Annotated in this window: 210 protein-coding genes and 6 pseudogenes; 122 read left to right on the top strand and 94 right to left on the bottom strand. The window is 68.6% G+C overall.

From position 1 onward, the window contains the following. Positions 1-55: 55 nt before the first annotated feature. The gene (locus tag ACQPWU_RS46950; RefSeq protein ID WP_433432571.1) at positions 56-439 is read right to left on the bottom strand and encodes a winged helix-turn-helix transcriptional regulator; all 384 of its coding nucleotides are present in this window, start codon (positions 437-439) and stop codon (positions 56-58) included. 123 nt (positions 440-562) lie between these two features. Between ACQPWU_RS46950 and ACQPWU_RS46945 the strand changes: the two genes are divergently transcribed. Continuing rightward, a complete protein-coding gene (locus tag ACQPWU_RS46945; protein ID WP_433432569.1) occupies positions 563-1,393 on the top strand; it encodes an enoyl-CoA hydratase/isomerase family protein in 831 nt (276 codons plus the stop codon). A gap of 503 nt (positions 1,394-1,896) precedes the next feature. Then, positions 1,897-2,103 (top strand): annotated as a pseudogene (locus ACQPWU_RS46940) (aldehyde dehydrogenase family protein); the annotation flags it as partial. A 27-nt stretch (positions 2,104-2,130) separates the two neighbouring features. Here ACQPWU_RS46940 and ACQPWU_RS46935 read toward each other — a convergent pair. Beyond that, positions 2,131-2,292, bottom strand: a pseudogene (locus tag ACQPWU_RS46935) (transposase); the annotation flags it as partial. Between the two features lie 74 nt (positions 2,293-2,366). Beyond that, positions 2,367-2,891: an NUDIX domain-containing protein gene (locus ACQPWU_RS46930; RefSeq protein WP_433432567.1), complete on the bottom strand. Its 525-nt coding sequence runs from the start codon at positions 2,889-2,891 to the stop codon at positions 2,367-2,369. 370 nt (positions 2,892-3,261) lie between these two features. Between ACQPWU_RS46930 and ACQPWU_RS46925 the strand changes: the two genes are divergently transcribed. After that, positions 3,262-3,879, top strand: coding sequence for a GNAT family N-acetyltransferase (locus ACQPWU_RS46925; protein WP_433432565.1), 618 nt, complete (start codon positions 3,262-3,264; stop codon positions 3,877-3,879). A 559-nt stretch (positions 3,880-4,438) separates the two neighbouring features. Beyond that, a complete protein-coding gene (locus tag ACQPWU_RS46920; RefSeq protein ID WP_433432563.1) occupies positions 4,439-5,011 on the top strand; it encodes a GNAT family N-acetyltransferase in 573 nt (190 codons plus the stop codon). A gap of 70 nt (positions 5,012-5,081) precedes the next feature. Here the strand turns inward: ACQPWU_RS46920 and ACQPWU_RS46915 are convergent, their stop codons facing one another. From ACQPWU_RS46915 to ACQPWU_RS46900, 4 genes are all read right to left on the bottom strand, one after another. After that, a complete protein-coding gene (locus tag ACQPWU_RS46915) occupies positions 5,082-5,429 on the bottom strand; it encodes a hypothetical protein (protein ID WP_433432562.1) in 348 nt (115 codons plus the stop codon). Positions 5,430-5,531: 102 nt separating this feature from the next. After that, on the bottom strand, positions 5,532-6,860 hold the full coding sequence (locus ACQPWU_RS46910) for an SWIM zinc finger family protein (RefSeq protein WP_433432560.1): 1,329 nt from the start codon (positions 6,858-6,860) through the stop codon (positions 5,532-5,534). A gap of 371 nt (positions 6,861-7,231) precedes the next feature. Then, entirely contained in the window at positions 7,232-8,590 is a 1,359-nt protein-coding gene (locus ACQPWU_RS46905) for an FAD-dependent oxidoreductase (protein ID WP_433432559.1), read from the bottom strand. A gap of 16 nt (positions 8,591-8,606) precedes the next feature. After that, entirely contained in the window at positions 8,607-9,947 is a 1,341-nt protein-coding gene (locus tag ACQPWU_RS46900; protein WP_433432557.1) for an MFS transporter, read from the bottom strand. A 235-nt stretch (positions 9,948-10,182) separates the two neighbouring features. On the opposite strand from ACQPWU_RS46900, the gene ACQPWU_RS46895 reads away from it, so the two are divergent. Beyond that, positions 10,183-11,079, top strand: a complete 897-nt coding sequence (locus tag ACQPWU_RS46895; protein WP_433432555.1) for a dihydrodipicolinate synthase family protein — start codon at positions 10,183-10,185, stop codon at positions 11,077-11,079. A 26-nt stretch (positions 11,080-11,105) separates the two neighbouring features. On the opposite strand, the gene ACQPWU_RS46890 is transcribed toward ACQPWU_RS46895, so the two are convergent. From ACQPWU_RS46890 to ACQPWU_RS46880, 3 genes are all read right to left on the bottom strand, one after another. Continuing rightward, positions 11,106-12,125, bottom strand: coding sequence for a LacI family DNA-binding transcriptional regulator (locus ACQPWU_RS46890; RefSeq protein WP_433432553.1), 1,020 nt, complete (start codon positions 12,123-12,125; stop codon positions 11,106-11,108). 91 nt (positions 12,126-12,216) lie between these two features. Then, complete coding sequence (locus ACQPWU_RS46885; RefSeq protein WP_433432551.1) at positions 12,217-12,909, bottom strand: GntR family transcriptional regulator; 693 nt, start codon at positions 12,907-12,909, stop codon at positions 12,217-12,219. 29 nt (positions 12,910-12,938) lie between these two features. Further along, positions 12,939-13,826 carry a dihydrodipicolinate synthase family protein gene (locus ACQPWU_RS46880; protein ID WP_433432549.1) on the bottom strand — a complete coding sequence of 296 codons (888 nt, stop codon included), beginning with the start codon at positions 13,824-13,826 and terminating at the stop codon, positions 12,939-12,941. A 99-nt stretch (positions 13,827-13,925) separates the two neighbouring features. On the opposite strand from ACQPWU_RS46880, the gene ACQPWU_RS46875 reads away from it, so the two are divergent. The 4 genes from ACQPWU_RS46875 to ACQPWU_RS46860 all read left to right on the top strand — a co-directional run bounded on the left by ACQPWU_RS46875 (position 13,926) and on the right by ACQPWU_RS46860 (position 17,450). Continuing rightward, the gene (locus tag ACQPWU_RS46875; RefSeq protein WP_433432547.1) at positions 13,926-15,254 is read left to right on the top strand and encodes an MFS transporter; all 1,329 of its coding nucleotides are present in this window, start codon (positions 13,926-13,928) and stop codon (positions 15,252-15,254) included. 47 nt (positions 15,255-15,301) lie between these two features. Next, positions 15,302-16,330 carry a dihydroxyacetone kinase subunit DhaK gene (locus ACQPWU_RS46870; RefSeq protein ID WP_433432545.1) on the top strand — a complete coding sequence of 343 codons (1,029 nt, stop codon included), beginning with the start codon at positions 15,302-15,304 and terminating at the stop codon, positions 16,328-16,330. Further along, entirely contained in the window at positions 16,330-16,956 is a 627-nt protein-coding gene (gene dhaL / locus ACQPWU_RS46865) for a dihydroxyacetone kinase subunit DhaL (protein ID WP_433432543.1), read from the top strand. Before ACQPWU_RS46870 ends, dhaL begins: the two co-directional genes overlap by 1 nt. 125 nt (positions 16,957-17,081) lie before the next feature. After that, positions 17,082-17,450 (top strand): hypothetical protein, encoded by a 369-nt coding sequence (locus ACQPWU_RS46860; protein WP_433432541.1) that lies wholly within the window; start codon positions 17,082-17,084, stop codon positions 17,448-17,450. 405 nt (positions 17,451-17,855) lie between these two features. On the opposite strand, the gene ACQPWU_RS46855 is transcribed toward ACQPWU_RS46860, so the two are convergent. Continuing rightward, positions 17,856-18,419, bottom strand: a complete 564-nt coding sequence (locus ACQPWU_RS46855; protein WP_433432539.1) for a dihydrofolate reductase family protein — start codon at positions 18,417-18,419, stop codon at positions 17,856-17,858. Between the two features lie 423 nt (positions 18,420-18,842). Between ACQPWU_RS46855 and ACQPWU_RS46850 the strand changes: the two genes are divergently transcribed. From ACQPWU_RS46850 to ACQPWU_RS46840, 3 genes are all read left to right on the top strand, one after another. Continuing rightward, positions 18,843-20,039, top strand: coding sequence for a cytochrome P450 (locus ACQPWU_RS46850; RefSeq protein WP_433432537.1), 1,197 nt, complete (start codon positions 18,843-18,845; stop codon positions 20,037-20,039). Positions 20,040-20,156: 117 nt separating this feature from the next. After that, entirely contained in the window at positions 20,157-21,347 is a 1,191-nt protein-coding gene (locus ACQPWU_RS46845; RefSeq protein ID WP_433432536.1) for an alpha/beta fold hydrolase, read from the top strand. Beyond that, positions 21,328-21,510, top strand: coding sequence for a hypothetical protein (locus ACQPWU_RS46840; protein ID WP_433432534.1), 183 nt, complete (start codon positions 21,328-21,330; stop codon positions 21,508-21,510). The genes ACQPWU_RS46845 and ACQPWU_RS46840 overlap by 20 nt, the downstream gene beginning before the upstream one ends. A gap of 36 nt (positions 21,511-21,546) precedes the next feature. On the opposite strand, the gene ACQPWU_RS46835 is transcribed toward ACQPWU_RS46840, so the two are convergent. The 10 genes from ACQPWU_RS46835 to ACQPWU_RS46790 all read right to left on the bottom strand — a co-directional run bounded on the left by ACQPWU_RS46835 (position 21,547) and on the right by ACQPWU_RS46790 (position 32,079). Further along, a complete protein-coding gene (locus tag ACQPWU_RS46835) occupies positions 21,547-21,981 on the bottom strand; it encodes a hypothetical protein (protein ID WP_433432532.1) in 435 nt (144 codons plus the stop codon). 80 nt (positions 21,982-22,061) lie between these two features. Continuing rightward, a complete protein-coding gene (locus ACQPWU_RS46830) occupies positions 22,062-22,307 on the bottom strand; it encodes a non-oxidative hydroxyarylic acid decarboxylases subunit D (protein WP_433432530.1) in 246 nt (81 codons plus the stop codon). Between the two features lie 30 nt (positions 22,308-22,337). After that, positions 22,338-23,759 (bottom strand): non-oxidative hydroxyarylic acid decarboxylases subunit C, encoded by a 1,422-nt coding sequence (locus ACQPWU_RS46825; protein WP_433432528.1) that lies wholly within the window; start codon positions 23,757-23,759, stop codon positions 22,338-22,340. A 76-nt stretch (positions 23,760-23,835) separates the two neighbouring features. Further along, complete coding sequence (locus tag ACQPWU_RS46820; protein WP_433432526.1) at positions 23,836-24,447, bottom strand: non-oxidative hydroxyarylic acid decarboxylases subunit B; 612 nt, start codon at positions 24,445-24,447, stop codon at positions 23,836-23,838. Between the two features lie 553 nt (positions 24,448-25,000). Then, complete coding sequence (locus ACQPWU_RS46815; RefSeq protein WP_433432524.1) at positions 25,001-25,642, bottom strand: UbiX family flavin prenyltransferase; 642 nt, start codon at positions 25,640-25,642, stop codon at positions 25,001-25,003. Positions 25,643-25,969: 327 nt separating this feature from the next. Beyond that, complete coding sequence (locus ACQPWU_RS46810; protein WP_433432522.1) at positions 25,970-27,718, bottom strand: glycoside hydrolase family 35 protein; 1,749 nt, start codon at positions 27,716-27,718, stop codon at positions 25,970-25,972. Between the two features lie 111 nt (positions 27,719-27,829). After that, complete coding sequence (locus ACQPWU_RS46805; RefSeq protein WP_433432520.1) at positions 27,830-28,696, bottom strand: carbohydrate ABC transporter permease; 867 nt, start codon at positions 28,694-28,696, stop codon at positions 27,830-27,832. Further along, positions 28,693-29,574 (bottom strand): carbohydrate ABC transporter permease, encoded by an 882-nt coding sequence (locus ACQPWU_RS46800; protein ID WP_433432519.1) that lies wholly within the window; start codon positions 29,572-29,574, stop codon positions 28,693-28,695. The genes ACQPWU_RS46805 and ACQPWU_RS46800 overlap by 4 nt, the downstream gene beginning before the upstream one ends. Next, positions 29,571-30,815, bottom strand: a complete 1,245-nt coding sequence (locus ACQPWU_RS46795; RefSeq protein ID WP_433432517.1) for an ABC transporter substrate-binding protein — start codon at positions 30,813-30,815, stop codon at positions 29,571-29,573. Before ACQPWU_RS46795 ends, ACQPWU_RS46800 begins: the two co-directional genes overlap by 4 nt. A gap of 1 nt (position 30,816) precedes the next feature. Further along, positions 30,817-32,079 (bottom strand): Gfo/Idh/MocA family protein, encoded by a 1,263-nt coding sequence (locus ACQPWU_RS46790; RefSeq protein WP_433432515.1) that lies wholly within the window; start codon positions 32,077-32,079, stop codon positions 30,817-30,819. Between the two features lie 80 nt (positions 32,080-32,159). Here ACQPWU_RS46790 and ACQPWU_RS46785 point away from each other — a divergent pair, with 80 nt between their 5' ends. Further along, positions 32,160-33,311, top strand: coding sequence for an ROK family transcriptional regulator (locus ACQPWU_RS46785; RefSeq protein WP_433432513.1), 1,152 nt, complete (start codon positions 32,160-32,162; stop codon positions 33,309-33,311). Positions 33,312-33,490: 179 nt separating this feature from the next. On the opposite strand, the gene ACQPWU_RS46780 is transcribed toward ACQPWU_RS46785, so the two are convergent. Further along, a complete protein-coding gene (locus tag ACQPWU_RS46780; protein WP_433432511.1) occupies positions 33,491-36,385 on the bottom strand; it encodes a glycoside hydrolase domain-containing protein in 2,895 nt (964 codons plus the stop codon). A gap of 555 nt (positions 36,386-36,940) precedes the next feature. Between ACQPWU_RS46780 and ACQPWU_RS46775 the strand changes: the two genes are divergently transcribed. Further along, complete coding sequence (locus ACQPWU_RS46775; protein ID WP_433432509.1) at positions 36,941-38,200, top strand: cytochrome P450; 1,260 nt, start codon at positions 36,941-36,943, stop codon at positions 38,198-38,200. Here the strand turns inward: ACQPWU_RS46775 and ACQPWU_RS46770 are convergent. Continuing rightward, on the bottom strand, positions 38,184-38,309 hold the full coding sequence (locus ACQPWU_RS46770) for a hypothetical protein (protein ID WP_433432507.1): 126 nt from the start codon (positions 38,307-38,309) through the stop codon (positions 38,184-38,186). The genes ACQPWU_RS46775 and ACQPWU_RS46770 overlap by 17 nt on opposite strands. 224 nt (positions 38,310-38,533) lie before the next feature. On the opposite strand from ACQPWU_RS46770, the gene ACQPWU_RS46765 reads away from it, so the two are divergent. The 10 genes from ACQPWU_RS46765 to add all read left to right on the top strand — a co-directional run bounded on the left by ACQPWU_RS46765 (position 38,534) and on the right by add (position 48,542). After that, entirely contained in the window at positions 38,534-39,127 is a 594-nt protein-coding gene (locus ACQPWU_RS46765) for an ankyrin repeat domain-containing protein (protein ID WP_433432506.1), read from the top strand. A 179-nt stretch (positions 39,128-39,306) separates the two neighbouring features. Beyond that, a complete protein-coding gene (locus ACQPWU_RS46760) occupies positions 39,307-39,897 on the top strand; it encodes a cupin domain-containing protein (RefSeq protein ID WP_433432504.1) in 591 nt (196 codons plus the stop codon). A gap of 36 nt (positions 39,898-39,933) precedes the next feature. Further along, positions 39,934-41,223 carry an MFS transporter gene (locus ACQPWU_RS46755; protein ID WP_433432502.1) on the top strand — a complete coding sequence of 430 codons (1,290 nt, stop codon included), beginning with the start codon at positions 39,934-39,936 and terminating at the stop codon, positions 41,221-41,223. A gap of 11 nt (positions 41,224-41,234) precedes the next feature. Beyond that, the gene (locus ACQPWU_RS46750) at positions 41,235-42,581 is read left to right on the top strand and encodes an FAD-dependent oxidoreductase (protein WP_433432500.1); all 1,347 of its coding nucleotides are present in this window, start codon (positions 41,235-41,237) and stop codon (positions 42,579-42,581) included. Next, positions 42,578-43,756, top strand: coding sequence for a CaiB/BaiF CoA transferase family protein (locus ACQPWU_RS46745; RefSeq protein ID WP_433432498.1), 1,179 nt, complete (start codon positions 42,578-42,580; stop codon positions 43,754-43,756). Before ACQPWU_RS46750 ends, ACQPWU_RS46745 begins: the two co-directional genes overlap by 4 nt. Further along, positions 43,753-44,532, top strand: a complete 780-nt coding sequence (locus ACQPWU_RS46740) for an enoyl-CoA hydratase-related protein (RefSeq protein WP_433432496.1) — start codon at positions 43,753-43,755, stop codon at positions 44,530-44,532. Before ACQPWU_RS46745 ends, ACQPWU_RS46740 begins: the two co-directional genes overlap by 4 nt. Beyond that, positions 44,532-45,404 (top strand): dihydrodipicolinate synthase family protein, encoded by an 873-nt coding sequence (locus tag ACQPWU_RS46735; protein WP_433432494.1) that lies wholly within the window; start codon positions 44,532-44,534, stop codon positions 45,402-45,404. Before ACQPWU_RS46740 ends, ACQPWU_RS46735 begins: the two co-directional genes overlap by 1 nt. Beyond that, the gene (locus ACQPWU_RS46730) at positions 45,404-46,165 is read left to right on the top strand and encodes an SDR family oxidoreductase (RefSeq protein ID WP_433432492.1); all 762 of its coding nucleotides are present in this window, start codon (positions 45,404-45,406) and stop codon (positions 46,163-46,165) included. The genes ACQPWU_RS46735 and ACQPWU_RS46730 overlap by 1 nt, the downstream gene beginning before the upstream one ends. A gap of 11 nt (positions 46,166-46,176) precedes the next feature. Continuing rightward, complete coding sequence (locus ACQPWU_RS46725; protein WP_433432490.1) at positions 46,177-47,574, top strand: aldehyde dehydrogenase family protein; 1,398 nt, start codon at positions 46,177-46,179, stop codon at positions 47,572-47,574. Further along, a complete protein-coding gene (add, locus tag ACQPWU_RS46720; protein WP_433432488.1) occupies positions 47,571-48,542 on the top strand; it encodes an adenosine deaminase in 972 nt (323 codons plus the stop codon). The genes ACQPWU_RS46725 and add overlap by 4 nt, the downstream gene beginning before the upstream one ends. A 99-nt stretch (positions 48,543-48,641) precedes the next feature. Here the strand turns inward: add and ACQPWU_RS46715 are convergent. The 3 genes and pseudogenes from ACQPWU_RS46715 to ACQPWU_RS46705 all read right to left on the bottom strand — a co-directional run. After that, a pseudogene (locus ACQPWU_RS46715) lies at positions 48,642-49,745 on the bottom strand (MFS transporter); the annotation flags it as partial. Further along, the gene (locus ACQPWU_RS46710; RefSeq protein ID WP_433432486.1) at positions 49,742-50,299 is read right to left on the bottom strand and encodes a GNAT family N-acetyltransferase; all 558 of its coding nucleotides are present in this window, start codon (positions 50,297-50,299) and stop codon (positions 49,742-49,744) included. The gene ACQPWU_RS46710 and the pseudogene ACQPWU_RS46715, both read right to left, overlap by 4 nt. A 16-nt stretch (positions 50,300-50,315) precedes the next feature. Next, positions 50,316-51,260 carry a class I SAM-dependent methyltransferase gene (locus ACQPWU_RS46705; RefSeq protein ID WP_433432484.1) on the bottom strand — a complete coding sequence of 315 codons (945 nt, stop codon included), beginning with the start codon at positions 51,258-51,260 and terminating at the stop codon, positions 50,316-50,318. 196 nt (positions 51,261-51,456) lie between these two features. Between ACQPWU_RS46705 and ACQPWU_RS46700 the strand changes: the two genes are divergently transcribed. The 4 genes from ACQPWU_RS46700 (at position 51,457) to ACQPWU_RS46685 (ending at position 54,025) form a co-directional block, all read left to right on the top strand. Next, complete coding sequence (locus ACQPWU_RS46700; RefSeq protein ID WP_433432482.1) at positions 51,457-52,008, top strand: TIGR00730 family Rossman fold protein; 552 nt, start codon at positions 51,457-51,459, stop codon at positions 52,006-52,008. Positions 52,009-52,198: 190 nt separating this feature from the next. Then, the gene (locus tag ACQPWU_RS46695) at positions 52,199-52,831 is read left to right on the top strand and encodes a LysE family transporter (RefSeq protein ID WP_433432481.1); all 633 of its coding nucleotides are present in this window, start codon (positions 52,199-52,201) and stop codon (positions 52,829-52,831) included. 322 nt (positions 52,832-53,153) lie between these two features. Then, positions 53,154-53,444: a DUF1330 domain-containing protein gene (locus tag ACQPWU_RS46690; protein ID WP_433432479.1), complete on the top strand. Its 291-nt coding sequence runs from the start codon at positions 53,154-53,156 to the stop codon at positions 53,442-53,444. Positions 53,445-53,482: 38 nt separating this feature from the next. Then, a complete protein-coding gene (locus ACQPWU_RS46685) occupies positions 53,483-54,025 on the top strand; it encodes a PhzF family phenazine biosynthesis protein (RefSeq protein WP_433432477.1) in 543 nt (180 codons plus the stop codon). A 68-nt stretch (positions 54,026-54,093) separates the two neighbouring features. Here the strand turns inward: ACQPWU_RS46685 and ACQPWU_RS46680 are convergent, their stop codons facing one another. After that, a complete protein-coding gene (locus tag ACQPWU_RS46680; protein ID WP_433432475.1) occupies positions 54,094-55,617 on the bottom strand; it encodes an AbgT family transporter in 1,524 nt (507 codons plus the stop codon). 178 nt (positions 55,618-55,795) lie between these two features. Next, a complete protein-coding gene (locus ACQPWU_RS46675; protein WP_433432473.1) occupies positions 55,796-56,821 on the bottom strand; it encodes an Lrp/AsnC family transcriptional regulator in 1,026 nt (341 codons plus the stop codon). A 73-nt stretch (positions 56,822-56,894) separates the two neighbouring features. On the opposite strand from ACQPWU_RS46675, the gene ACQPWU_RS46670 reads away from it, so the two are divergent. From ACQPWU_RS46670 to ACQPWU_RS46660, 3 genes are read left to right on the top strand one after another with little or no spacing between them, the layout of a single operon-like run. Continuing rightward, positions 56,895-58,367, top strand: a complete 1,473-nt coding sequence (locus tag ACQPWU_RS46670) for an amidohydrolase family protein (RefSeq protein WP_433432471.1) — start codon at positions 56,895-56,897, stop codon at positions 58,365-58,367. Then, positions 58,364-59,344 carry a threonine ammonia-lyase gene (locus tag ACQPWU_RS46665; RefSeq protein ID WP_433432469.1) on the top strand — a complete coding sequence of 327 codons (981 nt, stop codon included), beginning with the start codon at positions 58,364-58,366 and terminating at the stop codon, positions 59,342-59,344. Before ACQPWU_RS46670 ends, ACQPWU_RS46665 begins: the two co-directional genes overlap by 4 nt. Beyond that, positions 59,334-59,684 carry a RidA family protein gene (locus ACQPWU_RS46660; protein ID WP_433432467.1) on the top strand — a complete coding sequence of 117 codons (351 nt, stop codon included), beginning with the start codon at positions 59,334-59,336 and terminating at the stop codon, positions 59,682-59,684. The genes ACQPWU_RS46665 and ACQPWU_RS46660 overlap by 11 nt, the downstream gene beginning before the upstream one ends. A 120-nt stretch (positions 59,685-59,804) precedes the next feature. Here ACQPWU_RS46660 and ACQPWU_RS46655 read toward each other — a convergent pair whose 3' ends face one another. Then, positions 59,805-60,197, bottom strand: a complete 393-nt coding sequence (locus ACQPWU_RS46655) for a PPOX class F420-dependent oxidoreductase (RefSeq protein WP_433432465.1) — start codon at positions 60,195-60,197, stop codon at positions 59,805-59,807. Positions 60,198-60,495: 298 nt separating this feature from the next. On the opposite strand from ACQPWU_RS46655, the gene ACQPWU_RS46650 reads away from it, so the two are divergent. After that, on the top strand, positions 60,496-61,557 hold the full coding sequence (locus ACQPWU_RS46650) for a Glu/Leu/Phe/Val dehydrogenase dimerization domain-containing protein (RefSeq protein WP_433432463.1): 1,062 nt from the start codon (positions 60,496-60,498) through the stop codon (positions 61,555-61,557). A gap of 76 nt (positions 61,558-61,633) precedes the next feature. After that, positions 61,634-61,990: a hypothetical protein gene (locus ACQPWU_RS46645; protein ID WP_433432462.1), complete on the top strand. Its 357-nt coding sequence runs from the start codon at positions 61,634-61,636 to the stop codon at positions 61,988-61,990. 341 nt (positions 61,991-62,331) lie between these two features. Here ACQPWU_RS46645 and ACQPWU_RS46640 read toward each other — a convergent pair whose 3' ends face one another. Continuing rightward, positions 62,332-62,943 carry a TetR/AcrR family transcriptional regulator gene (locus ACQPWU_RS46640; protein WP_433432460.1) on the bottom strand — a complete coding sequence of 204 codons (612 nt, stop codon included), beginning with the start codon at positions 62,941-62,943 and terminating at the stop codon, positions 62,332-62,334. Between the two features lie 154 nt (positions 62,944-63,097). Here ACQPWU_RS46640 and ACQPWU_RS46635 point away from each other — a divergent pair, with 154 nt between their 5' ends. Continuing rightward, on the top strand, positions 63,098-64,147 hold the full coding sequence (locus ACQPWU_RS46635; protein WP_433432459.1) for an aldo/keto reductase: 1,050 nt from the start codon (positions 63,098-63,100) through the stop codon (positions 64,145-64,147). Positions 64,148-64,244: 97 nt separating this feature from the next. Then, entirely contained in the window at positions 64,245-64,706 is a 462-nt protein-coding gene (locus ACQPWU_RS46630) for a TIGR00730 family Rossman fold protein (RefSeq protein WP_433445456.1), read from the top strand. 69 nt (positions 64,707-64,775) lie between these two features. Here ACQPWU_RS46630 and ACQPWU_RS46625 read toward each other — a convergent pair whose 3' ends face one another. After that, the gene (locus ACQPWU_RS46625; RefSeq protein ID WP_433432457.1) at positions 64,776-65,120 is read right to left on the bottom strand and encodes a cupin domain-containing protein; all 345 of its coding nucleotides are present in this window, start codon (positions 65,118-65,120) and stop codon (positions 64,776-64,778) included. Positions 65,121-65,495: 375 nt separating this feature from the next. Between ACQPWU_RS46625 and ACQPWU_RS46620 the strand changes: the two genes are divergently transcribed. Both ACQPWU_RS46620 and ACQPWU_RS46615 read left to right on the top strand, forming a co-directional pair. Next, positions 65,496-65,705 (top strand): hypothetical protein, encoded by a 210-nt coding sequence (locus tag ACQPWU_RS46620; RefSeq protein WP_433432455.1) that lies wholly within the window; start codon positions 65,496-65,498, stop codon positions 65,703-65,705. A 302-nt stretch (positions 65,706-66,007) separates the two neighbouring features. After that, a complete protein-coding gene (locus tag ACQPWU_RS46615) occupies positions 66,008-66,895 on the top strand; it encodes a hypothetical protein (RefSeq protein WP_433432453.1) in 888 nt (295 codons plus the stop codon). 15 nt (positions 66,896-66,910) lie between these two features. On the opposite strand, the gene ACQPWU_RS46610 is transcribed toward ACQPWU_RS46615, so the two are convergent. Together ACQPWU_RS46610 and ACQPWU_RS46605 are read right to left on the bottom strand one after the other, a co-directional pair. Then, positions 66,911-68,335, bottom strand: coding sequence for a dihydrolipoyl dehydrogenase family protein (locus ACQPWU_RS46610; protein WP_433432451.1), 1,425 nt, complete (start codon positions 68,333-68,335; stop codon positions 66,911-66,913). A 106-nt stretch (positions 68,336-68,441) separates the two neighbouring features. Beyond that, the gene (locus tag ACQPWU_RS46605; protein ID WP_433432449.1) at positions 68,442-69,341 is read right to left on the bottom strand and encodes a LysR family transcriptional regulator; all 900 of its coding nucleotides are present in this window, start codon (positions 69,339-69,341) and stop codon (positions 68,442-68,444) included. A gap of 274 nt (positions 69,342-69,615) precedes the next feature. Here ACQPWU_RS46605 and ACQPWU_RS46600 point away from each other — a divergent pair, with 274 nt between their 5' ends. The 5 genes from ACQPWU_RS46600 (at position 69,616) to ACQPWU_RS46580 (ending at position 75,865) form a co-directional block, all read left to right on the top strand. Further along, a complete protein-coding gene (locus ACQPWU_RS46600) occupies positions 69,616-71,010 on the top strand; it encodes a dihydrolipoyl dehydrogenase family protein (RefSeq protein ID WP_433432446.1) in 1,395 nt (464 codons plus the stop codon). A gap of 161 nt (positions 71,011-71,171) precedes the next feature. Further along, positions 71,172-71,579 (top strand): PepSY domain-containing protein, encoded by a 408-nt coding sequence (locus ACQPWU_RS46595; protein ID WP_433432444.1) that lies wholly within the window; start codon positions 71,172-71,174, stop codon positions 71,577-71,579. A gap of 81 nt (positions 71,580-71,660) precedes the next feature. Next, positions 71,661-74,075: an ATP-binding protein gene (locus ACQPWU_RS46590; protein ID WP_433432441.1), complete on the top strand. Its 2,415-nt coding sequence runs from the start codon at positions 71,661-71,663 to the stop codon at positions 74,073-74,075. A 119-nt stretch (positions 74,076-74,194) separates the two neighbouring features. Next, positions 74,195-74,875, top strand: a complete 681-nt coding sequence (locus ACQPWU_RS46585) for an alpha/beta fold hydrolase (RefSeq protein ID WP_433432438.1) — start codon at positions 74,195-74,197, stop codon at positions 74,873-74,875. 153 nt (positions 74,876-75,028) lie between these two features. Beyond that, entirely contained in the window at positions 75,029-75,865 is an 837-nt protein-coding gene (locus ACQPWU_RS46580) for an alpha/beta hydrolase (RefSeq protein WP_433432435.1), read from the top strand. Between the two features lie 128 nt (positions 75,866-75,993). Here ACQPWU_RS46580 and ACQPWU_RS46575 read toward each other — a convergent pair whose 3' ends face one another. The 6 genes from ACQPWU_RS46575 to ACQPWU_RS46550 all read right to left on the bottom strand — a co-directional run bounded on the left by ACQPWU_RS46575 (position 75,994) and on the right by ACQPWU_RS46550 (position 80,719). Next, the gene (locus ACQPWU_RS46575; protein ID WP_433432432.1) at positions 75,994-76,320 is read right to left on the bottom strand and encodes a LuxR family transcriptional regulator; all 327 of its coding nucleotides are present in this window, start codon (positions 76,318-76,320) and stop codon (positions 75,994-75,996) included. Further along, positions 76,317-76,757 (bottom strand): cupin domain-containing protein, encoded by a 441-nt coding sequence (locus ACQPWU_RS46570; RefSeq protein ID WP_433432430.1) that lies wholly within the window; start codon positions 76,755-76,757, stop codon positions 76,317-76,319. The genes ACQPWU_RS46575 and ACQPWU_RS46570 overlap by 4 nt, the downstream gene beginning before the upstream one ends. Before the next feature lie 175 nt (positions 76,758-76,932). Next, positions 76,933-77,886 carry a DUF3500 domain-containing protein gene (locus ACQPWU_RS46565; protein ID WP_433432428.1) on the bottom strand — a complete coding sequence of 318 codons (954 nt, stop codon included), beginning with the start codon at positions 77,884-77,886 and terminating at the stop codon, positions 76,933-76,935. A gap of 193 nt (positions 77,887-78,079) precedes the next feature. Continuing rightward, positions 78,080-79,654, bottom strand: coding sequence for a PH domain-containing protein (locus ACQPWU_RS46560; protein WP_433432427.1), 1,575 nt, complete (start codon positions 79,652-79,654; stop codon positions 78,080-78,082). Continuing rightward, positions 79,651-80,130: a PH domain-containing protein gene (locus ACQPWU_RS46555; protein ID WP_433432424.1), complete on the bottom strand. Its 480-nt coding sequence runs from the start codon at positions 80,128-80,130 to the stop codon at positions 79,651-79,653. Before ACQPWU_RS46555 ends, ACQPWU_RS46560 begins: the two co-directional genes overlap by 4 nt. A 28-nt stretch (positions 80,131-80,158) precedes the next feature. Beyond that, the gene (locus ACQPWU_RS46550; RefSeq protein WP_433432422.1) at positions 80,159-80,719 is read right to left on the bottom strand and encodes a hypothetical protein; all 561 of its coding nucleotides are present in this window, start codon (positions 80,717-80,719) and stop codon (positions 80,159-80,161) included. A gap of 175 nt (positions 80,720-80,894) precedes the next feature. Here ACQPWU_RS46550 and ACQPWU_RS46545 point away from each other — a divergent pair, with 175 nt between their 5' ends. The 3 genes from ACQPWU_RS46545 to ACQPWU_RS46535 all read left to right on the top strand — a co-directional run bounded on the left by ACQPWU_RS46545 (position 80,895) and on the right by ACQPWU_RS46535 (position 83,993). Next, the gene (locus ACQPWU_RS46545) at positions 80,895-82,139 is read left to right on the top strand and encodes a sensor histidine kinase (RefSeq protein WP_433432419.1); all 1,245 of its coding nucleotides are present in this window, start codon (positions 80,895-80,897) and stop codon (positions 82,137-82,139) included. Next, positions 82,132-82,764, top strand: a complete 633-nt coding sequence (locus ACQPWU_RS46540) for a response regulator (protein ID WP_433432416.1) — start codon at positions 82,132-82,134, stop codon at positions 82,762-82,764. The genes ACQPWU_RS46545 and ACQPWU_RS46540 overlap by 8 nt, the downstream gene beginning before the upstream one ends. Positions 82,765-83,000: 236 nt before the next feature. Continuing rightward, positions 83,001-83,993, top strand: a complete 993-nt coding sequence (locus ACQPWU_RS46535; protein ID WP_433432413.1) for a DUF418 domain-containing protein — start codon at positions 83,001-83,003, stop codon at positions 83,991-83,993. 45 nt (positions 83,994-84,038) lie between these two features. On the opposite strand, the gene ACQPWU_RS46530 is transcribed toward ACQPWU_RS46535, so the two are convergent. Beyond that, the gene (locus ACQPWU_RS46530) at positions 84,039-84,323 is read right to left on the bottom strand and encodes an alpha/beta hydrolase (RefSeq protein WP_433432410.1); all 285 of its coding nucleotides are present in this window, start codon (positions 84,321-84,323) and stop codon (positions 84,039-84,041) included. Between the two features lie 112 nt (positions 84,324-84,435). Between ACQPWU_RS46530 and ACQPWU_RS46525 the strand changes: the two genes are divergently transcribed. After that, positions 84,436-85,080 carry a response regulator gene (locus tag ACQPWU_RS46525; RefSeq protein WP_433432408.1) on the top strand — a complete coding sequence of 215 codons (645 nt, stop codon included), beginning with the start codon at positions 84,436-84,438 and terminating at the stop codon, positions 85,078-85,080. A 231-nt stretch (positions 85,081-85,311) separates the two neighbouring features. Beyond that, the gene (locus ACQPWU_RS46520; RefSeq protein ID WP_433432405.1) at positions 85,312-86,856 is read left to right on the top strand and encodes a serine/threonine-protein kinase; all 1,545 of its coding nucleotides are present in this window, start codon (positions 85,312-85,314) and stop codon (positions 86,854-86,856) included. A gap of 4 nt (positions 86,857-86,860) precedes the next feature. Here the strand turns inward: ACQPWU_RS46520 and ACQPWU_RS46515 are convergent, their stop codons facing one another. The 4 genes from ACQPWU_RS46515 to ACQPWU_RS46500 form a co-directional block, all read right to left on the bottom strand. Continuing rightward, a complete protein-coding gene (locus ACQPWU_RS46515) occupies positions 86,861-87,616 on the bottom strand; it encodes a hypothetical protein (RefSeq protein WP_433432402.1) in 756 nt (251 codons plus the stop codon). Between the two features lie 305 nt (positions 87,617-87,921). Then, positions 87,922-88,749 carry an SDR family NAD(P)-dependent oxidoreductase gene (locus ACQPWU_RS46510; protein ID WP_433432400.1) on the bottom strand — a complete coding sequence of 276 codons (828 nt, stop codon included), beginning with the start codon at positions 88,747-88,749 and terminating at the stop codon, positions 87,922-87,924. A gap of 343 nt (positions 88,750-89,092) precedes the next feature. Continuing rightward, positions 89,093-90,433 (bottom strand): FAD-binding oxidoreductase, encoded by a 1,341-nt coding sequence (locus ACQPWU_RS46505; RefSeq protein WP_433432398.1) that lies wholly within the window; start codon positions 90,431-90,433, stop codon positions 89,093-89,095. 29 nt (positions 90,434-90,462) lie between these two features. Then, positions 90,463-90,939 carry a carboxymuconolactone decarboxylase family protein gene (locus ACQPWU_RS46500; RefSeq protein ID WP_433432395.1) on the bottom strand — a complete coding sequence of 159 codons (477 nt, stop codon included), beginning with the start codon at positions 90,937-90,939 and terminating at the stop codon, positions 90,463-90,465. Between the two features lie 212 nt (positions 90,940-91,151). Between ACQPWU_RS46500 and ACQPWU_RS46495 the strand changes: the two genes are divergently transcribed. From ACQPWU_RS46495 to ACQPWU_RS46480, 4 genes are all read left to right on the top strand, one after another. Then, complete coding sequence (locus tag ACQPWU_RS46495; RefSeq protein WP_433432393.1) at positions 91,152-92,081, top strand: RNA polymerase sigma-70 factor; 930 nt, start codon at positions 91,152-91,154, stop codon at positions 92,079-92,081. 130 nt (positions 92,082-92,211) lie between these two features. Next, positions 92,212-93,144 (top strand): NAD-dependent epimerase/dehydratase family protein, encoded by a 933-nt coding sequence (locus ACQPWU_RS46490; protein ID WP_433432391.1) that lies wholly within the window; start codon positions 92,212-92,214, stop codon positions 93,142-93,144. Further along, positions 93,141-94,064, top strand: a complete 924-nt coding sequence (locus ACQPWU_RS46485) for an RNA polymerase sigma-70 factor (protein WP_433432388.1) — start codon at positions 93,141-93,143, stop codon at positions 94,062-94,064. Before ACQPWU_RS46490 ends, ACQPWU_RS46485 begins: the two co-directional genes overlap by 4 nt. Positions 94,065-94,168: 104 nt before the next feature. Beyond that, on the top strand, positions 94,169-95,008 hold the full coding sequence (locus ACQPWU_RS46480; protein WP_433432386.1) for an NAD(P)H-binding protein: 840 nt from the start codon (positions 94,169-94,171) through the stop codon (positions 95,006-95,008). 100 nt (positions 95,009-95,108) lie between these two features. Here the strand turns inward: ACQPWU_RS46480 and ACQPWU_RS46475 are convergent, their stop codons facing one another. Continuing rightward, on the bottom strand, positions 95,109-95,552 hold the full coding sequence (locus ACQPWU_RS46475; RefSeq protein ID WP_433432384.1) for an ester cyclase: 444 nt from the start codon (positions 95,550-95,552) through the stop codon (positions 95,109-95,111). 222 nt (positions 95,553-95,774) lie between these two features. Between ACQPWU_RS46475 and ACQPWU_RS46470 the strand changes: the two genes are divergently transcribed. From ACQPWU_RS46470 to ACQPWU_RS46450, 5 genes are all read left to right on the top strand, one after another. Next, positions 95,775-96,740, top strand: coding sequence for an ATP-binding cassette domain-containing protein (locus ACQPWU_RS46470; RefSeq protein ID WP_433432381.1), 966 nt, complete (start codon positions 95,775-95,777; stop codon positions 96,738-96,740). Further along, positions 96,737-98,092, top strand: coding sequence for an ABC transporter permease (locus tag ACQPWU_RS46465; RefSeq protein WP_433432379.1), 1,356 nt, complete (start codon positions 96,737-96,739; stop codon positions 98,090-98,092). The genes ACQPWU_RS46470 and ACQPWU_RS46465 overlap by 4 nt, the downstream gene beginning before the upstream one ends. 3 nt (positions 98,093-98,095) lie before the next feature. After that, complete coding sequence (locus ACQPWU_RS46460; RefSeq protein ID WP_433432377.1) at positions 98,096-100,879, top strand: alkaline phosphatase family protein; 2,784 nt, start codon at positions 98,096-98,098, stop codon at positions 100,877-100,879. A 195-nt stretch (positions 100,880-101,074) separates the two neighbouring features. Further along, a complete protein-coding gene (locus ACQPWU_RS46455) occupies positions 101,075-101,488 on the top strand; it encodes a hypothetical protein (RefSeq protein ID WP_433432374.1) in 414 nt (137 codons plus the stop codon). A 63-nt stretch (positions 101,489-101,551) separates the two neighbouring features. Further along, positions 101,552-102,166, top strand: coding sequence for an SMI1/KNR4 family protein (locus ACQPWU_RS46450; protein ID WP_433432373.1), 615 nt, complete (start codon positions 101,552-101,554; stop codon positions 102,164-102,166). A gap of 142 nt (positions 102,167-102,308) precedes the next feature. Here the strand turns inward: ACQPWU_RS46450 and ACQPWU_RS46445 are convergent, their stop codons facing one another. From ACQPWU_RS46445 to ACQPWU_RS46425, 5 genes are all read right to left on the bottom strand, one after another. Beyond that, complete coding sequence (locus ACQPWU_RS46445) at positions 102,309-102,692, bottom strand: hypothetical protein (protein ID WP_433432371.1); 384 nt, start codon at positions 102,690-102,692, stop codon at positions 102,309-102,311. Further along, positions 102,689-103,945: a hypothetical protein gene (locus tag ACQPWU_RS46440; protein ID WP_433432368.1), complete on the bottom strand. Its 1,257-nt coding sequence runs from the start codon at positions 103,943-103,945 to the stop codon at positions 102,689-102,691. Before ACQPWU_RS46440 ends, ACQPWU_RS46445 begins: the two co-directional genes overlap by 4 nt. Continuing rightward, positions 103,942-105,033: a hypothetical protein gene (locus ACQPWU_RS46435; RefSeq protein ID WP_433432365.1), complete on the bottom strand. Its 1,092-nt coding sequence runs from the start codon at positions 105,031-105,033 to the stop codon at positions 103,942-103,944. The genes ACQPWU_RS46440 and ACQPWU_RS46435 overlap by 4 nt, the downstream gene beginning before the upstream one ends. Before the next feature lie 95 nt (positions 105,034-105,128). After that, on the bottom strand, positions 105,129-105,776 hold the full coding sequence (locus tag ACQPWU_RS46430) for a LuxR C-terminal-related transcriptional regulator (RefSeq protein WP_433432363.1): 648 nt from the start codon (positions 105,774-105,776) through the stop codon (positions 105,129-105,131). After that, positions 105,767-107,464: a sensor histidine kinase gene (locus ACQPWU_RS46425; protein WP_433432361.1), complete on the bottom strand. Its 1,698-nt coding sequence runs from the start codon at positions 107,462-107,464 to the stop codon at positions 105,767-105,769. Before ACQPWU_RS46425 ends, ACQPWU_RS46430 begins: the two co-directional genes overlap by 10 nt. Positions 107,465-107,568: 104 nt before the next feature. Between ACQPWU_RS46425 and ACQPWU_RS46420 the strand changes: the two genes are divergently transcribed. The 7 genes from ACQPWU_RS46420 to ACQPWU_RS46390 all read left to right on the top strand — a co-directional run bounded on the left by ACQPWU_RS46420 (position 107,569) and on the right by ACQPWU_RS46390 (position 115,975). Further along, positions 107,569-108,366, top strand: a complete 798-nt coding sequence (locus ACQPWU_RS46420; protein ID WP_433432359.1) for an IclR family transcriptional regulator — start codon at positions 107,569-107,571, stop codon at positions 108,364-108,366. Further along, the gene (locus ACQPWU_RS46415) at positions 108,363-109,247 is read left to right on the top strand and encodes an SMP-30/gluconolactonase/LRE family protein (protein WP_433432357.1); all 885 of its coding nucleotides are present in this window, start codon (positions 108,363-108,365) and stop codon (positions 109,245-109,247) included. The genes ACQPWU_RS46420 and ACQPWU_RS46415 overlap by 4 nt, the downstream gene beginning before the upstream one ends. An 18-nt stretch (positions 109,248-109,265) precedes the next feature. Continuing rightward, on the top strand, positions 109,266-110,126 hold the full coding sequence (locus ACQPWU_RS46410) for a fumarylacetoacetate hydrolase family protein (RefSeq protein ID WP_433432356.1): 861 nt from the start codon (positions 109,266-109,268) through the stop codon (positions 110,124-110,126). Positions 110,127-110,221: 95 nt separating this feature from the next. Continuing rightward, positions 110,222-113,014, top strand: a complete 2,793-nt coding sequence (locus ACQPWU_RS46405; protein WP_433432353.1) for an FAD-binding and (Fe-S)-binding domain-containing protein — start codon at positions 110,222-110,224, stop codon at positions 113,012-113,014. A gap of 96 nt (positions 113,015-113,110) precedes the next feature. After that, entirely contained in the window at positions 113,111-113,869 is a 759-nt protein-coding gene (locus ACQPWU_RS46400; protein ID WP_433432351.1) for an IclR family transcriptional regulator, read from the top strand. Between the two features lie 243 nt (positions 113,870-114,112). Beyond that, positions 114,113-115,195, top strand: a complete 1,083-nt coding sequence (locus ACQPWU_RS46395; protein ID WP_433432349.1) for an alanine racemase — start codon at positions 114,113-114,115, stop codon at positions 115,193-115,195. Positions 115,196-115,210: 15 nt separating this feature from the next. Further along, positions 115,211-115,975, top strand: a complete 765-nt coding sequence (locus ACQPWU_RS46390) for an SDR family NAD(P)-dependent oxidoreductase (protein WP_433432347.1) — start codon at positions 115,211-115,213, stop codon at positions 115,973-115,975. A gap of 55 nt (positions 115,976-116,030) precedes the next feature. Here ACQPWU_RS46390 and ACQPWU_RS46385 read toward each other — a convergent pair whose 3' ends face one another. From ACQPWU_RS46385 to ACQPWU_RS46355, 7 genes are read right to left on the bottom strand one after another with little or no spacing between them, the layout of a single operon-like run. Next, positions 116,031-117,869, bottom strand: coding sequence for a spherulation-specific family 4 protein (locus ACQPWU_RS46385; protein WP_433432344.1), 1,839 nt, complete (start codon positions 117,867-117,869; stop codon positions 116,031-116,033). 13 nt (positions 117,870-117,882) lie between these two features. Then, positions 117,883-119,232 (bottom strand): ABC transporter substrate-binding protein, encoded by a 1,350-nt coding sequence (locus ACQPWU_RS46380; protein ID WP_433432342.1) that lies wholly within the window; start codon positions 119,230-119,232, stop codon positions 117,883-117,885. Between the two features lie 11 nt (positions 119,233-119,243). Then, the gene (locus tag ACQPWU_RS46375) at positions 119,244-120,113 is read right to left on the bottom strand and encodes a carbohydrate ABC transporter permease (protein ID WP_433432340.1); all 870 of its coding nucleotides are present in this window, start codon (positions 120,111-120,113) and stop codon (positions 119,244-119,246) included. A gap of 11 nt (positions 120,114-120,124) precedes the next feature. Then, positions 120,125-121,057 carry a carbohydrate ABC transporter permease gene (locus ACQPWU_RS46370; RefSeq protein WP_433432338.1) on the bottom strand — a complete coding sequence of 311 codons (933 nt, stop codon included), beginning with the start codon at positions 121,055-121,057 and terminating at the stop codon, positions 120,125-120,127. Beyond that, on the bottom strand, positions 121,054-122,106 hold the full coding sequence (locus ACQPWU_RS46365) for an amidohydrolase family protein (RefSeq protein ID WP_433432336.1): 1,053 nt from the start codon (positions 122,104-122,106) through the stop codon (positions 121,054-121,056). The genes ACQPWU_RS46370 and ACQPWU_RS46365 overlap by 4 nt, the downstream gene beginning before the upstream one ends. After that, positions 122,099-123,394: an alpha-galactosidase gene (gene melA / locus ACQPWU_RS46360; RefSeq protein ID WP_433432334.1), complete on the bottom strand. Its 1,296-nt coding sequence runs from the start codon at positions 123,392-123,394 to the stop codon at positions 122,099-122,101. The genes ACQPWU_RS46365 and melA overlap by 8 nt, the downstream gene beginning before the upstream one ends. Before the next feature lie 2 nt (positions 123,395-123,396). Further along, complete coding sequence (locus ACQPWU_RS46355) at positions 123,397-124,341, bottom strand: zinc-binding dehydrogenase (protein WP_433432333.1); 945 nt, start codon at positions 124,339-124,341, stop codon at positions 123,397-123,399. A gap of 578 nt (positions 124,342-124,919) precedes the next feature. On the opposite strand from ACQPWU_RS46355, the gene ACQPWU_RS46350 reads away from it, so the two are divergent. After that, entirely contained in the window at positions 124,920-126,668 is a 1,749-nt protein-coding gene (locus ACQPWU_RS46350) for a cellulase family glycosylhydrolase (protein WP_433432330.1), read from the top strand. 57 nt (positions 126,669-126,725) lie between these two features. Here ACQPWU_RS46350 and ACQPWU_RS46345 read toward each other — a convergent pair whose 3' ends face one another. The 3 genes from ACQPWU_RS46345 to ACQPWU_RS46335 are packed head-to-tail and all read right to left on the bottom strand — an operon-like array spanning position 126,726 to position 130,406. Beyond that, positions 126,726-128,504, bottom strand: a complete 1,779-nt coding sequence (locus ACQPWU_RS46345) for a DUF2264 domain-containing protein (RefSeq protein WP_433432328.1) — start codon at positions 128,502-128,504, stop codon at positions 126,726-126,728. A 60-nt stretch (positions 128,505-128,564) separates the two neighbouring features. Next, complete coding sequence (locus ACQPWU_RS46340) at positions 128,565-129,599, bottom strand: LacI family DNA-binding transcriptional regulator (RefSeq protein WP_433432326.1); 1,035 nt, start codon at positions 129,597-129,599, stop codon at positions 128,565-128,567. 30 nt (positions 129,600-129,629) lie between these two features. Next, a complete protein-coding gene (locus tag ACQPWU_RS46335; protein ID WP_433432324.1) occupies positions 129,630-130,406 on the bottom strand; it encodes a sugar phosphate isomerase/epimerase family protein in 777 nt (258 codons plus the stop codon). Between the two features lie 293 nt (positions 130,407-130,699). Here ACQPWU_RS46335 and ACQPWU_RS46330 point away from each other — a divergent pair, with 293 nt between their 5' ends. Genes ACQPWU_RS46330 through ACQPWU_RS46300 form a run of 7 tightly spaced genes read left to right on the top strand, consistent with a single transcriptional unit; the run spans position 130,700 to position 138,300 of the window. Continuing rightward, positions 130,700-132,154: an ABC transporter substrate-binding protein gene (locus tag ACQPWU_RS46330; RefSeq protein ID WP_433432322.1), complete on the top strand. Its 1,455-nt coding sequence runs from the start codon at positions 130,700-130,702 to the stop codon at positions 132,152-132,154. Between the two features lie 31 nt (positions 132,155-132,185). After that, positions 132,186-133,196, top strand: a complete 1,011-nt coding sequence (locus ACQPWU_RS46325) for a carbohydrate ABC transporter permease (RefSeq protein ID WP_433432320.1) — start codon at positions 132,186-132,188, stop codon at positions 133,194-133,196. Further along, complete coding sequence (locus ACQPWU_RS46320) at positions 133,196-134,050, top strand: carbohydrate ABC transporter permease (protein WP_433432318.1); 855 nt, start codon at positions 133,196-133,198, stop codon at positions 134,048-134,050. The genes ACQPWU_RS46325 and ACQPWU_RS46320 overlap by 1 nt, the downstream gene beginning before the upstream one ends. Positions 134,051-134,058: 8 nt before the next feature. Further along, positions 134,059-135,213 carry a hypothetical protein gene (locus ACQPWU_RS46315; RefSeq protein ID WP_433432316.1) on the top strand — a complete coding sequence of 385 codons (1,155 nt, stop codon included), beginning with the start codon at positions 134,059-134,061 and terminating at the stop codon, positions 135,211-135,213. Next, positions 135,213-136,199: a hydroxyacid dehydrogenase gene (locus ACQPWU_RS46310; RefSeq protein WP_433432314.1), complete on the top strand. Its 987-nt coding sequence runs from the start codon at positions 135,213-135,215 to the stop codon at positions 136,197-136,199. Before ACQPWU_RS46315 ends, ACQPWU_RS46310 begins: the two co-directional genes overlap by 1 nt. Then, positions 136,196-137,167: a D-2-hydroxyacid dehydrogenase gene (locus ACQPWU_RS46305; RefSeq protein ID WP_433432312.1), complete on the top strand. Its 972-nt coding sequence runs from the start codon at positions 136,196-136,198 to the stop codon at positions 137,165-137,167. Before ACQPWU_RS46310 ends, ACQPWU_RS46305 begins: the two co-directional genes overlap by 4 nt. A gap of 5 nt (positions 137,168-137,172) precedes the next feature. Next, complete coding sequence (locus ACQPWU_RS46300) at positions 137,173-138,300, top strand: mandelate racemase/muconate lactonizing enzyme family protein (RefSeq protein WP_433432310.1); 1,128 nt, start codon at positions 137,173-137,175, stop codon at positions 138,298-138,300. Between the two features lie 148 nt (positions 138,301-138,448). On the opposite strand, the gene ACQPWU_RS46295 is transcribed toward ACQPWU_RS46300, so the two are convergent. Beyond that, positions 138,449-139,105 carry a winged helix-turn-helix transcriptional regulator gene (locus ACQPWU_RS46295; RefSeq protein ID WP_433432308.1) on the bottom strand — a complete coding sequence of 219 codons (657 nt, stop codon included), beginning with the start codon at positions 139,103-139,105 and terminating at the stop codon, positions 138,449-138,451. Between the two features lie 225 nt (positions 139,106-139,330). Here ACQPWU_RS46295 and ACQPWU_RS46290 point away from each other — a divergent pair, with 225 nt between their 5' ends. Both ACQPWU_RS46290 and ACQPWU_RS46285 read left to right on the top strand, forming a co-directional pair. Next, complete coding sequence (locus tag ACQPWU_RS46290; RefSeq protein WP_433432307.1) at positions 139,331-140,128, top strand: maleylpyruvate isomerase N-terminal domain-containing protein; 798 nt, start codon at positions 139,331-139,333, stop codon at positions 140,126-140,128. 328 nt (positions 140,129-140,456) lie between these two features. After that, a complete protein-coding gene (locus ACQPWU_RS46285) occupies positions 140,457-140,597 on the top strand; it encodes a hypothetical protein (protein WP_433432305.1) in 141 nt (46 codons plus the stop codon). Positions 140,598-140,791: 194 nt separating this feature from the next. On the opposite strand, the gene ACQPWU_RS46280 is transcribed toward ACQPWU_RS46285, so the two are convergent. Further along, positions 140,792-141,607: an endonuclease/exonuclease/phosphatase family protein gene (locus tag ACQPWU_RS46280; RefSeq protein ID WP_433432302.1), complete on the bottom strand. Its 816-nt coding sequence runs from the start codon at positions 141,605-141,607 to the stop codon at positions 140,792-140,794. 228 nt (positions 141,608-141,835) lie between these two features. Beyond that, entirely contained in the window at positions 141,836-143,317 is a 1,482-nt protein-coding gene (locus ACQPWU_RS46275) for an alpha/beta hydrolase (protein WP_433432300.1), read from the bottom strand. A gap of 889 nt (positions 143,318-144,206) precedes the next feature. Between ACQPWU_RS46275 and ACQPWU_RS46270 the strand changes: the two genes are divergently transcribed. After that, positions 144,207-149,384: a LamG-like jellyroll fold domain-containing protein gene (locus tag ACQPWU_RS46270; protein ID WP_433432298.1), complete on the top strand. Its 5,178-nt coding sequence runs from the start codon at positions 144,207-144,209 to the stop codon at positions 149,382-149,384. Positions 149,385-149,479: 95 nt separating this feature from the next. Beyond that, the gene (locus ACQPWU_RS46265; protein ID WP_433432296.1) at positions 149,480-150,517 is read left to right on the top strand and encodes a hypothetical protein; all 1,038 of its coding nucleotides are present in this window, start codon (positions 149,480-149,482) and stop codon (positions 150,515-150,517) included. Between the two features lie 595 nt (positions 150,518-151,112). Here the strand turns inward: ACQPWU_RS46265 and ACQPWU_RS46260 are convergent. Continuing rightward, positions 151,113-151,370 carry an integrase core domain-containing protein gene (locus ACQPWU_RS46260; protein WP_433432294.1) on the bottom strand — a complete coding sequence of 86 codons (258 nt, stop codon included), beginning with the start codon at positions 151,368-151,370 and terminating at the stop codon, positions 151,113-151,115. 10 nt (positions 151,371-151,380) lie between these two features. Between ACQPWU_RS46260 and ACQPWU_RS46255 the strand changes: the two genes are divergently transcribed. From ACQPWU_RS46255 to ACQPWU_RS46240, 4 genes and pseudogenes are all read left to right on the top strand, one after another. Next, positions 151,381-152,034: an integrase core domain-containing protein gene (locus tag ACQPWU_RS46255; protein ID WP_433432293.1), complete on the top strand. Its 654-nt coding sequence runs from the start codon at positions 151,381-151,383 to the stop codon at positions 152,032-152,034. Between the two features lie 210 nt (positions 152,035-152,244). After that, complete coding sequence (locus ACQPWU_RS46250) at positions 152,245-152,862, top strand: DUF2637 domain-containing protein (RefSeq protein ID WP_433432291.1); 618 nt, start codon at positions 152,245-152,247, stop codon at positions 152,860-152,862. A 553-nt stretch (positions 152,863-153,415) separates the two neighbouring features. Continuing rightward, on the top strand, positions 153,416-154,159 hold the full coding sequence (locus ACQPWU_RS46245; protein ID WP_433432289.1) for a hypothetical protein: 744 nt from the start codon (positions 153,416-153,418) through the stop codon (positions 154,157-154,159). Between the two features lie 670 nt (positions 154,160-154,829). Further along, positions 154,830-154,961 (top strand): annotated as a pseudogene (locus tag ACQPWU_RS46240) (pyridine nucleotide-disulfide oxidoreductase); the annotation flags it as partial. Positions 154,962-155,042: 81 nt separating this feature from the next. Here ACQPWU_RS46240 and ACQPWU_RS46235 read toward each other — a convergent pair. From ACQPWU_RS46235 to ACQPWU_RS46225, 3 genes are read right to left on the bottom strand one after another with little or no spacing between them, the layout of a single operon-like run. Continuing rightward, a complete protein-coding gene (locus ACQPWU_RS46235; RefSeq protein ID WP_433432287.1) occupies positions 155,043-155,501 on the bottom strand; it encodes a DUF6527 family protein in 459 nt (152 codons plus the stop codon). Further along, positions 155,498-156,673 (bottom strand): ThiF family adenylyltransferase, encoded by a 1,176-nt coding sequence (locus ACQPWU_RS46230; RefSeq protein ID WP_433432286.1) that lies wholly within the window; start codon positions 156,671-156,673, stop codon positions 155,498-155,500. Before ACQPWU_RS46230 ends, ACQPWU_RS46235 begins: the two co-directional genes overlap by 4 nt. Continuing rightward, on the bottom strand, positions 156,648-156,929 hold the full coding sequence (locus ACQPWU_RS46225; protein ID WP_433432284.1) for a multiubiquitin domain-containing protein: 282 nt from the start codon (positions 156,927-156,929) through the stop codon (positions 156,648-156,650). The genes ACQPWU_RS46230 and ACQPWU_RS46225 overlap by 26 nt, the downstream gene beginning before the upstream one ends. Before the next feature lie 495 nt (positions 156,930-157,424). Here ACQPWU_RS46225 and ACQPWU_RS46220 point away from each other — a divergent pair, with 495 nt between their 5' ends. After that, the gene (locus ACQPWU_RS46220) at positions 157,425-158,531 is read left to right on the top strand and encodes a HigA family addiction module antitoxin (protein WP_433432282.1); all 1,107 of its coding nucleotides are present in this window, start codon (positions 157,425-157,427) and stop codon (positions 158,529-158,531) included. A 1,310-nt stretch (positions 158,532-159,841) separates the two neighbouring features. On the opposite strand, the gene ACQPWU_RS46215 is transcribed toward ACQPWU_RS46220, so the two are convergent. From ACQPWU_RS46215 to ACQPWU_RS46180, 8 genes are all read right to left on the bottom strand, one after another. Beyond that, positions 159,842-160,159, bottom strand: coding sequence for a MazG-like family protein (locus ACQPWU_RS46215; RefSeq protein WP_433432280.1), 318 nt, complete (start codon positions 160,157-160,159; stop codon positions 159,842-159,844). A 112-nt stretch (positions 160,160-160,271) separates the two neighbouring features. After that, positions 160,272-160,763 (bottom strand): hypothetical protein, encoded by a 492-nt coding sequence (locus ACQPWU_RS46210; RefSeq protein WP_433432278.1) that lies wholly within the window; start codon positions 160,761-160,763, stop codon positions 160,272-160,274. Further along, positions 160,763-161,719, bottom strand: a complete 957-nt coding sequence (locus ACQPWU_RS46205) for a nucleoside 2-deoxyribosyltransferase (RefSeq protein ID WP_433432276.1) — start codon at positions 161,717-161,719, stop codon at positions 160,763-160,765. Before ACQPWU_RS46205 ends, ACQPWU_RS46210 begins: the two co-directional genes overlap by 1 nt. 18 nt (positions 161,720-161,737) lie before the next feature. Next, the gene (locus ACQPWU_RS46200; RefSeq protein ID WP_433432273.1) at positions 161,738-162,532 is read right to left on the bottom strand and encodes a PfkB family carbohydrate kinase; all 795 of its coding nucleotides are present in this window, start codon (positions 162,530-162,532) and stop codon (positions 161,738-161,740) included. A gap of 19 nt (positions 162,533-162,551) precedes the next feature. Beyond that, a complete protein-coding gene (locus ACQPWU_RS46195; RefSeq protein ID WP_433432270.1) occupies positions 162,552-163,361 on the bottom strand; it encodes a hypothetical protein in 810 nt (269 codons plus the stop codon). After that, the gene (locus tag ACQPWU_RS46190; RefSeq protein WP_433432268.1) at positions 163,267-164,064 is read right to left on the bottom strand and encodes a maleate cis-trans isomerase family protein; all 798 of its coding nucleotides are present in this window, start codon (positions 164,062-164,064) and stop codon (positions 163,267-163,269) included. The genes ACQPWU_RS46195 and ACQPWU_RS46190 overlap by 95 nt, the downstream gene beginning before the upstream one ends. Next, positions 164,042-165,586: a radical SAM protein gene (locus ACQPWU_RS46185; RefSeq protein ID WP_433432266.1), complete on the bottom strand. Its 1,545-nt coding sequence runs from the start codon at positions 165,584-165,586 to the stop codon at positions 164,042-164,044. Before ACQPWU_RS46185 ends, ACQPWU_RS46190 begins: the two co-directional genes overlap by 23 nt. Positions 165,587-165,899: 313 nt before the next feature. Next, positions 165,900-166,763 (bottom strand): SAM-dependent methyltransferase, encoded by an 864-nt coding sequence (locus ACQPWU_RS46180; RefSeq protein WP_433432264.1) that lies wholly within the window; start codon positions 166,761-166,763, stop codon positions 165,900-165,902. Positions 166,764-166,909: 146 nt separating this feature from the next. Between ACQPWU_RS46180 and ACQPWU_RS46175 the strand changes: the two genes are divergently transcribed. Continuing rightward, a complete protein-coding gene (locus tag ACQPWU_RS46175) occupies positions 166,910-168,118 on the top strand; it encodes a hypothetical protein (RefSeq protein WP_433432262.1) in 1,209 nt (402 codons plus the stop codon). After that, positions 168,118-169,074: a bifunctional diaminohydroxyphosphoribosylaminopyrimidine deaminase/5-amino-6-(5-phosphoribosylamino)uracil reductase RibD gene (gene ribD / locus ACQPWU_RS46170; RefSeq protein WP_433432261.1), complete on the top strand. Its 957-nt coding sequence runs from the start codon at positions 168,118-168,120 to the stop codon at positions 169,072-169,074. Before ACQPWU_RS46175 ends, ribD begins: the two co-directional genes overlap by 1 nt. Before the next feature lie 74 nt (positions 169,075-169,148). Here ribD and ACQPWU_RS46165 read toward each other — a convergent pair whose 3' ends face one another. Both ACQPWU_RS46165 and ACQPWU_RS46160 read right to left on the bottom strand, forming a co-directional pair. Further along, positions 169,149-169,355, bottom strand: a complete 207-nt coding sequence (locus ACQPWU_RS46165; protein WP_433432259.1) for a hypothetical protein — start codon at positions 169,353-169,355, stop codon at positions 169,149-169,151. A 99-nt stretch (positions 169,356-169,454) separates the two neighbouring features. Next, on the bottom strand, positions 169,455-169,895 hold the full coding sequence (locus ACQPWU_RS46160; RefSeq protein WP_433432258.1) for a hypothetical protein: 441 nt from the start codon (positions 169,893-169,895) through the stop codon (positions 169,455-169,457). Between the two features lie 1,254 nt (positions 169,896-171,149). Between ACQPWU_RS46160 and ACQPWU_RS46155 the strand changes: the two genes are divergently transcribed. After that, positions 171,150-172,058, top strand: a complete 909-nt coding sequence (locus ACQPWU_RS46155) for a hypothetical protein (RefSeq protein ID WP_433432256.1) — start codon at positions 171,150-171,152, stop codon at positions 172,056-172,058. Between the two features lie 572 nt (positions 172,059-172,630). Here the strand turns inward: ACQPWU_RS46155 and ACQPWU_RS46150 are convergent. Next, positions 172,631-173,011, bottom strand: a complete 381-nt coding sequence (locus tag ACQPWU_RS46150) for a hypothetical protein (protein ID WP_433432254.1) — start codon at positions 173,009-173,011, stop codon at positions 172,631-172,633. 336 nt (positions 173,012-173,347) lie between these two features. Between ACQPWU_RS46150 and ACQPWU_RS46145 the strand changes: the two genes are divergently transcribed. From ACQPWU_RS46145 to ACQPWU_RS46090, 12 genes are all read left to right on the top strand, one after another. Then, positions 173,348-173,920: a hypothetical protein gene (locus ACQPWU_RS46145; RefSeq protein ID WP_433432252.1), complete on the top strand. Its 573-nt coding sequence runs from the start codon at positions 173,348-173,350 to the stop codon at positions 173,918-173,920. Then, on the top strand, positions 173,902-174,714 hold the full coding sequence (locus ACQPWU_RS46140; RefSeq protein WP_433432250.1) for a hypothetical protein: 813 nt from the start codon (positions 173,902-173,904) through the stop codon (positions 174,712-174,714). Before ACQPWU_RS46145 ends, ACQPWU_RS46140 begins: the two co-directional genes overlap by 19 nt. Positions 174,715-174,801: 87 nt before the next feature. Beyond that, positions 174,802-175,362, top strand: a complete 561-nt coding sequence (locus ACQPWU_RS46135) for an SAF domain-containing protein (protein ID WP_433432249.1) — start codon at positions 174,802-174,804, stop codon at positions 175,360-175,362. A 4-nt stretch (positions 175,363-175,366) separates the two neighbouring features. Further along, the gene (locus ACQPWU_RS46130; protein WP_433432247.1) at positions 175,367-176,110 is read left to right on the top strand and encodes a hypothetical protein; all 744 of its coding nucleotides are present in this window, start codon (positions 175,367-175,369) and stop codon (positions 176,108-176,110) included. Continuing rightward, positions 176,107-177,420 (top strand): CpaF family protein, encoded by a 1,314-nt coding sequence (locus ACQPWU_RS46125; RefSeq protein WP_433432245.1) that lies wholly within the window; start codon positions 176,107-176,109, stop codon positions 177,418-177,420. The genes ACQPWU_RS46130 and ACQPWU_RS46125 overlap by 4 nt, the downstream gene beginning before the upstream one ends. Beyond that, complete coding sequence (locus ACQPWU_RS46120; RefSeq protein ID WP_433432243.1) at positions 177,417-178,253, top strand: type II secretion system F family protein; 837 nt, start codon at positions 177,417-177,419, stop codon at positions 178,251-178,253. The genes ACQPWU_RS46125 and ACQPWU_RS46120 overlap by 4 nt, the downstream gene beginning before the upstream one ends. Then, positions 178,250-179,119, top strand: coding sequence for a type II secretion system F family protein (locus ACQPWU_RS46115; RefSeq protein WP_433432241.1), 870 nt, complete (start codon positions 178,250-178,252; stop codon positions 179,117-179,119). Before ACQPWU_RS46120 ends, ACQPWU_RS46115 begins: the two co-directional genes overlap by 4 nt. An 18-nt stretch (positions 179,120-179,137) precedes the next feature. Continuing rightward, complete coding sequence (locus tag ACQPWU_RS46110) at positions 179,138-179,338, top strand: hypothetical protein (RefSeq protein ID WP_433432239.1); 201 nt, start codon at positions 179,138-179,140, stop codon at positions 179,336-179,338. After that, the gene (locus ACQPWU_RS46105; protein ID WP_433432237.1) at positions 179,335-179,715 is read left to right on the top strand and encodes a TadE/TadG family type IV pilus assembly protein; all 381 of its coding nucleotides are present in this window, start codon (positions 179,335-179,337) and stop codon (positions 179,713-179,715) included. Before ACQPWU_RS46110 ends, ACQPWU_RS46105 begins: the two co-directional genes overlap by 4 nt. Positions 179,716-179,725: 10 nt before the next feature. After that, the gene (locus tag ACQPWU_RS46100) at positions 179,726-180,130 is read left to right on the top strand and encodes a TadE/TadG family type IV pilus assembly protein (RefSeq protein ID WP_433432235.1); all 405 of its coding nucleotides are present in this window, start codon (positions 179,726-179,728) and stop codon (positions 180,128-180,130) included. After that, entirely contained in the window at positions 180,127-180,549 is a 423-nt protein-coding gene (locus ACQPWU_RS46095) for a pilus assembly protein TadG-related protein (protein ID WP_433432233.1), read from the top strand. Before ACQPWU_RS46100 ends, ACQPWU_RS46095 begins: the two co-directional genes overlap by 4 nt. Beyond that, positions 180,546-183,170, top strand: coding sequence for a LysM peptidoglycan-binding domain-containing protein (locus tag ACQPWU_RS46090; protein ID WP_433432231.1), 2,625 nt, complete (start codon positions 180,546-180,548; stop codon positions 183,168-183,170). Before ACQPWU_RS46095 ends, ACQPWU_RS46090 begins: the two co-directional genes overlap by 4 nt. Positions 183,171-183,475: 305 nt before the next feature. Here the strand turns inward: ACQPWU_RS46090 and ACQPWU_RS46085 are convergent, their stop codons facing one another. Further along, the gene (locus ACQPWU_RS46085; RefSeq protein ID WP_433432229.1) at positions 183,476-184,249 is read right to left on the bottom strand and encodes a flavin-containing monooxygenase; all 774 of its coding nucleotides are present in this window, start codon (positions 184,247-184,249) and stop codon (positions 183,476-183,478) included. Between the two features lie 139 nt (positions 184,250-184,388). Between ACQPWU_RS46085 and ACQPWU_RS46080 the strand changes: the two genes are divergently transcribed. After that, positions 184,389-184,904, top strand: a complete 516-nt coding sequence (locus ACQPWU_RS46080; protein ID WP_433432228.1) for a hypothetical protein — start codon at positions 184,389-184,391, stop codon at positions 184,902-184,904. Positions 184,905-185,563: 659 nt separating this feature from the next. Here the strand turns inward: ACQPWU_RS46080 and ACQPWU_RS46075 are convergent. After that, positions 185,564-186,721, bottom strand: coding sequence for a SigE family RNA polymerase sigma factor (locus tag ACQPWU_RS46075; RefSeq protein WP_433432226.1), 1,158 nt, complete (start codon positions 186,719-186,721; stop codon positions 185,564-185,566). A 749-nt stretch (positions 186,722-187,470) separates the two neighbouring features. Here ACQPWU_RS46075 and ACQPWU_RS46070 point away from each other — a divergent pair. Further along, entirely contained in the window at positions 187,471-189,564 is a 2,094-nt protein-coding gene (locus ACQPWU_RS46070; protein ID WP_433432224.1) for an NACHT domain-containing protein, read from the top strand. Positions 189,565-189,905: 341 nt separating this feature from the next. Here the strand turns inward: ACQPWU_RS46070 and ACQPWU_RS46065 are convergent, their stop codons facing one another. After that, positions 189,906-190,565 carry a hypothetical protein gene (locus ACQPWU_RS46065; protein ID WP_433432223.1) on the bottom strand — a complete coding sequence of 220 codons (660 nt, stop codon included), beginning with the start codon at positions 190,563-190,565 and terminating at the stop codon, positions 189,906-189,908. Positions 190,566-190,801: 236 nt separating this feature from the next. On the opposite strand from ACQPWU_RS46065, the gene ACQPWU_RS46060 reads away from it, so the two are divergent. From ACQPWU_RS46060 to ACQPWU_RS46045, 4 genes are all read left to right on the top strand, one after another. After that, positions 190,802-191,374, top strand: coding sequence for a hypothetical protein (locus ACQPWU_RS46060; protein WP_433432221.1), 573 nt, complete (start codon positions 190,802-190,804; stop codon positions 191,372-191,374). A gap of 71 nt (positions 191,375-191,445) precedes the next feature. After that, a complete protein-coding gene (locus ACQPWU_RS46055) occupies positions 191,446-192,990 on the top strand; it encodes an ISKra4 family transposase (protein WP_433432219.1) in 1,545 nt (514 codons plus the stop codon). Between the two features lie 1,420 nt (positions 192,991-194,410). Beyond that, on the top strand, positions 194,411-194,716 hold the full coding sequence (locus ACQPWU_RS46050; protein ID WP_433432217.1) for a hypothetical protein: 306 nt from the start codon (positions 194,411-194,413) through the stop codon (positions 194,714-194,716). A 14-nt stretch (positions 194,717-194,730) separates the two neighbouring features. Continuing rightward, a complete protein-coding gene (locus tag ACQPWU_RS46045) occupies positions 194,731-195,048 on the top strand; it encodes a hypothetical protein (RefSeq protein WP_433432215.1) in 318 nt (105 codons plus the stop codon). Positions 195,049-195,411: 363 nt separating this feature from the next. On the opposite strand, the gene ACQPWU_RS46040 is transcribed toward ACQPWU_RS46045, so the two are convergent. Beyond that, positions 195,412-195,621 (bottom strand): hypothetical protein, encoded by a 210-nt coding sequence (locus ACQPWU_RS46040; RefSeq protein ID WP_433432213.1) that lies wholly within the window; start codon positions 195,619-195,621, stop codon positions 195,412-195,414. Positions 195,622-196,116: 495 nt separating this feature from the next. On the opposite strand from ACQPWU_RS46040, the pseudogene ACQPWU_RS46035 reads away from it, so the two are divergent. Both ACQPWU_RS46035 and ACQPWU_RS46030 read left to right on the top strand, forming a co-directional pair. Then, positions 196,117-196,389 (top strand): annotated as a pseudogene (locus tag ACQPWU_RS46035) (integrase core domain-containing protein); the annotation flags it as partial. 695 nt (positions 196,390-197,084) lie between these two features. Beyond that, complete coding sequence (locus ACQPWU_RS46030; RefSeq protein WP_433432211.1) at positions 197,085-197,390, top strand: hypothetical protein; 306 nt, start codon at positions 197,085-197,087, stop codon at positions 197,388-197,390. Between the two features lie 46 nt (positions 197,391-197,436). Here the strand turns inward: ACQPWU_RS46030 and ACQPWU_RS46025 are convergent, their stop codons facing one another. The 4 genes from ACQPWU_RS46025 to ACQPWU_RS46010 form a co-directional block, all read right to left on the bottom strand. Continuing rightward, entirely contained in the window at positions 197,437-197,622 is a 186-nt protein-coding gene (locus tag ACQPWU_RS46025) for a hypothetical protein (protein WP_433432210.1), read from the bottom strand. Further along, on the bottom strand, positions 197,619-197,777 hold the full coding sequence (locus ACQPWU_RS46020) for a hypothetical protein (protein ID WP_433432208.1): 159 nt from the start codon (positions 197,775-197,777) through the stop codon (positions 197,619-197,621). Before ACQPWU_RS46020 ends, ACQPWU_RS46025 begins: the two co-directional genes overlap by 4 nt. Before the next feature lie 129 nt (positions 197,778-197,906). Next, positions 197,907-199,303, bottom strand: a protein-coding gene (locus ACQPWU_RS46015; protein ID WP_433432206.1) for an IS3 family transposase whose coding sequence is annotated in 2 segments (ribosomal slippage) — positions 197,907-199,021 and positions 199,021-199,303 — 1,398 coding nt in all. Because the reading frame shifts where the segments join, the coding sequence is not laid out codon by codon here. A gap of 219 nt (positions 199,304-199,522) precedes the next feature. Beyond that, positions 199,523-200,008 carry a tyrosine-type recombinase/integrase gene (locus tag ACQPWU_RS46010; RefSeq protein ID WP_433445455.1) on the bottom strand — a complete coding sequence of 162 codons (486 nt, stop codon included), beginning with the start codon at positions 200,006-200,008 and terminating at the stop codon, positions 199,523-199,525. Between the two features lie 14 nt (positions 200,009-200,022). Here ACQPWU_RS46010 and ACQPWU_RS46005 point away from each other — a divergent pair, with 14 nt between their 5' ends. Further along, on the top strand, positions 200,023-200,463 hold the full coding sequence (locus tag ACQPWU_RS46005) for an Lrp/AsnC family transcriptional regulator (RefSeq protein ID WP_433445454.1): 441 nt from the start codon (positions 200,023-200,025) through the stop codon (positions 200,461-200,463). A 127-nt stretch (positions 200,464-200,590) separates the two neighbouring features. On the opposite strand, the gene ACQPWU_RS46000 is transcribed toward ACQPWU_RS46005, so the two are convergent. Then, a complete protein-coding gene (locus tag ACQPWU_RS46000) occupies positions 200,591-201,205 on the bottom strand; it encodes a helix-turn-helix domain-containing protein (protein ID WP_433432204.1) in 615 nt (204 codons plus the stop codon). Between ACQPWU_RS46000 and ACQPWU_RS45995 the strand changes: the two genes are divergently transcribed. Next, positions 201,192-201,689, top strand: a complete 498-nt coding sequence (locus ACQPWU_RS45995; protein WP_433432203.1) for a hypothetical protein — start codon at positions 201,192-201,194, stop codon at positions 201,687-201,689. The two genes, ACQPWU_RS46000 and ACQPWU_RS45995, sit on opposite strands and share 14 nt — an antisense overlap. 64 nt (positions 201,690-201,753) lie before the next feature. Further along, complete coding sequence (locus ACQPWU_RS45990; RefSeq protein ID WP_433432201.1) at positions 201,754-202,563, top strand: thioesterase family protein; 810 nt, start codon at positions 201,754-201,756, stop codon at positions 202,561-202,563. Here the strand turns inward: ACQPWU_RS45990 and ACQPWU_RS45985 are convergent. Both ACQPWU_RS45985 and ACQPWU_RS45980 read right to left on the bottom strand, forming a co-directional pair. Then, entirely contained in the window at positions 202,527-203,186 is a 660-nt protein-coding gene (locus tag ACQPWU_RS45985) for a response regulator (protein ID WP_433432199.1), read from the bottom strand. The genes ACQPWU_RS45990 and ACQPWU_RS45985 overlap by 37 nt on opposite strands. Then, entirely contained in the window at positions 203,183-204,463 is a 1,281-nt protein-coding gene (locus ACQPWU_RS45980; protein ID WP_433432196.1) for a sensor histidine kinase, read from the bottom strand. The genes ACQPWU_RS45985 and ACQPWU_RS45980 overlap by 4 nt, the downstream gene beginning before the upstream one ends. A 146-nt stretch (positions 204,464-204,609) precedes the next feature. On the opposite strand from ACQPWU_RS45980, the gene ACQPWU_RS45975 reads away from it, so the two are divergent. After that, complete coding sequence (locus ACQPWU_RS45975) at positions 204,610-206,172, top strand: alpha/beta fold hydrolase (RefSeq protein WP_433432194.1); 1,563 nt, start codon at positions 204,610-204,612, stop codon at positions 206,170-206,172. 373 nt (positions 206,173-206,545) lie between these two features. On the opposite strand, the gene ACQPWU_RS45970 is transcribed toward ACQPWU_RS45975, so the two are convergent. Further along, on the bottom strand, positions 206,546-208,444 hold the full coding sequence (locus tag ACQPWU_RS45970) for a multicopper oxidase family protein (protein ID WP_433432192.1): 1,899 nt from the start codon (positions 208,442-208,444) through the stop codon (positions 206,546-206,548). A gap of 133 nt (positions 208,445-208,577) precedes the next feature. Here ACQPWU_RS45970 and ACQPWU_RS45965 point away from each other — a divergent pair, with 133 nt between their 5' ends. Together ACQPWU_RS45965 and ACQPWU_RS45960 are read left to right on the top strand one after the other, a co-directional pair. Continuing rightward, positions 208,578-209,684 (top strand): sensor histidine kinase, encoded by a 1,107-nt coding sequence (locus ACQPWU_RS45965; protein ID WP_433432189.1) that lies wholly within the window; start codon positions 208,578-208,580, stop codon positions 209,682-209,684. Further along, a complete protein-coding gene (locus ACQPWU_RS45960) occupies positions 209,681-210,352 on the top strand; it encodes a response regulator (protein ID WP_433432187.1) in 672 nt (223 codons plus the stop codon). Before ACQPWU_RS45965 ends, ACQPWU_RS45960 begins: the two co-directional genes overlap by 4 nt. An 88-nt stretch (positions 210,353-210,440) precedes the next feature. Here the strand turns inward: ACQPWU_RS45960 and ACQPWU_RS45955 are convergent, their stop codons facing one another. Beyond that, a complete protein-coding gene (locus ACQPWU_RS45955) occupies positions 210,441-211,334 on the bottom strand; it encodes an alpha/beta fold hydrolase (protein ID WP_433432184.1) in 894 nt (297 codons plus the stop codon). Positions 211,335-211,395: 61 nt separating this feature from the next. Between ACQPWU_RS45955 and ACQPWU_RS45950 the strand changes: the two genes are divergently transcribed. Both ACQPWU_RS45950 and ACQPWU_RS45945 read left to right on the top strand, forming a co-directional pair. Next, the gene (locus tag ACQPWU_RS45950) at positions 211,396-212,001 is read left to right on the top strand and encodes a Chromate resistance protein ChrB (RefSeq protein ID WP_433432182.1); all 606 of its coding nucleotides are present in this window, start codon (positions 211,396-211,398) and stop codon (positions 211,999-212,001) included. Continuing rightward, complete coding sequence (locus ACQPWU_RS45945; protein WP_433432180.1) at positions 211,998-212,423, top strand: YkvA family protein; 426 nt, start codon at positions 211,998-212,000, stop codon at positions 212,421-212,423. Before ACQPWU_RS45950 ends, ACQPWU_RS45945 begins: the two co-directional genes overlap by 4 nt. A gap of 22 nt (positions 212,424-212,445) precedes the next feature. On the opposite strand, the gene ACQPWU_RS45940 is transcribed toward ACQPWU_RS45945, so the two are convergent. Then, the gene (locus ACQPWU_RS45940) at positions 212,446-212,790 is read right to left on the bottom strand and encodes a hypothetical protein (protein WP_433432178.1); all 345 of its coding nucleotides are present in this window, start codon (positions 212,788-212,790) and stop codon (positions 212,446-212,448) included. A 50-nt stretch (positions 212,791-212,840) separates the two neighbouring features. On the opposite strand from ACQPWU_RS45940, the gene ACQPWU_RS45935 reads away from it, so the two are divergent. From ACQPWU_RS45935 to ACQPWU_RS45920, 4 genes are all read left to right on the top strand, one after another. Beyond that, positions 212,841-214,004, top strand: coding sequence for a sensor histidine kinase (locus ACQPWU_RS45935; protein WP_433432176.1), 1,164 nt, complete (start codon positions 212,841-212,843; stop codon positions 214,002-214,004). Continuing rightward, complete coding sequence (locus tag ACQPWU_RS45930; protein WP_433432175.1) at positions 214,001-214,669, top strand: response regulator; 669 nt, start codon at positions 214,001-214,003, stop codon at positions 214,667-214,669. Before ACQPWU_RS45935 ends, ACQPWU_RS45930 begins: the two co-directional genes overlap by 4 nt. A gap of 95 nt (positions 214,670-214,764) precedes the next feature. After that, on the top strand, positions 214,765-216,198 hold the full coding sequence (locus tag ACQPWU_RS45925; protein WP_433432173.1) for an alpha/beta hydrolase fold domain-containing protein: 1,434 nt from the start codon (positions 214,765-214,767) through the stop codon (positions 216,196-216,198). A 54-nt stretch (positions 216,199-216,252) separates the two neighbouring features. Then, positions 216,253-216,975, top strand: coding sequence for a DUF4386 family protein (locus ACQPWU_RS45920; protein WP_433432171.1), 723 nt, complete (start codon positions 216,253-216,255; stop codon positions 216,973-216,975). A 646-nt stretch (positions 216,976-217,621) separates the two neighbouring features. Here ACQPWU_RS45920 and ACQPWU_RS45915 read toward each other — a convergent pair. Next, positions 217,622-218,849, bottom strand: a pseudogene (locus ACQPWU_RS45915) (IS1634 family transposase); the annotation flags it as partial. Positions 218,850-219,148: 299 nt separating this feature from the next. On the opposite strand from ACQPWU_RS45915, the gene ACQPWU_RS45910 reads away from it, so the two are divergent. From ACQPWU_RS45910 to ACQPWU_RS45895, 4 genes are all read left to right on the top strand, one after another. Continuing rightward, entirely contained in the window at positions 219,149-219,322 is a 174-nt protein-coding gene (locus tag ACQPWU_RS45910; RefSeq protein ID WP_433432169.1) for a hypothetical protein, read from the top strand. A gap of 30 nt (positions 219,323-219,352) precedes the next feature. Beyond that, a complete protein-coding gene (locus tag ACQPWU_RS45905; RefSeq protein ID WP_433432167.1) occupies positions 219,353-219,862 on the top strand; it encodes a hypothetical protein in 510 nt (169 codons plus the stop codon). Next, positions 219,748-220,302, top strand: a complete 555-nt coding sequence (locus tag ACQPWU_RS45900) for a hypothetical protein (RefSeq protein WP_433432165.1) — start codon at positions 219,748-219,750, stop codon at positions 220,300-220,302. Before ACQPWU_RS45905 ends, ACQPWU_RS45900 begins: the two co-directional genes overlap by 115 nt. Before the next feature lie 212 nt (positions 220,303-220,514). Next, on the top strand, positions 220,515-221,147 hold the full coding sequence (locus ACQPWU_RS45895) for a DUF4142 domain-containing protein (protein WP_433432163.1): 633 nt from the start codon (positions 220,515-220,517) through the stop codon (positions 221,145-221,147). Between the two features lie 116 nt (positions 221,148-221,263). On the opposite strand, the gene ACQPWU_RS45890 is transcribed toward ACQPWU_RS45895, so the two are convergent. Continuing rightward, complete coding sequence (locus tag ACQPWU_RS45890) at positions 221,264-221,764, bottom strand: MarR family winged helix-turn-helix transcriptional regulator (RefSeq protein ID WP_433432161.1); 501 nt, start codon at positions 221,762-221,764, stop codon at positions 221,264-221,266. 220 nt (positions 221,765-221,984) lie between these two features. Between ACQPWU_RS45890 and ACQPWU_RS45885 the strand changes: the two genes are divergently transcribed. From ACQPWU_RS45885 to ACQPWU_RS45875, 3 genes are all read left to right on the top strand, one after another. Next, positions 221,985-222,425: an STAS domain-containing protein gene (locus ACQPWU_RS45885; protein WP_433432159.1), complete on the top strand. Its 441-nt coding sequence runs from the start codon at positions 221,985-221,987 to the stop codon at positions 222,423-222,425. A gap of 78 nt (positions 222,426-222,503) precedes the next feature. After that, entirely contained in the window at positions 222,504-222,902 is a 399-nt protein-coding gene (locus ACQPWU_RS45880) for an STAS domain-containing protein (RefSeq protein WP_433432157.1), read from the top strand. 183 nt (positions 222,903-223,085) lie between these two features. Beyond that, positions 223,086-224,126 (top strand): PP2C family protein-serine/threonine phosphatase, encoded by a 1,041-nt coding sequence (locus ACQPWU_RS45875; protein ID WP_433432156.1) that lies wholly within the window; start codon positions 223,086-223,088, stop codon positions 224,124-224,126. Positions 224,127-224,825 lie beyond the last annotated feature (699 nt).

The following is a 224,825-nucleotide window of genomic DNA, read 5'->3' as shown; positions in this document are numbered from 1 at the left end:
CTCGCCACCCGTGACGCTCCAGAACTCGCGCGTGCGGGGCGTGCACATCAAGTGCTCAGCTCTGAATGCGTCGGTCGTACTCCAATTGATGCCTTTGGATTTCGTCCGCGTTGTCGACCGTCCAGTCGTACAACCGGCCGAACGGCTCGCGCAGCGATTCGCCGAGCGGTGTGAGTGAGTACTGGACCCCGACCGGCGAGGTGGGTAGCACGTGGCGCGTGATCATCCCGTTGCGCTCCAGGCGGCGCAGGGTCTGGGTCAGGACGCGCTGGGTGACGCCCTCAAGGCGGCGCTTGATCTCGTTGAACCGCCTGGGCTCGTTGAGGACCGCCATCACCATCATCGACCACTTGTCGGCGATCTGGTCGAGGATGGGGCGGCTGGGGCAGTCGGCCCGGTAGACGATGTCCGCTGAGGTGCCGGCTTCGGGAATGGCCATATCGGTATCCTTCGCGATCCTTGAGATGCCGAAAGTGCGTTATTGACGGCTGGTCGCCCGCCGCCGCATCGTAAGTATGCATCGGGAACCTAGGTGCATACCAGATACAGATCGGGAATCTCCATGAACGACGCCTACACGACCCTGCGGGTGAGCCGCGAAGCCGGCATCGCCCGCGTCACTTTCGACAATCCACCTGTCAACGTCTTGGATGTCGCCCTGATGGGCGACCTTCGGCGCCTGCTGACCGCGCTGCGGGATGACGACTCGGTTCGGGTCATCGTGTTCGACAGCGCCAATCCTGAGTTCTTCATCGCCCACGTCGACATGTCGCTTGGTGACACGCCGGACGCGTTGGACAAGTTCGTGCAAGACCTTCCGGATGGTGTCAACGTTTTCCAGGCCTTGGGGGAACTGCTGCGGCACCAGCCTCAGGTGACCATCGTCAAGCTCGCCGGGATGGCGCGCGGCGGCGGGGCGGAGTTCGTCGCCTCCGCGGACATGACGTTCGCGGCGATCGGCCGGGCTGGGATCGGCCAGATCGAAGCCCTCATGGGCATCGTGCCCGGCGGAGGGGGCACGCAGTATCTCGCCACCAGGGTCGGCCGCAACCGCGCGCTGGAGGCGGTGCTGAGTGCCGACCTGTACGACGCCAGGACCGCGGAGCGCTACGGCTGGGTCAACCGGGCCGTCCCCGCCGATGAACTCGACGACGTCGTCGACCGGCTCGCCCGCAACATCGCCGCCTTGCCCGAGGGCGTGATCGCAGCGGCCAAGCGCGCCATCCTGCCGGAGGACCTGGCCGAGGGGCTCCTGCGGGAGAACGACGCCTGGACGGGACAGATCATTCGCCCTGCGGCCACAGAGCTGATCCGCGACGGACTGGCCCACGGCGCCCAGACGCCCGACGGCGAACGCGATCTGGAGGGCCTCCTCCGGCGACTGGCCGGTTAGGACCTGGAGGAGGGGCCCCACGCAAACACTTCCACAGGATCACCACTCGGTGTCTTCGACACCCTGCGGGGCTCAATTACAGGATTCGGCCTCTGACCTGCTGGTTCTGGGGTGCGTTAGCTGGCGATCCGGCACTCGTGGATGAGGCCGCCGAGGGGGGCTCGGTGGTTGGCCAGGTCGAGTGGGGTTGGCGGTTCGGTTTCGGCTTGTGATGGGCTTAACGGTCCGATGCCGCGCCGGGGCTTCAGCGTGTCCTGCGAACTCACAGGTCAGACGTAGTGACTGAACATTCGAACCCCACAGGCCCCTTGACGCGCCCGCCCTGGTGTTGGAACCCCGGTGCCTCCCACGACCGGCATCGGTGGGTGCCGGACGGTACGGGACCTACACGCGGTGGAGGACGTCACCCACCGCGGCCAGCGACAGCGTCTTGTAGCCGACCGAGTCGAACAGCACGGTGATCCGGTCATGTTCGCGGCGCCTCCAGTGAAGAGGCGTACAGCGTGCCGGGCGGCCAGCTCAACTACGTCACCCGCAAGCCGATCGGCGTGGCCGGCCTGATCACGCCATGGAACACGCCGTTCATGCTGGAGACCTGGAAGCTGGCGCCCGCGCTGGCGTCGGGATGCACGCTGGTGCTCAAGCCCGCGGAGTGGTCGCCGCTCAGCGCCTCGGCGCTCCCCGAGATCATGGAGGAGGCGGGCGTACCCGCCGGAGTTTTCAACATCGTGCACGGCATCGGCGGGGAGGCTCTCCCGCCACTGGCCACCGCTGCGGAACCGCCAGATCACACCCTCGAACTGCTCACGAAGCCGACGCGGGTAGGGGCCGTAGCGGCCGACCGGCAAGAACGGCTCGACCAACTCCCACTCGCTGTCGCTCAGTTCGCGTCGCAGCAGCGTTCTACCAGCGTCAACACCGGGCGCGGCCCGAAAACCGCAAGACGACAGCACAGAACCAGGCGCGGCCACACTCACCAGGCAGGGGGACCCGATCTCAGAAGCTTCACGTACTGTCGGATGCGCAGCACGTCATCGGGGAAGCAGCTGTTCCAGCCCTGGTCCAGCCGCATCCAGGCCGCGGGCTGCCCGTCCTCCGCGATCAGTGGCTGTTCCGGGTCGCCGATCGCGGCATAGGAGAGGGACAGCGTCACCGGCAAACCCGGGCCGAATGACCGCACCGCCACCGCGGCGGGCCGCTCCAACAACCGTGGCCGCAGCCCAGTCTCCTCGGCCAGTTCCCGGGCCGCGCCATCACGCGGACACTCTCCGGGCTCAACCTTGCCACCTGGCGGGACCAGCCCGCGCCACGGATGCCTGACCAGCACGATCTGCTCCAGGGCTGTATCCAGGACCCACACCTCGGCGCCCAACGGCTCCACGGCGCCAACCAGCGCAGAGCGCAACCAGGCCCTGGCCCGGTCGAACTCCAGCGTCGCGCTCCCGGCGTCAGCGACGGCAGCATCAAGCGGACGCTGCTCAAACACGCTACGGATCATTGCGACAGGCTATAGACCGCCACCGACACCACCGGGCTGCAGCGGTCGGCCGCAGCAATGGCCGTCGCCGCGGCGGCCGCGCACACCGCCACGCCACATCGAACAATCTCCGACATCGATCACAACTCCAGATAGGCCCTAGTGCGGTGACCACATAGGTTCACCGGCTCGGGGAACCCTGGTCGACGGCGCGGGGCTTCGATGGCAAGGTCAACAAGGAGCAGGCGGAGAAGGCCAAGGCTGCCCTTGAGGGCGGCGGCGCCACCGTCAGCATGAAGTAGTGCTACTTCGCTTCCGAGAAGGAGCGGCCACACCCAGGTGCCGGGTGGGTCGCTCCTTTCCGTTTCTGCCACTCGTTACGCTGCTGGGCGTGATCAACGTTGTATCCGAGTGGACCAAGGGCTTGGCGATCTCACGGGGGGCTGGAAAGCCGGTGGCTGAGCCGTGGGGCTGGCGCATCGAGGTCGAGGGGATCGGGCGATACGTCGTCACCGACCTCCAGTGGCTGGAGAAGCTGCTCCCCACAGTCACTGAACAGGGCGCCTGGCTCAAGCTCTTCGTCTCCCCCGAGGAGGCTGCGCCGTACCTCACTCAAGGGTGGGAACGCACAGACCCCAGCTTCATGATGACCGTGGACCTGGAGCGCGCCGAACCCCGCTGCCCGGCCGGATACGAGATCGAGGTGACCACCTCCGGAGCGGCCACCTTCGTCCGGGTCCTGACCGCCGGTGGCGAGCAGGCCGCGCGCGGCCAGATGGGTTGCACGGATGAGATCGTGGTCGTCGACAAGGTGCTGACCGAGGAGGCGCACCAGCGGCGGGGCCTGGGCACGGTGGTGATGCGCACCCTGCAGAATCTGGCCATCGACCAGGGGGTCAGCGTCGGCGTCCTGGGCGGGACCGTCGAGGGGCGGGCGCTCTATGAGCGGCTCGGCTGGCGCGTGGTCTCACCCCTGACTTCCTTCCAGTACGGCGGAGCCCAACCCTGACCGATCGCGCCACTTCAACGGAAGTCGCAACCGCCGCGATCCCGGAGAGTAATGTCCTCGCGCGCTCCTCACGCTCGAAGGGGTAATCAACGAAATTGTTATCCGCAAGCCTCTCTTCCTGGCGCGTCCGCGGAGTGGATGCGGAGCGGGTGTGACGACAAGCCGGTCACCGTAAGAAGCGCGAGGGGAAAAGAACGCCGGCGTATGCGACAAGACATACACGCCGTTCCAGGCGTCGATGGGAATCGCGCGGGTAAATGCCCAAAAGGGCCTTCCGGTCCGGCTAGCCACGTTGAGAGTTCCTGTGTCTCAAGGCTGGCAGCCGGCCATGAACGAGGACGGGACAGTAATCACCGTAGGAACAAGAACTGGCGGGGGCTTATTCATTGCGGCTGCCCAAGCTGCGTTCCGGCCTCATAAAGGACATCTGCTCTCGGCTCCAGGCCGTGTTTCGGAATGGCGCCGTGGCCGGCCCATGGAGATGCCTGGTCGTGAGGACCGGACCGGTATCGGGTGTTCGGTGCTCTGGCCGCCCTCATGGCGAGGCAAGATGGTACGCATGACTTTGGCCACCCCCATATTGCACACCGCTCGGCTGCGACTGCGGCCATTCACCGACGCCGACGCGGCCCCCCTTTTCGCGCTGCACAGCAGCACCTACGTGCTGCGCTACTGGGACGCCCCGCCATGGAACGAACGGGCCCGCGCCGAGCGCTTCATCGAGGCTTGCCGGAAGATGGCGGACGAAGGCACCGGGGCGCGGGTGGCCATCGACCGTGTTTCTGACGGTGCCTTCATCGGCTGGTGCAGCCTGACCCGATGGAACCCGGACTACCGCAGCGCGTCGTTGGGCTACTGCCTCGACGATGCGGTGTGGGGCCACGGCTACGCGACGGAGGCCGCGCGCGCCTTGCTGCAGTGGGCATTCGACTCACTGGACCTGAATCGAGTTCAGGCCGAGACCGATACGCGAAACGTGGCATCTGCCCGGGTCCTGGAGAAGGTCGGATTCGTGCGTGAAGGGACATTGCGAGAAGACTGCGTCGTGAACGGCGAGGTATCTGACTCGTGGGTGTTCGGGTTGATCAGGCGAGAGTGGCGGCCGTCGGCCGTGTCGATCCCCGGCCGCTGACTTCCTCGCCAGCGAGACGGCGTCTGGGCGCCGGTGCTTCGTTCCGCTGCGGCGATGGGCTGGCACGGACTCACGCAGCAGCGCCACGGCCAGCGGCGCGATGCGGTCGGCGGGACGGCGCACCCGCTGGGCCGGCCGGACCGCGACATCGCGACGCCACTCCAAAGGGCGGGTGGCCGCCACCCGGCACACCTGGGCGACGTCGGGGGTCCTCGGCCCAGCGGCGGTTGACGCCGCGGCCGGTCATCCATGTCACGGCGGCCGCCGGACCGGTGATGACGCCGACACCGGTCAGCAGCAGCGCGCCGGCCAGTGTGTCGAGCAGGTCGCCGACCTCCCAGGAGGCCATCTCCTCGAAGTCGTCGGGATGCACCTGCTCGGTGCGGGCGCGACGCAGCTCCTTGACGAGGCCGGGCAACCGCCCAGCTCGGCGCGCTCCTCCTCAGCGTGCGTGACCAGCCGGTCGGCCAGGCGGGTGACTGGTTGCGAGTGACCAGGTCGCAGATCTCCGTCCAGAGGGTCATCGGGAGACCTCCACGGCGGCGCGGGCGACGATCCGGGCGGCCAGCACGTGTTTGCACGGCCCACGGGAGCCGCGATGGTCCCACCACCACTCGCAGGTGCAGGAGCTGTCTGCCAGAGAGACCCGGCGCGCGCCGCCCGAGGTGTGGACGGTGGCAAACTCGCCTTCGAGGTGCACGGCGCCCGCGTCGACGAGCTTGCGCGCCTTGGCCAGCCGGGGGTTGAGCAGGATCACGTTGTCCTTGTCATAGGGCAGCTCGCGGTGGAAGTGGGCGGCCTCCGACAGGTCGTAGCCGACCCGGCCGGCGACGCCGAGCTGCGTCAGCGCGGCCCGCACCCGGTCGGCGGGGATGCCCGCGCGGTCGGCCAGCAGGCCGATCTCGATCTCGGGCTCGAAGTTGAGCAGCATGCCCACTACGTCGGCGTCGTTCTCGGCCTCGTCGGTGGCCAGGCCGTCGAGCACCGTGCCCTCGCCGGAGAAGCCGCGCCAGCGCTCGGGTGAGAGCGTGAGCGTGTAGCGCATGCCCGGCAGCTCCAGCTCCCAGGCGCTGGAGGCGGCGTCGGCCGGGCCGTAAACCCGGAGGGACTTCGCGAAGCGAAGCAGCGGCAGGAGGGTGCCGAGCCGGTTGGGGCCGGCGAGCTGGACCGAGCCCGGAACCTGACGGCCGGAGACCTTCAGCTCACGCCCCGCCTGCGCCACCCACACGGTGCCCTTCTTGGGCAGCCCGCGCAGGAACCGCACCGCCGCCATGCCTGTCAGCTCACCGCGCTGGTCCATGCCCGAGGCGATGAGCTGCACCTCGGCGAATCCGCGTAACCAGCGCTCGGGCAGCGGCACCTTCTTCTCCACCACCGCGCCGTCCATCGTGGTCACGACCAACTCGTCGAGGCCCACCCCCAGGTGCAGCGGGTCACGCGCGCCGAGGCGCGCCAGCGCCTCCCGGAGCGGCGCGTTCACGTCGACGTTGGTGGTGCCCCGGTCGAACACCTCGCCGTCGAGCGTGCCGTTCAGCAGATCAAGCCGGGCGTACACGCCGCCACAGGCCGAGAACGACTCGAACCGCAACCGGTCTCCGTTGCACGTCACCACCGGGTCCCGCACCCAGCCGGGCCGCGCCTGCGGCTGGTGATAGCGGGCCAGCGCCACATCGGCGACGCCGAGCAGGGCCGCCGCGGCGGGGGCCGCCTGGGTCACCACGCCGCTGAAGAACCGGGGAGCCACGGCCGGGCCGGACAGGACCCGTCCGCCGGAGGTCGCCAATCCGAGACGACCGTCGACAAGGGAGGAGGGCGCGGCGTACGTGTACGCCTGCGTCGCTGAAGTCATGGCCGGGACGATAGATCGCCCCACCGACAAACCGGCGCGGCAGATGTCGAGGAGATGAAAGATCCTCGGTGCCGGAGTTCAGCAGGAAGTTACGGGCGGCCTGGGCGGTCCACAGGCCTGTGGGGTTGGCGGTAACGCCGAGCAGGTGGGCACGACGACTGCCGTGTTCGAGCGGCGTGTGAGGTTGACCGTGTCCACGTGCAGGAAATCGACGGCGACGATGGGTCGGCCTGGGCGGTCAGGAACTTCTTCCACGTCGGCCCGGCCGCGCCTCGGGGCGGTGCGCCGTAGCGGGAAGTGGTCGGCGGACGTGGTGGCTCCGGTGTCGGTGAGCACAGCCGGCGCTGCCGGTAAGCCGCCGGCTGATCTTCCTAGGAGGGGGCGAGCCGTGCTCCGCGCGAGCGGAGAGAATCCTGCAGCGCCGTCACGTCGATGTCTTCGACGCGCTTGCCGGACGCCGCCGCGTGGGCGGCCGCCACGCCCGCCGCCTCGCCGGTGGTGAAACAGGTGGCGGTGATCCGCAGCGAGCCGTTCGCCTCGTGGGTGGAGGAGACGCAGCGTCCCGCGACGAGCAGGTTGCCGAGGCCGGCGGGTACGAGAATCCGATACGGGATCTCGAAGCCGCTGCCTACCGGATCGGTGTGCGAGAGGCCGGGAGAGTCGTCGGAGTGAATGTCGATCGGGAACGCGCCGCGCCCGATCGTGTCATCGAAGGGCGATCCGGTACGTACATCCGCCGCATTCATGGTGTACAGGCCGAGGACACGCCGCGATTCCCGCACACCCACCCGATCTCCGACGGCGCTGAGATGGCAGGAGCCGAAACCGGGCACGCGGTTCCTGAACCAGCGCACGAACTCGAAAACCTGCCTGCCGAGCTCGGCGTGCGCCAGGCCCAGCCCTTCCTCCGCGTCCTCCGCCCGCGTCCTGGTGACGTTCACCACCACTTCTCCCCGGCGCGGCCACCCGGCCAGATGCATCTCGGTACGGCGCAGGCGGAGCTCGCCGCGCTCGTGGCCCTCCGCGAGCAGCCCGCCGAGACCCCAGACGTTGACGTGGTCCGCGTCGTCCTCGCCGATCACGCTGCCCGGCCGTACCTGGTCGGGGTGCTCGCGCAGGTGGCGCAGGAGCAGGGCCAGATCGACGCCGCCGAGCTTGAACAGCAGTGAAGCGGGTTGCCGGGCGGAGGTGTCGGTCTGGAAGGACGCACCGGCGAGTGCGGCGGCCGCCGCGTCGCCGCTCGCGTCGATGACGACGGCGGCTCTGACGATGCGGGAACCGGCCAGGGTGTGCACGCGGACGGCCGTGAGCCGTGCGTCGTCGCCGGCCGTCGCATCGACGATCGGCGACTGCAGCCAGACCCGCACTCCCGCTTCGTCGAGCATGACGGACTGGGTGAGCGCGAGTGCCGCATGGTCGACGGGAGTCCTGCTGGCGGTGTAGCCGACGTCGTCGCGGATGTGGCCGGGCGAGGCGCCGATCTCCATGAGCCGCTCCACCAGCCGCTGACCGAAGCCGCCGGTGACCTGTTCGCCGCGCACGTCGTGGAATCCCGCTGAGTGTTCGAGCAGCTGCCAGGCGAGCGTCCCGCCGACCGAGCCGCTCGCCTCGGCGAGCACCGTCCGGGCTCCTTCTTCCGCGGCCGCCACCGCGGCGGCGACTCCGGCTGATCCGCCGCCGACGACGAGGACGTCGGTGTCGCGAACGGGTAGTGCCGAGTTCGTGGTCACGATGGTTCTCCCTGGCTCAGAGCGGCAGTCGGTGACGGACGAGGCTGCCGTACATCGCCACGGTGACCAGCAACAGCGCGGCCGAGACGATGAGCGCGACGACGAAGCCGCCGGTGACGTCGACGATGACGCCGGTGGCGATCGGCGCGAAGGCGCCGCCGAGGAAACCGCCGAAGTTCTGGATGCTGCCGACCGAGCCCACCATCTTGGAGGTGGTGACCACGTCGGCGGCGAGGGCCCAGTACGAGGCGGTGGTCAGGCTGTAGGCGAACATGCCGAGGGTGAGCATGATGATCGCCACTGCCGGTCCGGTGCTGAACGCGGTCCCGACCAGCGCGAGCGCGGTAAGCAGCGCGCCGCCGGCGATCGTCCGGCGCCGGGCGTCCAGCGGGCGGATACCGCGTTTGACGAGCCTGTCGGAGAACCGTCCGCCGATGACCACGGCGACGCCGCCGGCGATGTAGGGGATGGCCGAGAGCAACCCGGCCGCGCTCAGCGAGAAGTGCAGCGCGGACTCCAGGTAGCTCGGGAGCCAGGTGATGTAGAACCAGAAGACGTACTGCAGGCAGAAAGCGCCGACGATCATCGCCCAGATCGAGCCGTGCCGGAACAGCCGGAGCCAGTCGCCGCCGACGCTCGACGCCTCGCCGGCTTCATCCTTCTGACTGACCTCGGTACGTTGGTTGTGCTGGATGTAGTCGAGCTCCTCGGCGCTGACCCAGGGGTGGCGCTCCGGCTTGCGATAGACCACGACCCAGGCCAGGACGCCGAGGAATCCGAGCACCCCGACGATCACGAACATCAGCTTCCAGCCGAACGCGAGCATGAGCGCGGTGGTGATGGGCGGCGCGATGGCCAGGCCGACCTGGGTTGCCGCGATGTAAACGCTGGTCGCCCGTGCTTTCTCGTGCTCGGGAAACCACTCGTTCGTGGCCTTCAACGCGCCGGGGAAGAGCGGGGCCTCGGCGATCCCCAGCACGACACGCAGCCCGATGAACGTGCCGATGGTGCGCGCCAGCCCGGTCACGGCGCCCGCGATCGACCAGACCGCCGCGGCGACCGTCATGATCACCTTGGGGCCGAACCTGTCCACCACCCAGCCCGCCGGCAGGTTCATGATGGCGTACGGCCAGATGAACGCCGAAAGGACCAACCCCATCTCGGTGTTGCTGAATCCGAGCTCCTCGCGGATCGTCGGTGCGGCGACGGAGAGATTGCCGCGGTCCAGGTAATTGGTGATCGTGAGCATGGTGATGGCGCAGATGATCGCCCATCGGACGTTCTTGCCGCGCGGCCGTCCACTCTTGGCGGCCGCATCGGTTGTTCCCGTGCCCTTGGCCGGGTTCTCCACGGACATGCGTCCCTCGCTAGGGTCTGCGGTGTCGGCGGCCGTACGCGATCCGCGTATGTCACCGGTTACATTGGTGGGTCAGTCTGGTGTCGTCCTGCTCACGTGTCAAGGGTCCTGTACTTGACATAGATGGATGTCAGGGCACAGCCTTGGGTGATGTCACCGGTGACATTTTGATATTCCCCCGATTTCACGACGGTGGGGGACCGGCTGGTCCTTCATGAAAGCAGGTGTCTTTCTCGTGTCCGCAGTAGACCTTCATGGCATCATTCCTCCGCTGGTCAGCCCGTTCACCAGTGACGAGCAGCCGGACGTAGACGCGCTGCGCGCCGAGGTTCGCTATCACATCGACCTCGGCGTGCACGGTGTCTGTGTCACCGGGAGCACCGGGGACGGGCAGATGCTGTCGGTCGACGACTCCGTGGCCTTCGCCGCGGCGGCGGTGGCCGAGTCGGCCGGCCGGGTGCCGGTGATCGCCGGGATCATCCAGGACAGCACGCGTGAGGTCATCAGGTACAGCAAGGCGATCGCCGCGACCGGCGTCGACGCGCTGCAGGTGACGCCGGTCCACTACCTGTTCCAGCCGGACGCGGACACCACCGTGGACTACTACCGGCGCATCGCCGAGGCTACCGGCCTGCCGGTGCTCATCTACAACGTCATCCCGTACGCGCTGATCCCTGCCACCACCGTTGCCCGCACGCTCAACGAGATTCCCCAGGTCATCGGGGTCAAGCAGTCGGGAGGCAACATTCATCAGCTTGCCGACCTGTTGTATCTCAACCCGGCCGGCGGCAAGGTCTTCACCGCCGTGGACGACCTGCTGTACCCGAGTTACATGATCGGCGCCGAGGGCGCGATCAGCGCGACGCTGACCGTCGTGCCCGAGCTGTGCCTGCGGCAGTGGGACGCCGTGCAGCGTGGAGATCACGCGCTGGCCAGGGAGCTGCACAACAAGCTGCTCCCCGTCTGGCGGGCGATCGACGGACCGAACATGACCCTGCGCATCAAGGCGGCGCTTGCCATGCAGGGACGCAACGGTGGACACGGCCTGTCGCCGCTGACCCCGGTCTCGGACGGCGAGCGCGAGACGATCAGGGCCGCCCTGCTGGAGGCGGGCGTCAAACTCGCCGACTAGGCGGACTCGCCCCGAGGGCAGCCTGCTCAGCCTCGGGGCGGGGGTGCGGCGCAGGAACTGCGAATCCGGAAGTCAGAGGGAAGGACGACGTCCTCTGGCTGCTCCGCGGCAGGGTTCGCGAGGGCGTCCAGGAGCAGCCGGGCCGCCTCGGTGCCCATTTGGTACGCGGGCTGAGCGATCGCTGTCACCGGCGGGTCCACGAACGGGAACAGGGTCATGTCGTCGAAGGTCAGCAGCGACACCTCGCCTGGCACCTTCACCCCCATCTCCCTCGTGGCGCTCAGCGCCCCGACACCGAGCAGGTTGTTGAAGGAGAAGACCGCGGTCGGCGGGGTGTCGAGCTCCAGGACTCGCCGCATGGCCTTGCTCCCGCCTTCGATGCCGAGATAACCCTCGAGAACGCATTCCGGTCTGATCGACAGTCCCGCCTCCGCGCACGCGGCGCGGAACCCGGCGAGTCGCTGCGCCGCGGTCGCCATCGTGTGCGGACCACTGATCATCGCCAGGTCTGTGTGTCCAAGGCCGATCAGGTACTGCACGGCGCGGCGCGCCGCCGCCTCGTTGTCACACAGCACCGCAGGCCCGGCGATGTCGGCCGGGCGCCGGTCGATGAAGACCGTGGGCATGCCGGTCGCCGCCAGCTTCCTGAGCATGCTGGAGTCGGCCGTACTCGAGGTCAGGGCCACACCGTCGACGGTGCGGGACTCGAACGCGGTGAGTACGGCACGCTCCCGCTCGGGGTTGAGGTCCGAGCTGCCGACGAGCACCTGGTAGCCGCCGGCGACCGCCGCGTCCTCCAGCCCGCGCGCCACCTCACCGAAGAACGGGTTGGAGATGTCGGCGACCAGCAGTCCCAGCAGCTGGGTCCGGCCACGGGACAGGCTGCGTGCCACGGCGTTGGGCACGTATCCCAGCTTGGCGACGGCGTCCTCCACCCGCTCGCGCAGGGCGTCGCTGACAGGGGTCGTACCGCGCAGGACCCTGGCGACCGTGGCGGTGGACACACCCGCCAGCTTCGCCACGTCCCGGTTGCTCGCCTGCCTCACCGCAATCTCCTCGCTCAGCGCCATGTCACCGGTGACAGGAGAGTACTACCCCGCGGCGGGTGGCGAACGCGGGCCGGGCCGCCAGGGGAGGTCAGGTGGCGATGGTGTTGGACTCCATGTCGGCCACCGTCCACTCCTCGACCTCGTCCAGGTGGACCGCCGCGGCCTGCTGGGCCGCCGCCACGTCGCGGGCGGCCATGGCGTCGAGGATCTCCAGGTGGCGGTGGGAGGATCCCTTGGTCCTGTGTGGCCCGGTGGCGCCGAGCACGCGCAGCCAGGCCACGAACGGCTCGACCGAGCCGCGCGCCTTGATCAGCCGGCTGTTGCCGGTCGCGGCCACGATCTCCCGGTGGATGCGCATGTCGCTGGCGAAGAAGGGGTCGTAGTCGCCCTTGTCGATGGCGGCCAGCGCTTCGACCGCCTCGGCGCGCAGGTCGGCGATCTGCGCATCGGACATCAGGGTGGCGGCGATGCCGGTGGCCACCCACTCGATCCCCTTGCGCAGCTGGCAGACCTCGCGCACATCGGTGACGCCCGGCCGGGCGACGAAGGTGCCCGACCGCGGCCGGGTCTCGACGAGCTGGTCGTGTTCGAGGCGGGCCAGCGCGTCCCGCACCGGGGTACGGGACACGCCGAATTCTTCGGCCACCGCCTGGGGGTCCAGCCGTGAGCCCGGCTCGAACACGCCGGTGGTGATGCGCTCGCTGAGGATCCGGTAGAGCTGGTCGGCGATGGAGTCGACGACCAGGGACGACCTGCCGGACGGACGTGCGGGCACGGTCATGCTGGTTTCTCCCTGCGGATGTGCAACATCTAGTCGATCAGGTTAGCCGCACGCAGCGCGCCGGCGATGCGCTCGCGCTCGGCCTCTGTGGCGGGGCCGAACGGCTTGCGCGGCAGCCCGCCGTCGCGGCCCTGGACCTGGAGGGCGGCCTTGAGGGTGGCGGGCAGGTTGGGGCCGTCGATGGCGCGCCACACCGTGAGGATGCGCTCGTGCAGTTCGAGGGCAGTCGCGTGGTCGCCCGCCTGCACCGCGTCCCACAGCTCCACCGACAGCTTGGGCGTGACGGTCGGGATGGCCGCGAGCGCGCCATGCGCGCCGAGGACGAACGCCGGGTAGTGCAGGTCGTCCAGGGCGGCCAGGATGGTGAACCGGTCGCGGACCCGGTGCAGCAGGTCCGCGAGCAGATGCATGTCGCCGCCGCTCTGCTTGACCGCGATCAGCTGGGGGACGCCGGCAAGCTTCTCGATCGTGTCGACGGGGACCAGCGCCCACGGCACCACGTTATAGAGCACGATCGGCATGCCGGTGGCCTCGCCCAGGAGCCGGTAGTGCTCAACCGTTTCCTCCGCCGACGGTGCGAAAACGTAGTGCACGGGGGTGACCTGGAGGGCGTCCACACCGGCTTCCTTCAGCGCCAGCGAATACCTGATCGCCTGGGCGGTGGAGTTCTGGATCACGCCGCCGATGACCGGGACCCGGCCGCCGACCTCATCCACCACGACCTCGCAGATCGCTTTGCTCTCCTCCACTGACAAGGTCTGCCCCTCGCCGGTGCTGCCGCACGCACAGATGGCGGTCACCCCGGCGTCCAGAAGGTACTTGACCTCACCACGCAGCAGTTCGAGGTCGACCTGGTCTTTCTCGTCGAACGGGGTGACGACCGTGGAGATCATCCCGTGCAGGTCCAGGTCTTTCATGTACATCCTCCTCGGGCAAGCGCCCTTGTCTAAAATCTGGTGTCTGATACATTAGCCGACCAGATGCGGGGGTACCACCCCGGCCCTGAGGAGAGCCCGATGAACAACCAATCGAACGCATCCGCGAGCGGCGCCTCGTCGGTCCGGAGAGTCACCGTCGCCAGTGCCCTCGGCACCACGGTGGAGTACTACGACTTCACCCTGTACGCCACCACCGCGGCGCTCGTCTTCAACGACGTCTTCTTCCCCGCCGACAACGCGATGGTCGGCACGCTCGCCGCGTTCGCCACGTTCTTCGTCGGCTACCTGGCCCGCCCGCTCGGCGGGATCATCTTCGGCCACTACGGTGACCGGCTCGGCCGCAAGACCATCCTGGTCATCACCATGGTGCTGATGGGCGGCGGTACCTTCGCCGTCGGCCTGCTGCCCTCCTATGACAGCATCGGCATCTGGGCGCCCATCCTGCTCACCCTCATCCGGCTGCTGCAGGGCCTGGGCATGGGCGGTGAGTACGGCGGCGGCGTCCTCATGGCCCTGGAATACAGCCCCCGCGAACGCCAGGGCTTCTACACCTCCCTGGTGCACATCGGCACCCCCGCCGGCGTGCTGCTGCCGGTCGGCATCGTCACCCTGCTCGACGCCTGGCTGCCCGAGGGCGCCTATGAGTCGTGGGCCTGGCGGCTGCCGTTCCTGGCGAGCATCGTGCTCATCGCGCTCGGCGTTTACATCCGCACCCAAATCAGCGAGAGCCCGGAATTCGTCAAGGCACGCGAGGACCGGCAGTCACACCGCCTGCCGGTCAAGGAACTGTTCGCCGGCTACACCGGCCGCGTCGTCACCTCCGTCATCGCGAAGATTGCCGAAAGCGGCCTGTTCAACGTCTACTACGTGGTCGCCATCGCCTACGTCACCACCGAACTCGGCCAGCCGCGCGAACCCGTGCTCCTCGCCGTCCTGGTGGCCTGCGCGATCGAGTGCTTCACCCTGCCGCTGTTCGGCGCGCTGTCGGACCGTGTCGGCCGCCGGGCCGTCTACATCGGCGGCGCGGTGTTCCAGCTTGTGCTCGCCGTACCGTTCTTCCTGCTGGTCTCCACCGGCAGCCTGCCGTTGATGATCCTGGGCATGACCCTCGGCCTGGCCGTCGGGCACGGTGCCATGTACGGCGCGCAGGCCGCCCTGTTCGGCAATCTCTATCCGGTCGGCGTCCGCTACACCGGCCTGTCGGTCACCCAGCAGATCGGCGCCACCCTCGGCGGCGGCCTCGCCCCGCTCCTCGGCACCGCACTGATCACCGCCGGCGGTGGCCACTGGACCTGGGTGGCCGTCTACGCCGTCGCCATCGCGGCGCTCTCCAGCCTGGCCGCCACCCGCCTCAAGGCCGGCGAAGCCGTGCGCGAGCCGGTCGGCACCCCCGTCATGAAACCGTAGTCCTGAAGCCCCGTCATGAAACGTCCGCTACCCGGGAGGCCAGCATCGTGACATCCGCGCACATCCCGTTCCTGCCCGCCGACGGCGACCCCGTCCCGCCGGGCCTGCGCGGCTTCGCCCGCGCCCACGCCCGGCTGGTCGAACTGCACGAGAACCCCACCTACCTCGCCGCCAGGCACCGCCACCCCGGCCGCACGGTCGGCCTGGTCTCCGGCGGCGGCTCCGGGCACGAACCCCTGCACGCGGGATTCCTCGGCCGAGGCATGCTGGACGCGGTCGCGCCAGGCAAGGTGTTCGCCTCGCCGCACAACCGGCAGGTGCTCGAGGCCAGCAGGAAGGCCGCCGGCCCCGCCGGTGTGATCCACATCGTCAAGAACTACACCGGCGACCGGATCAACTTCGGCATCGCCGCGGAACGGCTCAGACACGACGGCATCGAGGTCCGCCGCGTGCTGGTCGACGACGACCTGGCCACCGAGTCCGACCAGACCGCCACCGGCCGCCGCGGCACCGGCGCCACCATCGTCGTGGAGAAACTGCTCGGCGCCGCCGCCGACACCGGCCTCGGCCTGGACGAACTTGCCGGCCTCGGCACCCGCTTCGCCGGTGCGTCACGCAGCCTCGCCGTCGCCACCCGGGCGCACACCTCGCTGCACACCGGCAGGCCCTCCTTCGGCCTGGAGCCGGGTCAGATCGAGTACGGCGTCGGCATCCACGGCGAGCGCGCCGCCCAGTCGATCGCCAGGCCGCCCATCGAGAAGCTGATCGAGACGATGCTCGACCGGCTCATGGAGGGCCTGCCGGACGGCCCTGACGAGGTCGTCGCCGTCGTCAACGGCCTCGGCGGCACCACCCAGCTCGAACTGTACGGCCTGCATGATCTCGTGGCCGCCGGGCTGGAGCTCCGTGGCCTCACCCTCGTCGACGCCCTGGTCGGCACGTTCGTGCCCGCACTCGACATGGCCGGCTTCTCCCTGACACTTACTCGCCTGCGGCCGGAGTGGAAGGCATGGTGGGCCGCTCCCGCGATCACCCCGGCCTTCCCCGCGCGCAGCACAGAGGAGGACGTTCACTGATGGCTCTGAACGAGGAAGTCATCCTGCGCCGCTACGCGACAGCCGCTGAAGCCGCACACGCCGAGCTCACCGAACTCGATCAGCTCAGCGGCGACGGCGACTTCGGCGACAACCTCAGGAACGGACTTCGCGACGCCGTGACGGCGTATGAGAAATCGGGTGGCTCCGCGCTGCGCGTGCTCGGCGAGGTCTTCCTCGACGAGGTGGGTGGCACCAGCGGCCCCCTGCTCGGCCTGCTGTTCACCGAGATCGCCCGCGCGCAGGAGAAGCAGGGAACCGACCCGGCCGCCGCCTGGGCCGCGGGTACCGCCGCGGGTCTGGCCGCCATCCAGCGGGTCGGCGAAGCCGAGGTCGGCGACCGTACCCTCGTCGACGCCCTGGCTCCCGCGGTCGAGGCGTTGAAGCGAGGGGGAGAGACCGCGTTCTCCGCGGCCGCGGAAGCGGCGGGTGCCGGTGCCGCGCGTACCGCGGAAATGCGCGCCCGGATGGGCCGGGCCAGCTACGTCGGCGACCGGGCCAAGGGCGCGCCCGACCCCGGTGCCATGGGCGTCGCGGTGCTGTTCTGGGTAGTCGCCACCGTCGCGGATCCGCGGGCAGACCTGCGGCCCCCGCTCGCCTCCCTGTAGCCGCCCTTCGTCGCGACGCTTCGGCGGATGACGCCCTTGGCCAGCAGGAAGCTTCCATTCCCCCGGCGGCCGGTTCGCACCAGTTCGGTCAGGGCGGTGCCGGTCTCGCGGGTGATGGGGCCGGTGTGTTCGAGGCCGAGGCGGTGCGGGCGCGTCGCCAGGCCGTCACCGGCACGGCGGCGGCGATCGGCAGGCCGGGCCACCACAGGGCAGTCGAGGCCGAGGTCGCGGTCGAGCCGGACGGTGACGTCGTTGAGCCGGTCGCCCATCCAGGGGCAGATGGCGGCGGCCGCTGTAGACCCGGGTCACCGGTAACGAAGGGCGCGAGCTGGCGGCTCGCGCCCTTCGTGATTTACCGCTGGCCCGGCATGGCACTGGGCCAATACCTGCCCGTGATGTCGCAAAGGCGGATCAATTCAGGGTGGGGTATGCGAGACCTCAAGGAAGGGGAATTTGTGCCACAGAAGGTGAGGGGCGCCAGGGAGCGGGCATAGCGGACATTAAGGACAAAACCCCAGAATAGATCATAGGGGGAATCATGTTCGGATACCTGCCATACGCCGTCGACCGTCCAGCGCCACGTACGCTTTTGCGCCGCTGGTACGACGCCATCCTGTCCGGTGGGTGAGGCTGGGGGAAAGCAGGCGCTGCGGCCGCACTTTGGTCGCAGCGCTCAAAATGGCGGGCCGCGTGATAAATCTATGCCGGGCTTCAAGGGAGCTTCACAACCTTATCTTCCCGGTGCGCAGGCAACGGTTACTTTGCCTCTGGAGCGCGTAGTTCGGGTTCGAGTGGCAATGCCCCGGAAGTAGCGCGAGCGTCACCTTAAGCCATTCCTCCGATGACGTGACCTCTGGCACGGCCATCACGGCTTCGGTGCGGACTGGCGGGCCGCTGGGTCAGCGGTGCCGCCGGTACTGCAGATATACGATCCCGTTGCTGGAGGCGGTGCTGGAGACCAGGTCGAGCTGGTAGGACTTGGGGACGCCGTCGAACAGCCGGGTGCCCTCGCCCGCAACGTAGGGGAACATGCTCAGCTGGAGCTCGTCGATCAGGTCGAGCCGCATGAGCGACCGCCAGAGGCTGACGCCGCCCCAGACCACGATGTGGCCGTCGCCGCCCAGCCTGAGCTTGTCGATCTCTTCTGCCGTGTCACCAGCGGCGATGGTGGTGCCGGCCCAGTCGGCCGTCTTCAGGGTCCGGGAGAAGACGACCTTGCGCCCGGCGTTCAGGATGTCGGCGAACGGGTGGTCGGTGGACGTTGCCATGGCCCCGGAGATGCCCTCGTAGGCGGTGCGACCCATGATGTGTGCGTACGCGCTCTGGAGAAAGTCGAGGTGCGCCGGGGCGTCGGGCTCACGGTTCTCGGGCAGGTCGAAGCAGAACTTCCAAAACTCGGTGCCCTCGTCGGCGAGAAGGCCGTCGAGGGAGTAGTTGAACACTGTCGCTATCAGCTTCCGCATGATCAGAACTCCGTGGTCTCGGATCCTCTGGGGGCCGTGCTTGCTAGGGGAACGTGCGTGTCCCGGGCCGCAGCGCTCGCGTTGCCGCGGCTGCGACTTGTCGCTAGTGATTTAGACGCCACTGCCGCCCGGAAGTCATCGGTGCCCGGTCAGCTGGCCTGTTGCGCTGTCAGGTGTCTACTCGCCGCTGTCGATCGCGTAGGTTCGGGCTTGTTTCCGGATCTTGGCGTAGACCGAGCCGGAGATCACGCCGTCCGTCCTGGTCCGGAAGAGCCGGCCGTCCTTGGCCGTGCCGTGCGTGTCGAAGTGTGCCCGGAGTCCGGCCGCCTCAGCCGGACGCAGGCCACCGAAGTCCTGAAGGTAAAGGACATACGGCGTTTTTACGTAAATATGGATACAAATGGAGCCTTCCTAGGAGGTTCCATGACTATCCGCACTCAACTGCCGCTGGAGCAGCCCAGCCCGTTGCAACTGGCCCCTGTGCTGCGCGCGCTGCAGACGCAAGGACCGATCCACCCCATCCGTACCGCGGTCGGAGATCCGGCCTGGCTGGTGACCGGTTACGAAGAGGTCCGCCGGTTGCTGGATGACCACCGGCTCGGCCGGGCGCACCCCGCACCGGACAACGCCGCACGCACCGGAGAGTCGGTGTTGTTCGGCGGGCCGATTGGCGACTTCGACACCGAGCAACTCGACCATCGCCGGATGCGCGCCCTGCTCCAGCCGCACTTCTCCCCCAAACGGATGCGGGCGCTGCGCCCTCGCGTCGAAGCGCTGACCAGCGACCTGCTGGACGAGCTCGCCAGGCGGGGGCCGCAGGCCGACCTGCACGCGCGTCTGGCGTTGCCGCTGCCGATCGCGGTGATCTGTGAACTGCTCGGCGTGCCCTACGCCGACCGCGCGCAGTTCCACGCCTGGACGCAGGCTGCTGCGGATGTCACCGACAAGACCCGCTCAGAGCAGGGGCTGACCGAGCTGTTCACCTACGGCCGGCAGTTGGTGGCCCGCAAACGGCGCGAGGGCCACCTCGGCGGTGACAGCGAGGACGCAGATGTGATCACACGCCTGGCGTTGACCGAAGGGGTCAGCGACGACGAGGCCGCCATCTTGGGCATGCTCCTACTGTTCGCCGGGCACGAGACCACGGTCGTCGCGATCGGCATGGGTGCGTTGTGGCTGCTGGCCCACCGCGACCAGTGGCAGGAACTGCTCGGCGACCCCTCCCGCGTCAACGCAGCCGTGGAGGAGATCCTGCGGGCGTCCGGCGTGGGCGGGCACGGCATCCTCCGCTATGCCCGCGTCGATCTGGACGTCGCGCACGTGCGGGTGCGCGCCGGCGATTTGGTGCTGCTGGACCTCAGCGCGGGCAATCACGATGCCGAGGTATTCGCCGAGCCGGACCGATTCGACATCAACAGGCAGGCGGGAGCCCACCTCACCTTCGGGTATGGCGCTCGCTACTGCCTCGGCGCCCCGCTGGCGCGGATCGAGTTGCAGACCGTGTTCTCCCAGCTGATATCGCGCTTCCCCACGATGCGGCTGGCCAGAGACGTGCAGGAGCTGACGGTCAACAGTCACCTGCTCACCGGTGGCCTGGCCGAACTTCCTGTCACCTGGTGACATCGGGTCCTTTCCCGATCACCTCCCGACTCAAAGGTAAAAATTGCGTCCTTTGCCATGGCATGGGTCGTGTTTGCCGTTTATGCGGAGTTAAGGTTGCCGGACCTTGGTGTCCCCGTGACCGAAGAGGGAGGGATGGGCGAACGCCCGCCGCGCATGTGGAATGTTCCTTCGTTGTCCTCAGTGGCATCCGCTTTCACCCCCATCACCCGTCTTGCGGGCGGCCTGCTCGGGGCAGGGACGCAGGCCGTCGGGAAGGTCTGCGACTGGGTCGGCGGACTGTCGGCTGCGGTGCTGGCGATGCCCGCACCGCTGGTCGACAGTGGCAGGACCATTACGCCTGCGGCTCCCTCCGCTAGAGGGCCTTTTGTGGAAGTACGCCCGACTGGTTTCGCCCCGATGACCGTGGCGTACGAGCGGCGCGGCACCGGGGAGCCGGTGGTCTTGCTCCACGGCATCGGGTCGAACCGGCAGGCATGGGACGCCGTGGTGCCGTCGCTGACAGCCGAGCACGAGGTGATCACGGTAGATCTGCCGGGCTTTGGCGAATCCCCCGATCTGCCCGACGGTCTGCCCCACGACCTGCCCACCGTGGTGGCGGGACTGGGCGCCGTCTTCAGCGCGCTCGGGCTGGAGCGGCCGCACGTGGTCGGGCATTCCATGGGCGGGCTGATCGCGTTGCGGCTGGCTCAGGCCGGTCTCGCCCGCAGCGTGACCGCACTGGCCCCGGCCGGATTCTGGAGCCATACCGAGCGGTGGTACGTCTTCACCGTACTTAACGCGGCCCGTCAGATGGCGCGCCTGCCGGAGCCGATCACGGCGTGGCTCTCGCAGACGTTCCTGGGGCATGCGGCCTTGACCGGCACCTTGTACATGCGCCCTGACCTGTCCACGCCGGAGGCGGTGGTGGCGTCGCTGCGTGCACTACGCCATGCGGTCGGGTTCCAAGCCACCGTGCGCGCCGGGCGGGCACGGGACCTGTTCGTCGGGGACATCCCCGACCTCCCGGTGACGCTTGCCTGGGGCACCGCCGACCGTGTCCTGCCGGCGCGCCAGGCGGCACGTGTGGCAACCATGATCCCCACGGCGCGGATGGTGTGGCTGCCTCGATGCGGCCATGTGCCGATGAACGACGCGCCCCAACTGGTCGCGCAGGTCATCCTGCAAGCCACCGCCCCTGGCCCCACCGCCGAGCTTCCCGAGAGCGGGCATGGCTGGCTTCGCCGACTCACCGCATCCAAGCGAGTGACGTTCGGCCGTACTGGATCCGCAGACTCCCACTGGGGTCATGGAGCGGTTGAGATATGACGAAGCACGCAGCGTCCGGATCGCCACGGCGCGGGACCGCGCCGGGCCCGTCAACCGGGGGCTTCTCGAGGATGCCGATGGGCAGGTCGCTTTCTCCGTGGGCGCGCTACCAGCGCCGATCATGGGCCGGCTCGTTCAGGGAGCCGTCGATCTGGATGCGTGAGCTCTTCGTCCCGTGGAGAAGCACCCGAAGCCGGCTTCAACGTCGCGGCCCCGTGCAGGGGGCCGGCCGGCAGGGAGTCTCCCGAGTCCATTCGGACTTGTGGCCGAAGCCGCGGCTGTTGTCGATGAGGCGGAGCCAGTGGGGCAGTACTTCCCAGTAGTCGGCGGCGGACAGCGCCTGGGCCAGGTGTGGGGTGTCGGCAACGAACGGGAAGCGAGCGGCGTAAACGGTGCGGGCCTCATCGCGGGCCGTTCCCTCCAGGCGGTGGCAGGTGCCCTGCCCCTGGATGCCGGTGATGGCATCCCAGGTCTGGTCGTCCTTCTGCGCCGTGAATGAGCATCGGGCCGAAGGTTGCCCGGAAAGAAGTGCTTGACCGTGCCGAGTGCTTACGGAACTGAGGAACACGAGGGTGGTATCGAGGGAGAGGGCATAGAAGACGGCGCATACCTGGGGAAAGCCGTCCTCGTCCACGTACGCCAGGTTCAGGGTGGTGTGAGCGGCGAGCGCCCGCTGGATCTGCGGCGGGCACTCGCCGCATTGCCGTGGATGTCTCATCCGGCAGTCCGCAGCGGGGGGACGGCGGGGACCTCGGGGGCGTTGCGGATGTCTTCCACGGTCATCTTGAAGTTCTCGGGGTACGCGTCGCGCTGGGTGCGACGGGCAGGCTCGCTGGTGCGCCAGCAGTACAGGCACTGCTGGCACTGGAGTACGTCCCAGACGCCGGGCACCGGCGAAGTGTAGAGCTTCTCGATGGTCTGGTACGCGCAGCGCGGGCAGATGGTGTCCTCCGCGGCCATGGTGGGTGTCCTTCCTTTCGTTTCGGGTGGTCAACGGGCGGCGAGGGCCTGCAGCCTGGTGAGCCATTCGCCCATCTCGGGGAGGTCACGGACCTGATTGCCGTAGTTGCCGCGGGAGTCTGGCTCGGCGGGGGTGGTGGCGTCGAGGATGAGCTTGTCGACGATGCCGGGCGTGTTGGACTGCGGGGCGAGCCCCAGCACGGACAGATTGGGGACCACGATGAGGTCGCCCAAGGGGTTCATCTTGGTGGACAGCGCCCACATGACCTGCGGCAGGTTGAAGGGGTCGACGTCCTCGTCGACGACGATGACGGTGGCGGCGTAGCCCAGCCCGTGCGGGGTGGTCAGCACGCGCATACCGACGGCTTTGGCGAAGCCGCCGTAGCGCTTCTTGGTGGAGACGATGACGACCAGGCCGTGGGTGTACATGGCGTTGACGGCCTGCACCTCGGGGAAGTCCCGCTTGAGCTGCTCGTACAGCGGCACGCAGGTGTTGGCGGCCATGAGGTAGTCGATCTCGGTCCAGGGCATGCCGAGGTAGAGGTGCTCGAAGATCGGGTCGGTGCGGTAGGAGATCTTGTCGATGCGGATGACGGTCATGTTGCGGCCGCCGGAGTAGTGGCCGGTGAACTCGCCGAAGGGGCCTTCGATCTCGCGCTTGCGGCCCTCGATGACGCCCTCGATGACGACCTCCGAGCCCCACGGCACGGGCAGCCCGGTCAGCGGAGCCTTCGCGATCGGTGCGGGGGCACCGCGCAGGGCACCGGCCAGTTCGTACTCGTTCTGGTCGTACTCAAGGGGGGTGGAGGCGACGATGGATATCACCGGCTCGTTGCCGAGGGTGATGGCAATCGGCAGGTCTTCGCCCTTCTCCTCGGCCTTGCGCAGGTGCTGGGCGATGTCGTGCATCGGGACGGGCTGAAGGGCGAGTTTGCGCTTGCCCTTGACCTCGATGCGGTAGATGCCGACGTTCTGCTTGCCGGAGTTCTCGGGGTCGTCGGGGTCCTTGGAGACGACCGCGGCCTTGTCGATGTAGAACCCGCCGTCACCGTCGTTGAGCCGAATCAGGGGCAGGATCTCGAAGATGTTGATGTCATCGCCTTCGACGGAGTTCTCGGCCCACCCGGGGTTGTCGCGCCACTCGGGCTTGACGGGGAAATCGCCCCAGCGGCGGATGAACTCGTTCACCTGGTCCTTGGTGCTGCTGTTCTTGTCCATGCTCAAGGCGAGGGCGTGGTTGGCCCAGGAGCCGTGCACGTTCATCGCGATGCGGGCGTCGGTGAAGCCCTTGACGTTGTCGAAGTACAACGCCGGGGCGGCGTCACCCAGGCGCGGGGCGGCGTTGGCGGCGGCGGCGATGTCCGGTTCGGGCATCACCTGCTCGGTGATGTGCAGCAGCTGGCCTTCCTGGTCGAGGGTCTGAAGGAAGCTGCGCAGGTCGTCGTACGGCATGGTGGCTCCTCTGCTTGTTCTGGTGGTTCCGGAACAGAGCACCGGGGGCGAATGCTCGGGTGCGCGCGGCTCCTGGTCAGGCCGCAGTGGGCTCGGGTTCACGGGTGGGCTGCTGCTCGCGGGTGGCGCGCATGCCGGCCCAGCGCCGGGCGGCCGGTGCGGGCAGGTCGAACTGATCGAGGATGCGCGCGGTGACGTGGTCGACGATGTCGTCGACCGACGCGGGGTGGTTGTAGAAGGCCGGCATGGGCGGCACCATTTGCGCCCCCATCCGGGTGAGCGCGAGCATGTTCTCCAGGTGGATCTCGCTCAGCGGGGTCTCACGCGGGACCAGCACCAGCTTGCGGCGCTCCTTGATGACTACATCGGCGGCACGGGCGACCAGTCCGTCGGCGTATCCGGCCCGGATTCCGGCGAGAGTCTTCATCGAGCACGGCGCAATGATCATTCCGTCGGTCCGGAAGGAGCCCGACGAAATGGTCGCCCCCTGGTCCTCAGGGCTGTGGGTCACGTCGGCGAGGTCGCTCACCTCACGCACCGACAGGCCGGTTTCCAGCTCGATGGTGGTGCGCGCCCACCGGGAGAGGATCAGGTGGGTCTCGACCTTGGGTAGCTCCCGCAAGTTCTCGAGCAAGCGGACGCCGAAGACAGCACCCGTCGCGCCCGTCATGCCCACAATGATTCGCATAGTGTGCGGCTCCTCCGCTCTGTGCTCATTGGGTGGCTCATCGCGCAAACGGTCGCGATCGCCTTGACGAAGTTCTGATTCGACCGTCCCCCGGAGGGCCGCCAGGTGCCGAGGTACGGGGCTTCACCCGGTTGCGCGCCCGGGCGGCACACGACGCAGTGAACCTCCAGGCTCCGATGCGCGCCGAGTTCCACGACCTGCTCACCGTGTCGCCCGGCTACCTGCGGCACACAGTCGACGCCGTGACGTATGACGTGCCGCTGGGGGCTCGGCTGTGGATTCGACCCGACCACGTCCACCGCCTCGATCGCACTCCGGACACGGCCGAGGGCACCGTTGTGATCTTCGTCCTGGGGTTCTGCGACACCGCCACCGTGACAGCGGCCCACGTCGAACTCCTGCGGCATCTGCCGGCGGCACTGGGAGTCGACCGCATGGCTTCACCTGATGAGAGCCCCGCGCTCATTGCCCGACCACGGCGGACGAGACGTCCCTGGGCGGCTCGCGCAGCACCTCACTGCGAGGCCTCCTTGACGACGAGCCCCCCCGCATGTCAGCCGTGGCCTGCCCGATCGCGGTGGGCTGGGGATTCGGTACCCGAGTAGGTGTAGTAGTCCGTCTGGGGCAAGTCGATGAAGGCCAGTAGCCGGGCCGTGAACTCCTCGAAGAACTGGTCCACCGTCTGCGGCACGTTGTAGTAGGTGGGGATCATCGGATAGATGGTGCCGCCCGCCTCTGCCACTTGGGTGAGGTTGCGCAGGTGGATGAGATTGAAGGGGGTCTCGCGCACGCACAGCACAAGGGGGCGGCGTTCCTTCAGCGTCACGTCGGCGGCGCGCTCAATGAGAGTGTTCGCAGTACCGCTTGCGATCCGCCCGACCACGCCGAGCGCACAGGGCACGACGAGCATCCCCCAGGAGGGGTAACTGCCGGAAGTCGGTCCGCCGGCCAGATCCTCCGGATCCCACACTTTGACCTTGTCCACCCTCGGCGGCCCGCCCAGCACGAGGGTGGCCGCGTCCCCATCTTCGGCGCGACCAGTCTCGTGTGCGATCAGCTTCCGTCCCGCAGCCGACACCATCAGGTCGACCTGTCCCACCCGGTCGTCCTTGATCAGGGCTTCCAACACGAACCGCGCCATTCGGGCGCCCCCCGCGCCCGTCACTGCAATCGTGATGTTTCGCCGCACCGTCATCGGCCTCACTCCCTTGATTCCAAGCTTGTCCTGGCACGTCCACACCGAAGATGGGCAGTAGAAGCCACCTTGATCGCATCTGGGATACCTGCAGGGTGCGGCTCTGCGATGTGCCTCCGCTTCTGTTGGACCAGACTAGCGAGCAATGCAACAGAACGCGAAGGTTCGATTACTGAGTGTCGCCATGTGTGGCTTGCGGTCGATCACCTGGCGGCGCCTGCCGAAACTACATGACCTGCACGGATGGCATTTTCGGCGGGCGTAGGGGTGATGAGGTGAAGGGCAGGTCGCGGCCTTCGGGTTTGTTGATGCGATGCGAGATCGCGGCTACCGAGCGTGCGACATCGAGCCGTCGTGCGAGGGCTGGGCGCTGATCTGCAGAAGGGAGCCGACGTGGTCCAATTCCAAGTGGATGATCTCGTTGGTGCCCGCTTCGAGCAGGGGTGCCGGGATGTACAGGGTCTGCTGAGGTCCTTGCTTCCAGTAGCGGCCCAGCAGGACGCCGTTGATCCAGACGTAGCCTTTGCCCCAGCCGGGCAGCGACAGGAACGTGTCCGCGGGCTCGGCCACCTCGAGTGTGGTTTGGAAGAACGAAAGCGGCTCGCTCGTCGTTCCCGGCTGGAATCTCAGTCGCGATATGTCCTCCAGAGGGATCGGCCGCGCTGTGTATCCGTGCACGTATTGGTGGTGGTGCAGGACACCGCCGAGGATGCCCTTGCGCTCGCCGAGCAGTGGACCGTAGTTGGTCCGTCCCATCGATTCCACGAGGATCTCCAGGGCGGCGTGCCCGGTCGCGAGCAGTACGGGAGGATCGGCGTCTCGCTCGACGACGCCGGCGAGGCAGCCGTCGATGAAGACGTGCGCGCGGTCGTGCACGCCGCGCAGGGTGAGCGGGTACGGCCCGCGCGGTCCCGGAACGGTCGTCTGGTACAGGACCAAGCCGTGGTTCAGGCCCAGGTCTTCGAACGTCGGTGGCACCGGCCCGGTGGTCTCCGGCCGCGCGATGGCGTCCAGTGCCTCGTGCAGCCGCACCGAATGCGTAGGGCGTAGCGTGGCGGGAGGCAGCGTGGCGGGCACGGGGGGCACGTCGGTGAGCTTGCCGCCGTAGCGGGAGAGCACGTCCCGGAACCGCCAGTACTTCTCGGTGGGCGCGCCGTGCTCGTCGATGGGCGCGTCGTAGTCATAGGACGTCACCGTGGGCCGCCATGGGCCGGCGCTGTCGTCTCCTGTGCGGTTGGCACCCGCCCACATGCCGAAGTTGGTGCCGCCGTGCGCCATGTACAGGTTCACCGACGCCCCCGCGGCCAGGATCCGCTCCAGGGTGTCCGCGGCGTCCTCCGGGGCGCGGGTGGCGTGTTCGTGCCCCCAGTGGTCGAACCAGCCGCACCAGAACTCCATGCAGAACAGCGGGTCGTCCGGCCGGTGGGCGCGCAACGCGGCGAAGGCCTGCTCTGGCTCGGAGCCGAAATTTACCGTGGCCAGCACGCCGTCGATCGTGCCACCGGTCAGGTAGTGGTCGGCCGGCCCGTCGGAGGTGAACAGGGGCACCTCGATGCCGCGGCTGATCAGGCCGTCCGCCAGGTGGCGCAGGTAGGCGTGGTCGCTGCCGTAGGAGCCGTACTCGTTCTCCACCTGGACCATGATCACGTTGCCGCCGCGGGTGACCTGGCGCTCGGCCACCTGGGGGATCAGCCGGTCGAAGTAGCGGTCGACGTGAGCCAGATAGTCGGGGTCGCTGGCGCGGAGGGCGCCGGTCAGCCAGGTGGGCAGCCCGCCGTTGTCCCATTCGGCGCAGATGTACGGCCCAGGCCGAACTATTGCCAGGAGTCCTTCGGCCGCGGCCGCGTCGAGGAACGCGCCCAGGTCGTCCAGGCGGCGAAAGTCTCCCGGCCGCGATTCGTGCAGGTTCCACGGCACGTAGGTCTCGACCGTGTTGAGGCCCATGGCGCTCACCATGGCGAGCCGGTGTTTCCATTGCTCGGGCTGCACGCGGAAGTAGTGCAGTGCGCCCGACAGCACCCTGAACTCGGCGCCGTCCAGCCGGAATGTGCCGTCGGCGACGGAGAAGGCACGCACGAAACCATCCTTTGGAGTTCGAGCCTGGGCAGGGGTCAGGGGCGGGTGGATGGGTGACCCACTTGAGGACGCCTTCGATCAGCGCACCGTGGCCGTGCCAGTATCGGCGGGTCATCTGCTGATTCCGGCGGTCATGCCGTCGACGATGCGGCGGCCCAGCCAGAGGTAGAGCACGATCATGGGATAGACCAGGATCACGATGCCCGCGAACATGCCGCCCCAGTCGGAGCTGTACTGCATGCTGCTGTACAGACCGAGAAGGGCGGCGGGCAGGTTGCGTTCCTCGGGGAGGGGGGCGATCAGCAGGGCGAGCAGGGTCTCGTTCCACAGGCCCATGACGTTGAGCACCAGCACGGTGGTCAGGCCCGCTCTGGCCACGGGCATGATGACCTGAACGAACGCGCGGAGCGGACCGGCCCCGTCGATCTCGGCCGCCTCCTCGATCTCGTGCGGCAGCGACCGCATATATCCGGTGAGCACGAACACGGCGAAGGGCACCGACAGCGCCACCTGGAAGACCAGCAAGGTGATGCGGTTGTCCCACCAGCCGGTGACCCAGTCCTCCATGAACGCGTAGACCGACAGCTTGACCACTACGATCGGCACCAGGATCGTCTGCAGCGGGATGCTCAGCCCCATCGCGAAATAGTTGATCGTGGGGCCGGCGACGCGCCGGCTCGAGCGTGCCAGCACATAGGCGGCAGGGGCGGACACCGCCACGATCAACACGGCGCCGAACACGGTCAGCACCACGCTGTTCAAGGCCGCGGCGGAGAATTCGGCCGCCTGCCACGCCGAGCTGAAGTTGTCCCATCGCGGGGTCTTCGGCAGCGCGAACGGATGCAGCCACACGTCCCGCGAGTCCTTCAGCGACTGGATGCCCACCCACCCGATCAGGGCGAGGTTGAAGGCCACCCAGGCCCACAGGGCGACGGCCGTGGCCCTGGGCAGCAGGATGTCCCCGATCAGACGTCTCATGACAGCTCCACTCGCTCACGCCTGGTGATGCGCCGGGTCAGCACGATCAGTACGGCCGTCACGAGGAGCGTCATCACGCCCATGGCCGCCGCGCTTCCGAGCTCCGGCAGCCCGGCGCCTTTCACCACGATGTACTGCTGCACCGCGATCGTGCGGGCGGGGATCGGCGGTGCGGCAGTGGTGCCCGCGGTGGTGAAGGCCAGCACGATGTCGAAGATCTTCAGGCTGTTGACCACCCAGAGGACGGCGGAGACCGCGAAGACGTCCCAGGTCAACGGCAGCGTGATGTGCCGGAACTGCTCCCATTTGGTGGCCCCGATGAGCTGGGCGTCCTCATACACGTGCGTGGGGACGGCGTCGGCGGCCGACATCATCAGCGCGACGTAGAAGCCGGTGCTCGACCAGACCAGTCCACCCACGATGCAGCGGAACACCATCTCGGGGCCGAGCCAGGGCTGCGGGTCCAGGCCGAACCACTCGAGCACGGTGTTGACCGCGCCCTCGGGGTTGAGCAGGAAGCCCACTGCCGCGCCGATCGCGATGAGCGAGATGATCAGCGGCAGGAAGACGACGGACCGGATGAAGGCCCGCCCCTTGAGCTGCCTGAGCACGACCATGGCGAGGAAGGTGAAGCCGAAGATCAGGGCGCCGCCGACGATCGCCATCACGAAGGTGTTGGTGAAGGCAGTGGTGAAGACCTCGTTGTGCAGCAGCGCCACGTAGTTGTCCAGCCCGCGCCAGGCCATCTCCGAGCCGGGTCCCGACCATCTGGTGAGACTGACCCAGATCCCGAACAGCGAGGGCGCGACGAACAGCAGGGTGTAGACCAGGAGCGCGGGCAGCAGGAAGGGCCAGAACGCCCGCTCGTAGGTTTTCACCCGGTCGCCAGGTGCTCGGCCGTCCGCTTCTTGCCCTCGCGGACGAACGTGGTCGCGTCGATCTTGCCGGAGAGCAGCTTGTCGTTCAGGGGCAGGAACATGTCGCCCCACCAGGTCTTGTCGGCACCCGCGTAGTCGTAGCTGAGGTGCGTCTCCTTGGCCTCCAGCACCGCCTTCTGCACGTCCGCCATGTGCGCGGGGGCGGGCACGTCACCGCGCGAGGAGATGTTCAGCGCCACGGTGGAGAACTGCTCCATGTACTTCTTCTGCAGCGCGAAAGCCAGGAACTTCTTGGCCGTGGCGACGTTCTTGCCCTTGGCGTTCACGCCCCATCCGAGGGTGCCCACCTCGATGGACTTCTTGCCGCCGGTGGGGACCTGGAACGAGGCGACCTTGAAGCCGGGAGCCAGCTGGGGCTGGACCTCGCTGGCCAGCCAGGTGCCGTTGAGGTTCAGGTCGTATGTGCCCTGCGCCCAGGCGTTCTGCGCGGCGGGGAACTTGGTCGCCATGAAGTCCCGCTGGAAGTAGCCGCCCTTGGCCAGCTGCTCGACCTTCTTCGCCGCGTCGAGCACCTGGGGCTTGTCCCAGTTGGCGGGGTCCTTGGCCAGCTCGGCCAGGCTTCCCGCGCCGTTGGCGCCCACCAGCAGGCTGTAGAACCAGAAGACGTTGTAGAAGGCGATGGTGCCGTCCTGGCCGATCGGGGTACGGCCGGCCTTCTTGGACTCGTCGAGGAAGGCGATGAACTCATCCCAGGTCTGCGGGTTCAGCCCGGGGTGCTTGGCCGCGTCGTACCAGACGGCGGTGGAGAGGATCGTGTGCGGAACGAAGGCCAGGCCGTTCTTGCCGGAGGAGGCCCACCGTACCGGCTCGGGGAGCACGTCCTTGACCGTCTTTCCCTCGCCGGGGACCTGCGCGTTCTCCACGTCGTCCAGTGGGCCGATGATTTGCTGGGCGGTCAGGGTGTCGATGTCGCCGGTGGTGGTGTCGAAGAGGTCGGGGCCCTGGCCGGAGGCCATCTCCGCGTTGAGGTTCTCGTTGCCGGTGCGGCCGACGAACTTCACGTCGACCTTGGTGCCGGTCTCCTTGGCGAAATCGTCGAGGATCGTCTTGATGATCTTCGCCTGGGCCTCCGCCGCGCCCCAGGACGAGCGGTAGGACAGGGACTGCTGGGCGGGTTCACCGCTGTTCTTCTTGCCACAGGCTGCCAGGCCGAGGGCACCTATCAGTAGGAGAGCCGTCATTTTACGCATGGCGGGGGGCCTTTCCTATCGAGACGACGGTTCGGGTGTGCCTGGCCAGTTCCGCGGCCCAGACCACCCGGTGCGTGGCGAGGCTGGCTTGTGCGTTGGTCGGGACCAAGGCCGGGTTGTTGTCGCGTACGGCGGTGAGGAACGTCTCCATCAGTGCCCCGTCACCCCCTCCGTGCCCGGAGGCGGCCGAGGCGTCGGCTCCGGCGAGGGCGTCGATCACCGACACCTCGTTGGTGAGGAAGTCGTGGACGCGGAGCGTCTCGCCGTCACACTCGATCGAGCCGTGTGTGCCGAAGATCCTTGTCTTCCTGTGCTCGAGCCCGCCGAACGCGGTCATGGTGAAGGTGGCGCTCGTGCCGTCGGCGAACTCCATGATCACCACCTGGCTGTCGACCACGTCGTTGTCGCAGGCGTAGACGCATCTGCCGTACGGGCCCTCGCGCAGGGCCGTGAGCACGCCCTCCTCGGTGAAGTCGCGGGTGATCGCGCCAAGCGGCCAGAAGTGCCGGTCCGGATCGGCGAGGCACTCCATGTACAACCGCTTGGCCGAGTAGGGGCAGGTGGGTTCTATCGAGCAGTCCAGGCATCGGTCGGCAGCCCCCGCGGGCTTGCTCTCCTCGGTGAAGTGGACGAGCTTGCCGAAGGAAGACACCCGCTCGGGCACCTCGCCCTTGATGTGCACGATCCAGTCGAGATCATGGCAGGCCTTGGCGAGGAGCATCGGGGCCGACTCGGCCTCGTTTCGCCAGTTCCCTCGCACGAAGGAGTGCGCCTGGTGCCACCAGCCGACCTGCTCCAGGTGCTGGATGTTCATGATCTGGCCGATCCTGCCCTCGTCCAGGAGCTCCTTGAGCCTCGTGGTGTAGGGCGCGTAGCGCAGCACATGGCAGACCGCCAGGATCACGCCGTTGCGGTCGGCGGCCTCGGCGATGGCCGCGGCGTCCTCCTCCGTCGGCGCCATCGGCTTCTCCAGCAGGATGTGGTAGCCCAGATCGGCCGCGCGTACGGCAGGATCGAGGTGCAGGCGGTCCTGCGTGGCCACGATCACCGCGTCGGCCAGCCGCTCGCCGGCCAGCAGGTCCCGCCAGTCGGCGAAGACGCGCTCGGCCGGGATGCCGTGCTCGGCCGCGAAGTCTGCCCGCCTGTCCGGGTCGGGCTCGGCGACGGCCACGACCTCGGCGAACCCGCCTTCGCGCGCTAGCCTGGCGTAGCCGGTGCCGCGCAGGCCCGCCCCAATCACGGCAAGAGTGACCATCCGCATCCCCTACGAGTTGTAGCATTACTAATGAAGGTTGTTTTTATTTCTGCGACGCAAGATCTGTCAAGGGGGCAAGCGTGACAATTCGTGGCGGCGACACCTCGCGGCTTCGCCGGATCAATCTCGTGACGACGCTCCGCACGGTCCGGTCGCAGGGGCCGCTCGGACTGACCGACCTCGCCAAGGAGGCCGCGCTCTCCAGGCCGACCGTGGAGGGTCTGGTCGAGGAGCTGCTGGCGGCGGGCTGGCTCAGGGAGCTGCCACCGGAGAGCGGTCAGATGGGGCGGCCGGCCAGGTTGTTCGCCTTCCACCCGACGGGCGGCCACGTGCTCGGGATCGACATCGGCTCCTACACGCTCAGGGCCAGCGTCGCCGATCTGGAGGGCACGGTCGTGGCCGCGCACGACGAACAGACCGCCGCCACCGCAGGCCGCGCTGAGCGACTGGCGGGCCTCAGGACAGCGATCGCGACCGTGCTGGAGGCCGCCGGGCTGACCGCCGACCGCATCGCCGCTGTTTGCGTGGGCACCACCGGCGTGGTGACCGCCGAGGGCGTGGTGAAGCTGTCGGTCGGTCTTCCCGAGTGGACCGGCCTCGATCTGGCGGGCGAGCTGCGCGCGAGCTTCGACTGCCCCGTGCTGGTGGAGAACGACTGCAACCTGGCCGCGCTCGCCGAGCGTTGGCGCGGCCAGGCCCGCAGCGTCGACGACCTGGTGTTCGTGCTGTCCGGCGTGCGTACGGGTGCGGGCATCCTGGTCGGCGGCAAGCTGCTCAAAGGCGCCAGGGGTGGCGCGGGCGAGATCGGCGCGCTGCCGCTGGTCGGCTGGCATCGCGCGCCCGTCCACCTGACCGGTTTCCAGGGCCTGCCGCCCGGCACTGCGCCACGGGACGCCGCCGCCCAGGTCTTCGCCGCGGCCAGGTCCGGCGACCCGGCCGCGCAGTGGGCGGTCGAGCAATACGCGCACGACCTGGCGGAAGGCATCGCCGCCTTGGTGCTGACCGTGGATCCCGAGTTGGTGGTGCTCGGCGGCGGCGTCTCACGCTCGGGCGACGTGCTGCTCGCGCCGCTGCGCCGGCATCTGGACCCGTTCTGCCTCGAACCGCCCGTGGTGGCGATCTCCGATCTGGGGGAGCAGGCCGTGGTCCTGGGTGCGGTCCGGCGCGCGCTCGATCACGTCGACGCCCGCCTCTACGACTTCGACGCTCCCCTCCCGAAGCCGTTCTCCTGACCACCGGACAGCGCTGCCGGCCCCGATCGCCTTCGTCGCTCTTGCAGCACCGCAGGTTCGAGCCCGTCGCCTGACCAAGGCGACGGGCCTGAACCTGCTTTTCTCATTGGCTCCTGGAGCCATGTCGCTGGTCACCCCGGACCGGCCGGCACAGCGGATCGTGCCCGGTCATCACCTGCTCACTGAGTCGGCAGGTTGTAGAGCTCCAGCTCATAGACGGCGTACATGCTCCAGCGGGTGTAGTTCGCATCGTTGATCTTCAGGCGCAACTTTCTCACGCCTTGCAGGTCGGGAAGATCGGCGACCGAATACTCCATGATTCCGTCGTCATCATCGTGGGTCCATCGGAACGCGACGCCCTGCGCGGCGGTCGTCCAGTCGGTGCCGTTGGTCGAGACCTCGAGGTCGACGTCGGTCAGGCCCTGCGGAATGCCGCCACGGGTGGTGACCACGAGCGTGTTGAACGCCTTCGGCTCTCTCCAGTCCAGCACGATCTCGTGCGGGAACGGGTTCGCGTCGGTGTAGCCCTGCTTGGCGGCGAACATCGTGCCGTATTCGCCGTCGACCATCTTCTGCGGGCCGTATTGCACGCCGCCATCGCCATCACGGGCCGCCGAAGCCGACACCGCCGAATAGCTGCGGGCGATGTTGGCGTCCGCCGTGTTCACCGCGCCCTTCACGAGCGTGAGCTTGTAGGCCTTCGCGGTCCGGCCATCGCTTGCCAGCGTGCGGATCTCGACCTTGTTCTTGCCGTTCGCCACGTTGACATTGACGGTCGCACCGTTGGCAACGGTGCTGCCGTCGACGGTGATCGTGCCGCCGGCGTCGGTCAGCGTCGGGGTCAGGCCGACGGCGCTCGCCCCTTGGTTGACGAGCAGCGCATAGTCACCGCGATGCCCCTCGAACGTGAATTCTGAGACGTTGGTGAGCTTCAGGTCCTTCAGCGTCGCGTCGAAGTGCTGCTGCCCAGGTGCGAGATGCACGCGGAATCCGTCGAACCGCACCTCTCTGTTTTCGAGATTGGTGATCTCGATCCGGTGCCTGCCCGGCGCCAACCCGGTCTTTCGATACGCGGTGAAGCGGTCGTACTGGACCGCCTCGTAGAGGTCGACCACCGTCGCCGGCCCGCCGTCGACCGACACGGACACTTTTCCGGTCGTCGAGTTCTTCTCGAAGAACGCGTCGACACCGGTGCCCTCGAACTCGTAGGTCGCCTTGTCGCCGGCGGTCTTGCTGAGATGGACGCTCCCGAGGTACGCGGACTGCCGCTGCCGTGGTGCCCAGCCGGCGGAGTAGCTGATGCTGTCATCGGTGCTGTCGAGCAGGAATGTGTTCGGAACGTCCTGCCCCTCGTATGGGCTTGTCGGCTGGGGGATCGCGCCGACGGTCTCGCCCGCGGCCGCCCGCACGATGTAGCTGTGCAGAGTATCGAGATATGCCGGGTCGAGTGTGTAGCGACGCGGGTCCTCCGGGCTGATCGCGCTGTCGACGATCTGCTTCGCCAGGGCCGGGTTGCGCTTCCTCAGAATGTTGAGGAGCTCATAGTCCTCGAGACCATCGCGATGTGCCTCGAGACGCAGGCTGCTCTTCACCGTCAGGTTGGCCCTGTCCGGATAGACGATGTAGGAGTCGCCCTTCCAGGGACCTACGTACCACGCGTTCCACGCCCAGTGCAGATGACCCTGCACACCCTCGCGTTCGAGGTCCCAGAACAGCATGCGGCCGGTCACCGTCGGCTGCGTCCAGAACCGGTTGAGCCACGGGGGAGTGTTGACCTCACACGTGTAGACCCACAGGTCCTGACCCGCGGCCTGCTGTGCCTTGTAGCCGGCCTTCTTGCGCTCGAATGCCGGCGTCAGCGGCACCCAGGTGTCGACATAGGGCTTGGTCTTGTCGTCGAGGAGGATGCCGTCGGGGTCGGCGTCCATGGTGCGGAAGTCGGCGCCGATCTGGGAGTTGATCTGCTGAATCTTGCGCGCGACATAGGTCCAGAGGTTGCGCTGGTCGGCGGTGATGGGCTCGTCACGAATGTGCTGATACCACGTCAGGCCGTTCGTCCAGCCCTTGCTCTTCAGGTGCTCGTGCAGCGCGGTCAGATAGTTCGTCAGGAAGGCGTCAGTGACCGGCAGGCTCTCCGGCAGCTTCGCGTTCCAGCTGTCGTTGGGCTTTTCGTTGTCCGGCATCTTGCTCAGAGCGTGAATGAGATGCTGGTTCGCGAAGTTGGTGATCCCGTGCCGCTTGAACGCCTCGACGTAGCGGTCGAAGTTCGTCCAGTCGATGTCGCTCGGGATCCCCTTGACGAATTCCGACAGCTCCGTGCCGGTGGACTGCAGGAACAGGTCCGTGCGGAGCCAGACCATGTTGGTGCGATATTCAGCGAGCTTGCGTGCGAACTCGTCCATGAGGTCGAACCACGCGTCGCTGTAGGTGTCGACGCCGTAATAATACTTGCCGACGTCGTAGGCCTGGCTGGCCTCACCGTTCCAGCTGAAGCCGTCCCAGGTGAAGCCGTTCGTCATCGTCCACTGGTAGTTGGTGAACGGTGACTTGTCGATCGTGGGGATCTCGACGTCGTGCACGCTGAACTGGATCGGGACCGAGTAGTTGCCACGAGTCGTCTCGACCGTCGCCGTACCGCGATAGGTGCCGGGCGCCGCACCGCGTGGCACGAAGCCGGTCACGAAGATGGGCTGAGTCCGACCGGCCTCGACCCAGGTCGCCTTATCGTTGGACAGCGGGTCTGGCATGGCCGACTCGGGATAGAGCAGGTCGCCCTCACGGTCGGGGAAGAACGGGTTCGCCGCGACCGTGCTGTCGTCCTTGTAGGCAACGAAGTGGTAGCTCAGGTTGGCTCCCGCGATCCGCCGCTTGCCGTCTGCGGTCAGGTCGCCGAATCGGACGCGCTCGACGCGCAGCCGTTCTTTGGCGCGCACGGCGATCTGCGCGCTCTCGTATTCACCGCGGGCGGCTACGAGGTTGATGGAGGTGCTCGGACTCTGCGGGACGGTCGTCGTGCGATAGACGGTCTTTTGCGGACTCTCGACCCATAGCTCCGCAGCCTTCGGACTGGCCATGGCAGCCGGCGCGAATGGTCCGAATGGTGCGAGCAGCAGGGTAACGCAGAGTAAGGAGAGGGCTCGACGTCGCATGGCCACTTATGATGGATTCTTGTTTAAGTCTGGTCAAGTGGCGTACCCGGGTTGGGGGAGAGAGGTTTCGGGCCCCGTGATCTGCTCGACGATCGTCGAACTTCTAACCGGCCGGGTCGCTGGGGTTGTTGTTCAAGGCTCTGGAAGGGTTCCTGAGGAGCCCCGCCACCGGCGCGCGTACGGCTCCCGCGTCGTCACCGCGGACCCCGTCGACGTGGCCACCGGCGAGGTGGTGCTGTACCAGCCGACGCGGAGGTGGCGGGGGCCCCGCGACCGCCGACCCACTGGGGCACGTCACCCGGGTGGAGGCCGACGACGCCGGGCTGCTGTCCGCCGTGACCAGTCCAATCGACTCCGGCATGGGGACGCGGCGCCGCGGGAATGGCACCTCCTGGCCGGTAGGGCGCCGAAGGGAAGGCACTCCTCCCGGCCGGATGTACCGCCCCCGGCGCGCCACCCGATGAGACAGGAGGCTCCATTGTGAACACCCCCGTGTCCGTGAGCGAAGCCGGGCGAACGTTCGCCACGCCCGCCGCGTACACCGACGAGGCCCGCCTTCACGAGGCACTCGCGCTGCTGCGCCGTGAATCACCCGTCCATCGCGTGGAGGTCCCCGGCTACACCCCGTTCTGGGCGGTCACCCGCCACGCCGACGTGCTGGAGATCGAGCGCGACCACACCCTGTGGCTCAGCGCCCCGCGCCCCGTGCTGAGGACCGCGGACCTCGACGCCGCACTCGAAACGCGCCGGGCGCGGGGGGCCGCGCTCAGCAGCATCGTCCACATGGACGATCCGGAGCACCGCGCCCTGCGCGCCGTCGGGGCCGACTGGTTCCGCCCCAAGGCCATGCGCGCCCTCGAGGTGCGGGTCCGAGAGCTCGCCCGCCTGCACGTGGACCGGATGGCAGAGTACGGCGGCGTCTGCGACTTCGCCCGCCAGGTCGCCGTGCACTACCCGCTCTACGTCATCCTCACCCTGCTGGGCCTGCCCGAGTCGGACTTCCCGCGCATGTTGCGGCTCACGCAGGAGCTGTTCGGCCAGCACGACGAGGAGACCGGGCGCGGCGGCAGCCCGCAGGGCCATACCTCCGTGCTGGAGGACCTCTTCGCCTACTTCCACGAGCTGACGGCCGAGCGCAGGGCCAGGCCGACAGGCGACCTCGCCTCGGAGATCGCCAACGCCCGCATCGACGGCCGGCCGCTGGACGACAACACCGCCGCCTCCTACTACATCCTCATCGCCACGGCCGGGCACGACACCACCAGCTCCACCATCGCGGGCGGCCTGGAGGCACTCATCCGGCACCCGGACGAGCTGCGGCGACTGCGGGACGACCCCGGCCTGCTGCCGACGGCCGCCGAGGAGATGATCCGGTGGGTGAGCCCTGTGAAGGAGTTCATGCGCACCGCCTCCGCCGACACCCGGGTCAACGGCACGCCCATCCGGAAGGGCGAGTCGGTGCTGCTGTCGTATCCGTCGGCCAACAGGGACGAGGACGTCTTCGCCGACCCGTTCCGCTTCGACGTCGGCCGCGACCCCAACAGGCACCTGGCCTTCGGCTTCGGCGTCCACTACTGCCTGGGCGCCGCGCTCGCCCGGATGGAGATCCGTGCGCTCTTCGCCGAACTCGTCCCCAGGCTGGAGAGCGTCGAGCTCGACGGCGAGCCCGTGTGGACCGCCACCACATTCGTCGGCGGACTCAAACGCCTCCCCATCCGCTACGTCATGACGGACGGCTGAGCGTGCCGACCCGGGGGAGGCCGGCCAGGCGTACGGCCATCGCCGCGGTCTCCTCCGGCACGACCACCAGCGAGCTCGGCAAGGGCCTGACCGGAGGTAACCCGGCCATCGCTGACATCCCGGGTACCCTCTTCCTCGGCGGCGGAGTTCCTGTCGCCTCCGGTGGCGCCCCCAAGCAACCAGCGGCGATATCGACGAGGTCATCGCCCGGGCCGGCCTCAAGGCGGTCGCCGACCGGCTCCGTTGAGAGGCCCGAGGCGCCGGGTCATCCTGACCTCCGTACTCGGCGTGATGCTCGCGGCGTGCGGCGTCCGGAAGGTGAGAGGAGAAGCTGTGCTCAACGAGGAACTGCTGGCGAGCGCCGCACGAGGGGATGCCGCCGCCGTCCGGGACGCGCTCGGCTCCGGGGCGGACATCGAGGCCCGCGACCGGCAGCGCCGCACGGCCCTGCTTCTCGCCGCGGCGGCCGACCATGTCGAGGCGGCCAAAATACTGGTCGCGGCCGGTGCCGACCCCAACGCACAGGACTCCCGGCACGACACTCCCTGGCTGGTCACCGGGGTCACGGGAAGCGTCGCGATGCTCAGGACCCTCCTCCCGGCCGAGCCGGACCTGACCGTACGCAACCGCTACGGAGGCGTCTCCCTCATCCCCGCCTGCGAGCGCGGGCACGTGGACTACGTCCGCGAGGTGCTGAAGACCGGCATCAACGTCGACCACGTCAACGACCTCGGCTGGACCGGCCTGCTGGAGGCCGTCATCCTCGGCGACGGAGGCAGGCCGTACCAGGAGATCGTCCGCCTGCTCATCGCCGCGGGCGCCGACGTGGACCTCGCCGACCACGACGGCATCACCCCGCTCGCCCACGCCACCGCCAAAGGCCAGACCGAAGTGGCCGCCCTGCTCCGCGCCGCCGGAGCGCACTGACCCGCGCCGCCGGTCGTCGGCGCCCGCGGCGCCGTGGCGGTGGCCATGCCCGTCGACTCGTCCAGGTCTGGCCGCGTTGATACGCCTGCTGCGCCGCTGCGTGTTTCCCGCATGTTTCATTATTCTGAAAATCTTCATCATCGTATTGACGCTGAAGGCAGCAACATTAAGATGAAGCCATGATGAACGACGGCATCCCCGAGTCCGTGGCCGCGATGCTCGGTGCCGTCGGAACCCGTGTCCGCTCCCTGCGCAAGGAGCGGGGTTTCACCCTTGACCGGCTGTCCGAGCTGTCAGGGTTGAGCACGGGGATCATCAGCCAGGTGGAGCGCGGGCTGGCCAATCCCTCGTTCTCCACGCTGGTCCAGTTGGCGCACGGGCTGGGCATCCCGGTCGGGATGTTGTTCCAGGTTCAGAAGGAGCACCGCTCGCCGCTCGTCCGCAGGTCGGAACGGCGGCGTCTCGGTGGTCACGGTGTCGACGACGACGCCGTCTTCGAGCTGCTCGTCCCCGACCTCAACGGCGCACTGGAGGTGACCTGGGTCGAGACCCGTCCCGGTCATGACACCAGTGCCACACCCTTCCGGCACAACGGGGAAGAGGTGGGGATTGTCCTGTCCGGACACAAGGATGTGTACCTGGACGGGGTCAAGTACGAGCTCGGGCCCGGCGACGCCATTCGATACCCGTCCACCATCCCGCACTGGTACGCCAATTCCAGCGACGAGGTCTGCACAGCGATCTGGGTGATCACCCCACCAACTTGGTGACCTCGGTCGGGTTCCCCCCATGAAAGGCGGATCGCCATGTCCGCAACCATCACTTCGACCTCCCCTGCCAACGATTCGGTCACCACCCGCAAGGCGATGCTCGGCCTCGGCCTCGGCAACACCCTCGAGTGGTACGACTGGATGCTCTTCGGACTGGTTTCGGCCTACATCGGCCCTCATTTCTTCCCCTCTCACGACCCCGTCGCCGCGACGCTCAGCGCTCTGGCGGTTTTCGCGGTCGGCTTCGCCGTACGGCCGCTGGGCGGGGTGCTGCTCGGCACCGTCGCCGACCGCATCGGCCGGCGCACGGTCATGCTGCTGTCGGTCACGCTGATGGCGGCTACCACCCTGGTGATCGCGGTTACGCCGACCTACGACTCGATCGGTGTGTGGTCCGGTGTGATCCTGCTGGTCTGCCGCCTGGTCCAGGGCATCTCCACCGGCATCGAGGCGCCGCTGTCCACCGCGTACGCCGTGGAGGTCACCCCGAAGGGGCGCGAAGCGCGCGCCGCGGGCTACATCAGCTTCTACGTCAACCTCGGCATCCTGCTCGCGTCGCTGGTGAGCTTTTTCGTCAGCCTGGCGGTCGGCGGCGCGACCATGCAGGACTGGGGCTGGCGGATCCCCTTCGTGGTAGGCGCGCTGATGGGCATGGTCGTGCTCTACCTGCGCCGCTCCCTGCCGGAGACGCTGCACGAGAACGAGCGCGCCGAGGGCTCGGCGTCCACGGTGTGGCGCGGGGTGGGCAAGCACTGGCTCGGCCTGGTTGCGATGATCTTCGTGGTCGGCGCCGCGCAGGCCTACAACTACGCCTGGACCGTCGGCCTGCCGAACCTCGCGCGCAGCACGTTCAAGGAGGACCCGACCGGGGTCTTCGCCGCCTCCACCGCGCTCGGCGTCGTGATGATCGTCGGCTCTCTGGTGACCGGCTGGCTCGCCGACCGGGCCAAACTGTCCCGCACGTTCGTCGTCACCCGGTTGCTCGCAGTCCCCTCGGTGTTCCTCATGCTCCTGTACACCGAGCCCGGCCTGGGCGGGCTGGTCGGCGTGCTCCTCGGCGGGTCGGTGGTGCTCGTGCTCAACATGACCCTCTACAACCTCGTCGCGACGTCGCTGATGCCGAAGCACAGCCGCGCCACCGGCGTCGCTCTCGGGTACGGCATCGGAGTCGCGCTCTTCGGCGGCACCGCGTCGTACGTGATGATCTGGCTGCAGAGCCAGAACACGACGTGGTTGTTCCCCACCTATACGGCAGTGCTCTCCCTGATCAGTGTCGTGCTCTACCTGGCCGCGCGCAGGTCCACCGGTACCTACGCGGGTGAGTGAGGAATTCCCTGATGCAATTGTCTGATCTCAAGGTCACCTCCGACGAGTTGCGGGCCCCTGTGGTGCGCCGCAGCGACATCGTCGTGGTGGGAGGCGGCCCCGCCGGCGTCAGCGCCGCTGTCGCCGCCGCCCGCGCCGGCGCCGACGTCACCCTGCTGGAGAGGTACTCCGCGCTCGGCGGACTCGCCGCAGGCGGCATGGTCCTGGTGCTCGACGACATGGTCAACGGCCAGGAGATCACTGTCACCGGCCTGGTCTCGGAGTACGTGGACCGGATGGCCAAGCTCGGCCTGGCCGTCTACCCGCCTGAGCATGAACGGGTCAGCTCGGTGGAGATGTGGAACAAATGGGGCCGCTGGGGCGCCTTCGACTTCCACTCCCACAGGAGTCCCAAGCCGATCTGCTACGCCGTCGCCTTCGACCCCGACGGGTGGAAGCGCGTCTCCAACGACCTGGTCCGTGAGGCAGGGGTGCACCTGCGGTTGCACTCGTGGTTCTCCCAGCCGATCGTGGACGAGGGCAGGCTGCGGGGGGTGGTGGCCGAGACCAAGGCGGGTCCCCAGGCCATCATGGCCGACGTGGTCATCGACACCACCGGCGACATCGACGTCGCGGCCCGCTCGGGCGCGGAGTACGCGCACGACAGCTACCTCACCACGCTCGTGTTCAGGCTCGGCGGCGTGGACACCGCGGCTGCCGAGCGGTTCGAGCAGGAGAACCCGCGCGAGGCCAGGGCGATCAACCGCAAGATCAAACGACTGCTCGGCGGCGCGTGGGAGCTGTGGTGGCTGAAGACACCGATCCCAGGCGTCGTCTGGTGTAATTGTCCACATATGTCTGGATTTGACGGGGTGGACCCGGAGTCGCTGACCCAGGCGGAGTTCGAGGCCAGGGCGCGCATCGCCGCAGCGGTCGATGAAGTAAGGCAGAATCTGCCCGGCTTCGAGAACTGCTATCTGCTCGACGTCGCCGAGCAGATGGGCGTCCGGCAGACACGCCTGCTTCAGGGTGAGTACGTCGTGACCAAGGACGACATCACCACCCGGCGGCACTTCGCCGACTCCGTCGCCCGTGGCCGCGACTACTACACCCCTTACCGCGCGCTGCTGCCCCGTCAGGTGGACCAGCTCCTGGTCGCGGGCCGCCACTACTCGGCCACGCCGGACGCGCAGCGGATCTCCCGGGAGATCCCGCCGTGCATGGCGATGGGGCAGGCGGCCGGCGTGGCCGGGGCGCTGGCCGTCGACAAGGGCGTGACGGTACGGCAGGTCGACCCGGCCGCCATCCAGCGTGGGATGCGCGCCCAGGGCGCCGATCCCGGAGACGTCCCAGCCCCCAACGCGGAGGTCGAGGCATGAAGCCGCTCGAAGGAATCACCGTCGTCGATTTCACGCAGGTCTACATGGGGCCGAGCTGTACTCAGCTGCTCGGCGACTACGGCGCCGACGTGATCAAGATCGAGCGGCCCCGCGTGGGGGACCTGTCCAGAAGCTCCATCCCCGACCGCGACGGCTTGGACAACCCGATCTTCCTGTCCATCAATCGCAACAAACGCAGCGTCAGCATCGACACGCGCCGCGAAGAGGGCAAGGAGGTCATATACCGGCTGGTCAAGGATGCCGACGTCGTGGTCAGCAACTTCAGGTCCGGCGTCATGGAGCGCATGGGCTTCGGCTACGAGCGGCTGCGCGAGCTGAACCCGCGCATCGTCTGGGCGTCGGGCACCGGCTTCGGTCCTGAGGGCCCCTACAGCCACAAGGGCGGTCAGGATGTCATCGCGCAGGCATACTCCGGTGTGATGTGGCGGCGCGAGTCACCCGACCTGCCGCTGTCGGTCTACCCGACCACGCTGGCCGACTACACCACGGGCATGCACCTCATGCAGGGCATCCTGCTCGCCCTGCGGACACGCGACCTGACGGGGGAGGGGCAGAAGGTCGAGGTCACGATGTACGACTCCATGCTCCACATGCAGATGCAGGAAGCCTGCATGCAGCTCAACCGCGGCTACGAGATCAACTGGGCGTCGATGCCGCTGAGCGGCGTCTTCACCACCAGCGACGGCGCGGTGTGCATGGTCGGCGCGTTCAAGGAGAACCCGCTGCGCGACGTCTCCGAGGCCCTGGAGCTGGAGGAGGACCTCTCGCAGCGAGAGGAGTTCTCGACCCAGCAGGCACAGTTCGCCCATCGCCCGCAGCTGCAGGCGATCTTCCGTGAGCGCTTCGCCACTAATTCCACTGACCACTGGATCAAGCGTCTGGAGGCACAGGACATCCTGTGCGCGCCGGTCCGCACGATGGAGCAGGCGCTGGCAGACGAGCAGACCGTGGTCAATCAGATGATCCTGGAGATGGACCACCCGGTGGCGGGCGTGGTCAGGGCCTTGGCCGCGCCGATCAGGCTCTCGTCCTCGCCTTACGAGGTACGGCACGCGCCGCCGCGCCTGGGCGAGCACAACACCGAGGTCCTGGCCGAGCACGGCTACTCGGCCGAGCAGATCGAGGCCCTCGTCGCGGCGGGGGTCCTGCGATGACCGTGCACTTCGAGGTCATCGACCACGTCGCGCGGGTCACCATCGACCGCCCGCAGGTCCTCAACGCCGTGGACGACAAGACCCACCGCACGCTCTGCGAGATCTGGGAGCGCATCGAGGCCGACCGCGACGTGCACGTCGTGGTGGTGACCGGCGCGGGGGAGAAGTCCTTCTGCGTAGGCGCCGACATGTCCGCCGACGCGATCGACAAGACCGGGCTCGAGTACTGGGCCGATCTCGATCCCAACGGGTTCGGCGGTCTTTCGCTGCGCACCACGCTCGACGTGCCGGTGATCGCCAGGGTGAACGGCTACGCGTTCGGCGGCGGCATGGAGATGGTGCTGGGCTGCGACATCGTGGTGGCCGCCGAGCACGCGCAGTTCGGGCTGACCGAGCCGCGTGTGGGACGCATCGCGCTGGACGGCGGCGTGACCCAGCTGGTGCGCCGCCTGCCGTACAACCAGGCCATGGGGCTGCTGCTCACCGGACGGCGCGCTCGTGCCGCCGAGCTGGAGCGGATGGGGCTGGTCAACGAGGTGGCCCCGTCGAGCGAGCTGGACGCGGCCGTGGATCGGTGGGTGGCCGACATCCTGGCCTGTTCCCCGTCCTCGCTGCGCGCGGTCAAGCAGATGGTGCAGCGCACCGCCCACCTGACCAGCCAGGAAGCGCGGGCCGTACGGCTGCCCGCCCTGATGGAGGCGCTGGACAGCGAGGACAGCAAGGAAGGCGTCCTGGCCTTCCAGGAGAAGCGCAAGCCTGTTTGGAAGGGACAGTGATGCTGCAGCCGGGCGTATGGGGTGTCGTCGCGACGCCGTTCACCGGATCTACCTTCGACCTCGACGAGCAGAGCCTGGCCAGGCTCGTCGAGCACTACGAGCGGGTGGGGGTCACCGGGCTGACGGTGCTCGGCGTCTTCGGCGAGGCGGCGCAGCTGTCCACCGAAGAGCGCCGCGCCGCACTGGAGACCGTGGTGGACGCCGTCGAGCTGCCTCTGGTGGTGGGAGCGACCTCGCTGGGCACCGCGCCGGTCATCGAGGAGGTGCGCCTGGCCCAGCAGGTGGCCGGCGACCGCCTCGCGGGCGTGATGGTGCAGGTGAACTCGCCGAACCCGCACGTCCTCGCCCGGCATCTCCAGGCCGTCCACGAGGCGACCGGCGCAGGGCTGGTCGTGCAGGATTATCCGCTGGTCAGTGGAGTGAGCATCAGCCCTGACGCACTGGTGACGGCGCTGCGCGACCTGTCGTTCGTGGTCGCGGTGAAGGCGGAGGCGCCGCCCACGCCGGTGGCCGTGGCGACGCTGACGGCCGCGCTGGACGTCCCCGTCTTCGGCGGGCTCGGCGGGCTGGGCCTGCTGGACGAGCTGGCCTGCGGCGCGGCGGGCGCGATGACCGGGTTCTCCTTCCCCGAAGGGCTCATCGCCTGCGTCGAGGGCTGGCGCGAGGGCGGGTACGAGGCCGCCAGGGACGCGTGGCTGCCCTACCTGCCCCTGGTGAACTTCGAGCAGCAGGCCAGGATCGCGCTGGCCATCCGCAAGGAGTGCCTGCGCCGGCGCGGCCTCTTCCTGGAGTCCTCGGTACGGCCACCGGCCGCCTCCCTCCCCGAGTCACTGCACGAGCAGCTCGCGCGGCACCTTGCGGCGGTGCGCTGATGGATCTCGGGCTGAAGGGCAGGACAGCGCTGGTCTGCGCATCCACTGGTGGCCTCGGCGAAGCCACGGCCAGGGCGCTGGCCGCCGAGGGCGCCCGCGTCGTGGTGGCGGGGCGCAGAGGCCGGCGGGCCCGCGAGATCGCCGCCGAACTGCCCGACGCGATCGGCATCGAGGCCGACCTGCTGTCCGCTGAAGGTGTTGAGCACCTGGTGGCCGCCGCAGGACAGGTCGACATCCTCGTACTCAACGGCCCAGGCCCACGGCCGGGTACGGCCGCCGACGCGACCTGCGACGACGTGACGGCGGCTGTCGACGCACTCGTCCGGCCGCACCAGCGGCTGATCTCGCTGACTCTTCCCGGCATGCGGGCCAGAGGGTGGGGTCGCATCCTGGCCATCGGGTCGAGCGGCATCATCGCCCCGCTGCCCAACCTCGCGATGTCCAACCTGGGCAGGGCGGCGCTCGCCGCGTACCTCAAGACGCTGGCCGCAGAGGTGGCCGCCGACGGCGTCACCGTCAACCTGCTGCTGCCGGGCCGCATCGCCACCGACCGGGTCGCCCAGCTCGACGCGGCCGCCGCGGGGCGCGCGGGCACGTCCGTGGCCGAGGTGGAGGCGGCCTCGCGTGCCACCATTCCCGCGGGAAGGTACGGCAGGCCGGAGGAGTTCGGCCAGGTCGCCGCCTTCCTCTGCGGCGAGCCCGCCTCCTACGTCACGGGCACCGCGCTGCGCTGTGACGGCGGCCTTGTCCGAACCCTCTGATTGGAGCTGTCGTGACGACTGTCCAGAACCTCATCGGCGGCGAACGGGTTGGCGATCCCGAACTCGCCAGGCACAATCCCGCCAACCCCGGTGAGATCGTGGCTGTGACGCCCGCCTCCGACGCCTCGGCCGTGCACGCCGCCGTCTCGGCGGCCGAGCAGGCGCAAGGCGCGTGGGCGGCACTACCCGCGCCGGCGCGGGGCGCGATCCTGCTAGACGCCGCCGACCTGCTGCGTTCCCGCCACTCCCAGGTGGCCGAGGACCTGAGCCGCGAGGAGGGCAAGACTCCCGCTGAGGCGACGGGCGAGGTCCGCCGCGCCATCGACGTGCTGCGCTTCTTCGGCTCGCTGGCCTGGCAGGCCTCGGGCGAGGTGCTGCCGAGCGCGATGCCGGGCACCACGATCTTCACCAGGCGTGAGCCCGTCGGCGTGGCCGCGCTCATCACCCCGTGGAACTTCCCGATCGCGATCCCCGCGTGGAAGATGGCCCCCGCCCTGGTGAGCGGCAATGCGGTGGTCATCAAGCCCGCCGAGCTCACCCCGCTGTCCGTTGCTCACCTGAGCAATGCCCTGGTCGAGGCGGGGCTGCCCGCAGGAGTGCTGAACGTCGTACACGGCACGGGCTCTGTCGCCGGCGACGCGCTCGCCAGGGACCCGCGGGTGGCGGCGCTCTCCTTCACCGGCTCGACCCGCGTGGGCCTCGGCCTGCACACGATCCTCAGTGAGCGCAGGGCCCGGGTGCAGCTGGAGATGGGCGGCAAGAACGCCTACCTCATCCTGGACGACGCCGACCCCTTGGCCGCCGCGAAGGTCGTCGCCGCGAGCGCGTTCAGCCTCACCGGGCAGGCCTGCACGGCGACCTCACGGGTGTACTGCACGCCCGGGATCATGGAGGCCTTCCTCGCCGCGCTGGCCAAGGAAGCCGAGGCGTTCACCATGGGGCCGGTGGTGAGCGAGCAGCAGCTGGCCGTGGACGTGTCCGCGATCGACGTGGCCCGCGCCGAGGGCGCCACGGTCGTCACGGGCGGCGACGTCCCTTCGGGGCAGTTCCTCCGGCCGACCGTGCTGACCGGCCTGGCCCACACCTCGCCGGTGGTCCGCGACGAGATCTTCGGACCCGTCGTGGCCGTGCTGGGCGTGGACTCCTACGAAGAAGGGCTGGCCCGGGTCAACGACTCCAGGTACGGCCTGACGGCGGGCATCTGCACCCGCGACCTGACCGCCGCCCACCACTTCGCCGCGCACGCCCAGGTCGGCGTCGTCAAGGTCAACCGCCCGACCACGGGTCTGGACCTGAACGTGCCCTTCGGCGGGGTGAAGGACTCCTCGTCCAACACCTTCAGAGAGCAGGGAACGGCCGCGCTCGACTTCTACACCTGGAGCAAGACCGTCTACCTGGGGCACGAGTGAATCTGCACACGCTCCCCAAGGCGGAGCTGCACCTGCACCTGGAAGGCGCGATCCGCCCTTCCACCGCCGCCGAGCTGGCTGACCGGTACGGCCTGCCCGCCCCGCCGGGCGGGCCGTTCAACGGGTTGAGCGAGTTCGTGGTGGCCTATGAGCGTGCCCGCGACCTCATCGGCAGCCTGGACGACCTGCGTCGGGTCGCCCGCGAGCTGGTCGAGGACGCCGCCGCCCAGGGCGTCGTCTGGACCGAGGTGCACGTGATCCCGCCGACGTACGCGGGCAGGCTCGGCCCCGCCGAGGGCGTGCTGGAGGCGGTGCTCGACGGGCTGAGGTCCGGCTCGTCCGCGGCGAGCGGCGCGGGCGTCATCGTGGGCGTGAACCGTGGCCTGCCCTTGGACCAGGCCGAACGCTCCCTGGCCCTCGCCGTCGCCTATCGCGACCAGGGCGTGGTGGGGTTCGGCCTGGCCGGTGACGAGGCACGCTTCCCTGCCGCGGCCTTCGCCGGCGTGTTCACTCATGCCAGAGATGCCGGCCTGGCCGCGGTTCCGCACGGCGGCGAGGGAGCGGGCGCCGACAGCGTGCGCGCCTGCGTGGAGATGCTCGGCGCGCGCCGGGTGAACCACGGGATCAGGGCTGTCGAGGACCCGGGCCTGGTCGCGGAGCTGGCCGAGCGGCAGGTGTGTCTCGACGTGTGCCCCTCCTCGAACATCGAGCTGCAGGTCAGCCCGTCCTTGGCCGAGCACCCACTACCCGCGCTCATGGACGCCGGCGTGCCGGTGACCGTCAACAGCGACTGCCCGCTGTTCTGCGGCAGCACCCTTGTCGAGGAGTACGACCTGGTCAGGCGCTGGCTCGACCTCGATGTAGCGGCCCTGGCCCACATTGCGGAGACCTCGCTGCGGTTCAGCTCGTGCCCGGTCGACCGGTTGGAGCAAGCCATGGCGGACCTGGCCCGGTGGCGCGGCGAGTGAATTCGTGATTCCGGCCGCGACGAAGACCGCTGCCAGCGCGAACCAGCCGGTCGGCCCGGGTGCGGACACGACCGCGGCACAGGCGAGGGGGCCGGCCATCGCCGACAGGGAGAAGGCGGTGGAGTACGCCGACTGGTAGGCGCCCATCCGGCCCGCGGGGGCCGCCGCGAAGGACATGTACCAGCCGCTTGCCGCCTGCAGCAACTCCCCTGCGAGCCGAAGGGCGGTGCCGGCCATGAGCAGGACGATCGCGACCCACTGGGTGGCCTCGCCGCTGAAGGACAGCGCCAGGCAGGCGGCGGCGAGGTAGAGGCCGGCGCGGCGGGCGGCGGCTGCGGCGCGCTCGGCGGTCTCGATACGTCTGCTGGCGCGGACCTGCAACAATACGGCGCCGACGGTGCTCGCGCTCAGCACGATTGCGATCGTCACGCGGGGCAGATCGGTGCGCGTGGTGATCCACAGTGGCAGGGCGATCGTGAGAACGGCCGCGTGCAGCGAAAGGAGCGCCTGGCACCCGCTGCTGAGCAGGAAACGCCAGTCCGTGACGAGCCTGGTGGCGACCTCGTCCCGCTCGTGGTGCGATGGACGGGCTGGTGACACGATGTGCGCGATCACGAGGGCGGTGATGAGGAAGGTGGCGATGTCGACAGCCAGGAGCGCCAGGAACAGCGGCCGCGAATCGTTCAGCAGAGCGAGCCCTCCGACCGCTGTGCCGATCGCGGCTCCGGCGCTCGTCACCGAGCGCAGGTAGGCGCGGGTGCGGACCAGGTCGGTGCGGTCGGTGACGGAGGCGATCAAGGCGTTGCGGACTCCGGCCGCCCCCCGTTCAGCGCTGATGGCCACGCCGGCGACGACCAGGAACTGGATCCACGTGCTGAGCGCCGCGTAGAGGGCGACGGCCGTCCCTTGGATCACCGTCAGGGCGACGAAGACGGGCTTGGCGCCGACGCGGTCGGCCATGTGCCCCAGGGGCACGCCGACGAGCAGCGCGGCGCATCCGCCGATGGCGAGCCCGGAGCCGACCTGGGCAACCGTCAGGCCGACGGTGCGCACCAGGAACACCGTGCTCATGGCGGCGAACACACCGTTGCCGATGCTGTTGACGAAGGTGGCGGTGGCCAGCGAGCGTGCCGGCCCCGACGCCGGAAGCAGACCGGCTACCAGCGACCGGGGTAATCTCGACGTGCCAGGGGTGGAGGTCATAGCCGGGCCGGGTCGTCGAGCATGCGGACCATGTGCAGCTTCGCGATGGCCGTTCCGTCGATGATGACCGCCCGCGGCTCCCGGCCCCAGACCTGGAACCCGCACGAGCTGTAGAGGCGTTCGGCGGGGAGGTTGCCCTCGGAGACGGTCAGGCAGACCTGAACGACGCCGTCGATAGCGGCGGCGAGGTCCAGGACCCGTCTCACCAGCACCTTCCCGATGCCCTGGCCGGTTGCGTGCGGCGCGACGGCCATCCCGAACAACGTCGCCTTGTGGCGCTCCTGGCGGCGTGCGGGCACCGCCAGCCCGGCGATGCCGAGCAAGTTTGAGCCGCTGTCGAAGGCACCGACCACCGCGTCGTGGGGTCTCCCGACCGCGGCCAGCCGCTCGATCGTCGCCGACAGCGGCTTGGTGCTCTCCTCGCCGTAACTCGAGGTGAACGCGCTGGGCGCGTGCCTCAGCGCCTCCAGGCGGAAGGACCGATACTCCTCGGCGTCCTCGACGGTGAGCCTGCGAACGGTGATTCGCTCGGGTGGGAGCGGGCGTGCGGTCATGCGATCGGCCTGTCGGTCAGGGGCGGCGGACCCGGGTGCACCGGGTGAGGTACGGCATGGTGATCTCGCTCTGGCCCTTGAGGTCGGCATGCGAGTCGAGGAGCTGCTCCACCTCGCGCAGCAGCCGCAGCCTGTCGGGGTCGGGAAGGGTGATGACGTAGCTGCGGGACGCGACCATGTCGAGCAGTTCGGCCCGGGTCATGACCTGGCTCCATCGGATCTCCAGTCGTTCGGGGCTGCTGAACGGTTCCGCGATCGACGGCTGGGTGTCGATGGCCTGCCGGGTATGCCGGTGCAGGATGCCGTCGAGGTCGGCGACCCAGGGCTCGGTGTTGTCGCGGATGTTCCAGACCAGGGCCAGCGTCCCGCCGGGGACGAGGACGCGTGCCACCTCCTGCACCGCGAGAGCGGGGTCGACCCAGTGCCAGGTCTGCGCGACGACGACGGCGTCGACGCTGCCATCCTCGAGCGGGATGCGTTCGGCGGAGCCCTCGCGGACGATCGCGGCCGGGACGGCGGCGGACAGCTGGGCGCGCATGCCCTCGGAAGGTTCGACGGCGAAGACCTTCAGACCGGCATCGACCAGGAGCCGCGTGAACTGCCCTGTGCCCGCGCCCAGGTCGAGGACCCTTCTGGCACTGCGCGGTATCAGCCACTCGAGCGACGACAGTGGGTATCCGGGCCGCCCTCGGTGATAGACCGCCGGCACGGTGCCGAACGAGCCGGCTTGCAGCTGGCGGGACCAGCGGCGGGACGCACCCTGCCGGGTCATGCCGCACGCCCGGCCGATCTCCTCCCAGCTCGCCTGGCCCTGGCCGCGCAGCTTCTCGATGATCGCCGTTCTCCGGGCCTCCATGGCGGAGATCGTCTCGGTCAACCGCCGAAGGCTTGCCAGGCCGCCCTCGCCGGCCACGTCGTCCGCGGTGCGGCGGGCGTCCTCTTTCAAGGGATCCACGGACACGCAACATATGTTGCCCTTGGCTCCCTGTCAACATTTGTTGCGTGCTGTCTCCCTCCAGCCGCCCACTCAGATACCCGGCTACCCACCCCCGGCTATCGAGTCGACATCTGACACGGTGGCCGCCTAAGATCGGCCACCGCACCTACCTCGTCGAGCCTTTTACACCGCTCCGAGGGCGCGACCAATCGGGAGACATATGAAGCGCATTGCCATTTTCACTGGTTCGTCGTCCGGCGCTGACCCCGGCTTCTCGGATTTGGCGGCCGGTGTCGGTCGCGAGCTGGCTCACAGGGGGATCGGCGTGGTGTACGGCGGTGGGCGCGCCGGGCTCATGGGAGCGGTTGCCGATGGGGCCCGCGAGGCCGGCGGTGAGGTGATCGGGGTGATCCCGCGGAGCATGGTCGATCGGGAGTGGGCGCACGACGGTATCGCCGAACTGCACGTCTGCGAGACGATGCACCAGCGAAAAGCGATCATGGCGGAGAAGGCCGATGCTTTTCTGGCCCTGCCGGGAGGGCTCGGAACCCTGGAAGAGATCTTCGAGGTGTGGACCTGGCGGCAGCTCGGCTTTCATCGCAAGCCGGTGGGTTTCCTGAACGCCAACGGCTTCTGGAGCCCCTTGCTCAATGCGCTGAACGCCATCGTGGCCGGCGGGTTCCTGTCCGCTCTCGCCATGGAGGACATCATCGTGGAGCAAGAGCTGCCCGCCGCGCTAGAAGCGCTCTCCCGACAGATCGTCGGCGCGTGAGAGCCAGGCGCCGCCCGGACGATCTCCTGCCCGGGCGGCCCAAATCCGGTTGCGGGACGAGCTGAGCCTCTCCCATACTCTGCGCCATGGTCAAAACCTCCCTCTTCCTGTCGCCTGCCCACTCCGCCGCCGCGGTGGTGCCGGGCCGACAGCAGATCTGCCGCCCCTGGAGGCCGATGCTAGTCCGAGCATGATCGCCGCCCTGGTCGCGGGGCTCCTGGCCGGCTATGGCATCGCCATCCCGGTGGGCGCGGTCGCGACATATCTGGTGGCCCTCACCGCTCGAACGTCCTTGAAGACCGGAGCTTTCGCCGCACTCGGAGTGGCGACCGCAGACGGTCTGTACGCCTTGATCGCCACCCTCGGCGGTGCCGCACTCACTCCCTTCGTCCAACCGGTCGTGGCCCCGCTGCGCTGGGGAGCGGCGCTGGTCCTCATCGCCCTGGCCCTTCGGGGAACGACGATGGCGATCAGGCATTACCGCCAACGCCATCGCCCGGCCACAACCGATGACAGGCCGATCAGTCCGGCAGGTGCCTTCTGGGCGCTGTTGGGCCTCACGATGCTGAACCCCCTCACCGTGATCTACTTCGCAGCACTGGTGCTCGGCATCCAAACCGCAACAACTGTGCACGTCCTAGAACAGGCGGTGTTCGTCGCAGCCGCTTTCGCGGCCTCGGCGAGTTGGCAACTGCTCTTGGCCGGCAGCGGTGCGCTGCTCGGTCAGCTCATCACGGGCAGCCGCGGGCGGCTGGCCACCGCTCTGACTTCCAGCGCAGTGATCGTCTTTCTTGCGCTGCACCTGCTTTCATCTGCGATCTGATACGCCGAGGCCGCGGAGACTCCCCCCGTCAACCCAGGGCGCCGATCGGCCTGTCCGGTCGGCGCCCCTCGTACTTACTTGGCAATGTCAAGGCTCGTGCTGGATCCAGCCCAGCCCTGCTCCCAGGCGGCCTGTGCCGGCGGCGTGTCGAGTAGAAACGCCGAGCTTGGTCATCGCCGAGGAGAGGTAGTTGCGTACGGTGCCGGGTGCGAGGCCGAGACGGGCACGGCGGCCTCACGAGCTGGGGCGCTCATCCTTGACTCACTCACCTGAAGGGATGGGCTGAACCCTTGATCACCATCGAGGCGTACCATGAATGATCATGAGCGCTTATCTGATCGCGACCGTCCGTCCGACCGGGAACGAGGAGGAACTCGCTGAATACCGGCGGCGTGTCGGCGCGACGCTGGAGCCGTACGGGGGCCGGTATCTGGCGCGCGGCGAGCCGGTCGCCGTCCTGGAGGGAGACTGGAACGGCGCGCAGGTCGTGGTGGTGGAGTTCCCTGACGCGGCGGCCGCGCGGGCTTGGAACGACTCGGCGGCTTACCAGGAAATCGCTCCTCTGCGCATGCGTAACACTCTCAGCGTACGGGTGATCGTGGAAGGCCGATGAATCGGAACAGGTCACGACCGTGAGTTCCGCTCATCCGCGTGAATGCCTTCATTGACCGGCCGTTCGGAGGTAACCCGGCAATGGTGTGCCTGCTGCCGGAGCCTGCTGATGAGGAGTGGATGCAGCAGGTCGCAGCCGAGCTGAACCAGCCGACCACGGCCTTCCTGCACGATCGGCGGCTGCGCTGGTTCACGCCGACCAGCGAACTGCCGCTATGTGGGCACGCCACCCTTGCCGCCGCTCACGTCCTGTACGAGACCGGCTTGGCAGCGTCGGCCGAGCCGATCGTCTTTGAGACCGCGTCCGGTCCACTTCACGTGTGGAGTGAGGACAACCTCGTGTGGATCGGGTTCACCCCCGTGGCGCTCCACGAGGAATCCGCTCCCGGTCCCGTTTTGGAGGCCCTCAACCTTGACGACGCGGTCTGGTTCGGCCGCAACGACCACGAGTACGTCGTCATGCTCGACACCCCCGGCCAGGTCGAGGCCGTCTGCGGCGTGCTCGGCATCGCTGAACTCCTCGGCGTCCTTGGTGTGCATGTCGGTGCACTCCTTGTCGTTGTCAGTGGTTACACCCTCTGACAGGACAGCCCGGCAAGCTGTGACAGGAACTCAGGGAGAGGGTTGAGGGATGCGCGTCACGGCGTCGATCAGGGCAGGTGGATGGACGCGCCGGGGCCGACCGGCAGACCGGCGAAGTAGAAGATGGCCAGCACGCCGACCCACACCAGACCGAACGCGGGTACGAACGGCAACAGCCGGGACACCAGCGTGCCGAGCTTGAGGTCGGGCTCGTACTTCTGCGATGCGGCCAGGATGAAGTACAGGAAGATGTGCATGGGGGAGACCGCCTGGGTGATCGAGTCGCCGATGCGGTGGGTGGCCTGGATGATCGCCGGGGACAGGCCGAGCAACATGAGCGCCGGCACCATCACTGTCGACTCCAGCGACCACAGGCCGGAGCCCGAGGTGATCACCAGGTTCAGCACAGTGGACAACAGCACGAGGAAGACCAGCGCGGGAAATCCGACGAGCCCGACGGCCTGCGCGGTGTCGGCCAGCTTCACCGCGAGGAACGTGGCCAGCCCGCTCCACGACAGCACGCTGAGCGTCTGGGCCACGATGAAGATGAGCGTGATGAACCCGGCCATCTCCTTGATCGCCGTGGTCATCATCTTGGAGACGTCGCGGTCCTCCTTGGCCAGCCCGACCACTCGGCCGTAGGTGTAGCCGAACAGGAAGAACACCAGCGCGATGATCGGCACCAGGTTGCTCAGCAGCGGAGAGGGGACCAGCGAGCCGTCCGGGTCGCGCAGCGGGCTGCCCGGGATCAGCCAGGCCAGCACGATCAGCGCCACGAAGCCGGCCACCACGAGCCCGCTGACCAGCAGCGCGCGCCGTTCCCGCGGCGTCACCTCCACCCTCGCGTCGCCCTGACCGGGACGCCACGCCGGCAGCCTGGGTTCGAGCACCCGGGAGATCAGCAGCCCGCCGACGATCGGCAGGATCACGCCGGCCGCGGCGCCGAAGTAGTAGTTCATCGCGATGTTGGTGGCGTACCCGCCGGCTCCCGGGAGCAGCGCGGCGGCCTTCTCGGTGATGCCGGCCAAGCTCGCGTCCAGTGTGCCCAGCAGCAGACCGCCGGCGTACCCGGTGGCGGTGCAGGCGTAGGCGCCGATGAGGCCGGCGAGCGGGTGGCGGCCGACAGCGCTGAACACCAGGGCCGCCAGCGGAGGGATGACCAGGAACGACGCGTCCGACATGACGTGTCCCTGACAGGCGACGAACGCCACCACGTACGGCACCAGGGAGCGGGGCACGCGATAGAACGCCAGGCGTACGGCGGCCTCCAATGCGCCGGTGCCCTGCGCCACGCCCACCCCGAGCACAACGGTCAGCACCGGGCCGAGCGCCGGGAATTCCACGAAGTTGTCCACCGCCGAGTCGAGCAGCTCGACCAGTCCCTCGCCGGAGAGCACGCTCTTGACCGGCGTCGCCCCGGCCGCGCCGGGCAGTTGCACCGTGGCGCCGAGGGTCTGCGCGACCCACGAGGCGAGCGCGATCACGACGAACAGGCCGACGAACATGACGAACGGGCTGGGCAGCCTGTTGCCCAGTCGTTCCACTCCGCCCAGCACCCGGTCAAGGGTCGTTGGTTGCCCGGTCTTCAGCATGAGGGGATCCTTCGCGCCGCCTGGGGTGGCTCTCGTCGGCATGTGATTGGCGAAAGTATGGGCAGCGCACTCATATCAGGCGATTTATCGCCGGAAACCGTCGTACGGATCGGCATTTGTGCACGTACTGGTCATATCGACAAGGAGCCTTTCGCATCGCTGAAACAGCGGCCGCTCATCACCGTCCCCCGGAGCCGAGCGCCCACAGGTCCAGCGGCGTCGTCGAGGACCAGCGGCCGACCGGGTCGAGCACCCTCCCGTACAGCTTGACCTGGCGGAGCACCATCTGCCGGTCCACGATCGTGGCGTGCGGGAACTCGTGGCGCAGCCGGGTGACCAGCTCGTGCAGGTCGGCCACCCCGTGCAGGCCCACGGTGAGCAGCAGGTTGTTGGGGCCGGCGATGGCCGCACAGGTACGCGTCTCGGGCCAGCGCAGGAGCTGCTCGCCGGTGCTCTCCAGGTGGTCGTCCGGCATCGCCAGCCACAACACCGCCGAGTCGTGCCAGCCCGCCAGCCGCCTGGCCAGGTCGCAGCGGAAGGTGATGTCGCCCACCGCGACCAGCCGGTTGATCCGGCGCTGCACCGTCCGCGCGGACAACCCGAGCTCGGCTTCGAGCTCGGCGAAACTACGCCGCCCGTCCACGCTCAGCGCGACGAACAGGCGCCGGTCGATCTCGTCCATCGGCCGCGTCGCCGCGGGAGTGCTCTGCTCCGTATGCAGGCGGGCGGCCTGGTGCGCGTTCAGCACCCGCAGCCGCCACCGCATGCTCAGGTCGAACGCCCGGGTCGCGATGTGCGTGCGCACCCGGGTCACCCCGGGTTGCCTGGGCAACTGGTGCAGCAGGTATTCGGACAGAGCGGCCAGATCTGGGGCGATCGCGATCGTCCACAGGTCGTACGAACCGGCGATGTGCTGCACCGTGATCATGTGCGGCTGTTGTGCCAGCTCCGCGGCGACCTGGCCGGCCGCACCGGCTTCGCAGGTCAGCTCCAGGAACGCCACGCTCATGGTGTGCAGCTGGCGCTGCCCCAGGGCGACCGTGCACCACGCGAGCCGGTCGTCGGCCAGCCTTTTCCAGCGCCGGGCCGCGGTGACCGGATCCATGCCCAGCACGTCGCCGACCTCGGCCCAGGAAGCCCGGGGATTGATCTGGAGCGCGTCTATCAACTCCAGGTCGTTCTCGCGCAGCATGACGGATTCCACGGTGTTCGAACTCCAATCATGTCGGATTCCGGCAGTGTAGGCGTAGATTGAGCCGGATCGCGATGATTCCTGTGTGAATGACCTACTGTTGCGCGGCGCCCGCGTGGTGGATCCGGAGACGGGGCTGGACGCCGTCCGCCACGTCGCCATCACGGGCGACAAGATCACATCAGTGTCGGAGGATCCACCGCCCGCCCGGCGCGAAGTCGACGTGTCCGGCCGTGTGCTCGCTCCGGGCTTCATCGACCTGCACAGTCACGCGCAGACCGTCGGCTCGCTGCGGATGCAGGCCCTGGACGGAGTGACCACAGCCCTGGAACTCGAATCGGGCGCGGCCCCGGTGCGGGTGGCGTACCAGCGCGCGAGCGACGAGGGCCGGCCGATCAACTTCGGCTACTCCGCCTCCTGGGCCATGGCGAGGATGAAGGTGTTCGACGGCGCCGAGCCGGACGGCGGGTGGGAGAGCTTCGCCGCCCTGTGCGGCGGCCCGCGCTGGCGGGACCGGGCCACCCCTGCCCAGATCGACCTGGTGCTGGCCGAGCTGGAGGCCCAGCTGCACGAGGGCGCGCTGGGCATCGGGGTGCTGCTCGGCTACGCCCCGCAGACCGGGCGGAAGGAGTACGTCCAGGTCGCCCGGCTGGCCGAGCGCTACGACGTGCCCACGTACACCCATGCCAGGTTCAAGAACCCCGATGACCCGCACACCGCGCTGGAGGGGATCGCCGAGGTGGTCGCCGCGGCGGCCGGCACCGGCGCGCACATGCACCTGTGCCACATCAACAGCACCTCGCTGCGCGCCATCGACGAGATCGGCGCGGTGGTCTCGGGCGCGCGCCGGCACGGGCTGAGGGTGTCCACCGAGGCCTACCCGTACGGCGCGGGCATGACCACCGTCGGCGTGCCGTTCCTGTCCCCGGAGAACCTGCCCGAGCTCGGCATCACGCCGAGCGACCTGGTGATCGCCGCCACCGGCGAGCGGCCGGCAAATGCCGAGCGGCTGCGCGAGATCCAGCGCACCGACCCGGGCGCCATGGTCGCCATCCACTACCTGGACGAGGACGACCCGGCGGACTGGTCGGTGCTGGAACGCGCCCTGCTGCTGCCCGACACCGCGGTCGCCTCCGACGCGATCCCGTTCGCCGGACCGGACGGCCGGCTGATCACCGACACCTGGCCGCTGCCTCCCGGAGCGACCGGTCATCCACGCACGAGCGGGACGTTCTCCCGGTTCCTCGCGACGATGGTGCGGGGCCCCGGCCACCTGACCCTGATCGAGGCGGTACGGCGGTGCACGCTCCAGCCCGCCGAGGTGCTGTCCTCGGTGGCGCCGCAGTTCCGGCACAAGGGCCGGGTGCAGGCCGGCGCGGACGCCGACCTCGTGCTGTTCGACCTCGACGCGGTCTCGGACCGGTCGACCTACGCCGAGCCGGGGCGCCCCTCGACAGGCGTCGACCACCTGCTCGTGGGCGGCGAATTCGTGGTGCGCGATGGCGAACTGCTTCAGGACGCGAGGCCCGGCAGGGCCGTGAAGGGAAGGCTGGCATGACCGAGCAGGTGACGCTGTCGGACATCCGCGCCGCCGCCGACCGGATCTCCGACACCGTGGTACGCACCCCGCTGGTGCCGTTCGCCCTGGCGGATCCCGGACGACCACTGTGGATCAAGCCCGAGTCGCTGCAGCCGACGGCGGCCTTCAAACTGCGCGGCGCCTACAACAAGATCAAGCAACTGCTGCCGGAAGCCCGGGAGCGCGGGGTGGTCGCGCACTCCAGCGGCAACCACGCCCGCTCGGTGGCCTGGCTGGCGCAGCGGCTCGGGCTGCGCGCCGTGATCGTGATGCCCGACACCGCGCCGCCGAACAAGATCGACATCGTACGGTCGCTGGGCGCCGAAGTCGTGCTGGTGCCACCGGCTCTCCGGGACACCCACGGGTTCGTGCTCGCCGAGCAGTACGGCTACCTGCCGGTGCCGCCGTTCGACGATGCGGCGGTCGTGGCCGGCCAGGGCACCGTGGGCCTGGAGATCATGGAAGACCTGCCCGACGCCGACGTGGTGCTGGTCCCGGTCAGCGGGGGAGGGCTGGCGGCCGGGGTGGCGACCGCCGTCAAGGCGCTGCGACCGCGGACCCTGGTGATCGGGGTGGAACCGGAGCTGGCCTCGGACGCGGCCCAGAGCCTGCGCGAAGGCCGGCGCGTCGCGTGGGAGCCGGAGCAGACGTACCGGACCGTGGCCGACGGGCTGCGCACCAACGTCCTCGGCGTGGTGCCGTGGGAGCAGATCCGCCGCCACCTCGACGGGATCGTGACCGTCAGCGAGGAGCAGACCCTGGACGCCGTACGGCGCCTGGCCCTGGACGCTCGCCTCGTTGCCGAGCCGAGCGGTGCGGTCACCTTCGCGGCCTATCTCGCCGGGGAGACGGCCGGCAGACATGTGGCCATCCTCAGCGGCGGTTCGGTGAATCCGCAGCTGCTGGCGGACGTACTGACCGAACCCACCCGCCAGGAGGCTCTCCATGGCCACTGATCCCCGCCACCCGTACAGCCCCGCCGTAGTCGCGGCCGGGCTGGTCTTCGTGTCCGGCTCGCTGCCGCTGCGGGAGGACGGCACCGTGGTGGCCGGCGGGCGGGCGGCGCTGGACGCGGCGGTCGACACCATGCGGCGGCGCATGGCCACGGTGGGGGCTCGAATGGAGGACGTGGTGAAGCTGACCTATTTCGTCACGGACATCGCGCTGCGCGATGTCGCCAACCAGCAGTTCCTCGACCTCTGGCCCGAACCCAGGCCGGCCCGCACCGTCGTCGGGGTGTCCGAGCTGCCCTACGGCAGCGTGGTGGAGATCGACGCGGTGGTGAAGGCCCCCTGACCCCGGCCGGGCACGGGCGTCGGCCGGGTCGGGCAGCCGTTCGACGCGGGCCGTCGCCTGGCGGGCTGGGCCGGGGATGCGTCGCAGGTCAAGAAGTACACGCCGTAGGAGTGTGTCGTGTCACCCAGTGCCGCTGACGCTCGTCGGCTCGATGACGAAGATCACTCGGACTTGATCACGGCCCCTGTACCAGGAATACGGCTTGCCCGTGTACTTGTGGGAGAGCTTCTCGATGTGGTCGACCGCGCCCTTCGTGGTGATGTCGATCACCCGGCCGCGCACCTGGACGTAGTGCGAGGGGTTCTCCGGGGAGGAGACCGCGATCGCCACTCGCGGGTCCCGCTCGATGTTCCTGGTCTTCAGGTGGGTCTGCACGCTGTTGATCAGCACGTGCTCACCGTCGGTGTCCACCCAGGTCTGGGTCACCTGCGGCGAGCCGTCGGTCATCGTGGTGGCGAGGTAGCAGACGCTCGGCCCGCGCAGCAGGTTGAGCAGTTCTTCACTGAGTGTCACGGATCTCTCAGACGTCGAACGCGATCGTGGAACTTCTTTGATACACCAAGATCGAACCTCGCTCGGAATAGACGCCCCGGTGGCGGAGCCGCCCCGGTCGCCGTCTGAGGTGTGAAGCACGCACGCGCGGGTGGCATCGAGGCAGCGCGCCGATTCGCCGTGTCCACCCGGCATGGCGCTGATCATCACGAGCCCGCCCGCTCCCCGGCCATGGACATGGCACCGGTTCGCGTCGAGATTGGTCGGCAGGCGTGGTCGTTGCCTGGCCGGCGCCGATCGGACGACATGAGGAGCGCGCATGAGGATCGTGGAACTCGCCTCGGTGGACGGGTATATCGCCTTCGACCTGGACTGCCCGATGAGCGCGGGCGGCACGCGGCTCGCCCCGGACGTCACTCGCGGCGAAGCCGGGCTGCTGGCGCGCGCGATGACGTACAAGCTGGCCGTGCTTGGCGAGCCGATCGGCGGGGCCAAGGCGGTGCTGCGGGCCAAGGCCGAGGATCGGGCGGCCACCGTGGCCCGCTATTGCCAGGAGATCACTCCGCTGGTCGAGAAGGGCGATTTCCTCACCGCCTCGGACCTGGGCACGCGTACGCAGGACTTCGCCTCGCTTCCTGGCTACCGTACCGACGCGGTGATGCACCAGGAGGTCGGCGGCGAACTGGTGGACACCATCGTGACCGGCTTGGGCGTGGTCGTCGCCGCGGAGACCGTGCTCGGCGGTCTGGCTGGGCGGACGCTCGCGGTGGAGGGGTTCGGCAAGGTGGGTGGCGCCGTCGTGCGGGAGGCCGCGCGGCGGGGCGCGCGCATCGTCGCCCTCTCGACCCTGCACGGTTGCGTGGCCGACCCCTCAGGGCTGGATGCCGCCGCCCTGGAAGGGCTGCGCGCCGAGTACGGCGACGCCTGCGTGGGCCGGCTCGGTCTCCCCGTGCACCCGGCCGAGGCGCTCTACGAGGTGGCCGCGGACGTGCTGGTGCCCGGCGCGCGGACCGGCACCCTGACCGCCGAGCGCGCCGCCCGGGTACGTGCCCGCGTGGTCGCCCCGGCGGCGAACGTGCCCTACACCGCGGCCGGGCTGCGCACGCTGCGAGAGCGTGGAGTGGTGACGCTGGCGGACTTCGTCTGCGGGGCCGGCGCCACGATCGGCTACCTCGCCGAACGGGCCGGTCATGTCTCCGACGTCGTGTCGGCTCGGGCCCTGGTGGCGGAGCGGGTCGGCCGGCTCACCGCCACGGCGCTTGAGCATCCCGGCGGCCCGTTCGCGGGCTCGTGCGCCGTGGCCGAGGACTTCCTCGCCACCTGGCGCGACTCGGGCGGCCTCCCCGACGGCCCACCCCTCGCCCCCGAGCAGGGGCGGTGAGGTCTCGCACTGCGCAGGTGCGTTGCACGATGGGGAGCGACGGTACGGGTCACGGACGGCGGACGCGGTAGCGCAGGTGCTCGGGACCGCCGAGGCCGCCGAGACCCCGTTGCGCCGGGCCCGGCTGGAGAGCCTCGGCTGCCGGATCCGTAGTCTCGGCGACCAGCGGATCGCCGAGGTCTACCTGGCCCACAGTGACAGCGCCATGGTGCTGGTCCTCCGCCGTCAGTGGGATGGCGGCGACGACGGGGCGGCGCCGGCGCGGCGGCGGATCGCCACGTCCACGCTGGCCGCTCTGGCCACCGGCAACCTGGTCACGGAGTCCGCCGTCCGCAGCGCCAGCCGTACGGTGCGGCCGGCCACCGGGCGGATCTCCAAGACGACGGTCAGCCCGTCACGGGGCGACTGCGCCTGGACGTTGCTCTGGACCTGAACTGACTGACGTGTCGGGTGCGAATATCGCGGCTCGGCGGTACTCGTTGATCGCTCCTCCGAGTATCTTGTGGCGTTCGATTCTCCCCCGCCGAGTGCGTCCTTCCGGTCGCGGATGTACTCCCGATCCATCCGGAAGCGGATGGGCTGAAGACTGTCGAGGTCGGCGACGTGGTTGGCGGCGTTGGCAGGCGGTGCGGATGACGAAGCCGTGCTCGTTGCCGGTGGGATGGTGGTGACGCGGAGGCGTGTACCGGCCAGAGCCAGGAGCTACATCACCGCCCTGCGCCAGGATGCGTCTGCCGTCCAATCGGTACTCCTCCGGGCGGCGCAGCGTGCTCGTCAGCACCTCGGGGAGGACCGCTCCGTGTCCTGGCGCCGTCCGTTCGCCCGGGTGAGGCCGTCCATCAACAGGTCGAGCAGCCGTTCGGCCTGCGGCCGCTGGTGGGCAGCCCCAGTCACGAGGGTTGCGCCCGCCAGGGCCGTGAGGATGTCGGATGCGGGCACGTCCTCCCGGATCACCCCCTGGGCGATCCCGGCGAGACGGAACTCCTCGACCGCGCCGGTCAGTTGCTCGCGCGTCTGCGAGCTCAGCCCTTCGTCACTCCGCAGGAGGGCCTTGAGCGTGTCGGCCATCCCGTGCTTGGCGGCGAGGTAGTCCAGCACCTCGGACATCCACGCCCGCAGGGCCCGGTCGGCGGGCAGTTCGCCGAGGAGGTCCGCAGTCCGGGCGGCGAGCCGGGCCGTCTCGTATCGGTAGGTGGCGTCGACGAGCTGCTCGCGGGTCGGGAAGCGTCGGTACAGGGTGGCGATCCCGACACCCGCGTCCTTCGCGATCTGTTTCAGGGTCGCGGCGGCACCGTCCCGCGCGAAGGCCAGGGCGGCCGCGGCGAGCAGCTTGTCCTCGTTGGCCCGTGCGTCGGCCCGCATCGGCCTGTCAGACGGATCAGGCATGCGTCTCTTTCCCCTCGGTTTGCTATGTGGAGTCGGCTCCGTTTAGCATGGCGGCGGATAACCGGACCCGGCTCCGATTATCCGGGACGGTAGCAGATGCCTACCGGCCGGTTCCATCACACCGCCTCGATCCCGAAAGGGCGTCCACCGGGTCATGCAGTACCGCACGCTGGGTAGTACAGGAGTCCAGGTCAGCTCGCTGTGCCTGGGCGCGATGATGTTCGGCAAATGGGGCAATCCCGATCACGACGAGTCGATCGGCATCATCCGCACGGCGCTCGACGCGGGCGTCAACATCATCGACACGGCCGACCTGTATTCGGGCGGAGAGTCCGAGGTCATCGTCGGAAAGGCGATCGCCGGACGGCGCGACGACGTCGTCCTGGCGACCAAGGTGTCGAGCCCCATGGGCCCCGGGCCCAACGAACGCGGCGCCTCGCGGCGCTGGATCGTCCGGGCCTGCGAGCAGAGCCTGCGCCGCCTGGGCACCGATCACATCGACCTGTACCAGGTCCACAGGCCCGACCCCGCCACCGACCTCGACGAGACCTTGGGCGCGCTCTCCGACCTCGTCCGCGCAGGCAAGATCCGCTACGCCGGGTCATCGACGTTCACCCCCTCGGCCATCGTCCAGGCGCAGTGGACCGCCGAGCGACGGCAACGCGAGCGCTTCGTCTGCGAACAGCCGCCCTACTCACTCCTGGTCCGGGGCGTCGAGGCCGACGTGCTCCCCACCTGCGAGGCGTACCGGATGGGGGTGCTCGCCTGGAGCCCCCTGGCCGGGGGCTGGCTGTCCGGCCGCTGGCACCGCGAGGCGGCCGACCCGTCCAGCCACCGCACGCGGACGATGCCCTTCCGCCACACGTCCGCCCACTACGACCTGTCCATCCCGGCCAACCAGGCCAAGCTCGACGCCACCACCGAGCTCTCCGGCATCGCCGACGAGGCGGGCCTGACGCTGATCCAGTTGGCGCTGGCGTTCGTCACCACGCACCCGGCGGTCTCCGCGGCGATCATCGGCCCGCGCACCACCGAGCACCTGCACGACCAGCTCAGCGCCGCGGACATCGTCCTGGAGCCCGCCGTACTGGACCGCATCGACAGCATCGTGGCGCCCGGAACCGACCTCAACCCCGACGACGCGGGCTACAGCGCCGCCGTCCTGGCCGACCCGAAGCGCCGTCGCCGCGCCGTCGTGCAGTGAACTGGGCGAGCCGCTGTTGGTGCTGAGGAGCGGCAGGCACCGGTTGACGCCATGCTTCTGTTCGGGCTGATCTGGTTTGATCGTTTCTCGCAAGGCTGTGGACATTTGGGCACAACCTGGGCATGTCGGGCGCGCCGGGCTCATGGGAGCGGTTGCCGATGGGGCCCGCGAGGTCGGCGGCGAGGTGATCGGGGTGATCCCGCGGAGCATGGTCGATCGGGAGTGGGCGCACGACGGTATCGCCGAACTGCACGTCTGCGAGACGATGCACCAGCGAAAAGCGATCATGGCGGAGAAGGCCGATGCTTTTCTGGCCCTGCCGGGAGGGCTCGGAACCCTGGAAGAGATCTTCGAGGTGTGGACCTGGCGGCAGCTGGGCTTTCATCGCAAGCCGGTGGGTTTCCTGAACGCCAACGGTTTCTGGAGCCCCTTGCTCAATGCGCTGAACGCCATCGTGGCCGGCGGGTTCCTGTCCGCTCTCGCCATGGAGGACATCATCGTGGAGCAAGAGCTGCCCGCCGCGCTAGAAGCGCTCTCCCGACAGATCGTCGGCGCATGAGGATCCGGCCCGAACATGCTGCCCCGTCAATCCCCCGCCGTACCAGCCGGCCTTCGCCCGAGAAGCCCGTTATAGGGCGGGCTTCGCGGTCGCGGGCCGCGGGGCGCGCAGATGGGCGCGTGCTCGCAGCTCCTCCTCGTCCACGAACGTGAGCATCGGCGCACCTGGCGCGCAGATCATGACCACCACGAACTGGCACCGTATATCGGTCCGGTTGTTGGCGGCCTGGTAGTGGATGACGTCCCCGCCGGGCTCCCAGAACGCCTCGCCCGTACCGATGACCCGCTCCGACTCGCCCTCCAGCTCAAAGAGCATCTCGCCTTCGGCCACGTAACCGAAGACCGGCCCTGAATGCCGGTGCGGTGGGGCACCCGCCCCGCCTGGCGGTACCTCCACCGTCGCGACCTCCACCATCGCACCCTCAGGAAGGAAGGGCGGGACCTGGCAGAGCAATGACGTAAGGGGTGACCCAGACAATTGCGCCTCTTCTGCATCTTCGGACATGTCCAAAATGCTAGGCCCGAAATCATCCTGTCCAGTGGACCAGTTGACCCGCCAATCCTTGGACCAATCACGACCGTCCGGACGAACCACTGCTCTTTCGCCGTGCGGAGCCATGGATATCGGAACGACTGAGGCCCACCACCACGACGACCAGGGCGACGAACAGCAGCGCGGGCCAGCTCGCCTATGGGCAGTGGCTCCGCCGTATCAGGCGCAGGTCCGAAGCTCGCGGTCCTCGCCCGCTGGAAGGATGCCGGGGACGGGCCGTGCAGGTCGAGCGCGCCGATGAAGAGCGGCTCCGCCTCGCCGTCCGGCGCGATCAGTGCACGGCACCGCAGCGCCACCGCGCCCACCCAGCGCTGGCGCGTGTTCCCCGCCCACCGCTCCAGCAGGGCGAGCGGCTCGACGGCGGCGCCGGGCAGGTCGGCCTGGACGGCCGCGTCGACCAGGGTGCTCACGACCTCCGTCCACGTGATCGCGGCAACGCGCGCCTGAACCGTCCGTTCGCGCGCCTTGACCTCGGATCGGAAGGGCACGTAGCGGAGTGGCCTGACCCGAGCTGCGCCTGAACGTCGCGCATGATCCTCGGCAGTGGAGACTCGGGGTTTCTCTCATGCCCTTTTGTCGTTATTGGTAGGTTTGGGCGCTTTGAGGCGGAAGTTAGTGGGGTGGATGCGGTGCGGCGGTTTGGGTGCGTAGTAGGTGGCATGGTGGCCGGGTGCTTGGTGGCGGGGTGCTCTGCTCTGCCGGGGCTGAGCGCAAACCAGGCGGCGCCACCTGCCAAGAGCAGCACGCCGATGCCTTCTGTGTCCGTGTCGGCCCAGGAGACGGCCTCGGTGGTCGAGGATTACGTCAAGCGCAACAACGCGGCCAACGAGGCCATGAGTGACAAGTTGCTGGCGGGCTACGAGGGAGGCTCCAGTCTGGTCATCGACAAGGCGTCCTATGCCTCCAGCCGGAAGCTGGGCGACGAGGACTACCAGCCGTTCGGCTACGCAAGGCCCACGTTCTATGTTCCGGCCTCCCAGAAGCCATGGTTCCTGACGACCGCCTACTGGAAAGGCAAGAGCAAGACCGCCAAGGAGCCGACCTATCTGCTGTTCGCCCGTGAGGGGCAGGGCTGGCGGCAGATGTACTCTCCCGACGCTTTCGAGGGAAACACCTCCAAGGAATTGCCGCAGATCGTGAGGGATGCCTCAGGAACGGCTACCGAAGTGGGTCAGACCGACACGGCCGGGCTGCTGATGTCGCCTGCCGCGTTCGCCAAGGGCTATGCCGCCCACCTGGTGAGCAAGGGTACCGCGGCGGAGAAGAGCCACTATGCCGCCGACAAGCTCACCACTGGCGCCGCGTCGACCCGGGCCGAGATGAACCAGTATGCCCGGCTCGCCGAGAGTGCCCGGCCGGCCACCTCGTACCCCTCCTACGCCTTGCGCACGACCGACGGTGGCGCGCTCGCCTTCACCACCATCGAGCGGACCAGGCGCTACGACGTGCGCCAGGGGCCGGAGCGCAACTACGTCTTCCAGAAGAACAATGGGCTCCTGCGTGGCAAGTACTACACGTACATGAAGATGACGGAGCTGATCCAGGTGGTCGCGCACATCCCGCCGAAGGGCGCAGAGCTCGGCCAGGTCCAGGTGGTGGGCACGTACAACGGCATCATCTCCGGCAGTGGGCGCTGACACTATGAGCCGTAGCTACAGGCCGTATCTCAGGAGCAGGCTGAGCCAGATCTCGCTGGTGGTGGGGAACACGGGGACGGCGTGCCAGAGCTCGTCCAGGGGCACCGCGGAGGTCACCGCGATGGTGGCCGAGTGGAGGAGATCGACCACGGCCGGGCCGACGAAGGTGGCGCCCAGGAGCACGCGGCGGTCCTCGTCGACGACCAGTTTCGCCCAGCCTGTGTAGCCCTCGGCCTGGAGCCTTGCACCGATCACGGCGCCCATGTCGTACTCCACGACGCGTACAGCGAAGCCGTCGGCGCGGGCCTTGGCCTCGGTGCGTCCGACCGCGCAGACCTGCGGGTCGGTGAAGATGACCTGAGGTGCGCCCCGATCGCCGGCGGTGTCGCGAAGCGCCGGCGCGTCGCCCGGCAGGCCCTTGGCGCGCACCGCGATCACGTCGCCGCAGATACGGGCCTGGTACTTGCCCATATGCGTGAGCAGGTTGCGGCCGTTGACGTCCCCGACTGCGTACAGCCACCCGTCGGTGATCCCGGTCGCCCGCATGCTCGCGTCCACCGTGATCGGCCCGTCGGCCTCCAGGCCGACCGTCTCCAGGCCGAGGTCGTGCACGGTCGGCCTGCGGCCGGTGGCGACGAGGATCTCGTCCGCGTCGATCCGTGAGCCGTCGTCGGTATGGATGGTCACCGTGCCGCCCGGGACCGACCTCTCGACACGAACGGCCCGGCGTCCGAGGCGTACCTCTATGCCCGATTCGGCAAATGATTTGGCCACCAGTTCCCCGGCGATCGGCTCGGTCTGGGTGAGCAGGCGATCTCCGCGTACGAGCATGGTGGTCTCCTGGGCGCCGAGGGCATGCAAGGCCTGGGCCATCTCGCACGCGACAGGCCCGCCGCCGATCACGACGAGCCGCTTGGGCACCTGCTGGACACTCGTCGCCTGCTGGTTCGTCCACGGGCGCGCCTCCCGCAACCCTGGCACGTCAGGGATGCCGGGAGCGCTGCCGGTGGCCACGACGACGGCGTGCCGGGCCCGCAGCGGCCGTGTGCCGCCGTCCGGCATCCTCACCTCGACACGCAACGGCCCGGCCAGGCGGCCACGGCCCCGTACGAACGTCGCGGGGAGATCATGCAGCCAGCTCACGTAGCCGCCGTCGTCGAAGTGGGACACGAACTCGTCGCGGCGGGCCAGCACCGCGGCGGCGTCGATCGGGCCACGCAGCTCGAGGCCCGGCATCCGGCTGACCTCGGCCGCGATCTCCATCGGCCACAGCAGAGCCTTGCTCGGGATGCAGCCGTAGTAATTGCACTCGCCGCCCACCAGGCGCTCCTCGATGACGGCCACCGTCAAACCGCCCCGTACGACGCGTTCGGCCGCCGTCTCCCCGACGGGCCCCGCGCCGATGACGATCACATCGAAAACGTCATTCTCATCCGCCACGAAGGGTCTCCGATCTCGTTCGACTAGAAATTATTGGAGTAGTGGGCTCGCGGAAGCCGGGCAATGTGAATGACAGGCGGTCAGCCGAGCGGGCGCCGCCTTCCGGTTACATCGGCGCGGACTGGCCGAGAGCGACGATGAGGTGGCCCAGGTCGCGGCGGTGGGACTCGGCCTTCCACGCGGCCCAGGTACGCCGGACGAGAGGATGACCGACCAGCGGGGACCAGGTGATGCCGTCGGGGATGGGATGTGGCCAGCCGGGGGGTGCCAAGGCGAACGCGTGGCCTGTGCTGACGGCGGCGAACTTCACCGGGGCGATCAGTTCCTGCCCCTCCGGGGCGGGCGGTCCCAGGTCAAGGCCGTGGCTGCGCAGGATGGCGGTGAGTTCGTCGTACCAGGCAGGGCTGCCCGAGCGTGGAAATCCCACCCAGTCCAGCCCCGCGAGCGCGTCCAGGTGGATGCCGCCGGGGCCGACGACCTTCGCGGCGTGGTCGGTGGAGAGCAGCACTCCGAGTCGTTCCTCGGCGATCTGGACGGCATCCAGGTCCGGGCCGACGGGATGCTCGCGTACCAACCCGACATCGAGCTCGTCGGCGCGCAGCGCGGCCACCTGCGCGGCCGTGGACAGGTGATAGGCCTGCACCCGGGTGTCCGGATAGGCCTCGGCGAGATCGGCGAGCGGCCCGGTGAGCAGGTCGGGCGCCAGCTCGAGCGGGATGCCGATCCGCAGGACGCCCCCGCCGGTCGCGGTGTGCCGGGCGACGGCCGCCAGCGCCTGGTCGTGCCGCGCCAGAACGGCGCGGGCTTCGGCGAGAAGGGTAAGGCCGGCCTCAGTGATCGTCACGCCGGTGGAACTGCGCACGAGCAACTCCACCCCCAGTTCCCGCTCCAGGGCGCTGATCGTCTGGGACAGCGCCGGCTGGCTCAGATGCAGACGACGCGCGGCCGCGGACACACTGCCCTCTTCGGCGACCGCGACGAACGCCTGCATCTCCCGCAATTCCACATATCGATCGAATCACGCCTGGTAGCGCGGGTGCCACTCACCGGCCATAGGTATGGCTTATGCCTGCCTTCTGTAGATCGTCTACCCCGATCACTGCATCCGGCGTCCCTGTCCGGGAGACGCATTCATGGACGTGGCGCGGGACTCCCGCTGGACCGGGACCGCCCTGGTCCCGCGGCCGATCGCAAGGGCGTCGAGGTCGTGGCAGGCGCACGGACCGTGACGCGCACAGCGCGTGTTGTCACTTGGGCGGCGGGTAAGTGCCACGCGGGGGGTGTGCTCGTTGGACGAATTCGACGTGATCGTGATCGGCGCGGGACCTGCGGGGGAGACGGTCGCCGGCAGATGTGCCGACGGTGGGCTGTCGGTGGCGTTGGTGGAGCAGCGGCTGGTGGGGGGCGAGTGCCTGTACTACGGATGCATTCCGAGCAAGGCGCTGATCCGGCCGGGGGACGTGCTCGCGGCCACTCGCCGGGTGCCGGGAGCGGCAGAGGCGCTCACCGGCGTCCTTGATTCGCGGGAGGCGTTCGCGCGCCGTGATCAGCTGGTCGGCGGGTGGGACGACTCGGCGCAGCTGCCCTATTTCGAGGAGAAAGGCGTCACGTTCGTCCGTGGATCGGGGCGCATCGCCGACGAGCGGGTGGTCGATATCTCGACCGCCGATGGCGCGACGCGACGGATGACGGCGCACCGGGCGGTGGTGTTGGCCACGGGCACGAGTGCGGCCATCCCGCCCATCGACGGCCTACGCCGCATCCAGGCGTGGGACAACCAGGACGCGACGGCGGCCAAAGACCTGCCCGAGCGGCTGCTGGTGATCGGCGGCGGGTTCGTCGGCGCCGAGATGGCGCAGGCGTACCGGCGGCTGGGTTGTCCCGAGGTGACGGTGGTGGAGGAAGCCGAGCGGCTGCTGGTGGCGGAGGAACCGTTCGCCGGTGAGCAGGTGCGGGCGGCGTTCGAGGCTGAAGACATCAACGTCGTGACGGGCGTCCGCGTGACCGCCGTCGCGCGGGCCGACGCCGAGGGGCCACTGACCGCGACGCTGGGCGACGGCCGCCAGGTCACTGCCGATGAGATCCTCGTCGCGGTGGGCCGCCGGCCGGAGACCGAGGGCCTCGGTCTGGAGGCCATCGGCCTGACAGCCGGCGGATTCGTCGAGGTCGACGGCTGGATGCGGGCCGCGCGCGTGCCGGGCGGCTGGCTGTACGCAGTCGGCGACTGCAACGGCCGCGCGCTGCTGACCCACATGGGCAAGTACCAGGCCAGGCTCGCCGCCGATGTGATCATGGGTAAGGACGTGCCCGAGGCGACCGATGTGGTGCCGCGCGTGACCTTCACCGATCCCCAGGTCTGCGCGGTCGGACTGACCGAGAAGCAGGCCCGCGAACGCGGCTTGGCGGTGCGGACCGTGACCACCGGAACCGGCGACGTCGATGGGGCCCGGGTGCTGGGTGTGGGGATCACCGGCACGTGCAAGCTCGTCGTCGACGCCGACCGCAAGGTGCTGGCCGGTGCCACCTTCACTGGGCCTGGCGTGCAGGAGCTGCTGCACTCGGCCACCATCGCGATCGTCGGCGAGATGCCGCTCGACACGCTGTGGCAGGCGGTGCCCCCATTTCCCACGGTCAGTGAGGTCTGGCTGCACCTGCTCGAAAAGTACGGACTCTAGGTTCCGCGCTGCTGATCGTGGGCAACGAGGTGAGCGGGACCATCGCCATCTATGAGATCCGCTAGGGCGATCCGCGTCTGCCACCGCCGGCTCACCGAACGAGGCAGCGCCTTAACCGGCTCTTAGCGCGCGATTACCGCTGATCGCGATGTGCTGAGGTCATGCGGATCACGAAGAAGTTCATCATCGTAGGAGCCGGAGTCGTCACGCTGGTCGCGGGCGGGGGAGTGGCCTTAGCCACGTCCGCGACCGCGGCCGAGAGCGTCACTGCGTCTACAGCTACGGCTGCGACGAAGGTCACGAGGAAGCAGGCCATCCGGATCGCGCTCAAGGCGGTGCCGGGCGCCAGGGTCACCAAGGTCGAGTACTACAGCCGGGGCGCGCGGCCGGACGTGTGGGAAGTCAAGCTGATCAAGGGCTCCCAACGGCACGAGCTGTACGTCGCGGTCGCCACCGGCAAGATCATCCACCACGAGGCCAAGCGGGTGGGCCGGGACGACCACGGCGGGCGCGACGACGACCGAGGCGGCGACCGTCACGGCGGCCGGCACGGCGGCGACGACGACTGATCAGGTGGCGCTGGTTCGCCTGCCCGCAGGCGAACCAGCGCCCTCCGTGGGGCCCGCAAGGTAACGTCATCACGGGCACCATTGCCGGGCCCGCCAACGCCGCGACAGCCATCGAGTACGGGCTGTTCGCCGCTCTGGTGCTCTGAGGGGAAGACAGCCTGCCATGGTCGCCCGAGTAGGCTTGCATGCGTTTCCAGCGGGTCACGTACCCCACTGCAGAGCAGGAGTGGTCCCATCGCCGATCCACCGAGCTTAGCGGGGCTGCTGCGTCGCCATCGGCACGCGGCACGCCTGACTCTGGAGCAGCTCGCCGAGGCCTCCGGGGTCAGCGCCCGCACCTTGTCGGACATGGAGCGCGGACGCAGTAAGGGACCCCAGCACCGGACCGTCACCGCCCTCGCGGACGCCCTCGCTCTGGAGGAGGTCGCCCGCAAAGAGCTCATCGAACTGGCGCGGGACGGCCGCCTGCGGGATCGCTGGGCGCGCCCGACCGGGCTGTGTGAGCTTCCCCGATCCGTTGACGACTTCACCGGCCGGGTCGCGGAGCTGGCCTGGACGGAAGATCTGGTTCACGCCGGCGACGCGCCGGGGGCCGCGGGCGTGGGGCTCATCACCGGCTCTGCCGGTCTGGGCAAGACCACGTTCGCGGTTCGCGCCGCCCATGCCCTGCGGCCGGACTTTCCGGACGGGGTGCTCTTCCTCGATCTGTTCGGCATGTCCCCGCAGCCCCTCGCCGTCGAGGAGGCATTGGCTCTGCTGCTTCGTGCGCTCGGTGTCGCGGATCAGCAGATACCTCATGACATTCCTGGGCGCGCTTCCTTGTACCGATCGTCGCTGCGGGACAAGCGCGTTCTGGTCGTGCTCGACAACGCCGCCTCCGAGGAGCAGATCCGTCCGCTGCTGCCGGGTGGCGGCGCAGGCAGGGTTCTGGTGACCAGCCGCCGGTTGCTGGCCGGGCTGGAGGGCGTGCGCAGACTGAGCCTGGGACCCCTGCCTCTGCTGGAAGCCACCGAGCTGCTGACCGGGATTCTGGGCGAACGTTCCGCATCAGACGGAGAACCGGCGCTCACCCGGCTCGCGCAGCTGTGCGGTGGCCTGCCCCTCGCGCTGCGGATCATCGGGAACCGGCTGGTCAGCCGGCCCGAATGGGACGCCGGCGAGCTCGTCGCCAGGATGACGGACGAGGAGCGCCGCCTCAACCAGCTCAGGGCCGGCGATCTCGAGGTCGCCACCGCGTTCGAGATGTCCTACGAGCAGCTTGCCGAATCGCCGCGACGAGTCTTCCGCCGGCTCGCCCTGGTGCCCGGCCGGGACTTCGACGCCGCCCTCGCCGCGGTCGTCGGCGAGATCGCGATCGAGGACGCCTGGGATGCTCTCGACGAGCTCGTCGACCTTGGCCTGCTGCAGGACAGCACGTCGGGCCGCTACCGCTTCCACGACCTGGTCCGGCTGTTCGCCCGCGACCGGCTTCACAAGGAGCAGGCCGAGGCCGATCGGGAGGCGATCACCGAGACGGTGACGTCGTGGCTGCTGCGGATGGCCACCACCGCCGGGCGCTGGTTCGAACCCGCCTACGGCCGTCCCGACCGGCCCGACGCCGACCTCGCCGACCTGTCCTCCCCGGAGGACGCCGACCGCTGGCTGCGCGTGGATTCGGACAACTGGCTGGGCGCACTGCGGTACGCGGCCGGCAGCGGCCGGCACTCTGTCGTTCTCGACTGTGCCGAGTCGATGCGCTGGTTCTCCGACCGGTGGAGGCTCTGGCCGCATTGGCAGGAAGTCTTCACTCTCGGCGCGGATGCCGCCGCCGCCCTTGGTGATCCGGCCCAGCAGGCGGCTCAGCTGAACTATCTGGCCCGGGTTCACCATATGGTGCCGCCCCCCGACCCGGAAGTCATGATGCGGTACGCGGCCGAGGTGTTGGACCGCGCTACCCACAGTGGCGCCACGGCGCAGATCGCCTGGGGCCACATGTACGTCGGACGTGCGCTACTACGGCTCGGACGGCTCGATGAAGCCGTCGCGTCGGTGTCCAGTGCGGCGGAGATGTTCAAGGCCAATGGCGACATCGATGCGTACTGCCAGTGTCTCGGCACGGTCGGCGAGTGTTTTCGCGGCGACGGACGCTTCGCCGAGGCACTGGAGCGATACCTCGAGATGTGCGCTCTGGCGGGCGACGAGGGGTCTGGGATGACACCGAGCATCGCGGCGCTCACCCGGCCGAACGCGCTTGCCGGCGCCGGCTTATGTCTGGGACTGCTCGGCCGCCGGGCCGAAGCGATCGTCAAGTTCACCGAGGCGATCAGCCTCTTTGAGCAGTTCCCGTTGTCCGGTTCGCAGGCCCGCTGCCTGGAGAGCCTCGCGGCCGTGCTGGCCGACGAGGGCAGGACCGGAGAGAGCCGCCAGGCGTACGCGCGCGCGGCCGAGGTGTTCGAGGCGATCGGCGACGCCGAGGCGAGCAGCCGCTGCCACGACCTGGCGAGCGCCGCGCCCTGACGTACAGGCTCGCGCGGAACTTCTGCGTGCTGTTCTGCATGGTCTGGCCTCTTGCGCGCTACTTGGATTGAACGCACGGGGACAGGCGTCGGGCCTGTCCATCCAGGTCAGGAGCGACCATGACGACCATCAGGAACATCGTGCTCGTGCACGGTGGGTTCGTGGACGGATCCGGCTGGCAGGGCGTCTACGACGAGCTCGCCAGGGACGGTTTCCGCGTCCGGATCGTGCAGAACCCGACGCTGTCGCTGGAGGGTGACGTCGCCGCGACCCGCCAGGTCCTGGACAGCCTCGACGGCCCGGCCGTCCTGGTCGGCCACTCCTACGGCGGCGTCGTCGTCAGCGAGGCCGGTACGCACCCCAACGTGGCGGTGCTGGCGTACATCGCCGCGTTCGCCGCCGACAAGGGCGAGTCGGTCAGCACGCTCATCGCCGACCCGCCGCCCGGGGCGCCGGTGCCGCCCATCCTGCCCCCGCGCGACGGCTTCCTCCATCTCGACCGCGACAAGTTCCACGGCGCGTTCGCCGCCGATCTGCCCGCCCAGTTGGCCGCGTTCATGGCCGACGCGCAGGTCCCCTGGGGCGTGGACGCCCTCGGCGGGGCGGTCACCGAACCGGCCTGGCGGCACAAGCGAAGCTGGTATCTGGTGGCCACCGAGGACCGCATGATCCCGCCGCCGGCCCAGCGGATGATGGCCGAACGCGCCGGAGCCAAGGTCGTCGAGGTCATCGGCAGCCACGCCGTCTACGTCTCGCAGCCGGCCGCGGTCGCCGACCTCATCCGCCAGGCCGCCGCCTGACGACAGGCCGCCGCCTGACGACAGGCCGCCGCCTGACGCCAGGGCGCCGGCAGATCACGCCGCCTCGGGGCCGCTCGGCCTCCGGGGCGGCGCCGCGCTGAACCGTGCTCGAGCGCCGCTCCCGAACCCACGCAAATTTCATTGGAGACAGCTATGAACCGTCCCACCGCACTGCCGCGCCGCGCCGCGTTCGCCGCCGCTGCCGGCAGCCTGGCCGCCGCGCTGCTTCCGGTCCCGGCCGCGTCCGCGGCCCCCGCGCACGATGACGCGTCTTCCACGGTCAAGCCCACGATCGTCTTGGTGCACGGCGGATTCGCCGACGCCTCCAACTGGAACGGCGTGATCAGCCGGTTGCAGGAGAAGGGGTATCCGGTCATGGCGCCGGCCAACCCGCTGCGCGGCCTGCCCATCGACGCGCCGTACATCGCCAGCTTCCTGAAGTCGATCGAGGGGCCGATCGTGCTGGTAGGCCACTCCTACGGCGGAGCCGTGATCACGAACGCCGCCGTCGGCATCCCCAACGTCAAGGCGCTGGTCTACGTCGCCGCGTTCGTGCCCGACGAGGGCGAACAACTCGGCGTCCTGATCAACAAGTACCCCGGCACCCAGATCCCCGACGCCGTCCAGGAAGTGCCCTACCCCAACCCGGACGGCACCACCGGCACCGACCTGTACCTGCGGGCCGACAAGTTCCGCAGCGCCTTCGCCGCCGACCTGCCCGTGTCCACCACTCGCCTCATGCAGGCCGGACAGCGGCCGTTCAGCGCCTCCTCCTTCACCGACAAGACCACTGGCGCCGCCTGGCGCACCATCCCCTCGTGGGGCCTGGTGGCCACCCAGGACAAGGCCATTCCACCCCAGCTCGAGCGCTTCATGTACAAGCGCGCCGGCTCCCACACCACCGAGGTGGCCGCCTCGCACGTGCCGATGATCAGCCAGCCGGGCCTGGTGACCCGCCTCATCCAGGACGCCGCTCGTGCGGCCGGCTGAACCGGCCGGGCCCGGGGCCGAGCAGGCGTGCTCGCTGCACGTCGGCTCCATGGTCGGCAAGCTGGTCGAATGACCTTCTGGCAACGCTGAAGGCGGGAACCGAATCCGGTTCCCGCCCTTCTTCGCTTTCAGCGTGCGGTCGTGAACAGGAACGCGCAGTCCTGCACGGCCTCCACGCGGTGGCGGCGTTCGGGCATGACCAGCAGGTCACCGGGCATTCCGTCCCACGAGTCAGGCCCGGCGACAAGCCGCACCTGCCCGTGCAGCACGTGCACCGTGACCTCGCCGGGATGCTCGTGTTCGTGCATGTGCTCGCCCTGCCGCAACGCCATCACGGTCTGCCGCAACGAACGATCGTGTCCACCGTGGACAGTGGTGGCGCTGCGGCCACTGTCCGCCTCACGGGCGAGCGTGAGCTGATCAAGGACGAGCGCGGTCAGCGAAACCTTGGTCATGACCGCGGCGCGCGACGGTCCCGCCGGGCTTCCAGCTCCTCCGGGCTGACCGGGATCAACATCGGCTGCCCGGGCGCGCAGAACATCGTCACCACGAACGCCGACTCCTCGTCGGCGAGGTGGTTGCCGTCCTGGTAGTGGATCACGTCCCCGCCGGGCTCCCAGAACGCCTCGCCGGCCCGGACGACCCGCACGGGTTCGCCTTCGAGCTCGAAGTTGATCGCCCCTTTGACCACGAACCCGTACGCGGGCCCGGAGTGCCGGTGAGGTGGCGCGCCAGGGCTGTTGGGCGGCAACGTGACCAGGATCGTCATCGCCTCGGCCCCCTCCGGCGCAGGCGGGGCTCCAGGCACGGTGGCGATCACGTCGATCTTCGGCGGCGGCCCGCTCTTGTCAGGGTTCTCGAGGTGGTGAGCGTGAGCGTGATCGGTGCTCATCAGGATTCCTTCCGGGAAGTGGCCGGCTCGATCCGGCCGTTCACCAGCTCAGACAAGACAGCGCCCCGATGTGTGACAACGCTCTGAACAGTGCGCCGGCCGGAAACCGCCGCCGGGCCCGCCTGCTCGGGCGGGCTCGGCGCAGCCGTCTGGTCCGCGGTCCTGGCGCGAGTGGTCAGTGGTGGTCGGCGTAGTGCCGTGCGAGCAGGTCCCCGCCCCAGTCGTCACGGAGGTCGCGCCATACGGAGTGGATGTGGTTGGCGTCGTCCTGGGTGTTGTCGTACTCCAGCAGGAGCGTGGGCCCGGCGACGCAGTAGTAGTGGCCCTGTCCTCTCTGGTCGGATCCCGTCCACGCGAACGTCACCTTGTCGAGGCCCGCGTCGATCGCGTCCCGCCAGCAGGTCTCGCCGTACCAGCCTGGAGCGCGGTCGAAGTAGCGGCGGATGAGCCGTTCGAGCAGGGCCTTCGAAGGCGTCGACATGTCCGCGTAGGACAGTCCACGGGGGATGCGGCCGAGGTCGGCCACGGGGTCGTTGCGGGTGAGGACGTCGTCGGGGGCCACCTCGCCGGTGATCGCGATCGATCGCTGGTGCGGCGCGAGTTCGGCGAGCAGGGCTCGGCCCATTTCCTCCTCGTCGACGAGCAGCCGCAGACCTCGCTGCGGTCCGGACAGGACCATGGCCGGCTCGGCGCCCAGGAAGCTCGGTGTGACGGCGATCGAGTCGCCCACGACTGTGATGTGCACCGCGAGGTGGTGGCCGTTGACCCGCCACGCCCATGGGGCCGCTCCTGCCGGATCGCCGAACACCCGGAACCAGTAGCGGTCGCCGTCGATCTCGTCGACGCCGGTGACCAGGCGGCGCCGGACGCGCTCGAGCTCGATGACGCCTCTTGCCGTGTGCGCGCCGGCCACGCCGCAGCCGGTGTCGAGAAGGGCGAGGGCCAGTTCCTGCTGGCCGGAGGTCATCGCGACCAGAGGCAGCCCTGGACGAGGGCCGGGGAGATAGGACCACTCGGTGCGCTCGGGTGAGCCGAACGCCGCCGTCGCCGCGGCCCTCCGCTCGGTGTCGAGCGAGCCGAGGAATCGCAGCACCGCCTGCCGCATCACCTGGATGTCATGGGCACTCATAAAAGGTTCCTTGAAGGGGGGGAGGGGGTGCCGTCGAGGTCGGAACACCGTCTCTGACTGTCACAAACCGCAACATACTTCAAATTGAATGACATCACGGCGTGCCCCTTGCGGCAGCCCAGTACAGCCGCCGGTAGGGAGGCGAGTGGGCTCATGCGGCCCGGGCGGCAACCGGGCCTCCTGGCAGAAACAGTCATCGGTCTGCCTTCGCGTCCTGTCGCTCCCATTCGACGAACGGGGCGAGCAGCCGGGGCACCGCGGCCTCGGCCAGGGCGAGTCCCTGGTCCACGGACACGTCGCGGACCTTGTAGAGGCCGTCTCCCGCGGACGTGGTGGCTCCGAGGGTGAGCAGGCCGGCACGGCGCTGGAACGGCGACCGGGTGATGGTCCAGCCGATGATCCCGTCCCGCCGGAGAACGACGGTGCGCCGGGCGAACGCCCCGTACGCGGTGGCGAGATAGCGGCCGCGCATCCCGTGACCGAGACCGCGGTAGGCGTCGTAAGCGAGGGCCGTCAGGGCCGGTATCAGTACCAGGCCGGTGATCCAGCCGGTGGTGACGAGCGCGGGGCTGAGCCACAGTCCGAGACCGACGGGGATGGCGGCGATCAGGATCGCGGCCATCACTGCTTGGTTGATCCTCCTTCGCAGGGCGGCGCGGGGGTGCGGCGTCAGGTCCTGCCTGCCGAGCAGTTCCCGCTCCGGCGGCGTGGCGGCCGGCAGCACTTCGGCGGCGACCCGCAGCGCCTCGGCGTGGGGGACCGGCGGGGTCAGGGCGCGACGCCTGCGGTTCTCCTCGCGATCGCCCAGGCCGCTGGTGACGGCATTGAGCTTGGCGCCCTTGGCCCAGCGCAGCGGGATGGGCTCGACCAGTTCGACGCCGCGCATCCGGCGTTCCTCCATGCTCACGGAGCGGGTGGCCAGCAGGCCGCGGCTTATCCGCAGGACCCCGCCTTCGCCGCGCCGTAGTTCATACCCGCTCCAGCTTTCGATGAAGGTGACGGTCGAGCAGGCCACGCCGAGGGCGACGAGGGCGAGTACGGCCAGCAGGACGCCGTACCAGAGCGGGACGGAGCCGAAGCGGTGGACGAGGTCCTTGACGATGCCGAGTTCGAGCGGGTCGATCTTCATCTCGTGCAGAGCGCGGTAGACGCCGCCTGCCGCGGCCAGCACGCTGCCGACGCCCCAGACGGTGAGCGGGGCATACCGCAACCAGGATCGGTCCAGCTCGCTGATGAGGCCGTCGTTGTCCGCGATGCTGCCGGCGTGACCCGTCGCGCGCCGTTCGATGATCAGGCGGCGCAGCTCGTGGGCGTCCGCCTCGGTGAGGCCGTCCAGTCTGAGCCCTCGACCGGCGGAGCCCCCCTGCCCGCCGGTGTCGATCCTCAGCGTGGTCAGGCCGAAGAGGCGATGCACCGGGTTGGCGGTCAGGTCGACGCTGCGTATGCGGGCGATCGGGACCGAGTGCCGGCTGCGGAAGAGCAGGCCCGAGCTGAGCTCGAACCGGTCGCCGGCGAGGTGGTAGCGGGTGGTCGTGAACCGCGCCAACCCGATGCCGCCGACGACCAGGCAGGTGAGGAACAGCGAGCCGAGCGTGACGAGGACCTGGAGGTTCGTCTGCCCGCCGGTGATGAGCAGGCTGACCAGGAACATGGCCAGCGGGGTGAGGAGGATGCTCAGGTTGACCAGGATGAGCCGGCCGCTCAGCCGTCCCCCGTGGTCGCGGGGCGTGGTGCGCGCCGTCCGCCGAAGAGTGCTCCCGGATGTCATGTGGCATCCCCCGGTACGGCCTGCGTGCTGCGCGTCAGGTACGCGACGAGCTCGTCACCGACCTTCTGGTCGAGCCCTTTGATGCGGACGGCGGAGGAGGAGGCGGTGGTCACACTGACGCCGGAGAGCCCGAACAACTGCTGCAGCGGACCGCGCAGCGTGTCGACGGTCTGGACGCGGGACAGCGGAACGACTCGCCACTGCTGCCAGAGCCAGCCGGAGGCCGCGTAGACGGCCTCGTCGGTGACCTCCCAGCGGTGCACCCGGTAGCGCCAGGACGGCATGACGGCCATGTAGAGCAGCCCGGGCACGAGGGAGATCAGGGTGAACCACATGAAGAGCTCACGTGTCGGGGGGATGCCGGCCCACAGGATCGCGAAGGCGAGCGGCAGGGGGAGCGCGAACACCGCGGACTGCGCGCTCCACCAGCCGATCGCTCGGCCGGCGACGCGATTGCGGGGCGGGCGAAGCCTCATGTTGCTCGTACCTTTCATCGGGGTGATGTCAGCGGCTGCCGAAGCGGGCCACGGAGGCATTGGCGTGTTCCTCGACGTCCGCCGTGCCGCGGGCCTTGAGCTTGCGCATCTTGGTCATGAGTACGGCGGTACGCGTCAGAACCATCGTCAGCGACATGAAGACGAAGGCGTTGGCGTAGGTGTCCGCTCCGCTGATCTGGTAGTCGATGGAGAAGCGGACCAGGCCCTCGGCGAACCAGTGCTCGGCTCCGTACGCGAAGACGACGCGTCCGGCGGACAGCACGATCCACACCAGCGCGTAGCCGATCCCGCCGACGGTGTAGAGCTCACCCGACTCACGCCGATACGCAGGCAGCAACGCACCGGCGATCAGCCCGCAGATCAGCCCCGTACCGATCCCCACGAGTTGCAATGACAGGTCGTTTCCCTGTGTCGGAAGGGAATGGACGAATATGGCGATGATGACGGCTACAGCGATGACCGACCGCAGCATGCGCATCGTGGTGATGCGGCGCTGTCCCAGGTCGGTGGCCAGGATGATGAGCAGAATGGTTCCGCTCGCGATGAGGGCAGCAAGGAACTGACTCATTTTGAAGGATTCTCCGTATCGCCAGGTGGATTTCTGTGCCGCTTTCGCGCTTCGCACGTTTCTCTTGCGCTTTCAACGCTAGGGACGCGGCGCCCGCGGCGAGACGACCGAACGGTGGGTCCTGGTTGTCAACCGGTCGGTGGACACGGTGTGCGGCCGTGGTAGGACTGTTGCCGTGCGTGTGCGACCTCAGGCAGACGAGCGGCGGCAGACCGGCGAGCAGCATGGCGCGGAGCCGCGCACCGGCTGGTTCGGCCTGTGGGACGGCTTCTTCGCCGTCTCCTACCTGGTCACCTCGGCGCTGTTGTTCGTCTCGGACGACTCCCAGGCCCAGCACTCCATCGCGATCGGCACGTTGACGCTGATCGTGCCGTGGTACGCCGGGCTCGGCCGCCGCCTGATGATCAATCACACGTCCGGGCCGAGAAACCTGGTCTTCGCGATCGGGCTGGTGCTGCTGTTCTGCGTCACCACGATGTTCGGCCCCATCGGCTCCTTCGCGCTGTTCGCCGTGGCACCCATGCTGATCATGAGCCTGCCGATGACGCAGGCCGTCGGCTTGCTCGTGGTGGCCAACCTGTTCCCCCTGGCGGTTCTCTGGGAATCGGGGACGAGCCTCTGGGGCTCGCTGCCCATCTCGCTGTTGAGTGTCGCGCTGTCGGTTCTGCTCGGACTGTGGATCAAGCGGGTGACACGACAGAGCAAGGAGCGCGCCGAGCTCATCGAGGAACTGCGGCGCAGCCGGGAGCGAGTGGCCAGGCTCTCGCACGAGGCGGGCATCTCCGCCGAACGGGAACGGCTGGCCCGGGAGATCCACGACACTCTCGCCCAGGGCCTGACCAGCATCATCAGCCTGGTCCAGGCGGCGGAGTCGAATGTGCGTGACGCGCCGGACAAGGCAAGCAGGCATCTGTCGCGAGCCGGGCAAGTGGCCAGGGAGTCCCTCGCCGAGGCGCGTGGCTTCGTCGCCGCCCTGACGCCGCCCACCCTGCGCGGGGGCTCTCTGGTGCAGGCCGTACGCAGGCAGGCCGACGGACTGGTCGCCGAGACCGGCCTGGACGTGCGCACCTCGGTTCGGGGCGAGGAGGAGACCCTGCCGATGGCCGTCAACGTCGTCCTGCTGCGCTCGGTGCAGGAGGCGATCGCCAACGTGCGCAAGCACGCCAAGCAGGCCCGTACGGTGGACGTGGTGATGACCTTCGAAAGGGACTCCGCCCGCCTGCTGATCCGTGACGACGGCGAGGGGTTCACGCCGGACGGCCTGCAGGAAGGATACGGGCTGCACGGCATGCAGGCCCGGGTAGCGGAGATCGACGGGACAGTGACCATCAGCAGTCGCCCAGGCGAAGGCACCGCCATCGAAGTGAACGTTCCCGTGCCGGCCGCGAGCGTCGCAGGCAAGGAGTCGGCCAGTGGCTGAAGAAAGGCCGATCAGGGTCCTGCTGGCCGACGATCATCCGGTGGTCCGGGAGGGCCTCATCGCCATGCTGGAGTCCGCCGACGGCATCACCGTCGTCGGCGAGGCCGGCTCCGGCGAGGAGGCGGTCGTCCAGGCAGGGGCGCTCCGGCCGGACATCATCCTGCTGGACCTGCGCATGGGCGGCATGGACGGAGTCTCGGCCACCCAGCACATCCTGCGTCGACTGCCGGACAGCAAGGTCGTCATCGTGACCACGTACGAGGACGACACCGACATCTTGCGCGCGGTGGAGGCCGGCGCGGCCGGCTATCTGCTGAAAGGCAGTTCGCGGCACGAACTGATCGGCGCGGTCCGGAGCGCCGCCCGCGGCGAGACCGTGCTCACCCCCTCCCTCGCCGGCAAGCTCTTCCGCGCCCGCGGGCCTGAACAGTCGGCTCTCTCCGAGCGTGAGTGCGAGGTGCTGCGCCTGGTCAGCCAGGGCCTGACCAACGCCGAAATCGGCACCGAACTGTTCATCAGCGAGGCCACCGTCAAGACGTATCTGCTCCGCTCCTTCAAGAAGCTCGGCGTCTCGGATCGTACGGCCGCGGTGATGACGGCGTTCGAACGCGGTCTGCTGTCCTGAGCCATCACTTGCCGAAGACAGGCACCGTCTCACCATCGCCTGTCCCGGCGACCGGGCCGACGTCGAGGTGCGTAACGCGCCGCCCCGGCGGCGCGTCGATCCCACACTGACCAGCGCCGGCTCGCGGTGGGAGCGGTCGATCGCGCACGCGGTATCGACCGAACGTACAGTGACGCCGACCCGATCATGCCCGTTCGGCCGATAACAGCACGAGGCCACAACGGCAGGGTGAGCTCATGCGACCTGACTGCTCACCCTCAGCGCCCGAATCGCAGAGCCCGGCCCGCATCACCGCGCTCGACGTGCTGCGCGGATTCGCCCTGTGCGGGATCTTGCTGGCCAACATCCAGGCGATCGCCGGCGGCGGCGACGTCGTCACCGGGCGGGCGTGGCTGGACCTGCTCGTCCACCAACGCTTCTTCCCGATCTTCTCCTTACTCTTCGGCATCGGCTTCTCACTGCTCCTGGAGTCCGCCGCCCGGCGCGGAGCGCGCCCGCGATTGCTGCTGCTGCGCCGGCTGCTGGCCCTGCTCGCGATCGGCCTTGCGCATTTCGTGCTGCTGTGGCGAGGCGAGATCCTGACCTTCTACGCCCTGGCCGGCCTGATCGTGCTGCTGCCCTCCACCTGGCTGCCCCGGTGGGCCGTGGCCGCACTCGCCGCCGTACTCGTTGCGACCGCGCTGCTCGTCGGCGGCTTCTACACGGAGGTGCCCGCGCTGTTCCTGCTGGGTTCGGCACTGGTCCGGTACGGCGTGATCGCCCGGATCGAAGACTCCGCCCGCGTCCCCGCCGTACTGGCCCTGCTATTCGCAGCGGGCGCGGTGCCCGCGCTCTGGGTACAGGTAGGCGGGGCGAACGACCACGCCGTCCGCTTCGCCTCCGTCGTGGGAGGTCTGCTGCTCGCCGGCATATACGTGTGCCTCATCCTGGTCCTGCTCAGAACGCCGCTCCGCCCGCTGCTGCACAAGGTCTTCACACCACTGGGCCGAATGGCGTTGACCAACTACCTGACCGCCACGCTCCTCGTCCTGGCGGCCGCTCGCCTGATCGGCGGCCGGCCGCACGAATGGGCCTCCACGACAGTGCTCCTGATCGCCGCCGTCATCCTCATCGCCCAGTGGTCGTTCTCCGCCCTCTGGCTGAGCCGCTTCCACCAGGGTCCGGTCGAATGGCTCTGGCGCTGGGCCACCTGGGCTCAGCGCCCGCCCCTGAGCCGCTCAGACCCGTAGGGGCAGCCATCTACGCGGACGCCGTTGCCGGGACCACGAAACGATTCATTCGGCAGGGCAGGTGGTGCCCGGCTTGGGCAGTGTCAGATCGGTCAGATATGTGGTGGCGTGTGCGATCGGGCACTTCTTCCCCAGCAGGTACAGGGCGTGGCCAGGAGCGTCGTAGGCGACCGTCACCGATCCCGGGATCATCTTGGTGAAGCTGTCGGTCCAGGTGTAGTCGCCCCATGTGCTGCCGACCCCCAGGAACGGCGGCAGGCCGCGGGTCGGCAGCGGACGGGACGGGTTGGTGACCTGCAGCGGCCACCCGGCGCATCCCAGCGCGTCCATCGCGGCTCCTCCTCCGAGGTTCGGCGAGATCTTCCGCCCCTGACGACGGTACTTCTGCAACTGGTCGTAGCCGGTGTATCCCCGCTCGTCCGCACATTTGAACGGGCAGCGGATGCGTATCGTGATCGCCGAGGACGCCGTGATGCTCCGGGAGGGTCTGTGCATGCTGCTCGCCTCCCGCGGCCGGGAGGTGGTGGCCGCCGTGGGTGATGGCGACGCGCTCCTGGCGGCCGTGGCGGAACACAGTCCCGACATCGCCGTGGTTGACGTGCGCATGCCGCCTTCTCACACCGACGAGGGTCTTCAGGCCGCGATCCAGATCCGCCGTGATCATCCGGGTCTGGGCGTGCTGGTGTTCTCTCAGTACATCGAGACGCGTTACGCCGCCCAACTGCTCGCCGGTGGCGCCCAGGGGGTGGGATACCTGCTGAAGGAGCGCGTGGCCGACGTCAAGGACTTCCTGGCCGCGCTCGACCGGATCGCGGCAGGGGAGACCGTCCTGGACCCGGAGGTCGTCACCCAGATCATGGGCGCCAGCAGGCGCGCGGTGGCCCTGAGCACCCTCACCCTCAGGGAACGCGAGGTGCTGGCCATGATGGCGGAAGGGCGTTCCAACAACGCCATCGCCAGTGCGCTGTTCCTGTCGTACGGCTCGGTGGAGAAACACGTGACGCAGATCTTCGCCAAGCTCGGCCTGTCTCCATCGGAGCACGACCACCGCCGGGTACTCGCCGTCCTCCGTTATCTGCAGGCCTGACCGCCAGTGCCCTCGACGAGGGCGTATCCGGCGGACGCTGGGGCAAGCAGAGCGCGGGTGCTCGCCGACGCCTCTGCCCGAGCCGACGAATTGTCACTACAATCCTTCGCAGCGCCGCGGCGATGGCCTGGCGTGACCCTGGGGGGTGCACGGCGTGCCGGTGGCAGCCGGCCCCCAACGTGCGTGGAGGAGTTCATGCCCGCGGGCCCGCTGGAGCCAGGAGACCCTCGTGTGCTCGGATCGTTCCAGGTCGTCGCGCGCCTGGGCGAGGGCGGGCAGGGGATCGTCTACGAGGGGCGGAGCGCGTCCGGCGCCCGCGTGGCGATCAAGGTCCTCAAGGGTGGCACTGATCGTGACACCCGTCGCCGGCTGGCCAGGGAGCTGGAGTCGGCCCAACGGGTGGCTCCCTTCTGCACGGCCCGCGTTCTGGAGGCCGCGCCCGACGGGCCGGTCCCGTATGTGGTGAGCGAGTTCGTCGCGGGCCCATCGCTGCAGGAGCGGGTACGCGCGGGCGGCCCCCTGCGGAACGGCGACCTGGAGCGGCTGGCGGTCGGCACGGCCTGCGCCCTCGCCGCCATCCACGGCGCCGGGGTCGTGCATCGGGACTTCAAACCCGCCAACGTGCTGCTCGGTCCCGACGGACCACGTGTGGTCGACTTCGGCATCGCCCGGCCACTCGACGCCGGCACGGCGCCTTCGACGATGTCGGGCACCCCGCCGTACATGGCGCCCGAGCAGCTCAAAGGAGAACACGGGTCTCCCGCCGCCGACGTTTTCGCCTGGGCCGCGACCATGGTCTACGCCGCGACCGGCCGGGCTCCGTTCGGCAGCGACACCGTCGCCGCCGTCTTCCACCGCATTCTCACCCAGGACCCCGACCTTTCGGGCGTTCCGCAGAGCCTGCGCGAGACCCTGGCCACCTGCCTGTCCAAGGATCCCCGGACACGCCTCTCTGCTCGGTCGCTCCTGATCCGCCTGGTCGACCCCGGGGCCCCCATCGTCACGGTTCCCGACGTCGGTCCGGTCCCCAGCTCGTACGTCCCGCCGAACTGGCCCGCCCTCGGCGCGACCAAAGTGCTCCCGGCCGAGTCCGAGCCCGCGCCCGGCCCGGCACCCCTGCCCGCGGACGGCGCGACGGTGCCGGCTCCCCCTCCAGAGGTGCTTCTTGGCGGCGCCGGCATCCCGGGGCGGGACACCCTCTCCGCGCCGCCGTACGGCGAACGGACCAGCCGTCGGAGGATGCGGCCTGCCATACCGTTGATCGCCGTCACCGTCGCGGCCCTCGCGACAGCCGGTGTGCTGTACGCCAGGGGGGCGATCGGCAACTCGGCCGCGGGCGACGGGGCGACGACACAGGCGGTCCCTGACAGGTCCGCAGGCCGGGAGCCGGCCTCCGGACCGACCTCGACACCGTCCCAGGCCCGGGAGTCGACCCCGGCACCGTCCCCCGCCGGGGCGGGCGGGATTCCCGAAGCCTTCGCGGGGACTTGGACGGGGCAGGTCGTCTCACAGGACGACCGCAAGAGGGGCGTCGATGTCACGGTCACCCTGACGGGCGGGCAGAGCACCGGGACGTGGTCGAACGGCGACTGCGAGCAGCAGGCCACGCTGACCCGCGTGCGGAGCGCCACCGTGCTCGAAATGACGGTGGCGCAGCGGGATCAGTGCGTGGGCGGAGACATGACCCTCACCCTGAAAGATCCCGGGACTCTGGATCTCGTGCGGCAGGAGGGCGCAGGCGCGCTGGAATACCGCGGGAGCCTGCGCCGCTCCTGACCGTTCAGCCGGCGCGCGCGATCTGGAAGGAATATGCCCCGGTCTTCGCCTCGCCCGATCTGACAATCAGCGCATAGCGTCCGTCCCCGCCCGAGAGCGGGATGTCGAACTCGTAGCCGCACAGCGGGAAAGGCTGCCGGGCGCTGGCGACGCTCTTCTCGGCGGCGTCGAACAGCTCCAACTGGATGGCCGTGCACGCCCCCGCGCCACCGAGGACCTTGACAGCTGTGGCGCCGTCCGAGTCGAACTCGAAGCGGTCGACCCGTCCGGGGACGTCCAGCCGCCCGGCCCCGGCGGGGCTGCCCTCACCGATCTTCATGCCGATCGCCGCGGGAAATGTCCGGACCTTCACGGTCGCGATCCGGAAGCTGTACGACCCTATGACGTTCGTGTTCCCCCAGACCTCCAACCGGTGCCCGCCCGCCTTGGTCAGCTTGAAGATCGAGGTGCCGAAGCTCAGCGCGGTGCTGGACGGGCCCAACGGCTCACCGTCGACTTCGGAGAACACCTGTAACTGGATGTCGTCGCCCTGCATGTCAGTGACGTAGAACTCCTTGGCATCGCCCAAGTCCAGGGTGAACTTGTCCTTCTGCCCTGCGCGGGTCAACTCGGCCGAGACCGTGCTGCCGTCGGTAAGGACGCCTCCCGGCTCGACCACAGCCGGGGATCGGCCGTTCTGGCCGGTCTCGGCCTGGGCCGGCGCGCTCTCGGCCTGAGTGGGCGTGCTCTCCCTGGGCGCGGCGGTCGCGCTGCTGGGCACGGGCGCGGGAGCAGTGCCGGCGTCCCTTGCCTCACCGCCTGCGAGGCCGCACCCCGCGAGCGCAACCAGCGTGAGAACGAGGACGGCACCGTACCGTCTCGGTGGGACTCGGCGCACCATAGGGAAATTTGTCATGTCAGCCATTCTTCGGAGCGCACTTACAGGCCGATTGCCCGCAACTATCCCAGCCCGGGGAGGCCGAGGCATGAGTAAGGACGGCCACGGCCCCCACCCCCGCTCCGGGGATGGGGGCCGTTGCCCTGCTGGAGGGAGTTCCCGTGGTGTGGTCTGCGCTTTCCCGCAGGTCAGGCCGCGGGGGTGTGTCCATGAGCCTCCACCGAAAGCTCCTGCCAGTCCTCCCAGGTCTTGAGCCGGTCGGCGTAGACCTGCTGGAGCATCTGGTTGCCCTGGGTGCCGAAGAACACCCGCAGGGGCGGGTCGTCCGAGTCGGCGATCTTGAGGAGTGCCCGGCCCGCGGCGGCCGGGTCGCCCAAGTCGAGCGTCTTCGCGAACGCGGCGAAGCTCTCGCGGAGACCGTCGTAGAGCGGGTGGGCCTCGACCTGGACGGCGCCGGCGATCGCCTCGGTGGCGTAGGAGCCGGGCTCGACCACGGTCACCCTGATGCCGAAGCCGGCGACCTCTTGGGCGAGGGATTCGCTCAGGCCTTCGAGGGCCCACTTGGAGGCGTGGTATCCGCCGCCGAGCGGCATCGCGGAGACGCCGCCGACCGAGGAGATCTGGATGATGTGCCCTGCACCCTGCTCGCGCAGATGGGGCAGCGCAGCCTGGACGACCCACAACACGCCGAACAGGTTGGTCTCCAGCTGGTCGCGCAATTCCCGCTCGGTCAGCTCCTCGACAGCGCCGAACAGGCCGTAGCCCGCGTTGTTCACGATGACGTCGAGACGGCCGAAGTGCTCCTTGGCCCGCTTCACGCTCTCGAAGACGGCGGCCTTGTCGGTCACGTCCAGTTCAAGCGGGAGCACCGCGTCGCCATGGGCGGCGACCAGGTCATCGAGGCTTCCGGTGTTGCGGGCGGTCGCGGCCACCTTGTCGCCGCGGGACAGGGCGGCCTCGACGAAGTTGCGGCCCAAGCCGCGGGAGGAACCGGTGACGAACCAGACCTTGCTCATGATGTCTTTCCGTTCTTTCTGCGATGTCGGCTACAGCAGTGAGGGCTGAGGCGTGGGCCAGTCCGGCCGCGGGCGCGTACAGCGCCGCACGGTCCACGACGATCTGGCTGAGGTCTCCAGGGTCGTGGCGTCGGGGCCGGCTCCGATGCACTCCTTGCTGGTGTTGGCGGATACACCCGAGACGAGACAGCTCGGCGAGATGTGAGATGGACGAATGTGACGTGCGTCTCCCTGTCCCACCGCGGCGCGGACCCACGACGGTGTTCCGTGCCGCTGCCAGGACGTCGCCCCGCTCAGCGGATAGACGGCGGCCCACAACATGTGTGAGGCCGCCGTTCTGCTCCTACTGAGGCCGGACGTTGTGGTTGCCGGCGAACAGATTGCCGGGGTCGTACTGACGCTTGACCGCCGCGAGCCGCCTGTAGGTCTCCGTTGGATAGATCGCGGCGACATCCTCCTCGGTGGCAGAGGCGAGGAAGTTTGCGTAGGCGCCGTTGACGTGAGGTGCGAGTCTCTCCCAGATCGCTTCCAGAGCAGGGCGAGCGGCCTCGACGACCGGCGCCGGGCCCACGGTGGTGGTCACGAACATCAACTCCGCTTGGCGATGCGCATAGGCGGTGGCGTCGTCGGGGACGCGGGATACCGCACCGCCGACGCTGCGGACGGCGATGAACGGCGACCCCTCCGATGCCCCAGCCTCAGCAAGGATCCGAAGGACCTCGGACACCGATGCCTTGTCGGCAAATGCGCTTCGGGTGACAAACTGGATGCCAGGCGGCGGGGCCCCGCCATCCACGAGCGTGTCCGCATAGGGTTTCAGCGCGACATCGTCGTCGATCACCGTGCCGAGCCGGCGGATCGGGTCGATTGCCTCGGCCGCGAGCTCCGGGTCATCGCCGTCGAAGGCGACGTGGATCTCGACCGGCGCTTTGGGTCCGCCGGCGAACGGGTTGGCGAAGTTCGCGATGGATGTGAGCGCTTCGGGGGCGGTGCGGAGGTAGTCCGCCCAACCCTGGAGTACGGTGGCCGCCTCCGATGCCGGAAAGGCGATCTTGCCGTAGAAGACGTCTGTCGTCGGGTGTGCCGCGAACTCGAAGGCGGTCACGATCCCGAAATTGCCGCCGCCACCGCGAATCGCCCAGAACAGCTCCGGGTTCTCCTCCGCGCTCGCCTGCACGACCTCTCCACCGGCCGTGACCACCTCCGCGGTGACCACGTTGTCCAGGGCAAGGCCATACTTTCTGACCTTCCAGCCGATGCCACCGGTCAACGTCAGCCCACCGACACCGACGCTCTTGGTGTCGCCCGAGGAGATCGCCAGGCCGTGCGGGGCCAGCGCGGCCGCGACCTGACCCCAGGTGGCGCCGCCGCCGATCCGCACGAAGTGACGTTGCTTGTCGATGATCTCCACGTTCGCGAGCTCGCTGAGGTCGATCACGACGCCGCCGTCGTTGGTGCCGAAGCCCGGAAAGCCATGGCCGCCGCCTCGTACGGACAGCGAATGCCCTGCGCCGGCGGCGAATCTGACACCTGCTTGCACGTCCCCGACGCTCTTGGGCCGCAGAACGTAGGCCGGACTCCCCGAAGCGAATATCGAGCTGCCGGCCGATTCGTACTCCGCTCCGCCCGGTTCGATGATGTCGCCGCCGAAGTCACGGCGAAGGGTTTCAAGCGCTGAACTCATGATGTTCCTTCCACACTGGAGAATCCGCGTTATCCGAACTGGCCGGGCTGGTAGTCGCCGCCGGGCAGCCGGGTGATGACGCCCAGGCGGTTGTTGGCGTTGATCAGGGCGATGAGCAACACCAGTGCGGCCAGTTGCTCCTCGTCGTAGTACTTGGCGGCATTCGCCCAGGCATCGTCCGTGACACCACCGGCCGCGTCAGCGATGCGGGAGCCCTGCTCCGTCAGCTCCAGGGCGGCGCGCTCGGCATCGGTGAACACCGTGGACTCCCGCCAGGCCGCGACCAGGTTGATGCGCACCGAGGGCTCCCCGGCGTGCGCGAGATCCTTGGTATGCATGTCGGTGCAGAAGCCGCAGCCGTTGATCTGACTGGCGCGGAGCATCACCAGGTCCTGGGTCGCGGTCGGCAGCGTGGACTCCTTGATGATCACCCTGCTCGCCGAGGCGATGTATTTCATGGACTTGGCCGCGAGCGGGCTGCCGGAGAGGTTCAAGCGGGGTTCCAAGACACATCCCTTGTGCTGTTGCGTACTGAACGAACACAAGATGCCGACGACCCGATCCTTGTGACAGCCCGGTTTCGTGACGTACGCCACAGACCGGTGGCTCCACGACGTAACGTCATTCGGCAGCGATTGGCTACCGTCTCGGTGTCACAAAACGGCGCGGCCCGGCGTCTGGTGGGAGTGACAAAGTCGAGAGTGAACAGGAGCCACCCATGGCCGGCACGCCGCAGACCGCGCCCGAAGATCGCGGCGACGCGATGAGCCAGGACGACCGCCCGGACCCCGCCACCGAGGCGTTCCTCGCCCACCGCAACCTGCTGTTCACCGTCGCCTACGAGATGCTCGGCTCGGCCGCCGACGCCGAGGACGTCCTGCAGGAGACCTGGCTGCGGTGGGCGGGAGTCGATCTCGACATCGTGCAGGATCGGCGTGCCTACCTGGTCCGGATCACCACCCGGCAGGCGCTGGGCCGGCTGCGCACGCTCGGCCGGCGCAAGGAGTCCTACGTCGGCCCCTGGTTGCCCGAGCCGCTGCTGACCGCGCCTGATGTGGCCGAGGACGTCGAGCTGGCCGACAGCGTCTCAATGGCGATGCTGCTGGTGCTGGAGACGCTCGGGCCGACCGAGCGGGCGGTGTTCGTGCTGCGCGAGGTGTTCGATCTGGACTACGACGAGATCGCCGAAGCCGTCGACAAGAGCCCGGCCGCGGTACGCCAGATCGCCCATCGGGCACGGGCACACGTCGCCGCGCGCCGCCCGCGCGGGGTGGTTTCCCCGGCCGAGACCCGAGACGCGCTCGAGGCTTTCCAGCGGGCGGTCGAAACGGGCGACCTGCAACGCCTGCTCGACATCCTTGCGCCCGATGTCGTCCTCCTGACTGACGGTGGCGGAATCAAGCGGGCCGCGCTGGCGCCTGTCGTGGGGATCGACAGGGTGGCCGAAGTGCTGGGCAGGATCGCCGAAGCGATGTCGCTGCGGCCGGCGCAGGTCAATGGCTACCCGGCACTGCTTCTCCAGATCGACGGCGAGGTCGACGCCGTCATGGCGGTGCGCATCGACGACGGCCTCATCACCGGGCTCTACGCCGTACGCAATCCCGAGAAGCTGTCGCATCTGGAGAGGGAGACCACCGTGAGCCGCTGAGCCTGGTGAGGCCGGGAACAGCGCTCCCGACGATCTTCTCCGAGCTGCTTTCCGTCCGCATGTCACAGACGGGTGGGCTGTCTCGTCTCGGGTTTCGAAGACAGGTTCTGGGATCGGGAAGGTGATGGTCATGCGGGTGTTCGTGGCCGGTGGGACCGGGGTTTTGGGGCGGCGGCTGGTGCCGCTGCTGGTGGCCCGGGGTCACCAGGTGACGGCTACGACGACGAGCGCGGCCAAGTTGGGCTTGGTGGAGCAGCTGGGCGCCGAGGCGGTCGTGATGGACGGACTGGATGCGGTGTCAGTGGGTGAGGCGGTGGCCAAGGCCCGGCCGGAGGTGATCGTGCACCAGATGACCGCGATTTCCGTGGCGCACGCCGGTAAGCCCGATATGAAGCACATGGATCAGTGGTTCGCCGGCACCAACCGGCTGCGCACCGAGGGGACGGATCACCTGCTGGCCGCCGCGGAGGCGACCGGCGTGACCGACTTCGTCGCGCAAGGCTACGCCGCTTGGAACGGCATCCGTGAGGGCGGCTGGGTGAAGACCGAGCAGGACCCTGTGGACCCGATGACGGGGACGCCGGCGGAGCCTGGGATGACGGCTGTCGGCCATGTCGAGGACGTGGTCGTCAAGGCCGGCGGCGCCGTCCTGCGATACGGCTGGTTCTATGGACCGGGCGCCACCGACGACCTCGTCGAGCCGGTGCGCAAGCGGCAGTTCCCGGTGGTCGGGGGCGGCGCCGGCTACTGCTCGTGGGTGCATCTGGACGACGCGGCGAGCGCTACCGTCCTGGCTGTGGAGCAGCAGGCGAGAGGTGTGTTCAACATCGTCGACGACGAACCGGCCCCGGCCAACCAGTGGCTGCCCTACCTGGCCGCGTGCGCGGGAGCGAAGCGGCCGATGAGGGTCCCCACCTGGCTGGCCCGGCCGCTGGCCGGGCAAGTGGCGGTGACGATGATGACCGAGGGGCGCGGCTTCTCCAACGCCAAGGCCAAGCGGGAGCTCGGCTGGGAGCTGCGCTACCCCTCCTGGCGGCAGGGCTTCAAGGAAGAGCTGGCATGAACCGCGCCGAGGAGTTCGAAGACCTGCGGCCGCTGCTGTTCTCGATCGCCTACCGGATCCTCGGCAGCGTGAGCGAGGCCGAGGACGCGGTCCAGGAGACCTGGCTGCGCTATCAGGCCTCCCCGGCCCAACCCGCCTCAGCCAAGGCCTTCCTCTCGGCTGTGGTCACCCGGATCTCCATCGACGTGCTGCGTTCGGCCCGCGTCCGGCGCGAGGAGTACGTCGGGCCGTGGTTCCCCGAGCCGCTGCTGACCGACCCCTACCAGGACCCGGAGCGCTCGGCGGAGCTGGCCGACTCGCTGTCGATGACGGCCCTGCTTCTGCTCGAACGGCTCAGCCCGCTCGAACGCGCGGTCTTCGTACTGCGCGAGGTGTTCGGGTTCGACTTCGGTGAGGTCGCGTCGGCGGTGGGGCGCTCACAGGCGGCGTGCCGCCAGCTCGCGATGCGGGCGCGCCGCCACATGGACACGGGCCGGCCCCGGTTCGAGGCCGACCGCAAGGAGCGCGAGGAACTCGCCGGGCGATTCTTCGACGCCTTCAGGGAAGGGGACGTCGACGGGCTGCGGGAGTTCCTCGCCGCCGACGTTCACATGGTCAGCGACAGCGGCGGCAAGGCCCCGCAATGGGGTACGGGCATCTTCGGCGCCGGCAACGTGGCCCGGGCGCTCGCCGCCCTCGCCTCGCCGTTCGCCAAGATCGGCGGCGTCGTGGAGCCACACCAGGTGAACGGGCAACCGGGCGCGATCTTCCGCGACAGGAACGGCAAGGTCCTCAACACCTGGACTCTCGACATCCTCGACGGACAGATCCAGGCAATCCGCACGGTACTCAACCCCGACAAGCTCGCGCACGTGGGTCCGGTGGCGGACGCCTGGGCGGTCGTCCGCGAGGCGACCCGGGCCCGCCGGCCCACGAACTGAGGCATGGCCGGATATCGCCGCCCGCATGAACCGCGCGAACGCATCGCGCAAAGCCCACGCGTCGATGACCGGAACGAAGAAAGAGAAAGAAGGAGATCTCAACGGTGATCCTGGTAACCGGTGGCACCGGAAACGTCGGCGCCAACGTCGTCCGGCAACTGCTCGACGCGGGCGAGAAGGTACGTGTCGTCACCCGTAACCCCGACGACCGTTCCTTTCCGGACCAGGTCGAGGTCGTGCCCGGCGACCTGATCCGGCCGGAAACCCTGACGGAAGCGCTGTCCGGCGTCGACCGGGCATTCCTGTTCCCCGTCTTCAACGCCGTCGACGGATTCCTCGAAGCGGCGCGGAAAGCGGGCCTGCGGCATGTCGTGCTGCTGTCCTCATCGACCGTCACGTTTCCCACGCCCGGGTGGATCGGCGAACAACACCTGCGACTGGAACGGGCCGTCGAAGCGTCCGGGTTGCCGTGGACCTTCGTGCGCCCCGACGCGTTCATGACCAACGACCTGGTCTGGGCACCCCAGATCATCAACGGGGGAGTTGTCCGCGGGGTGTACGGCAATGCCGCACTTGCTCCGGTCGACCCGCGCGACATCGCCGCGGTCGCCGTACGCGCCCTGCTCGATCGGCGCGTCGGCGAGGCGTACCTACTCACCGGACCCCAGTCGCTGACCCAGCTCGACCGCGTGCGGATCATCGCGGAGACGATCGGGCGGCCGCTGCGGTTCGAGGAGCAGCCCCGAGAACAATTCCGGGACCAGATGCTCCTCCACGGAATGCCCGCTCCAGTGATCGACGAGCTCATCGATGGGTTCGCCGCGAGGGACGGCAAGACCGCGCAGACGGTCCCGACGGTCAAGGAAGTCACCGGCCGGCCGGCCTTCACCTACGCACAATGGGCCGCCCACCACGCGGCCGACTTCGGCTCGACCCCGGCCTGACGGCCTCGCTCGCCGGTACGACGGCCACGATGTCGGCCGGCAGGTCATACGCCGGGGTGACGGACCGCTCGCGCGGTCCGGTGGTCGTGGCCGTAGGCGGCTACGTAGAGGCCGACTTGAGCTCCAAGCAGAAGCCGAGTTGGCTGTACAGCTCCAGCTGATCGAAGTATTCGCGGTGCGAGATGATCTTTCCGTTCTCGACATGAGCGGCGCATGTGGCGCGTAGGGTGATGCGGCGGCCCGTTCCTTCTACCTCACGCCCATCTGGCAGAAGAACAGGTCCCGTGTGGGTGGCGGTATACGTCCATTCCGTGATGGCCGGGTTGTTGCAATCAGCGACCTCGAACCACGCCGTCGCGTGAAAGTCCGGGAATCCCCTGAAGAGGTGCTCGTAGACCCAGGCGATCTGCTCATGTCCTTCCGCGATGCCTGATGGCGCGATGTAGACAGCGTCCGCACTGTAACAGTCGAGCACTCTCTGCAGGTCGTGAGCGTTGATCGCGTCGGTCAGCCGGTGTTTGAGGTCCCAGTATGTCGTCGACATGGGAGACACCTAAGTGGATCGAGGCAAATATCAATCTTTACGCCCTCACGCTACCCAGCGGAAAGTCAGGCGCCGGTTATCCCTGCGTCAGTTGCGGACCATGGCCGGTCCGGGCTGACCGGGTGCGTGGCGATTTTGCCCAACGTTCGACTGCGCGCCCTCCCAAGGCCAACCGCGATCTCTAGGTTCATCTTGCTGTAGATCAAGCTTAGGGAGACCGGCATGCACAGCCCCCCCGCAGTCCGGGCTCGCGGGATCACGAAGTCCTTCGGTGATGTGATCGCACTCGACGGCCTCGACCTCGACGTGGCGAGCGGGCAGGTCCACGGCCTGGTCGGCCCGAACGGCGCGGGCAAGACGACGCTACTCGGTCTGCTGCTGGGCCTGGCGGTCGCGGACAGCGGCAGCCTCGAGATCCTGGGCACGCCGGTCGGGCGGACGCTCGCCGTCCCCGACGGCGTCGCGGGCTTCGTGGACGGACCCGGGCTCTATCCCTCGCTCACCGCGCGGCAGAACCTCTCGGCCCTGGCCTCGCTGCGCCGGTACGACGCCGGGGGCACCGCCGACGTGGACGACGCGCTGGAGCAGGTCGGGCTCACCGACGTCGCCGACGACCGTGTCCGGGGCTTCTCGCTGGGGATGCGCCAGCGGCTCGGGCTGGCCGCCGCGCTGCTCACCACACCGCGACTGCTCGTGCTCGACGAGCCGGCCAACGGCCTGGACCCCGCCGGCAAGCACCACGTGCACCGCGTCATCACCGGACTGGCCGCGGACGGGACCGCGGTGGTCCTCTCCAGCCACCGGATGGACGACCTCGCCGCGCTGTGCTCCGAGGTCACCATCCTCGCCACCGGGCGGGTCGTCTTCTCCGGGCCGGTGAGCAAGCTCGCCGCCGAGAGTGGCGAGCTCGACTACCGGCTGCTCACCTCCGACCCGGAGGCCGCCCACCGGCTGGCGTCAGAGACGCCCGGGCTCCGCGTCCTGCCCGGCCGCGACCCGGGTCAACGGCCGGACGCCGACGTCGTGGTCCGCGGGCCGGTGACGGCCCTCGACGAGCTGGTCGTACGGCTCGTGCAAGCCGGCGTGGCGCTCCGGGAGCTGGGGCCCGTGGTGGCGCCGCTCGAAGCCGCGTACCTGGCCCTGACCGGGACCGTACCCGCACAGACCGACCGGGAGAACCTGCGATGACCGCGACCGTCACCGAACCCCGGGCCGGCGCCCGGCCGGCGCCCGTGCTGCACGGCTACCGGTTCGAGCTGGTCAAGCTGCTCTCCCAGTGGCGGATCCGCCTGCTGCTGCTCGCCTGCTGGCTCGCCCCCGCGGCCTTCGTGGCCGCGGTGAGCCTGCAGAGCTCGCTACCCACCGACACGGTCTTCGGTCGCTCGATGAACGCGACCGGCTGGGCGGGGTCGCTGGTCGTGCTTGACTTCGCGTGCAGCTGGGCGCTCCCGCTGCTGACGGCGCTGGTCGCCGGCGACGTCTTCGCCGTCGAGGACCGGCTGGGCACCTGGCGCCACCTCCTCGTGGCGGTCCGCTCCCCGCGGCGGATCTTCGTGGCGAAGACCCTTGCCAGCCTCACCGTGATCCTGCTGCTGGCAGCCGGACTGGCCGCTTCGAGCGTCGCGGGGGGCCTGGTCGTGGCCGGCAACCGGCCGCTCATCGGCCTGGACGGCCATCTCCTCGCCCCGGCGGACGCGGCCGGCACGGTCCTGCTCTCGTGGGTCTGCGCGTTGGCGCCGACGCTGGCGTTCGCCGCGGTCGGCCTCCTCGGCTCAATCGCCCTCGGCCGCTCTCCGATGGGGCTGCTGATGCCCCTACTGCTCGCCTTGGCACTGCAGCTCGCACAGCTGCTCCCGCTGCCGGTGGCCTTGCAGCTGGCCCTGCCGAGCCACGCCTTCCTCGCCTGGCGCGGGCTCTTCACCAGCCCGGCGCAGGCGGGCCCCCTCCTCATCGGCCTCGCGGTGAGCCTCGCGTGGGCGGTCCTCGCCACCGCGCTGGCCTACCGCCTGTTCCTGCGGCGCGACTTCACCGACCTCGCGTACGACGGGTCGGGCCGCCGGGTCGTCGTGGCGGCCGGCCTGCCGCTGGCCGTGCTGGTCGCGCTCACCGTCGGCGTGATCGCCGGCGCGACCCCGGCCACGGGCTCGGGGATCGAGAAGGGGAAGCTGCAGGAGTCGCTCGCCACGGCGTACGCCCACCTCTACCGGCTGCAGACGCAGCAGCTCCATCGCCCCGACGTCACCGAGGCCCAGCTGCAGGCCACCGCGTCCTGCGACAAGGGTGGCTCGCGGGTCCTCGACGAGGGACCGGGCAACGACTGGCGCTGCGTCGTCTCCTGGCACCTCCCCGGCGCGACCGCCGTGGGCACCGCCATCTACCAGCTCGACGCCACCGCGGACGGGCGGTACATCGCCGACGGCGACGGACCGAAAGAGGTAAACGGCTACTTCCAGGTGCGAACCCCAGCCGGGGACGCGCCCAACCCCCTGTGGCAGTTCGACGGGAACGTCGACCTGCTCGCCAGCACCCCGAAGGAATGATTCATGCACGTCAAGCGCCAGCGCGTCGCGAAGGACCGTCTCGGGCTCTTCGATCGACGCACCGGTCGCCGGATCCGCCTGGTGGCGGCCGGCACCGCAGCTCTCGCCATCGCCAGCGGGGGCATCGCCTATGCCTCCACCGAGGTGTTCGGCACCAACCTGGTCGGCTCCACCACCAAGGCCGGCCTGCAACTCGCCAGCGACCAGATCATCAAGCCGATCGGTGACCGCCTGCTCGTCGACAACGGCAAGCTGCTTGCCTCGACGATCAGCCCGGACGGCCGCTTCCTCGCGGCGCTCACCAACGACCGGTCGATCGCTCTGACCATCATCGACCTGCAGAACTACAAGGTGCTGCAGCAGGCCGGGACCGCCTCGACCGCCGGTGTGCGCATCACCAGCAACAACGTCGGGCAGGAGGGGCCGTCCTACTCCCCGGACGGCAAGACCCTGTGGTTACCGCAGATCGACGGCTTCAACCGCTTCCCGGTGAACGCCGACGGCACCCTCGGCACCCCGACGTTCGTCACCATCGCCGCGCAGGGCACGAAGAAGGCGCTGCCGGCCCAGGCGGTCTTCTCCGCTGACGGCAAGACCGTGTACGCCGCCGTCAACGGCCAGAACCGCGTCGTGGCGATGGACGCCGCGACCGGCGCGATCCAGCAGAACTGGACCGTGGGCACCGCGCCGCGTGATCTGGCGCTGGTCGGCAACAAGCTCTACGTCAGCAACGAGGGCGGCCGCCCGGCCAAGCCCGGCGAGACGACGATGAACTCCTACGGCACCCAGGTGCCGGCCAACCCGGTCACGGGTGCGACGACCACCGGCACCGTGAGCGTGATCGACGTCGCCAACCCGGCCGCTTCGGTCACCTCCATCGAGGTCGGTCTGCACCCGACCGCCATGCACGCCGCCGGCAGCGCGCTCTTCGTCACCAACACGTTCGACGACTCGGTCTCGGTCATCGACACGTCCAGCGACACGGTCGTCCAGACGATCGCCACCCAGCCGTGGCCGGAGGCCACGGTCGGCTACGCCCCGAACGGCGTGACCCTGACCGAGGACGGCCACCTGCTGGTCACCCTCGGCCGGGCGAACGCGGTCGCCGTCTACCGCTACACCACCCCGCAGGAGCCGGTCAGCTACGTCGGCCTGCTCCCGACGGACTACTACCCGGAGGAGGTGACCACCGTCGGCGGCGACGTGATCGTCACCAACACCCGCGGCATCGGCGAGCGCGGCCCGACGCGCACGATCAACAAGGGACCCGGCACCAACCCGGCCACGGGCCACAACACCCACGACTCGACCGGCTCGCTGCTCCGGTTCAAGCTGCCGGCCGACCGGGAGATCGCCAAGTCCACGGCCACGGTCTTCGCGCAGAACGGCTGGGGCAAGAACGACGTCAAGCAGGCCGAGGGCAACTCCCAGCACGCCGTGGCGGTCCCGAAGCGTCTTGGTGACCCGTCGACCATCAAGCACGTCTTCCTGCTGGTCAAGGAGAACCGCTCCTACGACCAGGTGTTCGGCGACGACTCGCGCGGCAACGGCGACCCGTCGCTGGCGCAGTTCGGGGAGAGGGTCACCCCGAACCAGCATGCTCTCTCGCGTCAGTTCGGCCTCTACGACAACACGTACTCCATCGGCACCAACTCCGCCGAGGGCCACAACTGGCTGATGCAGGCCGACAACCCGGAGTACACCGAGTCCAGCGCCGGCTTGTACCAGCGCAGCTACGACACGGAGGACGACGCGCTGGGCCACCAGCGCACCGGCTTCCTGTGGACCGGGGCCCAGGCCGCCGGCAAGACCGCTCGCAACTTCGGTGAGTTCACCCAGTTCCTGACCGTCCCCGCCGGCTCGTCGTGGCAGAAGTTCTACTGCGACGCCCGGAACATGGAGGCGACCGGCCAGGACACCACCATCAAGACGGACACCCAGTCGCCGATCCCGTCGCTCAACGACATCACGGTGCACCAGTACCCGAAGTACGACACCAACATCCCGGACATCTACCGGTACCAGATCTGGAAGCGTGACTTCGAGGCCAACGGCCCGGCCAACCTCAACATGTTCTGGCTCTCCAGCGACCACACCGGCGGGGCGCCGAACGCGGTCGCCCAGGTCGCCGACAATGACCTGGCCGTCGGCAAGATCGTCGACACCATCTCGCACAGCAAGTATTGGAAGGACTCCGCGATCTTCGTGATCGAGGACGACACCCAGGACGGCGTCGACCACGTCGACGGCGCTCGCGGCCCCGTGCAGATCATCAGCCCCTGGGCCCAGCACGGCAAGGTGGACAGCCGCTACTACACGCAGATCACCATGATCCGCACCATCGAGCAGATCCTCGGGATCCAGCCGATGAACCAGAAGGACAGCGCCGCCACCCCGATGAGCCGCGCCTTCACCGACAAGCCCGACTACACGCCGTTCAACGTGGTGCCCAACCAGGTCCCGCTCACCGACGGTCTGGCCACCCCGCCGGCCTGCGGCAACGACACCCCGGCCGCGACGGGCGCCTCGGCGGCTCCCGCACAGACCACGGCGTCGACCGTGCCCGCCGACAAGCAGCACATCGTCGACGCCTGGACTGCCTGGCAGAAGGAGCAGCACCTCAGCGGGTCGAACGCGATCGCGGACTACGCCAGCCCCGTGCTCATGAACCACTTCACGTGGTACCAGGCGCACAACTGGACCACGCCCTACCCGGGTGAGGACAAGATCTTCACCCCGGACGAGGTGCCCGGTGGCTACATTCCGTCGGCGGAAACCGACGGCTGACCTCCGCACAACCCACACGACGGCCCGCCGGGATCCCGGCGGGCCGTCTCGGTGACGTGACCTGCGGCCATCCACGGCTGCACCAGGCCACGCGCTCCAGATCCGGGCAATTCGGGCAGCCGCCAGCCGGCCGTCCACAAGTGCGTCGTACGGGCCGCGTCCCGGCACCCGCTTCGGTCTCACCGGCGCTCGCCCGTGGGCGCGCTGGCCACCGCCCCCGCGGCCGGCGGCCGGCTGGACCTGCAGATGAATCCCATGTACAAGCCCGGCGAACAGGGACCGGCTCCTGGCGGCGGCAAGGTCAGCGCCTCGCTGTCCGCAGGGGGCTTCACACTCGACAGCATCGCGATGGAGTGGCTGGTCGTCACCCCTGACTCCAAGGTGGCCGTGAAGGGCACCGCGACGCTCAACGGTGAAGACGGATACGGGTTCGTGGCCTACGGTTACGATGACGATCCCGACGCGTTGCGCCTGGTGGTGTGGTCGCTGTCCGAAGGGCCGTACCCACAGGCGAACACCGTCTACGACAACCGGCGCGACGGTCACTACGACCTGGACCTGGCCCAGCCGCAACCTCTCGCGGGCGGCTCGGTTCAGGCGCACATCTGACCTGACGGACGTGGGGCTGGGACACGGCTCCCGGCCCCACGTCCGGCGCCTTCGTGAGGACACATGAACGATCCGGTGGCCGAAGCGTGGGGGAGGATCACCACGTGGCTCGCGCGCTGGGCTCCCCGCACGTCCGACGCGCTCAACCCGCCCGCGACCGCCGAGACGCTCGCACGGGCCGAACGGGAGCTCGGCTTCGCCCTGCCACCCGCCCTGGCAGCCTGGTGGAGGATCAACGACGGCATGCGGCCCAGCCACCAAGGCCACGTCATCCCGGCGTTCAAGCTGTACTCGGTGACCCGCATGCTGGACAGCCGCCGCCTGTGGCTGCGGATCGCCGCCGAGGTGTGGAGCCCGGACGTACGCGAGGCCGGGGAACACAACGTCGCCGGGCAGCCGGCCTGGGCGTTCCTGCCGGAATTCGTGCCCATCGGCTGGGACGGATCGGGCGACGACCTGCTCGCCGACCTCAGGCGCGGCCCGCTGCAGGGGTGCGTCAGGCGCTACAACCACCAGGAAGGAGCTTTGGGCCCGCCGCTCTGGCCCGGCGTCCCGGCCATGCTGGAGGAGGTCGCGCGTGCCCTGGAGCGCGGCAACCCGATCAGGTTTCGCACGCCCGTGGTTCGTGACGGCACGTTGACCTGGGTGATCACGGACGGGCCGCCCGCTCCCGCCTGAGTGTTTCCGCAGTTTCTCCGGTAGGGCCGGGGCGAGGCGGCTCGCCTCCGTTGGCGGGGTCACATTCCCCACGGTTGCTCACCCGCACTGAGCCGACCGGCCACCTCGTCCGCCACGACCAGCGGGGATGCGGTCAGTACAGCTAGTCGGTGACGAGGGTGTTGAGCGTGAGGGTTTCCTCGCCGGGCGGGCCGGCCAGGCGGATGGACAGTTCCCACGCGCCGTTCATGTCGAACAGGTCGCCCTCGGCGACGAAGTGCCCGGCGGCCGTCTTCCTGGCGGTGATCTCGGGCATCGCGTGGCCCATGGTGGGCATCACGGCCGCGACGGTGACGGTGTCGGCCTCGCCCTTGTCCAGTTGTACGTCGATCGTGTTCCGCTCGGCCGTGACGGTAACTGCGTAGCGGGTTCCCGTCGTGGTCACCGGGTCCGCGCCCGAGGTGCGGGCGACGACGAACGCGGCCACCACGACCGCCACGAGCCCGGCGAACACCAGCAGGCCCCTCAGGCCCTTGATCCGCTTCATCGGGGGACCTCCACGGTAAACGGCACGGTGGTGATGCCGCGGTCTGTGGCGTACTGGGCCCAGGCGAAGTAGCGGCCCGGCGCGGGGAAGCCGAACGTGAAGCGCAACCGGCCGCCGGGTTTTCCCATCTCGTGGACGTGGCCGAGGAACTCGCCGTTCTCGGCGCGCACGATGAGGTGACCCGCCATCCCGAGCCACGGCCGCGGTGTCCCGCTCGTGGTCACCTCGACGGTGGCGGCCCGCCCCGCCTGCGGTACGGCGGGCGTCACCGTGACCGCCCCGGCGGCGGCGGCCTGGGGCGCCGGGTCGGACGAGGCGGTGGACTTCGCCGATCCGGTGACCGTGAAAGCGCCGGTGAGGAGCTGGCCGCCGGAGTCGGTGCGTTCGAGCTCGACGTAGGTGAGATAGCGACCGGGGCGGTCGGCGCGCAGCCGTACCTGCAGGCGGCCGGGCGCGGTGCGCAGCGGATGGACGTGGCGGAAGTAGCGGCCGTCCTCGCTGGTGACCACCAGGTGGGCCATGGCTTCGTGGTGGATGGCGAGGTCGTCGACGGGCCGTCCGGTGGCCCCGTCGAACAGTTCCACCTGCGCCACGAACTCCTCGCCCGCGGCCGGGCGGGCCGGGATCGTGGTGACCACCCGCTGTACGTACGGCCTGCCGAGCGCGGAGTCCGTGGGACGCGGCTCGGCGCCGTCCGGCGGCCCGGTGGGCAACCAGGGCTCGAGGACCACGATCAGCGCGGCCACCGCGAGCCCGGCGGCGGCGACCGCGGTCACCACGAACGCCGACCGGCCGCGCCGGTTGAACGCCCCGGTGAGCAGGCCGCCCACCAGGAGCAGACCGGCCACGAACAGGCCGCCGTAGATCAGGAACTCCCACCCGGACCCGCGGTCCACCAGGACCCGGAACGGGATCAGCGCGGTCTCGTCCCCGGCGCTGACGGTCAGCTCGTGCGGTCCGGTCTCCTCCACCCGCAGCTCGGCGGGGCGACCTGAGGCGGCCGTGCCGTGCACGACGCGCCCGTCGGCCACTGACCGGAGCCGCAGGTCCAGCACCGGGGCGGACGGGAACCCGATCACCTCGACGCGCAGCGGCCCCGGCACCCGGGTGGTGGCCTTGATCACCAGGGTCAGCTCCGCGCCCGCGATCGTCTGCGCGATGCGCAGGTCCGCCCCCGCCTTGACGTCGTGCGCCGCCGCGGGCGACGCCAGCATCACCACCAGCAGGCCGACCAGGCAGAGAAGCCGGATCATGCCCGCCGGGCGCCGGACTCGCCGGCCTCCGTGGGCGCCGCGTTCGGGAGGAGCAGGACGCCGAGGGCGAGGCCGATGAGACCGGCCACGACCGGGGCGCCGGTCCACAGTTCGGGTACGGCGGGCAGCCGCCCGGCCATCAGGGAGGCGACCGCGATGTACAGGGACCAGGTGGCGAACGCCGACAGGCCGGCGAAGGCCCAGTAGGCGGCCCGGCGCTCCCGCGAGGGACGCAGCCACTGGTTCAGCAGGTCGCCCACCAGCCCGGCGGCCACGAATGTCAGCAGGATCGGCAGGTTGCGGAAGGCCGTCTGCGCGCCCGGCATCAGGACGCCCACGACGGACAGCACGGTCAGGCTCCCGAACGGCAGGCGCCACCGCCGCTGGAGGAGCAGCACCGGGGCGAGCAGGACCACGTTCGTGATGATCATTGATGCGGCCAGCGCGCCGGCGCCGCCGTCGTCGTTCACGTCGGAGAAGGCCCGGACGACGCCGTTGGCGCTCCACTGCATGGCGTTGCCGTACGACACGAACAGCGACACCAGCGTGGCGCCGAAGCCGAGCCCGATCAGCGCGGGCAGCAGCCGCGACAGCCGGGGCCGGTCCCCGATGTCCGGGGCGTTCCAGGCCGAGCGGAGCGGGGTCGTGATGATGAGCATCATCGTCACGATCAGCCCCAGGTGGGAGGGGCTGAACAGGATGTTGATGGTCTGCTCGATACCCAGCAACGTGTGCCACATCAGGTCGGCGAACCCGAACGCGGCGAACCCCGGGATGGCGAGCAACCCCGCGAGGTACCCGTTCGGCACCGCGGCCAGCCCGCTGCGGCCGGCGCGCACGTTGCGGTAGACCTGCCAGATGATCCACGCCGACACCGCCGCGAACCCCGAGTAGAACGCCGCGTGCCAGGGCGTGAAGAACGTCTCCAGCTGCGCCAGATTGCTGTGCGCCCAAGCGTCGATCATCAGCCCGACACCGAACCAGACGCCGAGTAACGCCATGACCAGGTCCGTCCGAGGGCTCACCCACGTGCGCGCCTCCCCGGAGTCCGCGAGCAGCCGCCGCACCCCAGCATCCACCGCCGCCATCAGCATGCTCCTTCCGTCGATCCGATCCTTCGCGATCGCCGCCGGAAGGGGAACCCGGCTGGCACTCCCCGAGAGGTACGGTTACCCGCACCTCCTCACGCGTTCAGGTACCGCAGCACCGCGAGCACCCGCCGGTGGTCGTGCGCGCTCGCCTCCAGGCCGAGCTTGGCGAAGATGCTCGTGCAGTGCTTCTCCACGGTGCGCTCGGCGATGACCAGCCGCTCGGCGATCGCCATGTTCGTGCGCCCCTCGGCCATCAGCCGCAGCACCGCGCGCTCGCGCTCGGTGAGCAGGCCCAGCGGGTCGCCGGGCTGCCGATGGCGGCCGACGAGCTGCTCGACGACGACCGGGTCCAGCGCGGACCCGCCCGACCCCACCCGGCGGATGGCCGCGGCGAACTCGGCCAGGTCCGACACCCGGTCCTTGAGCAGGTAGCCCACGCCCTCGGTGCGGCCGCCGAGCAGCTCGACCGCGTAGCTCACCCGGACGTGCTGCGACAGCACCAGCACCCCCACCTCCGGATGCCGCTCCCGCAGCGCGACCGCGGCGCGTAGCCCCTCGTCGGTGTGTGTGGGCGGCAGCCGGATGTCGAGCACGGCCACATCGGGCGGGTCCTTTCCCACGTGGGCGAGCAGGTCCTCGGCGTAGTCGACGCACGCCGCCACCGTGAACCCGGACTCTGCCAGCAGCCGGGCCAGGCCCTCACGGAACAGGGTGGAGTCCTCGCAGATCGCTACGCGCACGGCAGGACCACCTTCAGCACGGTTCCCCTCCCTGGTGGGCTGTCGATCGTCAGCTTGCCGCCGTTGGCCTCGGCGCGGTCGGCGAGTCCGGCGAGCCCCGAGCCGCGCGTGAGATCGGCCCCGCCCACGCCGTCGTCGCCCACCTCGGCCACGAGGTGGCCTCCGTCGCGGGTGAGCCGTATCCACGCCTTCGACGCGGAGGCGTGTTTGGTCACGTTGGCCAGGGCCTCGTTGACGATGTAGTAGGTCGCGCTCTCCACGGACTGTGGCAGCGGCTCGTCCAGTGCCAGGTCGCACGTGACGGACACGGGGGAGACCGCGGCCAGCTCCTTGACCGCACCCGACAGGCCGCGTTCGGTCAGCACCGGCGGGTGGATGCCGTGGCTGACCGCGCGCAGGTCGTCCAGCGCGGCCAGCACCGCCGCCTTGGCCTCGCCGATCAGTGGCACAGCCCGCCCTGGGTCGGTGCCGGCCTCGGCCAGCCCGAGCGTCATCGCCACCGACAGCAGCCGCTGCTGCACGCCGTCGTGCAGGTCGCGTTCGATCCTGCGGCGCTCGGCCTCGCCCCACTGCAACATCCGCCGCCGGGAGGCTGCGAGCTGCCGCAGCCGGGCCCGCAGGTCCGCGGTGAGCCGCTCGTTCTCCAGGGCGAGCGCCGCGGCGGCGCACGCGGCCTCGACGAGGAGGGGCTGCTCGAGGAGGGCGGCGTCGTGCACGAGTACGGCGAGCGGCGCCTCGCCCTGGTCGACGCGGGTGACGACCCTGCCCGGCCCCGGGTCCAGGTCGACCGGGCGGCCGTCGGCGTCCACGTAGCGGTCCTGATCCGCCGTCCAATAGCCCACGATCATCCCTGGGTCCCGCAAGGTGGCGGCCAGCTCGTCGCGCAGCGTTTCCCGCCGTTCGCGCCTGCTCAGCCGCACGACGAGGTCGGCCACGCGGCCGTGGTCCATCCGGCTTCGCATGAGGCCGGCCAGGTACGCCAGCGGGACCGCCATGAACGCCCCCAGCATGACGAGCGAGAGCGGGACCTGCAGCGGGTTCGGGCCGAAGAGGCCGGCCACGCGGTCCCCGGCGAAGGTGATCGTGGCGACCACCGAGGCGCCGGTGACCGGCGCGACCGCTCGGCGCTGCGCCACGCTCGCCTGACGCCAGCGTTTGACCGTGAGGGCGAGCACCACGCCGGAGATGAGGACGGTCACCTGCCAGGAGGAGGCGTCGAGCGCGACGGTGAAATGCCGGAGCGGTAGCGGGAGGGGAAGGTACGTGGCGGCCTGGGCCGAGGGCAGCACGAGGGCTGCGACGTACGCCAGGCCGGTCACCACCCGGTAGGACACGAAGCCCAGCCTGCCGGTGGGGAAAGCGAGGAACAGGTGGCAAGCGACCCCCGCCCACATGCCGCACAACGCCAGCGCCCACAGCGGCCCTCCGGGGTGGAGCAGCAGTTGCTGGGGAAGCCAGGCGAGTCCGAGCGCCATCATGAGCGGGCCGACCCGGTTACGCGGGTGCTTCCGCCAGGCCAAGGTCCCGGCCGTGAGGAAGGAGACGCCGACCAACGCGCCGAGCGTCCAGATCGGGCCGTGCCGCCAGATGGGCCCCTGACCGGTCCCGAGAACGTTGACGACCAGCAGCCACGTCCCTGCCGCCGCAGCGGCGAGTAGTGCGGTGGTGCCCCTCGAACGCGTCGCCATCGCCCACCCCTGACGGGATTCTACGGGCGAACCACTCGGAAAGGGCTGGCTACGCCGTCAACTGAGATTTTCGTTTGCCGGAACGATGGTCTAATCTTCGGAATATGTCCGCGGAGAGCCCATTTGAGCCGGCGGCCGACACCGACGCCGGATCCAAGCTCGTCGGGTCCGATCGCGTGCTGGCGGTGCTGGCCGAGCTGGCGCGCCACCCCGATGGGATCGGGCTGGAGGAAATGGCGCGGGCGGTGGCGAGCCCGAAGCCGACGGTGCACCGGGCCCTTGCCGCGTTGCGCCGCGCCGGGTTCGCCGCCCAGCACGGTCACGGCCGGTACGTGCTGGGAGACGAGTTCCTGCGGATGGCCTTCGCGCACCACGAGGCGCGGCCCGACCATGTCCGTGTCATGCCGGTTCTCAAGGCGTTGTGCGATCGCTACGGCGAGACGGTGCACTATGCCGTGCTGGACGGTCCCTCGGTCGTCTACCGGTCCAAGCTGGATCCGCCCGCGGGCGCGGTGCGGCTGACCTCGGTGGTGGGCGGCCGTAATCCGGCGCACTGCACGGCGGTCGGCAAGGTGCTGCTGGCCCAGGCACTCCGCGACGAGGACGCGGTCCGCGCCTGGGTGAACGGCCGCACGCTGGAACGCCCGACCGAGCGCTCCATCGGGACGGTCGAGGAGTTGCACGCCGAGCTGGTGAAGACCCGCGAGCAGGGGTACGCCGCCGACGATCAGGAGAACGAGCCGGGCGTGAACTGTGTGGCGGTTCCGGTGTATTCGGCCTCGCCCACCGTGCCCAGCGGCGCGATCAGCGTCAGCGGCCTGGCCTACCGCACCCCTCTGCGGACGCTCATCGACGACCTGCCCGCCATCCGCGCCATCGCCTCCGGAGAAGATCCCTCATGACGTTCACCGCTGTCCCGGCCTCGGCCGAGGTCTACGCCCTGGGGGAGGGTCCCGTGTGGGATACCGCCCGCCAGCGCCTGCTCTGGGTCGACATCGTCACGGGCACCGTGTACGAGGGTCTGCTCGACGCGGCGACCGGCTCTGTCGCCGCCACCGGCCGGCACGTCTTCGACGGCACCGTGGGCGCGGTCGCCGTGGCCGCCGACGGCGATCTGATCGTGGCCGAGCAGGCCACCCTGACCCGGCTCGGCACCGACGGGAGCCGCACGGAGCTGGCCCGGGTGCTGCCCCAGGGCATGCGCAGCCGCCTCAACGACGGTGCCGTGGACCCGGCCGGACGGTTTCTGATCGGCAGCCTGGCCAAGGACGATCGCGGGGGTCAGGAGATGCTGGCCCGCCTCGACGAGACGGGTGTGACCTACCTCGATACCGACCTGGTGCTGTCCAACGGCCTGGCCTGGAGTCCTGCCGGTGACCGTCTCTACAGCGTGGACACCTTGCCGGGCACGGTGTGGGTGCGCGACTACGACCCGGACAGCGGCAAAGCCGGGCCGCGGCGGGAGGCGTTCACCATCACCGACGGCAAGCCCGACGGGATGTGCGCCGACACCGACGGCAACCTGTGGATCGCCAACTGGGGGCGCGGCCGCGTCGAATGCCGCACTCCTGCCGGGGGTCTGCTGGCCACCGTGGAGACCGGGGCGCCGCACACCTCCAGCGCCGCCTTCGCCGGCCCCGACCTCGACATCCTCGTCATCACCACCGCCACCCAGGGCCTGACCGACCAGGACCTGGCCGCACACCCCGACTCGGGCCGCCTGTTCACCGCCCGCGTGGGCGTGCGCGGCCTGCCCACCCCCTACTGGACCCCTCTCACCTGAGATTCGGAGAAAACACCCTTGTACCTCATGCGCATAGGCGCGCCCGGCGCCGAAAAGCCCGTCGTCCGCGTTGACGACACCCACTATGTCGACGTCTCGGACCTCACTTCCGACTTCGACGAGCGCTTCTTCGGTGCGGGAGGCACCGCCTCGCTGGCCCGGCCGGTGGCCGACCGGATCGCCCGCGGCGAGGTACGCGACTTCGCCGGTGAGCGCGTTGGCGCGCCGATCGCCCGCCCACACCAGATCCTGTGCATCGGCCTCAACTACAGCGACCACGCCGCGGAGACCGGCCAGGCCGTCCCGGACGAGCCGATCCTGTTCACCAAGTCGCCCAACACCCTCGTCGGGCCCAACGACGAGGTGCGCATCCCGCGCAACTCCACGAAGACAGACTGGGAGGTGGAGCTGGGCATCGTCATCGGCAAGCGCACCTCCTACCTGGACTCGGTCGAGGAGGCGCGCGACGCGATCGCCGGATACTGCGTCGTCAACGACGTCAGCGAGCGCGCCTTCCAGATGGAACGCGGCGGCCAGTGGAGCAAGGGCAAGTCCGCCGAGACGTTCAACCCGGCGGGCCCCTGGCTGGTCACGCCGGACGAAATCGCCGACATCAAGGATCTCGGCGTGTGGCTGGACGTCAACGGGGTCCGCCGCCAGACCGGCACCACCAAGACGATGATCTTCGACCCGTACGTCATCGTGCACCATCTGAGCCAGTTCATGGTCCTGGAGCCCGGTGACCTGATCAACACCGGCACTCCGCCCGGCGTCGGCATGGGCCACAATCCCCAGATCTGGCTCCAGCCCGGCGACGTGATGGAGCTCGGCATCGACGGGCTCGGCAGCCAGCGCCAGCAGGTCGTCGGCCCCCGATAGCGCGCTCGCGACCACGCGGCGCCCAAGCGCGTGACCTGCCCGACCATCCACATCGACCAGCGGTGCTGAACCCCGCCTTTCCAGAGAGCATGAGCGTGACCGATCCAGAATCGCGGCGGCTGACCGCGTCCGACCCCACCCTTCTGGCCGCGGTGGAGGCCGCTGTGCCGGGGATCGCCCGTACGCGGGCGAGTGACCGGCTCGGGATGGCGCACGATGCCTCGCATTATCTGCTCACGCCGCAGGCTGTGCTGGTGCCCGAGAGTGCTGAGCAGGTGGCGGCGCTGCTGCGCGCCGGGTTGCCGGTGACCTTCCGTTCGGGTGGCACCAGCCTGAGCGGGCAGGCGGTGAGCGAGCACCTGCTGGTCGACACCCGCCGGCACTTCCGCGGCATCGAGGTGCTCGATGAGGGGGCGCGGGTGCGGGTGCAGCCGGGCGCGGTGTTGCGGCAGGTCAACGCCCGCCTCGCCCCCTACGGCCGCAAGCTGGGGCCGGACCCGGCCAGCGAGTCGGCATGCACGATCGGCGGGGTCGTCGCGAACAACTCCAGCGGCATGACCTGCGGCACGCACGCCAACACCTACCGCACCCTGGAGTCGATGACCTTGGTGCTGCCCAGCGGCACCGTGATCGACACCGGCGCCCTCGACGCCGACGAGCGGCTGCGCGCCCTGGAGCCCGACCTCACCAAGGGCCTGGAACGGCTGCGCGACCGCGTCCGGAGCAACCCGGACTCGGTGCGCCGCATCACCGCCCAGTTCTCGCTCAAGAACACCATGGGCTATGGCCTCAACAGCTTCCTCGACCACGACTCGCCCGCGCAGATCCTCGCCCACCTGATCATCGGCAGCGAGGGCACGCTGGGCTTCGTCGCCGAGGCGGTGCTGCGCACGGTCCCGGCCCACCCGCTGGCCGCCACCGGCCTGCTCATCTTCCCCACCCTGCGCCAGGCCATGGCCGCGATGCCCGACCTGGTCGCCATCGCGCCCGCCGCCGTCGAACTGCTGGACGCCGAATCCCTGCGGGTGGCCCAGAGCGACCCCCAAGCCGACGACCTGCTGCGCACCCTGGCCGTCCACGACCACGCCGCGCTGCTGATCGAATGGCAGGAACCGCATGCAGACCTGCTCGCCGAGCGTGAACGCGCCGCCGAGACGCTCCTCCCGCAGCTGGGGCTGGCCGCGCCGGCGCGGCTGAGCAGGCAGGCCGGCGGCCGGGCCGCGTTGTGGCACATCCGCAAGGGCCTGTACGCCTCCGTCGCCGGCGCCCGCCCCACCGGCACCACCGCCCTGCTCGAAGACGTCGCCGTGCCCGTGGCCGCCCTGGCCGATCTGTGCGACGAGCTGACCGGCCTGTTCGCCACACACCACTACGAGCGCAGCGTCATCTTCGGCCACGCCAAAGACGGCAACCTGCATTTCATGCTCAACGAGCGCTTCGACACCGGCCTGCAGCGCTACGCCGACTTCACCCATGACATGGTCGAGGCTGTCCTGGGCCGGGGCGGCACGCTCAAGGCCGAACACGGCACCGGCCGCGTCATGGCCCCCTTCGTCCGCCGCCAATACGGCCAGGAGCTGTATGAGGTGATGCGCGAGGTCAAACACCTGTGCGACCCCGCGGGCATCCTCAACCCCGGCGTCGTCCTCACCGACGACCCCCACACCCACCTGCGCGACCTCAAAACGGTCGTCACCGTCGAGCCCGAGGTCGACCGGTGCGTCGAATGCGGCTACTGCGAACCCGTCTGCCCCAGCCGCGACCTCACCACCACCCCCCGCCAGCGCATCGTCCTACGCCGCGAACTGGCCGCCGCCCAAGCCGCCGGCGACCACACCCTCGCCCGCCAACTCGAAGCCGAGTACGGCTACGACGCCGTCGACACCTGCGCCGTGGACGGCATGTGCGCCACCGCCTGCCCCGTCCTCATCAACACCGGCGACCTGACCAAACGCCTACGCGCCGAACGACACGGAAGCCTGGCACAGAAAGGCTGGCAGAGCGCCGCCCGCCACTGGGACGGAGCCACCCGGGCGATGAACCTGGCCCTGGACACCGCCGCCGCCACCCCACCCCGCCTCGCCGAGAGTGCCAGCCGATCCGCCCGCGCCCTCACCAGCCCCGACACCATCCCCCAATGGACCCGCGACCTGCCCCGCGGCGGCACCCGCCGCCGCCCCGCCCCGGCCGCCGACCCCGACGCCGTCTACCTGCCGTCCTGCCTGAACACCCTGTTCGCCCCCGCCGAGGGCGGCCCCGGCGTCATGACCGCCTTCCAGCGCCTGGCCGAACGCGCCGGCCTGCGCCTGCACACCCCGAAACAGATCGCGAGCCTGTGCTGCGGCACACCCTGGTCCTCCAAGGGCTACACCCACGGCCACCACACCATGGCCCGCCGCGTCCACGACACCCTCCTGCAAGCCACCGACAACGGCCGCATCCCCGTCGTCAGCGACGCCGCCTCCTGCACCGAGGGCTACCGCCACCTCATCCCCGACCTCCACGTGCTCGACGCCGTCGCCTACACCGCCGAACACATCCTGCCCCGCCTGCCCACCCCGGCCCGCCGCCTGCCCACCCTGGCCTTGCACCCCACCTGCTCCTCCACCCGCCTCGGCCTGGACGCCGCCATCACCCACATCGCCCAGACCATCGCCGACCACGTCGTGGTCCCCGACGGCTGGCAATGCTGCGCCTTCGCCGGCGACCGCGGCCTGCTCCACCCCGAACTGACCGCCTCGGCCACCCACGCCGAAGCCGCCTCCGTGACAGCCGGCGACTACACCGCCCACGCCTCACTCAACCGCACCTGCGAACTCGGCCTCACCCGCGCCACCGGCAAGCCCTACCACCACCTCCTCGAACTCCTCGACCAAGCCACCGCCTGAGCGGGACCACCGTGAGTGAGCGACGCGTGGTGGTCCGTGCATGGTTCCGCATTACGCGCTAGCATTCCATGAAGCGGAACAGAAACGGAGAGAGCATTGGCTGAGGCCCAGTCCCCGGTGGGGAGCGTCGATCGCGCCCTGCTGATCCTGCAGGAGATCGGCAAGCACAGCAGAGGCGTTACGCTCGACGAGCTCGCCACCCGGCTCGGGCAGCCCAAGAGCTCGCTGCACCGTCTGCTCGGCGCCCTGAAGTACCGGGGGTTCGCGGCGCAGCCAGAGCCGAGCGGGCCGTACTTCCTCGGCACCGAGATGCTGGCCACGGCCTTCAGGTTCTACGAGGCGATGGATCTGCGCACCCTCGTGCGCCCGCTGCTGCTGCGGGTGAGTGAGGAGTTCTCCGAGACCGTGCACATGGCCAGGCTCGACGGCGGGGAGGTCGTCTACCTCGACAAGGTGGAGGCGGTGCGGTCGATCACGATGACCTCGGTGATCGGCGGCCGCAACGCCGCCCACTGTACGGGCGTGGGCAAGGCGCTGCTGGCCTGGACCTATCCCACCGACGAGGCGGTCAAGGCCTGGGCCGAACGGTTCGGCCCGCTGTCGGGCAGGACCCGTAACACCATCACCAGCCCGGCCAAGCTGGCCACCCACCTCGACCAGATCCGCCAGCGCGGCTACGCGCTCGATCTGGAGGAGAACGAGCCTGGCGTGCGCTGTGTGGCGGTCCCGGTGTTCATGGGCATGACGGCGCCGGTCGCGGCGGTGAGCGTGACGGCGCTCAAGGATCGGATGTCCTCAGCGAGGATGGAGGAGATCGGCCAGGGCCTGCGACGGTCGGTCTCCGAGCACGTGTGACGCGCCCGTAAGGGACCGGCTCTCGGGCGCCACATTGCGGAATGGGATTCCGCATGACGGAGCAGCAAGCACCGGCGATATGCGGCCATGTCACTGACGCCTCAGCCTTCGGTACGGACCAACCATGAAGCCGTGGCAGGCGCGCCGGTCTGCTGATTCCATTATGCGGAACGCTAGTGCGCATTGCGGAATGGCTGCTATCTTTCTGGGAGAACTTCTCCAGAGGGGACGTGCATTCAATCCATGTACCTCGAGCTCGATACCCCGTCGCTCGTCATCGACCTCGATGCGGTCAGGACCAACGTCGCCGAGATGGCCAAGACGGCCGCCGCGCACGGTGTCAGGCTGCGACCGCACATCAAGACCCACAAGATGCCGGAGCTGGCGCGGATGCAGCTCGACGCCGGAGCGAGCGGCATCACCTGCGCCAAACTCGGTGAGGCCGAGGTGATGGCCGACGCCGGGATCGACGACATCCTGCTGGCCTTTCCCATCTGGGGCGAGCCCAAGCTGCGCCGCCTGGCCGCGCTGCGTGAGCGGGCCCGGGTGCGGGTCAGCCTCGACTCTCCCGAGGTGGCCGCCGGGCTCGGCCGGCTGGGCGGGCCGCCGGTGGAGGTGCTGGTGGAAGTGGACACCGGGCAGCACCGGCTGGGCCGCCCGCCGGGCCGGCCGACCGCCGACCTGGTCGCCGAGATCGCCGCCGTCCCGGGCGTGGAGGTCGTGGGCCTGCTCACCCTGGCCGGACACGCCTACCACGCGCGCACCCAGGCCGAGCTGGCCGAGACCGCCCGCCGCGAGGGCGAGGACCTCGTGGCCACGGCCGAGCTGTGCGCGCGGGACGGCATCGAGCTGCGCGAGATCAGCGTCGGCTCCACCCCGACCGCCCGGTACGCGGCCGGCGTCGCCGGGGTGACCGAGATCCGGCCGGGCACCTACATCTTCAACGACACCGCGATGATGCGCCTGGGCGTGGCCACCGAGGAGACGGCGGCCGCCCGCGTGCTGACCACCGTGATCGCCAGATCGATCCCGGAGCGTGTCGTCTTCGACGCGGGCACCAAGTGCCTCACCTCCGACGGCGTCGGCTCGCCCGGCTGGATCAGGGCCGTGGGCCTGCCGTATCTGCACATGGACTTCCTCAACGAGGAGCACGGGGTCGCCCGCCTGGAGCCGGGGCACCACGACGAGCTGCCGGTCGGCACGCGGGCGCAGCTCATCCCCAGCCACGCCTGTGCGGCCGTCAACCTCTTCGATGTCGCCTACGGCGTCGAGAACGGGCAGGTCGTCACCGAACTCCGCGTCGCCGCCCGCGGCGCGGTGCGCTGAACGGAGGGAAACACCATGCGGGGACTCGCGGGCAAGCGGGTACTGATCAGCGGGGGGAGCAGCGGCATCGGCGCCGCCACGGCCCGCAGGTTCCTCGAGGAGGGCGCCAGAGTGGTGCTCGGCGGGCTCGACCAGGCCGAGGTGGACGGCGCGGTGGCCGAGCTGTCCGCGCTGGGTGAGGTGAGCGGCCTCGCGGGCGACGTCAGCGCGCAGGACGACGTCACGCGCCTGGTCGAAGGGACGGTCGCGGCGCTGGGCGGCGTCGACGTCCTGATCAACAACGCCGGTACGGCCTGGCGCGAGCCGTTCCTGGAGATCACCCCCGGCCACTGGGACAGGATCATGGCGGTGAACCTGCGCGGCATGTTCCTCGTCGCCCAGGCCGTCGCCCGTCACCTGGTCGACCAGGGCACCGGCGGAGTCATCCTCAACATGTCCTCCACCAACGGCCTGGGCGGCGAGGCCGACTACGCCCACTACAACGCCTCCAAGGGCGGCGTGCTGCTGCTCACCAAGACCATGGCCGTCGAGCTGGGCAGGCACCGCATCCGCGTCAACGCGCTGTGTCCGGGCTACATCCAGACCCCGCTCAACGCCTCGATCTCGGCCGGGCTGGACGGGGACTTCGTCTCGGCGTACGAACGCGACCACATCCCCCTCGGCCGGGCCGGGCTCGCGGAGGAGGTCGCGGCCGGATACGCCTTCCTGGCCTCCGACGACGCGGCCTTCATCCATGGCACCGAGCTGGTCATCGACGGCGGCCAACTGGCCATCATGTAAATGAGCATGGCCACCACGCCCGGGGCGTGGTGGCCATCGTGTTCCCGGAGGTCGGTCAGCTCGTGGTGAGCGTGACCACGTTCGGGGCGTAGTCGTTCCGCGACCCGTCGGTGCCGTGGAAGACGATCTTCTGGGTGTTGCCCGTGCCGGTCAGCGCCGAGAGCGGCACCGACCACTGGTAGAGGCCGTTCGCGCTGGAGACCAGCGGGCTGACGCCGGCCACCACGCTCCATGACCAGTCGGTCGAGGCCCCGGTCTTCTGGAACAGGGTGTTGTTCTCGATCATGTACTCCGCGCCGATGGTGTTCACCGACCAGCCCGTCTGGTAGTTCGCGTCGGTGTCGATGAAGACGTGGTAGTGCGTGTACGGGAGGTTGAACTGCGCCGTGTAGGTCGCGTTGGTCCCGCTGACCGCCGCCGTCGCGCCGGTGATCGGGCTGGGGTTGGTGGTGGTGACGGCCGCCGCGGCCGACTGCGCCGAGACCCGGTCGGTCGTGTCGCGGGCCCGCACGGTGAAGCTGTAGGAGGTGTTGAGCGTCAGGCCGCCCAGGTTGACGCTGGTGAGGTCGCCGGGCAGCGACAGCTCCCGCACGCCGTTCTTGAACACGTCGTAGTAGAGCACGTCGTCACCGGGGTCGGCGTCGGACGAGGCGGCCCAGGTCAGCTTGACGCTGGTCGGGCCGATGTCGGAGGCCACCGGTGTGCCGGGCACGGTGGGAACGCTCGCGCTGGCGGCGGCGGTGGTCACGGCCAGCGCACCGCTTGCGGGGGAGAGGTTCCCGGCCCGGTCCCGCGCCTTGACGGTGAAGGTGTAGGAGGTGGCGGGTGACAGTCCGGCCACGTCGAACGTGGTCGCCGCCGGCGTGAAGTTGGCCTCGGTGCCGACCTTCACGCCGCCCTGGTAGACGTCGTAGCCGACCACACCGGGGTAGGCGGCCGAGGTCCAGCTCAGGCGCAGGCTCGTGGCGGTCACCTGGCTCGCGGTGGGCGCGGCGGGCGTCGCGGGCACGGCGCCGCCGCTGCCCTTGGCGGCCGTGACCTGCGCCGACATGTACGAGGCCGAGGGGAGCTGGTCCCACGGGTTGACCATCACGTCGTTGGTCACGTACACGTATCCGGCGTTGTTGGCCTTGGACGTGGCGATGACGGTGGCCAGCGCCGTCGTGTCGGGCACGTCGTAGACCAGGTGCCAGATCCGCTTGGGGTCGTAGTCGGCCTCCCACGCGGCGGGCAGGTACGGGGCCTGCCGGTTGAGGTAGGAGCTGTAGGACCCCTCGAAGGTGACGAGGATGTCGGCCGCGTCCTGGAAGCACGCGTCGGGCGAGACGCCCGGGTTGGCGATGGTGGTCGCGCCCGGATGGTACTTCTTCACGTACGCGGTGGCCTCGCGATAGAGGTCCACCCAGGTCTGGCTGCCGGCGGTGGGCCCGCAGGCGTTCTGCGCCTGGTCGAAGAAGATGCCGTCGATCGCGGAGCCGTAGAACTGGTACCACTTGTTGACGTCGGACTGGATCTGCGCCCGCCAGTCCTCGATCGCCAGCGAGCCGAGCCGCGTCTTGTTCTCGGGCCGGCCGGTGGTCCCGAAGTAGCCGGTGTCCACGTAGCCGATGACCTTGATCCCGGCGGCGTGCGCGGCCGACAGCGCGGATGCGTACGCGGCCTTGGCCTCGTTGTCCGGTCCGTTGGCCACGTTGGCGACGAGCACGCCGGGCTTGCTCGCCGTCGTGTTGAGCTGGTTCCAGTAGGCGAGGGAGTCGCCGCTGGGCAGGAAGTAGGCGGGGACCGCGACCTGCTGGTCGAGGACGGCGTCCGCGGCGTGCGCCGGCGTGGCGGTTAACAGCGGGATCGCCAGGAGCGTGGCGCCGAGCAGGGCACGCCGAAGAGGGTTGAGCATGTACGCCCTTTCTCTACTGCTGGAACAGTGCGTTGACTTCGGAGTTGGCCTTGGGGAGCGCCGTCTTGGCGTCGACGGTGCCCAGGAGGACCGACGAGATCGCCGTGTCCATGATCTCGTTGATCTTGTCGGCGTTGTCGGTGACGGGCAGGAGGAACGTGCCGCCGGGGGCATTGGCCTCCTCCACGAACGGCTTCATGTCACGCCCGGCGGCCTCGTGCGCGGCCAGGGCCTTCGCCGAGGCGGTGGTGATGGCGGGCAGCACCTCGGTGGTGGCGGCGATCAGGTCCTGGCACTCCGAGGAGCCCGTGAACTTGACCCACTTCCACGCCTCCTCCTTGTGCTTGGTGCCGGCGTAGATCGCGTCGGAGACGCCGTTGATCGGCGTCTTGCGCCCCTGCGGCCCGGCCGGCAGCGGCGCGACCGCGAGGTTGAGCGTCTTGTTGTCGAGGTACGGCTTGGCCATCCACGACCCGGCCATGACCATCGCGGTCTTGCCACCCTGCAGCACCGCGTCGCCGCCGAGCGCCGACTGCTTGTCGTACGGCGGCGCGTACCCCTTCTTGATCAGCCCGGCGTACCAGTCGATCGTCTCGGCCAGCTTCGGGTCGTCGTAGAAGTACTTGGTGCCGAACGGGTTCTTGTCGAGGTACTTGAAGCCGTTGCCGGCCGCGAAGGCGGCCCAGCCGGTCTGGCCCAGCGCGCCGGTGTTGTAGTCGGGCGCGATGCCGTAGACGGCCACGTGGTCCTTGTCGAAGCCGGGGTCGGTGCCCCTGCGGCCCTGGTCGTCCACGGTGAGCGCGGCGATGGCCTTCTCGAACGTGCCGCCGTCCTGCGGGTTCCAGGTCCAGTTCGCGAAGCCGGCGCTGTCGAGGCCGGCCTCCTTCACCTGATCCTTGTTGTAGAAGACGCCGATGGTGTCCCAGTCCAGCGGCAGGCCGTACCGCTTGCCGTCGCGCACCCAGACGTCCGCCAGGCCCTTCTGGTACTGGTTCAGGTCCACCTTGTCGCGCGCGACGTACTCGCTGATGTCCAGGAGCTGGTTGTTCTTGGCGAACTGCGGATAGTAGGCGACCGAGTCGCGGAAGACGTCGGGGGCGGTGCCCGAGACGACCTGGGTGGTGAGGTTCTGCCAGTACTGGGCCCAGGCCACCGAGCTCAGCTTGATCGTGATGTTCGGGTTCTTCTTGGTGAAGGCGTCGGCGCACTGCTTGTACGCGGGCACCTGGCTGTCGACCCACATCACGTAGTTGAGGGTGACGGGCCCGTCGCCCCCGTCGGCGCCGCCACCACCTCCGCACGCTGCGGTGACGGTGACGAGCCCGGCCAGGGCCAGGAGTGCGCGAGTCTTCTTGCTGGACATCGGGGGGTCCTTTACTTGATGCCGGTGAAGTTGAGCGAGTTGGCCAGCCGCTTGCCGAAGACCAGCAGGAGCAGCAGGACGGGGATCACGGAGAGGGTCGAGCCGGCCATCAGGCCCGTCCAGTCGGGACGGGCGTTCGGCGACTGCTGCAGGAAGACGCCGAGCGCGACCGTGAGCACCCGGCTGCCCTCCTCCTGACCGACGAGCAGCGGCCAGAGGTAGTCCTTCCAGGCGTAGACGCCGTTGATGAGGGCGATGGTGATGAGAGGGCCCTTCGACATGGGCAGCGCGACGCGCCAGAAGACGCCCCACACGCCCGCGCCGTCGATGACGGCGGCCTCCTCGACCTCGCGCGGCAGCGAGAGGAAGAACTGCCGCAGGAAGAAGACGGTGAACGGGGTCATGAGCAGGATCGGCGCGACCAGCCCGGCGAAGGTGTTGAGCAGGCCCAGGTTGCGGACGAGGGCGAAGTTCGGCAGCAGCGTGAAGATCGGCGGGACCATCAGCGCGGCGACGAACGACGAGAACAGCACCTCCCTGCCCCGGAAGCGCAGCCGCGCCAGGGCGTACCCGGCCATCGCGCACGACAGCGTCTGCACGGCGACCACGACCGCCGTGTAGACGACGGAGTTGCGCAGGTAGAGCACGAAGTCGAGGGAGGCGCCCGAGCCGCCGGCGGCCTGGGCCTCGGCGAGGGTGGACAGGCCGAGCACGCGCTTGAAGTTCGCCCAGGTGAAGTGCTGCGGCCACAGCGAGAAGTTGTCGGAGAACAGGTGATGGGCGTCGGTGAGCGCCGTACGCACCATCCAGTAGAAAGGGAACACGGTCACCAGGACGGCCAGCCCCAGCACCGCCCAAGCGACGATCCGGCCTGCGCGCATGGCAGCCGCTCCTATCCGAGGTCCGAGTCGGACGCGCGCATCAAACGCATCTGTATGTAGGTGAGGACGCCGAGGATCAGCACCAGGCTGAGCGCCATGGCCGCCGCGTAGCCCATCCGGAAGTGGGTGAACGCCTCCTGGTAGATGTAGTAGTAGATGACCTTGGTGGCGTTGATCGGGCCGCCCTTGGTGGCCACCGCGATGGTGTCGAAGATCTGGAAGCAGCCGATCACCGAGACCACCAGCACGAGCGCGAGCACGGGGCGCAGCAGCGGCAGGGTGATGCGGAAGAAGGTGCGGATCTCGCCCGCGCCGTCCATCGCCGCCGCCTCGTACACCGAGGCGGGGATCTGCAGCATGCCCGCGTACAGCAGCAGCGCCACGTACCCGGCCGAGGCCCAGGTGGTCACCGCGGCCACGCTCGGCATGGCCTCGGCCGGCGCGTTGAAGAAGCCGTGTGTGGACAGGCCCATGGCGCCCAGCAGCTGGTTGACGAAGCCGAGGTTGGCGTCCAGCAGCCACAACCACAACAGCGCGGTGGCCACGTTCGGCACCAGCCAGGGCAGCAGCAGCGTGGCCCGCAGCACCACCGACTTGGTCAGGCGGTGCATGAGCGCGGCCAGCAGCAGCGCCAGCGAGAGCTGGCCGACCAGGTTCAGCGCGGTGTTGTAGCCGGTGAGCAGCAGCGCCTTCCAGAACAGCGGGTCCGTGGCCAGCTCGGTGTAGTTGTCCACCCCGACGAACTCGGGCTCCGACAGCAGGTTCCAGTCGGTGACCGAGAGCCACAGGCCGCGGACGCTCGGGTAGATGTAGAACGCGGCGAAGCCGACCAGCGCGGGGAGCAGGAACAGCAGCGCGTACCTGCCCTGACCGCCCTCGGCGCTGTGCCGCTGCTTGAACGCGGGCTTGAAGGCCGGCTTGCCGCGCGTGAGTGTCGCGGTCATGCCAGCCTCGGCACGAGCTTGAGCGCGTTGCCGGCGTAGACCTTGCTGAGGACGTCGTCGGGCAGGTCCAGGCCGGAGATCGTCCAGCGGCCCATCAGCGGCGGGTCGTCCAGCGAGTGCGCGAACGCCTCGTCGCCGGTCTCCATGAACCGGAAGTGGATGCGGTAGATCTCACGGTCCGGCGGGATCTCGTCCGTGCCGAACAGCACCCTGTCCGGGTGGCGCAGCATCAGCTCGCGCGTGGCGCGCGGCTGGCGGCCCAGCTCGGCGATGCGCGCCGCGATGTCGATGTGGAAGTTCGGGTACGTGTCCAGCATGCGGCTCGCGAAGCCCAGGTTCTCCGGCCAGCAGCCGGCGTGCACGCCGATCACCGTGGTCGCCGGGTGCCTGGCGACCATGGACTCCATGGCTTCCATCAGCCGCTCGAACGGCGGGAACTCCGGCCCGGAGAAGTTCCAGTCCGGCCGGGCCGCCAGCAGCTCGAGGCGTTCGTTGCGCTCGTCGGCCGGCTCGAAGAAGGCCACCGGGTCGGCGGTGTGCAGGGCGATCGGGATGCCGGCCTCGCCGACGGCCGCCCAGAGCGGGTCGAGCCGCGGGTCGTCGAGCATGACCAGCTCGCCGCGGTCGTCGCGGACCCGCAGGCCCACGTCCTTCCACACCTTCAGCCCGGCCGCGCCCTCCGCCACCGACCTCCGCAGCTGGGCGGCCAGCCGCTCGCCGAATCCGGGCTCGGCCGTCTGCGACCAGTCGACGTGGCAGAACGTGGCGAACCTGCCCGGGTGGGCGGCGTCGTAGCGCTCGATGTTCTCGGCCAGCTCCTTGCCCCAGCGGCCGTCGAGGTTGACCATGCCGCGCAGGTTGAGCTCGTCCATCAGGCCGATTAGGGCCGGGACGTCCTTGACCATCCAGTCGCCGTCCTCGGTCAGCCAGCGGCCGAGGTGGATGTGGGCGTCCACGGCGGGCACGCGGGCGCGGGCGATCTCGTGGACCGCGACCCGCAGCTGCGACACCGGCCGGTACCTGGAGAGGGGCAGATCCGCGTCACACATTCCTGATTCCTTCCGGCAGCAGGTCGCCGTGGGCCGCGATCAGGTCGTCCACCAGCTCGCGGATCTTGCGGACCGGGAGCGTGGCGGAGGTGTTGGGGTCGAGCAGCGCGGCCTGATAGACGTGGTCGCGCCGGCCTTCGAGCGCCGCCTTCACGGTCAACTCGCTGACGTTGAGGAACGTCCGGTTGAGCGCGGCGACCTGGGCGGGCAGCTCGCCGACGCGCACCGGCTGCACGCCGGCGCGGTCGACGTGGCAGGGCACCTCGACGGTGGCCTCCTGCGGCAGGTTGGAGATGACCCCGCCGTTGCGGACGTTGCCGTGGATCATCCGGCGGGTGCCCGTCTCCATCGAGTGGATGGCCAGCGAGGCCAGCTCCTCGCCGCGCCGGATCGGCACGCCTCGCCCCTCTTCGAGCGAGCGCTTGTACGCCTCGTACTCCTCGAAGCCGTCGGCCAGCCACTCGAGGTAGACGCCGACCGGGATCCGGTAGCGCGCCACCTCCTCCTCGTGCGGCAGGAACCAGGGCAGGTACTCCGAGCCGTGCTCGCTGGACTCGGTCGGGAAGTAGCCGAAGTTCCGGTAGACCTCGACGCGGACCCGGCGGGCCAGCTCGGGATCCTTCTCGATCAGCTCGTCCAGGCGGTCGTAGAGGTTCTCGCCGTTCCGCTCGAAGCGCAGGACGAACGCCTGGTGGTTGACGCCGGCGGTGAGGAAGGAGACCTCCTCCTCCGGCACGCCGACCATCCTGGCCAGGGTCTTCTGCGTGTCGCGGGCGGCGTGGCAGACGCCGACGACGTTGCGGAACGGGGTGCCCGCGTACACCGACCACGGGATCATCGACATCGGGTTGGTGTAGGTGAACAGGGTGGCGTCCGGGGCGAGCTCTGCCAGGTCGTGGCCGATGCCGACCATGACCGGGATCGTGCGCAGGGCACGGAAGATGCCGCCGATGCCGAGGGTGTCGGCGATCGTCTGCCTGACGCCGTACGCGGCGGGGATTTCGAAGTCGCGCTTGACCGCTTCCAGGCCGCCCACGGCGATCTCGTTGATGACGTAGTCCGCGCCGGCGACCGCCGTCCTGCGGTCGGCGTGGGCCTCGATCGTCGCGCCGACGCCCAGCTCGGCTACCATCCATCGGGCCATGGCCGCGGCGGTGTCGAGCCGGGCCTGGTCGATGTCGTGGAGCACGATCGTCGACTCCGACAGCTCCGGAAATGTCAGGATGTCGGAGAGCAGGTTCTTGGCGAACGTGATGCTGCCGGCGCCGACGAGGACGATTCGCGCCATGTTTACCTCGCTTCCGGGGTCAGCAGGGCCTTGACGGGGGTGGAGCGGCCGTTCATCAGCGCGGTGAATACGGCCGCGCCCTCGTCGAGGGGGAAGGTCTCGACCCAGCTCAGGTCCCATCGGGCGACCAGGTCGAGGGCGCCGGCGAAGTCGGCGTCGTCGTAGGCGAAGGAGCCCAGCACGCGCTTCTCACCGCGTACCAGGTCGGCCGCGTCGTAGCCGGCCACGTGGTCGGCCAGGCCGAGCCAGACCGCCACGCCGCCGGGGCGCAGGCGGGCCAGCGACTGCTCGTGTGTGGCGGCGGCGCCCACCGCGTCGAAGATGACGTCGTACTCGCTGGTCAGCTCGGGACCCACCGCCCGGGCTCCGAGCCGGGTGGCGATCTCCAGCCGATCCGGCGCGCGGTCGGCGACCTCGACCGAGGCCGCGCCGCCGGAGAGCGCGACCTGCAGGCAGGTCAGCCCGATCGCACCGGCGCCGATCACGCCGACCCTGGCCCCCGCCGGACGCCCGGCCAGCCGCCAGGCGTGCACGGAGTTGGCGGCGGGCTCGACGACGCCCGCGGCGGTCCAGCCGAGCCCTCCGGGCAGCGGCACCACGGCGCCGGCGGGCACCGCGACGCGCTCGGCGAAGGCGCCGGGCCGGTGCACTCCGATGATCCGCCGGTTCCTGCAGACGTTGCGCAGCCCGGCCGCGCACACGTCGCACGCACCGCAGGACAGGATGGGGTTGACCGTCACCGCCTGCCCGTCATCGGTGCGACCGGCGAACTCGTGCCCCATCACCAGCGGCGGCACCCGGAACCCCGGGGTCTTGACGCCGTGCAGCTCGCTGCCGCAGATCCCGGACGTGACCACGTGCACGAGGACCTCGTCCCGGCCGACCTCGGGCTCGGGCACGTCCTGCGGCTCAACCACACCCGGCCCGGTGAAGACGAGAGCCTTCACCGCGGATCTCCGCCCGTCGAATGCGCGCGTTCCATGGGGCTCCGTTCTCCCTGATTGCCTATCATTCCGTATTGCAGAACGACATTCCGAACTGGCGATAGCAGATCACTGCGGCGAAGAGTGTGTCAAGAGGTCCGGGGAGTGGGCATGCCTCACGGTCCGCGGAGCGCACGAGTGAGGGCTGTCTGAGCTCGTGCGGGGCGGACTACGGTGAGCTGGGGCCCAAGGCACTTCGGTATGCCGGGGGGAGCGTTCCGGCCCTCTATTCCGCAACACGGAATGTCACTCTGTGTTATGGAATCGGGTGCGGTTGATATCGATATTGGTGATGGCATTCCGGCGCGGCCGCGAACCCAGGTGAAAGTTTCACCAGCGTCCGAGGCCTCGTCCAAGGTCAGCGTGGTTGCCACGCTTGCGGCCGCTGGGGCGCTCTTGCGAAGCATATGGAGCCGCGAGACCTTCTGGGAGCGCTCCCAAAAGTGCTGCTCGGCCGCTTCGAGAAAAGCGGTGTATCGCATCGGTTTCGACACGGAGAAACTCTCATGCCAAACCACCGGAGCTCGTGGCGCAGAGCGTTGATGGCCACATTTGCCGTCCTGCTCGCCGGATTCGGGCTCGCAACCGTCCAGACCGCCGCCGACGCCGCCGTGTCGTGTTCCGCCACCTATTCCAAGAGCTGGGACAGCGGCAGCGCGTTCGGCGGCACCATCACGGCGACCAACACCGGTGACCCGTTGACCACTTGGGCGCTGAGCTTCGACTTCCCCAACAATCAGGTGATCACCCAGATGTGGGACGGCGCGCCCACCCCTGCGACGCCCACGCCGGCGGGTGCGGTCATCACCATCAACCCGGTCTCCTACAACGCGGCCAAGGGCACCGGGGCGACCTGGACCGTCGGCTTCAACGGCACCTACACCGGCGGCGTCAACAACAACCCGCCCAGCGTCTCGTGCTCCGGCAACGGTTCCGGAGGGACGCAGCAGGCCCTGGTGGTCTCCCCTGCCGGCGTGAGCGTGCCCGAGGGCGGGACCGGCACCTACACGGTCCGCCTGCAGTCCCAGCCGTCCGGCAACGTGACGGTCACCAGCACCGCGGGCACCGGTGACAGCGACATCACCGTGAGCGGCGGTGCCGGCCTGACCTTCACCACGTCCAACTGGAGCACCCCGCAGACCGTGACCCTCCGCGCCGCGGAGGACTCCGACAGCACCAACGGCACCCGGGCGATCACCGTCGCCTCCTCCGGCCTGGCCTCCGTCACCGTGAGCGCCACCGAGGCCGACAACGACGGCGGCACCGGTGGCGCGGCACCCGCTCTGCACGTCTCCGGGAACCGGCTGCTCACCTCCAGCGGTGCCACCTACCGTCTGCTCGGCGTCAACCGGGCCAGCGGCGAGTTCGCCTGCGTGCAGGGCAAGGGCATGTGGGACAGCGGCCCGGTGGACCAGGCCTCGGTCAATGCGATGAAGGCCTGGAACATCCACGCGGTCCGCATCCCGCTGAACGAGGAATGCTGGATCGGCACCAACGGCTCGCCCAGCGGCGCGGCGTACCAGCAGAACGTCAAGGACTACGTGAACCTCCTGGTCGCCAACGGCATCACGCCGATCGTGGAGATGCACTGGAACTACGGTCAGTACACCGGTCAGGGCGCCGGCTGCTCGGACACCGCGGCGACCTGCCAGAAGCCGATGCCCGACGCCCAGTACGCGCCGACGTTCTGGACCGGCGTGGCCAACGCCTTCAAGGGCAACAACGCGGTCGTCTTCGACCTGTTCAACGAGCCCTACCCGGACGCCGCCGCCAACTGGAACGCGACCGCCGGCTGGACCTGCTGGCGCGACGGCGGCACCTGCACCGGCATCGGCTACCAGGTGGCAGGCATGCAGTCACTGGTGAACACGGTACGTGCCACCGGCGCGACCAACGTGATCATGCTCGGCGGCCTGGCCTGGTCCAACGACCTGAGCCAGTGGCTGACCTACAAGCCGAACGACCCGGCCGGCAACCTGATGGCCGCCTGGCACACGTACAACTTCAACAGCTGCTCCAACACCTCCTGCTGGGACAGCCAGGTCGGTGCCGTCGCGGCGCAGGTGCCCGTGCACGCCGGTGAGATCGGCCAGAACTCCTGCGCTCACGACTACATCGACCAGGTGATGGCGTGGGCCGACACACACGGCGTCGGATACACCGCCTGGACCTGGAACCCGTGGGGCTGCAGCCAGGGCAACGTGCTCATCACCGACTACAACGGCACCCCGACCAGCACCTACGGCGAGGGTTTCAAGGCACATCTGCTCGCCCAGAATCCACTCTCCTAGAACCACGGGGCCGGGCCTGTCACCTGGCGGGCCCGGCTCCCGCACCCGGAACAGTGATCACCCCAGGCCGAGCAGAGACTCGACGGACTCCCACGCGGGAGGCTCCGGCCACCCGCCCGCGGCCTCCAGGCCGATGACCGCGCAGGCCAGCAGGTGCTCGCCGGGCGGCAGGTCGCCCTTCAGCGTGGGGATCGTGGTGCGCGGGGCGAACACGTTGGTGCCGGGCAGGGCCGTGACGAGGGCTCCCTCCCGCCGGCCGGACAGGTCCTCGATCACGCACAGGCCGTGCGGCGAGTCGAGCCTGGCCCGGCCGGGGCCGGTGTCGACCCTGGTGGGCGGCCGGTCCCGGTCGACCGCGAAGGCGCCCTCGGCCGTGCGCAGCGCCCGCCCGGTCCTGATCCGGTGCACCCGCACGTGCCACGGGGGCAGCGCCACCAGCCAGGTCTCGATCTCCACGTCGTCCCAGGGCGTCCAGCGCGCGTGCAGCACACCGTCGGAGGCGGAGGCGTCGTGCGGCAGCTCGCACGGCCGCCAGTGCTCGCCGTCCTCGCTGAGCGCCAGCGTGCTGTCGAAGGCGCCCTGCTCGAGCCCCAGTGTCCCGGCGGGCACGCTGAAGCCGAAACGCGTGGAGTAGGCGAACTTGGCGTACTTGGCCGCGCCATGACGCGCCCACGGGGCGTGCTGCCCCGCGCTCAGCATCACCACGTGCCGTCCCTCCTCGCAGCGCATCAGTGCCACGCCTGCCTCCGGCTGGGTGCTGACCTCGGGCAGCGGGGGCGCCTCGGCCTCCTTGGCGGCCCAGAACGGGTGGTCCGCGGGCAGGGCGAGCGGCAGGAACGCCTTCATGGCCCAGTACGGCGAGCCGGGCGCGTTGTACTGCTCGGCCATGTGCGGCTGGGGGTAGCCGTAGCCGATGGTGAGCAGCCCGGCGGTGTCGCGGATGGGCTGTCGGGCCCACCAGGACACGTTCCGCAGCAGGTGCCCCTTGGTCACCTCCCAGGGCAGCGCCTCGACCCCGGCGAAGGCCAGCGCTCCCCAGAACGCCGACTGCGCGAAGCGGTAGGTCAGGCTCCTGCCGAACGGGACGGCGACCCCCTCGCTGGTGAACCAGTGCTGGAAGTCCTGGGCGAACAGCGCGGCCCGCTCGCGGAAGCGCTCGGCCCTGCCCGGGTCGTCGCCGAGCGCCGCGTAGATGAGGCCGTAGTAGTGCATGGCGAACGGGATGTAGTAGTCGCGCTGCCACTTGGGCCCGTCGGAGTACCACCCGCGTCCGAGGTCGAACTGCTCCAGCCGGTCGAGCCTGGCCGTGTTGGCGTCGTGGTCGTGCGAGACCCCGACGCGGTCGAGCCCGAGCCCCACCATGACAGGGAAGAACAGCCAGTTGTTGTCGTTCGGCTCGACGGTGACCGAGTGCCGCAGCCAGGCGGCCACCGTGTCGCGCTGCCGGCCGGTCAGCGGGTCCCAGATCTGCCCGGGGGCCAGGGCGAGCGCCAGGCCGATGGCGGCGGTCTCGACCAGCCGCTGGTTGCGGTCGAAGGCCGCGCCCCAGTAGTCGGGGTGCTCGGGGTCGGTCCCGGCGGCGAGCCCGGCGCGCCAGAGCTCCCAGTGATCGAACGCCCCGCCGCCGGCCGCCAGCGGCGCCAGCCCCCACAGCGGACGCGCGAACGCTTCCAGCTCGGCGGCCGCCTGGTCGTAGTGCGCCGTGTTGAACCCCAGCCGCAGCCGCCCCCCGCCCGGGCTGAACCGGGAGATCAGCGGCGCGACCAGGTCCAGGACCTGACGCCGCAGGTCGTCTCGGTCGCTGCCAGGCCGTCCTGCGCGGTCGTCGGTGTCCACAGGCTCACTCTCATCCGTTGGGAAAGCGCTTTCAGATAGACAGGGTTCCCGCGGCCGCCCTCACTTGTCAACAGCCGACGGTACTGTCACCCGGGGTGGTGCGGTGCTGTCACGGACGTGCAGCTCCATCGGCAGATACACCGGCTCCCCGTCGTGCCCCTCGGTCATGAGGGCCTCCAGCATCTCGGCCGCCTGCTTGCCGAGCTGTCCCCGGGGCACCGACACCGTGGTCAGGCTCGTGTGCGCCACGTGGTCCAGCTCGATGTCGTCGAACCCGACCACCGACAACTCCTCGGGAACCCGCACCCCGAGCTCGCGCATCCGGGTCACCGCCCCCAGGGCCACCAGGTCGTTGTAGGTGGTGAGCGCGGTGGCGCCGGTGCCGGGCACCTCGGCGGCGGCCTCGTACCCGCAGCGGCTGGTGGGCCCGCACGGCAGGATCGTGACGGAGATGCCGAACGCCTTGGCCGCCTCCAACGCCCTGATCCGCTCGGAGTTGGCCCAGGACACCTCGGGCCCGCTCAGGTAGGCGACCCGGCGGTGGCCCAGCTGCGCCAGGTGGCCGCAGATCAGCATCATCCCGCCGAAGAAGTCGGCGGAGACGGCGGGCGCGGCGATGCCGGGGACTATCCGGTCGAGCAGGACGAGCGGGTGGTCCCGGGCGGTCAGGACGACCAGGTCGGAGCGCTCCATGCGGGGAGAGCAGAGCAGCACCCCGTCGCAGCTGCGCATCAGGTCCTCGACCAGGTCGTGCTCGACCGAGGGGTCCTCGTCCGACTCCATGACCATGACGCGGCGCCCGTGGGAGCGGGCCACGGCCGACACGGCCTTGAGCACCTCGGGAAAATAGGGGTTGGCCAGGTCGGGGACCAGCACGCCGATGGTGCCCCACTCCCCGCGGGCGAGCCCCTGCGCCGCGGCGTTGGGCCGGTAGCCCAGCTGCCTGACCGCGTCGTGGACGCGCGCCGCCAGCGAAGGGTCGACCTTGGCCGTGCCGTTGAGCACTCGGGAGACCGTCGAGGCCGACACCCCCGCCGCCGCCCCGACGTCGCTGATCGTCACCCGTGCCGGGCGGCCCTGCCGCAGATTCCGCACCTGCTCCTCCTACCCCCCGTGGAGCGCCCGTCAGCCGAGCAGCTCGCGCAGATGATCCAGATCTCTCCGTACGGCCGCCGCCGGGTCGGCCGCCGGGTAGTGGACGTGCAGCGACAGCAGCCCGGTGTAGCCGCGTGCGCGCAGCCCGGAGATGATCTCCGGCCAGCGGACCACGCCACCGTCCGCGAACGGTTGCCACTCGCACACCCAGCCGTCCGCGGCCGATCGCCAGACGGCGTTCTTCACTCCCATGCAGGCCATCCGATCGCCCAGCAGCTCGACGTTGAGCGCCCATGCCTCGCTGCCCTCCTTGGCCTGGTTGCCGGGGTCGGCGTAGAAGCGCACGTCCCTCAGGTCGCCTGCGAGTGCGAGGGCGAGCGAGGCGGACGGATGGATCGTACCGTGATGCAGCTGGAGCGCCAGCTGCACGCCGTGCCGGGCGGCGAGGCCGGCCAGGCGGGACAGCGCGGCCCTGGACTCCTCCAGCTGGCGGCGGTATCCGGCGGCGGGGTCGTAGCGGTAGAAGCCCACCCGCACGAGGGGGACGCCGCTCTCGCCGCAGGCCGCGATGATCCGTTCGGCGTCCGCGCCGGTGTCGAGCAGGTCGGTGGTGACCACGTCGAGGGTGAGCCCGCGGCGCTCGAGCTCCGCGGCGACGACGGCGATGCCGCCGGGGTCGGCGGGGCTGACCGTCTGCCCCTCGCGCACGACGAGATCCGCCCCCTCGGCGCCCACCGAGGCCACGGCCTCGGCCAGCCGGGCTGCGTCGATGGGGCCGAAGGGCTTGGTGAAGGCGAGCAGGCGCACACGTACTCCTAAGTCAGAAAGCGCTTGTCCGAAGAGCCGATCGTCGCAACTCTTCCATGGTCTTCTCGGCGCGATGCCGCCAAGAAATACCAGGATAACGCGCATATGTCGGGCACCGACGGGCCGTGGAGGGCGTCGACGGGCCACTCTTCACGATCGAGCATGGATCTGAAAACGCTTTCTCACAAGCCTTGAATCGGGTTATGAGCCGGGTTACTCTCGACCCACCCTCGGGCAAGCGCTTACCGGATGCCCGAGCGCCCCTCTGGCCTCCGCCTCTCTTGGAGGGCTCCATGAAACCTCACCGGCCTGGCACCGCCGCGATGATCACGGCAGCCGTGGCGTCACTGCTCGTGGCGGCCTGCGGTACTTCGAGCAACAGCAGTGGAGGTGGCTCGCAGACCACGCTGCAGATCTGGGACTTCTCCGCCGAACAGGTGAACTTCCACAAGGACGTCGGCGCGCAGTTCGCCAAGGAACATCCCGGCATCAAGATCGAGTGGCGCTCGATCACCCAGGCCGACTACATGAAGACCCTGCCCCTGGCCTTCCAGAGCAACCAGGCGCCGGACATGTTCTACTGGAACGCGACCGGGCTGTCCCAGTTGCTGGACCAGAAGTGGGTCAGCCCGCTCAGCCCGAGCGGGACCGTCCCCGCCGACTTCACCAAGCGCTGGCCGGACGGGTCCTTCCTGGAAGGCATCAACATGCAGGACGGGAAGACGTACGGCTTCCCGTTCTCGGAGAACCTGTACTGGGGCTCCGGCTACATGTTCCTCAACAAGCAGGTCTTCCAGCAGGCCGGGCTGGACGTCAACAACCCGCCCAAGACCTGGACCGACCTCAAGAAAGCCTGCGCGCAGATCAAGGCCAAGACCAAGGCGGAGTGCATCGCCGCCCCCACCAAGGGCGTGGACATGCAGCGGATCTGGTTCGGGCTGATCAGCAGCGTCTCGACGGACGAGTTCTTCGACTACAAGACGGGCAAGTTCGACCTGACCGAGCCCGGGCAGCTGAAGACCTTCGCCTTCATCCAGGAGCTCAAGAAGGCCGGGTACCTGGCGCCGGGCACCAACGACAAGAACTTCTCCCGCCAGCAGTTCGCCGCCAACCAGGCCGGCATCATGTTCGACGGCACCTGGCTGCCGAGCGTGTGGGCCAGCCAGGGCTTCGGCAGCGACAAGTACGTGGTGGCGCCGCGCGTCAACCCGGACGGCGGGCAGACCGGCGCGGGCGGCCGCAAGTACGACACCAGCAAGTACTGGGTCAGCTCGCAGACCAAGCATCCCGACGCCATGTGGACGTTCATCCAGTGGATGACCGACCCCAACGGCTACTTCGTCAAGCAGTACTACAAGAACGCCTTCGGCACGCTGGCCTACGTCGACAACCAGAAGATGGTCACCGACCCGGCCCTCCGGCAGATCATGCAGATCGGCGCGTCGCCGGGCTACCGGGTCCAGCTTCCCGTGCCGCTGCTCAAGTGCCCCGACATCGCCAAGTCCAAGGCGTACGTCAACGCGCTGGCCAAGAACCCCGACGGGGAGTGGGAGGCCATGGGCCAGGCGCTGACCAGCGGCCAGCCTCTGGAGTCCGCGGCCGCCGGCATCGTCAAGCAGCGGCAGGCCGCCCTGGAGGAAGGTCTCAAGCAGGAGGCGGCCAGTGGCCTGAAGGTGTCGATGGACTGCTACACCTTCCCCGACTGGGAGTACACCAAGGACTACACCTCGGACAAGTACCGCAACTGACCGGACGGCCTTCTCCTTCGTGAGGACCTCAATGACAACCACCGGCACCGCCCCCGCTCCCGGCAGGGAGAGGGTGGCGGACAGGGACCGGTCGCCCGCCGAGCGTGTGCCCGAACGCGTCGATCACTCCCGCGAGCGCGTCCGCGGCTTCGAGAGGGTCTGGCTGGTCGTCTTCCTGGCTCCCTTCCTCCTGCTCTACCTCGGCTTCACCATCTGGCCGCTGGTCGCGACGATCTACTACTCCTTCTTCGACTGGTCGGGCATCGGCCCGATCGACCACTTCGTCGGGGCCGGCAACTACGGCTCGATCCTGGCCGACCCGCTGTTCTGGCTCTCGGTCGTCAACACGCTGATCTTCGCCCTGCTGACGACCGCCATCAAGCTCCCGATCTCGCTGCTGGCGGCGATCGTGCTCACCCGCAAGTGGCTGCGGGGCAAACGGTTCTTCCGGACCATGTTCTTCGCGCCGCTCATCATCCCCGTCGCCATGGCAGGCCTGGTCTTCACCTACCTGCTCAACCCGTCCAACGGCGCGCTGAATGCGATCCTGCGCGACCTCGGCCTGGTCGACCAGGGGTTCGACGTGTTCGCCAACCGGTGGAGCGCGCTGCTCGTGCTCGTGCTCGTCTCCATCTGGCAGATCTTCGGCCAGTACATGATCTACTGGATCGCGGCGCTGCAGAACGTGCCGGAGGAGGTCTACGAGGCGGCCGCCATCGACGGCGCGGGGGAGTGGAAGAAGCTCACCCGCATCACGCTGCCGATGATCAGGCCCGTCGCCGTGATCATCACCCTGCTCGGCATCGTGAACGCCATGCACGTCTTCGGGCTGGTCGTCACGCTCACCGCGGGCGGGCCCGGCACCAGCACCTACGTGGTGTCCTACTTCATCTACCAGAACGCCTTCGGCTCGGTGCCATTCGCCTACGGCTACGCCTCGGCCGCGGCGCTGCTGTTCTCCGTCATCGCCTTCGTCCTGGTCTCCGCCCAGGGCCTCGCGGTCCGCCGGGCACAGCGGCTCAGGAAGGAGTACGGCGTCTGATGGCGACGACCGCTCAGCCCACCAGGCGCAGCCACGCCGTGCGGGCCAACCTCATCGCCCTGCCGATCCTGCTGGTCGTCGGGCTCGTGTGGGTCTATCCCTTCCTGTGGACGATCTCGGCCGCGTTCAAGACCCAGGCCGGGATGTTCACCAGCGGCGCGAGCCTCATGCCCGACCAGCTGAACTTCGACAACTTCGTACGGGCCTGGGTCAACGCCGGGTTCTCCGGATACTTCTTCAACACGGTGCTCTACTCGGTCGCCTCGACCCTCGTCGAGCTGGTCAAGGCGGCATTGTGCGGCTATGTGCTGGCCAGGTACGAGTTCCCCGGCCGTACCCTGCTCTACCGGATGATCGTGGGGACACTGTTCATCCCGGTCGCCTCGATCATCGTCCCGCAGTTCGTGCTGATCGAGAACCTCGGCCTGCTGAACACGCGGGCCGGGGTCATCCTGGCCATGTCCGGCGGCGCCGGCGCGCTCTACGTCCTGCTGTTCGTCGGGTTCTTCTCCAGCGTCCCGAGCGACCTGTTCGAGGCGGCCAAGCTCGACGGGGCCGGCTTCCTCAAGACGTTCCGCCTCATCCTCCCGCTGGCCAAACCGGTCATCGCGGTGGTGGTCATCTTCCAGTTCATCAGCAGCTGGAACGAGTTCAACATCCCGCTGGTGTTCACGCTCGGCCAGCCCGACCTGCAGAACCTCGCCGTCGGCATGCTGTCCTTCCAGGGCGAGCACGCCACCGACTGGACCGGGTTCGCCGCCGGGATGACGATCTCGTTCCTGCCGATGCTGATGATCTTCCTTTTCTTCCAGAACTATTTCACGCGCGGCCTGGCCGGCGCCACGAAGGGGTGACAGTCCGCTTGAAGATGAGCCACGGCGCGTTCGCCTACACCTGGGACATCGTGGGCGACCCCGCGGCGGCCGAGCGCATCGCCGGCCTCGGCGTGAGCACGGTGACCCTGCAGGCCGCCTACCACTCGGTCCGGGCCGTCACCCCGTGGCATCCGCGCCACCGCATCGTGCAGGCCGACCACGCGGCGGCCTACTTCCGGCTGCGCCCGGAGCGCTGGCGCGGGCGGCTCCGGCCGTACCCGCCGAGCTGGGGGGTGCCCGATGAGGACAGGTTCGGCGCGGCGCTGTCCGCGCTGGCGGAGGCCGGGCTGCGGGCCGAGGCCTGGCTGGTGCTCACGCACTCCTCGGTGCTGGGCCGCGAGGCGCCCGACCTGACGGTCAGGAACGCCTACGGCGAGTCCTACCCCTACGCGCTCTGCCCCGCCCAGCCCGACGTCCGCGACTACGCGCTCACCCTCGTGCGCGAGGTCTGCGAGCAGTACGACGTGCCCGCGCTGATGCTGGAGGCGTGCGGCTGGCTGGGCGTGGAGCACGCCGGCCACCACGAGAAGACCTCCGGCGCCCATCTGTCCGCCTGCGGCAGGGCGCTGCTGTCCCTCTGCCTCTGCCCGGCCTGCCGGGCCGGGCTGGCCGGGCGCGGCCTGGACGTCGAGGAGCTGGCGCGCGACGTGCGCGCGGCCGTGGACGGAGAGCTCCAGCAGGGCGTCCCGGCCGGGACGAGCCTGGGCGACGCGCTGGGCCACGAGCGCGCCCAGGCCCTGTACGGTCACCGCGGCCAGGTCATCGCCGACCTGGTCCGCGATGTGTCGGCGCTGGCGGGCGGCCGCGAGCTGCTGCTCATGGCCACCGACGACCCACAGGTCACCGGCCCCGACGTGGGGATCGACCTGGCCTCCTTCGACGCGCCGGTCGACGCGTACGTGCTCAAGTGCTGGGGCCAGGAGGAGGCGGCCGTGGCCCAGGTGAAGGCCGCGGCGAGCCGCACCGGCATCCCCCTCGTCGCCAACCTCAACGTGCTGGAGGACGGCCACGCCCGGATCCCGGCACTGGCCGCCGACCTCGTCGCCGAGGGCGCGCGGCAGCTACGTTACTACCACGCCGGGCTCGGCTCACCCGCCCGCCTGGCCAGCGTGCGAGCCGCGGCTCGTTTGAAGGAGAGTTAATGCTGAACGGCCTGTACGTGATGGACCCGAACCGCTTCGACGACGTCTACGGCGCCGAGGCCCGGGAGGCGATCGAGCGGCACCTGACCATCGCGTCGCCCCCGCTCACCGCCGACCGGCTCACCCCTGATCTGCTCGGCGGCCTCGAGGTGCTGGTGACCGGGTGGGGGGCACCCAAGCTGGACGCCGAACTGCTCGCCGCCGCGCCCAAGCTCTCGCTGGTGCTGTACGGCGCGGGCTCCATCCGCCCGATGGTCACCCCCGAGATGTGGGCCAGGGGAGTGCGGGTCACCTCGGCGGCCACCGCCAACGCCGAGCCGGTCGCCGAGTTCGCGCTCTCGCAGATCCTCTACGCGCTCAAGCACGGCTGGCGCTACGTGCTGGCCGCGCGCGCCGCCGCCGCCACCGCCCCGCGCGGGCCCGAGCTCGGGGCCTACGGCGCGACGGTCGGGCTGGTCTCGCTCGGCGCCACGGGCCGGGCCACGGCGCGGCTGCTCGCCCATCACCACCTCGACGTGCAGGCCTACGACCCGTACGCCGATCCGGAGCAGGCCGCACAGCTCGGCGTGCGCCTCGTCGGCCTGTCGGAGCTGTTCGCCACCTCCGACGTGGTCAGCCTGCACTCGCCGCTCACCCCTGAGACGCAGCGCATTGTCGGCACCGAGCTGCTGGAGTCGATGAAGCCCGATGCCACCCTGATCAACACGGCGCGCGGCGGCCTCGTCGACGAGAGGGCGCTCGTGGACGTACTGGGCCGGCGGACCGACCTGTTCGCCGTCCTCGACGTCACCGACCCGGAACCACCCGTCGCGGGGTCGCCGCTGTTCACGATGCCCAACATCGTCGTCACCCCGCATGTGGCGGGCAGCCTGGGCCACGAGCGGCGCCGCCACGGGCAGGCGATGGCCGAGGAGCTCGCCCGCTACGTCGCGGGAGAGCCGCTGCTGTACGAGATCACCGAGTCCGGCCTGGCGAAGAGGGCATGAGCACCACCACCCTGGTGCTGCTGCCGCCGCACGATCCGGACACCGCCGGCTGGCGGGCCCGGCTGGAGCAGGCGGTGCCGGAGCTCGTCGTGCTCGAGCCCGGGACCCTTTCGGAAGCGGCACAGGCGCTGGCGGAGGCCGACGCCGCCTACGGCACGCTGCCCCCGGACCTGCTGGCGCACGCCGGGCGGCTGCGCTGGCTGCAGGCCCCGCAGGCCGGGCCGCCTCCGGGGTTCTACCATCCGGCCCTGGTCGCGCACCCCGTGCAGGTCACCAACATGCGTGACACCTACACCGACCACGTGGCCGCGCACGCGCTGGCGCTCGTGCTCGCGCTGGCCAGGGGCCTGCCCCGATACGCCCGCGAACAGGCCCGGGCGCACTGGGCGCCCGACTGGGACCCCGGCGCCGTGCTCTCCCTGGCCGAGGCCACCGCCCTGGTGGTGGGGGTGGGCGCGGTCGGTGCCGAGATCGGCAGGCTGCTGGCGGCGTTCGGCACCAGGGTCGTGGGCGTGGACGCCCGGCGCGGCGGCCCCGTGCCGGGCTTCGCCGAGGTGCTGCCCGCCGACGCCCTCGACCGCCTGCTTCCCGGGGCGGACCTGGTCATCCTGACCGTTCCGCACACCCCCGCCACCGAGGGGCTCCTGGACGCGCGGAGGCTGGCGCTGGCCAAACCCGGGGCGTACGTCGTCAACATCGGCCGCGGGCCCACCGTACGGCTCGACGACCTGGCCGCCGCCCTGTCCGAGGGGCGCCTGGCAGGCGCGGCCCTGGACGTCTTCGAAACCGAACCGCTTCCCGCCGACCACCCGCTCTGGCGGCGGCCCGACGTGCTCATCACCCCGCACGTGGCGGGGGTGGGGCCGCATGCCGAGGAGCGGCGCTTCGCCGTACTGCTGGAGAACGCCCGGCGCTTCGTGGACGGGCGGGAACTGATCAACCTGGTCGACAAATCCGAATGGTACTGAATCACGTGAACCGGATAGCACGCGTCGAGACCTTCACCGTGGCCCTGCCCTCGCTGCGCGACTTCGCCGTCGCGGGCGGGTCCGTCGTCCAGGGCGGCCGTCCTGCCATCCGAGTGCTGGTGAAGGTCACGGCCGACGACGGCTCCACCGGGTGGGGCGAGGCCACCCCGATCCCCTCCTGGACGTACGAGACCACCGAGTCCATCGTCTCCACCATCGAGAACTACCTGGCCCCGGCGGCCGTCGGCCGTCCGCTGTGGGACCTGGACGGGCTCTGCCGCGCCTTCGACCGCACCATCAGCAAGGGCTTCTCGATCGGCATGCCGCTGGCGCGCGCGGCGGTCGACGTGGCCTGCCACGACGCCTTCGCCCGCAGCCTCGGCCTGTCCCTCGGCGAGCTGTGGGGCCGGCGCAGGCGCGACACCATCGAGCTGGCCTGGATCGTGGCCACCGAGTCGGCGGAGGTGGCCGCGGACTCGGTGGCCGAGGGCCGCGCGCACGGCTACCGCCACGTCAAGGTCAAGCTCGGCCTGCACACCGAGGACGAGGACGTGGCGATCGTGGAGGCCGTGCGCGCCGCCGCCCCCGACGCCGTGCTCTGGGTGGACGCCAACCAGGGCTACACGGCCGCCGCCGCGCTCCGGGTGGCCAGGCGCCTGGCCGACCTGGACATCGCGGTCTTCGAGCAACCGCTGCCATCCAACGACATCGCCGGCCTGCGCCGCCTGCGTGACGCCAGCCCCGTCCCGGTGGCCGTGGACGAGAGCCTGCGCCACCCGAGCGACCTGGCGACGTTCGTCCGGCTCGACGCCATCGACGTCGCCGTCGCCAAGGTGCAGCGCTGCGGCGGGCTGACCCTGGCTCTGCGCCAGTGCCAGCTCGCCGAGGACTGCGGCCTCGCGATCATGGGCTCCGGCCTCACCGAGTCCGACGTCGGGCTGGCCGCCTCGCTCCACCTGTTCGCGGCGTTCGGCGTGGACACGCCGGTCGACCTCAACGGCCGGCAGTTCATCACCAGCCCCTACGCCACGGATCCGGTCATCACCGTCGCCGACGGCGTCGCCCACGTGCCCACCGGCCCTGGCCTGGGGATCGGTGTGGACGAGGAGGTGGTCCGCGAGCTCGCTCTTTGACGGCATCCGCCGGACCGCACCTGAATGGTCATCGGCGGCAGGAGCGGGAGGGCTGCTGGATGCGACGGCCTCGACCAGGGAGATGCCGTCCCCGGCCCGCGAGGCGCGGAACTCACCGGTCGCCGCATCGCCGTTAAGGCGTGAGAGGTCATATGCGAGTGGACCCTCCGGCATCGGCTCGTCGGGAGTTGAAGAGGGCTCGTACCGCAGCGTCATCGCCTTCGATGTCGACGAGCCCATAGGTGTCGTTGAGGGCGAGCGCACCCGCTGCCAGCCCGAGAATGATCGGGGCGTCAGCGCGCACGACGGCATCGAGATCGCCACCATCATGCAGGGTTACCTCTATGCCCGAGCGCGTCGCCCGCACCTGGAGCAACTGGCCGTCGACCGCGATCCCCACCGTCGATGCCTGGTGCGCGGCGGCCCTGCCCGCGAGCAGGGCACGGAGGCCGACGGCGAGCCATTCGGCGTGGAAGCGGTCGCCGCCGGGTCCGCGCGCCATGAGCGGCGTGGACCAGCGGATGAGGCTCTCAACCGGCTCCCGCAGCTCGGCGCCCCATGGGGTGAGCGCGTACACGATGGCGTTGCCCTCCTCGGCCAATCGCCGCTCGACCACTGCGGCGCTCTCCAGGTCGCGGAGACGGTCGGTGAGCAGGTTCGTGGCCACGCCGCCGAGCCCATCGAGCAGCTCGCGGTAGCGGGCGGGGGCGATAAGGAGCTGGCGGACGATGAGCAGATTCCACCGGTCGCCCACGACATCGAGCGCCCGGGCGAGACCGCAGTACTGGCCGTAGCTCCGACTCATGGCGACTACTTTACATTCTCAAGTCTGCCTGACAATATCCAGCACAGCGCCGGTAGGGGTGTGGTGATCTTGCCCGGGCCATGGGACGGCCACCGCCACCAGCACTCACGCCACAGGAGTGAAACGATGACCGACACCCCATCTCCCTGGCGAGGCCCAGACTCTGACGCCCAGGAAGGCACCGGCACAGTCCCGGCTGCGACGCACAGCCATGCCCTCGACGCCATGACCCAGGCTCGTGCGGCGTTGCGGGACGTTGTTCCCAGCCTCGTCGAACTTGTGCGCAGCGTCCCTGACGCCAACGCCGATTCGGTCGGTACTTGGACGGTGAGTGATGTCGCGGCTCACCTGGCTCATGTGTTTCGCTTCGACACCGATGCCGTCGGCGGAAGGCCGGTCCCGGAAGCCACGGTGACGACGGCGGGAATGGCCGAGGCCAACGCGAAGATGCTGGCCCGGGACGGCGAACGGGACCCAGTCGTCCTCGCAGACCGCATCGGCACGCTGGCAAACGAGTTCGACGACATCGCGTCGCGTTCGCGAGCGGCCACCGTCAATTGGCTGCAAGGTGCCCGCCTGCCGCCTTCGGCGGTGGCGTGCCACTTGCTCGAGGAATGTTTGATCCACGGCCATGACATCGCCGTAGCCACTGGGCGCTCGTGGCCGATACAGCGTCACCACGCTCTACTCGCGGTCGAGGGCGGCGTGCTTCCGCTCATCGCGTCTCTACCGCCCACGGCCTTGTTGGACCAGGAGAAAGCTCGATCCTTTCGAGCCCGCTTCGACCTGCGTCTGCGTGGAGGCAGCCGCATGTTGATGGTCTTCGACCGCGGTTCGTTGACACTCGACGCGGGGAGCGCACGTGACGTTGACGCCCACCTGTCTGCCGACCCCGCGGCTCTCATGTTGGTGTTCATCGGCCGACAAGGAATAGGGAAACCGCTTCTCGAAGGAAAGCTCGCCGCATGGGGCCGTCGGCCGTGGAAACTCGCCCGCATGCTCACTGTCATCAGTCCCCCGTAGCCGGCCAGGTACGTCCCGGCCTGGACGTGGAGTCGGGCCTCGGCCGGCCTCGTCACCAAGCTGTGGAGCTCGTTCAGGGCCAAGGGCGTCACGGAGTACTACTCCGAATTCGAGGGCAGCATCATCACCGTCGACACCCGCTACACCGGGTGGGGGAGCAAGGTGTCGGTGAAGGCGCCGGACCCCAAGACCGTGACCGACAAGCTGTCCGGCTGAGCACGGAAGGGTCCAGACCCTACGGGTTGCCGGCATCCCACCGGCAACCGAAGGAAACCGGGCGTAGACGGTCCCGGCCATCGCGCCGACACGAGTGGGATCATGTCGGACTATGACCATCGACTCGCCACGGGCCGCATGGCGGCGGCTCGACAAGCAGGTGCGCCGGGAGCTGTTGCGCTCCACGCAGCGGCACCCCGATCCCCAGGTGGCGGCCGTCGCGGCTCCCACCGCATCGTTGGCTTCGTACTGACCGACGAGGAGCACACCCTGCGCACGGCCCCGCCCCGGTTGGCCAAGCAGATGCGGCGCTCCAAGAGCTATTTCGGCAACCCCTTGGTCATCACCGACAAGTCCCTGACCAGCGACGCCGCAGCCATCACGCAGGCGGCCCGCGCCCTGGCCGGCGTGCCCTGCGATTGAGCGCGCCGGCCCACGGGCATCAGGCTACTTCGGCAGTCCGGCGCGGATCACGAGTGCGTCGTGGTCGGTGTACGTGGTCCGCTCGAGCTCCAGCGTCGGCGCCGCGAGGTTCCCGTAGGCGTGCTGGATGCCGGGAGCCTGGGTGGCGGCCGCGTCGGTCAGCGTCCACTGGCCCGCGGGGGCGCACGTGGAGCGACGGTTGACGTCACCGGCGAAGATGGTCGCGCGGCCACGGGAGGCGAGCACCTGGGCGAGTTCGGCGCACTGGGTCGAGTTGGTGCTGCCGGGAGCCTCGCCGTCGGTGGACAGGTGGCTGGTGCACACGTCCACGCCGCGGGCGGTCGTCACGCAGAGCCAGCGGCGCTGTTCCACCCCGCTGAACACGGAGTACGGCGCGTCCTCGGAGGCGCGGACAGCCTCCTTGGTCAGCACGGCGTTGCCGAACTCGCCGCGCCCGCCAGGCGCCTTGCAGGCCAGCGGGGCGCCGTTGTAGATGACCGTGGCGAACCGGAAGTGGTAGCCGGTGCGCTCGGCGATCTCGGCCACGTCGCCGCTGCAGGCTTCGTTGAGGGTGACCGCGTTGACGTCGTTGGCCCGGATGCGCTCCACGACCTCGTCAACGATCTTCGGGTATTGGGTCCGGGCGTAACAGCCGGCGTAACCGCTCAGGCAGAGGTTCATCTGGAGCAGCGAGTACGGCGGGCGCGCGTCCTGTGACGGTGCATCCCCGGGCTGCGTCATGGCGGAGGCCATGGCGACGCTGGGGGACAACAGCAGCCCGGCGGTCATCAGGCAGCCGATCAACAGGGCACGCAGACGCGTCAGGGAAAATGAGATCACGGCCGTCATTGTGCAGGCGCGACCGTCGGACCCGACAGGATGCAGGGAAAGAGTTCACCGCTCTCTCACGCGGCCGTCACTCCGCTCTGGTGCCCGGTACGGCCCAAGGAGTGGGACCGTACGGGTTTCGGCTCCGTCGCAAAGCACGGATGCGTCATGGAGTCGGTTCCCGGTAACCGACAATCGCGCCAGGTGCCGGTTCAAGGGGCCGGCCGGTGTCTGAAGTTGCTACCGCGCGGCGGGGCAGTGGGTGCCGCGCGGCGGGACCGCGAGGTCGGTGAGGTAACGGTCAACGGTGTTCTCCATGCAGGGCCCGCTGGTGGCGCTGCCGTGCCCCCAGCCGTCGTAGGTCAGCAGCACGCCCTTCAGCCCGAACTGGCGGGCGACGGACGCGGCCCATCGGTGCGGCGTCGCCGGGTCGTGCAGCGCGTTCGACAGCAGTACGGGCGGGGCCTGGTGCGCCGTCGGCTCGAGGCGGTGCTGGGGGTTGGCGGTCGGCGCGCCGAGGCAGGCGGCCACCATCCGGAGGGGCAGCAGGTACGGCATGTCAGGGGCGGTGGCGTTCATCTGCCGCACCAGCGCCGCGTACTCCCGGTAGTCCCGTACGGGGAGCTGCCAGTCCGAGCAGAAGATCGGAGTGGTGGGCGGCAACGGGGACAACTTCGGCGCCGGCCCGTTCACCGGTGCGCTCTTGTCCATCGCATCGATCTCCTTGGCCAGGCCCGCGAAGTCACCCTCGTAGAACCGCCGGAAGGCGATCGCGTTGACCAGGTCGATCGACGACACAGTGGGGCCCAGCCTGCGCACCAGGTCCGGCGGGGTGGCCAGCCTGCCGCTCTCGGCGCGGGCCAGCAGTCCCTTCCAGACGGCACGTACGTCGCGGTCATGGAGCGCACACTCGGCGTTGGAGCCGCACCACTTCACGAACTCGCCGAAGAGATCCTGCGCGGCCGCTGCCCCGGTCTGCAGGAAGGTCCGTGTGCGGGGGACGCTGTGGTCCATCACACTCTCCAGCACCATCGCCCGGACGTGCCGCGGGTAGGCCTCGGCGTACTGGGCACCGAGCATCGTGCCGTACGAACTGCCGTGGAAGGTGAGCTTCTCCTCCCCGAGCGCCACGCGGAGGGCCTCCAGGTCCTGGACCGTCTGGGGTGAGTCGAGGTGGTCGAAGATCCCGTTCGGGGTCTGCTGGCGGCACTCGTCGCGTAGTTCCCGGTTGTACTTCACGGTGGCCTCGAAGTCGGCCTGGCTCGTCATCTGTGGCGACGGGCGGGCCGCGAGCTTCTCGGGTGGGCAGGTCACGGGACTGCTGCCGCCGACTCCGCGAGGATCGAAGCTGACGATGTCGAACCTGCGGCGGACCTCGGGGCTGAAGCGCGTGATGCCTGTTCCTATACGTTCGACGCCCGAGTCACCGGGTCCGCCCGGGCCGAAGACCAGGGTGCCGACGCGCGTTCCCGGGCTGGTCGCCGTCCGGCGTGCGATCTTGAGATCGAACGTGGGCCCGTCGGGACGAGCCCAGTCGACGGGCAGCCGGAGGGTCGCACACTCCGCCCCCTTCCACGTCGCCCACTCCGGGCTGTCCGGTTTGCAGGGTGTCCATTGGATGCTCGTGACCGCCGCCGTCGGTGCGGCGTACACGAGGGGAGTGGCACCGAGGCTCGAACCGGTCACGAGGCCCGCGATGACGAACGCGGCCACGCTGTGCATGAGCTGTCCTCCTGGAACGGATCTTGGGGCGTTCGTCACGTTAGGTGCGGGAAAGCCCGAGCAGAACCGTTCTCAGGGGCCGTTCAGGGGCGACTCAGGGATGGTTCAGGGCAGGACGTGGCGCAGCACTTCGGCGAGGTGACGCCTGCGGCGGCCGGTTCCCTGGGCCACCTGCGGCGCCCGCTTTAGGAGAGCTCCAGCCGAACAGAGCCCAGCATCTTCGCTAATGAGCCATATGTGGATATTGCTCGACGTGTCTTCGCCCCTTGACGAGGACCTCTCCATTGCTCATCGATTGACGGGTACTTTGCCTAGTCAGAGCGGTATCTGCGGCGAGAAACCCCGGTAAGGCGTTCCCGCTCTTCACATGCGGGTGCCTGTACGCGAGTGGTGCTGCGCAGTCCTCCGCCGACGCGGCCGGGGCAGGGCCCGGCTGCTATTACAGCATCACTCGGCGTGGCGCTATGCCAAGCCGCGATGCCAAGCCGCGATGCCAAGTCGCGGTCCATATCGCCTGCGCCATTCCACGCGGACGCCGGCTTGACTGACCGCCTGTCGCCGTCCGGCCCGCGACTACGAACGGGACCTGAAGGTCTTCGAGGCCATCATCCTCTGGGCCGCCATCGCCGGCACGGCCGCCGTCTTACCCGTAGGGTCCTGCTCGGCGACAGGTCGAAGTCGTCTGCGACCGATGAAGATCACCGATCTACGATACTCACTAGCTCCCCAAGGCCATGAGCTGGTCGAATGTGATTCGGCGGAGGGGCAGATCCACGCGATCTCTGATCACGGAGCATCCCGTTCCCGATACAGAAAACGATCTTTACTTTTAGTTTCTCCTTATGTCATGATCAGGGCCGTTTTGCTACTTTCGTTCGAAAGGTTGTGCATGAACACACGCCGATTAGCGCCCGGCTGGTCCACCCGAACGCGCCGCCGCGGCGCCCTGATCGCGGCTCTGATGCTGCCGCTCTCGCTCATGAGCGCGCCCGCGATCGCCCAAGGCCCCACGCCATCCCCCACCCCCACCTCCGCATCGACAAGACCACCAGGCGCCACCTCGGATCCAGCCCTCAAAACCGCCTGGGACAAGGCCGCCAAGTCTGGCCAACCCATCGAGGTCCCCGCCCAGTTCACCGAGACCATGAAGGTCTGGGCCAACCCCGACGGCAAGAATCTGCGAGCCGAGCTGCACACCCGGCCTATCCAGCTCAAGAACCCGGCCAGCGGCGCCTGGGAACCCATCGACACCCGCATCGTCACCCGCGACGGCAAGCTGCAGGCCGCCCGGGTCAAGACCCCGCTGACCTTCGGCGGGCGCGGCGCCAAGCATCTGGTATCCGCGGCTGAGAAACGCGGCGAGATCGGCCTGGGGGTGACCGAAGCGTTGCCGGAGCCCAAGGTTTCCGGCAACGCGGTCACCTACCCCGACGCGGTCGCACCAGGGGCGGACCTGGTGGTGCTGGCTCAGGCCGACGGTTTCGTCTCCCAGGTGGTCTTCCGGCAGCGGCCGACCGGCCCCGTCACCGTGCGGCTGCCGCTCACCCTGCCCGAAGGCACCATCTTCGGCAAGACACCCCAAGGGCTGCCGCAACTCAAGGACGCCAAGGGCAAGGCCAAGGCCGCGCCGATCGTGCTGACCGCGACGGACGCCAAGGTGGAGGCCGCCCCCGAACAGGGCAGAACCTCCTCGGTCAAGGCGCAGGTCGAGACCACCGGTAAGACTTCGGAGCTGGTGTTCTCCCCGGACGAGAAGTTCCTGGCTGACCCCGCGGTGACCTACCCGGTGACCGTCGCCGCGTCCTCCATATGGTTCGGCGGCGGCGCCCCCGACGACGCCTGGATCAGTAAGAACGACCCCTACAACAACAACGCCGCAGCCGGGTACCTTCGTGCGGGCACCACCTCCACCAGCGCGGACATCGCCCGCGTGTACATGAAGTTCGACACCACCGACCCGGTGTTGCAGGGTGCCACCGTCAACGACGCGGACCTGCGGATGTGGAACTACAAGTCCGGCGGGCCCAACGGACAGTTGTGCGGGGAGACCATGGGCGCCGGTATCCGGGCCGCGCGCGTCACCTCCGACTGGACCCTCGACGGCACGATCGACAGCCTGGACTGGTACAACCAGCCCTCCAGCACGGCCGCCGAGACGGTGAACAAGGCCGGCTACAACTACGACGCCGACCCCGCCAGCTGGTGCGCCAAGGACGAGGAACTCTTCTACGAGGTCACCGCCATGACCCGCGCCTGGATCCAACAAGGCGTGCCCAACCATGGGATCGTGCTGAAGGCCGCCAGCGAAACCGCCGCCATCAACTGGCGCCAGTACTACTCCAGCCAATTCGGCGGCGGCGACCCTTACCCCGGCTACCGCCACCCACCCGCCCTCATCATCGACTACACACCAGCTCCCAGCTTCTTCATCGCCTCGTGGACTTACAGCGACGAAGAGGAGATCGACACCTATGAGGAAGCTGTGGCGGCACTCAACGACCCGGCACGGGTCCGGGCCACCTCCTCGCTCACTACAGAGGCTCCCATCACATGGGAAGAGGCCTACGCGCAGAAGGCCAACTCGACGGAGTCCCTGACCGCGGCCGCCGACGAGATCCTGAACAGGCCGCGGCCCGAGGAACCGCCGCCACCGACCCCGGATCCGGGCGTGGACACGACGCCGCCGCAAGTAGTCGAAGTCACTCCCAGTGAGGCGGCGGTCGACGTGCCGGTGGACACGCAAGTGACGGTGACGTTCAGCGAGCCCGTCACTGACGCTCAATTCTCCGTGAGGGATCGCCTCAGTGAGGGACAGATCCCAGGCAGCATGGCAATGTCCGCCGACAACAAGGTGCTGACTTTCACGCTCGCTCAGCCGTTGACCGGGACCCTTTACGAGGCTCAAGTCAGTGGGGCCAAGGACGCCGCAGGCAATGTGATGGCGGCTCCGTACGTCTGGCGCTTCAAGACGACCGTGCAGCTTCCGGAGCCGACCCCGACTCCCACCCCGACGCCGACACCTATGCCAGGGCTTGTGGCCGCGTATGGCATGAACGAGGGCACAGGCTTCATCGTCGGTGACTCCTCCGGGCAGAACAACACCGGCACGGGCAGCAGCACCACCTGGGCGAACGGCAAATACGGCAAGGCGCTGTCGTTCAACGGCTCGTCCAGTTGGGTCACGGTCCAGGACGCCGCGTCGCTGCACCTGACGACCGGGATGACGCTGTCGGCCTGGGTTAGCCCCGCCACGGTGGCTGACTGGAGCAGTGTGGTGGCCAAGGAACTGAGTGCCTCGGGCGTCTCGTACACCATGTACGCCGCCAACGGCGGCTCGGTCCCCTCCGGCTGGGTGCAAACCTCTGCCGAGGACCACTCGACGGTCGGCGGTGTCTCGCCGTTGCCGGTGAACACCTGGAGCCACCTGGCGCTCACCTACGACGGCGCCACGCTGCGGCTGTTCGTCAACGGGCAGCAGATCGCCCAGACCGCGCTCAGCGGCAGCCTTTACGACGACGGCAGCCCGCTGCGGATCGGCGGCAACAACATCTGGGGCGAGTTCTACAACGGACTGATCGACGAGCTGCGCATCTACAACCGCGCCCAGACCGCGACCGAGATCCAGGCCGACATGAACACCCCTGTCGGCTCCACCACACCGGGACCCGACCCCACGCCCACCCCGACCCCGACCCCCACGCCGGACCCCGACCCCGACCCCGACCCGGTCCCGGGGCTGGTAGCGGCCTACAGCATGGAAGAGGGCACAGGCACCAGCGTCGGAGACGCCTCCGGGCAGAACAACACCGGAGCAGCCACCGACACCACCTGGACAACCGGCAAGCACGGCCAAGCGCTGTCCTTCAATGGTTCCTCCAGCTGGGTGACCGTCCCGCACTCGGCGTCGTTGCGTTTGACGAACGCCCTGACGCTCTCGGCATGGGTACGACCCGCAACAGTGGACGACTGGCGCACCGTGCTGATGAAGGAGCACGCCGACGGCGGTACCTACGGCCTGTATGCCTCCACCGGTGACTCTCCCCTGGGCTGGTTGAAGAACGCCAGAGGTGACATGTCGGTGGTAGGTGACAACCCGCTGCCGCTGAACCAGTGGAGTCATCTGGCCGTCACCTATGACGGCAGCATGGCCACCCTGTACGTCGACGGCGCCCCGGTCGACCAGACACCGATGAGCGGAGACCTCGTCGACGATGGCGGAGCGCTGCGCCTCGGCGGCAACAGTGTCTGGGGTGAGCACTTCAGCGGCGTCATCGACGAGGTACGCATCTACAACCGCGCCCAGACCGTCGCTCAGATCCAGGCCGACATGAGCACCCCGATCGGCGCGGCGGCATCGGGTGCGGCAGCGCGGCGGCTGCAGAAGAGCTCCGCTCCCGAGGTTCAGAAGCTCGTGGTCGACGACAGCCGCACCGTGGACGGCGTGACCGTCACTTCCGACCTCACTCCCAGCCTGACCGCCTGGCTGTCCGGCGGGCGCGACGGCGAGGCGAAGGTGGAAGTGGAAATCGCCCACACACCCACCAAGTCTGTCAAGGCGGGCAAGGCAACCTCGGACAAGCGGCTGATCTGGTCGGGCCAGGCCACGGCCGCATCCGGCGAGTCCAAGGTGTCTCTTCAGGTTCCCAAGGGCCAGTTGCGGGACGGCGAGAAGGTGAGATGGCGAGCCCGGATGCTCACAGGCCAGCAGACTGGCCCCTGGGCCGACTGGCGGTCCATGCAGGTCAAGGATTCTTCCCCTGCGGAGCCGGAGCACGCGCAGGCGCAGGAATTCGCCGCGAGCGCCGCGCTGACGCCTCCACCTGCGGTCAACGAACACCCGCGTATGACCCCGGCACAGTGCGAGGCGCGTCGCAGCGAGGCGAGGCGTAGCATCGGCTGGACGATGAACCGCTATTCCTGGTGCAGCATAGGAAAATTCAATATCAAGGAGGTCCGAGGAGTCGGGAGCATGGCTGTCATCAAGACCCACTTCGCGTCGGAAATGATGATCATCGGCTACACCTTCAACGGCACTGGCAGTCTGGGAGGGGAGCCTAGCGCAACCAGTCGAGACATCTTTCTCGACCTTCACGCCAAAATCATCTCCGTCACGCCGTCGGTTGCCGGCTATACGCTGAAGATGGGCGCCATGCCCGCGGACGATGAATGCGATCATGTCACCGAATGGAACGGGGCCACGCATCACAACAACTTCGCTAAGCCAATGGGCCTGTGGGTGACGGGTGACACCTACAGATTCCACCTGCGCTGCCCAGCAGAGAACGCGAGGGCCAAGCGCTCCGTCGTCTGGGATCAGGACGACGAATACATTGTCACCCTCGACAACGACGAAAGAGTCACTCTGGGGAGATTCAAGCTCTATGGTGACTTCCCTGATCTGCCGCCCATTCTGCCGGATGGCGGTCGGTATGTGACGAGCCTCGGGAACAAGGAAGCGTCAACATTTGTCCAGTGTGACTCCGCTGAATACATCCGCCGAGGGACTGGCGGTTGCGTGTTCGGCGACGTGACCTCCTCGCTGGAGCACGTGCTCGGGCAGGGATACGATGCCGCGTATAAACATTACTGGACGGCATGCTACGAGCCGAACGACACCTATCCGATCCTGCTTAAGCTCGCCAAATATCCGGCGGTGAAGGAAAAGTCGATACCAGGCTGCCTGGACCCGGACAAGGAGATGAAGTACAACTACCTGCATCGCGTCGACCCCGATACAGCCGAGAACAATCGAGACAGCATAACCCGCCCCGAGTGCAACTGGCTCTGGGGCGCTTCGGTGGGCGACGCCAGCGGCAACGATTGCGACGAATTCCCCTTCGCCAGTAGCTGGGAAAGATGGAACAGCCCGTACCCCGGAGCCAACCTCACCAGGGCTGGCTACTCGCTGTGCCCTGTACCGGCGACCCAGAACAGGGCGGCTGGGACCCTTCTCGGCAAATTCTACAACGACGAGCGGATTCTCGTCGGTGATCCTTACTTCATCAAATTCAGGACTCAGCTGGACGGTCCGGAGAAATGTGCGGCACCGATTGCCGGGCATAACTAGGAGCCAGTGAGGCTGTGGGCGGTTGCGCTGGCTCCCGACCAGCGCACGCCGCCCACAGCCAGCTCACGTAAAGCCCCCAGAAGAGGATTCCATCGATGCGCGTTGACGCAGCAATTAACCATTACCGCAACCTGCTCGACCGGACCTGGCTGAGGGAAAGCATTGCCTGGACCGTGATAATCGCTGATGATAGGCCGGTTGAATTTCAGGAGATCGCCACGATGCTCGCTGGGGGTGCTCCTGCCGAGGTGTGGGAAGACACACCGAGAATGGCTACGGAGCGGATCAGCAGTATCAATCATGTCATCCCAGTAAGGGCGGGATCCCGCATCAACCTCATCGAGCCAGGAGTGATCCACACCAATATCGATGAATTTCGGCGATGGATGAGTTCGGGGCGTCGTATCTGGTCCACCTCCTGGCACATCAAGGGAGGGGAAACTCTGATCTGCGCCGAGAATGACGAGATCCTCTTCGGGATAAGCGAATACTTCGACACAGACAGGCCTTTCGGCGCCGATGTCGCCGCTGCGCAACACGAGTTGGACATCATGCGTCAACCCAGTCTTTTCGAGCGGAAGGCTGCCGCGCTGGCGGTCATGGAGTTGCACGGAGGATTCCGGTTGAGCTCGGAGTGGCTGGACTCTCCACAACCAGTGATCACCATCGACCGGCCAATACCGTTGGGCGCCATACCACCGAGCGCCTTCGCGTCGGCCGAGCCGGAACTCGCGGCACAGCTTCGAAATGCTTCCCCCGCGGCGCGACGGTCGTTCCAGATCCGACTGATCGAACGACTCGCCGATAAGTACGACTTGCGGATTCCACAAGTGACAACCATCCTGGACCACATCCGCGGCGACACCCATCCGACGCACCGGCAATGGCGGGACCTGGCTATCGAAACGACGTACCTCTCACAGGACCATTGGTACGGAGACCCCGCGGACGCCGCGCCCGAATGGCTGCGCTGGCAGGCCGCGATTGCCATCCGCCAAGGGCTGCGAGCCCTGGACGCCGACGCGCGGAACACTGAATCCCTGCTGTCCGCCCGCAATGCGCTCCACGACACATGGGAGTACCTCCGAGAGGAGATCCTGGCTCTCCCCCGGGACTCGGAGTCTCCCGATTGACCACTTGTGTTCCTGTCTTAAATGAGGCTCGGCGATCGCGGAGGTCGTCTCGTGGGCATGCTCGCGGGAGTGCTGGATCAGCTATGCGCGTCGAGTCGAGTGCGGTCGGAAACGCTGGGAAAGGGCCGGAGAAACCCGGGGAGCATCCGTTCACGTCTCGCGGTTGCCGTGGGTGTGGGGTCTGTGTAGGTCGTGGCTGATCTGCCCGCTGGTCATGGCACCGAGGGCTAGCCGAGGGCGCAAGTTGGCGGCGCAGGATGGCGCTGGATGATCTCTTCGGAAGGGCATCTCAGCGTCAGGCTGCCCCAAGAATCTGCGAGCGACTTGGGGAAACGCATCCAAGATCATCCTGTGTATATCCTGTGATCATGGTCCTATGGCTGCATGCGGGTGCCCTCGGCGGCCTATCAAGGGCCTGACAAGCAAAAGACCTGCGGTAGAGAACCCGCAGGTCGGAGGCCAAAATGCCTGGTGGAGATGAGTGCCCCCGGCAGTGTGCTGGTTCAGGACATAGGAAACCCATGTCGCAAGACATAGGAAACTTCAGCGGAGTGTGTCTCGAGACTGTCAATCCCCTGAAAACGTGGAGACGGTCCTATGCCACAGCGGTCCTCAGCAGGGCCGATGAGGCTCTCCTCTTCTCGATCATGTGGTGCTCGAATGTGACGGGCGACAGGCCGTCGTTGGCGCTGTGCCGCCGAGTGGTGTTGTAGAAGTCGGCGATCCAGGTCGCAATCTTTAGACGAGCCTCCGCCCTGGTGCGGAACCGGTGGCGGTGTACGTACTCGACCTTGATGGTGCTGTTGAGCGCCTCGGCCGCTGCGTTGTCGGTGACCGCGCACGCCCGCGTCACCGGCCCGATCGTGCGGGCCACCTTCCGCGCCGCGGTCGCCGTCCACGGCGTGCCCGCCTCCACACTGACCGACAACGGCATGGTCTTCACCACCCGCCTGGCCGGCGGCCGCGGCGGCCGCAACGCCTTCGAACACGAACTACGCCGCCTGCACGTCCAACAGAAGAACTCCACCCCCAACCACCCCACCACCTGCGGCAAAGTCGAACGCTTCCAGCAGACGATGAAGAACTGGCTACGCGCCCAGCCCCACCAGCCCACCACCCTGGCAGCCCTGCAGGCACTTCTCGACCGCTTCTGCGACGCCTACAACCACCACCGCCCGCACCGATCCCTGCCGCACCGCGCCACCCCGGCAGCGGCCTACGCCGCCTCGCCCAAGGCCCTGCCCTCCGGCAGCCGCGACGCCGACACCCACGCCCGCGTACGCCACGACCGCATCGACCCCTCCGGCGTCGTCACCCTGCGCGTCAACGGCCGACTGCACCACATCGGCATCGGACGAACCCACGCCCGAACCCACGTCATCCTGCTCGTCGACGACCTGCACGTCCGCATCGTCAACGCCATCACCGGAGAACTCCTGCGCGAGCTGATCCTCGATCCCACCCGCGACTACCAACCCCAGGCAAACCCCAACAAGACGAAACCCCCGAACCCGTAGGTTCGAGGGTTTCCGATGTCCTGAGACATCACAGAGTGCCCCCGGCGGGGTACGCACCAAATCTTCGGCGACTCCACCTGCGGTTTCGCGTGGCCGCCTCGTCGTTGAGGCCCGTACTGAGGTGGTCAAGGGCGGTGTTGGGCGATGAGGATGCATGCAGCCTTCGCTGCGCCTGCCGACGTTTGGATTCGGCGGACGACGACGACATCGGTGGTGCTGGTGGCGGGGATCGCTGCTGTGGTGTCGTATCAGCACATGCATGAGCTGGCGGTGCGACAGGGGGAGAGCTGGTTGGGGGCGACGTTGATCCCGTTGGCGGTGGACGGCATGATCGTGGCGTCGTCCATGTCGGTCCTTCACGCGAGCCGGTGTGGGCGCCGTGGGGGAGTGCTGCCGTGGGTCCTGCTGGTAGTGGGAAGTCTCGCCAGCCTGGCCGCGAATGTGGCGGTCGCCGACCCGACTCTAATTGCCCGGATTATCGCTGCTTGGCCATCGTTCGCGTTGATCGGCGCCTACGAGATGCTCATGGGCCAGATCCGGCAGAGTCGAGCTGTGCAGGCGGCGGAGGACGTCACGTCAGACTTGCCGTCCGATGTGTTGCTTGCCCGTGAGGAGAATCGGGAGGACACGACGCGCAAGGGCGCTCAGGAACTGCATCAGATGGCATGGCGATGGGCTCAGGATAACTGTCGGCCGGATGGCCGGTTGCCCTCCGGGAAGGTCATCGCTGCGCAGTTTTCCCGTAGTGACCGATGGGGTCGTTGGATTAAACGAGCGGGATGCGCTGGTCGGTTGGAACCATCCGTAGGGAACGTGCCGCAACCATGATGAGGAGTTGAGCTCTGGTCGAGCTTGCTGGACGGAGCACCAGTTCGACGGCGTGGCGAACCAGGCCCCTGGGCGTCAAGCACGTTGACGACCGCCCGCCCAAGCTGGCCGGCACCCCTTTGAGTACGTCCGTTCTTAGCGCCGCCTCATCAGCGTCGGTTTCTCCGATTGAGCGACCGCCGTTCCGCCCGCGCTGTACGCCGTTAACAACAGCATGAGCCGAGCCGTCTCCCGGGAGCCTTCGTGGACCACCGTCGGTAGCACCGAGACGTAAGCGCCGACGGTGGTTAGACTCGCGTGTCCGAGCAAGGCCTGGAGTCTTAAATCCGTGTGCAGGGCCAAGTCCAGCCTGGCGCCACACCGTTTCACTGGCCCACCCAGCTCCGCACGACCGACGACCCCGCCTTGGCACCCGCCACCGAGGCCGCCTAAGATCCACTCACGGCACCTACCTCGTCGAGCTATTTACACCACTCCGAGGACGCGAGCGCGTCACGTGGAACTCCGTAGGAACGACAAACTCGCGACGATTGAATAGGCGATCGGTTGCATCATGGACGACGTGACTTCAGAGAGCGTGTTCTCGAGAACTAAGCCGGTCCAGTGGACAGCGGATGTTGCAGTCATTGGCGGGCCCCCTTGCTCGTCGGTTGAGGGGGTGGACGAACGCGAGTTGGAGAGCGACGCCGATCTGGCATTCGCCTTCCGTCACGCGGCCGGAGTGATCGCTGCCGACTGGTACCGACAGCGGAAGGACGACTCCCTCGTCCTCGTTGTCCTCTACAACTACCGGCACGCCCTGGAACTGGGGCTCAAGGCAGTGATCAAGTCGATGATCGCCAGCCTGCAGTTCGAGGAACCGGCGCAGAAGCTGACTGTAGAGCAGGAGCAGGTGCTGGCACGGGCGCGGAGCAAGCACGACCTCTCACTCCTGCTCGACGACTTGTCAGCACTGGCTCAGCACTTCCAGATGCCCCTCCCCGAGGTGGTTCGGACAGCCTGCGAGAAGCTCCATGAGCTGGACCCGGACGGGCAGTGGTTCCGTTACGCGACTGTCAGGTCCCGAACTCGGGGTGCTGACTCGGTGGCGGCTCGACCCGATCCGATCTACGTCGACGTCCCGCGGCTGAGTCAGCTCGCCGAGACAGCCTGTTCCGCGCTTGATGATCTACTCGACCGCACTCACGAACTGCAGGACTGGCAAACTTCCCTCGGACCGGAACACGATCAGGAGGCGCATCGCAGAGCGGTCCTCGTCACCAGGCAGCACCACGAGGACGACCTCCACCAGGCGTAGTTACGAAGCCCAGCCGTCGACGTGACGCGATCCGAAGACGGTCAGCAAGCAGCGGGCTCTGAATCAGACCACGACGGCCAGGAGCCCCGACTATTGATGGCTCCGTGTCACCGGCGCCCTCGTCGACGGGCTCCCCCGCCACGGCGGCGGGTCAGTCCGGTGCCCGGCCTGACTACCTGGGCCTGCTTTTCAGCGCTGCCGCGGCTCGCGCTGCTGGGCTGGGTGGGCGAAGACGCCGCGCTGCTCGCGGAGATATACGCTGCTCAGCGCACCGGCTCTTGACTCAGGCAGACACGGTGGCGGGCGGTCTCGCCATCATCAGTCATGACCAAGCCGAGCACGTAGAACGACCACGGCGTACTCGCCGCCCCCAGCCCGCCGCAGGCACCACTTCAGCCGTGTCGTACTTGGCGTCACGGCCGCTGCTCAAACCATCCGCACGGCAACCGGATCTTCCCTCGTAGGCGATCGGGCGTGGGTATCCGCGTCTGGAATCCCGAGGGCTTCGGGCCAAGTCAGCGGTGCGCATGCTCGTCAAGGCGTTATCTGAGGAACCTGCCCGAGGCCCAGGAAGAGCGCGTCGGACTGGCCACCGGCATCAGCGGCGGCAGCCGCTGCGGCCGATCTGGGAGATCGACATGTCAGACGGAACCCGGCCGTCGCCCCATGCGCGGTCGGCGAACCTCGCCTCCACCTCCTCGGTTACGGCGACTGGACCGGCCCTGCATCAACCGCTCTGATCGGCGCCGGCCGTACCGCTCATGCCATGGTCACCGAAGTCGTCGAACAGCTCGCTGGTTAGATATTCCTCCATCTTGATGGATCTCTAACCAGTCGGACAGTGGCAGTGATCGCCGATCCGCGGTTCCCAGCCTGGATGATGTTACGCCCCGCTCTTTCTCCTTGGTGTCCGAAGCCGCCTGCTGATCCACGAGCCCACGCGTTCGCGTAGCGACATGCGTTCACCTGGGTCGCGTCCGGGAGTAGGACCGACTGTGGCGAACCTGTGTTGTGTGGCCGCGAGGTCGCGGGCACGGCCCGTGGCGATGCGCTCCTTTGACCAGCGCGGGGCGGGTCGGACGGCGCTTTTGTCGATCCAGTAGTGGGACTGGCAAGCGAAGCTCCAGTTTCCGACGGAGGGGTAGAGCGAGATGGACTCGCCGTCGTAGGTCAGCCGCCAATCGGTGGGGCTCAGCGGGGTGACGACTTCGTTGCCGCATCCGCAGGCGCACAGGTGGACGGCGGTGGCGTGGCGGATGGACACGTATAGCCGGCCAGTTTCGAGGCGTTCGGGGATGTGGTCGACGAAGTCGTGGCTCAGGTGTGTGCGCCATCCCTTCACACGGTGTCCTCGTTGTGCAACACGTTGCCGTCGATTTCGTAGACGGTGGAGTGCTCGCGTTCGAGGTCGAGGTAGAAGCCGCAGTGCTTCTTCCACCTGATGACCGCCAGCGAGGCGTTGTGCATGTTGAGCTCGGCGATCTGGATGTTGGTCTCGTACTCGTCCTTGCCTTCGTCGGCGAGGGTGATCCTCTGGCGCACGTGGTCGCGCCGGTCGGCTGTGCTGGTGGTGACCCGTAGAAGGCCGGACAGCTGCCCCTCGACCGTGATCACGCCCATGCCCACGTCGATGAACGGCACGTTGTACTCCTCGAGCTTCTCGAACAGGAGCCGCTTGGGGCTGCCCTTATCGATGGCGATGAAGACGAAATCCATGTCGCGCAGCTCGTGGACGTTTGACTCGTCGACCGGTACGTCGTGCTCGACGATCCCGGGGTGCATGTTGGAGTAGATCGACGCCCAGTGCGCGACCTTGGTTGGGGCGCTGCGCAGGTATTTCCGCGATGGCGCTCCCGGGGCGCGGAAGGCGTTGTGTGATTGGAATGTGTCGCCGTCGTACAGGTGGATTTCCTGGACGGGGGTCTTGGCGACCGTGTCGAGGATGTAGGAGCCGGTGCCGCCGAGGCCGACGATCGCGATCCGGTGGCCCTCCAGCCGCTTGGTGATCAGGTTGATGCCGGCGCGGCTGGAGGCCGTGTCGGGATAGTTGAAGGCCGAGCTCTCCATCTGGGCCTCGCCGCCCTGGAAAGGCGTGGCCGTGGCCTCCGGGTCGAGCGCGCGGGCATGGGTCGTGAGGAGCGCGGCGTAGGTCGTCATCTTCTCGTGGTAGTCGCGGTAGGCGCCCGACTGGGGCTTGCGGGAGAAGGAGTAGGAGGTCTCCACCCCCTCCGCCGGGTGCTCCGTGATCCGCTGGTTGATGATTTCCTCTAGGGGGCGACCAGTCTGGTCGCAGGGCTCCGCGCCACCGAAGCGCACGGTGTGGTCGCGCGGCGGTGCGGTGAGGTCGCCATTGAGCTCCAGGGGAGTGACCAGCACGCCGTACCGCACGCGGCGCTTGCTGTCGACGTAGGGCACGTGGTGCACCATTAGGAGGGCGTCCCTGATCTCGATGTCGTAGCCCTCCTGCTCGAGCTGCGCCAGGTCGGGGCTAGGACTTGCTGGTCGGGGTGACATTGAATGTCGTGCCGTTCTTGATCTCGACAGACTCGCCCGCGACCAGCATGCCCTGGTGCGGGTGCCCGGCCGCGTGCCGGTAGGTCACCGTGAAGAGGACGTCCGGGTCAGTGGGCACCGGGTCGAAGGCGAGCCGGATGATCTCCTCGAAGGAGAGCTCCTCGGCCTCGACGGTCCTCTCGCGGCCGTTGACGATGATCTTGTGACGGTGGTCGTGTTTGCCGGCGGCTTCGGTCGCCTCGTGCGTCTCGGTCACGTTTCACTCCATGACTAGGTGAGAAGTTTCATTTACCTGTTAGGTGTATGAAACCGTATGTGGATCCCAACGGTACCATGTACCTGTCGGGTATACACAACTCGCCAGACGAGGTGGTGGAGTGAGGATCCGGTTCAGCAGTCCCGAACTGGCGCGCAGCTGCAACAGCGATGAGGAACGGCTGCGCATCTACGGCCCGGACGTCGCTCCCGCCCTACGCAGACGTCTGGGGGAGATGGCGGCCGCGGGGCATCTCGCCGAATTTCGCAGCCTGCCTGCGGCCAGGGTTCGTGCGGATCCCAGAGGAGAGAGTGGGGCCCTTTTGGTGGCCGTGGGTAAGTGGGCAGACTTGAGAGTGCGCCCATGGGAGGTGCCCATCCCAACCCTGGTTGACGGTCGCTTGGACGAACTGAGAATTCGAGACCTATTGGTATCCGACGTCGCTATCGCATCATGAGTACCCTGAGTAACGACCACACGGAGGAGGCGCTCCCCATGACCCTCAGCGCCGAGCCGCTCGAATACGCGCCCGAGAGTGTGGACCCACCCGGTGAGACTCTCAAGGAGACCTTGGAGAACCTTGGCATCACCCAGGCGGACCTAGCGCGACGTATCGGGTTGTCGACCAAGCATGTGAATCAGATCATCCAGGGTGCTGCGATCCTCAGCCCCGAAACCGCGATCTTGTTGGAGCGGGCGACTCGGGTCCCGGCCTCGATATGGAACAACCTGGAAGCGCGGTGGCGCACGCAGCAGCTTCGCGAGCAGGAGAGTAAGGCCCTTGAGGAGAGCCTCCCCTGGCTCGACAACTTCCCACTGGGGGAGCTGGAAGACCGCGGCGTCCTCCCGGACAAGAAGAAGAACGTGGCCAACCTTCGCCGCATGCTGGAATTCTTCGGAGTTGCCAACCCCAAGGTGGCCGAGGAGCTTTGGGGCACCTATCGAGTGGCCTTCCGGCGTTCCACGGCAAAGGCGCCCAACGAGTACGCCACCCTAGTTTGGCTGCGCCTCTGCGTGCTGGCGGCTCGAGATATCGAATGCCGCCCCTACACCCGGGATGCGCTCCTAGAGCTTCTCCCTCTCCTTCGGTCCCTTACTGTGCGCCAGCCGAGCACGTGGATCAACGAGTTGCCCGGCCTGTGCGCCCAGGCCGGTGTCGCGATCGTATTCCAACGATCCATGCCTCACACACATCTCTCGGGGGCCACCCGCTGGCTGACCCCGGACAAGGTCATGATCGCACTGAGTGACCGCTACAAGAAGGACGACCGCTTCTGGTTCTCCCTCTTCCACGAAATCGCCCACGTTCTTCTCCACGGCAAGCGGCTGACCTTCCTCGACGGCGACCCGGCCACGAACCCGCTGCAGTCCGCCGAGGAGGATGAAGCCAACCGCTTCGCAGTCGACATTCTCATCCCGCAGCAATACGCCGCTGACTACGAGAAGCTGAAAGCGAACCCCAAACCCTTCACGAAGATCGAGGCTTTCGCGGCGCACGTCGGCCTCGCCGAGGGGATCGTCGTGGGGCGCCTACAGCACGACGGCGCCCTGAAGTACAACGAGGGCCACCGATTCCTCAAGCCCGTCGCCTTCGCCAAGTAGTTCCCGGGCTGGGCACAGGTCGACCCAGCCCAGTCGCAGTCGTGGTTCGGCCTGGCGGGCGCTGCAGCCTGCCAGGCCAGCTCGGCGGAGTCCTCCCCGAATACCGACATGCCGCTGGAACTGCATGGACGAAATTTCGACAGGCGCAGTGGTGGCGAGGTCGTGCTCGTCGGTGACCATCGCGACGAGCCACCGAGTGCTCCTCGGCCAGCGTCCGGTAGATCTCGCGCACGAGGTAGGGCCGAACGTCGGGGTCTTCGGCCCAGTCCTGCCATACGAACGGGATGTATACCCGAAGTCGACCGACCGGCGTGTCCACGACTCGGGGATCGGGAACCGATCGACCCTGCGCGCAGCTGAGTACGGGGCAGGAGCCGCCTCGCCTGGCAGCGAGGTCCATGTCCGCCTGTCCGGGCGACTCGCCCGCATCCACGCCAGGCTCGGCCACGCCAACCCCGCCACCAGCGCCCTCCAGACGCTACGTGAGCAGGCCGAGCAGCAGCCTCTGCACGCGCCCGGGCTGTTCACCGCCGACACCGCGCGGATCTTGTCGATCTCGGCTACTTCTCACTTGTACCTGGGGCAGCCTGAACAGGCCCGCGAATACGCGCAGCAAGCTATAGGCGTCTACAAGGAGGCCCCCGCGGGTGCATCGCCGACACGGCGGGCGATCACAGGTCTGGATCTCGCTACCGCATGCGCCCGGTTGGGAGACCCCGAACAGGCGGTCACGCACGTCCTCGCCGCTGTGGCAGCCACACGTTACGCCTCGGTGATTGTCACGAGAGCAGCTGTTCTGCGGGCGACACTGGAGCGGGAGTATCCGGACTCGGCCGCCGTCGCCCAGTTCAGGCGGGGCCTAGCAAAAGCTCCGCGCGGCAATCCCCGGAACGGCAGCAGTTGGTCCTGTTGCACGGCCTCCGCGAGCTAGCTAGCGCACAAGCCGGGGGCTCTCGGTTGAGCAGGAGGGGACGGTGGTCCAGTCGCTACTCCTGCTGATCTTGTACGCAACACCCGGCGGCCCGCACAAGCCATCGCGGCCGCGGCGGCGACTATCTCATGCTCGGCGTGGCCGCCCCCGCCGCCGACGCGGCGACGTCGCACTGCGCACGCTGCACCAGCCCGCGCTGGCACGACACCGGAACATCATCAGGCCGCGAAACGTCTACCCGGACACCGGCCTGGCCCGCCTCCCGAGGCCCGCGCCCTGATGGACGTCGCGTTGCCTAGCGCGGGCCGGGCTCTGCACGAGTACCGCCACTCGGCTCCTGACCCACCTCGGTGAGCAAGGCGCGTCGAGCCGGGCTCGCCTAACCGTGCAAGGGTTCTTCGCTCACCTTGATCAAGGTTCCGTTCGCACCGCGCTCGTAGCGACGCGTCGCGTTCTTCACCATCTTGGCTTCGACTGCCGAGTCGAGGTCGATGCCGGACATCTCCGCGATGCTGGTGAGGAAGATCAGGACGTCGGCGAGTTCCTCGCCGAGGGTTTCGGGGTGCTTACGGGCGGCCTCGAAAGCTTCGGACAGTTCGCCGTGGGCGAGGGCGAACTCAAGAGGCATATCGGTGGTGTTGAACCCCTTGGCGAGCTTGTTCTCCCAGGCCCGCTTTTGGACGTCTCGGAGGTGCACCGATTCTCCTGTGGCCGTGGAGCCGCATGTGCTCTCTGGGGATGACGGTCGGCTGTGAGCCTAGCGGTCATCGCTCCGCGGGTCAGGCGAACGTCTTCTCTGGTACGTCGTGTCAGGCGGCTTGTTCGTTGTCTACGGTGATGACTTTCGTATACCGGGCCAGGTCCGAGAAGACCATGAGATATCGGGCGCTAAGCGTGCGGAGTTCGGCGATGGTGGGTGCTGTCCCGTCGCGGGCGACGAGCCGGGCGTGGATCTGTTCGGGGCTGGCGGTGAGGTGGACGAGGATGCCTCCGCGGGCGGTCACCATGGCTAACAGCTGGAGGGTCTCCGATGGGGTGAGGCGGCAGCGGCCGTGCAGGATGGGGCCGTAGACCAGTTCGCTGATGAAGCTGCGATCCAGCACCAGGCGGCCGGGGAGGGCCAGGATGGAGCGGTGACGCTGGAAGAGATCCGCTCCCTCGGGGGTGCGGCCGGCGTGCACCCGCTGATAGCCGTATCTGATCATGAGCGTCATGGCGTAGGTCGTCTTCCCCACCCCGTCGCAGCCCTCCAGGACGATCACCTCGTAGCGGTCGGCCCACAGCGCGAGGTCGGCTGCCATCAGACCTCCAGGTGCTTGGCGAGTTCATCGAGATTGCTGAAGGTGCCGGTCAGGCCGTACTGGACCATGAGGTTGCGGTAGTTGGGTTCGCGGCCGTGGGCGAAGGTCCACCCGCAGCCGGGCTCGGGCGCAAAGACGGGACGGCCGGTCGCTGCGCAGGCGCCGATGACCAACGCCGCACCGGGAGGCGTCTCGGGACCGCGTACGTCCACCACGGCCAAGCTTGAACGCGCCAGGGCGGTCCAATCCTCGATTGCGGTCGCCGAAGGCTCGGCTACGGCGGTGTTGAACCGCCTGGCGCGATGGATAGCGAAGCCGAGGGCGCGTAGGGCATCGGAGACAGGAGCGGTCCAGTCGTCTCCCCCGTAGGGAGAAGGCTCAAGGTAGGCCAGTCGTTGACCGGCTGAGCCGGGAGGTGGCAAGGCGGGGCTCGAGGCGAGCCATCCTCGGAGGGCGTCGGCGGTTTCGATGGCTGCTTGGGTGATGGCGTGGAGGTTCTGTGCGAGGAAGCGTTCGAACCTGTCATCCTCGCCGCCGGGTGAGCCTAACCGCGGCACGGAGATGATCCGGCTGACCACGTGCAGGAGAAGTGGATCAGGGAACGGCGAGCGCAGCGCGCCGTCGGCCGTGGGCCCGTAGACCTGGAAGTCGGTGGTGACGGCGATGATGGGGACGCCTCGGGCGGAGGCGTAGCCGATCTCCATGCAGGCGCCGTCGTCGAGGCTGGGGCCGTGCAGGATGGCGATCATGGCATCGATCTGGGTGAGGCGTTCGCTGTCCAACTCGAACAGGCGCTGGCCTTTGCGGGGGTGTTTGAGGTTCTCCTCGTCGGTGTCGCAGAAGGGGAGGAACACGGCGTCCGGCCCGAAGCGGCGGGCGAGGTGGTGGGCGAGGTAGGCGCCCAGGGCGCGGTCATGGGCGGCGAACAGTCGGTGAGCCACGTAGTAGAGCGTCACGGCTGAGCCTTCCTGCGGTTATGGGGGTTCGTAGGGCAGACCCGGGTCACGAGCCTGGCGGGTTGCCGCCGTCACGGCCGCCGCCAGAGCGTCCCGCTCTGCCGTGCCTTTGAGGACGTGGGCGAGGAAGGTGCCGGCGAGGGTATCTCCGGCGCCGGTCACCTCCACCACAGGGCCGTCTTTGGGTAACTCGGCGCTGATCGTCCGCCGGTGGCCCAGCAGGGTCACGGTTCCCGGTCCGTCGGAGACGACGACGCGTGCTAGGTTGTTGACCGCGACGAGATCGTCCAGTAGCCGGTACTCGGCCGCGTTGACGAACACCACCTCGGCGTGCGGCAATGCTGTTTTGGCCGCGTCGATCTGCTCGGCGGCGGAGGCAAGGTGGAAGTCCAGGCTGAACCGCTGCCCCGCCACCACGAGCCGCTCCAGGACCTGGGCGACGTCCAACGGGCGGCGGCAGCACACGTGCCAATGGTCGCAGTCCGAGCGTTCCAACTCGGCCAGTACGTGGCTGGTGAGCGCGGTGGCGGTGCCGTAGTCGGCGGTCAGTCCGATGACCTGTCCCTCGGCCCCGTAGGTGATGTCGAACCGGCAGGATGGTCCGGCAAGGGCGGTCACATGGGACAGGTCGAGCTTTTCGGGCCACGGATGGGCGTGAGCGAGAGCAAGATCGTCGCCGATGACTGCGATGGGGTGGGCGGCGGTTCCTACTTGGGCGGCGGCCAAGGCGACGTGTAACGCGGCGCCGCCGATCAGGATGTGCGTGCGGCCGTCCGGGTATCGGGTGGTATCGATGGAGATGTTGCCGATCACGCCAAGGCAGGACACCTGGCTACCTCCGTCGTCGGCGGGGCCGATGGCCGCAGTCGAGGACGGCCGGGCAGGCGGGCCTGTTGGCACACACCCTCGGACTGGCGGGAGGGTTGAGGAACAGGCGCTTGAAGTAGATCAGGACCAGGTGCAGCCACCATGTCGGTGTGATCTGGTCGGGGATGGTGACCCGGTACTCGCGTTCAGCGATGAGAGCGCGGTAACGGAAGGAGTCCACGGCGGCGCCCGCCTCCAAGAGCAGCCGCATCCGTTCGTGGGCGAGCGTTCCGCTGCCCACGTTCATACCCAGCAGCGGAGCGAGCTTGCTGACCATGCCGGAGTCCACGGGGATGACGCCGCAGTGGTAGCCACGGGCGTAGAGGGCGGCGCACTGGGCGACCTTGTAGGAGGCGCCCTTCACCTCGGTGGCGAAGGTCTCGATGAAGGCGTCCGCCGGCATGGCGAGCAGGTGTCGGTCGCGGACTTGGGAGGCGGCTACGAAGGCCTGTAGGGATCGCAGGTAGCGGACGCGGGCGTCCACGAGGCCGAGCGGGCGGACGAGTTCGACGACCTCTTGGTCCTGGAAGCCGGTGAGCGCGTCCCAGCCGTAGGCGTCGGACTTCTTCACCACCTCGGCGTAGACGTCGATCATGGCGTAGGACACGCGAGTGCTCCATCCAGCCACGAGCATCCGTACCCGCCAGTCGTCCACATGTAGCGGCCACCACTGGTTGTTGTCATGGTTGGCCTCGACCGCCGTCTTCACCTCTTCTTGCACGCTGACGATCGAGACCAGGTTGTACAGGCGTGGGGCGACTTCGGCGGCGTTCACGGGTGCTCCTGTGGGCGTGCAGGGCGATGGCGGCGTTGGAGGAGGTCACGGGCCGTCCCAGCCGATGTCGCAGCATTGTGATGGCGGCTCGGGTGGGCCAGCCCGTACAGGACAGTACGATCGCGTCGGCTTGCTGGATCGCCTCCTTTTCCAACTGATCCACCAGCGCAGCCTGTTGGTTGAGGGTTACCTCGGCGTATCCGTCGGCTAGACCTAGGCTCGCCGAGTCCGTGACAAGGACGCCCTGCTCCGCGAACTGGATGACTTCGACCTCGGTGACCTCATGGGGATAGGGCGTGACCAAGGCGATCTTTTGCGCGCCGTATGCCCGAAGCTGCGCCATGATCGCCTCGAACGCGCCGACTACGCGTACCGGCGAACCGGCCGTGACCTGCGCGAGTCGGCGGACCTGGGTGAAGTCCGCCGACGTGCACGCCAGGTAGACCCGGTCCAGCGAGAGCGGGGAGAGCTGGTGGAGCGCTCCTGGGACAGCCTCGATCAGCCCGGACAGGAAGTCGTCGTCCAGGGCTGTGCCGCCGTGGGCGGGCACCAGCCGGGCGTAGTGCCACACCGTGCGTCCACGGCCCCACTTCGGCAGTTCGGCCTCCACTACCGCGTTGGCCCAGGGCACCAGCACTCCGACGTGCGAGAGAGGAGCCTGTGGGGATATGCGATGGCGTTCAGGCGCCTGCTGAAGAGTCATCGCGTTCTCCGTAGACGTAGCGAGGCGCGTGGTCGGTGATGGTCATGTCGGCGACCTCATACAGGGGACGGGCGGTCTCGCGCTCCACGACCTGGATGGGATAGGAGCCGAGGCGCCGATGCCAGGTGCCGCGGCTGGAGACGAAGAAGGAGTGCAAGTCAGTGATCTTGCGGCCCTCGGGATAGACCCGCTGCTTCATCGGCTGGTCGAAGCTGTGGTCGATGTCCGCCTTCCAGCTGGCGAAGTGCTCGGCTGAAGGTGGCGGCTGCTGCTCCTGCATGGCCGCTAGCGGTGTGCCGGGGTAGGCGCGGGCCTGCCGGACGTTGATGCGGTGGCACAGCAGCCCGGCGTCGAGGACGCGCACCAGCCCAGCGAGGTTCTCGTAGTGGGTGCGGTGGGTCTCGCCGGGCAGGCCGTAGATCAGGTTGAGGCCAGGCAGCAGAATGCTCAGCCCGCCGGGGCCGACCTGGGCGCCTGCCTGGTTCACGTGCTCGACGGCCCGGACGAGGATGTCGGGTGTGCAGGTGAGGGTGTTGCGCTTGATGACCTTCGGGTCGAAGGACTCGATGCCCATTGGTGCGCAGTTGCCCTCGGTGCAGTAGGAGGCGACCAGGTGGGCGATCTTCGCCCCTGCGGGTGAGGCCACGGCGAGCGGGTCGGCGTTGTCGATGTGCAGCGTCACCAGGTCGAGGGCGGCGGACTCCCGGATGCCGGCCAGCAGCTTCTCGATCGTTCCGGCATCGCGGTTCATGTAGGAGAAGAAGCAGGTCTGCTGCCCGAGCCTGAAGTGTCGGACGCCGGCGGCATGCAGGATGGCCACCTCCGCCAGGACGTCCTCGACCGGCCGGAAGTCCAGCACCGGGGCCTTGATGGGCTCGTTGCAGAAGTCGCAGAACCGGCGCCGGGTGCAGCCGCGATACAGCTCGATCTCGGCGACCGGCGTCCAGTGCAACTGGTCGATCAGGTCGCGGTAGTCGACGCGGTCGGCGGCCAGCCGTTCGTAAGGTGCGGCCTGTTGGCTTCCGGCGGTGATGTCCGCGGAGGTGAGCGTGTGCGTGTGGATGGCGTCGAACAGCCCGCCGTAGGCCGCCGGGTCGGCCAGCGCGTAGGTGGCCAGCGGGCCGAGCAGCACGCGACGGCCGCGCGTGCAGGCCAGGGCCCGTGCGATCTCCTCCACTGAACCGTTCTGTGCCTGGAGATGCACCGAAGGGACCGCGTCTCCGGCGATCACGATGGTGAGGGCGGCGTCGCGGAGCAGGCGTAGTGCGTTGTCCCTATTGGTCGTGGCCGAGTAGGTGAGGCGATCCGACAGTGGAGGCCGCTCGTACGGCCGGCCGCCGTTGAGGCACCAGCGGACGTCGTCGATCGTGAGGTAGGCGACCTGGGCGCGCGGTTGAGCGGTGCGAAGCGCACCGTAGGCCGCTCGGGCGTAGGTGGACAGGTAGGGCGGAACCCCCAGACCGGAGGGTTCGACGGTGTAGCAGTCCAAGATCAGCAGGATGGTGCGCGATGTCGTGCTCATGTGCACTCCAATCGTCAGCGTGCCCGTGTGGGGGTGGGGCTCGACTGCTCTTGGTCCTCGCTCACTGATAGTTCTTCCCACTCTGAGGCGGTCGGCTTGTCGGCGAACGGTTTGGAAGAGAAGCAGGGCGAGATCAATGCCGCCAGCATGACGCTGTTGGCTCGGGTTCCTTCGGCGATGGCGCGACGGGGAGGGCCGCGACATGAGCGACTGCGAGGATGCCGAGAGCCGTGACTTGACGAGCAGGACTCGTGGCCCTGGTGGAGGTGGTCTCGTCCCAAGGCCACGAGGTCATTGACGACACGGCACCTGTTCATTGCCGTGCCGTTGCTGTGACGGCTACGGAACGAGGCCTCGCCAGCTGGGCGAGAGTGGGTTGAAGATCAGCCACGGCGCCGAGGAAGGGCACCTTCGGGACGCCGCTCGCGATCTCGTACCGAGAGCGCCAGGTCGAGATCTCGACCAGGCCGGGCCGGTGAATGACGCAGCCATGGAGCATCGCGGCGATCTCGGCACGCGGGCGCGGATGTATGAGTGTTTGGCCCCACACATAGCCCGCTCTCCGCTTGCTGATCACTTCAGGCGAGGTCTCGTGGCAGGCGTGCGACAGGATGAGGCAACTCCCTGGTGCCATGCGGTCGCGTAGGCTCGCGACGATCTGAGCGGGGTTGTCATCATCCGAAACGAAGTGAAGGACGTCCACCAGCAGGGCCACAACTGGTCGACTGAGGTGCAGCACGTTTTCGACGGCCGAATCGGTCAGGATCTGAACCGGGTCTCGGAGGTCTCCCTCGACCATCACCACACCGACCCCGTCAGAGCGCTGCAACAGCGCCCGACCATGGGAGATCACCATCGGGTCGTGGTCGACGCACACCACTCGCGCATGCGGGTGAACCTCGCGGGCGACCTCGTGGACGTGCCTCATCGTCGGAAGTCCGGACCCCAAGTCGAGGAACTGCGTGTACCCCTGCCTGGCAAGGTAGGTGACAGCGCGGCCAAGGAAATCCCGGTTCCCTCGGGCGGCAAGCTCCATCCCTGGCGCGATCTTCTTCAGTCTTTCCGCTTCCTCACGATCAGCAGCCAAGTGGTCTTCCCCGCCCAGCAGGTAGTCGTAGACCCGGGCAGCATTCGGTGCGCCGGGATTGATCCCTGGGGCGAAGAGAGGGAAGGTCACGAAGTCCTCCAGACGGTGGGAACGCGACGTCGGACAGGCACAGATCCATCACAGCCTGGTAAGACCTCACGATGGGAGGGGAGACTGGGGGAAGCATGAGGAAGCGTTTCCGCCCCTTCCTTCCTCCCGTGGTGAGGTGCGTACGGATGGACGAACAGGCGACGCCCGGATGGGCGATACGGCTTCGCCAAGCCAGGCTTGACCGGCTACTCAGCCAGAAGGCTCTTGTCCGGCTGATGCGCGACACCGCCGGGGATGACTTGCCGCTGGCCAAGACCGCAAGCCTGTGCCGGAACATCCGCTACTGGGAGGCCGGCACCCACAAGCCCAACGCCTTCGACCGGATGCTGCTCTGCAGGGCTCTTGACATGACCGAGACCGAGCTCTTCGGCGGCCGGGCTCTGAAAACCGCGTCACTACTCCGACGCGAGGCGCAGGTCTTGATGCCCCACGCGGAACAATACGGCGAGGTCCTCGAACACCTACATGAGCAGTGGCATCTGCTGGTCCAGCGCGACAACTTGCTTGGCCCCCGCCACACCGTTCCCGCCGTCTGCGAACAGATCACCGTCCTGGAAGAACTCCTCGTCCCCGCCCGTGGAAACGATCGGATCGAAGTGCTTCGCCTCGCGGCTCGGTACGCCGAGTCGGCAGCGTGGCTGTACGAGGACGCTGGAGACATGGAGCAGGCCGAACGGTGGGCGGACCGAGCGGCCACCTGGGCCCACGAGATCGACGATCAACAGATGATCGCATGGACCATGTTCCGTCGCAGCCAGCAGGCCACGAGCCAAAGACGGATCGGCGACGTCCTCGGGCTGGCCACCTCTGCGCTCCGGCACTCCGACCGCTTGCCCACACCGATGCGCGCGGCCATCGTCCAGCAACAGGCCCAAGGACATGCCCTCGACGGAGAGGAACGGGCCTGCCACCGGCTCCTGGATCAGGCCCACGAGCTTGCTTCTGCCGTAAACGACGAGGGGGACGCCCGAGGCGGACACGGATCGTTCTGCACCCCGGCCTACGTAGAAGTGCAGCGGGCGGGCTGCTGGCTGGAGCTGCGACAGCCCAAACAGGCCGTCGCCACATACGAGCGCGCGCTACCCTCGATGCCCAAGGTGTACCGGCGAGATCGAGGCATGGCACTGGCAGGGCTGGCGGCTGCCTACGCCGGACAAGGAGACCCTGAAAAGGCCGCCACCACGGCCGTCGAAGCGCTCGACGTCGCTCGCGCCGCCGGTTCCGCGAGGATCGTCACTGTGCTGACGTCAGTCGGGTACTCGCTGAGTATCCATCGCCGCCTGCCATCTGTGGCCGCGTTCCGGCTTGCGCTCGCCGACGTGGGAGTCATGTGATGGCCTCCAACCTTGAACTCCAAGCCATGCGGCGAGCCATCGCCCTGTCCGCCCATGGACTTGGCACCACCAGCCCCAACCCACCGGTCGGCTGCGTGATCCTCGACGCGGCGGGCCAGCCGATCGGCGAGGGCTACCACGCCCGCAAGGGCGAAGCCCATGCCGAGGGGAATGCCCTGCTGGCCGCCGGTCCCGCCGCCAAGGGCGGGACCGCTGTGGTGACCCTGGAGCCCTGCAACCATGTCGGGCACGCACCCGCCTGCCGCCAACTCCTGATCGACGCCGGTATCGCGCGGGTAGTCGTCGCCCTGATCGACCCCACCTCCAGAGGGGAGGGTGGGGTGGAGGAACTGCGCAAGGCCGGGGTAAGCGTGGAGACAGACGTACTCGCCGAGGAGGCGATGCTCGTGCTCGGCCAATGGCGGGCCGCTCTCGCCCTGAGCCGACCTCTCCTCACCTGGGTCTACGCCGAAACCACCGAAGGCCGGACCGGCTCCCTCAAACGCATCCCGCCAGCACGCGACCTGCTCCTGACTGCCGATGCCGTCCTGGACGCCGACGGCCACCTGGACGAGGCAACCCCACGCAGCCACGGACCGGGCATGATCCGCCTCCCGGACAACCCTCTTCAGTTTGAACACCACGAACTGCTGAAGACGCTACACGCAGGCGGAATCCGGCACCTCCTGCTCGACGGCGGCCCAGACTTCGCCGCCCCTTTTCTGGCAGACGATCTCGTGGACCACTTGATCGCCTACCTTCCGGATCGAGGCCCGTCCTCTCACCCGCAGCTCGATGGCCAGGAGCTGATGATGCCGGACTGCTTTCAACTCACAGGCGTTAGCCGCATCGCGCGTTACGTAAAGGTCAGCGCAACCAGGAGGGACAGAAGGGAAGGAGGGCGACCCTCACCGTCCTCCCGCTCGCGATCCGCGTCTGGCAGAGGGACAATGTGACCCGCTCTATCAGGACATTAGCCCAGCGTCGCTCGTGCCTCTGGGCAGAGCGTTACCGGCTTGCCCTAGCAGAACTATTGTCTGCTGCTGAACGCCCTCTCCAGGTTGCCCATCTCTTGCCCGACCAGGCCCTTGATCAGCAGGGCCAGGCCCATCGCCACGCTAGCGATCACAGCGGTGATGATCACCCATTCGACTGCTGACGCTCCGCGGTTGGGGGCGGTGCGTGCTCGTTGAATACGTACGTCGAGGCATGCCAGGAGATAGGTCCACAGCGTCATGGCCGCAACGGTAGGTCCGATGACACTCGCCAGATACGGTAGGCAATCAAATCGTTACCTTTAGCTATATCTACTGGTCGCCGCCGGATTTCGAGAAGCCTACTCACCTGCGGTAGCCCACGCGTCGCGGCCGCTGCTCCACAACTCCGAGGCATGGTACGCGAACCTGTCGAAGAGCCCGTCGTCCTGATATCGGCGCAGGTGCAGCATCGGGGAGTCGTGGCCCACGAGCTTGGCCAGGTGTGGGGTCACCAGCATCTCGGAGTCGAACCGGAAGACGCTCATAGCGATGTGCTCGTTGCCGTAGCGGGCCTCGATGCCGGCCACGTCCCGAAGTGGCTCGATCTCGGAAAGGGTGATGCGGATCCGGGTGGACACGGTGAGCGGAACGTTCTCTACCTCCTCTCGACGCCTGGTGATGTCGCTCTCCGGATCCCCGATCAGGAATCGGATCTTGCATCCTTGCTGCGCCTTGCGTTTGAGCACTTTGGCCAGGTTGGGGTGTTCGAGCCAGAGGAAATAGTTCGTGTAGCCGGCCAAGACGATCTCATTCTGGGCAGTGCTGATGAGATTGCGCCAGATGGATTTCGGACATGCCGAACGATACGGATAAACAGTCAAGACTTCGCGGTCAGGGCCAGTCTTGACGGAGTGGCGAATTGTGTCTGGCCATAGCACGGATATCTCAACTCCTAGTGCCTCTCCGGCGGACCACCGGTGCCGGAGGTGGGGGACCCGAGTCTCGTCCTGCAACCAGCGTTCTACCGTCTTGAGATCCACACCACACCGGCGCGCTAGCTCCTCGTTCGAGATCCGGGCATCGAGCATGGCGCGGCGTAGGGCGACATTTGCCACGGTACACCCCACTTGACTGAGGACGTCAGGGACGTTTTTGACTCTAGCTCTAAAGCGTCCTGGACGTCTCGTTAACGTGGTTGGTTCGTCGCTTCCGAGAGCGCAAGCTGGTCGTATGTCGATGCCGGTGATCTTGGAGGACATTCAAGCGGTCTTTCCTGGATGGTGCATTTGGCGTACCTCGGCGGGAAAAATGTGGGCTACCCGAAATGGGCGACGTTTGACTCAATCTGAAGTAGGTCTGGGTCTTACCCAGACGATCAATGCAGATGGTGTGGCCCAGCTTGCCGTGCAGCTCCGGCAGCAGGAGGAGCTGGAGAAGGAGAAGGCTCCTCAGGACGAGTTGCGAGGTCCGCGATGATCGACCGCACTTCGTTCGCGAACCCCGGCGCCAATGCGATGCCACACCTCTCCGCGGTCAAGGTGCCTCCGGTCGGTGCCGGCAAGCCGACGCTGCCCCTTGCCTTATGGGATGGGACAGCAGCCTGAAGAACTTGGGCGTGGTCGTGCGCCGCTGGACGGCAGCTCCGGGATGCTGCCGGCGGGTCATGCCCTTGGCGCGGGCGGTGGGACAGCGCACGTCTCGCCGCACGCGCGTCACGATGCGGACCGGGACCTCACGCACGATGAGGACCGCATCACTCCGCGCCTCGCGCCCCGGGGAGTAGCCGGGCTGCGAGGGGCGCCGGAGCCATCTGGGCCGCCTCCCCCTCCGCATGGTTTGGGGCGCCCATGCGCACGCGGCCAGTCGAGAGAGGAAGGCGCGGGGCCGTTGCGTCCTGCCGCCGAGGCTCGGCCTCCGCCTTCCTTTCGTCCCAGCCACATCGCCTTCCGAATTTGTGACCAGCCCTGGATTGGGAGACTCCAGATGATCACTTGGATGTACACGCATTCGGCTACAGGCATCGCGATCCCAGCGAGGACTCGCGGAGGGTTCCGATGATCGCCCCTTCCTGGGAGGACCTTCCCCAGGACGTTCACGACGCCGTAGAGAGACGCTTCGGGATGGTGCGCAAGGCCGAAGGCGTCCCCGACTCCGGGCCGGGCGTGGCGGTGCGCCTGCACACCCACGACGGCACCGTGTTCTTCAAGGCCATTCGCACCACCAGGAAGCCCGGCGCGGGAGAGCATCTGCGCGCGCGGTGGGCGGGGGAGAACCTACCAACGGACGTTCCCACACCCGCCATGCTGTGGGCAGCTACTCGAGCCGGTTGGCACGCGATGGCCTTCGAGGATCTCGCCGACGACAGCCGGCCTGCTGACCTGTCACCTGGCTCGGCCGACCTGCCCGCGGTCTTGGACGCGCTGGCTCTGCTCCATGTGCTGTTGACTCCCTGCCCGCCAGGGGCGGTACCCGTCGAACGGAACATCCTGCGTCTCCAAGCCAAGTGGCGCCAGTTGTACGCCAAGCCGCCGCAGATGGTGCCCCGTCGAGACTTGTACATGGCCGCGATGGCGTCGTTCACTCCGACCTTGCTGCGTGGCAGCACACTGGTTCACGGACGTCTGCGGCAGGAGAAACTGCGCGTCTGCGACGGTCGCGTTCGTGTGCTGGACTGGTCACTCGCCGCCCGCGGCGCGCCCTGGGTTGATGCGGCCCTGTTCGCGCCGCGCCTGGTCCAAGCCGGGCATACGCCGGCCGAGACCGATGCACTGCTGTCCACCGTCGTGATCGGCTGGAGAAACGCGCCAGCCGCAGCTGTGGCCGGGCTGGCTGCGTTGTGGACGTCGTTTCGCCTTCACAACGCCCTGCACGGGCCGGAGGAAGAGCGCGACAGCCGTGCTCGCGCCGTGGAAGCGGGGCACGCCTGGCTCGAATACCGAATGGACCCCACACGATCGCCCTAGACGACCGAGCTCGTGCTGCAGGCGTGCCAGTCGCCCCGATCCACGTGCCCTCGGCCTCCTGACGCATAGAGCGGAAAGACGCAAAGATGACGGCTGAACTCGCGATCCAATACGACTCGTTGCCAGAGGCCAGGCGGACGCCATCCGGTTCCGCCAAAGGCAACTCACCGACGGCCGCTAAGCGAGTCGGGACCGAGTCGATCGTGTGGGGGCCTTACCGCTCGACGGGCGCAACTCTCCGTATCAGGGCCACCTCTTGCTGCGGCGCGTATGAACTGGCGTGCCAGGGCGGGCAGTATCTGGTTCTACGCAGAAAAAGGAAAGGCGGATACGACGAGGCAGGTCGAGGCCGCCGCCACCGTGCGCTGGCCATCTGGGAAGCTGTCGTCGCTGAACACGCCCTACGCCTGCCTCGGCCGCATGAACCGCAGGATGAGGTATGCATCCCGCAGTGACGCCGATCCACTTGCCGTACGTGATCAGCCGCTTGGCCGGCAGTACGACGCGATGCGGATCCCGCTCGCGACGGCTACCACCGGCTCCACCACGGAGCCGGTGGGCTCAGCCTCGGCTTAGTGGCCCCCTGGCCACACCGCCGCCTTGCATCCGTCCCATGTGACCTGCTTGTTAGCGCCGAGGTGCCCATAACAGAGCTTGAACACCTTGATCGATCCCCAGACGGAACTGTCGGTGGCACACCCGCCCTGAGGTGCGCGTACTTCGAACGGTTTCCTCGCGTCGACGGGATTGTCGTTATGCCAGACCGCTTTGTAGCTGCGGTTGTCGCTCTTGCTGTCGCAGACTCTGATCGAGGATCGGTCGGTGGGGACCGTCACGCTGCCATCGGCGTAGTTGTCGCCCCAGCCTGACGCCTGCGCTGATACTGGTGCGGCCGTGCCAAGTGCGAGTCCCGTGACCAGTAGCGCGATCGCCCCGCTTGCCCGTGTCATCATCGCATCCTCCGTCTCTTTGCGACACCCGGATGCTTACTTTAAGTAGTTGGACAACTACGTCAAGCGGTCAACGCGATCTGCATGTCGTTGTCCCCGATGCGGACGTGACGACGTCGTCGATATTCGCTCATGATGGACATGGATATTGGTTCGCCGAAACATGTGCTCATGGCGACAACACCGGACATGGTTGGAAATGCCTTTGACAAGTTCAGGCGGTGTCTGGCGGTTAGTGATCTATGACTCGACGGATAGATGACCAGGTCAGAGCTCCGACCTACTCTGACAACTCCGCGCACCTAGTTGATGCCTCCTTGTAAAGGATACAGGTCAGTGATGGTTGCCTTGCTGCGTCCGAAATGGGCGCCATTCGCTCTAGGAGCGCTAATTGTTGGGATGGCGGCGGCCGCCACCGCATGCCGGTCCCGTGACGCATCGTCCGGCGCCAGCCCTGCGACGACGAACACCGCCTCGCCAGCAGCTCAAGGCAAGGCAGCAGTCCCAGAGGAGCAGGCTGTCGCGACCGCGTACCGGAATCTTTATGTCTCCGGCCAGCAAGCAGAGCGAACCTCACCCGAAAGGCGCCGCCCACTCCTGGCGAATGTCGCCACCCAGCCCCTGCTCGACCGGATGGTCCGTGGAATCGCCGCACTTCAAGCGACCGGCAGAGTGACCTGGGGCAACCCTGTCCTGCACACCTTCGACGTGAAGGTCAACGGCGACAAGGCCAGTCTCCACGACTGCCAGGACGCCACCGAGACGGGCCAGGCGGACGCGAAGACGGGAGAGCGCCTCACCCACGGCACGACCGATACCCATCTGGTCGTCACCTTTCGAAAGGGCGAGGACGGAGCGTGGCGGGCTTCGACACTGGAGCAGGTGGACGGGCCATGCTCGCCTACGGACTGAGTTCCCTGCTCGCGGTCGCTCTGCTGGCTGTTCCAGGCGACGGTGACGGTGCTGAGGTGAAGGCGCAGCCGTGGGGCTACCTCATCACCGGCAGGCAGGGCCCTCGACCTGGAGCCGCAAATCGGAGTGGTTCAGGATCGAACGTCACCTGCAAGTACACGCCGTGGCACGTCGATGGCCAGCAGAACGGCGGTCTCGAGTTCGTCGACCCCGCCAGCAACCCCAACAGCAAGCCGAGAGGTGACGGTGCCTATTACCTGATCGAATGCAGCGACGGATACCGCGACGTTCTCTGGGTCCAAGGCGATATCGGCCAGACGGTCACCTCCGAGCAGCTCGCTCGCCAGGCGTACGCGCTCATCCCCATCGCCCCGCCCAAGGTCCTCACCGCTCCGCCTCGCGGATCCGACGCATTGGTCGGCCTTCCGCACTGGTTCTACCTGCGCAAGGGCGAGTGGAAGGCCAAGTCCAAGCGCCTCGAAGTCGGGGCCGTCTGGGCCGAGGCCACCGCGACACCCCAAAAGATGACGGTCGACGCCGGCGACGGGAAGACCATCACATGTGATGGCCCAGGCACCGCGTACGACCCCTCCAAGCGGGCCGACCAGCAGCGGTCGAGCTGCTCCTACCGTTACCTCCACCCCAAAGGCGCCTACCAGGCCAGCGTGACCGTGACCTGGAACGGGACCTGGCGCGGGTCAGGTGGCAGCGGCGGCACGCTCCCGTCGATCACTCGCACGGTCACCTTCCCGATCCGCGTCTCCGAAGCTCAGGCGCTCGTCACGAAGGGATAGCTTCATATGCTCCAGCGCGCCGCGCCACCTCAGAACCCTGGGCAGCCCCAGCCCGCTCGACCACTTCCAGGCAGGCGCCGCCCTGCGATGGTGGCCGCGAGCGTCGCGCTGACCGCGCTCGGCGCGCTCGCCGCCTGGGAGGTGTACGGCGTCGCGAGCCACCGGACCCAGGTCCTAGTGATGAGCCGCGACGTGCCCATCGGCCAACAGTTGCAGGCACAAGATTTCCGTACCGTGGCGATGGGCATGGATCCCGGCGTTCAATGGGTCAATGCCAAAGACAAGAGCGCCGTAATCGGCAAGCGCGCGGCCGTGGACTTGAGGGCCAACGGCCTCCTCGCGCCCACCCAGGTGACCGACGGCATCGTCCCAGCTCCGGGTGAGGTTGTCGTCCCCCTGGCGCTGAAGGCCAGCCAGGTTCCCGCCCGGGGAGTGCGGGCCGGCGACCGCGTGGTGGCTGCTGTAGTGCTTCCCGACGACGTAAAGGCCCCCGTCGACCACATGGGAAGGGTCGATCGCGTCGGCCAGCCCGATGCCGACGGATTGCTGGTGGTGGACCTCGTGGTTCCGGCCGCCGATGGTGCAGCTCTCGCGCGCCAAGCCGCTGTGGGAAAGGTGGCCATCGTCTTGCAATCCAGGGCGGGGTGAGCCGATGCTGATCGTCCTGTGCTCGGGCGGCCACAGCCCAGGAGTCACCACAACGAGTCTCGCGCTGACCTTCGCATGGCCTCGCGAGATTCTCTTCGCCGAATGTGACCAGGCCGGTGGCAGCTTGCACGTCGGCTACCTCCTCGGACAGCCCCGGGAGCGAGGCTTGGGGGAGTGGGCGGTCCAGTTGCGGCGTGGCGCCGACCCCGAGAAGTCGCTCCGCGAGCAAACCTATTACCTAGCCGATGCGCAACCTAGGCTTATCCTTCCCGGCCTCGCCGAGCCCGCGCAGGCCGCCTCATTCCACCCGCTCTGGCCGAACATCATCGCCACCTTCGTGACCATGCCGGGCGACGTGATCGCTGACGTCGGCCGCATCGGAGGGTCCGATACGCCCGTGGACCTCCTGCGTGAGGCGGACCGAGTGTTCCTGGTGGCTCGTCCAACTCTCGTAGATCTCTTGGCTGCGGCGCCTCGCCTCCAGGAGGTCAAACGCGTACGTGGCTCCCGGCCGGGGCCGGAGATCTTGCTCGTCGGCAAGGGGCCGTACAGCAGCAGAGAGGTAAGCCAGACGCTCGCGGCCGACGTTGCCGATCACCTCCCGCACGATCTGCGCGCCGCCAAGGTGCTCTCCCACGGCAGCGGCAACGAGCGCTATGTCCCGCGATCCCTCCTGGTCAGAGCCGCCCGCACCTTCGCTGAAAAGCTCTGTGTGCAGGCCGTACGGGACGAGGTGATGGCGCCTTGACCTTTGACCAGGCGCAAGCCGTGCGCGCCCTCCTGCCCAAGGTCACCGAGGCCATCGATGACGCCGAGTCCGTCTCAGATGACGCGGTGGAGGAGTACGGCAGAGCCATCATCACCGACCTTGTTCGCGAGTACGTGGATGCCCGCGCTCTCGCCGGAAAGGATGTTCCCACCCTGGAGCAGGAGCATAGCCTCGCCCAGGCCGTCTTCAACCAGGTGTTCCGCATGGGACGACTCCAGGAATTGGTCAACGACCCCGCCGTGGAGAACATCGACGTCAATGGCTGTGACCAAGTCTGGATCACCTACTCGGATGGGCGGAAGGTGCTCGGCCCGCCCATCGCGGACAGCGACGACGAACTGGTCGAGGACGTTCGGAGGTGGGCGGCCTATCAGGGGCAGACCGCCCGCGACTTTTCGATCGCACGCCCTCGGCTCCACCTGTCCATCGGCAGCCGGACCCGCATGGGCGCGCTGATGGGAGTCGTGCCGCGCCCATGCCTGTCCATCCGCAGTCACGGCAAGCTCGACGCCGACCTCGACGACCTGGTCGCCAATGACACGATCGACAAGGGCTTGCGCGAGTTCCTCGGTGCCGCCGTACGGGCGCACAAGGACATCGTGATCACCGGCGGGATGGGCGACGGGAAGACCACGTTCGCCCGTGCGCTCGCCGCGGAGATCGATCCGGACGAGCGGGTGGCCACCATCGAGAAGGAGTACGAGCTCTTCCTCCACCTCCAGACCGAGCGGCATCGCGACGTGCTGGCCATGGAGGCGCGCGAGGGCAACACCGAAGGGCTCGGCGCGATCACACTGCACCAGCTCATCGAGGACGCTTTGCGGTTCAACGCGCGCCGGATCATCGTCGGCGAGGTGCGCGGGGACGAGCTCGTACCGATGCTCCAGGCGATGAACACCGGCGGCAACGGCTCCATCTGCACCATGCACGCCGACTCGGCCGACCAGGTCTTCGCCCGCATGCTCATCCTTGCCGGCTCGGGCGGTCTCAACATCGCACCGGACACGCTGTTCCGTACGATCGGCATGGCCGTGGACTTCGTGGTCCATCTGCGCCACGAGCTCCGTCATGACCCCGAAGGGCCGGTCAATCGACGGTACGTCGCTCAGGTCAACGAGGTGCTACCGCCCGGCGACACCCTCGAACCCGCGGTAAATCGCGTCTATGTCCCAGGGCCGGATGGCCGCGCCATTCCCAACACGATTCCGCAGAGCATGGACGAGCTCGTCGCGGCGGGGTTCGATCCCGGACTGTTCGTCGCTCGCTCGTGGAACGGAGGGCTCGGATGACGCAATGGCTTGCTGCCCTGTCTGGCGCGCTGCTCGTTGCCGGCACGCTGCTCATCGTCGCGGGTCTCCGCAAGGTTCCAGAACGACCCCCACACCCACCCGGACGGAATCTACCCAAGGTGCCCGCAGTCCGGGTCTTGTCGGCCGTCGGTGCATCCGCGGCGACGTGGTGGCTGACCGGCTGGCCCGTCGCGGCCTTGGGAGCCGCGGTCGGCGCATGGGTGCTGCCGCGCATGTTGACCAACCGCGATGCTCAGCGGCAGATCGAGCGGCTCGAAGCGCTGGAGGCCTGGACGCGCCACCTGTCCGACGTGCTCGGTGGCAGCGCGGGGATCGAGGAGGCACTTCAGTCCAGTGCCAAGAACCCGCCACAACTCATAGCAGCCGAGGTTCAAGGGCTGGCGCGGAGGCTGGCATTCCGTACGCCGACGGAGCAGGCGCTTCGGGCATTCGCCGATGACCTGGACGACCCGACGGGAGACGTGATCGCCGCGGCGCTGATTCTGGCCTGCCGCGCTCGAGGTCGTGGATTGCGGGAGGTTCTCCAGGGGCTGGCCCGTACCGTGGCCAAGGACGTGGCGGCGCGGCGAGAGATCGACGCCGAACGTGCGACTCACCGCACCACGGCCCGCTGGGTCATCGGCGCACTGCTCGCTTACACCGTGTTCGCGCTGCTCAACCGGACCTACGTGGAGCCGTTCGGGACGCTCGGCGGCCAGATCGTGCTCGCGGTCGTCGTCCTGCTCTACGCAGGTGCTTTCGTCTGGCTGCATCGGCTCGCCAAGCCGCTCATGGGGCATCGGTTCCTCAACAGTTCCGGAGCCTCGTCGTGATCGGCCTCGTTCTCCTCGCCGGAGCGGCAGTGGGTCTTGGCGCCTCCCTCGCCATTGCCGCGCTGTTCCCCGCACCGCCCGCTCTCGCTCCGGCGATGGAACGACTTCGACCCGGCGGTCGCACAGATCCGATTCCGGACTTGCGCACACGCGTGGCTGCCCACTTGGCGAGGAGCGCCATTATCGGTGCACGTGTCCCGCACACGAACCTGGTTTTGCTGGGAAAGACGGCCGATGACTACCTCGTCCGGAAGGCGGCGATGATTGCCGTCGCGATGGCGGGGCCCGCCGTCCTCTGGGCCTGGTGTGCGTTGCTGGGAATCGCGCTGCCCTGGATGGTCTCCTGGGCGTCATGTGGTGCCTTTGCGGTCGCGGTGTTCTTCGCCCCGGACGCGGCGCTGCGTGGCCAGGCTGCTGATGCTCGAAAGGCGTTCCGGCAGGCGATTGTCGCCTATCTGGATCTCGTCGCGCTCGCCCGTGCGGCCGGCTCCGGACCTGCCGATGCGTTGGAGTCCGCCGCAAAGGTGGGGAGCGGGTGGACATTCCGGCGGCTGGCCGTGGCGCTGGATCCGGCCCGGCGGGGAGTCGGCAGCGCGTGGGACGAGCTCACCCGCTTGTCAGATGAGATCGCTGTTCCCGAGCTCGCCGATTTGGCGTCGATCGCCCGTCTCGCCGGTACCAGGGGAGCGGGGATCCTCGACACCCTCATGGCCAAGGCCCAATCTCTGCGCGAGGTGGAGCTGTCCACCGAGGTGGCCAAGGCCAAGTCCCGCACCGAGACCATGACGGTTCCCATGGCCTTGTCGGTCATCGGGTTCCTGCTGCTGCTCGGTTATCCCGCCTTCGCCCGTATGGCTGGAGGTTGAACTACCCGGAGGTACATCATGAAGGTCTACCGAGCAGTGCTGTGGCTGCGTGACTTGTTGTCACTGAACCGGCTCGCAGAACGTCGCGGCACCGATCCCGAGCGGGGCGCCAGCACCCTGGAATGGGTGGTGATAGCGGCTGTCGTGTTCCTGTTGGCCGTTGCCGTCGGGGCGAAGATCACGCAGGTGGTGAACGAGCAACTGGGCAAGATCGGATGAAAGGTCGCGAGCGAGGCTCGGCGACGCTGGAGGCAGCGGTCATCTATCCGGTGGTGCTCCTGCTGGTTCTGCTCGCCGTCAACGTCGCGCTCTGGTTCGACGCCCGAAATCTTGCGTTGTCGGCAGCCCAGGAGGGCCTGCGGGTGGGACGTGCTTACGGTTCCAGCCTCGAGGCCGGGAAGGCGGCGGCAGCGCGGTTTGCCCGTGAGGCCGGTGGGTCGTTCCTGCTGTCTCCGGCGGTGGATGTGAAGCGCGGAGGTGACACGGTCACGGTGACCGTGCATGGGCAGGCAATCAGCCTCATCCCGCTGCTCACCATCTCCATCGATCAGGTGGCCCAGGCGCCCGTGGAGAAGTGGACTGTTGATGAATCCTGAACGGGGCTCCATGGCATTGGAGACGGCGATCATCGCGCCCGCGCTGATCGCTCTGCTGGCGTTGATGATTGCGGCTGGTCGCATCGCCATCGCACAGGGCTCGATCGAGGCAGCGGCAAGGGACGCCGCGCGGCAGGCGTCCATCGCTCGAGATTCCGGTACGGCGCGCGCTGCGGCCTTGGCGAGCGCCGAAGAGGCCCTCAGCAGGGAGGGGCTGAAGTGTTCCCCATTGGTCACCGTGGACACGAGCGGGTTTTCAGAACCGGTGGGAACGCCTGCCGTGGTGTCCGCGACGGTGCGATGTGAGGTGGAGTTCAGCGACATCGCCTTGCCGGGGATGCCGGGATCGAAGGCTCTGAGCAGCAGCTTTACCAGTCCCCTTGACCGCTTCAGAGCCCGCGGGGCGCAGCCATGAACATTCGCGACGAGCGCGGCTCGGTCACTGCCTTCACCGTGGTGTTCGCCATGGCGTTGCTGATCTGTGCGGGGCTGGTCGTCGATGGGGGAAAGAAGATCCAGGCATACAGGGAGGCGTACGCGGTTGCCGAGGAGGCGGCGCGTGCAGGAGCTGGACAAGTCGATATCGACCGCGCCTACGCACAGGGCGGTCGCTTCGAAATCGATACCACGAAGGCGCTGTCGGCCGCGCGAGCCTACCTCGCCACAGCAGGACACACGGGCAGCGCGGCCCTGGCGGGGGGACGCATCATCCAGGTGACAGTCACCGTCTCCAAACCGACCGTGCTTCTCTCCCTGATCGGCATCAGCAATGTGTCCACCACCGCCTCCGCCTCGGCACGGATGCTTCAGGGAAGCGATCAAGGACGACCATGACCACGTATGCCATGCGCTTTCCTGTTCTCCCCCGGGCGACCGCCGCCCTGGTACTCGCTGTCCTCTTGGCCGGGATACCTACGATCCTTCTGCTGTTCTTCTGGCCGCTGGAGCTCCCTAGCGTCGAAGATCTGGCAATGCCCGCCGAGCCGCAGATGGTCAAGCCACTGCTGCTTGGCGTCGTGTGGGTGTGCTGGGGCTTGTTCGGGTGGGGCGTTCTGGCCGAGTTGATCGGCATGATGCGGGCGACCCGGACACGGGTGCGCACTCCGTTCCATCGACTGGCCGCGCACCTGATCACCACGATGACCCTGGCTGCCACCACTCCGGTCGCCGCTGCTCGGGGCTTGATTCCCGCCGCGTCTGTCGCTGTCGCGCCGGCTGCGCTGCCCGACGTTTCGCCGGTTGAGTCCGCTGAGGCCAGGACCGTCGAGGTTGCGAAGCCGGACAAGACCTATGTGGTCAAGCCTCGCGACACCCTCTGGGGCATCGCGAAGCGGCACTTGGGCGACCCGGCGCGGTACCGGGAGATCGCACGACTCAACCAAGGCCAGGTCATGAACGACGGACAGACCTTCACCAGCAAGGACTGGCTACGACCTGGCTGGAAGCTACGAATGCCCATAGACGCCACGGGATTGGACTGGACGCGAAGGCGATCAGGGCGGGTGCATACGGTTCTGGCGGGGGAGAGCCTGTGGGACATCGCTGAGAAGCGGCTAGGGGACGGCAACCGGTACAAGGAGATCTACAAGCTCAACAAGGGACGCGAGCAGCCCGACGGCGGTCGGCTCGGCGATCCTGCCGTCATCGAACCCGGTTGGCGGCTGATCCTCCCAGACCGTCCGACGGCGCCGAAGGCTGCCCAGCAACGGCCAGCTACAGGGCCGGCCCCGTGCGCCGCGTCCCCTGCGGCCGAGACGCCCCGGACCTCAGTCGTGCTTCCGGACGGTGGTGTGGTGGGCCTTTCGTTCGCTGCTGGGGTGGCGGTGGCGCTGGCCGCCACACGGCTCCATTACCGACGACGCCTCAGCACTCCTCAAGCGGACGAGCCCGTCAGCTTGCCGGTGCCCGAACCGGAGCCGCCCGCCGTACGGGTGTTGGAACAGGCGCATCGACGCGAATACGCCAGCTCAGATGAACCACCGCCGGACGACCTCGAACTGGTACGGTCAGCTTTCTCCATCGACCCGCCAGTCTCTGTGAAGGTGGGGACGCGAGGCTCCGAGGCGGTTTCGTTGGAGCTGTCCGGACTGAACGTGGGGCTGATCGGGCCGGCGGTCGACGACGTCATCAGGGCGATCGTGCTCGATCTGCTGGCCCAGGCGGATCAACACCGTGTCGAGATCGTCATGCCTGTCGACGACGCCGTCCGCGTGCTCGGCGAGCAGGTGCGTGCTCTGTCGGAGTACCTGCCTGAGCTTCGGCTTGTGGAGGGGCTCGATGACGCCATCGACTGTCTGGAGGAGCAGTTCGTGGCTCGGCGGCGGATACTCCGCGACTCCGAGGCCGACGACATACCCGAGCTCCGCGGCAACGAGCCGGACGAGCCGTTGCCTGCACTCTTGCTGGTGGCCCAGACGGACGGCGGTGGCGATTACTCCTACCTGGGAACCTTGATGGGGCTGGCCCCCAGATTCGGCATAGGGGCGCTGCTGGGCGGAGAGTGGCCGTCTGGCACCACGTACGAGGTGAGCGCTGACTCCGTGGTGTCGAACGCCTCCGGCGAACTGGCGGGTGTGGCGTTGTTCCACGTGTCCAAGACTGCGGCTGGAACTCTGCTCGAGAAGCTCGCCGCAGGAAATGGATTCGTCGACGACAAGCCGCAGACGGATGCGGGACTGGTCGCCCCAACGCCCGAACCAACGGAGGCATTGGTCCAGTTCGGCGTCGTAGGCGAGCCGATCATCGAGGTCGAGGGAAAGGTCGTCGATATCTCTGGACGGACCAAGTCTCTGGAGTTGTTCGTTCTCCTTGCCTTGCATCCCCACGGGCTGGACCGGGAGAAGATCTGCGCGCACCTCTGGCCCGACGTGGAGGAGCCACAAGCGGGCTATCGTTTCCACGCCGCACTCAAGGACCTGCGCGCAGCGCTGCGGGAGGCCACCGGGAGAAGCGATAAGGAAGCCGCTTTTGTGGAGGCCGAAAACAAGGTCTACCGGGTGGAGGCCCGGAACGTGGCGGTGGATCTGTGGGCCTACCGCCGCAGCCTTGACGCCGCTCGTTCGGCCACTGATGCAGAGACCAAGCTGGTCGCCCTGGAAGGGGCTGCGGCGCTTTGCCGGGGGCAGCTGGCACAGGGGACCAACTACGGGTGGATCGATCAGGATCACCGGTGGCCGCTGACTGTGACCAGCGTTCGTGCATTGCTACATCTTGGTGCGATCCATGAACAGGCAGGACGGCTTGAACGGGCTCTGGAGGTGTTCGAGCAGGTATGCACCTTGGACGCGGATGTCGAGAGCGCTGCCATAGGTGCTATCCGCGTCCTTCTCAAGCTCGGCCGTCGAGATGAGGCTCACCTACGTGCTCGCCATCTCAAGAGGCGCCTCGATGCCCTGGGAATCATGCCATCTACAGAAGCACAGGCTGTGTTGGGGCACCTCAACCGCCGGACCTAGCCGCTATTTACGCATACCTGACGCGGAGATGGCCATGTCGCCCATCTCGGTAGGGATCATCGCACGTTGGCATCGTCATAGGGACATACGTCGGCCGGGTGGCACCGGCCCATCCAGTCCAGGATGGCCGACCAGAAGCACCGCCAATTCCGGCATGAGGACAACGTTCAACGCTGCGGCAGCCACCAGCGTGAGAGGGCGGCGCAGCAGTCGATGAACCCCTGACGTGTCAGCGAGGTGCTGAGCGCCAGCACACGGGCCAGTAGGAGCAGGACGAGCGCCAGTATGGCCGGTGCGGACCCATGTCACAGGCCGTAGGCGGCCAGAGCTCCGCCGGCGTATGCGGCGATCGGGGTATCGATGTGTTCGGCGTCGCGGTTCACTCCGCGCAGGGTGTTGGAGGCAAAGGAGCGCTGGAACTCCAGGCCGACGTAGGCCAGCCCCAGATGAGTGGTGGAGATGCCGCCGACGTGCAAGGGAAGCGCGCTGTCGTCGAAGGCGCCGAGCGGGCGCAGGTAGTCCAGGTTGGGGCGGTAGCCGGTGGCGTAGATGACTGTGTCGACCGGCTCATGGGTGCCGTCGGCCCACACGATCTGGTCGCCGTCGAAAGCGGTGAACATGGGACGGCGCTCCATCCGGCAGGACTCCAGGGCGCTGGCGTAGTCGCCGGTGTCCATGACGATGGTGCCACTGGCGATGCGGGCCAGCCAGTGCGGCGGCAGGTCATCGAAGCCGGTGGTGGTGTGCCAGTAGTGCACGTCCTTGCCGCCGATGAGCTGCGGCATGAACGTGATCGGCTGGCGGGTGGCCAAGGTGACTGCGGCGACCTCGGCGAGTTCGTAGCCGACCTGGACGGCGGAGTTGCCGGCGCCCACGACGACGACCCGTTGTCCGGCGTAGTGCTTGGGGTCGCGGTAGTCGGCCACGTGCAGGGCGCGCCCGGTGAAGTTGTCCTGGCCGGGGAGTGCCGGTACGTACGGGTTGCCGAACGACCCGCTCGCGGCTACGACGCCCATGGCGTGGAGGGGGTCGCCGCTGGGCATGGTCGCCCCGGGCGCGTGGGGACGGGGATCATTCACCGCAACGGCCGTTCCTGGGGTCCCGACTCGTACGTCAAACCTTGCCCCGTGCCCGACCATTTGGCGGCAAAGGGGCAGGACTGCTGCAACTATCAGGGCATAGCGTGGCGCTCGCCATCGAAGTCCCCCGGAGGTGGTCATGAGCGAATCGTTGCCGGTGCGCGCACCGATTTACGTTCGTCACTTCGACAAGCTCGTCGATCTCGCGCTGGCCGCGATCACCGTGGTGGTGTTCGTCGCCGGTGCTCTCGCCACGTTCGTGCAGACACCCTGGGACGGCGCGATCCAGCTCGCGCTGGTTCTCGCCGTGCTCGTGCTTTTCCGGCGGCGCTGGCCCATGCTCGTGCTGCTGTTGTCGGTCGCCGCGATCGTCGTCTATCACCTCTCCAGCTGGTCCCCTGCCGGGTGGATCTGGCCGGCCTCGGTCGCCTACTTCACCGCGGCGGCCACGCCTCGGGTGCGCTGGGTAGCGGCCCTCGGCATCGCCCAGCTGATCTACTCCGCCATCGACGCTCGCTGGATCATCGACAGGAACCTGACCCGCTACCTCATCCACACCGTCGGCGAAGGGCTGCTGCTGGCCGTCCTCATCGGCGCGGGACTCGCCTACGCCGCGACGCTGCGCTGGCAAGGACGCCAGCACTCCGCCGGTTGAAGGCCCGGGGGCACCAGCGCCCCCCACCTCGCCCGCCTCCCGGTGCGATCCGCGCACAAGCGCCCTGGGTTTTCCGCACCAATTGGTGCGGAAAACCCAGGGCGCTTCTGTTTGCAGGAGGACGTCACATGGATCTCTTCGGAGGCCGTCCCGGGCCGCGTCGCCCCGCCCACCAGTCGAGGAAGGCGCTGGTGTTGAAGGTAGGGCACCCCGTCACCGGGTCGGCGGTGTAGGGCGGCCACGGCTCGCCACGCTGCCGTGCCGTGGACAATGCCCTGCTGATCGCGCTGCGATCCACGTGAAGGAGGCGGGCAAGTTGAGCTGCGGAACGGGCGTCATCGAGCACAGGCTCCAGGTCGAGGGCTTCGCCGTTCGCCCTGCTACCGGGACCGTCCCCATCGCGCGCTCTCACCCCGTTTGCCTGCCCTGGCGATCTTCAGGGGCATCTCACAAACTCGCAACGATTGGTGCTGATTCCGCAGAGCCAGGCCGGGCGGAGCTGATCTGGGCGACATCGTGGTGACTGATGACCGGCTGGGGGCGGGGCTGGACGCCGGAGAGAACCCGGTGTACCCGGGCTGCCGCCGCGCGGCCGAGGCGATCCGCCTGGCATAGCTTCCGCGTTCAAGCCGTTCCCCGGGCGTTGACGGCGGGGCCGGTCAGATTGCGGTCTGCTGATCGTGGTCGCGCAGCATGCGCAGGACGGTTGCGGCCGAGGGGTGACGGCCCTTTTTCGCGCCGCTGGTGATGACGAGCCTCGCGGCGATGTCGCGCAGGCTGAGGTTCTGCTCGCGCAGGTGCAGGGCCATGGACAGCATGTGCTCGTCGGTGACGGCGGCGCCGCCGATGGCCTTGCCGCGGGCGCGGGCGGATTCGTGACCTTCCAGGGTGCGGTCGCGGATGTACTCGCGTTCCATCCCCGACAGCGCGGCCAGCACGGTGAACACCACGCCGGATGGGTCGTGGGAGCCCTGCAGCTCGCCGGTGACGAACTCCAGGCCGATGCCGGCCGCCTTCAGTTGCTCGGCGAGGGCGGCCAGGTCGAGGCCGCGGCCGAGCCGTTTGTGCTCGTGCACCACGAGCGTGACCGCCACCCCGGCCGCGCGCAGTTCCCGGGCCAGGGTGACGGCCTTGTCGAGCTCGGGCCGGGTGGTGGCCCAGGTGGAGATCTTCTCGGCGAAGACGCGGGTGACACCGGCGGCCTTGAGGGCGTCGAGCTGGGTGTCCAGGGACTGGCGGACGGTGGAGGCGCGGGCGTAGCCGATCCGCGCGTGCCCGGCCGGTTCGGCGTCGGCCGTGGCGGGGCGGGGCAGTGCGACCCAGGCCGCGCCCGGCTTGCGGACGGCGGGGGTGGGGATGTTGAGGACGCGGAGTGTGGCCAGCGCGCGCGAGACCTGGCTTCGAACGGTCGCCTGCGAGATGCCGAGCCTCGCCGCGATCTCCTCATCGGCGAGATCCTCGTAGTATCGCAGGATCAGCACTGCGCGCTGTCTGGCCGGTAAGGCCCGCAGGCGCTGCCAGATCTCGCCGAGCTCGTGTTCGTCCTCGTGGACCGGGGAGGGAACCTCCGCCGTGAGGTGCTCCAGCCGTCGCCTGCGCCACCAGCTCACATGCTGCCGGGCCATGATCGTCCGAACGTACCCCTCGGGGTCATCCCTGCTGCGTACACGCCGCCACGAGGAGCTCAGCTTGAGCAACGCCTCCTGGACCAGGTCGGCCGCGTCGTCGGCGCTGCCGGTCAGCACCAGGCCGTAGCGCAGCAGCGCATGACTCCTGGCCCGGACGAACTCCTCGAACTTCGCCTTCCAAGGACGCACGGGGCGACGTCCTCGTTGCAAAAACCTTTTGGGTGTAGCTCGTTCTCAGTGAGTATCTGAGCTGGGCTTTCGCGGTCGTGACTGTTTGATCGGGGTGCCGCCTTCTACTGTGGGTGCAAGCGTGTAAGGCGGTGGTGAGGGGTCGCGGCGCTCTGCTCCCACCTGCTGATCGGCGGGCGCGACAGCGTCCGGTACGGCACCGGCAGACCGGCGCGGTGGACGGGCTGGTACATCACTTCGACATTGGCGGCGATGAAAGGTTCGCTCAAGACAGTGGGGAATTCGACCCGTGGATCCGTATGCGTCCGGCCACCGGTTCGAGTGCGGCCGCCCGTCACCTTCTCGCTTTCCGAGCACGGCCGCCTACCGGCCGCACCCTCTGGAGCAAAACCCTCGGCAACACCTGCATGCTCATGGTCGGCGTCATCCAGGAGGGCGGCAGGCGCAGAGGTATCGGCGAGACCACGATCCCCTGTGGCCTCAAGAACTTCTCCTGGTCCGTGACCACCGCCAGGTTGCGACACGCTGCGCTGGGACGTCCTCACCAAGGTCTCCGTCCGGGTCCGGCAGAGCGGCGAACTCGGCGGCATGTTCACCGTCGCCAGAACGGGCGCGAACCTGACCGCCGCCTGCGGCAGATGAGCGGAAACCGCAGGGCCTGCATCGGGGCCCGGCGCGCCGGCCGTCGCCGAGCCCCGCATGTTCGTCGTTTCGGTGTCCTTCCCGAATCCGGCTGCCAAAATGACGGCATGATCGCTCGGCTCCGAGCTGCCGCATTGTGGATGGCGGGCATTCTCATCCCGGTCGCCCTCAGCGCGGCGGTCAATCTCTGGACCAACGACGGTGTGTGGAACCCGCCGTGGATCGCGTTCGCGGTGGTGCTGGCCTTGGCGGGATGGTACGTCACCTTCCTGGCCAGCCGTGACTCGGCGCCGACCGCCGCCGATCTGCCTCAGGTCAAGGCGCGGCTGGCGGAGTTGGTGGATGGTTTCTGGCGGAGCGAGATGACGAAGCGTTCTCTCGGCGACCCGCCGATCCCCGTCACCTGGCATGTCACCACCCGGCCCAACCTCATGGACCATCCCCACCTGATCGCCGAGGGCGAGCTCTCCTTCATTGGACGGTCCGATGAGATCACCGTCCTGGCCTCGTTCTTCCGCCGGCTGCGCCGGCATCGGCTGGTCGTCACGGGCGGGGCGGGAACGGGAAAGACCACGCTGGCCGTTCAACTCCTCCTCAAACTGATCGAGACGCGGGAGGCGGACGAGCCGGTGCCGGTGTTGCTGCAGATCGCCGACTGGGACACCGAGCTCTATCCGAACGTGCACGACTGGCTCGTGGTCCGCCTGCGGAATGACTTCCTGGTTCCGAAAATGCCCGACCAAGGCCGCGACTCCGCGCGGATCCTGGTGTCGGGCCGCCATGTCCTGCCCATTTTGGACGGGCTGGACGAGCTTCCAGAACCGGCTCGGGCGAAAGTCGTCAACCGGTTGAGCCAAACCCTGGACAAGCACGATCGGTTGATCATCACCTCGCGCACCTCCGAATTCGCCGGAGCCGTCAAGAACGCGCGCCGAGCCGTCAGGGCCGCCGCGGTCGTGGCTCCGATGGCGTTGACCGCGCCGACCGTGGCGCAGTACCTCGCCACGTGCCTGCCTCCGCGCCGCCCCCAACCCTGGGACACGCTGTTGTCCGCGCTGGCCGCGGGCAATGCGCGGGCCCTGGAGACTGTGTCCTCGACCGCATGGGGGCTGTGGCTGATCCGGTCGGTGTACATCGACCGCGATCGCGATCCGACGCCGCTGCTGACCGTTTACCGGGACGATGTCGCCGCGCTCCGCAAGCACCTGATGGACAACCTGGTCGAGGCGTTGCTGCACGCCCAGAAGCTCGCGGGGACGGCGGTCCGCCGGGTTCCGTCATCCTGGGACGCCAAGCGGGTACGGCGGTGGCTGGGACGCCTCGCCGCGCGTGCTTCGGCGTCCGGAGCGCGGGACGTGGCCTGGTGGCGGATCGTCCAGCCGGTGCCGGACCACTCGGGGCGGACGGTGCCGAGCACGCCTCCCCGGTGGTTTGTCTTTCTGCTTGCCGGACTCGTCTACGGCCTGCCCGTCACCGTGGGCGCCGCCCCGAGCGGCCACCTCGTGCTCGGTCCGGCCGCGGGTCTTTTCTTTGGCTTCGCGACTATGGTCAACGCCTCCGAGACGCCCGATTTCGCGCGCCTTCGGCTCGGCCGGCGTATCACCACGACGCTGCGCGAACACAGCGCCTACGTCATGCCCGTCGCGCTCGCGATGAGCCTGCCGCTCGCGGCGGCGGTCACCATCATGCAGGGCCTCGCCGGAGGCCTTTTCGTGGGCGTCACCATGACGCTCATCACCTGGTTCGCCTTCGTGCAGGGCAAGCATCCGCCGCTAACCGAGGGGAAGGCGACGGAGGAGCGACTTCCACAGTTCGCCGACGCTCTCACCCCACTGTCGGCGTGGCGGGACAACCGGTCCCTGCTCTGGCTTCACCTGATCGGCGCACTGGCCTTGGGCGCCCTGCTGGGTGTCTCCGTGGACTTCGTGGCGCCCTTCTTCCCTGGGCCGTGGGACTGGTTGAGCGACCTCGGACTCGGGCTGATCGTCGGTGGTCTGGCCGGGACGGCGCAGCGGCCGCGGCAGGCCTGGCTGACCTCCAGGATCACGTTCCTGTTCCTGGCCCTGTCGGGCGACTACCCGGTTCGTGTGATGAGGTTCTACGACGAGATGCACCGGCTGGGCGTGCTGCGCGCGGTCGGCCCGTTCTACGAGTTCCGGCATGACGCGCTCCACGACCACTTCACTACTTCGGCGAATTGACGAGAACGCACCGCTTTGACAGCGGCCCGCCAGGAGCATCAGGCGTCCGGCTCGGGGTAGGGGGCAGCGGGCCGGTGGGGTCGCGCAGCGCGCGCACCGGAGAAGGCCCTCGCCTATGGATGGGGAACCCGACTCGTCCGGAATGCCGCTATCCGGGGTGACATCAAACTCGGTACGCCTGAACTTCCGCATCGTGCTTTTGGCATCGTCAATCGTCAAACCAACATCCGAGGTCATACCGTCGCCTCATCTGTCGGGAAGTGACACTCATGAGCTACGCCCAAGGGCGAAGTAGCGGTGTAACCACGACCAACCTGGACAACCACGGAACACGCGTCCGGTCACTCGTCGAAGATCGTGACGGGGCTCCGGCATAGCCAGCAAAGACGCAGCATGATCTCGTCGGCCGGATGCGGCCGCTCGTCGCCGGGCTCGAGCAGGAAGCCGTGCGTGGTCGTCAGGTTCTCACCGCCTGTGGCCTCATAGCAGGCCCGGCAGGCGGCGCTCCGGCACTTCGTGCAGCGGTACCCCCACCCGGCCAGGATCACCTCGTCGGCGCTCTGCCCGAAGTCCGCGGTGTGCCAAGGGTGGCCACAGTCCGGGTCGTCGCAGGAGAGCTCGAAGTGGGAGCAGGGCAGGATCGGGTAGCCACAGCGGACGCAGTAGGTCGGCGATGCCCTCAACTCCGGCAGCGGCGTGCGCTCGGGGATCTCGATCAGGGTGCCGTCGGCCTCGTCGAAGATCATGACCATGTCGCGGCCGAGGTTGCGGTACGGCGTCTCCACAATCACGTAGTAGCCCTCTTGACGGACCTCCCGGCGGCGCAGGTACTCCAGCGCGACGGCCTCGGTCTTGACCCAGAACACCTCGTAGACCTGGCCATTGTCCTTCCTGTCCACGACGGTGACGCTGCCCTCGACGGTGTCGGCGTAGGAGCGCCACTTGCCGTACGAGCGAGTGCCGGGTTGGTTCGTGGACTGCTTTCGTCGTCGCCACCACATGGGTCAAGCATCAGGGCGTCTGACGGGACCGGTCCCGCCTACGAATCATTGGGGTCGTACGGCACCGACGCCCCAAGCCCCGCCCTGTCCCGGCGGATAAAGTCCGGCGCGTCTCGCATCTTCAATGGGCGCGGCTCTCCCTCGGTGAGTTCCTGAGCTGGGCTTTTGTAGACATGACTGTTTGATCCGGGAACCGCCTTTTACTGTGAGTGCAGACCCGTGAGGCGGTGGTGACGATGAGCTCGTTGCTCGAGGAACTGGCACGGCGCGAAGCCGCTGCCCGCCGGCGAATCGAGGAGATCCGCGAGCAGATCGCCGCGCTCACCTCACAGATGCAGGACGAACAGGACCGCTTGTCACGGCTGACGATCACACGGAAGACCGTCGAGGAAATCCTGGGCGAAGCGGCCCAGCTGCTCGATGAGCCCCATGGACAGGCCGAGGCCGCCGACGCGGCCGGCACCGCGCCGCCGGCACAGCCGCCGGTGCTGGGTGTGGTGACGGTGCCGCACTGGCAACCCGGCATGAATACGACGGTCCTGCCGCGCGCGTACCGGGACGCGGTGGAGATCATGGCCGATGCCGGGCGGGCGATACGGGCCGGGCAGATCGCGGTGGCGATGGGACTGCCGGATGAGGCCGCCAAGCGGGAAGGGCTGCGCTCCAAGCTGAAGCGGCTGGTGGAACGCGGCTGGGCGAAGGAAGAAGGGCCGGGACTGTTCACGGTGACCGATCCGGTGGCCCGCGAGATGGCCGGGCAGGATGGCGTGGCGTCACGGGACGCAATCGCGTCGTCAGCGGGCGGGTGATTGTGGCGGGGCTCTCCCGCCGTCAGGTTCGAAGGTGCCACCCAATCGACCCCGGACGAAGGAAGAGCCCTGTGCAGGCACCGTACGACACCGAGGCCACCGCTGACGTCTTTGCGAAGGCGAAGAACACATTCAACTGGCTCATCGGACACCTCACCGACGCGCAGACCGGGACGTTTGCCCATAACCGGCTGGAGGAGACCATCACCGAGCAGGGCCGGGAGCTGCAGCGCCTGCTGCTGCAGGCCCACCTTGACCTGCGCGCGCTGCGCGAGCTGGAGCAGGTACGCCACGCCCGCCACCAGGCCGGTGGCGCCGCGGAGGTGATCGGCGCGGACGGGGTGCCGCGGCGGCGCCTGGAGCTCGGGCACCACCGCCTGCTCGCCACGGTGACCGGGACGGTGACGGTCACCCGGTGCGCGTGGCGGGCCCCGGGCGTCGGCAACGTTTATCCGGCGGACGCGGCATTATCGCTGCCGGCGGTGCGACACTCGGCCGGGCTGGCCAAGCTCGCGGTCATCGAGACGGTGCGCGGCTCGTTCGACGCCGCCCTGGCGGCGATCACCACACGGTGCGGTCAGGTGATCGGCAAACGGCAGATTGAGCAGCTGGTCGCCCAGGCCGCGGCCGATGTCGACGCCTTCTACGCCGCGCGAACCGTGCTGCCGTGCACGGCGTCCACGGTGCTGGCGATCAGCGTGGACGGCAAGGGCATCGCGATGCGCCCCGAAGCGCTGCGGCCCGCGACCGCGAAGGCCGCCGCCCGCGCCCGAGCCACGTTCCGGACGCGGCTGGCGGCCGGGGAGAAACCGGCGCGCAAACGGATGGCGACGCTGGGGGTGGTCTACGACGCCGAACCGGCGCCGCGGCGGCCGCACGATGTGATCGCCGTCCCGGGCGGGCGATCCGGCCGGCGCCTGCCACGGGCCCGGCCGAACGCGACGCGCAAGTGGCTGTGCGGCTCGGTCATCACCAGCCCCGGCCCTGTGATCGCCAAGGTGTTCGACCATGGCGAGGCCCGTGATCCCGCGCACGCCCGTCCCTGGGTCGTGCTCGTCGACGGGGCCCGCCACCAGCTCGACCTGATCACCGCCGAAGCCGCCCGGCGCCGCATCCGCGTCCACATCGTGATCGATTTCGTGCACGTGCTGGAGAAGTTATGGGCTGCTGCGTGGAGTTTGCACCCGCCCGCGGCGCCGGCCGCGGAGGACTGGGTCGCCGGGCATGCCCTGGCCCTGCTGGCCGGGCACACCGGCCAGGTCATCACCACGCTGAGGGCGCAGGCCGCCACAGCCGGCGCGCAGCACCGTGACGGCATCGACGCGTGCATCCGCTATCTGTCCAACAACGCCGGGCATCTGCGGTATGACCAGGCGCTGGAGGCGGGATGGCCGATCGCGACCGGGGTGGTAGAGGGCGCGTGCCGTCATCTGATCGCCGACAGGTTCGACCTGGCCGGGGCGCGGTGGGGCCTGGCCGGGGCCGAGGCGCTGCTGAAGCTCCGCGCGCTGGTCGCCAACGGTCATCTGGAGGAGTACTGGACTTTCCATCTCGCCCGGCAACACGAGCGCGTCCATCAGACCGGCTACCAGGACGGGTACGCCCTTACGGCTTGATCGCTTCAGTCACTCAGGAGGAGCCGCACCCAAACCTTTTTCGGGTCGAGCCCCGCACTGACCGCGCGGCAGCAGGCCGAGCTGATACGCATGCATGCGACCGGCAACTATCACCACCGAGTGGTCTGCACGCCCGCCAGGGCGGGCGTGCAGACCACTTCGCACATCCGTGCAGACGACTTCGGAAACTGACACTCCGGACGCCCCGAACTCACGACAGGCCACCCTGCAGTCGACCAGCCGACGGTGCGAGCCGAACTGGAAACGGGAAGCTGACTTCGCAGCTCAGGACCTGTTTGGCGGCCTGTGTCACGTTGGTTAACGGCTCACCCGACCTGGACCGCATGATCGAAGAGATCGAGAAGGACGAGAAGAGCGAGGCCACCGATGCGGGCTGACAACACCCATCACGTCGTCGCCGCCGCCCGTCGCCGGGCAGAGCAAACTCGGCAACGCGCCATCGTTGCCCTGCGCCGCATGGATGCCGCTGGCCAACGGATTACCTTCGACGTCGTCGCCCTGGAGAGTGGCGTCTCTCGATCATGGCTCTACGCCCAAGACGACGGCCCGGGCGCTCGGCGAACGCCGCGCGGCCGAGGTTCTTGGGCAGGCGATCGGCCGCGACACGCCGAAGCGTGACTCGTCCAAACTCACCGGCCCCTGCTGAGCAGCCAGCTCAACCCCGGCCGTCGACTACATGTCCACATCGGATCACCGCAGGTCACAGCCAAGATCAAAAGGCAAGCTCAAGATAATGCGCGCAGGCGCGCGCGAGATCGTGCACGTGCACGACTGCCGGGGTAGCGGGAGTTTCGGGACTGCTCTCATCGCGTACGCGCGACAGGGGGGGAGACCAAGTACGGGAAAAGGGGCAGTCACGTCTCTGACCACAGCTATCACGATCGGCCCTGGGCCGTGGGGCCGCCACGATGACGTGCTCCGGAGATGAGGATGGCCCGGCGCGGTGCGCGAGGCATCGTCGTGGTGGTGGGTCGGATGTGTCTCAGGCGGTGGCGGGCTGGAGGAGTTCGATCTTGATGGCCAGCACGCCGAGCGCCTCTTTCTCGGGGTCGTAGATGCGGGGATGTTGGCCAGCTGCTGCTCTCGGAGACTGTCGGGGTTGACGTTAGCCGCAGCTCGATGACCTCCTCCACCTGGTCGCCTGGAGCTGGAGCGCCCGATCCCGGCCCACCTCAACACATCCTCAACACATCCTCAACACCGCCCGCCGCACGATGAGGATCACCAGTCGATCACACGGTAAAGGGGGGCAACATGCAGTGAAGAACCAGGACGTCGGGGGTGCTGGCGGCGGTTGGCGCGGCCAGCTCGCACACGCTGCCGGCTACACGGTGCTGCGTAGTACGAAACTTTGCGATCAGCCGCGAAGACTTAATTCACGAAAATCTGCCTACGTGAGGTGAAGGTGAAAAGGAAAAAGCAGGCCGCCGTCATCGCTTTCAGCATCGCGCTCGGCGGCGGGGCATCGCTCGTCACCGCCCCCGCGGCCCTTGCCGACCCAGGAACCTGCGCTCGAGTAGGGGAAGGGAGCCCGGCCTACGAGGGGATGGTCTTCCCGGTGTACAACCGGTGCGGCCACACCATCAAGGTCAGGGTCAACGATGGGGCCGGCAGAACGAGCCCGTGTGGCAAGATCGCGCCGAAGGCGACGAAATCGTTCCTGGTATCGACCGGGAAGTTCTGGGCCTACGCCCAGAACTGCTGAAAGGGGATCGGCGTATGCTCATCACTGCGAAACGTGCTCTGCGTATCAAGATAGTCGTCACGAGCGCTGCCATGGCCGCCTCGACCATGGCTCTCACCGGTACGGCATCGGCGGATCCCGGATTCTGCGGTGTCCGCGTTTCGGGGCCCGACATGATTGCCGGCGGTTCGCAAGCTGGCTATGTCGTTCGTAACAAATGCACCGCAACGCACAAGTTCAAGGTCGTCCTCAACGGGAATTCCAGCATCGGCTGCTGGACGGTCGCCGGAGGAGGCCGCCGAACGTACTCCTCGGCGATTTGGACGACCAACTGGGTTGTTCGCAACTGCTAATCCCAGGGAATAGTCAGAGAGTTGGAGGGCGTGGCGGTCTTGCCGCTGATGCAGCTTATGTGCCCGCCGAACCGCAGCGTGGTGGGGTGAATCTGCAGATCAGACCTCATAGCGGAGTCTCCGCGGCCCGTTTCCGGCGTATTCCACGCCCATCTCAACGTCCTGGGCCGCTCCTCCATCTCCTCCTCCACGCCGGCCGAAGGACTGCGGCAGCTCGGTGAGGTCCCCGACCTGCCCGACTTCCCCGACAGCGGCGACCTGGAGGAGGAAGGGGCGTAGATCTCCCCGGGGCTCGCAGGGGGCCAACCGGCCCCCTGCGAGTGTGGCCCGTATCGGGAACGTTCCCTTCCTGCCCGTATCCGGTCAGCCTATCTCGATGTGCGGGCAGGGGCGCCGCTGGCGATAGCCGCCCGGCACCCCGGCTCCCACCACGTCCCAGAAGGGTTCGGCCTCTCGGAAGTGGCCACCGAGGGTGTGCCAGGACAGGCCCGGGTAGTCCGAGCGCAGCACGGCCAGGGCCGTGCGGGCCAGGCCGGAGCGCTGGAACTCGGCCTCGGTGTAGGGCTCTTCCACCCATCCCAGGCCGCAGGTGCGGCAGATCTGGTAGTCGACGGCGAAGGCGAAGGCGTCGGTCGAATAGGCGGCGCGGGTGCGCCAGGTGCGGCGGTTGTAGGTGGGGGTGTCGGTCCAGGGCGCGCCCTCGGGGCAGCCGGTAGTTCAGGCTGCGGTAGCGGCGATACAGCCGGCCTCCGCTGAGCCGGTAGATCAGCTCATGCCACAGATCGCGATCCGGCGCCCACGCCACCTGGTCGGCGCACGCGGTCAGTTCGGCGATGGCCGCTCGGCCGGCGAGCGGCTCCCGCTCGACGTCCAGCAGTCCCGCAGCCGCGTCCTGCAGGTCCTTGTCGGTGATGGGGCCGGTGATGGGGGAGGTGACCGCGTCGTCCGGCGAAGGTTCGGAGTGAACGGCGGGTTCGGCGTCGATGACGGCCAGCTCCTCGATGAGGTCCTGGGCGCTGCTCTCGGCGACTGCGGGGACCGAGCCCAGCGCCATCATCGTGGTCTCGTGCCGGCATCGACGCCTCCATCGGCACCGTCGGCGGATAAGCGCTCGACAACGCCCTGATGGAATCACAGATCGGCCTCTACAAGACCGAGCTGATCAAGCCCCGAGGCCCGTGGCGCAGCCTGTCGGAGGTGGAGTTGGCCACGGCCGAATGGGTCGCCTGGTTCAACGCCACCCGCCTGCACTCGGCGATCGGGCACCTACCGCCGGAGGAGTTCGAGGCGATCTACTACGCTCAACACCACCCCACCGAACCCATCGCAATCAACCGCTGAGGTCTCCATCAAACTCGGGGCGATTCATTCCTCGGTCGTTGAGCCGTCTGCGCCCCATCCGCCGTCGCTGTTGGGGGTTTGGGAGATCTGTTGCGCCACGTCGGTGCACAGGGATCGGGCCAGGGGATGGTTGATGGTGGACATGATGCGAGCCATCTCACCCAGCGCGTAGGCCGGTGACAGGTGCCACTTGCAGGCTTGGGCCCGGTTGCGGGTGGTCTGGGAGGGGAGCCAGCCACGGGCAGCAGGCGGTCGTGGTCTGCTTGGAGGTTGAGCAGCGCGGCCATGTGGATGTTCGTGGTGAGCGAGGGGTCGTGTTCGAACAGGAAAGCCTCGGTAGGCGCTGTCGTCCCCGATCATCATGTCGAGGGTGGCGGCTCCTGGGGCGGGGTGGCCGGTGATGGCGATGGTCTCGTTCGTTGGTGAGTGAACAACTTCCTGGATTTCCGCGTCATACCAAACGTCTGTGGCACACATCGGAAGGGTCCTGCTTGCGGCCTTCTCCTGCTCACCCGAAGGGAGCACACATCGTGACGGTGAAGGGCACTGTCCCAGCCGCCTTCCTGGCGGCGTCACGTGCGACAACGAGGACGCTCGGGTTACTCTCGGCAACCGGGGCGATCACGGCACTGACACTCCTGAGCGGACCGGCCGCGACAGCATCGACAACTGCCGCCAAACCCAAGCTCCCGGAGTTGGACTTCCCGACCAGCATCCAGGGCAAGATCCTTGTGCACCACGTCGACAACAAGGCCGAGCAGACCCGTTGGAGCACCAAGGTGCGGTTGAGCCGGGGCTACGAGGTCGGCTTCGCCTGCCTGGACGGCTCCAGGATGACGGTCACCACCAGCACAGGGCTACAGATTCCCGCCAAGTGCGATGGCACGACCTACTACTACAGGGCGAGAGGCCTGCCCAGGCATAAGCGCACCTACACCTTCCACGTCAAGGTCCAGCCAGGCACCCGCTGGGAGCTGGCCATCACCACACTTAAGAAATAGTCATCGACGTTCGGATTCGGGACAGTGAATCGTCCAGGCCCGGCGATCACATCAGGTTCGTCTGCGGGCGCGCGTGCTGGGCGAGATAGTCGGCGCAGTCCGCGGCGCGGAACTGCTCGATCGTCGCCCCGTTCTCGGTCCACAGCGTGCAGACCGTGTCGTCGGTCACCGGGCCGGTGGCCCGGCAGGTCGGGCACAGCCGGGTCACGGTCGCCGACTCGCTGGCGGTCATGCTCCCACCCCCCAGGCTGGGCAGCGCGCAGGCACGGGCGCGCCATCCTGGGGCTTCACGCGGCAGGCCTCGGCCCTGGTCAGCCGGTCCGCTTCGTCATGCAGGGCCTCGACCAGCATCACGTCGTCCTCCAGGCCGTCTTTCAGAACTTCCACAAGCGCCTCCTGATGAACAGATGCCCCAAAAGCTCCAGACGTTGACAACAGGCGCACAACGAACCCGGCTACCGGTTGCGCAGGTAAGAAGAGAGCGGAAACCGTCGGGCGCGCCAGCTACGGTGAGGGTCAACCCCGCCGTGTGTGGCCTGAAGGGCTCGTGACGTGACCAGATAGCGCACCCCGGTCGAACAAGACGCGTTCCAAGCATGGATCTATGCCAGCAACTGCCTGCTGTACGAGAACGACCCCGGCCCCGCCAAGCTCAACGTGGGGACCGCTGCCGAACCGCACTTCGTCCCCCGTTCCCTGGCCTGGCAGCAGGGCTACGCGATGAACGTCCTGGTGGACTGCGACGGTGACCATGGCCGGCTGCTGGCCGCGGCCCGCGAATGCGAGGCCGAAGCGGCCCGCCGCGCCCCCGACAGCCCGCACCGCGCACGGGAGTGGGCTCGCGCGGCCGACCTGTGCACCATGGCGGCCGCCATGGTGAAGGCGCCGGCGGACATCGTGACGACCAGGCCCGCCGGCGCGTGGTCGCCTCCTGCCGGCCGCCAGCAGGTGGGTGGTGAACCGGAAAGACGTGTATTGACTGCCCGCGTCCGAGTGATGAATCAACCCCGGCCCGACCGGGTAGCCGGTGCGTTCGCGCCGCCACAGGGCCATGTCCAGGGCGTCCAGTACGAGGGTGGTGTGCTTGGTGAGTGAGGCGGCCCAGCCGACGATCGCCCGGGAGTAGACGTCGACCACGAACGCGACGTAGACCACTCCGCACCAGGCGGAAACGTGGGTGAAGTCGGCTACCCAGGTTGCGTTCGGCCGCTGGGCGGTGAAGTCGCGCCGCAGCCGGTCGGCCGCCCGCGCATGTCCCGGATCGGGCGTCGTGGTGCGGATCTTCCTGCCCCGCCGCGCGCCCTGCAGGCCGAGCGCGCGCATGCGCCACTCGACGGTGCAGCGCGCCACCCGATGCCCCTCCCGCAGCAGTTGCTGCCAGACCTTGCGGGCGCCGTAGACGCCGTAGTTGTCGGCGTGGATGCGAGTGATGTGCTCGTCCAGCTCGGCATCGCGCAGGGCGCGGGCCGAGGGCGGTCGGTTCTTGGCGGCGTAGTAGGTGCTGGTGGAGATGGGGCAGCCGTGCTGGGTCAGGACACGGCAGATCGGCTCGACACCGAACACGCCGGCGTGCTGGTCGATGAAGGTCACGAGTGCGTGTGTGGCCGGTCGAGCTCGGCCGCGAAGAAAGCCGACGCGGCCTTCAGGATCTCGTTGGCGCGGCGGAGTTCGGCGTTCTCCCGGCGCAGCCGCTTCAGCTCGGCCGACTCATCTGAGGTACGGCCTGGCCGGCTGTCCTCGTCGATCTGGGCCTGGCGGACCCAGGCCCGCAGTGTCTCCGCAGTGCCGATGCCGAGCTTGGTCGCGACCGCATTGATCGTGGCCCACTCGGTCGGGTAATCCGGCCGCACTTCGGCGACCATCCGCACCGCTCGACGGCGCAGCTCGGCGGGATAGGGAGACTTACCTGGCATGGACTCGATCCTCTCAAGAGATCAAGTCTCCACCGAAACCGGGGCGATTCTGTTCAACCGCGACGGCATCCAACTTGTCCCTCGGTTCCAGCGACCTTGTCGCTTCGTCGTCAAAGGCTCACCTGCCCACGTCAGCACCCCTTTCGGGGCCGGGCGAGCAAGGCCCGGTATCCGGCGGTTATACGGGGCGGCCCGAGGTAGAGGCCTTGCGCTCCGCTTTTAGGCGACCTGCGAATCCTCGCCCGTCTGATGCAATTCCTGAGGATTGGTGTACCGGCGGGTGGTGTCCAGGCGGGCATGGCCCATCAACTCGGCGACCACGACGATGTCGACGCCCTGGCGCAGCAGGTTGGTGGCGAAAGTGTGCCGCAGGGTGTGCGCGGAGGCGGCGGGCGCGCCGTTGTCGTCGACCAGGTCGGCCTTGGCCGCGAGCTCGTCGAGCAGCTGGTCGACGGCGCGGGCCGACAGTCGGCCGCCACGGCAGCGGTTGAGGAACAGCGCCGGGCCGCCCGCGCCCAGCCACTCGCTGCGCTCGGTCTTCCAGCCCTTGATGGCCTCGCGCACCGTGGTGTCCAGCAGCGGCACCTCGCGGGAGGTCTCGCCCTTGCCGTTGCGGACGATGACCTTGCCCGTGTGGGCCGACAGCGGCACGTCGGCGACGTCCAGGGCGACCGGCTCGGCGACGCGCAGCCCGGAGTAGAACAGCAGCCGTCCGAGTCCTGCTGGCGGAGCTGTCGCGTGACGGACGCAAGACGGTCCGCGCGCTCGCCGCGCTCGTCGGGCTGTCCGAACCCTCTGTACGCGATCGGCTGGACAAGCTGTTCCGGGACGGGGTTATCACCGGGTACCGCGCGATCGTCGAACCGGCGGAGGTCCGCGCGGGCACGGCCGCGTTCGTCGCCCTCCGTTTCTGCTCCGAGCCGGGAGCTAAGACGCAGGTCAACGCGGCTCTGGAACGGGACCCGTGCGTGCTGGAGGTGCACGAGGTGGCAGGCGAGGACTGCTACCTGATCAAGGTCAGGGTGGGCACCACGGTCGAACTGGCCGACGCGCTCGACCGTATCCGCGCGATCCCGGCCATCTCACACACCAACTCCACGGTCGTCCTGCGCACCGTCTTCGAACGGCCGATCACGATCGAGGCCGACCAACCGGGCTGAAAGAGATCGTTGCGCCCGGCAGCGCCATCCGGCGGCCTGGGCGGAGCGTGCCCAGCCCGCCTGGCTCCAGTGGCCGGGAGCCGCGCGTTCGTCCGCTGGCCAGGACGCAGACCCTGACAATCCGAACCTAGCGTAGTGAGGCGGGTGTACGGCACAGCAGCTTGCGGGCGGTAGGGGCGAGGTGGGCCTGGTCGGCGAAGCCCGCGTCGGCCGCGGCGGTGGCGGCGGATGTGCGGGACAGGCCGGCGACCGCCGTGCGGAGGCGGGCCCACTGGCGGAGCCGGACGAGCGGGATGCCGACGCTAGCTCGGACGAGGGTGCGTAGCCGGGAGGCCGAGAGGCCGACGTCGGCGGCGATGGCGGCCAGGGGTGTGCCGGGGTCGGCGTGCAGGACGCGTGCCACCCGGGGGTCGAGTTCGGAGTGCCGGCCGGTGAGAGCGGTGACCTCGGCCAGGGACGGGGCGGCCAGAAGGCGCTCGACGGTACCGGTGTCCAGGGCTGTCGGGCTCGGGCCCGAGGCGAGCAGCCATGGGTCGATGAACAGGGCCGTGAAGCCGGAGTCGGTCGAGCAGGCGTGGGTGCACTGAGGCGGCACGATCATGCCCGGCGCAGTGATCGGCCGGTCGCCGGGCGGGTGAACGGTGACCCGGCCACCGAGCGGAAGGACGACTTTCCAGGCCGGGTGCCGGTGCTCGGTGACGTGGAACGGGCGCGCCTGGGTGAACCGGGTGATCCCGGTCACCGAAACGAGTCGGCTGCACTGGGAGAACGGCCGGTGGGCGCAGTCGCGGGAGGAGGCGCTGCGAGCGCTCGACGTGTGCCGCGGCCAGGGTGACCGGCTGGTGGAGGCGGCGGCGCTGGTCGCCCTGGCCGATGCCGGGATCCGCCTCGGCCTGACGGCAGAGGCCTCGGACAGCCTGGACCTGGCCGACGGCCTCATCGGCGCGGGCGGCCTGACCTGGCATCTGGCCTACGCGCTGCTCGCCCGCGCCCGGCTGCTCGACGCCCTGGGCGACCAGGAGGGCGCCGTCCGCCACGCGCTGCGGGGCCACGCCGTGGCGTGCGAGAGCACGTACCGGCTGACGGAGCTGGCCAAGCTGGAACGGCGGCGCGGCGACCGCGAGGCGGCGGCGGACAGGGCCGGCCAGGTCCTGCGGCTGTGCCGGCAGATCGGACATGCACCGTGTGAGGAGAAGCTCGCGCCGTTGCTGAAAGACGCGCTGTGAGAGCCGCGCTTGGTAGGAGTATGGCAACGGAATGAGAAGCCGGCCCCACGCTGATCGGAGAGTAATGCCTGCTGAGAAGGATCTGGAGTCGATCGGCGACGGTTGGTTGCTCAGGGGCGGCCCGAATGGCGGGTATCTGGCCTCGATGGCCATGCACTCCATGGCGCGTGCCGTGCCTGACCGGTCCCCGCTGGCCGCGACGGTGCAGTTCCTGTCCCGCCCGAAGGTGGGCGAGGTGGACGTGTCCCTGCGTACGCTCAGAGCCGGACGTACGCACTCCACATTGCAGGCGGAGCTGAGCCAGGAGGGCTTCCCTCGCCTGACCGCGGTCGCCACCTTCACCGAGCAGGGCGCCTTCGACGAGCACGGCACATCGGCGGCCTTCGAACACCGGCCCATGCCGGCCGTGCCCGGTCCTGAGGAATCCGTGCCGCTTTCTCTCGACCGGCTCAAGGGAAGCTTCGAGCAGCGGCTGGACCGCAGGGCGCCCTCGGCGGAGACGGTGGAGTTCCTCAAGGGGGCGTCCGCTGGCCCTCCCCAAGTCGGCGGCTGGACGCGGTTCGCGGACGGGACTCCGCTCGGGGCCACGACCGTGCCGCTGCTGATGGACTCCTGGCCTCCGCCGCCGCATCGGCACTTCGGCTTCGGCGGCGGCGTCGTCACCGTCGACCTCACTGTTCATTGGAGAGGACGGCCGGGGGACGGCTGGCACTTCGTGTGGTTCGAATCGACTCTCCTGCGGCACGGCTACGTCGAGGTCGACGGCCGGCTGTGGCGAACGGACGGTGTCCTGGTGGCACAGAGCAGGCAGCTCGCGCGCTACACGCCTCCACCGGCTCAGGTGGTGCCTGTGCGTACCAGCCCGCTTTCGTAGGCATAGACGACGGCTTGGACGCGGTCGCGCAGGCCGAGTTTGGTGAGCACGCGGCTGACGTGGGTTTTGACGGTGCCCTCGGAGAGGAAGAGCGAGCCGGCGATCTCGGTGTTGGACAGGCCGCGGGCGATGAGGCTCAGCACCTCGCGTTCGCGTTCGGTCAGGACGTCGAGGCCGACCGTGGGGGTGACCGGGGCGGTGCCGATGCCGACGTAGCGTTCGAGCAGTCGCCGGGTCACGCTGGGCGCGATGACCGCGTCGCCTCGTACGACCACGCGGATGGCCGACAGCAGATCGTCCGCGAGGGTGTCCTTGAGGAGGAATCCGCTGGCGCCGGCGTGAAGGGCGGCGTAGACATACTCGTCGAGGTCGAAGGTGGTCAGCATCAGGACTCGGATCCGGCTGGTGCCGGCGCAGATGCGGCGGGTCGCCTCGACGCCGTCGACGTCGGGCATCCGTACGTCCATCAGCACGATGTCGGGCTGGAGGTCGAGCGCCATCTGCGCCGCCTGCCCGCCGTCGCCCGCCTCTCCGACGACCTGCGTGTCGTCGGCGTTGTCCAGGATCATGCGGAATCCGGTGCGGACGAGGGCCTGGTCGTCGGCGAGGAGCACGCGGATCATGCGGTGTGTCCCCGGATCGGTAGCGCTGCCCGTACGGCGAATCCGCCCTGCGGCCCAGGGCCGACCGTCAACGTGCCGCCGAACAGCTTGACGCGCTCGCGCATGCCACGCAGACCGTTGCCGCCGCCGGCGTCCGTGGTCCCGCCGTGGCCGTTGTCGCTGATCTCGATGGCGATCTCCGTGTCGCGGTAGGTGAGGATCACGCTGGCGGCGGCACCCGTTCCGGCATGTTTCATGGTGTTGGTCAGAGCCTCCTGCACGATGCGGTACGCCGAAAGATCCACCGCCGAGGGCAGCGCCGCGGGCGAGCCCTCCACGCGCAGCCCCACGGGTGTGCCTGCCCCGTTGACTCGGGCGAGCAGGGCGGACAGGTCAGCCAGGCCGGGTTGCGGATGCCAGGCGTCGTCCACCTCTCCCACAGCTGTGAGCACCTGCCGCATGTCGGCGAGGGAGGCGCGCCCGGTGCTGACGATGGCTTCCAGCGCGCCCCGGGTGCCGGCGGGGTTGCTGCCGAGCGCCGCGGCGCCGCCCTGGGCCTGGATCACCATGAGGGACAGGCCGTGGGCCACGACGTCGTGCAACTCCCGGCTGATCCGCCCGCGCTCGGCGGCCGCCGCGAGCGCCGCCTGCTGGTCGCGTTCGCGTTCGAGGTCTCGGGCGTGTGCGTGGAGCTCGTCGAGGTAGGCGCGGCGGCTGCGGGTGCCGGAGCCGATCGCCCAGGAGGCGACCAGGGCCGATCCGAGCACCGACAGACCACTCCAGGTGTCGGCGGAGGCGCTGCGGTGGACCGTCATGACCTCTTTCGGCCGGGAGGTGGTGTCGAGACCGGGGCCCGTCGAGAGCACATGTGATGGCCCGGGTATCGGACGCGCGTCGTACAGGCTCCATCCGGTGACGAGCAGCAGCAGGCCGGCCAGGGTGGCGAGCGAGACGGCCCGCTCGTGGCGGGTGGCCACGGTGTGGAGCAGGACCAGCACACTCAGATCGATGATCATGAGAGGTGCGGCCTGCGCCACGTGCACCGCGGCGGCGAGCACACAGCCGGCGAGCATCGGGAGCGGCCAGCACCTGCGCAGCGTGACGGCGATCGCGGTCAGCGCCGTCGCCGCCCACCAGAGGATGAGTTGTACGCCCGCCCCTCCGGCAGCGAGGGGACCCGCTGTCGTGCCCACGATCGTATTCGGGTCGTTGACCAGCACGCAGATCAGGAGCAGCACAGCGGCCAGCGCCGCGTCCTGCGGCACCGGCAAGCGTGACCACGCGCGAACGGCCGTCATAATGCTGTGAGCTTACGGCCGCGCCACTCGCGCCCGCGTCCATCGAAAGTCTGATTCGGCGGCTCGGTCGTACGTCTGACGACAGAGGTGAACGTACGCCCGAGGGCAGACGCGGGTGCAGCAGGGTCGCCAGCAGGGTTGGCCGCATGATCCGACGTGAATTGCCTTCAGGCCGCGTGGCGACAGCCGTCGCCGTGACCGCGCTCACTCTCGCATCGCTGGTCGCGGGCTCGCCCGCCGCCACGGCCGCGACCGCGCAAGCCCAGGAGCCGGTGAAGTGGCAGCCCTGCCGCACCTACTCCGACGACGACCTGCGAACACTCATCACCTCCGACGAGCAGCTGCGGAAGTTCCGCGCTCTGCTGAGCCGGATGGAATGCGGAACCGTCAGCGTTCCGCTGGACTACGGAAAGCCACGTGAACGGCAGATCACCATCGCGATCACGCGGGTCAAGGCTGCCGACCGCAAGCGCCGGTTGGGCAGCCTGGCGCTCAACCCGGGCGGGCCGGGTGGCGCCGGATACCTGTTCCCGCTCCAGATCGCCTCGATGAACCAGGTGAACGCCGAACTCAACGACCGCTACGACCTGATCGGCTTCGACCCTCGTGGGGTCGGCTACAGCACCAAGGCCGACTGCCCGGCCATGGGCGGACAGCCGCCGGAGCCGGGGCCGCTGACCAAGGCGGCGGCCGAGCGCGCCTACGACAGCGGGGTGGCCAGGAACAAGGCCTGCGGAACGTCCGACCCCGCCTTCCTCGGCCGGCTCACCACCCTGAACTCGGCCCGCGACCTGGACCGGGTGCGGATCGCGCTGGGTGAGCGCGAGCTCAGCTTCCTGGGCGTCTCTTACGGCACCTGGCTCGGCGCGGTCTACCGCAGCACGTTCCCGGGCAGCGTTGGCCGGATGTTCCTGGACAGCGTGTCGCCCGTGACCTTCCGGCTGGACGACTTCGAGGACGGGCACGCCGCGGGCGCCGAGCGCAACTTCGGGCGGATGGCCTCCTGGATCGCCGAGCGCGACGGCACCTACGGCCTCGGCAGCACCCCGGAGAAGGTACGGACCGCGGTGCTGGCCCTGCGCCGCACCTATGACGCCGCTCCGAAGCACTACAGCGACTGGCAGATGGTCGCCGACGGTTCCACGGTCGCCATGCTGGCCATCCAGAGCGCACCGGACTGGCCGCAGGTCGCCCAGGCGTTCAAGGAAATGCGGGAAGAGAGCGACACCGCACCGCCCGCTCTCAGGAAACTCCTCGAGCAGGGAGCTGTGCGGCCCCCGTCGCCCAACGCCCCGGAACGGCTCAACGCGACCACCGGACAGGCCGTCTTCTGCAACGAGGACCCCAGCCGGCTCGGCTTCTCCGAGGCCTGGGCCACCTACCAGCGGCGACTCGAGCGCAACCCGGTCACCGGACGGGCCATCCCCTTCACCGCCCAGTGCGCCGGCTGGCCACTGCCGGTGCAAGCGGCGAAGGTGCGCCGCACCAGTGGGTCACTGGTGCTGTCCGGACACCGCTACGAAGCGGTCTCCCTGTACGAGTGGACCAAGCAGATGCACGCCGCCATCGGCGGTACGGTCTTCACGGTCGACGACGACGTACACGGCTCCGTCCTGCGCGTGCCGGACTGCGCCGCCAAGCTCGTGTCCTACTTCGACACGGGCCGCGTCGACCGCGGCTGCGACGGCACCCCCGTACCCGAGAAGTAGCCCTGCCCCGCCTTTCGACCATGCACGTATGCAACAACCTGTCGAAAGCCTGCAACGTTCGCACCTCACGGCGGGTGCGGGGCCGGTACGAAGCTGGTCGCATGATCGGAAGAATGTCACTGGCGGGGCCGCCGATCCGGCGGCTGCTCGCCTTGGTCGCAGGCGGCTGCCTGGCCATGAGCGCGTGTGTCACGCCAGATTGCGCCCCCATAGGCGGATTCAATGCTCCCCGGCTCGTTCTGACGGGCGGCGTTCCCGCTCGGAGTGGACAGGGGCCGGGGCTGCTGCTGGTTCTCGCCGCGGTACCCGTCTTTTCCGGGTGACCGTTCGTCCGGCCGTCGGTTGCACGCGCGCGTCGTGCTGCTGTGAGGGGTCACTCCGGATTGTTCCCCGTCGCGGTCCCCACCTGGTACGGCGTGCGGTATCCCTCGTACATCAGGTGCATGCTCATTCCCTGCGAGGCGTGCTGCAGGTTGTGGCAGTGATCCATCCATAGACCGGGGTTGTCGGCTCGGAAGGCCACCTCGTAGTGCTCACCGGGCGAGACCTGGAGCGTGTCGGTCCACCATGGGCTGCCCGTGGCCGGCCGTCCGTCGCGGGACAGGACCAGCATGTGGTGGCCGTGCAGGTGCATGGGGTGCTCGCTGAAGCTGCGGTTGAGGAACGTGACCTTGACCAGATCGCCCTTCCTGACCATCAGCGAGGGCACGTTCGGGAAGAGTGCGCCGTTGATGGTCCGCTGCAGCAGGAAGCCTCCGTCGAAGAAGCCGAAGCCCTGGCCGAGCAGGAGCGTGAACCGGCGGTCGAAGTGGCTGCCGGGGCCGAACGGTGCGCCGCCGGGCGTGCCGTAGGTGGTCGGGTCGAGGTAGGGGTTGACGGTGATCGGGGCGGGTTTCCCGGCGCCGTCGGGGGTGAGCAGCGCGATCGGGTTGCCGACGCCGTTCTCGTCGTCGCTGACGGCCAGTTGGACCGGACCGCTGGGCATGGTGAAGGTGATGTCGTTGCGGCCGGCGCCCGCGACCCTCAGGCTTTTCCCGGTGATGTCGGTCGGTCCGTGGAGATCGGCCCCGTCGATGGCCGCGAGCTTGAACGGGGCTCCGGTGACGGTGTAGCCGCGCCACTCGTTGTCGGCGTTGAGGATGCGCAGCCGTACCCGGGTGCCCGGCTTGACGGCACGTCGCGACACGCCCGAGGACGGGGCGGCGCCCGCCAGGGCTAGTGAGGTGGTGTTGTGCGAGCCGGTGGGGTAGGAGTGGACGACGGCGGTGAGATCCTCGACCGCCTGCGGGGCGGCGGGCTCCACCACGAGGGCCCCGAACAGGCCGCGTCGCACTTGGGTGTCGGAGACCTGGTGGGAGTGGTACCAGAAGGTGCCCACCTGGCGGGGGACGAACCTGTAGACGTGGCGCTGGCCTGGATGGATCGCGTCCTGGGTGAGGCCGGCGACTCCGTCCTCGGCATTGGGCACGTCCAGGCCGTGCCAGTGCAGGGTCACGCCCTCGGAGATGTCCCTGTTGACCAGGGTCACCTGGACCAGCTCGCCCTCCTTGACGCGCAGTTCGGGGCCGGGGGTGGTGCCGTTGTACGTCCACGCCTCGACCTGCTGGCCCGAGGCCAGCCGGATGCGGGTCCGCTGGGCGGTGAGCGTGAACGCCTTGTCGGGCTTGCCGGTCGGCGGGCCGGTGAGGGTGCTGATGTCGATGTCGCGGGAAGTCGTGCCCGTTCGCGTGGTCATGGCCATCGCGGTGTGCGCCGGATCCTGGGCTGCGCCCAGGTCGATGTTGCCGTGGTTGGCCATGCTGAGCCGGCCGGGCAGCCTGCTGGTGGCCCAGGCTCCGGCCGTGCCGAGCAATGCGCTGATCACGAAGACGGCCAGGACCACCCGCGGGCGGTCGTCCAGCCCGCGCAGCAACGCGCCACCGAGCAGCAGCACCAGCGCCATCATCTGGAGCGTGAACAGGTACGGCGGGGCTTGCGGTACGAACGTGGCGTAGCACTGCAAGACGGCGGCGAGCACCGCGGTGCGCCTGCGCCAGCGGGCCGCAGGGAGCAGGGGCGGCGCGAGCAGGATCGCGGCCAGCATGGCGGGCAGTACGAGGACGACGTGGTCGGCCGCCGCGTTCCAGTCGACAGCCCAGAGCAACCCGACGGACCCGACCCGTAGCAGCGCCGCCACCACAGCGATCGCCATCGCCCACCGCAGCCTGGCCAGGCAGTTGGACACGAGGAAGACGGCGCTGGTCGCGTAGCCGATGATGAGCTGAACTTCCATGGACGCCACGGTGCGCTTCGCAAGCGTCCGCAGTCGTCGAACCCAGGTCGCATCGAGGTGTAATCCGCTGCGGTACGGCGGGTAGCCGGACGGATGATGTGTGCCCGCCGGTGCCCGATCTAGGGTGGAGGACGTGCGCGAATCGTTCGGCCGGTGGCTCGACCCCGGCCTGGGCTCGGCTGTGGGAATGTGCGCTCTGATCGTGGCATGGGTATCGGCAGACTCGGGCAGGCCCTTGGACGCCGGGGCGTTCGGGCTGGCCGCGATGGCCGCGGCGGCCGTCTGGCTGCGCCGGCGATATCCACTGCTCGCGCTGGTCGCGGCGGACGCGGCCACGCTGGGCTGGCTGGTCGCGGCCTACCCAGGGTGGGCAGTGGCGATCGCTGCGCTGATCACCTGCTACACGGTGGCCGAGCAGCGTGGCTGGCGGCAGGGGCTGGTCGCGGTCGTGCTCAACTGCCTCACCTCGCTCAGCGGAATGTGGCTCGGCAGGTCGTTCCACCTGGAACCCGTGGTGAACGCGATCGCGGTGTCGGTCGCGCTCTTCGCTCTGGGCGCGGCTACCTTCTACTACCGGGCACACCGGGCGGCCACCCGCGAGGAGGCCGACCGTGAGGCTCGGCAGCGGGCGGCAGAGGACCGGCTTCGCCTCGCTCGTGAGGTGCATGACGTGTGCGCGCACGCGATGGCCGCGATCAGCGTCCAGGCCGGTGTCGCGCTGCACGTGGTGGGGCAGCGTCCAGGCCAGGCCATCGAGGCGCTCCAAGCGATCAAAACGCTCAGCGACGACGGTCTGGCCGAGATCCGGATGCTGCTCGGGAGCCTGCGCACGGGCGAGCCCGCCCCCGGGTTGGCCGGACTGGACCGGTTGGAGACCCTGCTGGACACCGCCCGCGCGGCTGGGATGCGGCCGGAGCTGACGATTCGCGGCCAGCGGCGGCGCCTGGCGCAGCAGATTGATCTGACGGCATTCCGGATCATCCAGGAGTCTTTGACCAATGTCCGCAGGCACTCGGCGGCCTCCACGGCCAACCTGGTGATCATCTATGGGCCGGACGCGTTGACGATCGAGGTGTGCGACGGCGGGCCCGCGGTGAACTCGACACGGAGAGACGGATCCGACGGCGACGGGCACGGCATCAGGGGGATGCGCGAGCGGGTCACGGCTCTGCGTGGCGAGTTCACCGCGGGGCCACGGCCGGGCGGCGGCTTCGTGGTCAGGGCGGAGCTGCCGACATGATCAGGGTGCTCATCGCCGATGACCAGGCGCTGGTCCGGGGCGGCTTCCGGGTCCTGGTGGACAGCGCCGACGACATGGAGGTGGTCGGCGAGGCCCGCGACGGAGGAGAGGCGGTCGAACTGGCCAGACGTGAGCACCCCGATGTGGTGTTGATGGACGTGCAGATGCCGGGTCTGGACGGCCTGGCGGCCACCCGGGCGATCACCGGCGACCCCGACCTGGCTGGGGTCAGGGTGCTCATCTTGACCACGTTCGACCTAGACGAGTACGTCATCGAGACACTCGACGCGGGCGCAAGCGGATTCCTGCTCAAGAACACCGACCCACCCCAGCTCCTGCACGGCATCCGGGTCGTCGCAGGCGGAGAGGAGTTGCTGTCACCCGGGCTGACCCGGCGGCTGATCGCTCAGCTCGCCGAGCGCCGGAGGGCTGATCCGTCAGGACGTCTGTTCGAGCAGCTCACCGAGCGTGAGAAGGAAGTGACGAGCCTGGTCGCGCATGGATTGAGCAACGCCGAGATCGCCAGACGGCTGTTCATCGGTGAGGCGACGGTGAAGACGCACGTCAGCCGGACGCTGATGAAGGTCGGCGCCCGTGACCGTGCTCAGTTGGTCGCGCTGGTCTACCAGCATGGGTTGTCCGGCAGCCCGAAGTTTGAGGGTATCTAACCCTTTCGTCACACATCGAGCATGGGCACCCTCGTCCTATCCCCTCAGCCCTGCCCCTCAGCTCTGCCTTGGACTCATCCCTCCAGGTCTAGGCGCGGTCTAGGCAGGGGCGGCGTCGGCCAGGGTGCGGATGGCCGCGGTGATGGCCGGCCAGAGCGGCCGGGGCAGATCGTGGCCCATGCCGGGGAAGGTGAGCAGTCGGGCGCCGGGAATGGCGGCGGCGGTAGCGCGGCCGCCGCCGGGTGTGATGAGCGGGTTGGCCTGGCCGTGCAGCACCAGCGTGGGCACGCGCGCGCGGGTCAGGGCGGGGCGCCGGTCGCCGGTCGCCGGAGGCCAGGATGGCGGCGTTGTGGCGGCGCGCTCCGGCCGGATCCAGCCCGCCGCGCCGGCCGATCAGCCGGGTGAGTTCGGCGTACCATGCCTCCTCCAGCGGGTAGGCGGGTGAGGCGTAGATGCGGGCGGCGGCCAGTAGCCGGTCGGCCAGGGCCTCGGCGGTGTCGGTTCGTGGTGTGGCCCGGCGGGCCTGGATCAGGCGCAGTGTGGTGCGCGGGCTGGGTGTGCCGCTGATGCTGGTCAGGGTGCGCAGACGGGACGGGTGCCGGATCGCCAGGGTTTGCGCGATCATCGCGCCGAGCGAGTGGCCGACCAGGTGCGCATCCCTCCAGCCGAGCGCGTCCAGCACCACGGCGGCGTCGTCTGCCATGTCTTCCAGCCGGTAGGGCGCCGCTTGCGCGGGCCGCAGCAACATCGCGGCCAGGCGCGGCACGCCTGCCGCGGTCAGGTGGGTGGAGGTGCCGGTGTCGCGGTTGTCCATCCGTGCCACGGCGAAGCCGTGCTCGGCCAGCGCGGTGCAGAAGTCGTCCGGCCACCAGGCCAGAGGCATGCCGGTGCCGGCGAGCAGGAGTAACGGCTCTCCGTCTGGTGGGCCGTCGACCTGGTAGGCGAGGTTGATCGTGCCGTGTAGTGCGACACCGGCGCGCATCCCGATTCCTTCCGTTCTGTACACCTCTTGCCGTTGCTTGTTACGGGTGTAACATATCGGCGTGACGGATCATACGGAAGGGCCGGGGTGGTTGCTGGTCAGCGTGTCCACCGCCGGGGCCGCCCCGACGCTGCGGGTGCAGGTGTGGCGCAAACTGCGCTCGCTGGGGGCGCTGTATCTGCAGCAGTCGGTGTGCCTGCTGCCCGAGCGCGAGCAGACGCTGCGGCAAGTGCGCCGGCTGCTGGACCGGGTCCGCCAGCAGGGCGGCACCGGCCGCCTGCTGCGCCTGACGCTCACCGACGCGGCTGAGGAGCGGCAGGTCATCGGCGAGTTCAACGCCGCCCGCGACGCCGAGTACACCGAGGTGCTGGAGCGGCTGCCCGCCTTCCGCGTCGAGCTGGCCACGGAGCGGGAGCGGGGCCGGGCCACCTATGCCGAGGTCGAGGAGTCGGAGGCGGATCTGGAGCGGTTCCGCTCCTGGATGGCCAAGATCGCCGCGCGGGACTATTTCGCCGCCCCGGCCGGCGCCGCGGCCGGGGCGGCGATTGAGGAGGCCGCGGCCGATCTGGCCGCTTTCGAGCAGGCGGCCCTGGCGGCCGAGGCCCCGGCCACGGTGCCCAGCCCCGGACGGCCGTCGATGCCTGCGAGCGAGGAGCAGCAGACATGACCGGGTCATGGGCGTGGGACCTGCTGATCGGCATCGTGGTCGCGTTGCTGGTGACCTGGGCGGCGTTGATCGCGACGCTCGCGGTCGTCCGGCCCCGCGGCGGCCTGCTGCCGGAGGCGCTGCGGCTGCTGCCGGACGTGTTGCGCCTGGTGCGCCGCCTGGCCGCCGACCCCGACCTGCCGCGCGGGGTTCGGGTACGGCTGGCGCTTCTGCTGGCCTACCTGGCCTTCCCCCTCGACCTGGTGCCGGATTTCATCCCGGTCCTGGGCTATGCCGACGACGCCATCATCGTCACCGCCGTCCTGCGCTCCGTCGTCCGCCGCGCCGGGCTGCCCGCGGTACGCCGTCACTGGCCCGGTACCGATGACGGCTTTACCGCGCTGTGCCGCCTGACCGGCATGGACAAGCAATCCTCCACCTGATCGCCTGCGGGAGCGCCCGTTCTCAGCGGCCGGCGCCTGGTGAGGGCGAGGGTATGCGGAGGCCGAGGTGGGCGGGCATCGCGCCGACCTGGTCGAGAAGATGAGCGACGTCCTGCCGGGCGTCGTTGGCCGCGGCCAGGGTGAGGATGAGCAGGCCTCCCATCATGCTGATGATCAGGAGAGCGGGTCGTGGGCGGGGTTGCAGCATGCGTCGGACGCGTTCGGGCACATCGCCCCCGTCGTAGCGCAGATGCGCCGGGCCGGTGTGCGCGGGCTTGGCGGCGGGCCAGAGCTGCCTCCCCGCTGCCCTGCCCGCCGTGGCTGATCGGCAGAGGGCCTGTCGGGCTTTGACGCGCAGCCCGGCCAAGACGCTGTCGGGGGTAGAGAGCCACAGTGTCGTGTGCGTACGGTTGGCGCATGATTCAGCTGCGGCCCGCCATGCGGCGCTGGATGATCGACGCAGCCGTGGCGGTAGCGGTGCTGACGGCGGCGGAGATCGCCATCGTCACCGGCAGAGAGGCGCACTCCGTTCCCCGTGACTGGATGGCGTACGTGCTCGGAGTCGCGATGGCCGCGCCGTTGCTCCTGCGGCGGCGGAGTCCCGCAGCCGCGCTGTACGTCGTCTCGGCGGTCCTGTTGCTGTTCTACGCGCTGGGTTATCCGGGCTTCCCGCCGTCAGTGGTGCTCGCTGTGCCGCTGTACGACGCGGTGCTGGCGGGGTACCTGTGGCGGGCGCTACCGGTGCCGGTCGCGTTTCTGTCCATGGGCTACTTTGTGGCGGTGCGGGATGGTATGCCGCCGCTCGACGCGGTCGCGGTGTTCCTGCCGTCGATGGCGCTGGTGGCGGTCGCGATGCTGCTGGGTGCGCTCGTGCGCAGCCGGCGGGCGTACGCCGCGGAGGTACGCCAACGGCTCCGTCTGGCCGAGGAACAGCGGCAGCACGAGGCCGAGCGGCGGGTGGCCGAGGAGCGGCTGCGCCTCGCCAGGGAGTTGCATGACACGGTGGCGCACGCGATAGCCACCATCACGGTGCAGTCCGGCGCCGCACTGCACCTGATCGACCAGGACCCGGCGCGGGTACGGGAGGCGCTCAAGGCCATCCGGCAGACCGGCAAGGCGGCGCTGGGAGAGATGCGCACGACGCTGGGCGTGTTGCGGGCCGACGGTGAGCCTGCCATGGTGACCGATCGCGACGTCGGCCTCGACCGATTGCCGGATCTCCTGGCCGCGGTGCGGGCGGCGGGTCTGGAGGTCGGGTTCGACGGCGACATGTCGGGTCGGCGGCTGGCTGGACCGGTCGATCGCGCGGCGTACCGAATCTTGCAGGAATCGCTGACCAACGTGCTGCGCCACGCCGGGTCAGCGGCGCGCGCCCGGGTCCGTTTGGCGTGGGAGCAGCAGTGGATCGCGGTCGAGGTGACCGACGACGGTGTGGGCGCCGAATCGGAAGCCTCGAGTGGCGGGCATGGTCTGGCGGGGATGCGGGAGCGCGCCGAAGGGCTGGGCGGCCGGTTCGAGGCGGGACCGCTGGGCGGGGGAGGTTTCCGGGTGTGGGCGCGGCTGCCGCTGGAGGCAGCGTGATCCGGGTGCTGCTGGCCGACGACCAGGCCCTGGTACGGGCCGGCTTTCGATCGCTGCTGGACAGCGCGGCCGACATCGAGGTGGTCGGCGAGGCCGCCAATGGCGGGCAGGCGATCGCGCTGGTACGCGAGCTGCGGCCCGATGTCGTGCTGATGGACATCCGGATGCCAGAGGTGGACGGGGTGACGGCGACCCGCAGGATCACCGACGACCCGGGGCTCTGTGGGGTACGCGTGGTCGTGCTCACCACGTTCGCGGAGGAGGAGAACGTCTTCGCCGCGCTTCGCTCCGGCGCCAGCGGATTCCTGGTGAAGGACATCGAGCCTGATGAACTGCTGCACGCGGTGCGGATCGTGGCGCGCGGCGACGCGCTGCTGTCGCCCAGCGTCACGCGGACGGTGATCGCCCGGTCTCTCGGCGCCCGCCCGGAGGCCAGGCGGCCACGCCTGGAGCCACCGGAACTGGCCCTGCTGACCGGCCGGGAACGCGAGGTGGTCAGGCTGGTGGCGGCCGGGCTCTCCAACGATGAGATCGCGGCGCAGCTGGTGGTCAGCCCGTTGACCGCCAAGACTCACGTGTCACGATCCATGATCAAGGTGGGGGCCAGGGACCGGGCCCAACTCGTGGTGTTCGCTTACCAGACGGGGCTGGCCACGCCCGCTTGATACTCCCGCAGGAGTACGCTGACGCAGTAGCCGGGCCGACAGGTGTCTGCGTACGGCGGACGCGCCGCCCGCCCGCGATGGCGAACATTGCGGGCATGTCTGATACCGCACTCCGCACCGAGGCGTCCCCAGTCCCGACAAGGACCGCGGAGGCCACCACGGCGAAGAGAACACCGCTTCTCACCACCGCGTTGTTGGCGGCGGTGGGCGGCGCCGCGATCTATCTGGCTCCGCTCGCCGCAGTATGGCGTATGGCCTGGCCGTACGGGCTGCTGTTCCTCGCACTCGGCGCGACGCAACTGGGCACCGCTGCCGGTGCGCTGGCGCGGCCGGTGCCGCGGCGGTTGCTGCTCGCCGCGACGACCGCGCTGGTCGTGGTCGCCCTGTGGGTGCTGACCCGGCTCGCCGGAGTCCTTCCCGGACCAGATCCGTGGATGCCGGGGAACTCCGTGATCGGGTTCACCGACTACGTCTGCGCCGCGCTGGAGAGCGTCGCGGTGGCCGGGCTCGCCGGGGTGGTGGTGCTCGGGCCGCGCCCGCGGCGGCGTCTGTGGAGAGCGACGGCCACCGCGGCGGTCGCGCCGCTGACGCTGGTCGTCCTGCTGGGCAGCTTCGTGGGAGCGGCCGCGGCCAGCGACGGACTGGCGGGGGCCGGTTTTCCCGCTGGCGCTGTGGAGCCGTCGAACCTGCCCGCCGGACAGCGGAGCACAGTGGAATACTGCCGTCCCGACGGCGTGCCCTTGGCCATGGATCTCTACATGCCTCCCGCCGCCGCGCGGACCGGTCGGCCGATGCCCGTGGCGGTGTACGTCCACGGCGGGGGCACCATCCTCGGCGACCGCAGGACCACCGGGCTCGGCGCGACACTGGCCAACCATGAGGGCGCCCTGTTCACCCCGATGCGACGCCAACTGAACGCCCGCGGATTCATGGTGGCCTCGATCGACTACCGGATGCCTCCCGGCGCGCCCTGGCCGGCGTCGATCCGGGACGCCAAATGTGCCGTGCGGTTCCTGCGTGCCCATGCCGCCGGCCTGGGCATCGACGCCGGCCGGATCGGGGCCTGGGGCGGTAGCGGCGGTGGGCAGCTCGCGTCCCTGCTCGGCCTCGCGAGGCAGGGAGCAGGATTCGACGGCGGCCAATACCTCGACCAGTCCAGCGCCGTCCAGGCCGTGGTGGACATGTTCGGCCCCGCCGACCTCAACGACTTCGACGACGCCCCACCGTTCATCCGCTTGTGCCTGGCGATCGGTGTCGGGGACTCTGTCGAGACCCGCCGCGCCATGAGTCCCAACACCTACGTCACCGCGAACGCCCCGCCGTTCCTTGTGCTCCACGGCGACCGTGATGAGAACGTCTTTCCCCGCCACTCCTTCGGCCTCGCCGAGCGCCTGCGCGCCGCCAGCGTGCCCACCACCCTGATCGAGGTCCACGGCACCGGGCACAGCCTGGACACACCCGGTCAACGACCATCCCCGCAGCAGCTCACCGACACGGTGACCGCCTTCTTCGTCAACACACTGGGCTGAGCAGCCCGGTTGACGACTACATCGATCACACACGCAACCCCCGGAGACACAGTCATGACGCTGCCCCAAGCGATCGATCAGCAATCACATACTCCCCGTAACCTGAAAATGGGCGGCGTATGCGCCGTCCTTGGTGCCGTCGCCTTCACCACGGCCCGGCTCTTGCACGGCGACACTCCGGCGGCCGACGCCCATGCCGCACTGGATTTCGTCGCGTCACGACCCACCTACGCCGCGGTGCACCTGGTCGCCGTCTTCGCCGCGGTGGTCGCGCTGGCGGGGCTGATCGCGCTGGTCACATCGTTCGTCTACCCCACGGCCCGGATGCTGGGCCGAATGGGGCTGGCGAGCTCCGCCGTCGGGCTCGCCGTGTTCAGCGTCGAAAGCACCAGCGAGGGCCTGGCCCTGCCCGAGCTGGCCGACGCGGCCGCCAAGGCCGCTCCCGGCGAGCGGGCCGAACTGGTGCGCGCCGCGCACGCGGTGGCGATGGCAACCCACGGCCCCTCCCTGGTCGCGATGGCGCTGATGTACGGCGTGCCGCTGCTGCTGTTCGGGGTCGCGATGGTCCTGGACAGCTACCCTTCCTGGCTCGGCTGGGCTGGGACGGTCGTCGGCACCGCGACACTGCTCGCCGCATCGGGCCTGTTCCTGTCGCCGCCTCTGTTCCCTGGCGCGCTCTTGTACGGTGTCCTCGGCTCCATGATCGTGCAGTGCTGGCTGCTGACCACGGGCGTGGCGATGCTACGCCGAGCGGTAGGCCTCTCCCGGAGAGCCTGAGGTCGATCACGGCGATCTGGATCAGGGCTTCGGACGCTGAGACGGGCCAGAACAGAGCTAATTAGCTAGTCAGGGTGTCATCCTCGGCCTCGCCCACGCCGCCCCCGGTGACTATTTCGCCGCCACCGCCCGCGCCCTCATCACACCGGACGTCCTTGGACCGCCCTAACATCCCCGCCCGGGCACAGGAAGCGGTCCGACGTAGCCGAATCGCCAATCATGCTGACGGTTTGCACTCTGTCCTCGTCCCCCGACAACACTCGCAGCCGCCTCTTGACAACCTGCCTGCATCGGCGTCTGACCCGCCGCCACCGCTCAACCCCATCCCCACATCCGGCGATCAAGACCGATCACCCTGACACATCGGGACGGGCGGCGGGAGGTAGATCAAAAACCCCAGCCACCTAGGAAATACCATCTCGACCAGCCCCAGGATGCCCCTGCCCCCGCCCCTTTGTGGCTTCCCGATCTCGACGTGTCATAGCGGGGAATCGGGACCCGCTGGTGGTCAGGAGCGCTTCCAAGGCTGGCCGATGCCGCGATACTCCTCCACCGGGATGGGTTTGACGCCCTCGCGCATCCGGCTGGTGTACAGCCGACCCGCGAGATGGTCGATCTCATGCGCGACGAGGCGGGCCAGCCCGTACAGGCCGGGCTTGGTGGAGATGACGCCGCGGAGCTCGGCGCGTTTGGTGGCGCTCAGCGCGTCGCTGCCGGCGATCACCTCCTCCAGCTGAGCGATCAGACGCTCCCGGATGGCGGCGTCGCGTTCGGCGCCATCGGGGTTGAAACAGATGACGAACCGGTCGGCCTCACCGATCCGCACCTCTTTGACCTTCAGATTCTCGGCCACGCGGCCCTGCCGGGACAGTGCGGCCTTGGCCTCGGCCGAGCCCGAGCGCAGCCGTTCGCCGATGATGTAGTGGTGGTCGCCTTGGCGCAGGTAGCGGCGGTTGTCGGCGGAGGCGAAGCCGCGATCCCCGACCCACACGATCTTGGACAGGGTCCAGTCCCGCATGTCGTCCTTGACCTGGCGAATCAGGGCGGTGTCGGTGGTGTTGCCGGGCCAGGACCAGACGCGGACCGGGATGCCGTCGCGGGTGACGGCCATGCCGATGACGATCTGCGGCAGGTCGTCGCGATGATCCTTGGACTTGCCGCGGGCGCGGAAGCCCTTCATCACCGGTTCGTCGCCGTCCCCGTTTTCGGGGTCAGGCAGCCTGATGCCGCGCTGGTCGCGGGCGATCGGCTCGTCGCCTTCGTCGATCTCGAAGTAGGTGGAGGTGGTGTCGAAGAACAGCAGGTCGACTTCGAGGTTGAGCAGGGTGGCGACCTGGTCGAATACCTTGCGTTCAACAGAGTCTTGGACCTGGTGCAGCCAGTCCATCGCCCGGTAGCAGGCATCGTCGGAGCAGACTGTGATGCCGTCGATGTGGGCGTTGCGGCCGACCCAGTGCGAGGCGGCCAGCTTGGAGGAGGCGTCCAGGGCGCGGTTGGCGACCAGGGCGAACAGCACGCATTCGGTGAACGGGCTGCGCCGGGTGGAGGCCAGGATGCGCGTCATGATGGTGTCGATCTTCAGCTGGCGCCAGAGCTGGTCGAGGAGGTAGACGCCGCCGTAGGCGGCCGAGCCGATGAAGGTCAGTTCCGCGCCCGAGGTGAGGGCGGCGGGCGCGGCCCGGGTCCAGCAGCCGGCATAGCGAGCCGACCAGGCGTTCGACGGCGGCGCGGTCGATCTGATCTTCGCGGCCGAAGTTGTGCAGGACCTTCATCTTGGCGGCTTTGGCGATGGGATCCCATTCGTTGTGGGCGAGTTGGAGGTATCGCACCGTGGTGCCGTCTTTGTTCTTCCGGGTCGCGGTCCTGACGAACATGTCACCAGACCGTAGCAGTGTATGTACAGATCGTGACGGGGTTATCGCTGAAGTCGTGTCACTAGGGCTTTCCGTCGTTTCCACCAAGTCGTAAGCCATCGACCTGCGGTTTCAGGCCCGAACGTGCCCTGGATCATGGATTAGCTGCGGAACGCGGGTTACGCAGTCAGCGACAATGACACCGCCCGCGCCATCCTGGAGGAGTACCACCTGCTGCCTGGCACGGCGCCGAGCTGCGCACCGGGGCCCGCGTCGAGGCCGTCCGCCCCGGCGGCGACCCCGGCAGGAGCGGTTTCCTCGTGCGCCTGGCCGTCATCGCGGCCAGCGGCTCCTTCGGCCGCTCGTACCGGCCCGCCCTGCCCGGCCTGGACACCTTCGCCGGCCTGGTGCTGCACGTCGCCGACTACCGCTCGCCGGCCTCGCTGCCGGGGGAGCACGTGGTCGTGGTGGGGGCGGGCAACTCGGCGGTCTAGGTCGCCTATGAGCTGGCCGCCGGGCGCCGGGTGACGCTGGCCAGCCGGGCGCCGATCCGCTTCGTCGAGCAGCGCCCGCTGGGCCGGGATCTGCATTTCTGGTTCCGCGCGACCGGGTTCGACCGGCTGCCGCCGGCCCGTGTGGAGGCTCCGCCCGCCTCGCTCGTGTTCGATGACGGCCGCTACCGCCGGGCGCTGCGCGAGGGCCGCTATCGGCGCCGGGAGATGTTCGCGCGCCTGGACGGCGATCACGCGGTCTGGCCCGACGGCCAGCGGGACCGCGTTGATGCGGTGCTGCTGGCCACCGGCTACCGGCCGAACCTGCCTTACCTCACCGACCTGGGCGCACTGAACGCCAGCGGGCACCCGCGCCAACGCCGCGGTCTGTCGCTCACCCATCCCGGCCTGGGCTACCTGGGCCTGGAGTGGCAACGCACCCCCTCTTCCAACACCCTGCGCGGGGTCGGCACCGACGCCCACCGCGTCGTTGCCGCGCTCGCCCGCCACCTGCGCGGAACCCGCCCGCATGCCCGCGCGTGAGCGGTGGGCATTGTGCTGGTCGTGGCCCTGGTCGAGCTGTGCTGCTGCTTCGCTTCGCCCGCGCAGTACCCGGCGACGCCGGCGGTGGCCACCGAGACCGCAGACTACCTGGAGACGGCCGTACTGCCCGGCCTGGCGGCAGAGGCGATGCGGACGCTCCTCGGCCTGGCCGGGACGCTGCTGGGCGCGCAACTACTCGTGGCCAACGCCTCCGAGCTGGCTGTCCAGGCAGGCGTGTCACCGGATGTGGGGGGGTTCACCCTGGTGGCACTGGCACCTCGTTACCCAAGCTGGTCACCTCGATCCAGGCCCAGCGACGCGGCAACAGCGACCTGCTGGTCGACAACCTGCTCGGCAGCAATCTTGTCAACAGTCTCGCCGGCGACGCCGTCATCGCCTTCACCATGATGTCGATCAGCAGGTCAAGGACCTTGGGGTAGTGGGGAGGTCGCCGAGGCGGTCGGCTGCTTGGGCCGGTGGCCATTGGCGACGTTGCTCAATGCAAATCTTGCATACTGCCATGAACATTGGTGCTCCTATCCCGCGTATCTCTCAGTGACCGCCTCTCAGCAGGGCCGCATGAAAAGGACTCGGAAGGGGATGACGGCGTATGCGACCTCGCAAGAACCGTCGCGTTCTCATCACTTGCGGCATGGCCGCCCTCTGCACACTGACCGCCTGCGCCGGCTACACACCAACGCCGGGCTCCGGCACCACCGATCTGGGCACCGAACCGGCCACCATCGAGACGCAGCCGACCGACTCCCCCACCGCCCAACCGGAGAAGGAGCAGGAGACAGGCACGCGCCAGACCAGATGGGGACCGCTGTCGCAGACCGACCAGGAGCTCATCAAGAAGGTCCGGCTCGCCAGTCTGTGGGAGATGCCCATGGCCCAGGATGCCGTGCAGCGAGCCAGCAGCGGCCGCGTCCGCCAGATCAGCAAGGAGATCGCCGACCAGCACCACACGCTTGACCGGCAGGTCCGCGACGTGGCCGCCAAGCTGAAGGTCAAACTGCCGGTGAAGCCCACCCCTCAGCAACAGGACTGGATGACCGACATCTCCAGCAAATCTGGATCAGCCTACGACGCCACCTATGTCAAATGGCTGCGTCTGGCACACGGACAGGTCTTCGCCTTGATCGGCACGGTGCGAGGCAGCACGCAGAACACCCTGGTCCGGCGCTTCTCGGAACAGGCCAACGCCGCCGTGCTCAACCACCAACGCCTCCTGGAAAGCACCGGCCTGACCACTCCCGAGAGTTTCCCTACACCGTCCACCTGACGGCCGTGGGAAGGACCGCGCCAGGCGGTGTCTTGCCGACGACGCTTTCCGGCTGGCGGCCGTGTCACCGTCCTGAGCATGCCGCGCTCAAGAACGCCTGCGGCAGTGTCGGTAACTCACACATCCGGCCAGCCCAGTGGATGCGGCGCGTTCACGGGTGATTCACCGCCCGCCTCGTTGAAGGCGTTCATCGCCGAGATCAGCGCCCGGCGCTGCTCCGTGGACATCCGCGTCACGATCGCGCTGATCTCCTGCCGGCGGCGCGCGGTCACCTGATCCACGATGCGGTGTCCCTCATCCGTCAGCCGCATTAGACTTTCGCGACGGTTGTGCGGATTGACCTCCCGCACGATCAACCCGGCGGCCAACAGCCGATCGGCCATCCGCATCGCCGTGGAGGAATTGACGCCCAGCAACTCCGCCATCGTGACCAGCTTGGTCTCACCATGGCCGGCCAGCACCACCAACATCCGGAACTGCGGCAGCGTCACCTTGTCCTCCACAGCTCCCAGCGAACGGGCAGCGACGGCCACCAGCAGCCGCGAACCGGTCAGGACCGCCGTGACGACGGCCGAAAGATCTTCCCCATGCACGCGGTGCTCATCGTCCTCACTCATACGCACTGTTGTACATGCGCAGGCGCGTCGCGGGCCGATTCTTCTGCCCGAGATCACAGAGTCACCACCTTGCAAAAGATTGCAGTATGCAATGGATCCGCTAGTCTCAGAGTGGGAGCGCCGGGAAGACTGGTCGGCACGTCGAGTCGCCTGCCCGAAAGGTTGCCATGCCAACCCCCTGCCCAATCAGCTTCCATACGGAATCTCGGCAGGGACGACAATGACCGCGCCCGAGCGCCTGCGGATCAGCGAATTCCGGATAGATTTCCGCGTCGCGGTGATCGCCGTCAGCGGAGAACTCGACATGGACACGTGCCCGCTCCTGCAGACCCGGCTCGCTCAAGCTCTGACATCGCATCGGCCGCCACGGCTCGCGATCGACCTCAGCGGACTGATGTCCGCGGATTCCTACGGCCTGACCGTGTTGATCGCGACAGCTCGGCACGCACGAACGTCCGGCGGCCGGGCGCTCGTCTGCGCGGTCGGAGATCTCATGCTGGCGACCTTCCGACAGCGAGGACTCGACCAGATCCTCGACCTCCGGACCGCACTCGCCGAAGCCGTCAGTGAACTGCGCGCGCTCGACGAACCACGGCCACTTGGTCCTCTAGCCGGCTGTCATCCATGCGACGTTCCGGCGAGCACCGCCCCTGTGGCCTGACTGGCTTCCACGTTTTGTTGCACTATGCAATGATGAACAGGCCTTGCCGGCCGATGTGTCGTCAGGGATTGGAGGTCGATGAACGTCATGGAGAGCTTGGGCCAAGCCGGGTTCTCATGGACCGTCACGCGACGAGACGGTGTAGCCATCTTGACCCCGGCCGGCGAACTGGACCTCTCCTCGGCGGCCGAGTTCCGCCGCGGTTTTTCGCATGCGATGTCGCAGGTCAAGCCGGTGCTCATCGTCGCCGACCTGCAGTGCGTCGACTTCTGCGACTCCTCGGGGCTCAACGCGTTGATCCAGGCCGCCGGCACCGTCGAAGCGGAGGGAGGTCGTCTCCTGTTCAGCGGGATCCAGCCAAGGGTGGCGCGGCTGCTGCGCATGACCGGCCTGGACAAACGCTTCCGCACCTGCGCCACGGCGGACGACGCCGCGGCGCTCCTGTCCTGGCCCGTTGATCCAGGAGCAACGGCATGAGGCCGCCCCTGCCCCAGCCGCCCGGCTGCGCCGTGCAGGGCGGGGCTGAAGGCGTCACACGTGATGAGACTTCGCGCTTGAGCAAGCACAGGCATTGAGCGATCCTTGGGTATCAGCAGTCATGCGAGGTCAGCGAGCCGAGAGGACCGTGCGGCACGTACGGACGGCGATACGGGGAGCCGCATGAGATCTCAGCAAGCGCTTGGATGGCTGCCCTTCGCCGCCATGCTCAGCGTGGCCCTGGTCGACCTGCTTGCCGGGCCCGAGCTGGGGTTCCTGCCTCTTCTCACGTTGGGTCCGACCTTTGCGTCGGTGTCGGGCAGCGTTCGCCGGACCGCCTCGGTGGGCGCGATCGCCCTGGCCATCTGCCTGCCGCTGGCCTACTACAACGGCCTGCTGCTCAAGTGGCAGAACAACCTCACCATTGTCACCATCATCGGGGTCACCGCGGCCAGCATGCTGGCCGGCCATCTGCGCCTGGCGCGCGAGCGTGAGCTGGCCAACGTACGGCAGGTCGCCGAGGCCGCCCAGCGTGTGCTCCTGCGGCCTGTTCCGCGCCGGGCCGGCGATCTCCGGGTGGCGCTGTCCTACACCTCCGCAGCGGCCGAGGCCCAGATCGGCGGCGACCTGTACGAGATCGTCATCACTCCGCACGGCGTACGACTGCTCATCGGAGATGTCCAGGGCAAAGGACTGGCGGCGGTTGAGACGGCGGCCTGGGTGCTGGGTGCCTTCCGCGAGGCCGCCTATGACCAGGCCGACCTGAGCGAGATCGGCGGCCGGCTTGAGGCCAGCCTCGCCAGGCATCTGAGCGCGGAGCAGTTCGTCACCGCGATCGTCGCCGAGGTCCACGACGAGGAGATGTCCTTGGTGAACTTCGGCCACCCCGCACCGATGCTGATCGCCGCGAACGGGCAAGCCCTGACCTTGGAGCCGCCCGAGGAGGGGCTGCCGCTCGGTCTTGGCGCACTCGATACCCTGCCGCCCAAGCCGTACCGGGTGCCGTTCGGCGAGGGAGACCGCATTCTCTTCTATACCGACGGGGTCATCGAGGCCAGAACCGCCGACGGCCGGTTCTACCCGCTTGCCGAGCGCATCGACCTGCTGCGACAGGAAGATCCGCAAACCGGGCTCGACATGCTGAGAGGCGACCTGGTCGAGCACGTCGGCGGCCCGCTCGGCGACGACGCCGCGATGCTTCTCCTGCACCGACGCGGCAGTTAACAGACACGCCGGATGCCGCGCTCCGCCGCACTGATCGAACTGACATACGCGCTCGTAGGGTCTCACCGGCCCTGCTGACCGAGAACACCGCCTTTGACGGCATCGGCTCAATTGCCATCGGCCCATCCCAACCGCTGACATCGTCAATCACGGGAGCCGTCACTGGTCGAGGTGCTTCATCGCCGAGGAGCGGAAATCCACCCCAATTCGCCCTGGTGTCCACTTTCGGGCCCCCGCTGGCGGTTCGGCAGCCAGCTTCAGAGCCATGTCCATATAGCGCTCTCACAGCCCCAGCACGGCAGGTCAGCGACCTGCCAACTGAGACCGGCCCACGCCCTGTCGGCGCCCCTTCCGCAGCGTGCTCTCGTCACAGCTCGTCGCGGCCTCGTCTTCACGCGCCACGCGAAGAAGGCATCGCCACATAGGCGACCAAAGCCATGGCGATAAGCCGTCAGCAGCCACCGCACGTTCACGGCCGTGCACAGCACGCCGTCCTCGGCTTCGACACCGACGCCCGCCTGCTGCAGCGCGGCCGGAGCGGCGGCCCGTGTTCATGACCTGCCGTGCTGAAGCCGCAGGCCGAGACCAGGCTCGCACGCCTGGGAGCGCCTCGTGGACGGTCGCAGGACTCTCAGAAGCTATTGATGTCAGGGCCATCGGGATGGTTTGAGGGAGGAGCTGGCCGCGTCTGAGACGGTT

It is taken from the genome of Nonomuraea sp. CA-141351 (genome assembly GCF_050944675.1).
Lineage (GTDB): Bacteria > Actinomycetota > Actinomycetes > Streptosporangiales > Streptosporangiaceae > Nonomuraea.
This window is presented reverse-complemented; position numbering and strand designations above follow the sequence as displayed.

What these genes read in the sequence shown, in the direction of transcription:
- ACQPWU_RS46950 (WP_433432571.1), bottom strand. Translation starts at nt 439, where the DNA reads ATGGCCATTCCCGAAGCCGGCACCTCAGCGGACATCGTCTACCGGGCC.
- ACQPWU_RS46945 (WP_433432569.1), top strand. Translation starts at nt 563, where the DNA reads ATGAACGACGCCTACACGACCCTGCGGGTGAGCCGCGAAGCCGGCATC.
- ACQPWU_RS46930 (WP_433432567.1), bottom strand. Translation starts at nt 2,891, where the DNA reads ATGATCCGTAGCGTGTTTGAGCAGCGTCCGCTTGATGCTGCCGTCGCT.
- ACQPWU_RS46920 (WP_433432563.1), top strand. Translation starts at nt 4,439, where the DNA reads ATGACTTTGGCCACCCCCATATTGCACACCGCTCGGCTGCGACTGCGG.
- ACQPWU_RS46910 (WP_433432560.1), bottom strand. Translation starts at nt 6,860, where the DNA reads ATGACTTCAGCGACGCAGGCGTACACGTACGCCGCGCCCTCCTCCCTT.
- ACQPWU_RS46900 (WP_433432557.1), bottom strand. Translation starts at nt 9,947, where the DNA reads ATGTCCGTGGAGAACCCGGCCAAGGGCACGGGAACAACCGATGCGGCC.
- ACQPWU_RS46885 (WP_433432551.1), bottom strand. Translation starts at nt 12,909, where the DNA reads ATGACCGTGCCCGCACGTCCGTCCGGCAGGTCGTCCCTGGTCGTCGAC.
- ACQPWU_RS46880 (WP_433432549.1), bottom strand. Translation starts at nt 13,826, where the DNA reads ATGAAAGACCTGGACCTGCACGGGATGATCTCCACGGTCGTCACCCCG.
- ACQPWU_RS46875 (WP_433432547.1), top strand. Translation starts at nt 13,926, where the DNA reads ATGAACAACCAATCGAACGCATCCGCGAGCGGCGCCTCGTCGGTCCGG.
- dhaL (WP_433432543.1), top strand. Translation starts at nt 16,330, where the DNA reads ATGGCTCTGAACGAGGAAGTCATCCTGCGCCGCTACGCGACAGCCGCT.
- ACQPWU_RS46855 (WP_433432539.1), bottom strand. Translation starts at nt 18,419, where the DNA reads ATGCGGAAGCTGATAGCGACAGTGTTCAACTACTCCCTCGACGGCCTT.
- ACQPWU_RS46850 (WP_433432537.1), top strand. Translation starts at nt 18,843, where the DNA reads ATGACTATCCGCACTCAACTGCCGCTGGAGCAGCCCAGCCCGTTGCAA.
- ACQPWU_RS46840 (WP_433432534.1), top strand. Translation starts at nt 21,328, where the DNA reads ATGGAGCGGTTGAGATATGACGAAGCACGCAGCGTCCGGATCGCCACG.
- ACQPWU_RS46830 (WP_433432530.1), bottom strand. Translation starts at nt 22,307, where the DNA reads ATGGCCGCGGAGGACACCATCTGCCCGCGCTGCGCGTACCAGACCATC.
- ACQPWU_RS46825 (WP_433432528.1), bottom strand. Translation starts at nt 23,759, where the DNA reads ATGCCGTACGACGACCTGCGCAGCTTCCTTCAGACCCTCGACCAGGAA.
- ACQPWU_RS46820 (WP_433432526.1), bottom strand. Translation starts at nt 24,447, where the DNA reads ATGCGAATCATTGTGGGCATGACGGGCGCGACGGGTGCTGTCTTCGGC.
- ACQPWU_RS46815 (WP_433432524.1), bottom strand. Translation starts at nt 25,642, where the DNA reads ATGACGGTGCGGCGAAACATCACGATTGCAGTGACGGGCGCGGGGGGC.
- ACQPWU_RS46805 (WP_433432520.1), bottom strand. Translation starts at nt 28,696, where the DNA reads ATGAGACGTCTGATCGGGGACATCCTGCTGCCCAGGGCCACGGCCGTC.
- ACQPWU_RS46795 (WP_433432517.1), bottom strand. Translation starts at nt 30,815, where the DNA reads ATGACGGCTCTCCTACTGATAGGTGCCCTCGGCCTGGCAGCCTGTGGC.
- ACQPWU_RS46790 (WP_433432515.1), bottom strand. Translation starts at nt 32,079, where the DNA reads ATGGTCACTCTTGCCGTGATTGGGGCGGGCCTGCGCGGCACCGGCTAC.
- ACQPWU_RS46780 (WP_433432511.1), bottom strand. Translation starts at nt 36,385, where the DNA reads ATGGCCAGTCCGAAGGCTGCGGAGCTATGGGTCGAGAGTCCGCAAAAG.
- ACQPWU_RS46770 (WP_433432507.1), bottom strand. Translation starts at nt 38,309, where the DNA reads ATGGCCGGGTTACCTCCGGTCAGGCCCTTGCCGAGCTCGCTGGTGGTC.
- ACQPWU_RS46760 (WP_433432504.1), top strand. Translation starts at nt 39,307, where the DNA reads ATGATGAACGACGGCATCCCCGAGTCCGTGGCCGCGATGCTCGGTGCC.
- ACQPWU_RS46755 (WP_433432502.1), top strand. Translation starts at nt 39,934, where the DNA reads ATGTCCGCAACCATCACTTCGACCTCCCCTGCCAACGATTCGGTCACC.
- ACQPWU_RS46750 (WP_433432500.1), top strand. Translation starts at nt 41,235, where the DNA reads ATGCAATTGTCTGATCTCAAGGTCACCTCCGACGAGTTGCGGGCCCCT.
- ACQPWU_RS46745 (WP_433432498.1), top strand. Translation starts at nt 42,578, where the DNA reads ATGAAGCCGCTCGAAGGAATCACCGTCGTCGATTTCACGCAGGTCTAC.
- ACQPWU_RS46740 (WP_433432496.1), top strand. Translation starts at nt 43,753, where the DNA reads ATGACCGTGCACTTCGAGGTCATCGACCACGTCGCGCGGGTCACCATC.
- ACQPWU_RS46735 (WP_433432494.1), top strand. Translation starts at nt 44,532, where the DNA reads ATGCTGCAGCCGGGCGTATGGGGTGTCGTCGCGACGCCGTTCACCGGA.
- ACQPWU_RS46730 (WP_433432492.1), top strand. Translation starts at nt 45,404, where the DNA reads ATGGATCTCGGGCTGAAGGGCAGGACAGCGCTGGTCTGCGCATCCACT.
- ACQPWU_RS46710 (WP_433432486.1), bottom strand. Translation starts at nt 50,299, where the DNA reads ATGACCGCACGCCCGCTCCCACCCGAGCGAATCACCGTTCGCAGGCTC.
- ACQPWU_RS46700 (WP_433432482.1), top strand. Translation starts at nt 51,457, where the DNA reads ATGAAGCGCATTGCCATTTTCACTGGTTCGTCGTCCGGCGCTGACCCC.
- ACQPWU_RS46695 (WP_433432481.1), top strand. Translation starts at nt 52,199, where the DNA reads ATGATCGCCGCCCTGGTCGCGGGGCTCCTGGCCGGCTATGGCATCGCC.
- ACQPWU_RS46690 (WP_433432479.1), top strand. Translation starts at nt 53,154, where the DNA reads ATGAGCGCTTATCTGATCGCGACCGTCCGTCCGACCGGGAACGAGGAG.
- ACQPWU_RS46680 (WP_433432475.1), bottom strand. Translation starts at nt 55,617, where the DNA reads ATGCTGAAGACCGGGCAACCAACGACCCTTGACCGGGTGCTGGGCGGA.
- ACQPWU_RS46665 (WP_433432469.1), top strand. Translation starts at nt 58,364, where the DNA reads ATGACCGAGCAGGTGACGCTGTCGGACATCCGCGCCGCCGCCGACCGG.
- ACQPWU_RS46660 (WP_433432467.1), top strand. Translation starts at nt 59,334, where the DNA reads ATGGCCACTGATCCCCGCCACCCGTACAGCCCCGCCGTAGTCGCGGCC.
- ACQPWU_RS46650 (WP_433432463.1), top strand. Translation starts at nt 60,496, where the DNA reads ATGAGGATCGTGGAACTCGCCTCGGTGGACGGGTATATCGCCTTCGAC.
- ACQPWU_RS46640 (WP_433432460.1), bottom strand. Translation starts at nt 62,943, where the DNA reads ATGCCTGATCCGTCTGACAGGCCGATGCGGGCCGACGCACGGGCCAAC.
- ACQPWU_RS46635 (WP_433432459.1), top strand. Translation starts at nt 63,098, where the DNA reads ATGCAGTACCGCACGCTGGGTAGTACAGGAGTCCAGGTCAGCTCGCTG.
- ACQPWU_RS46625 (WP_433432457.1), bottom strand. Translation starts at nt 65,120, where the DNA reads ATGGTGGAGGTCGCGACGGTGGAGGTACCGCCAGGCGGGGCGGGTGCC.
- ACQPWU_RS46620 (WP_433432455.1), top strand. Translation starts at nt 65,496, where the DNA reads ATGAAGAGCGGCTCCGCCTCGCCGTCCGGCGCGATCAGTGCACGGCAC.
- ACQPWU_RS46615 (WP_433432453.1), top strand. Translation starts at nt 66,008, where the DNA reads ATGCCTTCTGTGTCCGTGTCGGCCCAGGAGACGGCCTCGGTGGTCGAG.
- ACQPWU_RS46595 (WP_433432444.1), top strand. Translation starts at nt 71,172, where the DNA reads ATGCGGATCACGAAGAAGTTCATCATCGTAGGAGCCGGAGTCGTCACG.
- ACQPWU_RS46585 (WP_433432438.1), top strand. Translation starts at nt 74,195, where the DNA reads ATGACGACCATCAGGAACATCGTGCTCGTGCACGGTGGGTTCGTGGAC.
- ACQPWU_RS46580 (WP_433432435.1), top strand. Translation starts at nt 75,029, where the DNA reads ATGAACCGTCCCACCGCACTGCCGCGCCGCGCCGCGTTCGCCGCCGCT.
- ACQPWU_RS46575 (WP_433432432.1), bottom strand. Translation starts at nt 76,320, where the DNA reads ATGACCAAGGTTTCGCTGACCGCGCTCGTCCTTGATCAGCTCACGCTC.
- ACQPWU_RS46570 (WP_433432430.1), bottom strand. Translation starts at nt 76,757, where the DNA reads ATGAGCACCGATCACGCTCACGCTCACCACCTCGAGAACCCTGACAAG.
- ACQPWU_RS46565 (WP_433432428.1), bottom strand. Translation starts at nt 77,886, where the DNA reads ATGAGTGCCCATGACATCCAGGTGATGCGGCAGGCGGTGCTGCGATTC.
- ACQPWU_RS46560 (WP_433432427.1), bottom strand. Translation starts at nt 79,654, where the DNA reads ATGACATCCGGGAGCACTCTTCGGCGGACGGCGCGCACCACGCCCCGC.
- ACQPWU_RS46555 (WP_433432424.1), bottom strand. Translation starts at nt 80,130, where the DNA reads ATGAGGCTTCGCCCGCCCCGCAATCGCGTCGCCGGCCGAGCGATCGGC.
- ACQPWU_RS46550 (WP_433432422.1), bottom strand. Translation starts at nt 80,719, where the DNA reads ATGAGTCAGTTCCTTGCTGCCCTCATCGCGAGCGGAACCATTCTGCTC.
- ACQPWU_RS46535 (WP_433432413.1), top strand. Translation starts at nt 83,001, where the DNA reads ATGCGACCTGACTGCTCACCCTCAGCGCCCGAATCGCAGAGCCCGGCC.
- ACQPWU_RS46530 (WP_433432410.1), bottom strand. Translation starts at nt 84,323, where the DNA reads ATGGACGCGCTGGGATGCGCCGGGTGGCCGCTGCAGGTCACCAACCCG.
- ACQPWU_RS46525 (WP_433432408.1), top strand. Translation starts at nt 84,436, where the DNA reads ATGCGTATCGTGATCGCCGAGGACGCCGTGATGCTCCGGGAGGGTCTG.
- ACQPWU_RS46510 (WP_433432400.1), bottom strand. Translation starts at nt 88,749, where the DNA reads ATGAGCAAGGTCTGGTTCGTCACCGGTTCCTCCCGCGGCTTGGGCCGC.
- ACQPWU_RS46505 (WP_433432398.1), bottom strand. Translation starts at nt 90,433, where the DNA reads ATGAGTTCAGCGCTTGAAACCCTTCGCCGTGACTTCGGCGGCGACATC.
- ACQPWU_RS46495 (WP_433432393.1), top strand. Translation starts at nt 91,152, where the DNA reads ATGGCCGGCACGCCGCAGACCGCGCCCGAAGATCGCGGCGACGCGATG.
- ACQPWU_RS46490 (WP_433432391.1), top strand. Translation starts at nt 92,212, where the DNA reads ATGCGGGTGTTCGTGGCCGGTGGGACCGGGGTTTTGGGGCGGCGGCTG.
- ACQPWU_RS46485 (WP_433432388.1), top strand. Translation starts at nt 93,141, where the DNA reads ATGAACCGCGCCGAGGAGTTCGAAGACCTGCGGCCGCTGCTGTTCTCG.
- ACQPWU_RS46475 (WP_433432384.1), bottom strand. Translation starts at nt 95,552, where the DNA reads ATGTCGACGACATACTGGGACCTCAAACACCGGCTGACCGACGCGATC.
- ACQPWU_RS46470 (WP_433432381.1), top strand. Translation starts at nt 95,775, where the DNA reads ATGCACAGCCCCCCCGCAGTCCGGGCTCGCGGGATCACGAAGTCCTTC.
- ACQPWU_RS46465 (WP_433432379.1), top strand. Translation starts at nt 96,737, where the DNA reads ATGACCGCGACCGTCACCGAACCCCGGGCCGGCGCCCGGCCGGCGCCC.
- ACQPWU_RS46460 (WP_433432377.1), top strand. Translation starts at nt 98,096, where the DNA reads ATGCACGTCAAGCGCCAGCGCGTCGCGAAGGACCGTCTCGGGCTCTTC.
- ACQPWU_RS46450 (WP_433432373.1), top strand. Translation starts at nt 101,552, where the DNA reads ATGAACGATCCGGTGGCCGAAGCGTGGGGGAGGATCACCACGTGGCTC.
- ACQPWU_RS46445 (WP_433432371.1), bottom strand. Translation starts at nt 102,692, where the DNA reads ATGAAGCGGATCAAGGGCCTGAGGGGCCTGCTGGTGTTCGCCGGGCTC.
- ACQPWU_RS46440 (WP_433432368.1), bottom strand. Translation starts at nt 103,945, where the DNA reads ATGATCCGGCTTCTCTGCCTGGTCGGCCTGCTGGTGGTGATGCTGGCG.
- ACQPWU_RS46435 (WP_433432365.1), bottom strand. Translation starts at nt 105,033, where the DNA reads ATGGCGGCGGTGGATGCTGGGGTGCGGCGGCTGCTCGCGGACTCCGGG.
- ACQPWU_RS46425 (WP_433432361.1), bottom strand. Translation starts at nt 107,464, where the DNA reads ATGGCGACGCGTTCGAGGGGCACCACCGCACTACTCGCCGCTGCGGCG.
- ACQPWU_RS46420 (WP_433432359.1), top strand. Translation starts at nt 107,569, where the DNA reads ATGTCCGCGGAGAGCCCATTTGAGCCGGCGGCCGACACCGACGCCGGA.
- ACQPWU_RS46415 (WP_433432357.1), top strand. Translation starts at nt 108,363, where the DNA reads ATGACGTTCACCGCTGTCCCGGCCTCGGCCGAGGTCTACGCCCTGGGG.
- ACQPWU_RS46395 (WP_433432349.1), top strand. Translation starts at nt 114,113, where the DNA reads ATGTACCTCGAGCTCGATACCCCGTCGCTCGTCATCGACCTCGATGCG.
- ACQPWU_RS46390 (WP_433432347.1), top strand. Translation starts at nt 115,211, where the DNA reads ATGCGGGGACTCGCGGGCAAGCGGGTACTGATCAGCGGGGGGAGCAGC.
- ACQPWU_RS46385 (WP_433432344.1), bottom strand. Translation starts at nt 117,869, where the DNA reads ATGCTCAACCCTCTTCGGCGTGCCCTGCTCGGCGCCACGCTCCTGGCG.
- ACQPWU_RS46380 (WP_433432342.1), bottom strand. Translation starts at nt 119,232, where the DNA reads ATGTCCAGCAAGAAGACTCGCGCACTCCTGGCCCTGGCCGGGCTCGTC.
- ACQPWU_RS46375 (WP_433432340.1), bottom strand. Translation starts at nt 120,113, where the DNA reads ATGCGCGCAGGCCGGATCGTCGCTTGGGCGGTGCTGGGGCTGGCCGTC.
- ACQPWU_RS46370 (WP_433432338.1), bottom strand. Translation starts at nt 121,057, where the DNA reads ATGACCGCGACACTCACGCGCGGCAAGCCGGCCTTCAAGCCCGCGTTC.
- ACQPWU_RS46365 (WP_433432336.1), bottom strand. Translation starts at nt 122,106, where the DNA reads ATGTGTGACGCGGATCTGCCCCTCTCCAGGTACCGGCCGGTGTCGCAG.
- melA (WP_433432334.1), bottom strand. Translation starts at nt 123,394, where the DNA reads ATGGCGCGAATCGTCCTCGTCGGCGCCGGCAGCATCACGTTCGCCAAG.
- ACQPWU_RS46350 (WP_433432330.1), top strand. Translation starts at nt 124,920, where the DNA reads ATGGCCACATTTGCCGTCCTGCTCGCCGGATTCGGGCTCGCAACCGTC.
- ACQPWU_RS46330 (WP_433432322.1), top strand. Translation starts at nt 130,700, where the DNA reads ATGAAACCTCACCGGCCTGGCACCGCCGCGATGATCACGGCAGCCGTG.
- ACQPWU_RS46325 (WP_433432320.1), top strand. Translation starts at nt 132,186, where the DNA reads ATGACAACCACCGGCACCGCCCCCGCTCCCGGCAGGGAGAGGGTGGCG.
- ACQPWU_RS46320 (WP_433432318.1), top strand. Translation starts at nt 133,196, where the DNA reads ATGGCGACGACCGCTCAGCCCACCAGGCGCAGCCACGCCGTGCGGGCC.
- ACQPWU_RS46310 (WP_433432314.1), top strand. Translation starts at nt 135,213, where the DNA reads ATGCTGAACGGCCTGTACGTGATGGACCCGAACCGCTTCGACGACGTC.
- ACQPWU_RS46305 (WP_433432312.1), top strand. Translation starts at nt 136,196, where the DNA reads ATGAGCACCACCACCCTGGTGCTGCTGCCGCCGCACGATCCGGACACC.
- ACQPWU_RS46295 (WP_433432308.1), bottom strand. Translation starts at nt 139,105, where the DNA reads ATGAGTCGGAGCTACGGCCAGTACTGCGGTCTCGCCCGGGCGCTCGAT.
- ACQPWU_RS46290 (WP_433432307.1), top strand. Translation starts at nt 139,331, where the DNA reads ATGACCCAGGCTCGTGCGGCGTTGCGGGACGTTGTTCCCAGCCTCGTC.
- ACQPWU_RS46285 (WP_433432305.1), top strand. Translation starts at nt 140,457, where the DNA reads ATGACCATCGACTCGCCACGGGCCGCATGGCGGCGGCTCGACAAGCAG.
- ACQPWU_RS46275 (WP_433432300.1), bottom strand. Translation starts at nt 143,317, where the DNA reads ATGCACAGCGTGGCCGCGTTCGTCATCGCGGGCCTCGTGACCGGTTCG.
- ACQPWU_RS46270 (WP_433432298.1), top strand. Translation starts at nt 144,207, where the DNA reads ATGAACACACGCCGATTAGCGCCCGGCTGGTCCACCCGAACGCGCCGC.
- ACQPWU_RS46265 (WP_433432296.1), top strand. Translation starts at nt 149,480, where the DNA reads ATGCGCGTTGACGCAGCAATTAACCATTACCGCAACCTGCTCGACCGG.
- ACQPWU_RS46245 (WP_433432289.1), top strand. Translation starts at nt 153,416, where the DNA reads ATGGACGACGTGACTTCAGAGAGCGTGTTCTCGAGAACTAAGCCGGTC.
- ACQPWU_RS46230 (WP_433432286.1), bottom strand. Translation starts at nt 156,673, where the DNA reads ATGTCACCCCGACCAGCAAGTCCTAGCCCCGACCTGGCGCAGCTCGAG.
- ACQPWU_RS46220 (WP_433432282.1), top strand. Translation starts at nt 157,425, where the DNA reads ATGACCCTCAGCGCCGAGCCGCTCGAATACGCGCCCGAGAGTGTGGAC.
- ACQPWU_RS46210 (WP_433432278.1), bottom strand. Translation starts at nt 160,763, where the DNA reads ATGGCAGCCGACCTCGCGCTGTGGGCCGACCGCTACGAGGTGATCGTC.
- ACQPWU_RS46190 (WP_433432268.1), bottom strand. Translation starts at nt 164,064, where the DNA reads ATGACTCTTCAGCAGGCGCCTGAACGCCATCGCATATCCCCACAGGCT.
- ACQPWU_RS46185 (WP_433432266.1), bottom strand. Translation starts at nt 165,586, where the DNA reads ATGAGCACGACATCGCGCACCATCCTGCTGATCTTGGACTGCTACACC.
- ACQPWU_RS46175 (WP_433432262.1), top strand. Translation starts at nt 166,910, where the DNA reads ATGGACGAACAGGCGACGCCCGGATGGGCGATACGGCTTCGCCAAGCC.
- ribD (WP_433432261.1), top strand. Translation starts at nt 168,118, where the DNA reads ATGGCCTCCAACCTTGAACTCCAAGCCATGCGGCGAGCCATCGCCCTG.
- ACQPWU_RS46165 (WP_433432259.1), bottom strand. Translation starts at nt 169,355, where the DNA reads ATGACGCTGTGGACCTATCTCCTGGCATGCCTCGACGTACGTATTCAA.
- ACQPWU_RS46155 (WP_433432256.1), top strand. Translation starts at nt 171,150, where the DNA reads ATGATCGCCCCTTCCTGGGAGGACCTTCCCCAGGACGTTCACGACGCC.
- ACQPWU_RS46150 (WP_433432254.1), bottom strand. Translation starts at nt 173,011, where the DNA reads ATGATGACACGGGCAAGCGGGGCGATCGCGCTACTGGTCACGGGACTC.
- ACQPWU_RS46145 (WP_433432252.1), top strand. Translation starts at nt 173,348, where the DNA reads ATGGTTGCCTTGCTGCGTCCGAAATGGGCGCCATTCGCTCTAGGAGCG.
- ACQPWU_RS46140 (WP_433432250.1), top strand. Translation starts at nt 173,902, where the DNA reads ATGCTCGCCTACGGACTGAGTTCCCTGCTCGCGGTCGCTCTGCTGGCT.
- ACQPWU_RS46135 (WP_433432249.1), top strand. Translation starts at nt 174,802, where the DNA reads ATGGTGGCCGCGAGCGTCGCGCTGACCGCGCTCGGCGCGCTCGCCGCC.
- ACQPWU_RS46130 (WP_433432247.1), top strand. Translation starts at nt 175,367, where the DNA reads ATGCTGATCGTCCTGTGCTCGGGCGGCCACAGCCCAGGAGTCACCACA.
- ACQPWU_RS46120 (WP_433432243.1), top strand. Translation starts at nt 177,417, where the DNA reads ATGACGCAATGGCTTGCTGCCCTGTCTGGCGCGCTGCTCGTTGCCGGC.
- ACQPWU_RS46110 (WP_433432239.1), top strand. Translation starts at nt 179,138, where the DNA reads ATGAAGGTCTACCGAGCAGTGCTGTGGCTGCGTGACTTGTTGTCACTG.
- ACQPWU_RS46105 (WP_433432237.1), top strand. Translation starts at nt 179,335, where the DNA reads ATGAAAGGTCGCGAGCGAGGCTCGGCGACGCTGGAGGCAGCGGTCATC.
- ACQPWU_RS46100 (WP_433432235.1), top strand. Translation starts at nt 179,726, where the DNA reads ATGGCATTGGAGACGGCGATCATCGCGCCCGCGCTGATCGCTCTGCTG.
- ACQPWU_RS46095 (WP_433432233.1), top strand. Translation starts at nt 180,127, where the DNA reads ATGAACATTCGCGACGAGCGCGGCTCGGTCACTGCCTTCACCGTGGTG.
- ACQPWU_RS46090 (WP_433432231.1), top strand. Translation starts at nt 180,546, where the DNA reads ATGACCACGTATGCCATGCGCTTTCCTGTTCTCCCCCGGGCGACCGCC.
- ACQPWU_RS46080 (WP_433432228.1), top strand. Translation starts at nt 184,389, where the DNA reads ATGAGCGAATCGTTGCCGGTGCGCGCACCGATTTACGTTCGTCACTTC.
- ACQPWU_RS46070 (WP_433432224.1), top strand. Translation starts at nt 187,471, where the DNA reads ATGATCGCTCGGCTCCGAGCTGCCGCATTGTGGATGGCGGGCATTCTC.
- ACQPWU_RS46065 (WP_433432223.1), bottom strand. Translation starts at nt 190,565, where the DNA reads ATGTGGTGGCGACGACGAAAGCAGTCCACGAACCAACCCGGCACTCGC.
- ACQPWU_RS46060 (WP_433432221.1), top strand. Translation starts at nt 190,802, where the DNA reads ATGAGCTCGTTGCTCGAGGAACTGGCACGGCGCGAAGCCGCTGCCCGC.
- ACQPWU_RS46045 (WP_433432215.1), top strand. Translation starts at nt 194,731, where the DNA reads ATGCTCATCACTGCGAAACGTGCTCTGCGTATCAAGATAGTCGTCACG.
- ACQPWU_RS46025 (WP_433432210.1), bottom strand. Translation starts at nt 197,622, where the DNA reads ATGACCGCCAGCGAGTCGGCGACCGTGACCCGGCTGTGCCCGACCTGC.
- ACQPWU_RS45990 (WP_433432201.1), top strand. Translation starts at nt 201,754, where the DNA reads ATGCCTGCTGAGAAGGATCTGGAGTCGATCGGCGACGGTTGGTTGCTC.
- ACQPWU_RS45985 (WP_433432199.1), bottom strand. Translation starts at nt 203,186, where the DNA reads ATGATCCGCGTGCTCCTCGCCGACGACCAGGCCCTCGTCCGCACCGGA.
- ACQPWU_RS45980 (WP_433432196.1), bottom strand. Translation starts at nt 204,463, where the DNA reads ATGACGGCCGTTCGCGCGTGGTCACGCTTGCCGGTGCCGCAGGACGCG.
- ACQPWU_RS45975 (WP_433432194.1), top strand. Translation starts at nt 204,610, where the DNA reads ATGATCCGACGTGAATTGCCTTCAGGCCGCGTGGCGACAGCCGTCGCC.
- ACQPWU_RS45970 (WP_433432192.1), bottom strand. Translation starts at nt 208,444, where the DNA reads ATGGAAGTTCAGCTCATCATCGGCTACGCGACCAGCGCCGTCTTCCTC.
- ACQPWU_RS45960 (WP_433432187.1), top strand. Translation starts at nt 209,681, where the DNA reads ATGATCAGGGTGCTCATCGCCGATGACCAGGCGCTGGTCCGGGGCGGC.
- ACQPWU_RS45955 (WP_433432184.1), bottom strand. Translation starts at nt 211,334, where the DNA reads ATGCGCGCCGGTGTCGCACTACACGGCACGATCAACCTCGCCTACCAG.
- ACQPWU_RS45945 (WP_433432180.1), top strand. Translation starts at nt 211,998, where the DNA reads ATGACCGGGTCATGGGCGTGGGACCTGCTGATCGGCATCGTGGTCGCG.
- ACQPWU_RS45935 (WP_433432176.1), top strand. Translation starts at nt 212,841, where the DNA reads ATGATTCAGCTGCGGCCCGCCATGCGGCGCTGGATGATCGACGCAGCC.
- ACQPWU_RS45925 (WP_433432173.1), top strand. Translation starts at nt 214,765, where the DNA reads ATGTCTGATACCGCACTCCGCACCGAGGCGTCCCCAGTCCCGACAAGG.
- ACQPWU_RS45920 (WP_433432171.1), top strand. Translation starts at nt 216,253, where the DNA reads ATGACGCTGCCCCAAGCGATCGATCAGCAATCACATACTCCCCGTAAC.
- ACQPWU_RS45895 (WP_433432163.1), top strand. Translation starts at nt 220,515, where the DNA reads ATGGCCGCCCTCTGCACACTGACCGCCTGCGCCGGCTACACACCAACG.
- ACQPWU_RS45890 (WP_433432161.1), bottom strand. Translation starts at nt 221,764, where the DNA reads ATGAGTGAGGACGATGAGCACCGCGTGCATGGGGAAGATCTTTCGGCC.
- ACQPWU_RS45885 (WP_433432159.1), top strand. Translation starts at nt 221,985, where the DNA reads ATGACCGCGCCCGAGCGCCTGCGGATCAGCGAATTCCGGATAGATTTC.
- ACQPWU_RS45880 (WP_433432157.1), top strand. Translation starts at nt 222,504, where the DNA reads ATGAACGTCATGGAGAGCTTGGGCCAAGCCGGGTTCTCATGGACCGTC.
- ACQPWU_RS45875 (WP_433432156.1), top strand. Translation starts at nt 223,086, where the DNA reads ATGAGATCTCAGCAAGCGCTTGGATGGCTGCCCTTCGCCGCCATGCTC.